A 230686-nucleotide genomic window follows, 5' to 3' on the forward strand; every position below is an offset into this window, starting at 1 on the left:
TCCGGGGCGCGCTGCGTTTCATCGGGCCACCGACACCGTTCGTGTTGGATCGGGCTCCGCGTCGCTCGTTTGGATGTCGTTTACGCATCGCATTGCTGAAACTCCCTTGTCCCATGCGCTTATCGGTACGGACCACCCATTCGTGTCCGCCCCTTGCCAGACTGCAAGTGGTTAGGAGGTGCGGCCCGTGACGCGCTGTCGATCAGTACACACCGAGACCCAACGCCGATCGTTGTCCGCACAGCCAACGCAGGAGAACGAACGGTTGGCGATGACGACAATGCGCGCTGCGCTGGAGGACATCTCGCGTCGCCGAAGTTACCAATAGTGCGACGACGGTAGCCCGGACCGCAGCGATGCGGCGCTACGCTTCTGGCGGATTCGGCGTCTACATCTGAGCTCTCCTTGTCCGCAGGTCATAACTGAAACGTTCACGTATGAAACGATCGTATCAATTTATCGCGTAATCTTGGGCGGGGCCTGAGGATCGGAACGCTTGCTCCCGGAATCCGGGAGGAGGCTTCGACTGGTAATTCGCAATCCGGACAATCACCTGTGATCGAAGGCTCTTCTTCGTAAGACATCTGCTCTGCTTCGGTTGGCTTCCAGACGGATCTCACGCTTGTTTGCTACATGCTATAGCTATTATGGTAATTGCATAGCGATTCGCTGCCGGTTCGCCCAACGCGACCCTCAACGAGACGATCACGAAAGAGCCGAGGAGCGATGGTCGATTCATCCGCCAAAGATGAGCCGCTACACGTAGCGCTCGTCGCGCTGCCCATTCGACCTGCACAGCTCGGACGCCAGCTGCTCCGACCACCGCGATCTTCAATCCGCTCGCAGGCGGGCGCGCTGTCGCTGAGGTGACGGTTGGCCATCCGCGAGTTCATGATTGATCGGAGACTATCTGTGGAGGAGAACCGATGACCTCACTCGGCACCCGGCTCAGCGTCGCCCACACTGACGGCACGATCGGAGTGGCACGGCGCGACGTGACGCCTCTCCTCGGCATCCGCGCCAAGAACTGGGGTCCAGCCGACTGGGAAACGTCCGAGGGCTCGCACCATCCGATGACGCTAACAGCGCTGGCCTTCGCCGCCGAGGAGCCACTATTGCTGATCGCAGTGGACGGCTCCTGGTGGCGACGCGTCGACGACGAGTGGTCAGTTCGGTCACGCATTCTCGGCGGGCTCGGCCTGGCGCCTCACCAGCTGATGTTCTCGCTTTCCCACACCCACGCGGGGCCTGTGCTCTGTACCGGCGACACCCATCTCGCCGGCGGCGAGCTGATCGGGCCCTATCTCCGTAGGCTGGCGGACGCGGGGATCGAAGCTGGCCGAGAAGCGCTCGCGAACGCCGAGAACGCCCGGGTCGAATGGACGACGGGACGCTGCGCACTGGCCGGCAATCGGGAGCTCGACCTCGACGGTCGGGCGCTTGTTGGCTTCAACCCGGACGCGACCCCGGCCGACGACTGCGTGCTGATCGGCCGGGTGACCGCGACGGGTGGGCGCACGCTTGCAACCGTAGTCAACTACGCGTGCCACCCCACGACACTCGCCTGGCAGAACCGGCTCGTCTCGCCCGACTACGTCGGTACCCTTCGCGAGACTGTCGAGGAGGCGACGGATGCCCCATGTGTGTTCCTCCAGGGAGCCTCCGGCGAGCTCGCGCCGCGGGAGCAGTACACTGGCGACCTCAGCGTGGCGGATCGGCACGGCCGGGCCCTAGGTTTGGCCGTGCTCTCGGCCCTCGCCTTGCTGCCGGCGCCGGGCAAGGAACTGGAGCTCACCGAGGTGGTGGAGTCGGGGGCGCCACTTGGTATCTGGGCGGAATGCCCGCAGGATGCGCGGATGGCAAGGCGCAGTATCCAGGGCTCGGTGACGCTTGACCTCGTCGACTTGCCGAGTATGGACGAGCTCGAGGAACGCTGGTCCGACATCGATCCGCGCAGCCGGGCAGAGCGGCTCGGGCGGGCGCGCAATCTGCGCGACGGCTATATCGACGGGCCGGCCGTCGAGCATCCGTTCTGGGTGTGGCGGGTCGGCGATGCGGTGCTGGCAGCCCATCCCGGCGAGGCGTATTCGCGACTGCAGAGCCGCCTGCGCGCTGCGTTCCCCGAGACACCGATTGTCGTCATGAACCTGACCAACGGGCCGGGTTTCGTGTACCTGCCCACTGACGAAGCGTACGAACGGGGCGCGTACCAGGCCTGGCAGAGTCCGCTCGCGCCCGGCTCGCTCGACCGTCTCGAGGGCGCCATGGTCGAATCGATCAGTGCGATCCTCGAGGAGTGATGGATGACAATGAGGTCCTCACCGGGCACCGCTCGCGCCTCCAACGAAATCGACGCTGGACCGACAGTTCGCTCCGGCACCCGGCGCGGCCTTCTCATCGGCCTTGGAGGGGCCACTCTCGTCTCGCTGACCGGGGGAACGGATCACTATCGTGCGTTCGGATGCCGCTTCTGTGGTGAGCGCCTCGAACTCGCCAGCCGGCGACTTCGTCTCCGGGACCACGCTGCTGCAGTCGGCGAACGTGAAGACAGGCACGAAGCGGGTTAGTTTCCCCGCGAGTCGCCCCGTGTCGTCGCCGGTGGAAAACAAAACGGTCTGAGCACCGAAAGAAGAGTAAGGACACAACAATGAGCACATCCGCACCCGTCGCCCTCGTCACTGGTGGAGCCGCCGGCATTGGCTGGGAGATCGGACAGAGGCTGGCCGCCGACGGCTATCTCGTCGTCGCCGCCGATCTCGTGCCCGGGTTCACGATGACGGCACCGGTGGAAGGGATCGTGCATCGACGGCTGAACGTTACGGACCCTGATGACGTCGCACACGTGTTTGGGGCGGTGGGCGCCGAGTTCGGCCGGCTCGACGTGCTCGTCAACAACGCGGGCATCCAGCGGCATCGGGCGATCGAAGACCTCGGCTGGGACGAGTGGCGGGCCGTCGTCGACGTGAATCTCAACGGCGTCTTCCTCTGTCTTCAGGCCGCCGGCCGGCAGATGCTGGCGGCAGGCGCTGGGCGTATCGTCAACATCTCGTCCATCTCCTCGCGTGGCTCGGCAGGGCGGGCTCCGTACGCGTCGACGAAAGCGGCCGTCATCGGTCTCACCGCAACAGCCGGGGCCGAATGGGCCGCTCGGGGAGTGCGGGTCAACGCGGTAGCGCCCGGCTACGTCAACACGGGTGTCTTCCGACAGGGCGTCGAGGGCGGAACGCTGGACGAGGCGACAATCCTGAAGCGCATCCCTGCCGGTCGGGTCGCGGAGCCGAGCGAGATCGCGAATGCCGTTTCGTTTCTGGTCTCCGACCAGGCGTCATATATGACCGGGCAGACGATGTACGTCGACGGCGGTTTCATGGTCGACTACGGAATCCCGCTGGCCTCGGTGCCGAAACCGTGACCGGTCCGACGGCCGTGCCCGGCGCCCGCATCACTGAACTCGGCACCGCGACCCTCTCGCTGCCGCTCTCGCGTCCCCTGCCGTTGGGTGCGATGACGGTGACCAGGCGGGAGTATGTAGCCGCGCGGGTGCGCGACGACAACGGAAACGATGGCATTTCTTACGCCCTGACCCGTGAGGCCCCGATGGCCGCGATTGTGGAACGGCTGCTCGCCCAGCACGTGGTCGGGCACGAGCTGGACGTTCTATCGTTGTGGGAGTCGATGTTCCGGGGCAGCGCGATCGTCGGGCGGGTCGGGCTCGTGCGCCGTGCGATCGGGCTTGTCGACATCGCCCTCTGGGACCTGCTCGGGCGTCGGACCGGGGAACCGGTGTGGCGTCTTCTGGGCGCCGACAACGCCCCACGTGCGACGATGCTCGTTGCCGCATACCCCACACTGGGGAGGACCGTCGACGACCTCGTCGACGAGGTCGTCTCGCAGGCCGCAGCCGGGTGGCCGCTGGTGAAGATCTCGCGCTCGCCCGACACATCTCTCATGCGCGAGCTGCTGGCCGAGCTGAACCGTGAACTTCCCGACCGCACCGGCCTTGTCGTCGACGTCGGGTTCGGTTGGCGGGACGCGGACCAGGCGCTGGCGGAGGTCGCTGAATGGGGCGATCCGCAGCTCGCCTGGCTGGAGGATCCGCTGCTGCCGGAAGACGTTGACGGATGTGCCCGCATCCGCTCAGGCACGGGACTAACGCTCGCGGTCGGCGACGAGGTCACCGACCCGGCCGTTCTGAAGGCCCTCGTCGAGGGCGGTGGTATCGACCTGGCGCGGCTCGATGTCGTCGCCCTCGGCGGGATCACGCCTGCGATCGATTTCGTGCACTGGGCGGCCGAGCGCGGCGTTCCTATCTCCTGTCACGTCAGCCCGGAGACGAGCGTGCATCTCGGTGCCGTCGGTGTCGAGACGTTCGGCCGTGCCGCGGGCGGCAACCCCTACGACCCGTCGCCCACACTTGTAACAGGCGGGCCACTCTTCGACGCGGGCCACGCCCGTCCCACCAGTGAGCCGGGCCTCGGCTTCGGCTTCGCAGCGGATACGTTCGACTTTGGGAGGAACACATGACTCGCAGCGTTGTCGTGACCGGTACGGCGAAAGGCATCGGCCGAGGCATCGCCGAACGGCTCACCGCAGACGGATGGCTCGTGGTCGGCGTGGAACGGTCCGAATCCGACAGCGTCAACGTGGGAGCGTGCGCGGCGGTGACGATCGGCGACACCGCGGAACGCGCCACTCACATGCGGGCCGCCAACCAGGCGCTGCAGCTCGCGCCGTTGGGCGGCTGGGTAAACAATGCCGGCATCACCAGGCAGACGCCACTGCATCGCCTCGACGAGCGTACCGTTCGCGAGATCGTCGAGATCAACGGGCTGGGGTATCTGTGGGGATGTTCGGCCGCGGTCACCGCTTTCGTCGACCAGGCGCATCCCGGCGCGATCGTCAACATCGGGTCGATCCACGGCCGAGCAAGCTTCGCCGACTACGCAGCCTACGAGTTCACCAAGGGCGGGATCGACGCGCTCACGCGGAGCGTAGCTGTTACCTACGGACCGTACGGCATCCGCGCCAACACGGTCGCGCCCGGCGGGGTGCGCACGCCCCACCTCGAGGCGCAGATCGCTTCGGCGACCGATCCAGAGGCCGAAGAGCGCGCCCTTGCCAAAGGTCCTCCGATGCGGCGGATCGCCGACGTGGACGACGTTGCCGCACTTACGGCCTTCCTGCTGAGCGATCAGGCCGGCTACCTGAGCGGTCAGTCCATCGCAGTCGACGGAGCGTGGACTGCTGCTTTCGGCTCCCCACCCGTCGATCCGACGCTCGTGAAGCGTTTCCGGACCCAGGAGTAGGGCGGCGTCCTTAGGCCTTGAGCATCGAGGCGCGTTGGATGAGACCGTCGCGCACATCGAACGTGGCGATCGTCTCGGTGGCGATACCGGCGTTGGCAACGTGTTCTCGGGCGACGACCCAGCGGTTGCCGAACACTGTCGTCGCGTCGATGGTGCAACTAAGGAGGGGGTTGACCAGGCGGTCTGCGTAGAACGCCCGGATCGCCTCGCGGCCGACGAGCGGTGTTTCGGCCACACCAGAGACGACGGCGTCCTCGGAGTAGGTGGCGACGAAGGCGTCGAGGTCGTGCGCGTTGAACGCGTCCACCTGGTCGGTCACGGTCTGAAGTGCTGCGAGTGCGGTCATTGGCGTCATCCTTGTCTGGCTCGGTCGTTCTCAGTCGATTCGCACGCCGCCGTTGACGTCGTAGGTCGCGCCGGTGACGAATGCGGCCCGGGGCGACGCGAGTCCCGCGATGATCCAGGCGACATCCTCCGGCGTGCCAAAGCGACCGACGGGGATCGAGGAGGACAGTGCATCCCGGCCGCCTTCACTCAGTTGGTCGGTGATCGCGCTGGTGACGGGGCCGGGCGTGACGGCGTTCACGCGGATACCCTCGGCGGCGAGGTGACGCGCGAAGCTGCGTGTGATAGCCAGGATCGCTCCCTTGCTGGCGGCGTAGTGCATCCCGGTCTGGAGGGCCCCCACTTGCCCAGCGATGGAGGAGAGGTTCACGATCGATCGGTCGACCGGCTCGGCGGCGGATGCGGCCCGCAGGAGGGGGAGGGCGGCGCGGCTGAGGAGAAAGGTACCGCGCCCGTTGGTCTCCATCACTGCATCCCACTCCTCGATGTCGATGTCGTCGAAGTGGCGATAGGGGCAGACGCCACCATTGTTGACGAGCACGTGCAGAGCACCCCAGGTCGCGGCGATCTCGCGGACGAGATCATCGATCGAATCGGGGGAGCGCAGGTCGAGGCGGCTGACCTGCACCTCGGGTGCGCCGGCGGAGCGACACCGCTTGGCCACCCGGCGGGCTGCCTCGTCGCCGCTGCTGTAGGTGAGCCAGACGGCCGTTCCCTCGGAGGCGAGGGCGACGGCAGTGGCGGCGCCGATTCCGGAGCTGGCGCCGGTAATGAGTGCGCGACGATCGGTCATGGGGAAACGCTATAGCATTTGGGGCCGGGTGCGCTATTCGGCGCCCGAGGCGCGGCTGAAAGGCACGCGACGTTATAGCGTTTGGATATAGCTCCCAATCCCGTTGTCATCCCCAGTGCGATTCTCCATTCCCAGCGACGCGTCCGCGACCGCCCTAATCCAGAATCGCCCAAATCGACGCACGCGACCATCGTGCTAGAAGCGAATCGCCATGGAGGATGTGGTGATCTCGCCCAGAACATCTGGCAGGATATCGACACCGATTCCGGGCCCCCTCGGAATGCGCACGTGACCCTCCTCCAGCACGAATGGTGCCGTGAGGTCCTGCGCGTAGTAGCGGCTCGACGCCGAAGTGTCACCGGGAAGCACGAAGTTCGGTAGGCCGGCGAGCGCCACGTTCGCCGCTCGTCCGATGCCAGTTTCCAGCATTCCGCCGCACCACACAGGGACTCCGTTTGCGGCGGCAACGTCGTGAATGCGACGTGCTTCCAGGTAGCCGCCCACACGGGCGGGCTTGATATTGATGACGCTGCAGGCGCCGAGCGCTATCGCGGCCGCCGCATCCCTAGCGGACTCGATCGATTCGTCGAGGCAGATCGGTGTCTGGATGAGCTTCGCAAGGTGCGCGTGTCCGAGGATGTCGTCCTCGGCAAGCGGTTGTTCAAGCAAGAGCAGTCCGAAGGGGTCGAGCTGTCCCAGATGCCGGGCATCGGCCAGTGTATACGCCGTGTTGGCGTCGACTTGCAGGAGTACGTTGTCCCCGAATCGTTCCCGAACTGCTCGAACCGGTTCTAGATCCCAGCCCGGTTCGATCTTGAGCTTGATGCGCAGGTACCCTTCGGCGAGGTAGCTCTCTACAGCAGCGAGGAGCTCGTCGAGCGAGTCCATGATTCCGACCGATACTCCAGCGGGCACGCAATCGCGCACCGCGCCAAGATGGTGTGCGAAGGAGGTCCCCGCTTCCTTAAGCTGCGCGTCGAGAATCGCGGTTTCGAGCACGGATTTCGACATTGGATGACCTTTGACGGGGGCCAGCGTTGTGGCCACGAGTTCGGCAGTTAGGCGCCCTCCAAGCGCTTGCAGGCGGGGAACCAGGTGATCACGGATGACGACGTCACCCCCGTCTAGGAACTCGGAGCTGTACAGCGGATCGGGCTCGGCGGCGTGTTCCGCCCACCCTTCCGCGTTCGCCGTTGTCACCCTTACGAGGGTTGTTTCACGCTCGGACGCGGTTCCGAACGACGTGCGAAAGGGTGACACCAGCGGCATCGTGACCCGGCGCAACTCAATGTTCTCGATCTTCATCACAGCTCCTCTTTATCGAGTCGATACCAACCAGTTCGGGTGACGCCGCGGGCGGCGTATCCTTCACTGAGTGTTTCCCTGAGAACCTCTCGAGTGGCACGTCGCCAGGCTTTGGCCGCCTCAGGATCCTGGTTTCGCAGGGCGACGATGTCCATCGGAACGCGGCACCAGAGCGCGCCCTCAGCTTCGACGAACATCGGTGCTAGATCGGGGCCGAACCTCAGCACGCCAGCCGATCGGTAGTCGGGAGCGATCAGGTCGAGCGGGGCGCTCTCGCTGCAAGCGATCGCGCGCTCGCTGCTGAGTGGCCAGACGGCCACGAGACGATCGCTTTCGTCGTCAGTGTTGATGGCGTCGTCCATGACGCCGTAGAAGTCCTCGCTGTATTCAGTGGCGGAGGCTCCGAGCTTCGTCAGGTTGAATCGCGCGTTGCGGCTGACAAGGGGATCGAATGTCCACACAATTCGCTCAAGACCACGAGCGAGCGCCCACGCACGCTGATGCTGTTTGAGGGCGAAGCCCACGCCGGCGTCTTTCTGACCCGGACGCACTCCTGCGATCAGCGAGTAAGCAGACGAGCTGCCCGGCGCGACAATTGCAACGGCTGCACCGCAGATCTCATCGTCTGCATCGTAAGCTGCGGCTACCGCACAACCGGCGTGGCTGATGCCTCGCAGCACATCGACTGGGATAGGCGGGCCCTGTGATGAGGTGCCCCAGACCGAGGTGAGTAGGTGGGTCACGCCCCAGAGGCGGCTCATATCGTGCTCGTCGGCGATTCGAACGTGCGCTAGGTCGCACGCACGTGCGGACGCATCCTCGGACTGAGCGACAAGAAGGTCGGCTTCGACATTGCGGTGCATTCGCCCAGCATGGGTGATGCCTCTTCCCTGGTCATTGGCCGCGAGTACAAGCCTCCTATTGACTGGAATGTCGTATAGCACTGCTGTGGTTTCTGCCGGTCGAAGCTTCTGGGGAGGATTCGCGGGGAGCGCGATTTTCGTCGCACTACTTCAGGCGATAGCAGAGCAGGGGTTCTCGTGGGGCTCGGGTCGAGCGTCGCTGGAGTGCACGTTGGTCTCGGCGGCCAAGTTGAGCCGCGAGGGTCGACGATATTTGATGCCGAAGAGCGCAAGCGCAACCGTTGGCCAACTGAAGCACGATGTCTTCTCCGGGGTATGCCTGAGGTACAGGAGGAATCTTCAAAGGGGGCTTTCCGATGAATCAGGTGGAATCGAGTCGACCACCCGTGATGGTTCGGCCAGTTGCGCCCGCGGGGCTGTGACCGTGTCTGCTCTCGGGTTCGACTGAGAAATAGGACACGTCTTCCGAGTGGGTTTCTGAATACGGTGTCAGCGACTCGCCCTGTCGGTACGAAGCTGTTGGGGCTCAACTAACGCGAGTTCAGCACCGTCGAGAATCGCGATCCCGCTAAGATTGAATATCTTGAAACGATTACGGTCGTATTGGCTACGATAGATTTTAAGTATCCTGACTGGATGAATGACTCGGATATCGAAATTGTGCGTGGCATCCCTGCGGGTGCTCGGCTCGATGTCGCCCGCATCTACTGGGAGGCGTTTGGTCGCAAGCTCGCTCCAAGTTTGGGCGGCCGGGCTCGTGGTGTGGCGTACTTGGAGACGCAGTTGCACTCGGATCGTTTCCTTTGCGCGACACGCTCCGGTCGCGTGATCGGTGTGCTGGGATTCTGCGATGGGGGTCGAAAGGCAGTGGGCTTGTCCGTCCGCGGTCTCGCGCGGGAGTACTCGGCTATCAGCGCTCCTTGGCGGGCTGCGCTCATGCTGATCTTGAGCCGCACGCCACGGGAGGGAGAGTTGCTTCTCGACGGGCTCTCTATCGCTCCGGAGGAGAGGGGACACGGGATCGGCTCTCGGCTACTAGGTGAGGCAATCGCTCTGTCCGCGTACAGAGGACTCAAGGGAGTGCGGTTGAGTGTCGTAGACTCGAACCCCCGCGCGAGGTCGCTGTACGAACGGTTAGGTTTCACCGCCACAGAGACTGTGTCGATCGGCATCTTGGAGCGAGTGTATGGCTTCCGGCGGGCGACAGATATGGTGTACCGAATCCCGCTGAGAGCAGCCGAATGACGAGTTCCCGAGACATCGCTCCGAAGACCGTCGTCGAAGCCTGCTTTGCTCTGGATGGGACCGCAGCGCTGGAGATGGTGTACGATCTGGCGGCCGCCGTCGGCCTGGATGCTCAGCCGGTGCGTCTCGCGATCAGGCGGATGGAGGTGTCTGGCGTTCTGCAGCAAGAGGGCCGAGGCCGCAAGGGGCGACTGGTTCTGACAGAAGCGGGCCAAGACAGGGAAAAGGCAGACGCGCGCTACCTCGCGGTCGTCTCCGCACAGGATGCCGGCGTGCAGACATGGGATGGCGCCTGGAAGCTTTTCACTTTCTCGGTTCCGGAGCGATTTCGTGCGGAGCGAGATGGGATACGATCGGCTCTTGTTCGCCTTGGGGCGGCGTCGCTGGCTCATGGCGTTTATGTAAGCCCGTTCGCGCTCCGCGACGAGATGGTGAAGGTTGTGGGCGCTGAACCTGTCGCCCGGTATCTCATTTCGGCGGAGGCTACACGTCTGGACGGCCCAGGGCTCGGGGATCCGCTCGAGATCGTGGAAACGTTGTGGCCCGGGGCCGAGATTGAAAATGCGTACCGGGGACTGGCGAACGAGCTTGCGGCGGCGGATAGACTCCCTGACTCCGCGAGTGTTCCGGATCGACTTGCGTGCGCCTTGAAGCTCGCAGGGGCGTTCACCGTAGCGGTTGAGCGTGATCCGTTTATCCCGCCAGAACTTCGCCGCTCTGATTGGTCACCGCCAGCATTGAGGCGTGCCTTCCGAAGCACGTGGGTCCGGTTGCAAAGAGACCTACCTACGGTCAGTCTCTTTCAGTCGTACGAGACAAATGGCGAAGCCCGACGCGCGTAGGTCGCTCGATTCTGAACGATGGGGTATTTCCGTGCTTCCCTCGCCGTTTACGTCGCGTAGCCTTTGCGCAAGATATACCCCCGGGCTCTATCGAACCCTGCAATTCGATCGCCGGCGTTTCGATGCTCCGCGAGTTGTTCACGAAGTGCGAGCCGCCATCGATGAGCGCCTTCCGGGTCAATCGAGCGCAGCGACACTATGTCCTCGGGCACCGGAACGAAGCTCCAGGTTTCGTTGGAATTGTCGGTGAGGCTGTCATCGCCATCTCGAGCAGCCGTCGCCGCGGGCTCGAGCACATCCCAACGCACGAGAAGCCGGTCCGTCTCGTCGCGTCCCATTGAGGTGTCTCCCGACACGTCGTCGTGGAGGTGCTCGAGGTACGCCATAGGCGCCGCGCCTAGCTTGCCCAAGTAGAGATGAGCATCGCGACCGACCAGTGGATCGAATGTCCACTCAACCGCGGCAATATCTCTTTCGGCGGCCCACGCCCGCTCGTGAAGCTTCATTGCGAACCCGATCGAGCAGGAGGTGAATTCCGGGTCTCGACCCGTTATGTAGCTGCAAAGTAGCCTCCGGTCGGGTGCGGCATGAAAGCCGAGTGTTGCGCCGATGAGCACTCGGCCGGCGTACGCTCCGCCAAGGTAGCCCCCACCGTCGCTAACTGCCCGCAGCAACTCTCTACTGACTGACGGGTTGCCCTCGCGTGCCCGGATCCGCGCGAAGAATCGCTCGGCCTCGCCGATCTCATCGATCCCGGCGAGTTCGCGTATCCGGATCCGCGCGTTGAGGGCGGCGATGGTTGCCTCAGTCCGCAGTCCGGAGCGCGATGACGTGGCGGGCCCCGTCATCGGGACCGCCGCAAGACGTCGATATTCAGTGGGTGCACCTCAATCTGCGTTACGAGATCGTCGACAACGACAGGCTCATCATCGTGAGTCAGGAGGCGATCTGCTTTAGCTTCCGCGAGCCGCAGGCTCGAAGTCCGTCGATCTGACGAACAATCGTTGCCAAACGCGGAGGTAGAGCACGTTGCCTCGCGTGAAGTAGGAGACGCCTCGTTAAGGAGCCGCTCGAGTATATCGCCGGTCCGGATATGGCGCTTCATGGGCTCCTTCACGTGGAGGGCGACTTCGGCCCAATCGGTTGTCGAGATATCGAAACCGTATGTGCTGTGGACTCGTGTGCCTTTGTCCAATCCGATCGTGCTTCATCACCGCCCTTTGTTCTTCCGCACATGGTGACTCGCGATCGCTGGCCGATTTCGTGGCGCGATGGCCTGTTAACGAGTGTCGGCGACCGGTTGGATAAGCGGCAGACTACGAAGCGGCTGCCGCCGGATCCGCTTCGGTGTCCGCCGCAGGATGCGCGGCAGCTTCTGGCTCCGGCATACCGATGCTTGCTAGTCGGCGAACCGGGGTCGTGCTCGCGAGAGCGATGGCCACGATCCCGACGGCGAGGAGTGCCGCTGTCGTGCCCCAGCTGTCGATGACCATTCCGGCCACTCCGGCGCCGAAGGAGGCGCCGAAGTTGACGGTTGTGTTGATCCACGCTGAAGCTTCCGTCTGCCCGGATTTCGGTACGGCCGAGTCCGCGATCAGGTAGCCGGTGATAAGAGACGGGGCAAGGAAAACTCCGGCCAAGGCGAGGCCCGCCGCCAGTAGTACGAATGTGGGTGCCCAGGCGACCGCGGCGACCGTGACCCCGAGGCCGATACCGAGTACGAGCAATCGTGTGACAAGGGACGCCGCGAGCCGCAGATGTCCATATACGAGGCCACCGACAGCGCTTCCCGCCGCGAAAGTGGCCAGTAGCCAGCCGGAGAGCTCAATTTCGCCGCGGTCGGTCGCGAACGCGGGGGCAACGATCTCAAGTGTGCCGAGGACGAGGCCGACTCCAATCAGCACCACGAGCACCCGAGCGAAGCCTGGCTGGCTGAGTGGGCGGTCCACCCGCGGACTTGCTTCTGCCGAGCGCGGCACTCTGTGCGAGGCGTTGCTGAGCACCATTCCCGCGGTGCCAATTACCGTTGTGGAGGCGGCGAGGATAAGCCCCACGCTCGGTGATGTCGCCGTTATCACAGCCGTGATCAGAATAGGTCCGCTCACGAACAACAGCTCCTCGCACGTGGCGTCGAGGCTGAACGCCTTCTGCCGTTGTCTGCCTGGTGAGGTGAGGGACGACCAGATTACTCGCATAGAGGGACCCAAGGGGGGAACGCTTAGGCCGATGATCGCGCTGAGCGCCAGGAACCAACCTGCCGCTGGCCTCTGGCTCGTCGCGACGAATGCGAGTGCTAAAAGGCTCGCGGCTTGGACCGCCGCCATCACCGGGAGGGCGCGACGTTGGCCCCAGCGGTCCACGGCGCGGGCTCGCCACGGCGAAGCGATCACGTTGGCGAAGCCGGAGAGTGCAGAGGCGAACCCTGCGAGTGCGAAGGAGCCGGCGCTCTGCTGCACGGTCAGCAACAGGGCGAGACCGACCATTGCGAATGAGAGCCGGCCGATGAGGGCGGGAAGAAAGGCGCGCAGTACGCCGGGAAGACGAAGGATGGAAAGCACGGAGAACTCCAGTGGTGCTGGCCACGACACAAGAGAAATGCTCGTGGGGTCTGACGGGATATTTTGCCGGAGGGGTCACTAAAGACACCCTCGGTGGGGGAACCCTGCGCGAGTGAGACGCAGGCCCGTCAGTTAAACATCACGACGTGCATCCGTCGAGCGTACCGCAGGCACAACGGGCGGAGCGAAACGTGCGGGAGCGAATGGGAGCGACCAGGTTCTGATATCGATCACGCGCATCCATAGCGAAGCGCGCATCGACAAATCACTGCCCAAGAGATCGGTGCCACTTCTGGCGGTTCGGGATTCGATGGCGGTGCCGAAGGTTTACTGAGCTTTGGCCACCCGATACATCGAGTACACCAGGGGTCCGTCTGGGATAGTGGTCGCCGCGGCGATAGTAAAACCAAGTCGCAGGTAGAGGCGCGCATTTCGCTCATCCGAAGTTTCGAGAGCGACGGGCTCGCCTCTCTGGTCGATCATCGCGAGACCGACGGCGATCACTGCTGTTCCAAGGCCCGCGCCTTGATGAGCTGGATCGACGCCAACCGTTTCAAGTGTCCAGCTTCCCGAGGGAGCGTCAGGGAGGGACAGTTTTGACAGGGCAGTAAGGCGTGATCCATGCAGCTCGGCTACCCGTCGTTGAATCTGCTCCGCAGGGGCGGGTGCGTCCGGCGGCAGGAACGCTGCGACGGAGCGCACCCCTTCGTCGACGAGTACGATGCCGTGCATGAGGGAGTGGCTGAGATAGAGACGCTGAGCCTCCTCAAGGCGAGATTCGTATCCATCGCCGGGTAGAGCCCACCGCGTCCACGCGTAGTCACCGAACGCCACGGCGAGAACCCGAGCTGCCGAGTCCAGATCTGAAGGAGTGGCGTGGCGTATGCGGTGGCTCATGAAGCGAATCTCCTGTGGGCTAGCGGGCGTCGTGCAGGCGCCGCCGATGCCAAGCATAGGTCAGCTGGATTCGTGGTCGCCGAATTGAGAATCTGTTGTCATGGCCTTCGCATGGGTTCCTCGTAGGCAACGCTGAGCACGCGCTGGATCAGCCCTTGCAGAAGGACGATGCGCCGTCCTATCGCACGGACGTCAACGCGTTCGTCGTCGGCGTGGGCCCCGTCACCGACGGCGCCCAGCCCGTCCAGCGTCGGGATTCCGAGGGCAGCCGTGAAATTCCCGTCGGAAGCGCCCCCGACAGAAGCGGCGTCAAGCGGCTCCCAGCCAGCGTCAGCGGCGATGCTTTGCGCCAGCGCGAAAAGGCCCGCAGAGGCGGATTCTTCCATCGGAGGGCGGTTCGGGCCGCCCTCAATCCGAACCTCCGCTCCAGATAGTTTCGTGCGTAACCCGCGGATCGCGCGATCGACACGTGCTTGCTCGTGAAGAGTCCAAACGCGCACATCCACGGCAAACTCGCCGGACGCGGGCACAGTATTCGTCGTTGTCCCCGCTTGCATCATGGTTGGTGTCACACTCGTCCCAGTGACCGCGTCGCCCAGATCAGCGACTTTCAGCACCAGTCTCGCGGCCTCGACGGCGGCATTGATGCCCCGCTCCGGATCGAGCCCCGCGTGTGCAGCTCTTCCCGTGACCAGGATTCGATAGTCCGACACCCCCTTGCGTGCTACCTTCAGGGCGCCCCCATCGGCAGCTGCCTCTAGTACGAACACGGCCTCGCAACCGGCCGCAGACTCCTCAATGAGCCCGCGCGAGGTCATCGAACCGAGTTCTTCGTCCCCGGTGATGAGAATGCAGAGGCCATCTCGGTCCTCGAGCGCGGCGGCGGCGTGCAAAGCGATCACGATACCCGTCTTCATGTCGAGGCAGCCCGGCCCGCGGAGCACTGAGTCCTCGACTGTGAACGGCAGGCGCTCAATGGTGCCCAGCGGCCAGACAGTGTCGTGGTGCCCGAGCAATAGAACCTGCGGGTCTCCGAACCGCCACCGAAGATGGGTAACGCCCTCGCGTACGATCCGCTCCGGGGCGACGCCGAGAAGAGCCGCACCAAGGGCAGCGACTGTGTCGGCGCTGGCCGCCACCGCCTCGAGGTCGGAGGAGGGCGACTCTCGCTCGACGAGGAGCCCAATGTCCTCGATGATTTTGTTCATCCCGTCAGTTCCCCGTAGCCGCGATGGGTGCAATATCGGCGTACAGCGGATGGGCTTTGACCAGTTCCGAGACTCTCTGCTTGAAGACAGCCAGATCAGCGTCCTCACCTGCGGTAAGAACTGCAGCAATCACGTCGGCGACCTCCCGGAAGGCACTGTCGCCGAATCCACGGGCGGCCAGCGCCGGCGTGCCGATACGCAGACCACTCGTGACCATCGGTGGACGGGGGTCATTGGGCACCGCATTGCGGTTGACAGTGATCCCCACTCGGTGCAGGCGATTCTCGGCCTGCAACCCCTCCAATGCCGAGTCACGAAGGTCCACGAGCACGAGGTGGACATCCGTTCCGCCGCCGACGACACGTATGCCTGCCGCGGCGCAATCGTCCTGCCCGAGACGGGAAGCCAGAATCCGGGCGCCGGCGACCGTGCGCCGCTGGCGGTTACGGAACGCCTCGGATGCGGCGAGCTTCAGAGCGACAGCCTTTCCCGCGATCACGTGTTCCAGTGGACCACCCTGTTGCCCGGGAAAAACCGCAGAGTCGATCTTCTTCGCGATGGCAGGATCTTGGGACAAGATAAGTCCTCCGCGAGGTCCCCCTAACGTCTTGTGTGTAGTCGTCGTTGTGGCATGCGCATACGGAACGGGTGACGGATGTTCGCCCGCTGCGACCAACCCTGCGAAATGCGACATGTCGACGAGTAGGTAGGCGTCCACCTCGTCTGCGATTGTTCGCCACTCGGCAAAGTCCAGCGCGCGAGTATATGCAGACCATCCGGCAACGATGAGAGACGGACGATGCTCCCGGGCTAGAGAACGAACCTCGGCAAGGTCGATCTCCTCCGTCCTCTCGTTCCGGTGGTAGGCGACAACGTTGTAGAGGCGGCCAGAGAAATTCAGCCGCATCCCGTGGGTGAGGTGGCCACCGTGCGCAAGGTCGAGACCGAGGATAGTGTCCTTCGGCCGGAGGAGCGCATGCATAACCGCAGCGTTTGCCTGTGCGCCAGAGTGCGGTTGGACGTTGGCGAAAGAGGCGCCGAACAACGACTTCGCCCGCTCGATGGCGAGCGATTCGACAACGTCGATGTACTCACAGCCCCCGTAGTATCGTCGGCCCGGGTACCCTTCGGCATACTTATTGGTGAGCACCGAACCCTGCGCCTGCATTACGGCGACGGGGGCGTGGTTCTCTGAAGCGATCATCTCCAGGTCAGCGCGCTGGCGGCCCAATTCGGCGTCGATCGCGAGCGCGACCTCCGGATCGACTTCTGAAAGCGGAAGGTCGAGATAATCGACCGTCATATCGTGTTGCATTTAGACGCTTCTTCCTGCAGCTTCACAGCTGCTTCAAACTCCTCGACACTGTCCTGAATCCTTGAGAGTGGGCACGTCCAGCCAGATTTGGGTATGAGGGACTCCCAGTCGAGCTGCTCTTACGCAGCCTCGGCTCTTCCGAATCATCGGCGCGGCCGTGTTGAACGCTGGTTGGTCCTACGCGGCGACGGCACCATTGGATTCGATCGCGAGTTCGCGATTTCGGTACGAAGATCGCGACAAGCGCTCGACCAGTTGATTGATACAAATCTCCCGACCGATTCACACCCGATGCTGGCACACGCAGCGTTGGGGGTTAGGGGAGGGGGACAAGGGCTCCGTTGATCAGATGTGCGGGTGTGTCAAAGAGGTCGACAGTAGCGGAGGCGAGCGTATTCACGTCCGTGAAGCCTGGGAAAGTGCGATCGGGTTGGGCTTTGCGCATCCCGTCGTCGACGAGAGCCTTAACCACGAAGACGACGGCGGCGGCGCCCAGCCGAGAATCCTTGCTCTGGGCGGCCGACGCGCGGAAGCCGTCGGCGATGGCCCGCGTCCATGCTTCCGCAGCGGCCTTGACCGCAACATAGTTAGCGATTCCAGCGGTCGGCGCCGTGACCGAGCGTGCAGAGACGATCGCCAGACGGCCGCCCGCCGCAGCCTCGAGGTCGTCATAGAACGAGCGGCTGGTGTTTCGCAACGTGGTCACGATCCCGGTGTTCAGTGAATCCCAGTCGGCGTCCGTCTGCTGCACGATCCCGTCGGCGCCGCGCCAGCCACCGACCAGGTGGATGAGACCGCGAACCGGACCAAGCTCCTCCCGCACAGACACGGCAAGCGCGTCCACCGCGACCGGATCGGCGAGATTGCAGACGAAGCCAGAAACCAAAGGGAGGGAGTCGGCGAGCGCCGACACCTTCTCGCCGTCGAGATCGACGGCGGCGACGCAGAAGCCGGCATCGACGAGTGCGGTCACCACCGCCATCCCTGCGGGGCTGGTGGACCCGGCCACTACGACAACCGGGCGGGTCACGAGCTGACCCCGTCCGCGACCGCGTTGGCCCGGTCACGGGTGATGCCTTCAGTGGATTCGATCACGCCCAGCATCTTCTTGCTGAGCGCCTCGTAGAACATCGACAGCGGGAACTCGTCGTCCAGCACCTGGTCGGTGTAGCCCTTCGGCGGACCGGCGAGCACCTCGTCGGAGAGCCCGCGCGCCCAGTTCGACGCCGGGTTCGGGGTGACCGTCTCGGTGAGCACCCCGTAGGCCGCCAGCCAGTGCGCCACCTTCGGGCGGTCGATCGAACGCCAGTAGAGGTCGTTGATGCGGTCGCTGAGTGCGACCACGACCTCCGGCACCGCATCCCAGTCGATGGTGAGCTGGGTGTCCGTCCAGTGCAGCACGTGGTGCTGGTGCATCCACGCGAACAGCAGCTGGCCGCCGAGCCCGTCGTAGTTGCGCACCCGGCTGCCGGTGATGGCGAAACGGAAGATCCGGTCGAAGATCACCGCGTACTGCACCAGCTTCGCGTGCTGTCGTGCCTCGTCGGACGACTCCTCGTCGTGCTCGATACATACAGATTCGCGGAACGCGGTCAGATCGCAACGCAGCTCCTCCAATGCGTATAGGAAGAACGGCATCCGCTGCTTGATCATGAACGGATCGAACGGCAGATCACCGCGCATGTGGCTGCGGTCATGGATGAGATCCCACATCACGAAGGTCTCCTCCGCGATCGACTGATCCTTCAGCATCGCGGATGCCCTTTCTGGCAGGTCCAGCTTCGTGATCTCTGCCGCTGCGGAAACCACCCTGCGGAAGCGCGCTGCCTCGCGGTCCTGGAAGATCGCACCCCAGGTGAACACCGGCACCTCCTTCACGGAGACGCTCTCGGGAAAGAGCACCGCCGCATTGGTGTCGTAGCCGGGCGTGAAGTCGATGAAGGAGAGGGGCACGAACATCGCGTTCGAGTACGACCCGGCCTCGAGCTCGGCGACGAACTCCGGCCAGATCACCTCGACCAGTACGGCCTCTACGTACCGGTTGGCGCTGCCGTTCTGCGTGTACATCGGGAAGACGACGAGATGCCTGAGCCCATTGACGCGGTGTTGCTGCGGCTGGAACGCCATGAGCGAGCCGCGGAAGTCCGGAACACCGAAGTCCTCCTCTGCCCAGCGCCGGAAGTCGCGGTCGAGCGCACACAAGTATTCGGCATCGTGCGGGAACAGCGGCGCGAGCCCTGCGATGGAGTCGAGGATGCAGCACACCCGATCCGTCGCCCACTCGCGGTTCGAGGTCTCGGGGAGCGAGCCATCCTTGACCTGCAGTAGTTGCAAGTCGATCGCGGCTTGCTTGAGGGCGAGCCAGTCGGGGTTCGCGAGCAGTCGGTCACGGCTCGACAACTCGGTTGGGGTTTCGGTGTACATCAGGGGCTCCTTTCACTGCGGTCGGTCACATGGTCGGTTGGGGGCGGCGGGCGACGGGGGTGAGGTTGCGTCGCCTGCCGCCGGTCTGTCAGCGGATGAGACGCGGCGCTCCGGTTTCGACCGCGGAACGCGGTGGCCCGAGCCTTTCGACGATCTTCGCGAGTCGCACATCCGCTCTCATGGTCGACACGATGACGTCGTGCGCGTTCGTCGGCGCTGAGGTGTCGAACGAGACTGCGGAAACGTTGTCTGGCCGCGGCTCGAGCGAGGCGCCGGTCCGGATAAGGCGCGTCATGGGCTCCTTCACGTCGAGGGCGACTTCGGCCCGATCGGTCGTCGAGATATCGAAAGGGTATGCGCTGCAAACCCGTGTGACTTTGTCCAATCCGCTCGTGCTTCATCACCATCCTTCGTCCTCTCGCACAAGGCGATTCGCCCGATCGCTACCGCTTTCTTGGCGCGATGGTTTGCTCGGGGAGCATGGCGGCACGAGGTGGACAAGCAGGCTTGGACCGACGATCAGCTCGGCTGACCAGCAACGTCGAAGGAGTCCCAGTCGGGCCGACACCTGCGACACCGTCGAGGATGGAGCCGGACGCCCGAGTTCACATGGCCCTCCTCCTCCTCCCTGAACTGAAGCCGGTGAGGCCCCGCGGTGGAGGGCGCGGGCGCCGGGTACGGGTCCAGAGCCGAATCGTTCCGGCATACCAGCGAAGATAGCGACGACTTTATGTCCCGTCAATGACGTGCCGCGCGACGCCGGCCTCCGCCCGTCGTTCTGGAGATGCGACGATGAAAGACCGCTCGCGGCCGGGCATTGACGCGGATGACCCCCGGGTGGTAGCTTGCGTCCAATGCCGGAACGATCCGGCACTAAACTTCGCTGCAACACTTTGTCTCCCAACCTCTCCCACTCCCGCGGCATCGCCGCACCCCAGCGCAAGGAGGCGCCAGTATGCAAGATTCCGTGATAGCCGAGACGGCCGTCGCAAAGACGCGATCGGTTCCGAAGCCTCAGCCCGTGCGGAGGGCGATCGCGGGGATCCATCGGTGGGTCACCCTGGTGGTCGGCGTCGCGCTCCTCGTCATCATGACTGCTGGAGTGCCGCTGCTGTGGGGCGGGGAGAGTTTTCGCGCGAACAATTCCGCGCTGTACCAGCCGACGACATCTGCGGAACCTCTGACTGCGGGGGAAGCAGTTGCAAAGGTCCAGGAGGCGCATCCGGACTTCGCCGCGGGCAATGTGATCAACGACAAAGGAATGTTCCTGGTCAGTGATGCCAATCTCAACCTGGTGTACGGGGTCGACCCCGGGTCCGGCAAGATCACCGGTTCAGGCCACTACTACGGAGGCTTCCAAGGGCTGATGGAGAACCTTCATGGCTACGGGCTGTCAAGCCCGAACTATCCCGGCTATGTGCCGTTCATGGCGACCCCCATTCCCAGCTTTGGCATCGCACAACTCGACGGGATGCCTCTGGGGGTTGCACTGGTGGGGATCCTGGGGCTCGTCCTCGTGTTCCTCGCGCTATCCGGGATCATCTTGTGGTGGCCGAGCATCAAGCATTTCGGTTCCGGGTTCCGGATCAGGTGGAAGGGGCAGGCCGCATATGCGCGTGATCGAGATCTCCACAAGATCGCGGGGCTGGTCGCGGTTCCCTTCCTCCTGATGTGGGGTATCACGGGCGCGGCCGCTCAATTCCCCTTCATCGAGCAGGGCCTGATGGCCCTCACAGGCGGCCACACCGACTCATCCAATGTGAAGGCACTGAACTGGGATTTCGCCAGCAACAAGCCGGCGACGCCTGACGCGAAGGGCATCAGCCTCGACGCCGCGGCAGTCGCAGCACTTGCGGTGGTGCCCGGAAAGATCTCCAACAGCACGCTCGCGGATCCGCAGGACCCGACGTCCGCCTACTTGTTCAGGATCTCGCAGACGTCCGGGAATCCCTTCTCGCAGGCGGTCTTCGCTGGAAACGCGTGGGTATACGTGGACAAGTACGACGCGAGTCACACCAAGATCGTTTGGGACGGCAACGGCGCGACTCCCCAGAACAACTTCTATGAGAACGTCTTCTACCCGAGCCACTTCGGATGGTACGTCAACGGCTGGTGGCGCATCATCTGGGCGCTGTTCGGACTCACCCCGCTGCTGCTTGCGATCACCGGCTTCTCCACCTGGCTGACCCGCACCCGCAGAGGTCGGGCTCGCGAGGCGCGCCGCCGGGCGGCTGCCGCGGCTGCCGCGGCATGAAGCAATCCCTCGCGGTCACCAACATCGTGTACGCCGTGGGCCTGACCATCTGGCAAGTGGTTCAGGCCTACCGGCCGACTCCGAAGATTCGGCTCAGCGTGATGGGGCTGGTGGTGCTCCAGATAGGCACGGTCCTGATGGCGGCACTGGACGGGTTGTCGTTGCTCCAGGGGTGGCGACCGCAGGAGATGGCTGTGCATTTGGCCTACCTAGCGGCGTCGCTTCTGGTGCTGCCCATCATGACCTTTATCGGCCTCGCCGGGCGCAAGGAACCGAACTACTTCGTCCTGGCCATCGGCAGTGCGGCGGTGGTCGTCATTGTTGTCAGGCTTCTGGTTACTGGAGGTGCGTGAATGAAGCGCCGTAGGTCCGGCGATGTTGGCATCGTCTTGCAAGCCGTGTATGCCCTCTTCGCTCTCGCGGCGACCGGTCGTAGCGTCGTACAACTTGCGACTCACGCTCGGACAGCACCGATTCCATACGCGCTGTCGGCCGTAGCGGGTCTCGTCTACATCGCGGGACTCATTGCGCTCCGTCTCGCCAGTCGCGATGACAGAGTTCGGCGGGCTGCCGTCGTTCTGTGCCTGATCGAACTGACAGGCGTCCTCGTGGTCGGGACCCTCAGCTTCCTGACGCCGGAGGCGTTTCCCGCAGAAACAGTGTGGTCCCGATTTGGAAGCGGATATGCGTTCATACCCGCGGTGTTGCCCGTGGTCGCACTGTGGGCATGTCTGACGAAGCGGTTGGGGTCGCGCTCGTGAGTGTCTCAGAGCGGGCCGTTTTCGTGCCGCGCTGATGTATGTGTTGAAGCCTTCCCTCGACGGCGAGGGTTGAATAGCGATCCGGGAGGATTCAGATGCAATTCCAGGTCGACCTTAGGACGTGCCAGGACCATGGACAGTGCGCCTTTGTATCGAAGGCGTTCAGGCTGGCCGAAGACGGAAGCCTTGCATTCCGCCAGCACGTTTCCGGCCTCTACCTGTCCGACGACATGGATGACGCGATGCGGGACGAACTGGAGGAGGCTGCCGACGCATGCCCCGTTCAAGCGATCACAATTCGCGACTGAGGCCCATGGTCAGCCGCGTCAGAAGGTGCGTCATCGTAGGAGGATCCTTGGCCGGCCTGCGCGCCGCCGAGGCAGTCCGCCGATCCGGGTTCGAAGGCGAGATCCTGGTAATCGGAGCCGAGCCGCACATGCCCTACAACCGTCCTCCGCTCTCGAAGGACGCGTTGCAAGATCATTCTGCCTTGGATCAATTGACGTTCAGGCTCTCGTCAGCCGCCGCCGAGGTGACCTGGAATATCGGCAAAACCGTGTCCTCGGTGGATCTCGATAATGAGTCCGCCGAACTCGTCGACGGCGCTCGGGTGGAGTGGGACGGACTTGTCATCGCAGCGGGCGTCAGCGCGCGGCGAGTCGAAATTCCCGGCCCGCAACTCGGCAGATACGTGGTGAGGACAGCGCTCGACGCCATGCTGCTGCGACAGCAGATCTTTCAGGGGGCCAAGGTCGTTGTACTCGGTGCAGGATTCATCGGCTGCGAGGTGGCAGCAACCTGTCAGATCCTCGGCGCTGACGTCGATGTCATAGGGACCGGACCGGTCCCTCTGAATACACCGCTAGGAATGGAGTTCGGCGGGGAGCTCCAGCGCAGACACGAGCGGCGGGGCGTGCGCTTCCACATGAACACCGCCGCTGCTGCGTTCGAAGGATCGGACCGAGTCCGCGAAGTCGTGCTTTCCAATGGGACAACGTTACGAGCCGATCTCGTCGTGGAGGCCGTGGGCACCCGGCCGAACACCGAGTTTCTCGAGGGAAACGGTCTGGACCTCAGTGACGGGGTAATGTGCGACAACGCGATGCGGGTGGAAGGTCGCCCAAATGTTGTCGCCTGCGGCGACATCGCTCGATTCCCTAATCCGATGTTCGACTCCATCCCGCGCCGGGTTGAGCACTGGAACATGGCTGTCGAGACCGCGAAGATGGCGGGCAAGACGGTCGGTCTCCATCTGCGAGGCCTTGAGGATGCTCGCGAGGATTTCCGCCCGGTACCGTCGTTCTGGAGCGACCAATACTCGCTCCGCATCCAATCCTTCGGGATGCCAGTCCTCGGAAGCGCGGATGTCCGGATTCTCGAAGGCGAGCTCTCAACCGAGTTCGCGGCCGGATACCATCGGGACGGCGAGCTCGTCGGCGTCGTGATGCTTGGCCTTATATCGCGTCACGCCCACTTTCGGAATCTGATTACATCAATCTGAACCGACCAGGGCTCCTCGAGAATGGCTACTGCCAACCGCAGACCCAGCTCTACGAATTCGAGACCGGCATCCTGTAGCTGCGGTTCACTGCCCCGGGGCAATGAACCTGAGCAGCGCCACGTAGTCGCGGCGGGTTGTTGCAAGCGGCATGTCGCCGAGGCGCATTCCCTTGATGCTGCCGTTGGTTTAGCTTGGTTGCATCGCTAATTGAGCCGGTAGCCGGCCCCGGGTCCGCGCGATCGCGCCACTCGATACCCGAACGAAGCGGCGCGAACTCAACTTCTATCAGGCCGCGAAGAGGGACGAGGGCGCTACGGCTAATCGCTGATGGTAAGCGTGCGCCGTACCGGTGGGACCGTCCGTCGGGGAGAAATGAATGATTCTAAGAGGCGTGAGCGCGGAAATCGGCCCCCACATGCGTTGAGGACATCTTCAGCAATTTCGATCGCCCTGTCTACTGAAATTCCCGCTGGGTGGATCTCGCTGCATACCTTTTCGAGATTCCGTGCCACAACTTTTGTTGGCGATCTTCGCTTTGGAGTATTACTCAGCTTCTTTAAATTGGCGGATGTCATGACCCAAGATTCACGTGCGCGAGTAGGCTCTCTCGGACTGTTTCGAACTTAAGAATCGCGATACTTTCGATCTGATGAAGAAGGAGCGACTCCGCGAAGGAATAGCCTTCGAATCCGACGTCGTCCTGCAGAATCTGGATGCGCCCTCCCTACCAGGGTCGGATGCCTCCACGGCGGATGCACGCTTCTGTAAAGAGAGCGAGAAGGAGCGAGCAACGCCGCACCACTACTGGGGGCGCGATCGAAAGCATTTCTCTGCGAGGGTGAAGATTAAACATTAGAGCGTCGCCTTGTTCGATGCTGCCTGGGGGACATGGTGGATCAACGGCTTCGCAATGCGTCCGATAGCGGTTCGATCGTGCTGGTTGTCGGAACTGGGGTGAGTGCGGCCCTAAGTGGCGGTGCGCCTACGGCGACGTGGCAAGGCTTATTGAATGCTGGCTTAAGCGCTCTGGACCTCCATACTCCGGCGGCGACTCTGAGCTATATCCGCAACGCCATTGAGTATGGATTCGGCAGTGACGATCTCACTGCAGTGCTTCAGGCGGCTGATCGATTGCGCCAAGCATTCGACGAAGTCGGCAGCTACGCCTTCACCAAGTGGCTGCAAGACAACGTGGGCGAGTTACGCGTGTCGAATCCGGCGCTGCTGGAGGCCATCACGTCGCTGCCGTTCCCAATCCTCACGACGAACTACGACACGCTATTGGAAGGACGCGCTCGAACTTCCGTGGACTGGACGGATCCGTCGCAGATGCAGGCCGTGCTTGCAGGAAATTCCAACGGGATTGGCCATCTTCATGGCATTTGGAGGCGTCCGGATTCCGTAATCCTGACAAGCTCGGACTATTCGCGCCTCCTCGATAGTTCCAGCGCGCAGGATATACAGCGCGCTGCGTCAACTCTGAAAACGCTGGTGTACATCGGATTCGGCACGGGCCTTGCCGACCCGAACTTCGGACGCCTAATCCAGTGGCACAGGGACACGTTCATCCCGTCCTCGGTACAACACTTCCGCCTTTGCTTGAACGATGAACTGGCCGACCTTCAGCGCGAACATGCCAACGACCAGATTGTCCCGGTTGGGTACGGTGACGACTATGAAGCGCTCAGCGACTTCCTTGCGTCGCTGAAGCCGGCGTCAGGGACGATTTCAATCTCTCCGTCCGGCATTGCGCGGGACGTGGTATCTGAACTTCAGTTGGACTTTGAGAACGAGCTCACCACTGATGCCATTCTCGCGGAGGCGTTGGATGTGGTCGGATCATGTGCCCTTGCGGACGTAGTGCGACCGCCGGTTCTGCTGCCGGTCCCTCATGCGGACTTTGTACGGGCCCAACGCCGGCAGACGGATGGAGGTGAAGTTTCCCGCCTCGATTCCTTCGAGGTCGCACGGTCCGCTGAGGTGCTCCTAGTGGCGGCTGATGAAAGCACTGGGCTCACAACGGCAGTGAAGTGGCTCGCATTAGAGGCGGCAACCTACCTCGGCGGGGCAGCGCCGCTGTACATATCGTTTCGCCGGTTGGGGCGTGGTCACAACCCGCTCAAGCGCCTCGTGGACGCTGAGGCCCGTTCGCACGGGCTCCTGCCTGATCGCGATAGTCAGATCCCACCTCATGTGCTCGCGATTGACGACTTCTCTCCCTACGTTGAGCACATTTCTGATCGAGCAATCCAGGACCTTGCTGCGAGTGACGCGATCGTCAAGATCATTGGGTGCAAAGTCGGAGCCGAAGATCTTATCCTGGAGAAGCTTCAGCGGCTTGGGGTCGATGGTCGCGTGCAATACCTCGGCCGACTGACTGCGGCGGATATTCGCGCCTATGCCCGGATGGCGGCACCGGTTGAGCATGTACAACTTGCCGAGCGCGTTCTCAATGTGCTTCAGACAGACAACCTTCCCCGCACTCCGAATACCGTTGCATTGCTGATCGCAGTGCTGTTGCGCGGCGGAGCGTTGGGGGCCAGTAAATCGCAGACATCCATTTTGGATGATTATGTTGCGATGATGCTTGGCCGCGGCGATCCGCATGAAGACGCTCGCCTCGGGCTGGACAAGAATTCGCGGGAGGCGCTGCTCGCGGGCCTGGCGAAAGCACTAGTGACTAGGAAGACGGGCGGCTTGACGGAGGACGAAACGGTCGCGGCTTTCCGAGAAATATTGGAGCGCTTGGACTGGAACGAGTCTGCGCTCGAACTGGTTCGCAGCTTGATGGACCGCAAGATTCTGAGAAAGGACGGTCATCATGTGGTTTTCGCGCGCAGCAGCTACTTGCATCTGTTCGCGGCGAAACGGGCCGCGCAGGACGGAGATTTCCTCGGTCACCTGCTGACTGATCCTGTTTATTTCTCACCGATCCTGATGGACTACGCCGCGATAAAGCGACACGATGCTCAGCTTGTAAGTCGTCTAAACGAACTACTGGCGCGCGACGCGTGGGCAACGACGGCCAACCCGGTATTCGAGTTGGTGCCTTCGGAGGACGTCCAGGAGGTCGCCCTGAGCGAGTCCAACCTGACGCGACGCGAGAACGCCCAATCATCATCGAAGGAGCTCGAGGTATTTGACGCATTCAGCGACACCGACGAGCCACCTTTCCCGCTGACGAAAGAGGAGGAGCTCCCGCGAGGGGTTCTACTTATGCGAACCTTGGAGCTGGTTTCGAGCGCACTACGTGATTCAGACCAGATCGAGGACATTGGCCTCAAGCAGGATGTCTTGGAAAACGTGCTTCTTCATTGGGGCCGTCTGATGGGGACCGTCAGCGCGGACTATGGGTTCCGTGACTTCATCGGCAATCTGGTTGATGAGATGGATGCTCCCGATCGGGGTGCAAACTACGATGATCGAGAAGAACGAATCGACGTTCTCGTGCGTGTTTTCCCAGCCGCGATATCACTCGGCGGCGTCTTGCACACGCTCGCCTCTCGGAAGCTCAGCCGTGCCCTGGAGCGTCTCGTTCCCGCTGTCGTCGAACTCAACGATGACGAATTGACGGTGGCCACGGCCTTCATGATCTTCGCCTTGCGAGATGACGGTTGGGTGCAGGCACTCAACACCTTGCTGGCACGCACGGGCAACATTTGGGTGATCCGCAACTTCTTCCTGCAACAATTGCGTTCCGTGTACGTCGGCGACGAAGGCGCAGAGCGGCTCGGGGATGAAGATCTGCTGAAGCTGTGCGTAACGATCGTTCAGAAGGCACACTCTTACGAGGACGCCCTTCACCGTAACGCCGACTACAGTCGGATCAGGAGTCAGCTGATGAGTCGACGGTTGGAAGGGCTACTCGGACGCCGATCCCAGGACGGAGCCCCCGAGCTGGCTTAGGCTATGAGGTCCGGGACAGATGGGTGTCATGGAGGATCGTCGGAGCGATTCGTGCGCGTCGACCCGCATTTACCCCGCACATTGAGACAGATCCAGTGCAATTCGGAATAGTCCACGGCGATCGAAATCCCCGAAGAATCAACACAATCACACCCGAAGCGACCCTGGATTCTCTATCGGAACCTAATCGTGGTGTCGCGGGTTCAGGTCCCGCCCCGTTACTGGCCCGGGGTCTCGCCTAAGGTTTGCCATCTTTGAACTCGTTTGTCCGCGAAATTGGACTACCTGTCTTTCGCCCATCCAGCTCTTAAGTGGGATGGATTGTGAGACGCTGCGGACATGCAGGCTGCGATCTATTGTCGGATCTCGTCGGACCCAGAGGGGACCGAGCTCGGTGTGCAGCGGCAGGAGCAACTGTGCCGAAGTCTCGCTGATCGACTTGGACTTGTAGTCGAGACCGTATTTGTCGATAACGATGTCTCCGCAAGTTCCAGATCGAACAAGCCCCGTCCCGAGTATGCCGCGATGTTGCGTCGTGCTCGTCTCAATGAGTTCGGGGTGATCCTGGCCTATTCGAACTCTCGTCTGACGCGCCGCCCTCAGGAGTACAACGAACTGATTGATGTAGCGGTCAAGCACAAGGTGCGGATTAGTACTGTTGCGTCGGGTGAGTTCGATCTGAACACCGCTGATGGTCGTGCTGTCGCGCGCACCATCGCCGCGTGGGATGCAGCGGAATCGGAACGACTGGGTGAACGAATCAAGGCGGCGGCCGATCAACGTGCGGCGTCCGGCAAGTTTCATGGCGGCCCGGCTCCTTTGGGGTTCCGTGTTCGGGACAAGACCCTTGTGGCCGCGCCAGCCGAGGCGAAGCTGATCCGTTCGGCCATGGCACGTCTTATCGCGGGCGACTCCACCTATGCCATCGTGAAGGACTGGAACGCCAAACGCGTACCAACTCGGCGCAGAAAACGCTGGTCCGCGATGGTCCTCCGAAAAGCTGTGTGCAACCAGGCCTTGATCGGCTTGAACACGGCCGGAGTGCCAAGTTGGGATCCGCTCGTCGATCTGGCGACCTTCGCAAAAGTGGTCGACCTTCTCAAGGAACGAGGTCGACACGATGTGCCCTACGTGCGCTCATCCTTAGGGGGCGGTCTCACCCACTGTGGCCGATGCGGTGCCCGGTTGGTCCGTTCCACCATGGGTGGGATACCCGTGATGCTCTGCGTCCCGGGGCGGACGGCACATCCTCGGGATGGCAGCGACCCGCGCGCGGGTCCGACCGGACTTTCGTGTGGCAAGACAATCATGAAAACAGACCGACTGGAGGCGTATGTGTTCAACGCCATCCTCAACACTCTCCCGGTGAATGCTATGTCGGCACGCTCCCGCAGATCGGAAATCCTGAACGAGATCGAACGCCTTGACCGTTTGGTGCTCGATCTCGAGGCAGCGCAGCAACGGCACCTGGAAGAGAACGGGATAGGTTCGGCAACCGCCGAAACACGTGATGTTCTGAGGGAGACGCGGGAGGCCAAGCGGGCGCTCAGTGAAGTGCTCGAGCGTGTTCAATTCAACGAGATCTTCGCTGGCGGTGTGGACTGGCGCGCGTGGAGCATTCCCCGGCGAGCCCAATTTCTTCGATTCATCATTGATCGCATCGAAATCGACCCACTCCCGGTCGGTCGCAAAAGTCCACCCCACACCCCGCACATGACTCGCGAAACGTGGGAACAGCGAGAGCGTGACTTTTGGGACGAAATGGCGCCTCAACGAATCCGAATCATGTTTTAGCAATCCTCTGGCCTGCCGCTCGCCAAACGGACCGTTGGTCACGGGTAACCGCCTATTGCACACTTCTTCCCGGAACTGCGATGCTCTAAGACATCACAGGGACAGGCACTCCCGGTGCCTATAAAACTGACGGACGTTGTTGACACTCGGGTCTTCCATTTGGGAGGAAGACTTCATGCCATCAACACTCTCTGCATCGGCCCAGCGAGCGATAGAGCGACGGGCGAATCACAAACTTGCTCTGCTTCGACACGTCGACGAGGTCAGCGGCAACATCGCCGCGAGCTGCCGCTACTACGGGGTGAGCCGGCAGGCCTACTACGCCTGGCTGAAGCGCTATGAAGCGGAGGGGTTCGAGGGGCTGAAGGACCGCTCGAGTGCCCCGCACCACTCGCCGACGGCGACGGACACGGAGGTCGTGGAGAAGATCCTCTGGCTGCGCCAGCAGTATCACTTCGGCCCGCAAAAGATCACCATGTATCTGAAGCGCTACCACGACATCGAGATCAGCCAGTCCGGGGTTTGGCGGATCCTGAAAAAGGTCGGCCTGAACCGGCTCCCCGCATCCCAGCGATACAAACGCAAAGAGACCCGGTGGAAGCGTTACGAGAAGCAGCGCCCCGGGCACGCCCTGCAGGTCGACGTGAAGTTCATCGAACCACTGGGCCAGACCGGCAAGAAGAAGCGCTACTACCAATACACCGCCGTGGACGACTGCACGAGACTGCGCGTGCTGCGCGCCTATCCGACGCATGACCAGAAGACCGCGATCCAGTTCATCGACCACGTCCTCTCCAAGTTGCCGTTCAAGGTCGAGAAGGTCCAAACCGACAACGGCAGCGAGTTCGGCCAATCCTTCCACTGGCACCTGCTCGACAAAGGCATCGACCACATCCGCATCAAACCGGCCACCCCGCGGCTCAACGGCAAGGTGGAGCGCTCCCATCGGATCGACTCGGAGGAGTTCTACCGACTGCTCGAGGGCCAGGTCATCGACGACGTCAACCTCTTCACCGACCGCCTCCAACAATGGGAGGACTACTACAACTACGATCGACCACACGGAGCCCTCGCCGGCCAGACTCCTTACGAGCGGCTCAAGCAGAAAACACGAGACCCGCTGTCATAGGCCTCCGTCAGTTGCACAGGCACTCCCGGTGCCATCGGCTTGCCCACATTTTGCCCACACTTGCCCGCGATGCATTGTTATCAGCGTGATCACACTGACGCCAAGAACCGCGGAATTCCGCGGAAGTTGCTGTTGGCGCGCCGCCGATTCGGGGCTCAACTAGAGCACACGGCTCATAATCGTGGTGTCGCGGGTTCAAGTCCCGCCCCCGCTACTGGCCCCGAGATCTCGCCATCTCGGGGCCTTTTTCATGCCCGACCAGCAGGCGTAGTCCAGACGGGTCGCGGGGCTACCAATCGAGTCCCGTGACCCGGTCATCAGCTGAAAGCTGCGCGAACCGAACTTGTGCGGCCACCGCTGCGGAGGACTCGAGTCCTGGGCGCGGCGGCTGAGGATGCCGATGCGATTTGTGGGCGGGGCCGATCACCTATCGCAAGCCCCAGCCGCCGAAGTCGGACATCGGGTCTACCATCACGATGCCGGCTTTGGCGAGGTCGTCGGGCGTGACTCCGGCGGTGGAGCACGGCAGTCAGCCCGCACGCCGGCCTTCCAGGTCTGGTTGCCGCCGTCGAAGTTGCGCACTCGCCGTCCGAATTGGGTGAATATCCGCGTGGCCGTGAGACCGCGCTGTCCGACCTGGCAGTGCACGATCAGCTCACCGTCGATCTTCTCTCGCGCTCGGCGAAGCCCGAACCCAAAAGATCTCGTCAAGGTGAGTCAGTCATCTAACTTGACGGATGTTCAGAGAAGTACTAACGTTGCGATAGTTGTTAGTCAGTCAACTAACAGAGCGAGGTCAGAGTGGCTACCGGTCAGCCCCGAATTGCCCGCGAAATGACAGCGGACCAAAAGATGTCTAGCAAGCGAGATCGACTAGTGTCCGGTGCCCGTCGGGTCATCTACGAACGCGGGGTGGAACGCACCTCGCTGGCCGACGTGGCGGAGGCGGCAGGCGTGCCTGTCGGCAACATTTACTACTACTTCAAGACCAAAAACGATTTGGTGGCTGCCGCGGTCGCCGCCCAAAGCTCGGAGAGCACCCAACTGTTTCAACGGCTCGAGCGGCTGGGTACGCCAACCGAGCGCCTGCATGGTCTCCTGGACGTGCTCACCGAGGTCGGTGGTTCCGTCGCCGAGTACGGCTGCCCCCTTGGCACGCTGTCCGCCGAACTGGACAAACGCAACGGCACCACGGCCAGCCCGGAGAGCCAGCAATTGCTGGTGCCGATGATCGACTGGGCAGAACAGCAGTTCGCGAACCTCGCATGTGCGGATGCCCGCCAACAGGCGATCACGCTCATCGCCGCGTATGAGGGCGCAGCTCTCCTGACTCACTCTCTGCGCGACCCCGACGTGCTCAGGAGCCAAATGCATCAGCTCCACCTTCGGGTCGACGAGCTCAGCGCGTCGCTGGCGCACTGATGCGCAACCGCGCCGGGTCCATTCCGCCAGATCAACAGTTCGATAGATAGGTAACACGTTGTCCACCTACGAAAAGACAATCCTCATTACCGGCGCAAACGCTGGCATCGGCAAGGACGTGGCCCGCCAACTGGCCGGACGTCCCGACTACGGACGCATCTACCTGGCGTCCCGCGACATGACCAAAGGACACGCGGCGCTCGAGGAACTTCGGGGTCTCACCGGTCGCGACATCTTCACGGTCGTGCCGCTCGACCTGCGGGACCTCGAGTCCGTCCAGCGCCTCGCAGACCAGTTCACGGAACCCTTGAATGCGGTCGTGCTGAACGCCGGCGGCTTCGGCGGACCCACGCCGGCCACGATCGCCCCCACCGGCGTGACGGAGATGTTCGCTCAGAACGTGCTCGGCCACGTTGTCTTGTTGGAAACCTTGCTTTCCCGAGGTGCGGTGACCGACGTCGGCGTACTCACCGGCAGTGAGGCCGCCCTTGGTGCCCCGAAGATCGGCATTGCCAAACCCACCTTCGGCGACCACAGCGTGGATGAGTTCACGTCGGTCATCGACGGCTCCTGGTTCAGCGATCGGAAGTACAAAGTGAGCCTCGCATACGGCCAAACAAAGTATCTCGGCGCCCTATGGATCGCGTCGCTCGCCCGCCTTCACCCGGAGCTGCGACTTCTCACCATGTCCCCCGGTGGTACTGCGAACACCGAAGGCGCACGCGACATGGGATTCCTAGCCAAGACTTTCATGAACAAAGTCTTCTACCCGGTGCTGGCTCCCACGTTCAGATTCGCCCATCCGCTCCCCGTCGGCGCAGCTCGGCTAGTGAAAGCCGTCAGCGACCCGACACTGACCAGCGGAGCCTTCTATGCAAGCGCCGAGGGCAAGCTCGTCGGCAAGCTCGTGGATCAAGGAGAGTTTGAGCTCAGCTTGCGTGACCCGATCATCCAGGACCACGCTTCCGAAGCCATCCACACGTTCGTGCCCCAGAAGTATCGGGTAGGCACTCGCGAGGGCTCTGCCTGACAAGCAGCTCCCCCTTTTCACAGGCGTTCTCGCAACAATGCCGGCGCCCACCGCAAGACGAACAACAGATTGGAAGCATCGTCATGGCTGATTTCCCGGCCCCCAGCGAAGGCATCGCACTCACCCACTTCATCGTCTCCAGCGACATCGACCGTTCCGTACGGTTCTACTCCGACGTTCTCGGAGGGGAGGTTGTGATGAGTGGCGGTGGCGGACCGAACATCGTCCAGCTCGCGAACTCGTGGATCATCATCAACGTCGGCGGGGGGCCTACTGAGGACAAGCCGACGGTCACCCTCGAGGTACCGGCCGACCCGGATGTCGTCAGCGCATTCCTGAACATCCGCGTCGCTGACATCCAGAACATCTACGAGACCTGGTCGGCTCGAGGCGCACACTTCCTCACCCCGCCCATGGACCGCGGCGCCGAGATCCGCTGCTACGTCCGCGACCCCGACGGACACCTCATCGAGGTGGGGCAAGCTGTCGGCCGCTAGAACGTCGTCGAGCGCTGCTTCAATAAGCTCGCCCTGGTCAAGTTGGGACACCTAGCGAAACCACCCGGATTATGGCTAGTGTGGCGCAACACACTTGCCTCATGGGGCGATCAAAGGAGACTCCGGGATGCTGGTATGGCCGCCGGAGTGAGGAGAGCCACATGGTTGCATCCGACGTCCCCGCTGAGATGAGCAGAACACGACGCACTTTCCCCAGGATCGTCGTGTCGCTAGGGCTTGGTCTCGTAGTGGGAGTATCGACCTACTACGTCACTGCCGTGGCGGCGACCGCGCAGATCCCAGGCACCTTTACGATCAACCCTCTGACGTTGGCCATGCTCGCTGTCGTCGGTGCACTGGCGGTCGCCATCGGGTGGTACTGGCCGGTCGTCGGTCTGACTGCGGGCATCGTCATCATCGCGGTCGTTGCGTTTGCTGTGACCGGACGAATGGGATGGTCTTCGTCCAGCTCGGATTGGCTGAGTCCATTCAACGCCGTGGCATTCGGCGCGGCGAGCGGCTACCCGACGATTGTCGGGGCCGCGATGGTCACCGCTTCCGCTCTGAGATTGCGCTCTCGCCGAACCGCTGGCTAAGGGATTCCTGCGCAGCGCGCCGAGCTTTAGCAACACGACCTAGATGTGCAACACGACCTAGAGCTGGGCGTAGTTTCGCGCACATTTTGCGCACAATTGAGCGAGGTCGTACGGGTTCCGAGGAGGTTCACACGACCGCCGAGCAGCCTCACGGTGCTCGTTGAGCATCCACGCTCGAGGGAATGAGCGTCCGTATCCCCGCGTTTCCAGACGATGCGCGGGCGCGGCGGAGTCGTGCAAGCGGAAAGCCCACGAGAGGATGCCAGGAACACGTGACAGAGAACATTCGAATTGGAATCGCAGGGCTCAGCGCGCGCGGCGGCTGGGCCGCCACGGCACACGTACCCGCCATTGCTGCGGTCGAGGGCCTCGAGTTGAGGGGAGTCACCGCAAGTTCGTTGGAATCGGCCGAGCGCTCGGCGCAGAAGCACGGCGTCGCTCACGCGTTCGGCTCGGTTGGTGAAATGGCTGCTTCTGGCGAAGTTGACCTCATCGTGGTCGCGGTCAAAGTACCCGATCACCGCGACCTAATCATGACGACACTGGATACCGGCACAAGCGTGCTCAGCGAATGGCCGCTCGCACGGAGCTCGAGAGAGGCCGCCGAACTGGTGGATCACGCGGACACATCGGATGTCCGAACGCATGTGATGCTCCAGGCACGATCTTCTCCCGCTCTCGTGTACCTGCGGGATCTGATCCGCGAAGGATACGTTGGCGACGTGATCTCGACCGGAATCGTCGCGGCCGGCGGCAACTGGGGTGGAACAGTCGACAACACGCGCCTCTACCAGCTGGATCCGGAGAGCGGCTTCAGCATGCTCTCGGGGCCGATCGGGCACACACTCGATGCACTCGTCTTCGTACTAGGCGAACTGTCCGAGGTCGCGGCGACGATGGGCCTTCTCCGACCGCGTGAACTGAACGTCGATACCGGCGAGTGGGTTCAGAATCGAGTACACGATCAGATCGCGTTGACCGGTCGTCTGTCAGATGGCGCCGTAGTTTCGATGCAGTTCCGCGGCGGTGTCCCAGCAGGTCCGGGTCTGCGGTGGGAGATCGTCGGCACCGACGGTGTCATCGTCGCGACAATCGATAAGGGGGTACCCCTCATCCAGATCGGCCGCATAGAACTGAGCGCCGCGCGCGGGGACGAGCGCTTGCTATCCCCACTCGAGGTCCCCGCCCGATATACGCGCGTATCGGGTGTCCCGGATGCCGCGGTGAATCTCGCACACGCATATCTGAACCTGCGCGACAGCGCCCGCAACGAGAAGTCTCCAGCGCCGGACTTCACTCATGCCGCAGGGCTGCATACCGTGCTCGCTGCGATCGAGACCGCGGCAGCAACCGGCGCCACTCAGCGTCTCGGCACCCCCGCTGCAGAAGCGTCGCCCAACTCGACGGCGGCATGTACGACAGGCGAATGCGCCGCGCGATGACCATGTCGTCGGCGGCCAGGTACGACGTCGGCGTGCTCCCTAACCTGCTCGTACTAGGCGCCTGGTTGTTCCTTGCAGGCTTAGGCGTGGGCGCGGCCACGGCATCGTCTGCCGCTCGAGGTGTCACAACGTGCTCCATTGCGGACATGTGATTCACGCAGGCGATGGAATGGGGTCGGGTCTTCGTGGGCCGGACTCTAGTCGCTCGTTTTCAAAGGAGGTCGGCCCGTCGGTGTCTGTTCGGCTGGGCTGGTCTGTTCGCGAAGAGCTTCAGCGTACGCGCGCAGGTCCGCCTTGCGGATCTTCCCCGTAGCAGTCCGGGGGAGTTCGTCGATCACGACAACGCGCGTGGGGATCTTATACCGTGCGAGCTTTCCATCAAGGAACTCGCGCACCGACGCGGTATCGACCGATACGTCCTTCCTCACTGTCAGTAAAGCCCACGGCACTTCACCCCACCGGTCGTCGGGTACCCCGATGACCGCCACCCCGCTGACGCCGTCGATATCGTTGATGAGGTTCTCGACCTCGGCCGGGTAGATGTTCTCACCGCCGGAAATGATCATGTCCTTGAGGCGGTCTGAGATGTAGAGGTATCCCTCGGGATCGAGAAAGCCAAGGTCTCCCGATCTAAACCATCCGTCATCAGTGAAGGCCGCCGCCGTCGCGTCGGGTAACCCACGGTAGCCAGGAAAGACGTTGGGTCCCGAGATCTCGATCTCTCCGATCGTTCCGCGCGGCACGACGTCTCCGTGCTCGTCGGTGATGCGGACGTCGGTGAAGAAGTGTGGGAGTCCCACGCTGCCCTGCTTGCGGCGGGTCATGTCAGGTGACAGCGAGGTCGCGCCGGGAGAGGTCTCGGTCATCCCGTAACCCTGGGAGAAGTGGAGGCCACGCTGCTCGTAGGCGTTGAGGATGCGGGCGGGGGCGGCCGAGCCGCCGCAGGTCAGCTTCTGGAGTGTGGAGAGGTCAGTCGTCGCCCAGTCGGGGTGGTCGGCCATCAGCTGGAACGTGGTCGGGACGCCGCTGAGCATCGAGACGCCGTATCGCTGGATAAGCGCAAGAGCGCGTCCTGGTTCGAATCCGCGCTCGAGGACGATGGTGCCGCCTTTGAGGATCACGGGGAGCGCGCCCATGCCGAGGGAAGCGACATGGAAGAGCGGTGAGATCATCAGGGCGATCTCGGTCGAGACGACGTCGTAGTCCACGAGTGTGTTCAACGCCACCCAGGTGAGGTTCTGGTGGGTGAGAACCGCGCCTTTCGACAGACCGGTCGTCCCTGAGGTGTAGATGATCGCCGCGGGATCATCGAGGGCGACCTCGGCATTGGTGTGGCCGGCGGCGCTCGAACCCAACATCGCGTCGAGGCCCGGCCTGTCGGGTGTGCCTCTGCCGACGACGAAGCGGTCCGGGATGTCGTAGCCGGCGTCGTTCACTCGCTGGTCGAGCTCGGGGTCGTGGATGAGCACCCGGGCATCCGAGTCGCGCAGGACGTGGGCGATTTCCGGCGGAGCCAACCGTGTATTGACTGGAACGAAGACGGCTCCCAGCTGGACCGTGCCGAAGAGTACCTCGATGAAGGCAGGGCTGTTCTCGCCGAGGAACGCGACGCGGTCGCCTTTCCGCACTCCGCGGTGCCACAACAGAGCCGAGATGCGGTCGGCAGCGTCCGCGAGCTCGGCATAGGTGATCTGGTCGTTCTCGAAGTACAGTGCCACCTTGTCGGGTGATTTCAGGCGGCGCTTGTACATCCACGAGCCGAGGCCGTGATCGTGCATGTTCGTCCTCTCCTTCGAGGTGAACGCGAAAGTTGCGTCAGGCGTAGAAGCGGTAGAGACCTCGCGCGACGACGGCGGGCTTGTCTCCGCCCTCGATCTCGATGGTCTGGTCGACAGCGAACTGGTAGCCGCCGGCGACTTCCGTGACCTCCGCAATGATCGCATTCATACGCACACGTGCTCCGACCTTGACGGGGGAGACGAAGCGAACCTTGTCGAGGCCGTAGTTGACCTTCGTCGACACTCCGTCAACGTCCAATAGTTCGGACCAGAATTTGACCGTTAACGAAAGGGAGAGGAATCCATGAGCGATCGCTCCGCCGAACGGGCCGTCTTTCGCCCGTTCGGAGTCGATGTGGATCCACTGGTGGTCGTCTGTGGCATCCGCAAACAGGTTGACGCGTTCTTGCGTGACGTCAAGCCAGTCGGTCCAGCCGAGGTCGGTGCCGGACATTCCGGGCACATCGGCGTAGGAGACGGTGGTGGTCATGGTGCTTCCTTTCACAGAGCGCGTGTGTCAGAGACCCAGAAGGCGAACTGCGTTGGCCTTCATGATTCCGGGTAGGACTTCGGGTTTGAAGGCCACCTGTGCAGCGTCGCGAATCCAGCGGTCGGGAGTGAGGAGGGGAAGTCGGAGCCGAACAGCACACGGTCCTTCAGGAGCGTGTTGGCGTAGCGCACGAGCTCCTGTGGGAAGTACTTCGGGCTCCAGCCGGACAGGTCGATCCACGTGTTGTGTTTGTGGGTCGCAACCGACAGCGCCTCGTCCTGCCAGGGAACCGCAGGGTGGGCCATGATGATCTGAAGTCGCGGGAAATCGGCGGCCACGCCATCGAGGAGCATCGGATTCGACAGTGCGAGACGCAGGCCCCTGCCGCCGGGAAGGCCCGCTCCAATGCCGGTCTGGCCGGTGTGGAACAACGCTGGGATGTTCGCATCCTGGATTGCCGCATAGAGCGGATAGAAGTGCTCGTCGCTCGGATCGAACCCCTGCACGGTTGGGTGGAACTTGAATCCGCGAACGCCGGAATCTTCGACGAGCCGACGGATCCGGTCGAGAGCGTCAGGTCGGTGGGGGTCGACGGAACCGAACGGGATGAGCACATCGTTGTGTCGCGCCGCACCTTGTGCGATCTCGGCGCTTGAAATCGGTGGTTGGCCGAGTTGTGTCTCTGCGTCGACGGTGAATACGACGGCCGCCATCTTCCGGTTCCGGTAGTAGTCGGCGATCGTCTCCAGATCGGGCCTCGGGCTGTCGGTCTTGAAGTAGGCGCTGGCCTCCTCCTGAAGGTCTTCCGGCAGCGACGAGTGATCGTGCCCGTCGATTTCGATGTGCACGTGCATGTCGATTGCATCGAGCGCGTCGACATCGATTGCGGATTCGTAGCGAGTCATGTTCGATTGGGCCGCTTCGCGGGTCAGGCCTGTACGGGGCGCTGCAGTTCGTCCGGCAGGGGAGGGAAGCCCTCGCCGACGGTCTGCTGGTGACTGCCGATGAGGTCCGGGAAGTCGGCCTCGAGTGCGGCGGCGGACCATCCGCCCTCGTGATATTCCGTGACCACGGGCTCGGGATGGGACCAGAGCTGTAGGCGGTCGCCACCGATGCCGATCGCTTGACCGGTGACAGAAGAGGCAGCGTCAGAGGCGAGGTAGGAGACGAGACCGGCGACGTCGGTCGACGTGCCGAACCCGAGATCGTGACGGAAGAAGGCGGGCATCGGTTCGCCGGCCGCATCCGCTTCGACGGCGGCGGCGAAGTAGGGCACGGTCGCGGTCATCGCGGTAGCCGCGACAGGAATGACGGCGTTCGCGGTGATTCCTGCGCGCTTCAGCTCGAGGGCCCAGGTGCGAACCATGCCGACGATGCCGGCTTTGGCAGCGGAGTAGTTGGTTTGCCCGAAGTTGCCGCGCTGGCCCGTCGGCGAGCCGATGCAGATGATGCGGCCGCCTTGGCCCGCATCCCGCATGTGCGTGGCGGCTGCGCGGACACAGGTGAACGTGCCGCGCAGGTGAACATTGATCACGAGGTCGAAGTCGTCGTCGGTCATCTTCCAGAGGACGGTGTCGCGGAGCACACCCGCGTTGGTGACGAGGATGTCGAGGCGCCCGAACTGTTCGACAGCCGTGCGGACGAGTTCGTCGGCGGTCTCGCTCGATCCGACCGGCGCGACAACGGCTACTGCGCTGCCGCCCTCACTCTCGATGCTGGCGACCGCGGCGGCGGCGGTCTGCTCGTCCACGTCGTTGACGACGACGGATGCTCCCTGCCGTGCCAACTCCTGGGCGTAGGCGAGCCCGAGCCCGCGACCCGAACCGGTGACGATGGCGACCTTGCCTGTGAGCGTCATGGCGGTAACTCCTCTGTCCGTCCGCACGATCAGCGGATCAGGTCATCCCACCACACAGTCGTTGACGTTGTCAATTATTGAAGGAGCCATTAGCCCGCGCGGGGCAAACCCTGCGCCTTCCTGTGTCGGGGCGCTTAGTCGGCGGCGAAAACGAGTCTGCGCAACAGGCTTCGCAGAGTTTCGCGGTCTTCTGTACTCAGCCCGCTGAGTGCTTCATTCTCGGCCGAGCGGGTGCGGAGTTGTGCCTCCGCGAAACGCGCGCGCCCTACCTCGGTAGCGTGGACAACTTTCGAGCGCCGGTCGGAGGGGTCGACGAGCCGTCGCACGAGCCCATCCCGTTCGAGTTCGTCGACCAAGGAGACAATCTGGCTCGGATCAAGCGATAGGAACTCTGCGAGGTCGCGCTGAGTCGGATCCAGGTCCGCACACGCCATCGCGAGAACGGAATAGGACCGCGCGCGCAATCCGAGGTCCTGCAGGTAGCGGTTCGCGATCCGGGTGCCCTGCGTGAACGCCTTGACAGCGAGGAACTCGATCTCGTGCGACAGCGGTGCGTCGGAGGCGCGCTCCAGGTAGCTGGTGCTGTCGGCCTTATCCGTCTCGAGCATTAGAGCTCCTACCATTGATGATCTCAACTATTGCTGACTAGTATCACATGAGAACGTCACGTCCCACTCTTGCAGTTGCGCCGTCGGGCGGTGCTGCTCGTCGGCGCGACCAGCACCCTCGGCGGTCCCATCGCCGACCTGGTGTACTACGTCCTCGGAGGGCGGGTGGATGAGCGCTCGCGGTAAACCAGATCGAACCACTGGATGGTGTGCCCGGAGCCCTCGGCGCCTTCGATGAGGGAGATCAGCAGTTCGCCGGCGTGCATCCCTGCATCCTTAGCCCTCAAGTCCAGAGCCGAGATCGGCGGTTGCACGATACGCAGTGTCGGACTGTCGGTGTATGAGACGAGTTGGATGTCTTCCGGGACGGAGCGTCCGAGCTCGCGCAGCGTGGAGAGGATGCCGACACCGAGGCCTTCGGGAAGGCATACGATCCCGTCGACGTCCGGATGCGTCGCCTGGAGCGCCCGAATGATCCGGTGCAGTTCCTCTGCAGATGGCACGCCTTCGAGGTCGACGAACGCGACAGGGACGCCGTGGCGCCCCGCCCAATCCGCCGCGGCCTCGGCCGCTATGTGCACCCACATCTGGTTCACCGGGGGCCTGATCACCGCGATCGAGGTTGCACCGCCGGCCGTCAGTCGATCGAGCAGCTGGCTCATCGCCGTCCGGTGATCGGCGGCCACAATCGCGGTCGGCTCGGGCATCCCGGGCGGCACCAGCTCCGAGACCACGACGGGCCGACCGGTCCCGAGAATCGCGCGGGCGAGCTCGTCACCAGCGATCACATCGGACATCACGAATCCGTCGACGTGAAGGCTTCGCGCTTTGGCGGCCGGAAAGTCGGCGGGAATGAGCGACACTGTCAGCTCTCTGTCCTTCGTGCTCTCCACGACGCCGACCGCGAAGTTCATGTAGTAGTCCATGGAGTTCATGCCGCCGGGCAGCCACAGGCCGATCGAACCTGCCCGGGCATGTCGAAGGTTGCGTGCACCACTGTTGGTCGAGTAGTCGAGGCTTCTCGCAGCGTCGAGTACGCGGGATTTCGTCTGCGCAGAGACTCGCCCCTCTCCAGTGAGTGCTCGGGACGCCGTGCCGCGGGATACGCCGCTCAGATCGGCGACGTCTTGGAGCGTCGCCGCTCGCGTTGATGCCATCGTCACCTCCTAGGTCCGATCCTATGGCGGTCCACGGAGACCGAATTTGCACAATCGATTGCGCAGTGACCACTCCATGCTGCAGACTGGCCTCCAACGACCCGCAGCAGTGTCTCCCTTGGGTCGACCACCCGACTGAAGGATTTGTCATGACTCTGGACTCGTCGCTCCTCGATGGGGAGCCAACCGGGAAGTTGAAGAAGGCGGCGCTGGGGACGTGGGGAGTCGTTTTCCTCGTGGTCTCGGCGGCGGCGCCGCTGAGCGTGCTCGCGGGAATCGGACCGCTCGCGGTGCTCATCGGTGGAGTCTCCGCGCCGATCGTCTATGCCGTGGCCGGCGTTGTGCTGGCCGTCTTCGCAATCGGCTTCCTTTTCATGGCGCGAAACCTCAAGCCCATGGGAGGCTTCTACACCTACATCTCCGTCGGGCTCGGCAAGGTCGTCGGGCTGGCAGCCGGCTTCCTGGCCTGGGTTTCCTACAACGTGCTGCAGATCGGGCTCTGGGGCTTGTTCGGAGTCATGGCGCAGGGCATGTTCGCCAACATCTTCGGCATCGACGTGCAGTGGTGGATCCTTGCCGTGATCGGCGCGGTCCTGGTATTCGGCCTCGCAGCTGTCGGAGTGGACGTGGGCGCCAGGGTGCTGGGCGTGCTCCTGGTCCTCGAGACCGCGCTCCTGGTGGTGCTCGCCGCAGCGATTCTCAGCCAGCGTGCCGGGCAGCTCGAGTTCGGAACCTTCGCGGCGGGGAACATCTTCACCCCGAGCATGTTCGCGATCATGGGTTTCGGCTTCGCCGCGTTCATGGGCTTCGAATCAACGGTGCTCTACCGCAGTGAGACCCGGAACCCCGACCGGTCGATACCGCGCGCCACATACATCGCGGTTGCGTTCTTGGCGATCTTCTACACAGGCACGCTGTGGCTCGTGATCCAGGCGTTCGGCGACAGTGCCGTGCAGGGGGTCATCGCGAAGAACCCGTCAGCCTTCTTCTTCACCGCGATGGGGGAGTACGTCGGTCAGTGGGGAGTGTCGGTGATGTTCGTGCTGATCGTGACGAGCATCTTCGCCGGACAGCTCGCCTTCCATAACGCAATCAACAGGTATAGCTTCGCGTTGTCGCGCGACGGGATCCTCCCCGCATTCTTCAACAGGACCAACCGGTCGGGTTCGCCATGGCTCGCCGGGTTGATCCAGACCGCTGTGGCCATCGCGGTCGTCATCGCCTTCGGTGTCGCCGGTCTCGACCCGCTCACGCAGCTGGTCATCCTTGTCAACTCGCCCGGGGTCTACGGCATCATCACCCTGCAGCTTCTCGCCTCGATCTCGGTGGTGATCTTCATCATGCGCAACCGCAAGCTCGCGCCCCGCTGGTATGTGTTGCCCGCCGCGATCGTCTCAGTCGTGGCGATGGCAGTGCTACTCGCCGTCCTGGTGATCACCATCGAATACCTGACAGGCGCCGGCCCCGCAATCAACGCCGTCATCCTCGCCGTGGTCCCCGTGGTGCTCATCGCCGGAGCCGTGTACGCGCTCTTCCTCCGTGCGCGCAAGCCCGAGGTGTTCGCGCGGATCGGCGGCGCAGAGCCGGAGCCGGCCCTCGACGAGCTGGCGGAGGTCCGGTGATCACTGAAAGCGCCGCAGACCTGGTGCTGCTCGGTGGCGTGGTGGTGACGATGGCGTCCGATGCCGCGACGCCGGCCGAGACCGAGGGCCTGGCCATCCTCGCCGGTGAAGTGGTGGCGCTAGGGAGTAGGAGCGACCTGCAGCCATACATCGGCGAGGCAACAAGAGTGATCGAGCTTGCGGGCGCGGCCATTCTGCCGGGGTTCGTCGACAGTCATATCCATCCCGTGTTCGGTATCGATATGACGCGTGGGGCCGATCTCAGCCGATGCCGCACGCTTGCAGACGTCGAGTCGTCGCTGCGAGCAGAGGCGGACGGATTGGCGGCGGAGGACTGGCTCCTCGGGTGGGGCCTCGATCCGAACGTGTTCGGCGAGGAACCCGTCACGAACGCGGTCCTGAACGACGTGGCGGGCGACCGCCCGGCGTTCATCCGCTTCTTCGACGCCCATGCCGCTCTGGCATCCTCCGGCGCACTCGCGCTCGCCAAGGTCACGGGTGCCGAAGAGTTCACCGACGCGTCTCGTGTCGTCACCGACGCGACCGGCCGCCCGTCCGGCTACCTCCTCGAGCTTCAGGCGGTTCACCTGGTGGAAGCGGTCCTACCTCCGCTGAGCTTCGATCGCCGCGCCGAGGCACTCTACGAGGTGCTCCTCCGCATGGCTCACGGCGGCTTCACGTCAGGACAGGTTCAGGACCTCGCCCCTGACGCGATCGAGCTGCTGCAGGCGATCGAGGCAACCCGCGACCTTCCGATCCGGCTTCGGATGTCTCCCTGGTACGTGCCGGGGGCGCCGCTCGAAGAGGTTTCCCGGCTGGCCGGGCTGCAGGGCGTGCACGGACGCCGCTGGATCGTGGAGGGCGTCAAGCTCATGATCGACGGCACTGTCGATAACGGAACGGCGTGGCTGCACGAGCCGGACTGCCTCGGCGAGTCCACGACATCGCTGTGGCTTGATCCCGAACAGTACCGCGACGCGCTCACCGCACTGGACCGGCGCGGCATCCCGACTACGACACACGCGATCGGGGACGCCGGGATCGATTTCGTCGTGCTCGCAATCGACGGATTGGTCGAGCGCACGGCGACGCACCGGGTCGAGCACATCGAGACGATGACGGATGCCGCGCTCGAAGTGTTTGTGTCGTCGCAGGCCACTGCGAGCATGCAGCCCACACATTGCACGCTGTTCACCCGTGCGGACGGAAGCGACAACTGGTCGAGAAGACTGGGCGAGGCGCGCGCTGAGCGGGGCTTCCGAACCCGGGATCTCGTCCGTGCGGGGATACCCCTCGCCCTGGGCTCGGACTGGCCCGTCGCTCCGAGCGATGCGGTCGGCATCCTCGCTGACGCACAGCTGCGCCGCCCTCACGATCACCCGGACGCCGTGCCGATCAACCCGGACCAGGCACTCGACGCGATGGACGCGTTGCGCGGTCTGACCGTCGAGCCCTATCGGACGATAGGCCGAACGGGCGGTGTGCTCCACGTCGGCGCGGCGGCGGACATCACTGTGCTCGACCGCGATCCTCGCGCGGTCACGCCCGACAGCCTCGGCGAGGCTGTCGTTCTGATCACCGTCGTCGACGGTCGCATTGTCGTGGACGCCGGCGACCGTGCACCGGTCACGACGGGAACCTGAGCAGGTCGTCCCATTCCAGGAATAGAATGTCCGATTGGACGTAAACTCACATCTCGTCGTATTGGCGCTCAAGGCGGTGTCACCGACGATGAGTTCGTCCCCTTCGCCGACCGGGCTGTAGATCGGCGACTGGGGCAGACCTAGGTCGCTCATGAGCTGAGCGACCGCGCGATCGATCACCCTGCGCGCCGATCCTCATCGATTCACCCTCCGCCGGGAGGGCGTTTTTTGCTTTGGACGCCGACACGCTTCATCGAGCGGCGCACCTCGCGCACGGCCAGCACGATGAGCCATCCGACGAGAGCACCGAGGGTTTTCTCGATCAGGGTCGTTCACGTCAGCCGTGCGCCCGAAGTCGAGGAGATATTGGACAATCTCGATGCTCAGGGAGAGGCCAAGTCCTAAATCTCGGAATTACACGGTACTTTGCCGACCCCCGCTCGATGGCTGAGGGAATAGAGTTCGAATCCCACGCCTTCCGCATGCGACGCGCGGCATACGCTCAACGCCACCATGGACACATGAACATTCTCATCGTCGGAGCCGGCGCAACCGGGGTCGCTGTCGGGGTTCGATTGACTCAGGCTGGCCGAGACGTCACTTACCTCGTACGGACTGAGCGCCAACGAATCCTCGAACGGGATGGCATCTCCCTGACCGAACCCGACGGAAGACACTCCGTTTCCGCAAAAACCGTCACCGCGGACACCCTCACCGGCGCGTTCGATCTGGTCATCGTGGCCGTGAAAGCCAGCGCGATCGCCGCCGTGATGGAGGACATCGTCCCTGCGGTCGGACCGGCAACGGTCATCGTCCCGTTTCTGAACGGCATCCGCCACATCGACCTGCTCGATGGCCGCTACCCGGGCCGGGTCGCCGGTGGGCTCATCAAGATTGTCGCGACCCTCGACGAACGCGGCGGAGCCGTGCAGATGACCGCGCTGGCTGAAATCACTATCGGCTCACTCGGCACGGAGCCGATGCCGAGGTCCGTCCGGCAGCTTCTCGATGTGCCCGGACTGGCGGTCGTCGAAACAGACGAGGTCTGGCTGCGACTCTGGGAGAAGTGGGCGTTCATCGCATCAGCCGGGATCGTCACCTGCCTGTTCGACAACACGGTGGGCCGGATCCAGGAAGCCGGAGGACTCCGCTACATTGAAGCGGCAATCGCCGAAACGGAGGCCATCGCAAGCGCGGCAGGCTACCCTCCGCGCGCCGCCGCGCATAGACAGTCCATCAACATTCTGGCCGAACCAGGCTCGCCATTCACCTCATCGCTCTTTCGCGACCTCGCCGCAGGGAGAGCAACTGAAGCCGAACACATCCTGGGTGACCTGGCGAATCGTGCCCGTGAACTTTCGGTGACAACACCATTGCTCGACCTGACCCTCGTGCGCGTCCGCGCCGCAGAGCTGAGTCGACAGCGCCCATGATGCTGACACTGACGATTCTCAGCTATCGAGTCTGCACCTGACGGGTCGGGTCGTGACGCGAGCAGTCGGGGAGCGGTTGGGGCGGCTACTCTGGAACTCGTTACCGGATCCGATGGTATGCGCGGTCGTGATAAATCAGCGGGCTCGACTTCGGCACGTGCTTGGAGCCAATCTCGTCGATCGAGGATTCGAGCAACTTCACCGTGATCACGTAGCTGCCGCCGGCTGGGGTGCGTTGAAGGATAGCGCCGCGCACCCACGTTGCCGCACCTTCGATCACTGGTTCGCCTGTCGCCAACAGCCGCCAACCACCGGCAGCGAAACGATCGATTCCGCGCTGTGAGAAGCGGGCGGACACGTCCTCCTGGTCTGCCGTGAGGAAGTTCACGGCGAGGGCACCTTCGTCCCGGATCGCCGGCCATAAGGATGACGATTCGGGGAGGGAGAACGCAAGGAGTGGCGGTGACGCGGAGACGGAGATCACGGAGGTAGCCGTGTCGGTTGTGAAGGGAACGCCTTCACATCGCTGCTGACCGGCAGCCCCATGTTGTGTGTAGACGTCGTGTCTATTTCGCCCTTCCCACATGGACGGGTTGTCTATTTCGCCAGGTGTGCCGTGACCGTACCGTGGGACGCATTGGACCCCTGAGGAGGACCCGCGATGCTCTCGATGGAGACGGCAAGACTGACCGCTGCCAACCCGCTCAGCGACGCAACCGCCCAGTTAGATGCTGCGATCGCCACTCTGGGCTACGACTCCGGTATCAGAGACATGCTGGCGACGCCTCGTCGCGAGATGACCGTGTCGGTGCCCCTGCGCGCCGACGACGGCAGCATCAGAGTCTTCACCGGCCACCGAGTTCAGCACAACCTTTCGCGGGGGCCAGCTAAAGGCGGGCTCCGCTATAGCCCAGATGTTACCCTCGACGAGGTCCGCGCACTCGCGATGTGGATGACCTGGAAATGCGCGCTAGTCGACATCCCGTATGGCGGAGCAAAAGGCGGCATCACCATCGACCCCCGCGTCCACTCGGAGGCAGAGCTCGAACGCGTCACCCGGCGATACACCAGCGAAATCCTTCCGATCATCGGCCCTGAACGTGACATCCCCGCTCCCGATATCGGGACCTCGGAGAAGACCATGGCCTGGATCATGGACACCTACTCGGTTGCGACCGGATACACCGTTCCTGGCGTCGTGACCGGTAAGCCGCTAGCCCTCGGTGGCTCTCTCGGCCGCGCGAGCGCAACCTCTCGCGGCGTCGCACACGTCGCCCTCGCCGCCCTGCAACACCGCGGAATCTCTCCCGTCGGAGCTACCACCGTCGTTCAGGGCTTCGGTAAGGTCGGCCGCGACACCACCCGGTTCCTGTGCGAAGCGGGCGCACGCGTGGTTGCTGTCGCCGACCAGTACGGCGCCATCTACAACTCAGCAGGAATCGACCTAGACCGTCTCGGCGCGCATGTGGACGCGACCGGATCCGTCGTAGGGTTCGCCCGTTCCGAATCGATCGATGGTGCCGCCGCGCTTGAGCTTCCTGTGGACCTCTTGATCCCTGCGGCGGTGGAAGGCGTTCTCACCGCCGAGAACGCACCACGGGTCACCGCCCGCGTTATTGTCGAAGGCGCAAATGGGCCGACTACCACGGCTGCGGACCGGATTTTCGTCGCGAACGACCAGTTGGTCGTCCCTGACATTCTCGCCAACTCGGGTGGAGTGATCGTCTCCTATTTCGAGTGGGTCCAGGCCAACCAGGCCTACTGGTGGGGAGTTGAAGAAGTTGAATCTCGACTCCGTTCCCGAATGCTCTCCACGTGGCGCAGTGTCCTCGCCTACGCCGATGCGCGTGGCCTCACGCTGCGCGAGGCCGCGACCGCCCTCGCTGTCGAACGGGTCACCGAAGCGCACCGTCTCCGAGGCATGTATCCGTAACTGCGTTGGAGCGGAAGGGTCGGTTGAGTGGTGATCTTCAACCACCACGTGGGGCAATGATGCGGAGTGCGCGGCTTGTGGCACCTGGCGAGTGTTCTGTCCGGCGGCCGTGCCCATGGATGTGCTCGGCGCGCAATCCTCTCCCACGCGCTTTCTCGCAGACAAGATCAAGCCGCGTCAGCCTTTTTCGGATAAGTCCTGGTCAAGTTCGACGGCTCTGACGGGCCGGGTGCGGATGTCATCGATCTCGCCGCCTGTTTCGTCAACCGACATCGCGGGCGTGGGTCTCCGGAACCCGCGGGTGAGCCACAGCAGCCAGAGAAACCCGGCGGCCAACCAGCAGGAGCCGATGATCAGCGCGGTCGTGCTGAGCCGGGTGAGCATATAGAGGGTGACGCACGCGCCCACGGCGGGGAGGATCACGTACCCGAGTACAGTGAGCGGGGCGGTGGTTCGTTTCCGGACGTAAAACGCGATGACGCAGATATTGACGACGGTGAAACCGGTGAACGCGCCGAAATTGATGAAGGAAAAGGCGATGTCAGTTGTCAGGAACATACCGACAAAGCACATCACCCAGTGAATGCGATCGCCCAGATCGGTGTCTTGGTGAGGGGGCTGACCCACCCGAACAGTCGCTTGGAGAGCACTCCGTCGCGTCCCATGAAGTAAAGCAACCTGCTGGAGCTCAGCTGCACCGCGAGCCCCGACGCGAACCCGGCGATGACCGCGGCCAGGTTCGTCCAGTCGGCGAATGTCTGCCCACCGACCTGGATGGAGAGGATGTAGCCGCCTACTTGCTCATTGCCCGAGCCGCCGAAGTCGAACCCGGGGTGGACCAGCTGCATGACGTAGGCGACGCTGACGAACAATAGACCCCCGATCACGATCACCAGGATGACCGCTCGCGGGATCGTCTTGGAGGCGCTCTTGGTCTCTTCCGACAAAGTTGTAACCGCGTCGAAGCCAAGGTAGGAGTATGCGGCGATCGCGGCAGCCGCGGTGACTCCGCCGACGCTGGTCTGATTGTTCCATACCGGGGTGACGTAGTCGTGTGCGGGATGGTGCACCAGAAAGACCAGGCAGTACGCCACGAATAGGAGCACCAGGAAGACGGAGAATGCAGTCAGGACCATGTTGACGCGGTTGCTGAGTACGAGGCCGATGATGTTGATCGCCGTGGTGAGCCCGGCATTGATCAGCATCCAGGCCCATACCGGGATTTCCGGGAACTGGGCATTGAGGTAAACGGACTGCACCAGCCAAGCGACCATCGGCAGGAAAAGGTAGTCCAGCAGGATGCTCCAGCCGACCAGGAACCCGATCGGAGAGTTCAGGAGCCGCCGGGCGTAGAAATACGCCGAACCGGACACCGGGTAGTGCTTGGACAGCTTGGCATAGCTCAGCGCAGTCAAGAGCATGGCCAAAGTGGCGATGAGAAAAGCGGTCGGGGCGGTTCCGGCGCTGGCGACGGAGATGACACCGAAGATCACCATCACCAGGCTGGGCGCCATATAGGCCAGGCCGAACGCGACAACGGAAGGCAGCCCCAGTCGCTTCTCGAGGTGGCCCTGTGGCTGACTCACTTCGCGGCCTCCTTCGGGTGAGTGCCCCTTTGCCGGTCACGTCGCGGCTCTGCCAGTGTGCCCGGGAGCACGCCGGATTGCCATGTTTCCGGGCGGATATGGCCGTTGTGGACTGGCGGGAGCAGGAGTGGCGCCTCGCTACCGCCGTCCAAGAAGCTACAGCGCCACGCAGACCAGGCGACACAATGACGCGCACGCATGTGATCCTCCTCGATCGATGTGTGCTCCCTAGTATCGGCGGTCGACCCTATGCCCGTCCAAGACCCACCTTCGCTTGCGCCGATGCCTGTGGAGCATCGAGATCAGTGCTGACCCTGGGAACGGAGCTCGGCGACGATCGCGCCCTGATCGTAAAGGCAGTGGTGGGGCGAGTGCCGGCGCGCGCATCCGTCAGTCTCAGGATGCCGTGATAGGGACATTGTCGATCACGAACGATGTCCTGCGTGAGTGGTGGAGGTCGGGGCGCTGCCACCCGTCATGGGGGCGAGCTTCGCGGACTGCGCGACCGCGGAGGCCCAGGCGAACTCGTCGTTGTCGCTGAAGACGTAGTACGTCGAGCCGTTCGGCATCATGGCGACCGTGATTCCGCCGAAGCCCGACATGAACGGGACGGTGAATGGGGTCGTGAACGAAGGGGCGTCCGCGGACGTGTAGTCCTTCGCCCAGACGCCTGCGTTGTAGCGCAGGCTCGTGCTACCGGTTACGGGGAGGCCGCGATCGGAGGGGTTGCGCTGCAGGGCCGCGTCGAGCAGCCGGGGTTGGAGCAGCTGGACCCCGTGGACTGCCCCGTGCTGCGGTCCCATGAGGCGGGCGACCTTCGCGATCGAGTCCTGGGTCCAGAACATTCCGTAGCCACCGAACGGTGCGCCTGTCGTCGAGTTGTCTGTGCGCAGGGTGGTGAGGGAGTCCGGGCCGACGCCGGCGGGGATGAGCACTTCGTTGCACAGCATGCTGAAGATGTCGGCATGGGGGCCCTCGTGTTGGCGGAGCACGGCATTCATGGCTTGCACGGCGAGGTAGGAGTCGGAGGTGTGGTAGACCCACGTTGTTCCCGGCGTGGCTGAGCGGGGGAAGGATAGCGCCGTGGCGGTCTTCTGCGTCTCGCTCTCTGCGTCGAAGAACGCGCTCATCGTGCTTCCGCCCTCGTCGACTTCATAACCGGCCGAGGTGTAGTTTCCGGTCGCCATGTCGATCGCGTCACGAATTGTGACACCCTTCCACGCGGGCATTCCCGCGGCCTGCGGAATCAGCGCTGTGATCAGCTCGTCGGCGACCGACGGTCCGTACTTCTGTGCCAGCCGGAGCAGCGCCAGAGTGCCGAACGCGGTCTTAGCCGTCGAGTACGAGGGCATCAGGACCTCGCTGCAGTACGGGTGCGGCCCCTGCCTGGTCGGGCAGTCGCCTACGTAGTTCACGCCGCCGTACACGAAGCCGAGAGTCGTGCGTGCCGCGGGGGTGGTGCCCGCACCGAATGCCGAGCTGTCGATCCCTGCGGCAGGGTAGTCGGCCGCGAGTTGGGCGATGGGCCGTGTGGGGATGCGTGCGGCGAGTTCGGCGGCGAATGCGGTGCGGATCTTCTGCGCGTTTGCGACCTTCTCCTGGGTGACCGTGGTAGGCAGCTGCCCCCACATGTCGAATTGGAAGTATTCGCAGGTCTCGCTCGTGATCTGGTACCTCAGTTGTGAGGTCTGAGTCCGCGAGAAGAGGAACGTGATTAGACCGTTGTGCACGCAATTGGCGTTGCGTTCGATGAGGGAGAACGGGAGGGCGGCACGTGTGAGTCTGCCGTCGCCCTTCTCTTGCCAGGCTCGGCCGACGCCGAGGGCGATGTTCCACGCGGCGTTCCCGGTGATCTGCACCCCGCGCTCGGCGGGAATCAGGTAGCTTCCGTTCTGCACGATGGCGGCGGAGAAGTCGGGAAGATGCTTTACGGCAGGGATCGAAGAGTAGTCGTAGGGATCCTTGATCGCGGTGAAGCCTCCGACGTCTCCCGCGTGAGAGACGGTCAGGGTGCCCTCGAAGGAGTTGCGAGGGTTCGCGGCGCCAGGGGGCACCCCGAACGCGCTGCTCGCGACGGTTCCTGTGGCGGCGCCGCTCTGCAGTTGCGCCGCCGTGAGTACCGTGCGGGAGACGGCGCCGTTCCCGCGCAGATCGCCGAGGCCCCGTGCTTCCGCGGCTGTGGCGCCTGTCGCAATCACGAGACCTGATCCGATGATGATCGCCGCCAGGCCGGCGACAAGTTGACGCACGCGCATGTGATCCTCCTTGATCGATGTGTGGGCCTCAGCATGGGCGGTGGAGTGGATGCGCGTCCAAGACCTGTACTCTCTCTCTCCGATGCTTTCGCGGCATCGCGGTCAGCGCCGGCTCTGTGGATAGAGTTCGGCGACGAACCCGCCGAGGTCGGAGAGGCAGCGCTGGATGCGGGTGCCGGCGTAGTGCTTGTCGTCCCAGACACCGTAGAGCGTGATGGCGAGGTCGCCGTCGGCAGTTCGGATCGGGGCAGTGTGCAACCCGTAACGGGAATCGTCCGAGAGGATGCAGACGCCGCGGCCCGCCGCGGCGAGTGCGAGCGCGAGGGAGAGTGACGTCGTCTCGATCGCGGGCGTGTACGACAGGCCGGCGGTCGTGACGGCGTTGTCGAACATCTGGCGCACGCCGTGCGCGCTGCTCATCACGATGAGCGGCTCCTGGACGAGCAGCTCGAGCGGCACGCTGGGCAGCCGTGCGAATGGATGTTCCGGGTGCACTTGGGCCCAGAGGTAGGCGTACCCGACGACCTCCGAGCGGAACTCCGCGGGCGGCACCCGGGTGCCGACCGCGAAATCCGCGTCGCCCCGGGCGAGCACGTCATACACATCTTGCGGAAGCGACTCCACGACATTCTGGATAGGGCCCTGCGCACCCACGGAAACGATGAACGGCGCGATGATGTCAGTCACCGTAGTCGTGGCGGAGGCCACGATGAGGCCGGCGCCGCTTCCGGCCGCGATGGCCTTCGCCGTGGAGGAAGCGCGTGCGGCATGCGTCAGCAGATCTCGCGCGATGGGAAGGAACGCCTGGCCGGCCGCCGTCAGGATTACCCCTCGCGGCACCCGCTCGAACAGAGTGAAGCCGAGGTCGCGCTCCAGGCCACGGATCTGCCGGCTCAGCGAGGGCTGCGCAACACGCAGGGCATCGGCAGCGCCATGGACGGTGCCGTGCTCGCACACCGAGACGAAATAGCGCAGCAGGCGCAGGTCCATGCAATACCTCCGAAGCATCGATTGGGTGATAACCAAGTATTGGTGAGTCTCGCCCGCTTGTCCATACACTGTCCCTACCCCGCACCCGGCGGAACCTTTTCACAGTGAGGTGGACATGGACGTCACCCGAATCAAACCCAGCCGAATCGTCGCCCTAGGCATCGCGGCCGCGCTCGGCCTTGTAGCGCTGTCCGGCTGCTCCCCCGCATCGACCGGTACCAGCATGGACGGCGGCGTGCTCACCGTCGCCGCTTCCGCTGCCGTGACCACGTGGGACCCTGTCGCATCATTCTCGACGGAGGCCCTCTACATGGGCAACATCTACGAGCCGCTGCTCTGGAAGAACCCGGAGGGCTCCGCTCAAGAGTTCACTCCCGCGATCGCCGAGAAATGGGAGACCAGCGCAGACGGTCTCACCTGGACCTTCCACATTAGGAAGGGGATCACGTTCCATGACGGCGAGAAAGTCGACGCCGCCGCGGTCGTCGGCAGCATCGAGGCCGCCCGCAAGCGAGCCGGCGCGGCATTCATCTGGGCCCCGCTGAACACGGTGGAGGCCACCGACGCCTCGACGGTGGTGATGAAGCTGAAGTACTCGGCACCCATGGACCTCGTGGCCGCCTCCACGTACGGCGCCTGGATCGTTGCGCCCAAAGCCCTCGCGGCGTCCGCCTCCGACCCAAAGTATTTCGAGAAGGGAATAGAGGCCGGCACAGGTCCGTTCACGCTCAAGGACTATGAACCTGGCAAGAAGGTTGTCCTCCAGGCGTACGACAAGTACTGGAACACGAAGAACGCCCCGCATTACAAGATCGTCGACATCTCGATCACACCCGACGCGGTGACCGCGCAGCAGATGCTCACCGCTAAGGAGGTCGACTTCGCCACCACCATCCCACTGGACAACGTCAACTCCGTGGCGAAGCAGATGGGCGGAGTCGTACGCGCGGCGAACTCGCCGTTCAACTACTTGGCCTACTTCAACACGACCAGGGCTCCGCTGAACGACCCGAAGGTGCGGCAGGCGCTCAGCTACGCGGTGCCGTATAAGGACCTCATCGACGTCGGCGTAGAGGGCTACGGCACACAGTCGCACGGACCGGTGCCAAAGGGCATCTTCCCGTACAGCGAAAAAGTCCCGCAGTACAAGCAGGACCTGGAGAAGGCGAAGGCTCTGCTTGCCGAGTCCGGGCACGCCAACGGGTTGACCCTGAACCTTACCTACGCGTCGGAGAACCCCGCCGAGACCCGGTTCGTTCCGCTCATCAAGGACGCGTTCGCCAAAATCGGCGTCACCCTGAACGTCACCGCCGAGTTGTTCAATCAGCAGTGGGAGAAGGCCAAGGCGGACCCGGCGAACGCGCAGGACATCTTCGTGGTCTACTACTGGCCGACGTACAGCGACGCCGGGTCCGACAACCTGAACTCACTGTTCCACTCGTCGGAGAAGCCGTTCTTCAACCTCAGCTACTGGAAGAACGCCGAGTACGACGCGCTGATCGACAAGGCCGGCACCCTCACCGGAAGCGACAGGGCTGCGGCCCAGGCAACCTACGAGAAGGCAATGGACCTGCTTGTCGACCAGGCGCCCGGTTTGTTCCTGTTCGACGCCCAGGCGGTCTCGGTTGTGCCGAAGGATCTGAAGGTCCAGAAGTTCAACGAGAACTACCCTTTCACGACCTTCTTCGCGCCGATCGCGCCAGCCGCCTGACCCGAAATGACCGGTGTGGGCGGGCGCGTCCCGTCCCCACCGGTCGCACACACCTTTAAGGAGGTGCTCCCATGACAAGGCTTATCGCCCGCCGGGTCGGATCTGCGCTGCTCGTGCTCCTCGTGATCACTCTGGTGGTCTTCATCTTGTCCCGCGTCATCCCGTCCGATCCCGCCGTCGTCTACGCCGGCCCGAAGGCTCCGCCCGAGGAGCTCGCTCGCATTCGCACCCGCCTCGGCTTCGACCGCCCGCTGCCGATCCAGTACCTGGACTACCTGTGGGGTCTCGTCACCGGGAATTGGGGCGACTCGCTCTCGACGAAGCGCCCGGTGCTCCTGGAGCTCGGGACGCGGCTGCCGGCCACCCTCGAGCTGCTCTTCGCGGCCATGCTCTTCGCGACCGTCGTCGGGATCGTGCTCGGCGTGATCGCCTCGAAGCGCCCCGGGGGCATCGCCGACGGCGCCATCCGCATCCTCTCGATCGGAGGTGTCTCGATGCCGGCCTTCTGGCTCGGACTGCTGCTCCAGGTCGTCTTCGTGGGCAACCTGCACATCCTGCCGGCGACCGGCGCGTTCTCCGAGGTGACAGAGTACGTGCACCCCATCGCGAACATCACCGGGTTCCCACTCTTCGACAGCCTCATCACAGGAAACCTCGCGGCCTGGGGCGATGGGATGACGCACCTCATTTTGCCGGCGCTCACCCTTGCCGCCTACCCGCTCGGGCTCATCGCGAGGATGACCCGCGCGTCGATGCTCGAGGTGCTCAGCCAGGACTACGTGTTCACCGCCAACGCCTACGGCGTGCGCTCGTTCCTGGTGCGCTGGCGGCTCGCCCTGAAGAACGCACTGCCGCCGTCGATGACGATCATCGGACTTGCTGCGGCCTACGCGCTGACCGGTACGTTCTTCGTCGAGGTGGTCTTCAACTGGCCCGGCATCGGGCAGTTCGCCAGCACCGCGATGCTGTCGGTCGACTACCCATCGATCATGGCGATCACGCTGCTCGGCGCGTTCGGCTACCTGGTCGCCAACCTCGCCGTGGATCTCGTGCAGGCCCGGCTCGACCCGAGGGTGAGGGCGTCATGACCGCGACCACTACCGCGCTCCGCGCGCCCGTCTTCTCCAAACGCGACACCGGGCTGAGCCGCTTGATCCGGGTGCTCCGCACCGACTGGCTAGCTGCGGCCGGCCTCGCCATCGTGGTGCTCGTGATCGTGCTGGCCGTGTTCGGCCAGTGGATCGCACCCTTTCCGGCGCAGGGCTTGGGCGAGACGAGCGTCGCCACCCGCAACCTCGCGCCGAGCGTCGCCCACATCCTCGGCACAGATCAGCTCGGCCGTGATGTGCTGAGCCGGATCATCATGGGCGCGCGCCCCGCGCTCGTCATCTCACTCGTCGTCGTGTTCCTCGCGGCGGTGATCGGCATCCCTCTCGGCGCGATCGCCGGCTACCGCGGAGGTTGGCTCGACGACGTGTTGATGCGCGTCACCGAGGTATTCCAGGCGTTTCCGCCGCTGCTGCTGGCGATGGTGGCCGTCGCGATCCTCGGCCCGAGCCTGTTCAACGCCGGCATCGCGCTCGCCATCGCGTGGTGGCCGTGGTACGCCCGGCTGGTGCGGGCGGAAGCGCGCTCTCTCCGCGATCGGCCGTTCGTGGAGGCGGCGCGGGCGATCGGTGTCCCGACCTGGCGCATCGTCAGCGTCCACATCCTGCGTAACTGTATGACACCGGTGCTGGTCCAGGCTACGGTCGACATCGGCGCCGTGGTGCTCGCCGCTGGGTCGCTGGCCTTTCTCGGCCTCGGCGCGCAACCGCCTTCTCCCGACTGGGGGCTCATGGTGGCCGAGGGGCGCGGGCAGATCTTCACGGCCTGGTGGATCTCAACCTTCCCCGGGCTCGCGATCTTTGCTACGGTCCTGGGTTTCAATCTCATCGGCGATGCGCTGCGCGACTTGTTCGACCCTCGGCAGGTGAAGCGATGACCGAACTGCTTCTCGTTGAGGACCTGGAGATCGCGTTCGCCGAACGCGGCCGGCTCACGAACCGCCCCGTCCGCGGCGTCACATTCTCGATCGCAGCGGGGGAAATCCTCGGCGTCGTGGGGGAGACTGGCTGCGGCAAAAGTCTGACCGGACTCGCCGTGCTCGGCATGCTGCCCGAAGGCGCGCGCCCGTCCGGGCGGATCGTGCTCGACGGCACCGAGCAGGACTTCTCCGCCCCGTCGGCGGCGCGCGGCGATGTCGTGTCGATCGTGTTCCAGAACCCGGGCACGGCCTTCAACCCCGTCTTCACCCTCGGCGACCAGCTGCGCGGGGTTCTCCGCCGGCACCGTGCGATCAGCCGGGTGCAAGCCAAGGAGCGGATCCTCGACTACCTCGGTCTGGTCGGGCTGCCCGACCCCGCCCGCGTGTACGACAGCCACCCGCACGAGCTCTCCGGCGGAATGCTGCAGCGCGTGATGATCGCGATGGCGCTGCTGTGTGAACCGCGGCTGCTCATCCTCGACGAGCCGACGACAGCACTGGATGTGACGATCGCGCGGCAGATCCTGCAGCTCGTGCTGTCACTGCGTGAACGCTTCGGGTTCGGCGTGCTGCTGATCACCCACAACCTCGGCGTGGTGCAGGAGATCTGCGATTCCGTCGCAGTCTTGTACGCCGGCCGCGTAATCGAGCAGGGTCCGGCGGCAGAGGTGCTTCGCAACCCCGCGCATCCATACACCCGCGGTCTGATCGGGGCGCTGCCTTCGCGGCGCCAGCCCGGCCAGATGCTCGACGCGATCGCCGGATCGGTGCCGGCGAACCTGTTGGGCATCGCGGGCTGCGCCTTCGCCGATCGGTGCCCGGCGGTGCAGGAACGCTGCCGCCGGACCGATCCGATCCTGGAGCCCGTCGCCCCGATGCATGAGGCGGCATGCCTGAGAGCAGGAGAACTATGAATCCCACCACGGACGTCGACGCGCTCGTCGTCGAGAATATCGTCAAGGTCTACCGCACGCGCGGGTCGGAAACCCGCGCTGTGGACGGCGTGAGCTTCCGAATCCGCACCGGGACCACGTTCGGTCTCGTCGGCGAGTCTGGCTCGGGCAAGAGCACGATTGCCCGCTGTGCCCTGAACCTCATCGAGCCGACCTCGGGGCGCTCCGTGATCTCCGGGCAAGACCCCGCGACGGTGCGGGGACGCGCGTTGCGGCGGCTCCGCTCGCAGACCGGGATGGTTTTCCAGAACCCCATCATGGCGCTCGATCCGCGCATGCGAATTCGCGACATCGTGGCCGAGCCCCTGCGCACGCACAGCCGGCTGAGCCGTGGCGAGATCCGACGGAAGGTCGACGAGCTGCTCGACGAGGTGGGGCTCGCAGCCGTGCACGGTGATCGGTTGCCGCATCAGCTCTCCGGCGGCCAGTGCCAACGCGTCGGCGTGGCGCGGGCGATTGCAACCGGCCCCCGCCTGGTGGTGCTCGACGAGCCGACCAGCGCGCTCGACGTGTCGGTGCAGGCGCAGGTGTTGAACCTGCTGCAGCGGCTCAAGCGCGAACGGGACCTGAGCTACTTGCTCATCTCCCACGACCTGGACGTCGTGCAGTATATGAGCGACGACGTCGGCGTGATGTGCAGTGGCGCTCTCGTCGAGACGGGCCGTGCAGAAGACGTACTGACGTCGCCGTCCCACGATTACACCCGCCGCCTGCTGGCGGCCATGCCTGCGGCTCCCGGGGTTGGAGCGCCGGACAGAGGTGCCCCGCCTCGGGGTCCGGGCACCGTGGAGCCAGGCGCCGTGCCGGACAGGGGCGCCCCGTCTCTCGGTCCGGGCACCGCGGAACCGGCCGCCGTCCGAAGCGAGATGAGTGTGCTGCTATGACCCGCCTTACCACTGCACAGAGCACGACTCGGCCTCGCCGCTACCCGGGCGCCGCGGAGGACACTGACCTCGACACCTGGCAGGAAGCGCCGCACAGTCGCTGGGCGTTCGCGCATGTGAGCGACTTCGTGCCCACCGCCCCCATCGCGCACCGCCCCAGGGCGGTCTCCGGCGTGGACAGGCTGGCCGCCCTGGACGGCGTTCCCGATCTCCGTGCGCTGCTCGAGGATTCCTATACAGACGCCTTCTTGGTACAGCGCGACGGCAGGACGGTCGCCGAGTATTACCGTCCCGGCTTCGCGCCCGACGACCGGCACCTGCTCATGAGCGTTTCGAAGTCTTTATGTGGAATCCTCGTCGGAACGCTCGTGGACGACGGCCTTATCGACGTCGCGCAACCTATGGCGGTGTATGTGCCGGAGCTCAACGGCTCCGCATACGGCGACGCGAGCGTGCAGCAGGTGCTCGACATGACCGTCGCCGTCGACTATGACGAGGACTACCGTAACCCCCAGTCGCATGTGCAGGCGCAGGACCGGATCGCCGGATGGCGTCGACGGCGCGACACTGATCCCGCCGACACGTACGAGTTTCTCCGCGGGCTGCAAGCGAGCGGCCCGCACGGCCAGCGCTTCCAATACTGTTCGGCCGACACCGATGCCCTGGCCTGGCTGGTCGAGGCGGTCACCGGCGAACGCTACGCCGACGTGCTCGCTGCCCGCGTCTGGGAGCGGTTGGGCTGCGCGCAGGAAGCCACGATCACAGTAGATGCGGCGGGCTTCGCCTTCGCCAACGGCGGCATCTCGTGCGCGGCGCCCGACCTTGCCCGGGTGGGCCAGTTGATGCTTGGCGGCGGCGAGATCGACGGCAGGCGCATCGTGTCTGAGCGGTGGGTGCGGCAGACCATGGCCGGCGGAGACACCAACGCCGCGCGGGGCCTGCTGATCCAGCGCGAGTACCCGCGAGTGTCCTATCGCAATCAATGGTGGTCGACAGGCAATGACCGCGGGAACGTCTATGCGGTCGGGATCCACGGCCAGTACATCTGGCTGGATCCGCTGAGCGGAACCGTGATCGTGAAGTTCTCCTCGGCGCCGGATCCGGTCTCGGCGGCCGGCAACCAGATCCATGCCCGCTTGTTTCGTGAGGTGTGCGGCGTGCTGGAGCGCTGAAAATGCTGAGCCCTTGGCGCTTCCGCGAGGTCTTGTCACCGCACGTGGTTCGACCCGTGGTGGCTGGAAAACGCTTCGTTCTGGTCGGCTAGCTGGCCGTTGTAGTTGCCGCGCGCGTGTCCTCGTCGTCCTCGAACTCGATCAGCGCGGCGGCTTGGTGGAGGGTCGCCTGGTGCTCGTGGATCGCGGCGCGGCAATCGAGTTCTCGACCATAGCGAGACCATTCTTGACGGCCGCGTGTTTCGCGCACGATGCTCGCGGTCATAACCTGGTCCGGGCTCGCATCCCTCAGCGACAGGACCGGGCCACGACGTGACGGCTCATCGAATTTTCCACTACCGCAGTGAACAGTGTTCAGGTTGACGCCGAGTAAGTGACACCGCCGGTTGATGGCCGCCCCTGGCGAACACAGAGTGACGATTTTGTCGGTATTTGACAACATTCACGAAGTTGTCACCGACGTCTTCAGGAAACGCACTCAGATCCCGTGTGTTATGTCTCACGACATCAATGCCCTCTCGACGTTCCAGCGGCTGTGTGGACTTAGGTCCGGCGCTGGAACGGGAAGGTTCTAACGTTTGTCTGACACGGATTCGCGACTGATGAAACGGGTTGGCAGTGACGGAGCATGCTCCTCGTCGCGGTCATCTATCTCCACGAGAAGCCGGTGCACGGCCGCTTCGCCGAGTTCTCGCAGAGGACTCTTGATCGTGCTCAGGGCGGGGGTTGGGAGGTCTGCTCCGAAAATGTCGTCGAAGCCGATGATGCTGAGCTGATCCGGCACATTGACGCCCTGGTCGCGTGCCGCCCGCAGCAGGCCCAGCGCGACGAGATCGTTGTACGCGATTACGGCACTCACATCAGCGGCGAGTACGCGCGGCAGGGCCTCCGCGCCTCCCTCACGTGTGGGGGTGGTCGAGGCGATCTCCACGATCGACATGCCGCGCTCGACGGCATACGCGAAGAGGGTGCGCCACCGTATGCCATTCATCCAGGACGTGTCGGGTCCCGAAAGGTACGCAATGCGATGGTGCCCGAAGTCGTGGAGCTGGTCGAGAGCAGCGGCGATGCCTGGACGCGGATCCGGGACCACCGCGGTTACGCCCGGCACCAGTCGATTGGCCACGATGAGTGGCTTGATGGAGGCCAGTTCGGTGATCTGGTCGTCCGTGAGGCGCGAGGCGACGAGGAACAGCCCGTCGACGGAGGTCTGCAGTCGCTGGGCCGTCGCGAGTTCGAGCTCTGGCGACTCTTGGGACTCGGCGAACACCAGTGTGAGGCCGTTCGCGGTGGCTACCCGTTCGGCACCGCGGACGACGTCGAAGTACACGGGGTTGGTGATATCCGACACCAGCACCGCGAGGGTGCCGGTCTTGCCGGTCGGCAGGGCTCGCGCCATCGGGTTGATGCGATAGCCGAGCTGATCGGCGACGTCGCGGATCCTGCGCTCGGTGGCCTCCTTAAGGCGACCCGGCTTGGTCAGGGCTCGCGAAACGGTCGACGGGCTCACGCCGGTGGCCTTGGCGATGTCGTAGATGGTTGCCGGCGGCTTGCGAACGCCTGCGCGGACCGGCGTCACTGCCTCTGATTCGCTCACGGGGCTCCTCTGCGATGCGTCACCACTGTTCGGCAAGCGGTTGGCAAAGTCTATCGGATTGGTGCCAACTACCGCGAACACCGCCTTCGACGGTGAGGCAGGTGGGCAGCGCTAGGACAAGCATTCATCCGATTCGGCAATCGGTTGACAAAATTGACTGAACACGATGAAATGGGCGAATGCAACTGCCGCGACGCCGCGACCCGGACCGCCTTCTTCCCGCGGATCCGCACACCCGGGCAATCGCGCGCGACCTGTATCTGCGCGTATCGGACGCTCCGATCGTCTCGCCACATGGTCACGTCCCGGTTGAATGGCTGGCAGAGGATCGGCGGTTCCGCGACCCTGCAGACCTTCTCATCACCCACGACCACTACGTGACCCGGCTGCTGCACGCCGAAGGTGTCGACCTGAAGCAGCTTGGGGTGGACGGCACGTCGGACCCGCGTGCGGTGTGGCGTTTGCTTGCCGACAATTGGCACCTCTTCGCAGGCACGGCCTCCGGCTACTGGCTGGAGGAGGCGCTGAGTTCGGTGCTCGGGGTCGACATGGAACTCAGTTCGGCAAACTCCGACCCGATCTACGACCAGATCGCAGCCCGGCTCGCTGAACCGGAGTTCACGCCGCGTGCCCTGTTCGAACGATTCGGCATCGAGGTGCTTGCCACGACGGACGACCCGCTCGCCGATCTCGCGCATCACGACGTGCTGCGGAATTCCGGTCTCCGCGTCGTGCCCACGTTCCGGCCGGACAAATATCTCGATCCCGACGCGCGCGGGTTTGCCGACAACGTTGACCGCCTTTTGACGCTCGCGGGAGAGCCGACGACGTTTGCCGGCTACCTCGCGGCGCTGGAGGGACGTCGTCGACACTTCATCGAGCACGGTGCGGTGTCCGCTGACCACGGGGTCGAGGAACCCCTCGCGCTGGAACTGGCCCCTGCCGACGCACAGCAGCTCTTCGCGGAGGTCATCGCAGAGACGGCGGATGCGGACGGTAAGCGAGCATTCCGGGCTCACATGTTGTTCCAGATGGCCCGCATGAGTGTCGAAGACGGCCTCGTGATGACCGTTCACGCCGGTGTGCTCCGCAACCACCACACGGAGACGTTCGAACGCTTCGGTCCGGACACCGGCCATGACATCCCGGTACGCACCGATTTTGTCCGGGGCCTCCGGCCGCTCCTGGAGCGGTTCGGGAACGAGGACGGATTCCACCTGGTGCTCTTCGCGGTCGATGAAACGGTGTACTCGCGGGAGCTCGCCCCCTTGGCCGGCTTCTATCGCAGCGTGTACATCGGGGCGCCGTGGTGGTTCCTGGACGCGCCGGATGCGATCGGACGGTTCAGGTCGGCGGTGACGGAAACCGCGGGGTTCTTCCGCGGGTCCGGCTTCATCGACGATACGCGCGCCTTCCTCTCCATCCCGGCGCGGCACGACACGGCCCGACGCGCGGATGCAGCCTTCCTTGCCCGCTATGTCGCTGAGGGCAGGATCGCTCTTGGCGTCGCCGAGCAGATCGCAGACGAACTGGTTGGGCCGTTGCCGAAGAGAGTCTTCAAGCTGTGACCGCCACACCCACCGCCCCACTTCTCACCCACGATGCGCTCCCGCACCCTGAGGGCGTCCCACCCGTTCGGATCGTGCACCTCGGGCTTGGAGCCTTCCATCGCTCCCACCAGGCCTGGTACACGGCGCACGCCGCGGATGCCGACCGCTGGGGCATCGCCGCGTTCACCGGGCGACGGCCGGATGCGGCTGAGGTCCTCACCGCGCAGGGCTGCGTCTACACGCTGGTCGAGCGTGGACCCGAGAAGGACCGTTTCGAGCTGATCGGCAGCATTGTCGAAGCGGTAGCTAGGGATGACATCGCCAGCTTCGTCACGAAATTCGCGTCTCCGGAGATCGCTGTTGTCACCCTGACGGTCACCGAAGCTGGATACCGGACGGATGCGACGGGTGCGCTGGACCTGGACGATCCGGACGTCCGCTCAGACATTGAGCTTCTCCGGGACATTCTCTCGCAGCAGCATCCCGTGCCGCCGTCGGCCGGTTCTGGACCCCGAACCGTTCTCGGTCGTCTGCTGCTCGGACTGCACTTCCGCCGGCTCGCGGACGCGCCGCCGATCGCTATCGTGCCTTGTGACAACCTGCCCGAGAACGGACTTGTGGTCCGCCGCGCCCTCGGTCGACTCGCCCAGGAGGCCGACCCCAGCCTGGCGGACTGGCTCCCAGGCGGCGCGTCCTTCGTGTCCACCTCGGTCGACCGCATCACGCCTCGACTCGACCCGGACGACCGCACGCTCGTCGCCACTGCCACGGGGTGGTTCGACGAGACACCCGTCGTGACCGAACCTTTCGCGGACTGGGTGCTCGCGGGGGACTTCCCATCGGGCCGGCCGCAATGGGAGACCGCCGGTGCACGGTTCGTCGACGACATCACGCCCTGGGAGGCTCGAAAACTCTGGATGCTGAACGGTGCCCACACACTGCTCGCGTCGTCCGGGCGGCTGCGTGGGCATAAGACCGTTGCGGAGGCGTTCGCCGACCCGGTATGCCGCGCCCAGGTCGACGAGCTATGGGAGGAAGCGGTGCGGAATCTCCCGACCGTCGAAACGGTCCAGTATCGGCGTGACCTCGCGGAGCGGTTCGCGAACCCCAGGATTGTTCACCGGCTCGACCAGATCGCCGAAGGGTCGCGTACCAAGATTCGGCTCCGCATCGTCCCGGTCGCGATGGCGGAGCGGGCCGCGGGCCGTAGTGCCGTCGGCAGCGCAACCGCCATCGCTGCGTGGATTCTCCAGGAAGCAGATGGCGCCGATGCAGGCGCCACGGTTCGGGATCTCGCGCCCGAACTAGCCGACGACGATGAATTCGCGAAGACCATCAAGCACCTCCTGTCGGCCATGCAGGCTGACCGCACACCCGAGAAAGTAGGAATGAACCGATGACGACCTTCCCCGACGGCTTCCTCTGGGGCGCCTCGACCGCGCCACACCAGATCGAGGGCAACAACCTCAACAGCGACTTCTGGGCAAACGAGGGCCGAGTACCGGGCATGGAACGCAGCGGCGACGCCTGCGACAGCTATCACCGTTATCGGGAGGACATGCAACTTCTCGCCGAGGCAGGATTCAACTCCTACCGATTCGGGATCGAGTGGGCGCGAATCGAGCCAGAGCCGGGCCTGATCTCCCGTGCCGAACTGGCGCACTACCGCCGGATGATCGACACGGCGACCGAACTGGGGCTCACGCCATTCGTGACCTTGCATCACTTCACGAACCCGCGTTGGTTCGCGGAGCAGGGCGGCTGGACCGCCCCTGGAGCTATCGACCGTTTCCGCGGGTACGTCGAGACGGCGACCAGCATCCTTGACGGCGTGGAGTGGGTGGCGACCATGAACGAGCCCAACATGCTCGCGATGATGACCGGTATGGCCGTCTTCATGCAGCAGGCGCAGAAGGACGGTGAGGAGTGGCAGAGCCCGACCGTCGACACGGATGGACCGCGCCCGACACTGCCAGCACCAAAACCTGAGATCGGCCGGATCTTCGTGGAGGCTCACCACGCCGTCCGTGACATCGTACGCGACCGCACAGGAGCTCGGGTGGGCTGGACGGTGGCCAACCGTGCCTTCGAGACCCGGCCCGGCGGCGAGGAGAAGCGCCGCGAACTCGAGTACATCTGGGAGGATCTCTACCTCGAGGGCTCGCGCGGCGACGACTTCGTCGGCGTCCAGTCGTATTCCGCGCAGTGGGTGAACGGGGAGGGCATCGAGCCGTACCCCCCGCACCCTGACAACACCCTTGTCGGCAGCGCCTACCGCCCCGACGCCCTCGGGATCGCGGTGCGACACACAGCTGAGGTCACCGGCGGCGTCCCGATCGTCGTCACCGAGAACGGCATTGCCACCCACGACGACACACGCCGCGTCGCGTACATGGACGAAGCTCTCCGTCACCTCGGACTCGCGATCGCTGACGGCGTCGACGTGCGCGGCTACCTGCACTGGACGCTCCTCGACAACTACGAGTGGGGTCACTGGGAGCCGACTTTCGGCCTCATCGAGGTCGACCGCGAAACGTTCGTTCGCACGCCCAAGCCCAGCCTGGGCTGGCTGGGTGGCGTTGCGCGGCGAAACAGCCGGCCCGAGCCCGCGTGAGCGCGGTCCCGATCCTTCCCGGGTTTCATCCGGACCCGACGATCTGCCGCGTAGGTGATGAGTACTTTCTGGCCACTTCCAGCTTCGAGTACTTCCCCGGCGTCCCGATCCGCCGGAGCACCGACCTGACCGCCTGGGAGCAGATCGGCAACGTGCTCGACCGCCCGTCGCAACTCGTCGTGAGCCGCGGCGCCGAAGGGGCGAGCCGCGGGATCTACGCCCCGACGCTGCGGCATCACGACGGCCTCTTCTGGCTGGTCACCACGAACGTGGACGAGATCCAGCGCGGCCACCTGATCGTGCACGCGACGGATCCGGCGGGCCCGTGGAGCGACCCTGTCTACACGCAGGGGACCATCGGCATCGATCCCGACCTCGCATGGGACGACGACGGCGAGTGCTTCCTGACCTGGAAGGACCCGATGGCCGGTGGGATCGCGCAGGTGCGCGTCGACCCACTGACCGGTGAGCTTCTCGGCCAACCCCGAATCCTGACGACGGGGACGGGGCTCGCCCACGCGGAGGGGCCCCACCTGATCCGCCGCGGCGACTGGTGGTACCTCGTGACAGCCGAGGGCGGCACACACACCGGCCATGTCGTGTCGGTCGCGCGGAGCCGGTCGATCGAGGGCCCGTTCGAGCCGCATCCCGAACCGATCCTCACGCACCGCAGCACGTCGGACCCGGTGCAGGCGACCGGCCACGCGGATATGTTCGAGTTGGCCGACGGATCGTGGGCGATGGTGCATCTCGGGATCCGGCAGCGCGGCTCCTTCCCCCGGTGGCACGTCAACGGTCGGGAGACGTTTCTCGTCGGGATCGATTGGATCGACGACTGGCCGGTCGTCCGCGAGGACCGCTTCGAGGTCGCCGGGGGCGAGACGTCGTTCGAGGACACTTTCGACGATGCGAAGCTGGGCCCGCGCTGGATCGCACCGGGCATCGATCCGCATGCATTCGCGCTCGTCTCTGCCGCCGGCCTCACGCTGCGGCCCGGCCGTCAGCCGGGAGCGTCCGAAGCCGTTCACCTGCTCGGCGTCCGCGCGACCGACCCAGAATGGCAGGCGTCCGTCGCCGCGCGCGGGGACCTGGCACTTCTCGTACGGATTGACGACGCACACTGGGCGGGGGTGCAGCGTGTCGGTGGAGTCCTGACCGCGCGGGCGGTCGTCGGTCCGCTGCAGCAGGAGCTGGGGTCGGCCGAGGTCCCGGTCGAGGCACGTCTCGCACTGCGCGCGGTCTTGCCGCAGACCCAATACGGCGAGCGGAGCGGGCCGGACCGGATCGATCTCGGGTACGTGACGGATGACTTTCATCCCGTGGCGTCGATCGATGGACGCTACGTCTCGACCGAGGTGGCGGGCGGCTTCACCGGCCGGATCATCGGGATCGAAGCCCTCGGGGACGATGACGCCGTCGTCACGTCGTTCCGCTACGACGCTTAGCGTGCACAATAAAGCGCCCGGCAGCGATGCTGCCGGGCGCTTCTTCTCGCCGTCAGACGGCGGATGAGAACGAGAACGCCCCCTGGCCGACATTCGACCTCGTCCCATCCGGCAGGATCACCGCCCCCTCCGTGCCGGGCGGCACAGTGCCGGACACGGTGAGGATCCCGTCTTCGATCCGCCAGGCGGCCTCGATCGTGCCCTGCGGCGTGAGGTAGGAGCCCTCGGCCCACGTCACGCCCCCGCCGGGCACCGGCCGCAGGACGAATGATTCCCATGCGGCCGAGTCCGGAGCCTGGTCGAGGCCCAGCAGGTGCGTGTGAAGGAATCGCACCACGGCGCCCTTCGAGTAGTGGTTCAGTGAGGCGAAGGCGCGGCCGTCCTCGTCCACGCCGTCCCAGTCCTCCCAGATCGTCGTCGCGCCGCGGTCCAGCATCCCGAGCCAGGAGGGGGAGGTGCGCTGGAAGAGTAGCTCGTAGGCGACGTCGGCGTGCCCGGTCTCGGCGAGGATCGGGAGGAGGTCGGCGGTCGATAGAAATCCGGTGCCGAGGTGGGTGCCTGCCCGCCGGATGAGCTCGACGAGGCGGTTGGCAGCGGCCGATCGCAGGTCGTCGGGGATGAGGCCGAACGTCAGCGCCCGTACGTACGCCGCCTGGGTGTCCTTGACCGTGGGGCCGTCGGGGGTGAGGAACTCGGTGCGCCAGGCGTCGCGCACGCGCTCAGCCAGCCCCGCGTATCGTGTGGCGTCGGTCTCGCGGCCGAGAACCTTCGCGATGCGCGCGAGCGTCGCGGTGGAGCGGTACAGGTAGGCGGTTCCGACTTCGCCCTTGTCCTCCATGAACCAGGCCATCGGGTTGTCCTGCAGCGGGTCGATGAGCGTGCCGTCCGTGGCGCGCTCCTTCGGTTCGCACCACTCGCCCCAGTGGAAGGAGCCATCCCAGATGTACTGTTCGTGCGCGAGCGGCGCGGCGGAACGCTGCACGCGGGAGGGGTGACGGCGGGTGCGTGCGGTCTCCAGGGCCCACTCCACCCAGCGGGTCATCGCATCCCAGTTGGCCGCGAGCTCCTCGCGATCCCCGTACGCCTCGTAGAGCACCCAGGGCACGTGGACGATGGCGTCGCCCCAGCCGGCCGACCCGGTCATCTGCGCGACCTGCAGCTCGGGGTGGTGTTTCACCTGGCGGCCGTCGGGCGAAAAGTTCGCGATGCGGCCGTCGTCGAGTTGGTCGTCTCGGACCGACTGCAGCCACTTGCGCGTGAACCCGTGCACGTCGAAGAGGCGCACGGCGGTCGAGGCGAAGACCTGGTAGTCGCCGGTCCATCCGACCCGTTCGCGCTGCGGGCAGTCGGTGGGGATGTCCACCGCGTTCCCCCGGAAGCTCCAGTCCGCGATCTCGTACAGCCTGTTGAGGTCGTCGTCGCTGCACCGGAAGGACCCGGCGGGTGTCAGGTCGGTATTGACGACCTGCATGGTGATCGCGTCGGCTGACAGCGGCAGGTCGCCGCGCTCGATGCGTGCGTACTGGAAGCCGTGGACGGCGTGCCGCGGCTCGAACGCCGACCCAGCGGCGCCATCCGAGACCACCTCGTCCCGTTGGTCGAGTGCCACCAGTCCGTCGCCTTCGCGCTCGGAGTCGAGATGCGACATGTCGAGATCGCCTGACGGATCCAGGTGCTCGCCGTGCTCGATCACGGTACGGGAGCCACGCGGACCGAGGTCGGTCAGGCGCGTCCATCCCGAGGCGTTCTGCCCGAAGTCCGCGATCCAGGAGCCCGAGTCCAGCAGGGTGAGTGAGACGGGCGCGCGTTCTTCGAGGCGTCGCACCGGCGGGGCGGGCGACCAGCGCACCGGAGGCGCGGCAATGGCGCCGACCCGCACGGGCCCCAGGAGGGAGGGCTCCAGGGTGAGATCGGTTGCCTGCCCGTCCATGAGTCCCGCGCGGACGATGGGGGACGACCAGCTGCTCCAGGATGCGTCGGTACGCACGATCTCGGTCGTCCCGTCCTCGAAGAGCAGGTGCAGCTCGGCGCGTGCGGCCAGGTCGTCTCCGTCGGTCCAGGCGGCGCGGGCGTGGAACGCGCCCACCTGGCCCTGATACCAGCCGTCGGTGAGGACGAGTTCGAGCGTGTTCTCACCCGGGTTCAGTGAGGGCGCCACGTCCGCCGCCTGGGCGTACACGGTCCTGTCGTAGGAAGTGGAGCCGGGAGAGAGCTCGGCCGTACCGACCCGGTTCCCGTTGACGAACGCCTCGTAGACGCCGAGCGCGGTCGAGTAGAGGCGCGCGCGCCGGATCGGGCGATCGGCGGTGAAGGTGCGGCGGAGGCAGTGGCCGGGCCGCTTTCCGAAGGCGGCGCCCACCGGTGTCGGCGGGGAGATCCAGTCGGCGGTCCAGTCGGCATCGAACAGGCCGGCCTCGAAGGTGTGCTCCTGGCTCCACTCGCCATCCGGGACGCGGACGCGCCAGTGGACGCTCTCGCCGCTGTTCAACCGGCGCCAAGGCCACGCGTTGAGGCGGTGGCCGTCCGCGCTGGCTGGGTCGAGGGGCATGTCGTCGACCGTCGCGGCCAGTTCGTATCGTCCCGGGGCGTCACGCGGGGGCAGCCAGGAGAGCCGGGGACGAGGGCCGGAAACCGGGAACTGGTCACCGCCAGCATCGACTCGTAATCCAGTGGGGACCGCTTCGGTCATCGGCGTCATCGCCTCCAATATGCACAATTTGCGAGGTTCGCCCTCCCATTATGGCAATCGCTTGCCGAAATTCAAAAAACCTGCTGTACTAGGTCCCTGACCCGCAGTGCCGCCGTAGGAGAACCATGCTCAGCACCCGAACCACCCCGACTCGCGATGTCGTCGGCCTCGACGGCCTCTGGCGATTCGCGCTCGACACCGCCGTCGGCGACGAGCCGTGGACGGGCCGCCTCGACACCCTCCTCGAGGCGCCGGTTCCAGCGAGCTACAACGATCTCTTCGTCGACCCGGCCATCCGCGACCACGTCGGTGTGGTCTGGTACCAGCGCGACGTGCGCGTGCCCCGCGGCTGGGCGGGCGAGCGCATCGTCCTGCGCTTCGGCTCAGTGACCCACGCCGCCACGGTCTACGTGAACGACCTTCTGGCGGCCCAACACGTCGGCGGCTACACACCCTTCGAGGCCGACCTCACCGACATGGTGGCCGTGGGCGAGGAGTTCCGCCTCACCGTCGCCGTGGACAACCGCCTCACCAACGTGACGATCCCGCCGGGCTCCGTGACCTCGGGACCGGATGGCCGCGAGAAGCAGGCCTATTTCCACGACTTCTACAACTACGCGGGCATCGCCCGTTCGGTGAAGCTCTACAGCACCCCCGCCTCCTACGTCGACGACATCACCGTCGTCACGGGCACGGATGACGCCGCGGGAATCGTGGATTACAGCGTTCGTACCGGCGGCGGCGACATCGCGGTCCGCGTCCGGGTGCTCGACGAGACCGGCGCCGAGGTCGCGGCGAGCGACAGCGCATCAGGCTCGATCCGCATCGACAACGTGCGCCTCTGGAAGCCGGGCTCCGCCTACCTCTACGACCTGGTGACCGAACTGACCAGCGGCGGCGAACTCGTGGACAGCTACACGCTTCCGTTCGGGGTGCGCACGATCGAGGTGCGCGGCACCCAGTTCCTCATCAACGGAGAGCCGTTCTATTTCACGGGCTTCGGAAAGCACGAGGATACTCCGGTCCGCGGCAAGGGTCACGACGACGCCTACCTCGTGCACGATTTCCAGCTGCTGGAGTGGACGGGCGCGAACAGTTTCCGCACCAGTCACTACCCGTATGCGGAGGAGGTCCTCGACTTCGCCGACCGTCATGGCATCGTCGTGGTCGATGAGACGGCCGCCGTCGGCCTCAATCTGGGCGTCCAGGGTGGCCTCACGGGCATCCCGCCGACCCCGACCTTCGCCGAGGAGAACTTCGGCGGCGAGACGAAGAACGTGCACGCCCAGCACCTGCGTGAACTGATCGAACGGGACAAGAACCACCCCAGTGTCGTCATGTGGAGCATCGCCAACGAGCCGGCCTCCAACGAGGACGGCGCACGCGAGTACTTCGAGCCACTCGTGGACCTCGCCCGCGACCTCGACCCCACGCGCCCGCTCACCTACGCCGCCGTCATGTTCGCGACACCGGCGAACGACAAGATTGCCGACTTCTTCGACGTGCTGTCGATCAACCGCTACTACGGCTGGTACGTCTTCACCGGCGATCTGGCGACCGCCGAGACTGTGCTCGAGCAGGAGCTACGCGGCTGGGTACAGCGTTTCGGCAAGCCGATCATGATGTCGGAGTACGGCGCCGACACTCAGCCCGGACTGCACTCGGTGTGGGACATGCCGTGGACCGAGGAGTACCAGACCGACCTGCTCGCCACCTACCACCGCGTCTTCGACCGCATACCCGAGTTCGTCGGTGAGCACATCTGGAACTTCGCCGACTTCATGACCGGTCCCGGCATCCATCGCGTGGACGGCAACAAGAAGGGCGTATTCACCCGCGACCGCAAGCCCAAGGGCGCCGCGTTCTCTCTTCAGAGCAGGTGGCGCGGCCTCGACGGCCGCAAACCCGGCAGCCCCTCCTGAACCAAACCCGCCACCGTTTCAAGGAACACTCAATGCGCATCGACAAAGCCGAGGTCATCGTCACCAGCCCCGACCGGAACTTCGTGACCCTGAAGCTCACGACGGATGACGGTCTGACCGGGCTCGGCGACGCCACGCTCAACGGCCGGGAACAGGCCGTCGTCGCCTATCTCGCCGAGCACGTCGTCCCGTTGCTCATCGGGCGGGACGCCTCCAGGATCGAGGACACCTGGCAGTTCCTCTACCGCAGCGCCTACTGGCGACGCGGGCCGGTGACGATGGCGTCCATCGCCGCGGTCGACATGGCGCTGTGGGACATCAAAGGCAAGGCCGCCGGGATGCCGGTGTACCAGCTGCTCGGCGGCGCGTCCCGCAACGGCCTCCTCGCCTACGGCCACGCGTCGGGACGCGACCTGCCTGAACTGTTCGACAGCGTGCGCGAGCACCAGGAGAAGGGGTACCGGGCGATCCGGATCCAGTCAGCGGTGCCCGGCCTGAAATCAATTTACGGGATCGCCTCCAACGCGACCTACGAGGCCAACGAGGGCGTCCGCTACGACCACGAGCCCGCACAGCGTGGTGGCCTGCCGAACGAGGAGGACTGGGACACCCGCTCCTACCTGCGGCACATCCCGACCGTGTTCGAGGCGGTCCGCAGCGAGTTCGGACCGGAGTTGCCGCTCTTGCACGACGGGCATCACCGGATGACGCCCATCCAGGCCGCCCAGCTCGGCAAGTCGCTCGAGCCGTACGATCTGTTCTGGCTCGAAGACTGCACTCCGGCTGAGAACCAGGAAGCGCTCCGACTCGTCCGCCAGCACACGACGACGCCGCTTGCCATCGGCGAGATCTTCAACACCATCTGGGACTACCAGCAGATCATCCGTGAACAGCTCATCGACTATGTCCGAAGCGCTGTCACCCACACCGGCGGAATCACACACCTCAAAAAGGTGCTCGACTACGCCTCGCAGTACCAGATCAAGTCGGGCATGCACGGCCCGACCGACATCTCGCCGGTCGGGATGGCCGCCGCCATGCACCTCGGACTCGCCATCCACAACTTCGGCATCCAGGAGTACATGCAGCACGGCGAGAAGACCGACGCCGTCTTCCAGCAGTCATACAGCTGGCAGGACGGCTTCCTGCACCCCGGGGAGAAGCCGGGACTCGGCGTCGAACTCGACGTCGACGAGGCAGGCAAGTACCCCTACGTCCGCGCCTACCTGCCGTACAACCGGCTCGCCGACGGCACCGTCCACGACTGGTAACGGTCAGCCAAACCCTGTTCACTTGACGAAGGAGTCAACGCAATGCGCAAGTACAGCAACCTCGACACGAAATCCTCCCGCGCCGTGCGAGTGGAAGCCACGACGGTCCTGCCGACGACGGCCGGCCCGGCCGCGGGCCCGCAGAACCAGGAAGTGAACGGGCCGGACCTCGTCGCCCCGCCTCTGAAACGTGTCAGCGCCAGCTTCCTGGCCTGGATCACGGTGGCGAACTTCGGCGCCAGCCTGGCGTTGATGGTGCCGTTGACGTACTCCCTGGCGGTGCGCGTCACTCAGTTGGCGCCCGGACACGAGGAGGTGCTCGGTTACGTCACGGGCACTGCCCAGCTGATCTACCTCGTACTCAGTCCGTTGCTCGGCGTGTGGAGCGACCGATTGCGCTCTCCGTTCGGCCGACGAACCCCGTTCATCGTGGTTGGTTCGCTGGTCGGCCTGGTGGCGGTCGCATTCATCGCCGTCGCCCCGAACATCCTTCTCGTCGGCGTCGGTTGGGTGGTCGGTCTGCTGGGCTGGGCGACGGCCGGTCAGGGAATTCAGACGATGCTCGCCGACAAGGTTCCCGAGGAGCAGCGAGGACGCGCTTCCGCGCTGACCGGGGTCACCACGCAGATCGCGCCGGTGTTCGGTATCGGTATCGCATACGCGGTGGTGTCCTCCACCCTGATGATCTTCGTGCTCCCGGCTGTCATCGGCTTGGTGCTGATCCTGGCGTTCGTGTTCATCAAGCGGGAAGGGAGCTCGCGCGAGATCGTCCGGAACGACAGCGTCGGAGTGAGAACGTTGTTGCGCTCGTACGTCTTCAACCCGCGCAAGTACCCGGACTTCGGCTGGAACTGGCTCGGCCGTTTCATCTTCTTCATGGGACTGTACTTCAACACCACGTTCGGGACCTTCTTCTACGCGCAGCGACTCCACATCCCCGTCATCCAGGTCGCCGGTGTGGTTGCGGCGATCGGGATCATCGGGGTGGTCGCGGCGGCCGGTGGCGCACTGCTCGGCGGCTTCCTCTCCGACAAGCTGGGTCGACGAAAGCTCTTCACCCTGATCGGCTCCCTCCTTTTTGTCGCCGGTGCTTGCGTCGAGGCGTTCGCGCATTCGCTGCTTCCCTTGATCATCGGCTCGGTGATCATGCAGCTTGCGATCGCAGCCTTCAGCGTCGTCGACCAGGCAATCGTCTTCGCGGTTCTGCCCAGCCGTGCCGAGGCCGGCCGCTACCTCGCGGTCGTCGCCTTTGCCCAGAAGATCCCAAGCGCGATCGCGCCGCTGATCGCACCACTGATCATCACGATCGGAGCAGTGGGCGCCGACAAGAACTACACCGCCCTTTACCTCATCGGGGCCGTGTTCGCTCTCGTCGGCGGACTGATCATCTTCACCAAGGTCAAGAGCGTACGCTGAGATGACCTCCGACATGAAGTCACCACCCGCCGTCGTCGTGATGGGGGTGTCCGGATCCGGCAAGACGACCGTCGGCCGGGAGCTCGCCCGGGCCCTCGACGTTGCGTTCATCGACGCCGACGATCTGCACCCGCAATCCAATCGGGACAAGATGGCCGGAGGCAGGCCGCTCACGGACGAGGACCGCGGTCCATGGCTGCGCGCTGTCGGACACACTATCGGGGTGCACCTGGCCGGAGGCCGTGGGGTCGTCGTCGCCTGCTCGGCCCTGCGGCGCTTGTACCGTGACGCGATCACAGAGGAAGCGGGAGCACTCGTCTTGTTCGCCCATCTGGCCGGTCAGAGAGAGCTGATCCGAGAGCGGATGGATGACCGGGCCGACCATTTCATGCCTCCAGACCTGCTCGACTCCCAGTTGGAGACGTTGGAGCCGCTCGGCAGCGACGAGAACGGCAGCGCGTTTTCAGTCGATGTGCATCCCGCCGACGTGGCCGCCCGCATCCGCGACTGGGCTACCGTCGATCACGGCAAGGAAGCCGCCGCATGAGCGGGACCACCGACCTGCAGGAGGTCGTCGACGCCTCGATCGGGCGCATCCGGATCTCCACGGTGCCCCTCCCCGGGCACGTCTGCGCACCCAGTGCGACGTACACGCCGGGCGGACGGGTGTTCCTCCTTTTCCGGACCGAGGAGGACCCCGCCGACTGGATGCGTGCGGCCGTCGTCGATGACGACGGCGCCCGTTTCAGAGAGATCTTCGCCGGATCTATCCCGCAGAGGCCCACCGCGAACGGCATCCGGCACATGCCGTTCGCCGACAACCGCCGGATGCTGCTCGGAGACTATGTCCTCGAGGCGACTCCGAGCTTCGATGAGGCGGAGACCGTCGAGCTCGCCCCCGTCGACTACCCGTGGAACCTGACCGAGGACCCGCTGACGTCGCACCACTGGTCGGAGATCATCGTCTCGCCGGATGGCGAACGGATAGCGTGGACCATCCTGCGCACCGACATGACCGCCGTGGTGGCGCTCGGACGCCTACGGCGCGACGACGACCGATACACGATTGTCGATCCTGTCATCATCAGCAGCACGGATGCGCTCATGCCCGACCCCGACCGCGAGGGGTACTTCTTGGCGCGGCCCATGCTCGGTGGGGAGGTGAAGCAGTTCGTCCGAGGCGGCACCGCCATCTCGGCTGTCGGCGACGGCGGCGCCCCGCTCACCGACTCGGTCCTCCAGGACCTCCTCACGGATGCGCTCGAGCCGATCACCCGCACGCCCGGCTACGACGAAACCACGATCCTCTCTCCCGATGAGCGGCTCGGCATAGTGATGACCTCGCGGGCGTCTGGGGGCACCAACCCGGCATTCCTCGGGCTTGTGCCACGCCCGCATGCGACACTGGTCACCATGTCGATGGCGTGGGTGCTGTACGAGTACGCCGTCCACGGCGTCCGCAGCTTCCGTCCGGGCAACATCGGACCGGTGCTGATCGACATCGAACGTTCGAGAACCGATCGGGACTACCTGGGGGTGCCGCTGAACAGCGCGGACGACTCATGGGTGTACGTGTCGCCCATGTCCTGGCATCCGGGTGGCCGCCAGGTCATGTGGATGGAGATGCAGCGCGGAAGCGACGGCGACCTCGGGCCGACACTGCGCATCCGGATCGCCGAACTGGCAGAGCACTCCCCGGGCGAGCCCATCCCGGTCGCTCCGACTCCTGCGGCGACGCCATCCGCGGTCTCGGGACGCGAGGCGGAGGAGATGCTCGGCCGGACGGCCGAATTCATTCCCTCGGGCCGGATCGCCGGCGAGCATTCCGGGTATCTCGAGTTCGACCGCTCGTCGGACGGCCGGGGCACTTGGTCGGCGACGTCCCGGTACGTCGACTACAGCGACGACGGCCGCAACGTCTACAACGGCGTCGAGCGCTCCACCGGTTCCATGATGGGTGGTGCCGTCTACGAGGCGGACCTCGAGCTCGTCGGCGACGTCTACGGGGAGATGCGGCTGCGCGCATCCTGGTCCGGCCTCGGTGACGGTACGCGGCTGCGCTTCGGGCAGGCGGAGGACGGGTCGCCGCAGAGCCACGGCTTCGCCCGTTACGGCGATCGAGTCATGCGGATCGAGGATCTGGCCGAGTAGCATCTCCCAGGCCGCGGAGGGCGCGGGCGACCGCCTCTACCGGGGAGAGCTCAGGATCGTCCTGGACAGCCCACCAGGAGAGGCCGGCCATGATCGCGGTCTGTACGGCCGCCCCTGCTGCCTGGGGCACGACATCGTCTGGGGGGAGTGCGAGCCGGCGGGCGATGTACCCGATGGACTCTTCCCGCCATTGCCGGTATGTCTCCGGGCGTGTGCTCTCGAGGTCCGGTTCGGTGGCGATGAGGCGGATCCGTGCGCGTCCGACCGCGACCTCATCGGCGTCCTGGTCGAAGACGGAGGCGACGACGGCGGCGATCGCATCCATGGGCGGCAGCGTCTCGTCGGCGCGCGCGAGACCCTGGCGGAGGGCATCCAGCGATCCCTCGATCCCGCCCCACACGATGTCGGCCTTGGTCGGGAAGTACCGGTGAAGCGTCCGAACGCTTACACCGGTCTCCGCGGCGATCTGCGACATTGTGACGCCTCGATAGCCGTCCCGTTGGAGGACGGCGATGGCGCGTGTGCGCAGGTCATCCTCGTCCGCGATGGGAGGCCGCCCTCCCTTGTCACCGCTTGCCGCCATGCTCCGACGCTAACCCATTTGTCCGGTCGACGGTTTTGGCATAGCCTGCCAATACTTGATCCCAGCCTCAGGAGGTTCCGATGCCGTATCCCTTCGCCGATGTTTCCGGCTCTTCAATCGCCGAACTCGTCTCGCTCACAGGGCGGCGGGCGGTCGTGACAGGAGGTGCGCAGGGGCTGGGTAAGGCGATCGCCGCACGTCTGGCGGAGGCGGGCGCCGACGTACTGATCGTGGACCTCGAGGAGGAGCGGGCCCGGGCTGCGGCGGCGGACCTGGCCGCCCGCTACGGGATCACCGCCATCGGGACCCGAGCCGACGTCTCCGACACCGCCTCCGTGATCGCTGCGGCAGAGCTCGCCGTCGCCGAGCTCGGTGGACTGGACATCTGGGTCAACAACGCCGGCCTCTTCCCCAACGCACCAGTGCTCGAGATGCCGGACGAGATGTGGGACAGCGTCTTCGCCGTCAACGCCCGGGGAGTCTTCCTCGGCTCTCGGGAGGCGGCTCGCCGCATGGCCGCAGACGGCTCGGGTGGTGTCATCGTCAACGTCATCTCGACGGCAGGCTTCCAGGTCGCTTTCCCCGGGATGGCGGCCTACGTCAGCTCGAAGCACGCCGCTCGGGGGCTCACGAAGGCGCTGGCCGTGGACCTCGCGCCGCTGGGTGTGCGCGTGCTGGGCGTCGCCCCAAGCTTTGTCCCGACGGAGGGCAACGTCGCCGCGGGAAAGGCGGCGGCCGAACAGGCGGCCGCGGCCGGCATCGAACTGCCTCCACTCGACGTCATGACCCAGAGCCTGATCGGCCGCCTCGGCACGCCGGACGACATCGCCCGCGTGGTGCTCTTCGCGGCGAGCGACATGTCGCTGATCATGACCGGCAGTACGCTGCTCGCTGACGCGGGGGAGACTCTCTAGCTCGTCAGTCGCCGCTCTGAGCGGCGCGGTCGATCTCCTCCATCGTGACACCGAGGACACGCTCGATCAGCGATTCCAGCTCGGCCGCGATGTCGAAGTCCTGCTCCGCGAGCCACTGGAGCTGGAGCCCTTCCCACGCCGTGTGGATCCATCGGGAAGCCCGGTGCGGCTCGATCGTGCTGTCGATGAGCCCGGCGGCCTGCAGCCGTCGGATGCTTTCGACCATCCGCTCGTCACCCGCGCGCCAGCGCTCCTTGAAGTACTCGTGCGCGGGATGCGACGGGTCGCTGGACTCTCCGAACATCGCCGTGTGAAGCCGCACCACGTTGATCCGCCGCAGGCTCTCGGCAGCGCGGGCGGGAGCGCGCCGCACCGACTCGCCGAGGGGCATCGTCGACCACTCGAACTCGTCGGAGAGCCGGAGCGCGGCGAGCAGCAGGTCGTCTTTGGTCGGATAGTGGTAGAGCACGCCGGGCTCACTCAAGCCGGCACGCTGGGCGACATCGGCGGTGATCAAGGAGCGGTGTCCCTTCTCGAGAACGAGTTCGAGAGCCGCCTCCGCAATGGCCCGCCGACGCTCCCTCGTCTTCGCGTAGCTGCCGCGCGGCCCACGAACGCCCAACGTATTCGTCATGACGAAACCCTAACCCAGAAATTCCTAAAACTATGAGTGACTAGGAATTGACATTGGCACTCCGGGCTGGTTAGCATCCTCATGCGAACTCTATAAGAGACTCAGAGTTGGCTCATCAGATCACATTCCCGGCCGAGGCAGACCGCCCCGGCGTCTTTCAAAGGTGAGGACACATGTTTCTACGCAATCTGAAACGATTCAAATTCGCTCGGAGCGCCACGCTTGCGGCCAGTGCGACTGTCGCAGCGGCTCTGCTGCTGACCGGCTGCAGCGCCAGCAGCCCCACCAGCACCCCCTCCGCAACGGCCGAGAAGGACGTCCACCTGACGTTCCTCAACCAGTCCCGCGGCCAAGAGGTCGTGCTGAACGAGCTCGCCAAGAAGTACGGCGAGGAGACCGGTGTCACGGTCACTGTCGACACGCCGGGCCCGGTGGATTACCTGCCGAAGCTTCAGGCGGATGCGCAGTCGAAGCAGATGCCGGACATCTACTCGTCGTTCAACCCGGTCTCGATGGCTCCCTTCTACAAGGCCGGCTGGGCACTTGACCTGACCAAGGAGCTGAAGGACGGATGGAGCAAGAACTTCACCCCCGAGGTGCTCAAACTCGCCACCTTCGCCAAGGGCAACAACCTCGGCGTGAAGCCCGGCACATACACCGTCCACTGGGAGAACCAGGCTTACGGGCTCATCTCCGACTCAGCGAACTCGGGCATCGACGCGACCAAGGCCCCCAAGACCGTCGTTGACCTGATCAAGCAGCTGGCGGCCAGCAACAAGAACCCGAACGGCGGGTTTTCTGTCGCCGCATCCCTCACGCCCCAGTTCGTGCAGTATCTCGCCTCGAACTGGCTGACGGACAAGCAGATCAACGACACCTTCGCCGGCGACTACAAGTGGACGTCCGCCGGCTGGGCGAAGGCCTTCCAGGTGATCGCCGACCTCAAGAAGGCGGGCGCCATCCAGGGCAACGCCATCCCCGGCGGAGCGAACGACAACCCCACCGTCGAGACGAACTTCTTCACGAAGCACAGCGTCGGCACAATCTTTGACGCCTCACCAGGCGTCTCCGTCGCCCATAAGACTGCTCCGGACTACACCTCGTTCTTCTCGCTGTCGCTGCCGAAGGGATCGGACGCCAAATACACGCCCCGCTCTCCGGGCGTGCCCGGAAAGGGCGCCGTCATCAACCCGCGCGGCCAGCACGTCCAGGCTTCGCTTGCCTTCGTGAAGTGGCTCACCGATCCGGCGCAGCAGGAGGTGTTCGCCAAGGAGGCGTACATCATCCCGACCAGCCCGTCGCTGCTGAAGGGCGCGAAGCTGCCCGACACGCTCACCGGCTTCGCCGAGGGCACCAAGCAGGTTATCCCCAACACATTCAGCGCTCAGGTCACCGACGCGATCAACCGGGACGTGCAGAGCCTGGTGCTCGGCCAGATGACCGTCAAGGATCTGCTCGCCGACGTCCAGAGTGCGCAGGATGCCAGCCAGTGACCAACACCGTCAGCACCATGCCTGCGCGGCGCTCCCTCGGAGCGCCGCGCAGGCGGCGCCGAGTCGGAGGCCGGAAGTCGGTCACCGGCTACCTGTTCCTGGTGCCCGCGATCGCCCTGATCGCCGTCTTCACCCTCGTGCCGTTCGTCGAGTCGATCGTGCTCAGTTTCCAGTCGTGGGACGGCGTCAGTCCGGACACCCCCTGGGTCGGGCTGCTCAACTACCAGGCCGCTTTCAAGAGCGCGCCGTTCTGGGCCTCGATGAAGAACGTCCTCATCTTCGGCGTGGTCGGCTTCGTCGTCGGCAACGGCGTCGCCATCATCATGGCGCTCGCCGTCAACGCCGTCCGCAAGGGCCGCACCTTCTTCCGCACCGTCTACTACCTGCCGAGCGTCCTGTCGGTGGTCGTCGTGGGCATGGTCTTCTCGGCCATGCTCGACCCGCGCTCGGGCATCGTGAACAAGATCCTCGGCTGGGTCGGACTCGGATTCCTCCGGCATGACTGGCTGAACGACCCCAACGTCGCGATGCTCGCCGTCATCGGTGTGTTCCTCTGGCTGCACTGGGGATTCGGATTCATCTTGTTCCTCGCCGGCCTTCAGGACATCCCTCAGTACCTCTACGAGGCGGCCGAGCTGGACGGCGCCCGCGGCTGGGCGAAGTTCCGCTACATCACCTGGCCGCAGCTCGCGCCGGTGACAACGGTGGTCAGCCTCCTCACCCTGCTGGCGGCGCTGCAGATCTTCGGAACCGTGCAGGTGCTCACCAACGGGGGCCCTGGGTACACCACGATGGTGCCCACCCTCCAGATCTTCACGCAGGCCTTCACCTACAACAATTACGGCGCAGCCGCTGCCATGTCAGTAATCTTCGGCGGCGCCCTCATCCTTCTGTCGCTGTTCCAGCTTGGCTTCTCACGCCGCCGCGCGAACGCCTGAGGGAACAAGGAAGACGACCATGACGACGACAACGAACTCACGCGAATACGTCGGGCTCCGCGAGAAGACGGCGAAAGCCCAGGCGCGCACGCGCCGTCGACCGTTGCGCCCCGGACGGGTGGCGCTCTACGCCCTGCTGGTCGCCGCGGCGCTCAGCGCGCTGTTCCCCATCCTCTGGATGGTCTCCGGCTCGATGCAGAGCCTGCCGGAAATCCTGAAGGGCGACGCGATACTCCCTGCCGTGCCGCAATGGCAGAACTTCTCAACGGCGTGGGTCAAGGGCAACCTGGGCGTGTACATGACGAACAGCATCATCTACACGCTGTGTGCGGTGGCGGGCATCCTGCTGGTGTCGAGCCTCGCCGGGTACGCATTGGCGCGCCTCGACTTCAAGGGAAAGGGCGTGTTCACTGCCCTGATCCTCGCCGTGATGATCATTCCGGCACCCGCGATGTTCCTCGCCCAGTACAAGGTGCTGCTGGCTCTCGACCTTGCCAACACCCGCCAGGGCTACATCCTCATCCTGATCACCACAGGGATCCCGATCTCGACGCTGATCATGCGCAGCTTCTTCGCCTCCCAGCCGAAAGACCTGGAGGAAGCGGCGGCACTCGACGGCGCCTCTGCCTTGGGGATCTTCTTTAGGATCATGTTGCCGCTCGCCAAGCCGGGGCTTGCTGCCGTTGCTGTGATTCAGGCGTTCGCTGTCTGGAACGAGTACCTCATGGCCCTCGTGATCTTCAACGACAACTCCCTGATGCCTGTGCAGCGAGGGCTGACGAGCTTCGTCTCCGCGGAGACCCCGCAACCGCAGATCCTCCTGGCCGCGACGTTGATCTCCATCGTCCCGGTCATCGTCTTCTACCTCTTCGCCCAGCGCCAGATCGTCGACGGCATCAGTGCCGGCGCGATCAAGTAGCCACCCCCACAAGAAGGAACTCGTACAGATGCGTCCCGTTTTCATCGACAGCCCCTGGTTCGGTGGCGACTACAACCCCGAGCAGTGGCCTGAGGCGGTGTGGGACGAGGACGTCGACCTGATGCGCCGTGCAGGGGTCAACCTCGTCACCGTAGGTGTGTTCGCGTGGTCCCTGCTTGAACCCGAGGAGGGCCGCTACGAGTTCGGTTGGCTCGACAATGTGCTGAACCTGCTGCACGAGAGCGGCGTGAAGGTGGACCTGGCCACGGCGACGGCGGCACCTCCCCCCTGGCTTTCGCACCAGTACCCCGAATCGCTGCCTGTGACGGCGGACGGCGTCCGGCTCTCTCCGGGCTCGCGCCAGGGGTACTGCCCGAGTTCGCCGGCCTACCGCCGCGCCGCCGGGCGGCTCGCCCGGAAACTGGCTGAACGGTACGGATCGCATCCCGCTGTAGTCATGTGGCACATCAACAATGAGTATGGCTGCCATGTGTCTCGGTGCTACTGCGAGGAGTCGGCGTCGGCCTTCCGCCGCTGGCTCGAAGCCAAGTACGAGACGATCGACGCGCTCAACGTGGCATGGGGAACAACCTTCTGGTCACAGTCCTACGGGTCGTTCGAGCAGATCCTGCCGCCGCGCGCGACGCCCGCCTTCCCGAACCCGACGCAGTCCCTCGACTTCGACCGCTTCAGTTCGGACGAGTTGCTGGCGTGCTTCCTCGAGGAGAAGGCGATCCTCCGCGAGTTGACTCCGAATATCCCCGTCACCACGAATTTCATGGGGACCTTCCGGAACGTCGACTACTGGACCTGGGCCCCGCACGTGGACGTCGTGTCAGACGACCTGTATCCGGACCCCGCTGATCCCGATGCGGCGCGCGGCTCGGCTATGGCGCGCGACCTCATGCGCTCGCTCGGCAGGGGCAAGCCATGGCTTCTGATGGAACAGTCCACCAGTGCGGTCAACATGCGGCCTGTCAACGTGCCCAAGGCGCCGGGGCAGATGCGTGCCCTCTCGTACCAGGCGCTCGCGCGCGGCGCTGACGGCATCCTGTTCTTCCAGTGGCGGCAGTCGGCGGCCGGTGCGGAGAAGTTCCACTCCGCTATGTTGCCGCATGCGGGAACGGACACGCGCATCTGGCGGGAGGTCGTGCAGCTCGGCGCCGAGCTTGCGACGCTCGGGTCGGTGCTGGGCGCGAGGACGCAGGCGCAGGCCGTTGTCGTCTTCGACTGGGACAGCCGCTGGGCGATCGAGCAGGCCGGTCTTCCTGCGGCCTCGAGCTACCTCGCTCTTGCCGCGCACTGGCATGCCGCCCTCACCGAGGCTGGACTGACGGTGGATCTCTCCCGCGGCGACGAAGACCTGAGCGGGTATCCGATCGTCATCGTGCCCAGCTTGTTCGTGATGACCGATGCCCAGGCCGCAGCCATCGATGCCGCCGCACGTGCCGGGTCGACCGTGCTCGTCACCAGTCAGACCGGCATCGTCGACGAGAACCTTCGGGTTCGGCTCGGCGGCTACCTCGGTGACCTGCAGTCGACGCTCGGCGTGTGGATCGAAGAGTTCTGGCCGCTCGGCGGCGCATGGGCGCGGCCGGGCGCGATTCCGGTGACACCGGAGTCGACCGTCGTGCCCACCGTGCAGGTACGCGGCGACGTCTTCGGACCAGAGACGGCGACCGGCATCGAGTGGAGTGAGACCGTCCACGTCCGCGATGCCGCTGTACGCGCCGTCTTTGAAGGCGGGCACCTGACCGGCTGGCCCGCCCTCACACGCAGGTCGCATGGAGCGGGTACAGCGTGGTACCTGGCGACCCGGCTGGGCCGCGAGGACACGGCGAGGCTGGTCGCGCACCTCATAGCCGAGAGTGGACTCCAGGTCCGCACCCCTGTGGTCGGTGACGAGCTCGGGTTCGTGGAGACGGTGCAGCGCGGGGAGGCGCTTTTCGTGATCAACCATGGTCCCACCGCCGTGATGCTGGCGCAGGACGGCACCGACCTTCTGACCGGTGGGGACGCCCGGGGGATGACGCTCGAGTCGCAAGGCGTCGCGATCATCGCGCCGCGGGTGACGCTCGACTCTGAGGATGACGCGGTTGGTGCCGCGGATGAGCGCGTGCGGATTCCGCGGTAAGCGCACCGCGTTCAAAACCCACGACCTTCTATCTTCAGGGCGGCCGGTTCGCCGGCTCGTCAACATGCACCACGAAGGCATGACACGAAAGGCCCAGGACTTTGACTGACTTCACCTCCATCCGCGACCGGCTTGCGCTGCAGGCGATCGAGCTGCCGAGCTGGGCGTTCGGCAACTCGGGTACCTGACGAATACGGAGTCGTAGCAATGGCTGCCAGCGGAAGGGTCCCCGGAATCGTGGATGTTGCGCGACTCGCCGAAGTGTCGGTCGGCACCGTGTCCAACGTCTTGAATAACCCGGCAAAGGTCTCACCGCAAACCTTTCAGCGGGTGACCGTGGCAATCGACAAACTGGGCTTCGTCCGTAATGCCAACGCGCGCAACCTGGCCCAAGGCTCGTCCAGCGCCATCGGGCTGTCGCTCATCGACATCAGTAACACCCTGTTCGTCGACATCGCGCGTGGCGCCCAGAAGGCAGCTTCAGAGGCGAACATGAACTTGCTCCTCGCTAACGCCGACAACCATTTCGAACTTCAGAACAAGAACCTCGAGTTCTTCGAAGGTGCCCGAGTCGACGGCATCCTGCTCACGCCGATGCAAGACTCGCGAGCGAGCATCGAACGCGTCCGCCGACATGGGCGTCCGGTGGTCGTCATGAACTACACCTCCGATGAGAAGGACATCTGCACAGTCCTCGTCGACAATGAGCAGGTCGGGTATCTCGCCGCGCGACACCAGATCGAGACGGGACGCACGCGGATCGCCTTCGTGGGAGGGCACGACGACTTGCAGCCCGTGCATTTGCGGCGGCACGGTGTACGACGAGCCGTGGCAGAAGAACGTGGTGTCACCCTTGAAGAGATCTCCACTACCGATCTCAACCGTGAGAGCGGGAACCGAATCGCGAAACACCTCGCAGCTCGTGCAGTTAGCAACCGACCAGACGCCGTGATCGCCGTTACCGACCTGTTGGCAGCGGGCATGATCGATGAATTGTCGGGACAGCGGATCTCGGTTCCTTGGGACGTCGCAGTCATGGGTTGCGATGACAACGCGGCCGCGCTCGGAGGATCGATTCCGCTTAGCACGGTCGGACTACGCGGCTATGACATGGGATTGGAATCCACCAAGCTACTCATCGAGGAGATTCGCACCGGCAACTCCCACAGACACAGAACCGTCACGCTCCCGCCTGTTCTTATCGCTCGGGAAAGCACGCTCGGTCGAAAGCGCTGATTATTTGCAGATCGTCACGGTTGAGTCGAAATCTGCCATGCGCCCGGCCAGAGGCAGTCGACCGAAGCGAGTCCGTCAGCGCGCCGAATGCAAGTGGTGCGGACTCGGACCACATGTCTCGTCATATGCGCGCACATTTGCGCACAACCGAGCGAGATCCAAGGAGATCGAGAAGGCTCCTGCTGACCCGGAGATCGGCGCAACTACGCGGATCTCCCTAGACTTCCGCATGATGCCCGGGGCACGGATAAAGTTCGAATCCCACGCCCTCCGCAAATGTATGACACCTGATCAACAGCGATTTTGAGTCGCGCACAATCGAGTTGCGCTCCCAGCGGCGGGACTTGTAAGCGGAGCCGTTGTCAGAGAGCACTCGTTCAGCCCGGACACCACGATCGGCGAACCACGACACTGCCCGGCGCAAGACGCGGATGGCGGTGACGGCGGTCTCGGCATAGGCGACGGGGAGTGGTCCACGATCAGGGTGCGAACGAACGCATGCCCGATCAAGGGCTAGTTGTACTGCCCAGGCAGGTTGGTTAACCGGGTGATCGGTGGGACCTTGCCGATGGCGGTGTGGGGCCTGTGGTGATTGTAGTTGTGCAGCCAGGCTGGGAGGGCTGCCCTGCGGGCTGATTCCGAGTGGTAGTGGCGGCTGAACGCCCAGCCGTCGGCGAGGGTGCGGTGGAAGCGCTCGATTTTCCCGTTCGTCTGCGGGCGGTAGGGTCGGGTTTTCTTGACCTTGATGCCGAGGTCGGCGCAGGCGTCTCGCCAGGCGTGCGACTTGTAGGCGGACCCGTTGTCGGAGAGCACCCGTTCGACGGTGACGCCGCGGGCCGCGAACCAGGACACGGCCCGACGGAGGACGCCGATCGCCGTGGCTGCGGTCTCGTCGTCGTGGATCTCGGCATAGGCGACCCGGGAGTTGTCGTCGATGACGGTGTGCACGAACGCGGTCCCGACCAAGGGTTGGAACCGTTTGTTGCGCGGCTTCCCTGGGGTGGCGGCCCGGTTGCGGTCACCTTGCTGCCGGCCGACGAACCGCCAGCCGCCGCCGTCCGGGATGTTTCCGAGCTTCTTCACGTCGACGTGGATCAGCGCACCCGGCTTCTCGTGCTCGTAACGACGGACCGGCTCGCCGGTTCTGACATCGACATGGTGCAACCGGTTGAGCCGACACCGGGTGAGCACCGCGTGAACCGTTGAGGCGGGCATCCCGAGCTGCGCGCCGATGCCAACCGGGCCGAGCCGTTGCTTCCACCGCAAATGCACGATCTTCCGCACCATCGGTTGCGGTGTCCGGTTCGGGGACCGGTGCGGGCGCGAGGACCGATCGGCCATCCCGTCGCGGCCCATCGCCGCATACCGGTTAGCCCACCGTTTCGCGGTCGGCCACGACACATGGAAAAACGTGGCTGCGTGCGCGACCGGCCACCCTTCCTCAACGATCAGACGCGCGATCCGGGCGCGTTGGACTGGGGTGAGGGCTGCATTAGCGTGGGACACGAGGGCCTCCCGGTTCGAAGTGGTTGTCTAAGCAGCTCCACTCTCACCCGGAGGCCCTCGTCACATCCGGAAACGACTACAGCGAGTCGTCACACATCAACCAACGTCCCCGGGCAGTACAGCTAGTGGCGCTTTCCCTGAGCACTACAGCTAGCAGCGGACGCCCTCCGAGGAGGGCGCAGCCGCAATTTTGAAATCCTTTTCGGTGGGCGAGTTCGGCCTGTTCATTGGATTTGGAGGATGTAACGAAACGGTAACGAAACTTCCCTTCGCGATTGACCCCCAAGCGGGGCGGCAATAGCTTGAAGTCGGGGATGATGTGACCGTTCACAATTGGCGTGAACGTAGAACCATCGCTCGGGGATGCGCCTCCAGTGAGGCGCGCTGTCAGCATCAGAAACCGTGCAATGTGGCTCTGGAAGAAGTAATTCGACAATGAAACTGACGAAATCTGGCCTGCGTGTGCCGGCCATCGCTGCGGCCTTTGTGGTCGCTCTCTCGCTGGTCGGGGTTCAAGCACCGGCCAGCGCGGCCCCGCCGGACAAGCACTCACCGACGCCGGTGACCTACCAGCCGCTCCCGACCCTGCCGGTCAACCGGTGCAACGATCCGTCGCTGCCCAAGGACGGCGGAACCAACGCACCCTTGCCATCCGATCCCTTCGGCTACGGCTACGCCAACGAGACCGTGGTCGGATGGGAGGGCAACTACTACGCGCCCCTCGCCTACCTCTCCGGTTCCTACTACGCGCGCGGCGTGCCCGAACACTACACGGCGGGCTCCACCACCTTTTGCGGCGCGATGTACTCGTTCGGGGTCTACAACTTCGGGCTCGCAGCGGGCCAGAAACCCGCGCCGGGAAGCGTCACTTGGACAGAGGGCGAAGGATACCTTCCCGCCATGACCACCGCCTTCAGCCGTGGCGGCGCCGACATCTCGATCACCAACTTCGCGGACCAGCAATCGATCGGGAAGTCGCCCGTCGAGCTCGTCTACACGCGGGTCACGGTACATAACCCTGGCAAGACGCCGATCGTCGTGCCGCCCGGGGCGACAGGTGCGAACCTGGTGACCCTCGCGTCCGCGCCCGACTCGGTGGCGCCGGGACGCACAGTCACCCACGACTACGTCGCAGCCGTGGACACCTTCAGCGCGACGACCGCGCTGCCCGCGGCCGCGCAGCTCGCGCACGTGCAGTCGTACCGATCCGCATATCGCCACATGGTCGACTTCTGGAATGGCCGGTTGAAGTCCGCCCCGGTGCTGTCGCTTCCGGATGTGACCCTGCCGAACACCGGGCTCAGCAAGCCGGGCACCGCGATCGAGAACGCCTACAAGGCGGCGTACATCTACACTCGTGAGGTCGAGGTCGGGAAGGCGCAGTTCTCGGGCGCGAACAACTACGACTCGCTACTGAACCACGATGTGCCGAGCATCCTGGATAACCGGTTCGCGGTGGGGGACTTCGCCGATGCGCAGAATTTGCTGCTCACCGCCCGGGTCTCGGAGGATCCGAAATTCGATGAGCAGGGCGCCAACTGGTACTGGGATGGACCATGGAAGACGCCGGTGACCTGGGCAGACTATCTGCAGGGCACGAATGATGTGTCCTTCGTGAAGGAGTACTTCCACGACGACGCAACGGCGCCGAGCCAGTGGGGGCCGAGCCTCTACACGATGATGCACACGGACTATCTGCAACAGCTCAACGCCACCACGGGCTACCTGAAGCGCTCGAACGACAACGACTCGGGCGGCACCTGGCTGTTCGACGACGAGTCGGCGCTCGCAGGCCTCTCCGCCTACCGCTTCATCGCCGACCGGATCGGCGAGGCGGCTGAGGCGAACTGGGCGGCCAGCGCGTACACGAGTCTGCTCGCGGCGACAAACGCCGGCTTGCGTGCCAACGAGGAGGCGAACGGCTTCAATTACCTGCCCTGCGAGGTCAACGTGCCGAGCACGGCGGATCGCTGCAACACGAAGAACGATGCCAACTGGGCCGGCTCCAATCTATGGAGCCAGAACGTCTGGAACGTCTTCCTGCAGGGAGGCGAGCTGAACGGGGCCCTTGGCGATCCGACGCAGACCGACAACCTTTATACGATGGGGTTCAGTCGGCTGAGCGGAACGACCGTGCCGTACCCGTCGTTCGGCGCATACTCCGGCTATTCGGTCGCTCTGAACACGGGCTACGCGGCCGGCGGACTCTACGGCAACCAGTACCGCGACCTCGCCTTCACGAGCTACGCCTGGCAGATCGCCAATACCACGGGCGGTCCGAACGCGTGGTGGGAGGCGAATGGATCGGCGCCTGACCCCAAGAACCCGTGGGCGGGCAGCCACGCCGCACCGCAGTTCGGTGCTGTGCCGTACGCCTGGCCGATGGCGAGCCAGACACAGACAATCCAGCAGGCCATTGCCGCAGAGGGTCGAGTGACCAGCACGACCGGCGGCAACGCCAGCTACCACACGGCGCTTTACGTGGGCCGCGGGGTGCCAGACACCTGGCTCGCATCGGGACAGCACGTCGCGATCGGCAACCTCACGTCCTCGTACAACGTCAGCAACGGAATCCGCCGCACTTACGGCGTCGACATCTCCACCCGCTCGTCGGGCGGCGGACGACAGGTCGCGGTGAGTATTTCCGGTGCCGCCCCGAGCAATGATGTCCGCGTACAACTGCCGAGCTTCACGAGCGCCGGCGTACGCGAGGTGTCGGGTGGTTCGTGGAACGCCTCGACCGGTACCGTGACGATCACTCCAGGGCACCGGAGCGTCGTCGTTCAGCTGGGCGCGTCGTCCAAGCCGACCGTCTCCGTGACGGCTGACAGCACGGTGAGCGGGACGCACGCCCAGCCGACGCTGCAGGCCGGGGTTCCGACGACCGTCTCGGCGACCGTCAAGAACCCGGGCTCGACCACGGTCAACGAGTCGGCGACGCTCGAACTGCCGACGGGATGGACCTCGACGAGTTCGGCGGCCAAGCCCACCGTGCGGTTGGCCCCGGAGGCGTCGACGACCCTCACGTGGACCGTGACGCCGCCTGAAACCCTGATCGGCGCGGCTCAATTGCAGGTCGATGTCGCCTACTCAGGTCCGTGGAGTTCGGCGGGGACTGTGAGCGCGGCGGTCGCGGTCACGGTGCAGCGTCCGTTGCCGGTTCTTGACGGAACGACTGACGTTGCCCTCGGAGCGACGCCGAGCGCGTCGTACACCTCGCCATGGGAGAACGTCACCGCGATCAACGACGGGATCTACCCGCCGAGCTCCAACGACTCGCAGAACCTGCGCTGGGGTGACTGGCCCCAGGGGGGTGCGCAGTGGGTCGAGCTCGACTGGAATGCGCCGATGACGACGAACGGGTCGGCGCTGTACTTCCTCGATGACGGCGGCGGCGTGAGGCTGCCCGCCTCCTGGACGGTGCAGTACTGGGACGGCACGGCCTTCGTCGATGTGCCGAACGCCGCTGTCTCGCCGATCGCAGACAACACCTTCAACCAGGTGACCTACGATCCGGTGACCACGACCAAACTGCGCATCGCCCTGCAGAGTGGGACCGGGTCGGTCGGAGTTCTCGAGTGGGTGGCCGATGGCCCAACGAAGTAATGTGGCCGCGCGCGTAGGCGCGTGACCGTCATCGATCCATGGGGCGGGTGCTCGGGGTGTAATCCTGGCAGCCCGCCCCTTGTCGGAGCCGTGGACGCCCGGGCCCTCGTGACCCTTGATCGCGTCGAAGCAGGCAACACCCTACGAACGCCTCAAACAGAAAACCCAGGACCCGCTGTCATAGGCCTCCGTCAGTTGCACAGTGTGCCCGCGAGGACTCCCTCCATACTTGCGCACATTTTGCGCACAAACGAGCGAGAAACGAGGAGATCGAGCAGGCTCCCAATTAGTCGGAGATCGTTGCAGTTCCGCGGATCTTGGTCCACCTCTCGCATGATGAATGGCCACCGGACCTCGGCGGTCGCCGAGGATTGACCCGAGACCTCAGCGGGAGGGTCGATCCGCCGAAACGGCGCGTCGAGTGGGATGTTTCTATGCTCGGTCGCCGCTTTGCCGACGAGACGGTCAGACTGTACCGTGCCGCTGCCCGGTGATCGCCTGTGCTGCGCGCCGTCGCTGGCTCACGCGCTGCACAATCAGGGTCACCACCCCGCCGAGTGTGATCGCGGCGAGGTTGATGGCCAACTGGATGAGCGCACCCACGGACTGCTCGGTGGCCCCGTAAGCGAGAGCAACGGCGGCGTTCGCGGCGGCCGGAATCGTCGTCACCGAGATCAGCACCCCGATGAGTGCGCCCGACTTCGCGGTTGACAGAGACAGTAAGCCGGCGATGCCAGCGAGGAAACCGACCACCCAGCTGAGCACGTTCGGTCTCCAGATGAAATCAGTCAGAGGCCGGGAGTGCAGCAGGTCGGCGGGTGACATCAGGTGGAGAGCGGTGAGCAGCAAGGTGAACAGGATGGTGATCGCGATCGCGACGGCGAACCCGACGGCGAGTGCGAGGACGGATTGAGCGATCATCCGACGTCGCCACCGCACGAGGCCCACTGAGAGCGCAGCAAGCGGGCCGAAGTCTGGGCCGACGACCATCGCGCCGACGATGAGGATGGGTTCGTCGAAGACCACACCGATCGCCGCGATCATGGTGGCGACGGACATGAACGTCAGGAAGGTGGGGGAGAGGCTGGTCTCTTCATGAGTGCGCTGCTCGATCTCTTGCCACACGACCGCGTCAGCGGCGTGCCCGGGGGCGGCGCGGCTTGCGCGCTTCGCCGCATCCGAGATCTCGATGCCGATGTCGTCGACTGAGATGGAGCCCTCGTGCTGCACCCCGAGTTGCTGAAGCTGGTCGAGCAGGATGCTCAACCCTTCGCGGGCGACATCGCAGAGCACCAGGTCGCCGACAGGTCGGGTGGCGGCCTTCGGGATGCGAACGATGTTGGTCGTCGCCACGTTGTCCTGGAGGGTCGTGAGCACCTGGTCGACGAGGTTGGCGGGGGCGATGATTCGCAGATGCTGCACCTGGCCAGTGTCACCGCAATCGAGCCGCCCGTCTGGCGATCGGGGGCGTGTCGGTGAACGCGACCGGTCAGGGCAGCAGGGCTCAGCGGGCGCCGAAAGGTCTTGGGTCGAACGGGTGTGAGCTCGCGTCATGCATCGAACGCGCTCCAAGGGGCGCCATCTCGGGGTCCCTTTTTATGCGATCAGGTCGACGAGTTCACCCCGCGCAAACCCAGCAGAGCGCCTGCGTGCATTGGCATTGTCCAGGATGCGGTCCAGAGCGTGGCACTAGGCTCGGCGTCACTGAAGTCTGTTCTGGCGGAAGCCAACGACCAGGTCAACGCCCTCGTCAAGTAGACCGATCCTGGTGGCGTCGGCCCCCGTCGCCCCCACGCCCATCAGAAAGTCCCTCATGCTGCATACCTTTGAATTCGGAGAGCTCCGGATCCCCGCGAACGTCTCCGGGCCGCCGGCCATCATATCTGGCGGCTATATCGTGCCCGCCGGCCCTCTCGCGCTGCTTCACCCGTTCGGCGACACCGAGTTCTACCGTCACGGCTGGAACTCCTGGAGTCCCAGTGGTTGGGCCAGAACCGACGGGCCCACCATCGGAATCAAAGACAGCCCGCGCCGGCTCCTGACCGCTGACGACGCAGCGAATGAGACACCGCACTCGCACAGCGGGAGCGCGGTGGGCGCCGTCGTCGGAACGAACGGCGATGTGCTTCTGATCGGCGGTCTCGGTCTCGGCACACCACGGGTCGGCGCCGACGCGAACGTGCTGTGGGGTCGCAGCGAAGACGATGTGGCGGAGTGGTTCGTCGCCTACGGCTCCGAACGCGAGGTGTTCGCGACCTACGCCGACCTCGTATCGGAGCGCCTAGGGCGGCGATCGCAACGCGCCGGCAGCGTCTGGAGCAGCTGGTACTCGTTCTTCGAAGACATCGACGAGGCCACCATCGCACAGACAGTGTCCGATCTCGCAGGCTATCCGTTCGACGTCTTCCAGCTTGACGACGGCTGGGAGCGGATCGTCGGCGACTGGACCGCCGGCCAGAAGTTCGCGGCGGGCATGGGCGCGACCGCGCGAAAAATCGCCGAAGCAGGCTTCCGCCCAGGACTCTGGCTCGCGCCGTTCATCGCGCTGCCCGATTCGCCGATCGCCCGCACCCGACCCGACCTTCTCGTGCAGGATGCCGGAGGCAAACCGCTGGTCACCGGATACAACTGGGACTCGCACTACTACTCGCTCGACACCACCCAGCAAGAGGTGAGAGACCACCTCACGCGGATCTTCCAGCAGGTCACCGGATGGGGTTTCAGTTACCTCAAGCTCGACTTCATGTACGCCGGCGCCATTGAAGGGCACCGCAGCACCGACCAGCACCGCGAGGCGGTCTACCGCGACGCGATCCAACACATCCGTCAGGTGGTCGGCGACTCAACCTACCTGCTCGGCTGCGGCGTGCCGATGATCGCCTCCGTCGGCGTCCTCGACGGCGCACGCGTCGGCCCGGATGTCGGTGCGTACTGGGATAACGTCGAGAGCCCGAACGACCCATCCGCTGACGGAGCCCGTAACTCGCTCGTCTCGTCCATCAACCGGGTCTGGATGAAGAGTCTCTATGAAGTCGACCCAGACGCCATCTATTTCCGCAGCGCCCGGAGCCTGCTCGACGACGCCGAACGCCAGGCGCTGCGCGACCTGGCGGCGATCATGGAATTCCGTTCCACCTCGGACCCCATCGCGTGGCTGAACAGCGCGGAGCGCGACCAGCTCATCGAGTACCTGGGCGAGACGGCGGTGATCGAACAGACCGGACGCTACGCGTTCCGAATCAACGGACGCGCCGTCGACCTCGCACCGATCGTGACAGGCGCAGCGGCCGTGCCGCCCGCATCGCTCGTCGGTTAGAGACAACGTGATGCCTGGGTAAGGACGGCTGCTGCCAGTCACTGTTGTGATGGAAGCGGATGCACTTGCTCCGCGAGTTTTAGGGTGTGACAACCACCTTGCCGAGCGCGTGTCCCTCACCGACATAGGCGAGCGCCTGTGGCACCTCGTCGAGTGTGAAGGTGCGGTCGATGTGGATACGAAGGTCGCCGGCGATGCAACGCTCGGCGACGGGCACAAAGTACGTCGGCCCCTGCCGCGCAACGAGGAGTCCCAGTCGGCGGCCGGTGAGCAGGCCGAGCGCGGCCCCGACAGTGATGACCCGCAACAGCGATCGCACCGTTCCTCCGACTAAAAGGTAACGCCCGCCACGAACCAGCGCACGCCGATAGGCGAACATGGATCGGTGCGCGACGAGATCGAGCACGAGGTCGTACGGTTCGCGTCTGGTGAAGTCTTCGTTGCGATAGTCGACCACTTCGTCGGCGCCGAGCTCTCGCATGTAGTCGAGCTTGCCCGCGTTGTCGACGCCTGTCACATGCGCCCCGGAGAGCTTGGCGAGCTGAATCGCGAGCGATCCCGACCCGCCGCCCGCCCCGTTGATAAGTACGCGCTGCCCCCGGCGTGCGCTGGCGGTTCCCTGAATCGCGATCGCACCAGCCTGGGGCAGGGTCGAGACCTCAGCGAACGTCAACCCTGCCGGCTTGTGCGCGAGCGCCGATTCGGGCGCCACCGCGTATTCGGCGAATCCGCCCCTGAGGGTCAGATTGTCGCCGTACACCTCTTCGCCCAGGCGGAACCGGGTGACCCCGGAGCCGAGAGCGGAAACGCGCCCGGCGATGTCCGAGCCGAGTACCCGGCGAGACGGGGCACGCAGCCCCCCGATTCGCGCGTATGCCGGAGACCCCGTCAGTGCCTCCCAGTCCGACAGATTCACGGATGTCGCGACAACCTCGATCAGCACCGACTTCTCGCCCGGCGACGGCACGGGGACTTCCTCGACCCTCAGTTCGCCGGGCGGCCCGTACCGGTCGTAGACGACACTCCTCATGCCGCGGCCATAAGCGTGGGACCCGCGGAACAGGACATGCGGCCGAGTGTACTCGGACGGCGCATGCAGGAGCCGAACGCGTGCTTGCGCGTTTGGGGACGGCCGTCGAATGCGTCCCCGGGCTCGGACGAGCCCTGGACCTCACTGAGCGTCATCCTCGAAGACGGGACGTGGCAGCGGGAAGAGCGCGATGAGATCCGCCGCATCGCCAAGAGGCTCGGCGCCAGCACGGAGCTGCACTATTTCGATGTCCCGTTCGAGGAGATCTGGCGTCGCCTCGAAGCCGTAACACGCGTCCGCCCTACGGCGCTGTTCCGATCACGCGACAAACGCTCGAGGATTCTCGGCTGCGGCTGCAACGGCCCGATCAGGCCGAGTTCTCGCTCTTCGAGCGGTTTGTCGTGCATCGCTGACCTAGGGCAATTCCGTGGCTTTTTCCGTTGGCTGCCTACGATCCAACGGCTCATTATCGTGGTGTCGCGGGTTCAAGTCTCCCCCCGACACCGGGCCGCGGTCGAGTCGCTTTACGTCGGGACGTCAAGGGGATAGCCTGACCGCCTTGTCGAAGGAGGCCGGCGTGGCGAACCACAATTGGAGCGGACCCGTTCCCGCTGGACTGAAAACCGAGGAGTTCGTGCTGCGTCCGATCGCGGCCGACGACGCGGAGAGGGATCATGCCGCCGTGATGGAGACGCGGGAGGACCTGCGGCTCTGGGAGCAATCGGAATGGCCCGCGGACGACTTCACGGTGGAGGCGAACCGGGTAGACCTCGTCGGCCTGGAAGAACGTCACGCCGAAGGTCGCGCGTTCACGTACACGGTGCTCGCTCCCGACGGAAGCGAGTCCCTCGGCTGCGTCTACGTCTTCCCCATCGGCGCCTCTTTCCTCGAGAAGTCCACTGTCACGCCCGTCGGGCACGACGAGTGGGCCGACGTGGAGGCCGTCGTGTACTTCTGGGCTCGGCGCAGTCAGACGGAGAACGGGATGGATGAGCGGCTTCTGACCGCCCTTCGCGCCTGGTTCGCGGACGAGTGGAAGGTGGACAGAGCCGTCTTCGTCACGAACGAGCAGTTCACCCAGCAGGTGGAGCTCATGCGTCGCGCGGAACTGAACCTTAAGTTCGAGCTCGTCGAGCCCGGCAAGCCGGGGACGTACCTCGTCTTCGGATGAGCGGCCGCCGGCCCGCAGCGTCGCTGTATGATCTCACCCGTCGGCGATCAGCGCTTTCGCCAGCCCGTCGAGAATCAGGGTGATGCCGAAGGCGAATTCGTTGCCGAAATCGTAGCCGGGCTGAAATACGTGCTCGGTCGCCAATTCGACGAGGTGCGGGTATTCGCCGGGTTCGAACGGCTGCATGATCGACTCGGCCACTTCCGCCGCCGTGCTCGAGTCGAAGGGGAGCGCGGCCTCCTGGAGCGCAAATCCGTACACGTAGCTGTCGAGGAGGGCGTAGGCGTGAGCGGTCGTGGCAACGGAGAACCCTGCGCCGCGCAGCACGCCGATGATCCGGTCATGGTGGCGGAGCGTCGCGGGCCCGGGTGTGGACCTCGACTCCAGTAACGCGATCGCCCAGGAATTGCGGGCAAGCACGCGACGTGCGGACTGTGCCCACGTGTGCAACTCCTGCGACCAGTCGCGGTCGAGCGACGGCAGGTCGATCTCTGCGAACACGAGGTCGACGATGCTGTCGAGGATCTCGCTCTTGTTCGCGACGTAGTAGTAGACGGACATCGGCTTCACGCCGAGACGTTCGGCGAGGGAGCGGATCGTCAGCGAGGCGATGCCGGCCTCTCCTGCGATGGCGATGGCCGCGTGCAGCACACGTTCCCGGCTCAGTCGCCCTGGTGTTGAGGGCTTAGCGGCGGCGTCTTCGAATGTCACAGCTTCAGCCTATCGCTATTTGGTACTTAGTACGATACAGTTTCGTACTAAGTACGGAACGGCAGTTCGCCGGCCCGAAAGGAGCGGCATGTCATCCCTCAGCAAGCCCGTCAGCGCCGAAGAGCGGGCGAAAGGAACGTATCCGGCCGGCTCGATGCGTGCGATCGCACAGGAACGATATGGTCTCGCCGACGTCCTGCAACTCCGGTCGATGCCACGACCGACGCCTTCCGCCAGGGAGGTACTTATGCATGTCCGCGCAGCCGGCCTCGGCCGCAGCACCTGGCACCTCATGACAGGTAAGCCCTACGCGATGCGCCTGGGGTTCGGGATGCGCGGGCCGAAGCAGCCGGTCGCGGGTCAGGATGTAGCCGGCACAGTCGTCGCGATCGGTGAGGGGGTCACCCGCTTCGCGGTCGGCGACGAGGTGTTCGGAGTGGGCCGGGGATCGTTCGCCGAGTACACCGTCGCGTTGGAATCAAAACTGACGCATAAGCCGAAGAGCGTCAGTTTCGCAGACGCCGCCTCCTCTCCTGTCTCGGCCATCACCGCCATGCAAGCCATACGGTGCGCCGACCTGGCCGCCGGTCAATCCGTGCTGGTCATCGGCGCCTCCGGAGGCGTCGGCAGCTTTGCCGTGCAGCTTGCGAAAGCCGCAGGCGCGGAGGTCAGCGGCACCTGCAGCACGAAGAAAGTGTCGTTCGTGCGGCAGCTCGGCGCCGACCACGTCATCGACTACACCCGCGCCGGATCCATGGAGAGCGACCACCGCTACGACGTGATCCTCGACATCGGGGGAAACACTCCTCTCGCGCGGCTCCGCCGGGCCCTCACCCCGTCGGGCGTGGTCGTCTTGGTCGGCGGAGAGAATGCCGGCAACTGGGTCGGGATGAGCAGACAGGTGCGAGCGCTCATCCTCACGCCGTTCATCCGTCAGCGTCTAGTCATGCTGATGGGTACACAGTCCACGGCCGATCTCGACGAGCTCAGCGCACTGCTGGGCGCTGGCACCATCACCGCGAGGGTGGACACGACCTTTCCGCTCGAGAGCGCGCCGGATGCGATGCGCTACCTCGAAGCAGGAAAGGCGCAGGGCAAGATCGTCATCACCGTCTGATCGAGCCCCGATTTCCGCCGGCCGAGCCGGACGAATGTAAGCGATCCGGAAGGATCTGAAATGACAACCACAACACCCCCGGCCGACACAGCCAGGGAATCACGCAATCGGGCAGGCAGCTGGGTCGGTTCACGAATGGTGAGCTCGAGACTCATCGGTTCGCTCTTCCTACTCGGGTTCGTCTGTTACGGAACCGGCTTCGCGCTCGTCTCGTCGGTGATCGGCGCGGCCGATTTCCCTGCCTCTGTTGCCGAGAAGCAGACAATGCTGGTGATCGGGGTCTTCCTGATGCTCATGAACACCGTTGTCGACGTGGGCAAGGCCGTCCTGTTCTTCCCGATCCTCGACCGGTACGGGCGCAGGACTGCGCTCACCTACCTGGCAGCCATGATCATCGAAGTGGTGCTGCTGACGATCGGGGCGTTGAGCCTTCTTCTTCTGATCCCCATCGCGGGCGGCCCGGCGGGCGGACACTCCCTCGCACCGCTCGCGGTCGCGGCGAACGCTGTCGCCTACCAGGTCGCCGAGATGACGCTCGCGATCGGCTGCCTCTTCCTGTTCGCCCTCCTCTATCGCAGTCGTCTCATTCCGCGCTTCCTCTCGGTGTGGGGAATCGCAGGCTACGGAATCCTCCTCGCAGGCAGCGTCGCAGAACTCTGCGGCCTGCAGGTCGGCACCATCCTCTCCATTCCCGGCGGACTGCTCGAACTGGCGCTGGCGTTCTGGCTCCTGATCAAGGGGTTCGCGCCCAAAGCGTATGACCCGGTCTACTGATCGGGGCACGGTGACGGGGTGTCATGTGGAGTACCCGCTGTCAACATAAAGCCAAGGTCTGGGGTCAGGATCAGCTCACGACGTTTTGGGTGATCCTTCGTTGTCGATCATTGGGGACACCACGATGGCCGCGTCACCTACGGTGGTGAGTGCGGCGTCCCGGGAGGAACACGATGACCACTACCACGCGCGACAGTCTGTTCGGCGAAGCCGACCTCGAGCGTCGAGCTGGGCTTCGGCGCATGAAGACGCTCGCGACAGCCCTCCTGATTCTCTCGGCGGTCGTCTTCGCGGTCGCTTTCGCATTCGAGGACCGGTATGCGTGGCTGAGCTTCGTGCGGGCGGCGGCGGAGGGGGCGATGGTGGGGGCCCTTGCGGACTGGTTCGCGGTGACCGCTCTGTTCCGGTATCCGCTCGGTCTGCGCATCCCGCATACGGCGATCATCCCGAACCGCAAAGACGAGATCGGGGCGAGCCTCGGCGAGTTCGTCGAACAGAACTTCCTCTCCGACGAGGTGGTGCGCAGCAAGCTGGCCACCTTCAGCGTGGCCGACCGGCTGGGTGCGTGGCTCGCTGATCCGGTGAATGCGGAGCGAGCGAGCGCCGAGGGTGCCGTGATGGCGCAGGGTGTGCTGCGCTTTCTTAGCGACGGTGACGTAGAGAGCCTCATCGAAAGGCTGGCCCGGGAGTATTTGTTCGACCGGGAGTGGGCGCCCACGCTCGGTCGGGTGGGGTCGGAGCTCGTCGCCGCCGACCAGCAGCGCGCGGTCGTCGACGCCCTTGTCGATGCGGCGGAGACGTGGCTCACCGAGCATCCGGATGCGCTCGGCGAGATCGTCTCCACTCGTCTGCCGCGCTGGGTTCCCGGGTTCGTCGGCGACCTCGCCGACCAGCGCGCGCATCGAGAGGTGATCGGTCTGCTGCACTCGGTGCGCGATGACCCGGAGCATCCCCTGCGGGTGGCGATCGACGTCTACCTTGTCGATCTCACCGATCGGTTGCAGAACGACACCGCGATGTCCGAACGGGTCGAGGAGATCAAGGCCGAGTTCCTGCAGAGCCCCCGGTTGCGCTCCTTCGCCGGCCGGCTGTGGGAGGCGGTGAAGACAACGCTCGCCGAGTCACTGGCCGACCCCGCGAGCGAATTGCGGTCGGCAGCGACATCCGCGCTGGTCGATATCGGCGTGCGGCTCACGAGTGATCAGGCGCTCTCGGCCAAGATCGACGCGTGGATCGCCGACGCGGCGGGCTATGCGGTGCAGAAGTACCGTCACGATCTCGCCTCGGTGATCAGTGACACGGTGAAGCGCTGGGATGCTCGCGAGACCACACAGAAGATCGAGCTGCAGGTCGGTCGCGATCTTCAGTTCATCCGCATCAACGGCACGGTGGTCGGGGCGATAGCGGGCGTCGGGATCTTCGCGATCGCCACGGGCGTGCACGCTCTGTTCGCCTGATCAGGTCGCAGCTTTCGCAACGCGGTCGGCGATCGCCGCGGCGGTCGCTTCCGACAAGTGTTCCAGGGCGTACGACGTCGGCCAGAACCCCTCGGGTTCGTCGAGGCCCGCGCTCACGCTGAAACCGAGGGTCGAGTAGCGGGCTTTGTCCATGAGGCCACTGCGGAAGAAGACGATGACCTTGCCATCCCTCGCCCAACCGGGCTGGCCGTAGTAGAGCCGAGGCCGCAGATCAGGTGCCGCCTCGGAGACGATCGCATGCAGGCGTTCGGCCATGCTGCGGTCGGGCTGCGGCATGTCCGCAATCTTCGCCTCGAACTCGGCCCGATCAGAGGCCTCCTTCTCCTCGGCGCTTGCGCGGCGAGCCTGCGCCTTCAACTCCGCGGCGCGGGCCTTCATGGCCGCACGCTCCTGAGAAGAGAACGTTCCGGCATCACTTGGTGGCGTATTCATTAGACGGATTCCTCACGTCTCGACGTTTGCCAGTCGGTAGCTGACTGGACCTCACGCTAACACGATGGTTGCGGCGCGTGCGTCACATCAACCACGACCACACCAGGACGCGAACGCCATACGCTGCGACAGATCGCCCGGGCGTCGGAGGTCTCCGTCGCAGCCGCCTCATACGCTCTCAATGGTCGCCCCGGGGTCTCCGCCGAGCCGCTGCCGCGATCTATCGGGGGAAGCGCTCTCAGCCGACGAGTAGACGTATTTGTCTATCCCCGTTGACGGGGCTGGGTGTGGGAATTAGTGTGTTGAAACAACATATAGGGGTCGATCTTCATCTGCTTTTCGAAATCGATTTCCATACGATCCGTACAAAGGAGTACCACGTGAATTCACGTCGCCGATCCGCTCTCATCACCACCGCAGCTCTTGGTGCGAGCGTTGTCCTGTTCAGCCAGGCTGCCGCCTTCGCGGGTCAGCCGTCCCATCACAACCCGGCCCCACCATCCGATTCGCTGAGGGCGTTGGCCGCACCCGTGGGTCTGCGAATCGGGACCGCGGTCAACACCGACCAGCTCGCCAGCAACCCCGCCTACACAGCGATTCTGAACAGCCAGTTCTCGTCGGTCACGCCGGAGAACGTCATGAAATGGGACGCCGTCGAACCCACCCAGGGCACCTACAACTGGGCGCCCGCCGACGCGCTGGTCGCCTCCGCCAAGGCCAACGGCCAGCTCGTGCGCGGGCACACACTCGTGTGGCACAGCCAGCTGCCCGCATGGCTCACCCAGGAAGCGTCCTCCCTGAGCGCCGACCAGCTCCGGGCACTGCTCAAGAAGCACATCACTGACGAGGTCACCCACTTCAAGGGCAAGATCTGGCAGTGGGATGTGGTCAATGAAGCCTTCAACGACGACGGCACGCTTCGCGACACGATCTGGTTGCAGAAGCTCGGTTCCGGCTATATCGCCGACGCTTTCCGCTGGGCTCACGCAGCCGACCCGAAGGCGAAGCTGTTCTACAACGACTACAACATCGAGTACACGGGCCCGAAGAGCAACGCGGTCTATGCGCTCGTGTCCCAGCTGAAGTCGCAGGGCGTCCCCATCGACGGAGTCGGATTCCAGACCCACCTCGACACGCAGTACGGGCTGCCCGACCTGGAGAACAACCTGCAGCGCTTCGCCAAGCTCGGCCTGAACGTCGCCGAGACCGAGGTCGACGTGCGCACGACACTTCCGGTGACCTCGCTTGAGCAGAACGCCCAGGTCGCGGGATACACCTCGACTCTTCAGGCATGCCTCGCGGTGAAGCAATGCATTTCGTACACCGTCTGGGGATTCGGGGACGCGTATTCGTGGGTCCCGAGCGTCTTCGCAGGTGAGGGCGCGGCCGACATCTACGACGCCGACCTCCAGCCGAAGGCCGAGTACACCGCACTCCAGCAGACGCTCGCGCTGGCCACCGGCGCGCCACATCGCCCCGACAGCGGGCACGACGACGGCGATCGCCACTGAATGAGCTGACCACCTGATGGACGACGCTGCGCCGGGCCACACTGCCCGGCGCAGCGTCACGTCAACGAGTGCGAAGGGCGCCGACAGTTTCACGAACGACGGCCCAGGCATCCGATACGGGGCCGACGTGCGCGAGTTTGTCCGGATTGGTGACCGCTCTGATCGCCCGCACCTGCCCGTCGTCGATCTCAAGCGTCCAGGTGTTGATGACCCGCCCGTCCCGATCGTAGAAGATTGCACCCGGCTCGCCGTTGAGCTCGCGCGGTCGGATGCTGCCGCCGCGTTCCATGAACGGGGTGACGAGTGTGGACAGGAGACGCGCCACGTTGTCGGCACCGGAGATTCCTCTGCCCCAGAGTGGCGCCTTTCCACCGTTGTCGCCGAGGAGTTGAACATCCGCCGCGAGAAGTTCGCGTAGTGCCACAACATCGCCGTCGCGAAACGCAGTGATGAACTGATCAGCGAGCTGCTGTCGCTTGCGACGATCGACCTGAAATCGGGGTCTGCCGTCTTGCATATGCCTTCGTGCGCGACCGGCGAGCTGCCTGCAGGCCTCCTCGTTCCGCTCCAGGGCAGCGGCCACGTCCGCAAAGGTGAATCCGAACACCTCATGGAGAACGAACACCGCCCGCTCCAGAGGCGAAAGCCTCTCGAGCAGAAGGAGTGCCGCCACAGACACAGAGTCGGCCAATTCGGCGGCGCGCGCGGGATCCTCGTATGGATCACTCAGGAGCGGTTCGGGAAACCACTCGCCCACGTACCTCTCGCGGCGCACTCTGGCGGAGCGCAGCTCGTCGATTGCGATGCGGGTGACCACCGAAGCAAGGAAGGACTTCGGTGACCGCACCGAGTCGGCGAGCGGTTCGTACCGCAACCAAGCCTCCTGGATGACGTCCTCGCTCTCGGAGACGCTCCCGGTGATGCGGTAAGCGATCGAGAAGAGAAGGGCCCGCAAGGCCTCGAACTGTTGCTCCGGGGACGACGGTTCGTCAGTCGTGGTCAACCGAGTTCCTTCCTTATTCCATCGCGCTCGCTCAAAGAGACGAAGCGCAAACGCGATCTGTGACATTTCTCGGCCGACTCGTGGCAATGTCACGCTCGCCACCTGCTGTCTCGTCCCGAAGGGAGCGACGCGCATCGGACCGGTGCGCGCGCTGGTCCGAAGGCAGATAGAGGAGAAGCATCGTGAGCACGGAATTGAATGGCAAGACGGCTCTGGTAACCGGAGCGAGCCGAGGAATCGGGTTGGCGATCGTGCGGGCGTTGATCGCCGCGGGAGCCACGGTGGTCGGTTCGTCGCGCAGAGTGTCCGCGGAACTCGTCGAAAGCGGAGCATTCACCTACTCTGCAGATCTGACCACCGCCGAGGGACCCGCGGAGCTGGTACGCGCAGCTCTGGCGCACGTCGGCGACCTTGACATCGTCGTCAATTGCGCCGGTGGCGGGAGCGCCGATGACCTGCGAGGGTTCTTCGACTACGACGATGAGATCTGGCGCAAGACATTCGACCTGAATCTGTTCGCCGCCGTTCGGACGTGCCGCTCGGCGATTCCGAGTCTGGTCCGCCGGCAGGGGCTCGTCGTCAACATCTCTTCTGTCGGGGCACATCTGCCGCACACGGGCCCGGTACCGTACGGCACGGCCAAGGCCGCGCTGACCGCGTACGGAAAGGCGTTGGCCGAGGAAGTCGCCGCGCAGGGTGTCCGCGTCGTCACTGTTACTCCGGGCCTGACTCGCACCCCGACGTGGACCGCGGCGGATGGCCTCGGCGCCACGCTCGCCGCCCAACAGGGCATCTCACAGGCCGAGCTTCTCGCGGCGCTTCCCGCGCTTTCGGGAAGCAGCTCAGGACGATTCGTCGAGCCCGAAGAAGTAGCGGCTCTCGTCTGCTTTCTGGCCTCATCAGCCGTACCGAGCATGACCGGGCAGGAATATCTCATCGACGGAGGTGCGATCAAGACAGTGTGAGTTCGACCTCGGCGCAGAGGGCCCGCTCCCGCCCCTCCTGTCAACGCCCTGTCTTATCCATGTTTTGGAACTAGGGTGTGGAGATGGCCCATGTCCCCGGGAATGCAACGACCCGGTACAACAATGTTTCGTTGCTCTCCGTTGCGGCCACTCTGGCGAATCGCATCACGACGTCCGAGGAGATCGAACGTCGTCTGCTGCCCGTGCTGGAGCGGCTGAAGTTGCCGACCGGACTGCTCGAGCGGGTCGCCGGAGTTCGCGAGCGTCGCAACTGGGAAGAGGGCGTGACCTTCGACTCCGCCGCAGTCGACGCCGGGCGCCGCGCGCTCGCCGAGGCGGGCGTGCGACCCGGCCAGGTGGGCCTTCTCATCAATACGTCGATCACTCGTCCGCACCTCGAGCCGTCGGTCGCGGTGCGCATCCACCACGGGCTTGGGCTGCCGTCGTCGGCGGTCAATTTCGACGTCACGAACGCCTGCCTCGGCTTCGTGAACGGCATCAACCTCGCCGCAGGAATGGTCGACTCTGGGCAGGTCGACTACGCGGTGGTGGTGGACGGCGAGGATGCCGACCAGGTTCAGCTCAACACGATCGAGCGACTGAAGCGTGCGGGCATCGGACGCGCAGAGTTCATGAGTGAGTTCGCGAGTCTCACGCTCGGGTCCGGCGCGGCGGCGGCCGTGATCGGCCGAAGCGACCGGCATCCCGAAGGCCACCGCATTCTCGGCGGGGTCACGCGCGCTGCCACACAGTTCAACGCCCTCTGCGTCGGCAGTGTCGACGGCATGTTCACCGATGCGAAAGCTCTCCTGAAGGGTGGTATGGACCTCGTGACCGCCGCCTGGCGAGAAGCGCGCAACCACTGGAACTGGTCGCAGATGGACCGGTACATCATGCACCAGGTCTCCGACGTGCACACCGACGCCATTGTGAAGGCGGTGAAACTCGACAGGTCGCGCGTTCCGCTCACCTACCCGACGCTCGGCAACATCGGGCCGGCCTCGATTCCTATCACGCTCGCGCAGGAGGAGGCGTCACTGCGACTCGGCGACCGGGTGCTTCTCATGGGGGTGGGCTCCGGCCTCAACACGTCGATGCTCGAGATGGCCTGGTAAGGCGTGCGCATTGCGGCATCCTTCCCGCCGCCCGGCTTGCCGGGGCTGACCAGGGACTTCTCGCGTATCGTCACGGCAGCCGGAGCCGAGTGGCATCTGCTCGACTCGGGCCCCACGCTCGACGCGGCGGGCATCACGCCGGTCGGCACGCTCCTGTGTGTCCACGGCAACCCCACCTGGTCGTACCTGTGGCGCCGCCTCGTCGAGGAGGCAGCGGATGCGGCTGAGACGAACGGTGTCCGCCCAGCATGGAGGGTGATCGCCGTCGACCAGCTCGAGATGGGCTACTCCGAACGGACCGGTCGCTTTCGCCGTCTCGTGGATCGGGTCGCCGATCTGGGCGCTCTCACCGACGCGCTCGGCCTTGCAGGACCGGTCGTCACCGTCGGGCATGACTGGGGTGGGCCGGTGAGCCTGGGGTGGGCGATCGACCACCCCGACGTCCTCTCCGGGGTCGTCCTGCTCAACACGGCGGTGCATCAACCCGACGGTCGATCGATTCCAGCGCCGCTCCGCGCGGCGCTTGCGCCGGGCGTGCTCGGACTCGCGACAGCGGGCACGCCATCATTCCTCGAGACGACCCTGTCGCTCGCCAGGCCCCGGCTCGACCCGGGGGTCCGCGAGGCATTCCGTTCGCCGTACAGGTCAGCTGAACTGCGGCATGGCATCCGCGACTTCGTCGCTGACATCCCTGTTGACGCGTCTCACCCGAGCAATACCGAGCTCGACCGCATAGCAGCGGGGGTCGCCCCCCTCAGCGTCCCGGCGCTCATCCTCTGGGGCCCGCGCGATCCCGTGTTCGGTGAAGTGCACCTGCGCGATCTGCTCCAGCGAATGCCGCACGCCGACGTTCATCGCGTCGAAGGCGCCGGGCACCTCATCGCCGAGGAGGTCGACTACGCGCCCATAGTGCTCGATTGGCTGACCGAGGCGGTCCTGCAGCACACCGGAAACGTGGGAACCGACACGGAGGAGTGGTCGAGCGAACCCTTATGGGCGGCGCTGGAGCGCAACGCGGGGAGCGGGGCGCCGGCCCTGATCGACATGGGCGCGGGCTCGGCCGGGGCGACGCGAATCATCTCCTGGTCGCGGTTCGCTCGACGGGTCGATGAACTGGCGCAGGGTCTCGTCGCCGCCGGGGTGCGGCCCGGCGATCGGGTGAGCCTTCTCGTGCCGCCGTCGGCCGATCTCACGGCCGTGCTCTACGCCGTGATGCGCATCGGCGCGGTCGTCGTCGTCGCAGACGCCGGTCTCGGGTTGCGCGGGCTTGGTCGGGCCATCCGCGGTGCCCACCCCACCGTCATTGTCGGCGCCGTCCCCGGCCTCGCCGCCGCTCGCGCGCTCGGTTGGCCCGGCCGCCGAATTTCGGTCCCGACCCTGTCACCCGCACTGGCGCGCTCCCTCGGGGTCGAACACTCGCTCGGAGACCTGCTCCGACTTGCGCGGGCGACCGCGAGCGCGTCCGATCGCGCTCCGCTCGTGACGCCGGCGCCGTCCGATCTCGCGGCCGTTCTCTTCACCTCGGGCTCGACCGGTCCGGCGAAGGGGGTGCGGTACACGCACGCGCAGCTCAGCGCCCTGCGCGATGCACTTGCCGGCCAGTACGAGCTCGGCGAGGGTACGGGAATCGTCGCCGGGTTCGCGCCATTCGCGCTGCTCGGTCCGGCGCTGGGCGCTCGGTCCGTGATCCCGGTCGGCGACGTTACCGCGCCGCGTACCCTCACCGCGACTGCGGTCGCCGACGCGGCGGGAGCCGCCGACGCGACAGTGCTGTTCCTCTCGCCGGCCGCGCTCGCGAATGTGGTGGCGACCGCTGACGAACTCGACGCGACACAGCACGACGCTCTCTCGCGCATCCGCACCGTTCTTTCAGCGGGGGCCCCGGTGCCGGTACGACTGCTCGAACGCATCGTCGCCCTCATGCCCAACGCCACTGCCCACACGCCATACGGGATGACCGAGGGCCTGCTCATGACTGACATCACGCTTGAGGGCATCCGCGTCGCGTCTGAAGACGCCGCGACGGAGGCCCACATGGATGCTGGTGGTGTGTGCGTAGGCGCGCCTGTCGCGGGCGTCACCGTGCGCATCAGCCCGCTCGACGAGAACGGGCACCCGACCGACGAGCTCACCACCGAGCCCGGTGTCACCGGCGAGATCGTCGTCGAGGCCCCGCACCTGCGCGACGGCTACGACCGGCTCTGGGCGGTCGACCGCATCGCGAAAGCGCACAACGTCCGCGGTGCGCGGCGGCACAGCACGGGGGATGTCGGCCACCTGGACGCCCAGGGCCGTCTCTGGATCGAGGGGCGGCTGCAGCACGTCGTAGTCACTGCCGACGGCGTCGTCACCCCGGTCGGCATCGAGCAGCACATCGAGAGTGTCAGCGGAGTGCGTCGTGCGGCCCTCGTCGGCGTTGGCCCGCGCGGCACACAGGCGCTCGTGGCGGTCGTCGAACTGGAGGGTGCGGCTCAGTCGGGGCTCGCCGAAGCGCAGCTGGCGACTGTGGTGCGGGCAGCGACTCCGCGGCCACTCGCAGCGGTGCTCACGGTGAGGGCGCTGCCGACCGACATCCGTCACAACTCCAAGATCGACCGCACGGCAGTGGCGACGTGGGCCGACGCTGTGCTTCGCGGCGAACGGAAGCGCCGGCCGTGAGGGTGCTCGTCACCGGGGCGAGCAGTTACCTCGGCGGTGCGGTCGCGTCGGCGCTCGTCGCCCAAGGCTACGACGTGCGCACACTGCAGCGGCGCCCGTCGAACGTCGCGGGCGCGGTCGACGTGCTGGGCGATGTGACGGATGCCGTTCGCGTGCGAACTGCGGTCGAAGGCGTCGAAGCTGTCGTTCACCTTGCCGCGAAAGTGTCGTTGGCCGGCGCGGTCGCCGAATTCGATCGCGTCAACGTCGGGGGCACCAGCACACTGCTCGCGGAGGCGCGCATGGCCGGCGTGCGGCGCATCGTGCATGTCTCGTCGCCGTCGGTCGCGCACGTGGGGGCATCGCTCATCGGCGAACCCACCCGTCCTGCTGACCCCTCTCGCGCTCGAGGAGACTATGCGCGGACCAAGGCTGCAGGGGAACTCCTCGCACTCGCCGCCGACGCGCCGGGCTTCGCGGTCGTCGTCGTGAGGCCGCACCTCGTGTGGGGACCAGGTGATCCGCAACTGGTCGGCCGTATCGTCGGCCGCGCCAGACGCGGCCGGCTGCCGGTCATCGGGAGTGGCGCCGCCCTCATCGACACCACCTACATCGATAACGCAGTCTCGGGCCTTGTCGCCGCGCTCCACGACGCCGAGAAGGTGCACGGTCGGTCGTACGTGCTGACGAACGGCGAGCCACGCCCCGTCGCCGAGCTCCTCACGGGCATCTGCACCGCGTGCGGTGCCCCGGCTCCGTCGTGGCGGGTGCCCCCTGTCCTCGCCCGCACTGCCGGCGGAATCGTTGAAGCCCTCTGGCGCAGCGGGCCGGGCCGCGACGAGCCGCCGATGACGCGGTTCCTCGCCGAGCAGCTCTCGACTGCCCATTGGTTCGATCAGCGCCGTATCCGCGACGACCTCCAGTGGTCGCCGACCGTGACGATCGACGATGGCCTCGCGCGGCTTGCCGTGTGGTGGGCCAAGTCGCAGGAGCTCGGGGATTGACGTCCGCCGGAAACGCGGCCTAACGTCTGGGGCATGACAACGCTCGAAGGGCGGAACAGGACTGCGCTCCTGGTCATCGACGTGCAGAAGGGGGTCATCGACGGCGCCTACCGACGGGATGAGGTGGTCGGCAGGATTCGCTCGCTCGTTGACCGGGCACGAGCCGAGGGGGTGCCGGTCGTATGGATACAGCACTCGGACGACGTCATCGCGTACGGCAGCGAGGAGTGGCAGTACGTCCCCGAACTGCTACGCGACGACGCGGAGCCTCTCGTGCCGAAGCATTACGCCGACGCGTTCGAGGAGACAACACTAGAGTCGGTGCTGGCCGGCGCAGGTGTGGGAAGAATCGTCGTCACCGGATCGCAGACGGACGAGTGCATCCGGTCGACCATCCACGGTGGCCTCACCCGTGGATACGACGTCACCCTTGTCGGCGACGCGCACACGACGGAGGACCTGAGTGAGTGGGGAGCGCCGACGCCTGACCTCGTCGTTGCACACACCAACCTGTACTGGGGAAACCACCGCGCCCCCGGCCGCACGGCCGAAGTGGTCGCCGCCGCCGACGTCGCGTTCGCTTGAAGTGTGATCAGGTCTCGTGTGCGGCGGAGTCCTGCGCCGCGACGTCTTCTGCGGCGTGCTGGATCTTCTCGCTCGCGGCGACCTCCTGCTGCCGATCCTCCGTCAGGAGCCTGACCACTTCGTCAGCGTCGTCCCAGGTCTCGGCGATCGTGATGAGGCTCTGATAGACGCCGATCTCGTACAGCTCCGTCTCAAGCGCGTTTGCCAGCAGCATCGAGTCCACGACCTCGTCATCAGTCTTCGCGAACATCGAATCGCCCTCCTTCGCAAGCCCTTTGGTCGCGGGTGACGGCAAAGCCTTGAGCCGCTCCTCGAGGAGCTGAAAGCGTCGCTCGATGTTGTCTATCTGCTGCCGCGTCTCCGAAGCGTGAGCGTGAAAGAGGTCGCGGGGCTCCCAGCGCTGAGTGCGGTCCTGGAACTCGATGAGCATGGCCAGGGAATCGTGCTCCATTGTCAGGGCGGCGCTCAGCTCTGCGTATCCAAACGTTCGAAGATGATGTTCTTCTTTCGTCTGCTGTCAGTCGTACCCCATGCGGAGGCGGCCCTCAATCCCCTCCAGGACTGCATTCGGGCGCGTGGGCACATCGGGGACGATTCAGCCTTGCAGCCTGAGGGCCTCGGCTCGCACACTCGATGGGGAGGGCTCGAGAGTGAATCAGGAATTGTCGTCGTGCAAGGAGTGGATCATGCTGTGCAGGATCTTAAACGCATAGGACTGCTCGTCCTCGGACATGCCGCCCAGCATCCTGAGCTCGACGGATCGGACTGCAACGCTCGCCTTCTCGAGGCTCCGTCGACCGCGTGACGTCAGCCGCGTGGGAAGAACCTTTCCGACTGGAGCCTCCACCGGCCTGGTCACGTAGCCGTCTCGTTCCAGCGCCTGCAGGAGCACGTTCATCGACTTCGAGACGACGCCGATCGCGTTCGCACTCCGAGAGATAATTCCGGGCACCGATCTCGGGTCCGTTGCCCAGCCCGGCATCGGTGCCGCGATCTGGCTCCATGCCACCGATGTCCAGGCCATTCACGACGCTCTCGTCGCCGACGGCCAAACGATCGTCTCGGCTCCGATCGATGGCCCATTCGGTCGCACGTTCACCTTCGCCGACCCCGACGGCTACCAGGTCACCCTCCACGACCGCTCCTGAGACGCCAGCTGCCGGGAGGATTCCCTGGGGCGCGTCAATCGCTTGGATTGCGTCTCGGTTCGCGGGAAGATGTCTGTCATCCGGCAAGAACGGGAAAACAATGGACCTGTTGCTCACCATCGTCAGCGGCCTGGCGTGGACCATCGTCTACATCGAAGCGATCCGCCTCGGCTTCAGGTACAAGACCTATGCGATACCGGTCGCAGCGCTCGGCCTCAACTTCGCCTGGGAGACCATCTACGGCATCCACGGCCTCACCGAGACCATCTCCGCTCAGTCGGTCATCAACCTCGTGTGGGCCGCGGCCGATGTCGTCATCGTCTTCACGTTCATCCGCTTCGGGCGTGCCGAGCTGCCCAGGTTCGTGACCCGACCGCTGTTCATCGGCTGGACTCTGGTCGTCTTCGGTGTCGCCTTCGCGGTGCAGGCGTTGTTCATCGGCGAGTTCGGCTGGATGGGCGGCGCCCGCTATTCCGCATTCCTTCAGAACCTGCTGATGTCAGGCTTGTTCATCGCCATGCTGGTCGCTCGCCGCGGAGTGCGCGGCCAGTCCATGGTGATCGCCGTCGCCAAGTGGCTCGGAACTCTCGCACCGACCATCCTGTTCGGCGCGCTGGGCGGCCACGTCTTCATCCTCTGGATCGGGCTGCTCTGCAGTGTCCTCGACCTGATCTACATCGGACTGGTGTGGTCCGCGAAGAAGAATCCGATCGCCTTCGCGATGCCGTCGGATGCGGCCGCGCAGCCGGTGACGGCGGGATGACAGTAGACGATCGCGCAGATCCGCGCTATTCGACGGCCGGGCCGCGTCGCGACGGAAGGTCGTCGAGGACGGATTCGAAGAAGTCCTCGATGTCGCGCCTCCGCGAAGGGTCATCAACGTCACGCGTCGACAGTTCGAGGTCGAGGTCGGGATAGGCGATCCGGAAGGTCAGCGGCTCGGATGCTGCGCCAGGCTGCGGCACGGTAGTCACCGGAGTGGATGTGATCGTGAGCTTGACGAGACTGCGTCGATCGACGAAGTCGACGGAGGGCACCGATTGCTCGGTATCGTTCGCGACAAGGATCAGCTCGGATTCTGTGAACACCCAGAGGCTGAACGCTGCTGAATCGGGTTTGGCGCGAACGTGGATGAATCGGGGATCGCTGTCGCCCAGCGCGAGCACCAGTGCAGAAAGTGCGCGATGAGCAATCGGCGGCGATTGAGCCCAGATCGGCAACGCGCCCCACAGTTCGCCACTCGCGCGCTGGAGCAGTGATTCGATCTCGTGAACCTGCATGGGCATCCTTCAGTTGGCTGACTTCGATGGTAGCGGCCGGGAGTCCGCGGACTCTGTCAAGATGAGTCAGCGACCACCGGCCGACGAGAGAGAACCGATCGTGATCACCGTGCACCTCCGTTATGAGATCGATGACGCCAAGCTCGACGACTTCACCGAGTACGGGAAGCGCTGGATCCGGCTGGTCGAGAGGCTCGGTGGCACGCACCACGGTTACTTCATGCCGAGCGAGGGCGACAGCGACGAAGCGTTCGCGCTCTTCACGTTCCCATCGCTTGCCGAATACGAGCGCTACCGTACGGCGGCGGCCACGGATCCCGAGTGCCAGGCGGCCTTCCAGTTCGCCCGCGACACCGGCTGTATCCGGCGCTACGAGCGGCGCTTCCTCACGCCGGTCTTCGAGTAGGAGATCCCTCGGGACCGTCGGCTCCTATTGGGCGGTGTAGCCCCCATCGACGAGGTGGTAGCTCCCGGTGATGAAGGAAGCAGCGTCCGACGCCAGGAACGCGACCAGCGCAGCCACCTCATCCGGATCGCCCAGCCGCCCGAGCGGGTGTTTGCCGACGAGGAACTGCTGAGTCGCAGCGTCCAGACTGGCGTCGATCAGGGGTGTGTGAATGAATCCCGGCCCGACAGCGGTCACTCGCACACGCCTGTCAGCGTATTCGAGAGCAGCGTTCTGCGTCAGGCCGAGAAGCGCGTGCTTCGCGCTGACGTAGGCCGAGGACGAGGCGAAACCGACTGAACCGAGGATCGACGCCATGTTCACAACGGCCCCGCCCCCGTTCTCCGCGATCGAGGGCAGCTGATACTTCAGGCCGTAGAAGACCGAATTCAGGTTGACCTCGATGACCTTGCGCCAACTCTCCAGGGAGTAATCCCCGATGATGGCGGCCTCGCCTCCGATACCGGCGTTGTTGACAGCGATGCGGAGGGGAGCGAGAGCGTTCGCTGCGTCGACGCACGCGCGAGCGAATGCCGGATCGGTGACATCACCGATCATCGAGTCGGCGACTCCGCCCGCCGCGGTGATTTCGTCGACGACGGATGCGGCGCCTTTCTCGTTGAGGTCTGTGACCAGCAACTCCGTGCCGTTCGCCGCCAGAAGCAGGGCGACGGCTCGACCGATGCCGGATCCGGCGCCGGTCACGATAGCCGAACGTCCTGCCACGTCGTAGGTAGCCATGGTGTACCTCCCTTTCTGAATGAATTGGACTCACTCCAGTTCACACTGAACGGCGCCGGCGCGAAAGTGGCTAAGGTCCTGACGTCGTAGCATGGAACGCACACACAGGGTGTTACTTCTCAACGAAGCGGGGTACTGGTGACGATCGATCTGACCACCTATGGATTGAACGAGGAGCACGTCGAACTCGCGAACATGGTGCGCGAATTCGCCGACGAGGTGGTCGCGCCGGTCGCCTATGAGGCCGATCGGACGAAGACGCTCCCGCTCGACATCGTCGCGCAGATGGGCGACCTCGGCTTGTTCGGTCTGCCTTTCGCCGAGCAGTACGGCGGTCAGGGCGGCGACTACCTTGCTCTCTGCCTGGCCATCGAGGCGCTCGGTCGCGTCGATCAGTCGATCGCCATCACGCTCGAGGCCGGTGTGAGCCTCGGCGCGATGCCGATCTACCGGTTCGGCACCGAGGAGCAGAAGCAGGAATATCTGCCGTCGTTGCTCTCGGGCAAGGCGCTGGGCGGCTTCGGTCTGACGGAGCCGGAAGCCGGTTCCGATGCAGGGGCGACCCGCACGACCGCCGTCCTCGACGGCGATGAATGGGTCGTCAACGGATCGAAGCAGTTCATCACCAACTCCGGGACGGCGATCACGCGCTTCGTCACTGTCACGGCGGTGACGGGTCAGCGGGAGGGCGGCGGCAAGGAGATCTCGACGATCATCGTGCCCAGCGGCACCCCGGGTTTCACGGTCGAGCCGGCGTACGACAAGGTCGGTTGGCATGCGTCGGACACGCATCCACTGACGTTCGTCGACGCGCGCGTGCCTGCCTCCAACCTGCTCGGCGAGCGAGGCCGGGGCTTCGCGGCCTTTTTGCACATCCTCGACGAGGGCCGCATCGCCATCGCGGCGTTGTCGACCGGAGCTGCGGAAGGATGTCTTGAAGCGGCCGTGGACTATGCCAAGAAGCGGACGGTTTTCGGCGAGCCTCTGTCGAGCCGGCAGGGGATCCAGTTCCTTCTCGCCCGCATGCAGGCCAGGGTGCACACGGCCCGGCTCGCGTGGCTGCAGGCAGCACGCCTCAGGGATGCCGGCCTGCCGTTCAAGACGGAGGCGGCGATCGCCAAGCTCGCCGCCAGCGACGCAGCAATGGACAATGCGCGGGATGCCACGCAGGTGTTCGGGGGAAACGGCTTCATGAACGAGTACCCCGTCGCGCGCCACTTCCGGGATTCCAAGATCCTCGAGATTGGCGAGGGCACCACCGAGGTCCAGCTTCTCGTGATCGCACGGGCTCTGGGCGTCGCATGACCTCCGGCCGGACGAGAGTCGATCATTCTTCCGGCGGGCGGCACCAGTGAGAATCGTGGTGCTGGTCAAGGAGGTCCCCGACACCTACGGAGATCGTCAGCTGAACCTGGAGACGGGTCTGGCCGATCGCGAGGCGTCGGACCGGGTTCTGGATGAGATCGGCGAGCGTGCGCTCGAAGTCGCGTTGTCTCACGTCGACGCGCATCCGGAGACGGAGGTCGTCGTCGTATCGATGGCGTCCGAAGCGGCATCGGCCACGCTCCGCAAGGGCCTGACGATGGGCGCCACGAGCGTCCTGCAGGTGGTCGACGAGCAGCTCGCCGGTGCGGACGTCGGCGTGACTGCTCGCGTGCTGGCCGCGGCCGTGCGCCGTGTCGGCTTCGATCTCGTGATCACCGGCAACATGTCGACCGACGGGGCCGGGGGAGTGCTTCCCGCGATGCTCGCCGAGCACCTGGGAGTCGCAGCGGTGACGGCTCTGTCGACAGTCGTCCTCTCCGACGACGCGGTCTCCGGGACGCGGACGACCGATCATGGTTCCGCCACGGTCTCGGCGCCGCTGCCCGCCGTCGTGTCGATCACCGAGGCGCTGCCGAATGCCCGCTTCCCTAATTTCAAGGGGATCATGGCGGCCAAGAAGAAGCCGTTCGAGACCGTGACGCTCGCCGATCTCGGCGTCGGGGTCGATCCGACTGCGGTTCCGCAGTCGATCATGACGGCGGTGGAGGCGAAGCCGCCGCGAGGGGCCGGCATCACGATCGAGGACGACGGGAACGCCGGCGAGCGACTGGCCGCGTTCCTCATCGAGAACCGGCTGGTGGAAGGGTGACGATGGCGGAGTTCACTCCGGATGCGGTCCTGGTTTTGTTGGAGACTACGCCGGCGGGAGAGCTGGCGTCATCGTGCGCCGGCCTGTTGGGCGCAGCCGCAGCGATCGGCACGCCTGTCGCCCTGCTGGTGGCGGATGAGCCGCGGCACGACGCGCTCGCCGCAGCTGCCGGGAGGCTGGGTGCGGCATCGGTGCTCGTGCATCACGGCGATGAGGCGACCGAGCTGATCGCGCCGGCGGTCGATGCCTTGGATGCGGCTTTCGAACTGGTGCGGCCCACCGCTGTCCTGCTCCCGAATTCCGTCGACGGGCGTGACGTCGCGGGAGGGTTCGCGGCAAGGCGCTCGCTCGCGGTGGCTGCGGACGCCGTCGGCCTGGGTCGCGACGAAGAGGGCGTGATCGTGCGCCACTCCGTCTATGGCGGCGCGTACAACGTGACCTCTGCATCCACCTTCGGGCCGCTCGTCATCACGATGCGACAGGGCGCCACCGAGGAGCGTGCCCGAGAAGTCGCTGCCCCGGCCGTGTCGCGCCTGTCGGTCACGCCCTCCGGAACGCGTGCGGCGACGATCGAGTCGTTCGAAGAGGCGACGGGCGCCTCGAGTCGACCGGAGCTGCGCGGTGCGGCGAAGGTCGTAGCGGGTGGGCGCGGCCTGGGTTCGGCGGAGAATTTTGCCCTGGTGGAACAGTTGGCCGATGTGCTTGGCGCGGCGGTGGGAGCGTCGCGTGCCGCGGTGGATGCCGGCTATGTCCCGTATTCGTATCAGGTGGGGCAGACGGGGGTCTCGGTGTCGCCCCGGCTGTATGTGGCTCTGGGTATTTCGGGAGCGATTCAGCACAGAGCGGGGATGCAGACGGCGAAGACGATCATTGCGGTGAACAAGGATGCGAATGCGCCGATCTTCGCGATCGCGGATTTCGGCGTGGTGGGCGATGTCTTCACGGTGGTTCCTCAGCTGATCGCTGCGCTCAAGGCGAAGAAGGGGTAGCGGGTGACGACCGACTCGCGTGCCGTGCGCCGCGGGCTTCCCCGGGTGCCAGGCGATCCACCCTGGCCGCTGATCGCTACTCCGGTGGCGGCCGATCCCCCTTACCTCCCGTCGAGACGGCCAGTGCCGCGTCACCTCCCGTCGAGACGGCCAGCGCCGCGTCACCTCCCGTCGAGACGGCCGCCGCCGCGCCTGGGCTGCGCCGGGGGCTGCCGCGGGCGACGGTCAGCGAACCACCGCCACCCCTCGTCCCGGTCGTGGTCGCTCAAGCCGAACCGGCCGCGGGGCCTGCGGCAGAGCCCGCGGCAGAGCCCGCGGCAGCGCCGGCGCGTCCGGTCGTGCGTCCCGCCGAGCCGCGGCGCTTCGGGCCTTACACCGGAATCCAGCTGGTGGGAGTGGTGGCGGTGAGCGTCGCCGGTCTCGTCCTGATCGCGGCGATCCTAGTCGCGGTGGCCCAGCTCCTGGTGTCGCTGCCGTCCGTACAGGACTTTCTTGCGACCTACCCGGGCGCGAATCCGCTCCCTGCCGAGGCTCCCGTCGGTCTTCCGGCCTGGCTGGGCTGGCAGCACTTCCTCAACACGTTCTTCCTCGTCCTCATCGTCCGCTCCGGCCTGCAGGTGAGACGGGAGAAGAGACCCGGCGTGTTCTGGTCGCGTCGCAGCTCACGGCGCCGGATCAGCCTGACGCTGTGGTTCCACCAATCGCTGGACATCCTCTGGATCGTGAACGGAATCGTGTTCCTGGTCCTGCTGTTCGTTACGGGGCAGTGGATGCGCATCATTCCGACCTCGTGGGCCGTGTTCCCCAACGCGGTGTCCGCAACGCTGCAGTACGTCTCCCTGGACTGGCCGACCGAGAACGGCTGGGTCAACTACAACGCCCTCCAGCAGCTCGCGTACTTCACCGTGGTGTTCGTGGCAGCGCCGCTTGCGATCATCACCGGAGTGCGGATGAGCGGCGTGTGGCCGAAACGAGCAGCGACCCTGAACCGGCTCTACCCCGTGGAGTGGGCGCGCAAGGTGCACTTCCCCGTGATGGTCTTCTTCGTGGCGTTCGTCGTCGTGCACGTGGCGCTGGTGTTCGCCACCGGCGCGCTACGCAACCTGAACCACATGTATGCCGCCCTCGGCTCGACCGATCCCGCGGCGTACTCGCACAACTGGATCGGATTCTGGATCTTCGTCGCCTCGCTCGTGGTCATCGGCGCTGGCTGGGCCGCCGCCCGTCCTCTGGTCCTTGCTCCCATCGCGAGGCTGTTCGGAAAGGTCAGTCGATAACCATGAACCGCACCGAGTCGAAGATCCTGGATCCGAACGATCTCGAGTTCGTCCTGTACGACTGGCTGAAGGTGGACGAGCTCACCTCGCTCCCGCGCTATGCCGAGCACAGCCGCGAGACCTTCGATGAGGTCATCGACCTCACACGCAGGATCGCGGAAGAGTACTTCCAGCCGCACAGCCGGACCTCGGACCTCGACGAGCCGCACTTGGTCGACGGAGCGGTGCGGATCGTCGAAGACGTCAAGACCGCGCTCGACGCCTTCGCCGGGGCCGGCCTGATCAGCGCGACGATGGACGAGCAGGTCGGCGGGTTCCAGCTGCCCCACGTGGTCTATCGGGCTGCGTCGATGTGGCTGCAGGCCGCGAACATCGGCACCTCCGCGTATCCCTTGCTGACGACGGCGGCCGCCAACCTCATCCGCGCCTACGCGGATCCCGAACTGGTCGAGCGGTATCTCCCGCCGATGGCGGACGGGCGTTGGTTCGGCACCATGAACCTCTCGGAGCCCGGTGTCGGTTCATCGCTGGGCGACCTCGACACCGTGGCTCAGCGTCAGGAGGACGGAACCTACCGGCTCCGCGGGGAGAAGATGTGGATCTCGGGCGGAGACCACGAGCTCAGCGAGAACATCGTCCATCTCGTGCTCGCACGCACCGGCGGGGCGGGGACGAGAGGTCTTTCCCTTCTCATCGTGCCGAAATGGCTGGGTGAGCCGGGGGCGCTCACGCAGCGCAACGACGTCTCGCTCGTCGGCCTGAATCACAAGATGGGCTTTCGCGGGACGGTCAACACCGCCCTGTCCTACGGATCGGGCGCCTACCCGGTCGGGGATGGCAGCGGCGCCGTCGGCTACCTCATCGGGGAGGAAGGCCACGGTCTGGCCTACATGTTCCACATGATGAACGAGGCGCGGCTCGCGGTCGGTGCATCGGCTGCCGCGCTCGCCGTGACCGGATACCTGCACGCTCGTGAATACGCGAGGGGCCGGGTTCAAGGCCGTGATCTTGCCGCGAAGGATCCGTCGCTTCCGCCGGTTCCGATCATCCGGCATCCGGATGTGCGTCGGATGCTGCTGGAGTCGAAGGCCTACGCCGAAGGCTCGGTCGCGCTCGTGCTGTATACGACGCGGCTTCTCGATCTGGCGCAGACCAGCGCGGACAGCTCGGCGCGCGCGAACGCCGATCTCCTCGTGGATGTGCTCACTCCCATCGCCAAGAGCTGGCCGTCACAATGGGGGGTGGAGGCCGATGACCTCGCCATCCAGATCCACGGCGGTAGCGGGTATGTGCGCGACTTCCCGGTCGAACAGTTCTATCGCGACAACCGGCTCAACGACATTCACGAGGGGACTCACGGCATCCACGCGCTCGATCTGCTGGGCCGCAAAGTGCGGCTCGCTGACGGCGCCGGGCTCGCCCTGCTGGTGGACGCGATGACGGATACGGCGCGTCGGGCGGATGCGCTGGGAAGCGATCTCGCGCCCCTGCTCGCGGTTCGCGTCGCGCGGCTCGTGGACGTCACTCGTGCGTTGTGGGCCGACGGCGACCCTGTGAGCGCGCTGGCCAATGCGAGCGAGTATCTCGACGCCGCGGGCGATCTGGTCGTCGCGTGGCTCCTGCTCGACCAGGTGCTGGCTGTTCAGGGCAGGACGGATCAGTTCGCCGAAGGCAAGCGGCTCACGACCCGATTCTTCTTCCTGCACGTGCTGCCGCGGGTCGACGCGCAACTCGATCTGCTCGCTTCGGGCGACCGGATGCTCGCCGACCTCGACGAATCCCTTATTTAGAGCTGTGCTCAGGGCGTTCGGCGCCGGCGGCTCCGAGCGACGGCTATCCCGATCAGCACCAGGCCGACCACGAGGATGATCGGACCCACGACGGCCCAGAAGGAGGATCCGCTCATCGCCGACCCGGGCAGAACGTTGAACCCCTGCAGAGTCCACACCAACCCGGCTCCGCTCAGGATCACCCCGGGCACGAGAAAGGGCCAGATGCGCTTCACACGTCACAGCCTACGTCTGTGGTCACTCTGATCAGAAGACGAGCACGGTGGAAACCTGAACTGATTGGCCTGTGATGCACCTCATCCGCTACACCGATCCCGTCGGCGGCACCGCGACGCTGGCCGTGACTGATGACGACCCGATCGGGATCCGGGAGGATTCATCCTTCCCGAGGGCGACGTCCTCTGGCGTGCCGAGGGCAGCACGTCACGGATGCGCCGGACGTTCGACGAATTGGTCGGCTGGGTGTTCCGAGGTCAGGAGCGCGCGGATGGCGTTGTGCTCTCCACCGGGACGATGCTGGTGCCCGACCTCGAGACGACCCTCGAGGACGGAGATGTCGTCGTCATCGAGATCGATGGAGTGGGAGCGATGAGCAACGTCGTCCAGCGTGCAGTGGCGTCTCTCACGGCATAGACCCGTCCGCGTGTCGCGAGTCGTTCGCGCGCGAGGTGGAGCGCGACGCCGCGCGCTACGTTGCGCCCAATGCTGCTGAAAGCGTCGCCGCGTATCGTTCTGGGTCGGCCTGCAGCGCCACCAGAGCGTTCGGGGACTCGGGTGACCACGGCCGGTCGTCGACGACCAGTTCGCCGACGGAGCGGGTGCCGTGCGTCTCGACGTGAGCGGAGCGTCGTGCTGATGAGGTGATCACGGCCGGGTCGATGAGGTATGCGATGCAGAGCGCGTCGTGCACGGGAGTCCCCTCGGTCTCGGAAGGAAGCTGGGTTCGGATGCGATGGCGCACGAACGAGCTCGTTGCGAGTGCAGAGGGCGTGCCGATTCCGTCGAAAGCGTCGCAGTGCCTGAGCGTGATCGGGGCGGAATGCGTGGCCTCGAGCGGCACGATGGTCACGTCGGGAATACCGGCGCTCAGCACTGCTTCGGCGGCTTCGGGGTCGGCCCAGAAGTTGAATTCGGCAGCCGCCGTCACGTTGCCACCCCGGACAGCGCCGCCCATCACAATGAGTCTCGGGATGCGGGAAATGATCCGCGGATCGGCCGCAATCACTGCGGCGAGGTTCGTGAGCGGGCCGGTGGCGACGAGAACGAGGTCCGACCCACGTTCACTCAGATACGTGTCGATGAGAAAGTCCACCGCGGACTCGCTGCGCTGCACCGTCCTGGCAACCGGCAGGTCGAGTTCGAACACCTGGAACTCAGGGTTGCCGGCGTTGAGCACGTCACGTGGAATCGGAAAGTCCGGCCTCGTCAGGGGTCGGTCCATTCCGGCGAACACAGGCACGTCGGCGCCGACGTGATCCAGTACGCGGAGTGTGTTGTCCGTGGTGTTCTCCAGGGGCACGTTGCCGTTGACCGTCGTGACGGCCACGAGTTCGAGCAGGGGGTGCCCCACGGCCGTCATGATCGCGATCGCGTCATCGGTGCCCGTGTCGCAGTCGAGGATGAGTCGGGTTGTCACAAAACCTCCGGACCTGATCAGTCATGCCCCAGTACCGGGTGCGGTCGGTACTGGGCTTCGAGCTGCTCGCATTCGGCGACGTCGAGCTCGAGGTCCACAGCGGCGATGGCATCAGCGATATGCGCCGGCTTCGTGGCGCCGACGAGCGGCGCCGTGATTCCGTCCTGATTCATGACCCACGCGAGAGCCACCTGAGCCGGTGGGACTCCACGCGATTCGGCCACGGCGTTCACGGCGTCGACAACGTCGAAGTCGTCGTCGGTGTAGGTCGCGTCGGCAAGTGGATCGGATGCTCCACGGCTGGTCCCTCCGCGCTCGGCCCGTGAGCGGGACCCTGTGAGCATCCCCCGTGCGAGAGGGCTGTACGGCAGAACGCCGACGCCCTCGGCTTTGCAGAGCGGGATCATCTCGCGTTCCTCTTCCCGGTAGAGGAGGTTGTAATGGTTCTGCATCGAAGTGAATTGGGCGAGTCCGGTGTGGCGGGCCGTGTACTGCATTCGGGCGAACTGCCAGGCGAACATGCTGGACGCACCGAGGTATCTCGCTTTGCCCGAGCGAACGATGTCGTTCAGCGCATCCAATGTTTCCTCGATCGGCACCGCCGGATCGAAGCGGTGGATCTGAAACAGGTCGACATGGTCGACGCCCAGTCGTTTCAGGGAGCCGTCGATGGCGGAGAGAAGGTGTTTGCGCGACAACCCACCCGCGTTCGGGCCGTCTCCCATGGGGAAGTACGCCTTGGTCGCGAGCACATAATCATCGCGATCGGCGAAGAATTCGGCGAGGAGTCTCCCGGTGACCCGTTCGCTCTCGCCCAGGTCGTACATGTCGGCTGTGTCGAACAGGGTGACGCCCGCCTCGACTGCCGTGCGCACCAGGGGACGTGCCTGGTCGGCATCCAGGTGCCAGGGCCGACGGCTGGTGTCGCCGTAGCTCATCATCCCCAGGCCGAGTCGCGAGACGACCAGGCCGCTCGAGCCGAGTCGGGAGTATCGCATCGTCAGCGCCCCCGTTCGGTCACGAAGATCGGGGTCGCGGTCAGTTCGAGCCGGAGCCGTCTGGTTTCGCCGTCCCAGTCCGCAGCGGCGGCGCTCCCGAACACGTCGACTGCGTCGGGTTCGTCGAACGGCCACTCGATTCGCATCGGTATCGTCGGCTGTGATTCGTCGAGCGGGTCGTCCTGCTCGGCCCACGCGACGAGCCCCCAACTGTCGTCACCTCTGGTGACCCGATAGACGTGCGCTGCCGCATCCTGTTCCAACGCGATCCGTTCCACGGATGTCGCACCCCCGAGTCTGGTGGCCATCAGTCGGTGGGTGAGCCCTTCCGGACGCGTCTCGGCGATGCGCCCGTCGCGGTAGTCCATCAGTGCGAGCGTGCCGAACATCAGGTCCATGATGTTCAGTGGATCCGAGTATCCGCCGATCTCCGGCGCCAGGCTCCAGCAGACGAGGGTGTCGATGTCCGTCGACAGGATCAGCACGGCACGCTGTACGAGTTGCCGGCACGCGATGCGATCGCGCAACGCGTCCAGGTCAGCCGGCGGATCGTGCATGAACATCCGAAGCGCTGCCGGAAGCGAGTCGGGGTCTGCGTACAGCCCCCGCAGGGCGATGCGGTCGGGACTGTCAGCAGTCACCTGTTCGGCGAGCCGGTCGAGGCTCATCGAAGTGCCTTCCGCGTGGTTCGCCGGTTCCAGGGCACCCGCGAAGGCGGCCGCCATCGTGGCTTCCAGAACAGCGATCGCCTGCGGGAACTCGAACACTGTCGGACCGTTGTATTCGCCGACGATGATGCGACGCTCGCAGCGATGTCGTCTCATCAGGCCGCGCACCCAGGCCACATTCTCCGGGATCGCATAAGGGTCGCCGTAGAGGTTGAGCGCGAAAGTGTCGAAGTGCTCGCCGTGATCGCGAAGCAACGTCTCGTACACAGCGCGCGCCGGGCTGTCGGGCGGGCCCGACAGGGCGTCGTAACCGCAGCCGGCGAGCACAACGTGCGCTCGCGGGTCGGATCGGCGGACCGCCCGAGCAAAATGCTTCAGCTGGTGGCCGTATTCCTCGGCCGTTCCTGCCCAGAGGATTCCCGTGTTGCTCACCTCGTTGTTGCACTGCCAGTAGGCGATTCGACCGGCCGCCCGCTGTACGAGCGCTGCGACGAAGCTCTCATAGGCGGTGTCGTCCACGGCGGGGGACTGCGGCTGGAAGTCGGTCGGCTGTCGCGTTCCCCACGGTGAACTGGAACACACCGTGACCCAGATGCCCATCTGCGCCGGGACCTGATCCAGGAGCGCATCGACGATTCGCCAGTCGTATTCACCCGGTCTCGGTTCGATCTGCGACCAGTAGAGGTATACCCGAACGAGCTCCGCGCCCAGGCCGGCGGCCTGCGGCGCGAACTCGTCGGGTGGGCCGAACAGCCCGAAGGAGATGCCTCGGACCAGGCCGAACATCGCCGGTTGTCTCGTCATCGTTGTTTCCCTCCACGTGGCGTGTTTACGTTATAAACTGACAGTTTCTAACATAAACTGGATGCATGTCAACCGATGCGCTCGAAACGATCTGGCTTGCCCGTGAGGAGAACCCGTCGCGCGCGCCGCTGAGTCGTGACGAGATCGTGTCGGCTGCGATACGGGTCGCCGATCACGCGGGCGCGTCCGGCCTGACGATGTCGGCGGTCGCGAAAGACCTCGGCGACTTCAGTGCGATGGCGCTCTACCGTCATGTGCTGAGCAAAGACGGGCTCATCGATCTCATGCTCGACCGGGCGATCGGCGAGGTCGCCCTGCCCCCGCACGAGTCGCCTGCGGGCTGGCAGTCGGCCCTGCGCACGCTCGCGCTCGAGACCTGGTCGATGGCTCGCCGGCACCCCTGGTATGCACAGCTGGTTCAGACCAGGCCCCCGTTGGGGCCGAACACGATGAGGCGCACGGAATACGCTCTGCGCATCCTTGTCGGAGCGGGTCTCGATGTGGATGAATCGCTCAGCTCACTCGAGCTGGTGGACCTTCACGTGTTCGCACGCGCGAATGCGGCCGCCCAGCAGGAGCGGATGGCCGCCCTCAACGGCGTCGAGCGGACGGATGACTTCGTCGACACGGTCAAGCGACTCTCCCAGACCCTGGCGCCGGCGGAGGAGTATCCGCTGCTCGCCCAGTGGATGCAGTCGCCGACCATCCGCTCCGAGCAGGAGCAGTTGGAGCGCGCCGTCGACTACCTCCTGGCCGGCATCGCGGGTCGCATCCCTGCCCGCTGAAACCGCGGCACGTCAGAAGACGAGCCTTCCGACCAGGAAGCTGACGACCAGGGTGCCGACGCCAACGGTGAGTGTGCGTACGATCATCCGCCACGCGGCTGTTCCACCTGATCGCGCAACGATGATCGAGGTGAGCGTCAACGAGACGACGACTGCCAGCAGGATCGCCCAGGCTTCGACGGAGCCGGGCACCAGCACCGTGATGATGAGGGGGATCGCGGCGCCCGCGATGAAAGCGATCCCTGCCCCGGTTCCGCCCAATGCCGGCGCTGAGCGCGACATGATCTCCACGATTCCGTGCTCGGACTCGAGCTGGGCCGCCAATGCGTCACCTGCCATCAGCTGTTCGGCGACCTCGCGCCCGCGCCGGCGAAACCCTCGAGAACGCCGGCCGCCGCAACGATCCCGTCGTTCGCATCGACCATCCACGATCGCAACGCTGTCGGGTCTGAGACTGCGAGGCGAAGCCGCTGAAGAAACGTGGGCACGCGCCATATTCCCATCTGGCGGGGCAGACATTCGCAGAGCCATGCCGCGCGCGTGCAAAGGCCCCGGGATCTCGCGCGATCCCGGGGCCGTGACGCCGTTCGCTATTGCTCAGCCGCGAGCGGCGACGAACTCCGCGAGCTCATCGAGATTGGCGACCTCGCACACACGCTTGCCGTCTTCGATGTCGTGGATGATGTCCCCGACCTTGCGGAAGATCGGCCCGCTGACGTCGCGGAGCATCTCGTCGATCTCGGTCTTGCGTTTGCGCACTGTGAGGTCACGGTAGATACCGCTGTGGCTCTTCGCGCTGCGCCGGTTGAAGGCGGCCAGCCGGTCGAGCGACCCCTCGAGGTCGTCGGGCACGAACCCGTCGAAGCTCTCGACCCGCACGGGCGCCTGGGCGAGCACTTCCGAGGCGATCGCGATCATGACCGGCCGGTACGTCGGGTGCTCGAGAGACTCGGCGATGGACAGGTCGGAGACGGCGCCGGCCCAGAGCATCGAGCCGTAGGCCTCTTTTCCCCAGAGGTAGCCGAGCACGTTGTCCGTGGCCTCGGCATACGGCAGCGCATCCGCCAGTTCCTGCACGCGCGGCGTGATCGTGCCGCCCGCGAGCTCGCCGACGCGGAACGTGGCGATGTTGCCCTGCATGATGCGACCAGGGCCCATGACGTCTGCACCGAAGTTGACGAAGCTGGACACCACGCGGTGAGCCCCGAGGGCTTCGGTGAGGATGTCGGCGGTGAGGCCGTTCTGCACGGTGAGCACGTAGCCGTCCGGCGCGAGCCTCGGGGCGAGCAGGTCGGCCACCGAGCGCGTGTGGTGGCTTTTGACGGCGACGATGGCGCGATCGATCACGTCGGGCAACTCGTGGGGGAGTATCGCGGGGACGCGCACGGTCACGGCATTCACCGGGCCCTCGATCGAGAGCCCGATCGCGTTGATGGCGGCGACGTGGGCTTCGTCCGCGTCGCACAGGGTGACGTCGTGGCCGTCGAGTGTCATGAGAGCGCCGAGCGTTCCACCGATCGCGCCGGCGCCGATGATGTAGAGCTTCATCGAACGGCCTCCGCCTGGGTGTCGGCGTGGGCGGGAACCGCACGGTCGACGAAGTCGCGGATCACGCGCTGGAACTCCTCGGCCTCTTCGACCTGCGGCGAGTGGCCGGACTTCTCGAACACGACGAGCTCCGCGCCCGGGATCAGCCGGGCGATCGTCTCGGCTGAGCTCACCGGCGTGACCCAGTCCTTGCGGCCGACCGTGACCAGCGTCGGCACGGTCACCGACGGCAGCGCGGGCGTGACGTCGTACGTCGGCCAGTTCTGCTGGAAGCACCAGTTGTGCGATTCGTGACGGTAGATTCCCGCCTCGACCCGCGCGGCCGACGTGGCTTCGTCGTACTCGAAATCGTAGAGCGGGATGAGCTCCGCCCAGCACGCCTTCAGGTCGGCGTCGTCGCGGATCTCGCCGCCCCAGTACCGGTTGAAGTTGTCCCAATTGATCTCGACGCGATCCTGGTTGCGTGCGTTCTCGAAGGCGAGCGCCAGGTTGCTTCCGTCGGGGGAGGTGTCGCGCAGGATGATCGCCGACACGTGCTCCGGATACGTGACCGCGTACTCGAGGGCGATGAAACCGCCGTACGACCCTCCTGCGATGACGACCTTATCGACGTCGGCCCAGACGCGGATCGCGTCGACGTCGGCGGCCCACTGCTCGTGGGAGTAGGGCGGGATGCCCTCGCTCAGCCCGCAGCCGCGCGCGTCGAAGACGATCACGCGGAAACGGTCGGCCAGCGGACCGAAGGTCGCCCGCGGTTCCGCGAGCGATCCGATCCCTCCGCCGCCGTGGTGGGCGATCAGCACCGGACCGTCTTCGGGTCCGAATACTTCGACGTTGAGCCTGCAACCGTTGATCGTGACGTTCATCTGTGACTTCCTTCGAGGGTTTCGCTCTGCCAGCGTTGGACGTTCTGGGCGAGCACGGACAAGGGGACTGCGCCGTTTTCGAGCACGACGCCATGGAAACCGGATGGGGTGAAGCGGTCGCCGAGAGCTGCTTGCGCGGTCGACCGCAGGCGGCCGATCTCCTGCCGCCCGATCATGTAGGCGAGAGCCTGGCCCGGCCAGGCGATGTAACGGTCGACTTCGTTGCGCACGTTCGCCCGGGTGGTGACGGTGTTCTCCCACATGAAGTCCATCGCGCGTTCGCGCGACCATCCGTAGTAGTGGATGCCCGTGTCGATGACGAGACGGCAGGCGCGCAGCGCGGAGAACGACAGCATCCCCAGCCGCTGCAGGTCGTCGGAGTAGAGGCCCATCTCGTCCGCGAGCTGCTCGGCGTAGAGGCCCCACCCCTCGATGAACCCGCACAGCTCGGTGTCGAGGTAGCGGCGGTAGCGCGGGATGTCGAGCGTCTGCGCCGTCGCCAGCTGCAGGTGATGGCCCGGCGTCGATTCGTGGAAGGCGAGCGCCTCGTATTCGTAGGAGTAGCGGCTCGACGGGTCGGTCGTCAGCAGGCAGTGCGCGCCCGGGCGGCTGCCGTCCGCCGCGGGCGGCCGGTAATAGGCGAGGGCTGCGTGTTCGGCGTCGATCGGGTTGATCTCCTCGATGACGCAGTCGGCGATCCTGAAATCGGGGAAATAGTCGCCGCGGGCCGCCTCTGCACGTGCGAGCGCGCTCTCGGCGACGGTGATGATCTGTTCCCGCGACTCGAACCGGAGCGCAGGGTCGTCGCGCAGGCGATCGCTGATCTCGGTGAAGTCGCTGGTTCCGAGAGCGCTGGAACCGAGGGCGCTCCATCGTCCGCGAAGCTCCTCGAGCACGTCGAGTCCGAGCTGGTGGATCGCGGGCGCACTCAGGTCGGTCGTCGTGTGACGGCGCACGGCGTCGGTGTAGATCTCCTCACCGCCCGGGACGTTACTGATGCCGACGTGAGCGTTGTCGCGTGCTCCCTCTCTCAGCTGGTTGCGCATCCGGCCGGCCAACTCGATCATCGCGGGGCGGATCTCGTCGCGCACGATCCGTTCGGCACGCTCGTACGACTCCCGGGCCGCCTCACTGCGCGCGGGCTTCAGGAGCACGTCGTCGTCGATCGGCAGCGCCGCGTAGCCCTCGAGTTGCTGAACGGCGTGGTCGATACCGTTCGCCGTGCTGATCCGGCCGCGAGCCGCCTCGCTGAGGTAACGGTCGCCGAGTCCGGTCAGCGAGCCGGCCACCCCGGAGAGCCTGCTGAGGTAGCGGTCGGCTCCGTCGGCGTCGGTGATGGTCATCGCGGGCACGGCCTGGAAGATCAGTGCCTGCCTGCTCACATAGCTCTTCGCGGATGCGTTCGCCGCCCACTGGGAGTGGTGCGCATCCCGCTCGGCGCCCCAGGTGAGGGCGGACAGCACGTCGCGGTCGACGCGCTCGGTGTCGCTGAGGTCGCTTGCGTCGACCTTCTCCAGGTCGGCTGCGATCTCCCGGAAATCGGCGGCCGCCCTGTCGCCTGCCTCGGCCGACGGGTCGTTTGTCAGGTGGTCGAAGACCTGGATGCCGAGCAGGGTCGCGCTGTACGGATCGAACGTGTGCTGTGTGGTGAAATAGCGCTCGCCGAGTGCGGCGAGAGCCTCAGACGCGGCTGTCGGGCGCGCGTTATCCATGATGATTCCTAACGAGTGAGCAGGGGAGGGGATCAGAAGAGGGAGTGGCCGCCGTCGATGGACAGGACCTGCCCACTGACCCAGCCGGCCTGGGGCGACGCGAAGAAGCGGACGCCGCGGGCGATGTCGGACGGTTCGCCGACGCGACGCACCGAGATCTTCTCCACCAGGGCCTGCTGGCCCTCCGGGCCGTAGCTGTCCCATTGCGCGCGCGAGCTCGGGTTGGAGAGGACGAAACCGGGAGCGATCGCGTTGACGGTGATCCCGAACGGGCCGAGCTCGTGAGCGAGCTGCCGGGTGAGGCCGATCTGAGCGGCCTTCGAGGTCGTGTACGCCTGGATGCCGGTCAGGCTGACGCTGCGCCCGGCGCCGGACGAGATGGTCACGATGCGTCCGAAGCCCGACTCCTTCATGCGGCCCGCGGCGGCGCGTGAGCAGTTGAACATGGTCTGGAGATTGGCGTCGAGCACCGCGTGCCAGGCGTCGTCCGTTAGTTCGTCGAGCGGGGTGTGGGTCTGGCCGACGACGCCTCCCGCACTGTTGACGAGGATGTCCACGCGGGGGAGCGAACGGAAGAAGTCGGCCGCCTCGGCCGAGTTCGAGAGGTCGACGGTGTCGCGGTCCACACCGATCACGGTGGCGCCGGCAGAACCGAGCTCGGCGGCGATGGCCTGCCCGATGCCCTGGGCGGTGCCGGTGACGACCGCCGTGAGTCCGTCGAACTCCAGAGTTTCGGGGCTGTTGGTCTTCTCGCTACTCATCTTCTCCATCCGAGTGTTCGCTCGCGCGGAATGCGCGATGAATGTGCACGTTCTCCTCCCACTGGCGCATGCGCGCGATCGCGGGTTCGCCCACCTCATGGAAGACGCCCTCGACGAGCGCCTCGACGAGCACGATCAGGCCTGCGAAGGAGTCGAACGGGATGCCGTCGACCGCGATCGGCAGAACGATGTCTGCGTGCTCGGCGCTGGGAGACAGGAATTCGTCGGTGATGAGGATCACCGTTGCGCCCTGGTCGCGGGCGAGCTGCACCACTTGCTTGCTCGCCAGTTCGTAGCGGCGGAGGTCGAAGACGATCGCCACCGAGTCCTTGCGCAGGGCGAGGTACTTGCCGATGTCCCGGCTGAGCGGATCAGCCGAGAACAGGACGCCGGGAATCAGCTGGTCGAGTTGACCTGCCACCATCTCGGCGACCAGTCGGGAGAAGTAGCCGCCCGAGATCATCACGGAACGGGGCCGATCGGCCAGCGCCTTCACGGCGCGGTCGAACTCGGCAGGCGGAACTGTCGCCTGGAGCCGGGCAACCAGGTCTGCCCGTTGTGCGACCGAACGCTGGAAGACGCTCTCCTGCCTTCCCGGCCCGGGGATCTGCTGCGCCCGCTGAACCGGGGAGTTGATCTGGTTGGAGACGTCAGCGCGCAGTCGTGCCTGGAATTCGGCGTAGCTGCTGATGCCCATCCGCGACACGAGACGCAGTACGGTCGGCGTGCTCGTGCCCGCCGTGCGCGCCAGCGAGGCGGCGCTCGCGAGCCCCGCACTCGGGTAGTCGGCGAGCAACGCACGTGCGGCCTTGCGCTCAGCAGGGCTGAGCTGGTCCATCTTGGCGAAGATCTCGTCTTTGATCGGCATCATCCGTCTCTCCTCTGAGCTACTTGCGAACGTCGTCACAGTATTACGTGAGGGTGACAAGTCCCGTCTCGGATCGGTAGGCGGCGAACATGGCAGGCGAATTGTGCGCGACAACGAGACGGCCGTCAGCGCCGACGGCGATGATGCCGCCGATCGCGCCGCGGCTGTCGAGCTCGCCTTCGATCGTGGACGCCACCGCGGTCGCGAGCGGTGCGCCGCCGTAACGCATGCGGGCGAAGATGTCGTGGGCGACGACGCCCTCGATGAACGACTCGCCCTGCCCGGTGCACGAGACGGCGACGACACCGTCGCGCGCGTAGGTGCCTGCGCCGACGACGGGGGTGTCCCCGACCCGCCCGTCGCTCTGGTTGACCATCCCGCCGGTCGAGGTCGCGGCGGCGACCGCGCCGGAGCGGTCGACGGCGACAGCGCCGACGGTTCCATGACGAGAGCCTTCGAGGAGGCGCGCCTGCACGTTCGCGAGCTGGCGCTGGCGTGCATCCGTCACGAAGTACTCCGGCCGCACCCGCTCCAGCCCCCACGAGTCGACGAGTTCGTCGCTCGGCGTCACCAGGAGCACATGCTCGGACTCTTCGAGTACCGCGCGGGCCACATCCACCGGGTTCTTGGCCGAACGGGAGACCGCGACTGCGCCGGCCTTGCCCTCGCCTGTCATCACGCACGCGTCGAGTTCTGCAGACCCGGTAGCGGTCAGGGCGGCGCCGCGGCCCGCGTTGAACAGGGGGTTGTCCTCGAGCCGACGCACTGTCTCGCACACCGCATCGAGCGCGCTACCGCCGGCGGAGAGGATGGCCGCCCCGGCTTCGTAGGCCAGTCGGAGGCCGTGCTCGTAGAGTCCACTCGCCTCGAGGGAGAGCTCTTCGACGCGCCCGCCCGCTCCACCGTGCAGGACGAGGGTGAAGCCCTCGTCATTCGGCGCGACATCGATGATGTTGGTAGCCATCAGCGTCCACCTGCCTGACGGGTGATGTAGTTCACCGCGACAAACGATTCGAACAGCTGCAGGAGGTTGTCTCCTTCGATGCGCACGGCGCGTTCAGCAGTGCGCTCGGCACCCCGTGCCCAGGTGGCGACCTCGGCCATGTCCCCGGTCTGGAATTCGAGATCGAGAGTCGTGGGCGCCTGGATGCCCGTGCCGCGAACGCTTCCGGCCGCGACAGCGCGCATGGCGCGCTCGGCACCGGCGCGGATCAGCGTGCACGACTCTGCGGGGTGCAGGTTCTTCGCGCTGAACCGGGAGATGGACTCCTTGGTCGTGACCATGACGGCATCCGGTGCGAACGGCCTCGTCTCGTCCTGGACGACCGCGTCGCCCGAGAGGAACGCGATGGGCACGCCGAAGTGCTCGGCGACGAGTGCGTTGATGCCGCTCTCGCCGACCTCGATGCCGTTGACGGCTGCCCGGGTGAAGACCTCGGGGTTGTAGGTGTGGGAGAGCGTCGACGGGCGGCCCGAGATCGAGCCGTGGTAGCCGACGAAGAAGATCGCGTCGAACGTGTCGTCGAGACCCTGCATCATGTAGCGCGGCTTGTGCCTGCCCGAGATGTACTGCGCATTGCCGGCGATTCGGCGCGGGTCGAGGTTGGCCATCCGGCTGTGCGAATCGTTGAGGACGACCTCGGTCGCACCGCCGGCGATGGCGCCCTCGATCGCGGCGTTGACCTCGTCCTGCAGCAGCGCGCAGCCCAGCGCGTACGACGGTCCGCTGTCCGGACGGCACTGGTCCCAGTCGACGATGCCGGCGACGCCTTCCATGTCGAACGAAATCCAGACCTTCATTGCACTCTCCTTGTTTCTGAAAGGTTCCGAGCTCACCGCGCTGTTGCGCCGATGGGCTCGAGTTCTGCGGACTTGATGCAGGCCGCCAGGTGGTCGGGTCCTACCGTGGTCAGGGCGGGATCGACCATCCTGCACCGCTCTGACGCGTAGACGCAGCGGGGCGCGAACCGGCACCCGGCAGGTACATCGAACGGGCTCGGCGGGTCGCCGTCAAGTGGACGCCGCTCGTTCGAGCTCCCGGCGCTCATCCGCGGGATCGAATCGATCAGTGCGCGGGTGTACGGGTGACGCGGATTCGAGAACAGCTCGTCCGTGTCGGCCACCTCGACGATGCGACCCAGATACATCACCGCGACCCTCTGACTCAGGTGCTGGACCACCGCGAGGTTGTGTGCGACGAACAGGATGCTCAGGCCGAGGTCGCGCTGCAGCGTGGCGAAGAGCTCCAGGATCGTCGCCTGCACCGAGACGTCGAGCGCCGAGACGGGCTCGTCGGCGATGAGAACGTCGGGCCGGACGGCGAGGGCGCGCGCAATGGCGAGGCGCTGTCGCTGGCCGCCCGAGAACTGGCTGGGGTACGCGTCGAGCGCATCCGCGTCGAGGCCGACCTGTGCCAGGAGGCGAAGGCACTCGTCGGTCACCTGCGAGCGCGGCACGATCTTGTGGAGGAGCAGGAGCTCGCTCAACATGGATCGCACGCTCATCCGGGGGTTGAGCGACGAGTACGGGTCCTGGAAGACCATCTGGACGCGTTTGGCGGCATGGCGCCCGGTCGCTGGAGCCGCAGGCGCTGCGTCCCATTCGAGCGCGCCCGACGTCGGTGCGAGACTGCCGACGAGGATCTTCGCCAGAGTCGATTTGCCCGAGCCGGACTCGCCGACCAGAGCCAGGATCTCACCGCGACGCAACTCCAGGTCGACCCCGTCGAGCGCCGTGAGCCGATTCGCGTGGTTCTTCGACCAGGGGAGTCTGCTGCCGAGCTCGTAGGTCTTCGTGATGTCGGCGACGCGAAGGATGCTCGCGGTCTGAGCGGACGGGTCGTGGATCGTGAGCGTCATGCGGTTCTCTCCAGCATCCGGTCGACTTCGAAGCAGGCGACGGATCGGCCGTCATCGCGCGGCTCCAGGGCTGGAGACGACTCGTGGCACTCCGCCGTTGCGAAGGTGCACCGCGGCGCGAACGCGCAGCCTGCGCTCCGATTGGCCAGGTTCGGCGGGAATCCGGGAATCGCGACGAGCGAACGGTCTGGGCGATCGAAGTCGGGGGCCGACGCCAGAAGACCCATCGTGTACGGGTGCTCGGGGCGGTCGAACACCGCCTCGACGCGACCGCGTTCGACTATCCTGCCCGCGTACATCACCGCGAGCTGGTCGCAGGTCTGGTTGACGACGGCGAGGTCGTGCGTCACGAAGACGAGAGAGGCGCCGACCTCGTCGCACAGGTCTTCGAGCAGACGGAGGACCTGGTGCTGCACGGTCACATCGAGTGCTGTGGTGGGTTCGTCGCAGAGGATCAGCTGAGGCTTGCACGACAGCGCCATCGCGATCATCACACGCTGGCGGAGGCCGCCGGAGAGCTCATGAGGGTACGCGCGTGCGCGCCGTGCCGGGTCGGGGATGCCCGTCCTGGCCATCATCTCGATCGCGAGTGCGCGCGAGGCGGCCTTCGACAGGCCGAGGTGCCGTCGCGGTCCTTCGGCGATCTGGTCTCCGACCCGGACCACCGGGTTCAGCGCGGTCATCGGCTCCTGGAAGATCATCGCGATCTCCGAACCCATGATCGAGCGGCGTGCCGATGCTGATAACTGCGTCAGGTCGGTGCCCCGGAAACGGACGGTTCCGCCGAGGACTTCGACACCGCGCGGGAGAAGGCCGGCTATCGCACGGAGCGTCATCGACTTTCCGGAGCCGGACTCGCCCACGATGCCGAAGCGGTCGTTGCGGTCGACCGTGAACGAGATATCGTCGACGATCACCGTCTGCCGTGCACCGTTTCGCACCCCGAGGGTCAGGTGCGAGACGTCGAGAAGCGGTTCTGCTGACACGCTACTTCCGCCTTTCCGGGTTCAGGAGGTCGGAGAGGCCATCGCCGAGCCACGACATGCCGAGGCTGACGACGACCACCACCAGGCCGGGTATCGTCGCCTGCTCCCAGTGCGTCGTGATGAATTCCTGGCCGTCGAGGATCATCGAACCCCACTCTGCTGTGGGCGGCGCGATTCCGAGACCGAGGTAGCCGAGGGTGACGATCGCCATGATGTCCATCACGACGTCGCTCGTGCCGTAGATGATGGCCTGGGAGAGCACGTTCGGGCCGATGTGCTTGACGAGGATGCGCGGGTGCGACATCCCGCCGAGCTTCGCGGCCGTGACCCAGTCCTGCTCTTTGGCCACGAGTACTTCGCCGCGGACGATCTTCGCGTACGACACCCACGAGACCGCAGCGATCGCCAGGTAGATGCTCGCCTCACCGGAGCCGAGCACGAAGACGAGCACGATGACCATCACGTAGAAGGGGAAGGCGAAGAAGATGTCCACGACGCGCATCACGACCGCGTCGAACCATCCGCCGAAGTAGCCGGCGAGGGCGCCGATGGTCGATCCGACGACGAAGGGGATGATCACGGCGAGGAAACCGATGCGAAGGTCGACGCGGGCGCCCCAGATGAGCCGCGACAGCACATCCCGGCCGTACTTGTCGGTGCCGAGCCAGTGCGCCGCGCCGGGGTTCGCCAGCGCGTTCTGCAGATCTTGTTTGATCGGGTCGTACGGTGCGAGCACCGGGGCGAAGATCGCGACCAGGACCAGGAAACCGATCACGCCGATGCCGGCCACGAGCGACCCGTTCTTGTACCAGGGCTTGAGTACGCGCGACCGTGCCGCGCGGCGTTTCACCTGGAACCTGTCGAGTACGGCTGTCGGTGTGCTCATCGCGCCACCTTCGCGTTGAGGTCGACCCGGGGGTCGAGGGCGGTATAGACGATGTCGGTGAGGATGCCGACGATCACGACGAACAGCGCCACGAAGAGGGCGACCGCCTGGATCGTGGGGAAGTCGCGGCTGAAGATCGCGTTGATCATCAGCGAGCCGAGGCCGGGGAGCGCGAAGACCTTCTCGATGACGAGCGAACCGCCGACGAGATAGCCGAGATTGACTCCGAGGATCGAGATCGTCGGGATGGCCGCGTTGCGCAGCACGTGGCCGCGGAACAGGTGCAGGCCGCCGGAGCCTTTGGAGCGTGCCGTCGCGACGTATTCGGAACCGAGCACGTTGATCGTCGACGAGCGCAGGCTGCGGATGATCGTGGGGGACATCGCGATCGCCAGCGTGAGAGCCGGCAGGGCCAGGTAGTAGATGTGATCGAGCGGCGTGTCGCCGAAACCGCCGACGGGGAAGATGTGGAGGTTCACCGCGAACAGGAGGATGAGCATGATTCCCACCCAGAACTGCGGCATCCCCTGGCCGATCAGCGTGTAGACCCGCACCCCGAAGTCGCGTCCCCGGCCGGGTGCGCTCGCGGCGATTCCGGCGAGCGGAACGCTGAGGAGCAGGCACAGCACCACCGCGAAGAGCAGCAGCGACAGCGTGACCGGGATGGCTGCGAGCACCAGGCCGGACACCGGCTGCTGGTAGGTGAGGCTCGTGCCGAGGTTGCCCTGCACGAGCCGGCCGACGAAGAGGAAGTACTGCACCCAGATGGGCTGGTCGAGACCGAGCTGCGCTCGCAGCGCGGTGACCCGGTCCTGCGTCGCGTGCTCACCGAGGATCGCGACGGCCGGATCGCCCGGAAGGAGGTGCGCCATGAAGAACACGAGCAGTGTCACGCCGAAGATCACCGGCACGGCCTGCAGGAGTCTCGCGGGCACGAATCGAAGACGTTGGATCATGGTTCACCTCCCAGGGTGTTCAGGGGGCGGAGCGAGCACAGGTACGCTCCGCCCCCAGCTTTTACTTGGACTTGGTGATGTCTTCGACGTGGTAGTTGCCGAGCGGCGTCACGTGGAAGCCCTTGACCTTGTCCGTGGTCGCGTAGGCGTACGGCGAGTAGTACGTGTACGCCAGGAACGCGTCGTCACCGGTGAGGGTCTGCAACTGCGAGTAGAGCGCCTGGCGCTTGGCCGGGTCGATCTCCTGCTGCGCCTGCTTGTTGATCGCGATGACCTTCGGGTTGTTGTAGTACGTGAACGCCGACTTCGCGCCACCGCTCGGGTCGACGGCGAACGTCGTCCACTCGTCAGGGTCGGGGATGTCCATCGTCCAGGCCGACAGCGTCATGTCGAAGTCCGACTTGAGGCGGGCCTGCTTGTTGGCCGTCGGGTCGAGCTGCTTGATCGTCACCGTGATGCCGAGCTTCTTCAGTTCGGACTGCAGGATCTGGGCGACCGACGCCTGGTTGGCGTCACCCGAGCGGATCAGGATGCTGGTGCTGAAGCCGTTGGGGACGCTGGACTTCGCGAGTTCCGCCTTCGCGGTCGCCGTGTCGTACTTCGGTCCCTTGGCGTCCTTGTCGTAGAAGGGGGTTCCGGGCGAGAGGAGCGAGTTCGCCGCGGATCCGTTGCCGAACAGAACGGCTTTGACGAGGGCCTGGCGGTCGATCGAGTAGGCGATCGCGCGGCGCACGTGCACGTCGTTGAACGGGGCGCGCTGCTGGTTGAAGGCCACGTAGTCGATCTGTGTCGACGGGAAGGCGTCTGCCACAATGCCGGGCGAGCTCTTCAGCGACGAGAAGCTGGACCAGTCCGGAGTGTCGTCGATGTCGATCTGGCCGCCCTGCAACTGGAGCTTGCGGGTGTTCGCGTCGGGCACGACCGTCCAGGTCACGCTGTCGAGGGACGGCTTGCCCTTCTGCCAGTAGTTCGTGTTCTTGACGAGCTTGAGGGACTGACCCTTCTTCCATTCGCCCCACTTGAAGGGGCCGGTTCCGACGGGCGCCTGATAGAACTCGTCGGCGGTCTTGCCGCCGTAGTTCGCGGGGACGATGGCGTTGCTGAACAGGGAGAGGTCGGCGATGAGCGGCGCCCACGCGTACTTGGTCTTGATGGCGACGGTCTCGTCGTCGACGACGGAGACGTTCGCGATCGCCGCGTTGATGTAGCCCCAGCCGGTGTCGGCGGTGGCCGTGTCGGCATCGATCGAGAACTTGACGTCTTTCGCCGTCATCGGGGTGCCGTCGGAGAACGTCACACCGGAGCGGAGCTTGATCGTGTACGTCAGCTTGTCGGCCGAGACCGTGTAGCCCGTCGCCAGCCACGGCTTGACGTCGCGGCCGTCGTCGCTCACCGTGAACAGCGGTTCCATGATCTGTTCGAAGGTGAAGATCGACGGGTTGTCGAACGTCGTGGTGTTGTTCATCGAGACGGCGTCGGCCGGGCGGGCGATCACCAGGTCGCCACCCTTGGCGGACGTCCCACTGGACGTACCACCTCCGGCGCTACAGCCGGCGAGAATCACTGCCGCGACTCCTGCCAACGCCACCACTGCGATGCGTTTGGTCCTCTTCATCGACTACCTCACTTGTCGGGCACATTCAGTGCTCTAACGGATTGGATCATCTTCGTACCAAACAATCCAGAATCGCAACTCGGAAACAAGATTGTTACATTCATTACAGGTCGGTACGCTGACAGGATGCTCGTACTGCGCGATTTCCGGGAAGGTGACTTCGACGCCATCCGCGCGTGGGCGCCGACGCCCGACGACGTGTACCTGTTCGCCGGTTCGGCGCGGTTGTGGCCGCTCGATGACGCCCTGCTGCGCGAGTGGTTGCACGCCGAGAGGGTCACGGCGTGGACGGCAGTGGACCCGGATGCGAGAGATACGCCCGTCGGCCACATCGAGCTCGTGAGAACGGGGGAGGTGACGGGCCGGCTGGCCCGCGTCCTTCTCGACCCGACCGTGCGCGGCAAGGGCTACGGCCGCGCGCTGGTGGCGGCAGCGGTCGACGCCGCGGTCGCGAGTGGTACCACCACGATCGACCTCAACGTGATCTCAGGCAACGTCCCGGCGATCGCGACCTACCGGAGCCTGGGATTCGTCGCGCTCGGCCCCAACCCCGAGCATCCGGACATGACGCGGATGCGCCTGCTGGCCGGTGTGCGCAGCTGACGGTCGAAGGTGATTCGCAGGCCGCGTAGATTGTTGCCCGTGGATCTACAACTGCGCGATCAGGTCGTTCTCGTCGTCGGTGGGGCCGGATACATCGGCTCGGTTGTGACCGAGCGCTTCAGGCAGGAAGGCGCGACGACCGTCGTGGCATCGCGCCGCGCTTCGGATGACCTCGACAGTGTTGTCATGGACGCCACTGATCCGGTATCCGTCCGGTCGGCCATCGCGGGGGTCGTCTCGACGCACGGCCGCATCGGCGCACTCGTCGTGACCGCCGCGCCGTCGGCGCAGACCCTGGATCCGGCTCGGAGTTCGGAACCGGAGCAGATCCTCGAGGCCGTCGATTCGAAGGCCCTCGCCTTCTTGCGCGTCGCGACGGAGGTCATCCCGAACATGCGCGAGGCGGGTTACGGCCGGATCGTCGTCATCAGTGGCCAGAATGCGCTCGTCACGGGGAACATCACAGGCTCGGTGCGCAACGCGGCGACCATCATGGTCGCTAAGAACCTTGCCGACGAACTGGCCGGCACCGGCATCGCGGTCAACGCGGTGAACCCCGGCCTCGTCGCCGACGACCCGCCTCGCGAGGTCGGGATCGGTCGAGCCGGCTCCACCAGCACTCAGCAGGTGGCTGACCTCGTCGCCTTCCTCGCCTCGCCGATCTCCGGGGTGTCGGGCGAATCGATCGCGGTGGGACACCGTGTGCGCGGGGTCATGTCGTTCTAGGTCAGCCGGCGTACGAGGTGGACGGTGACCGTATCCCCGACGTCTTTGCCGAGCCGCGCGCGCATCTTTGCGCTGAGCGAGAGCATGTGGCCGCCCTTGCCTGTGACCATGAGTCCGATGTTCGGCATCGGGAAACCGTCTACCGTCGCGTCGACGCGCACAGCCTTCTTGGTGCCGAAGAGCGATGCGGAGTCTGGCACCTCGACGCATGACCAGATGCTGCCTTTGACATCGACTCCGATCGGCGCCGTGAACGTGTGATCCAGGGGTCCGGGTTCGGTACTCAAGGGCTGCTCTTCCGCGTCGTTGGAATCCTCATTCTTTCAGAGGCAGACGACATCGCCCGCGGTTCTCGCGGGCGGGCGCTCTCGTGATGGGTGGGGGAGCGTCCGGGGCGAGGTCATAATTCGCTCGGCAAGAATTATGAGCTAGAGCCGAAGCTCATAAAGAGACATCGCCCGCTTCCCTCTGCAGGAGATGCGGGCGATGTCATTTGTGGAGCTCTGGTGCGTTGGCCTCGACCTCAGCTGATCTTGCGGCGGTAGATGGTGATCGCGAAGCCGTAGGCGATGACGAGGATGCCCACGAGCCAGGCGAGCGCGATCCAGATGTCGCTGCCGACCGGTTGCTCGGCGAACAGTGCCCGGATGGTGTTCACGATGGAGGTCACCGGCTGGTGCTCGGCGAACCAGGCGACCGGGCCCGGCATCGAGTCGGTGGGCACGAACGCGGAGCTGATGAACGGCAGGAAGATCAGCGGGTAGCTGAACGCGCTCGCGCCGTCCACGGTCTTCGCCGACAGCCCTGCGATCACCGCGAGCCAGGTCAGCGCGAGGGTGAACAGGATCAGGATGCCGGCCACGGCGAGCCAGGCGGCGACGGATGCCCCGGTGCGGAACCCCATGATCAGCGCGACACCGATGACGACCGTCACCGAGATCAGGTTCGCGACCAGGGAGGTGAGCACGTGGCCCCAGAGAACGCTAGACCGCGCGATCGGCATGGACTGGAAGCGTTCGAAGATGCCGCCCTGCAGGTCGAGGAAGAGCCGGTACGAGGTGTAAGCGACGCCCGACGCGATCGTGATCAGCAGGATGCCGGGGAGCAGGTAGTTCACATACGACTCGCTGGATCCGGTGTTGATCGCGCCGCCCAGGACATATACGAACAGCAGCATCAACGCGATCGGAGTGACCGCGGTCGTGATGATGGTGTCGGGACTGCGGAGGATGTGGCGCAGCGAGCGGCCGGTGAGGACACTGGTGTCGCTGAGGACGTGGGTGGTCATCGTGATTCCTTTCCTGCGGGGACCGCGCCTTCCGTGCGGTCGTCAGTGGTGTCTGTAGTGCCGGTGTCACCGACGAGTGCGAGGAAGACGTCCTCGAGGGAGGGCTGCTTCTCGACGTATTCGACTTTGGCGGCCGGGAGGAGCTGTTTGAGCTCGGCGAGCGTGCCGTTCTGGATGATCGTGCCCTGGTGCAGGATCGCGATCCGGTCGGCGAGATGCTCGGCTTCATCCAGGGTCTGGGTGGTGAGCAGCACGGTCGTGCCCTGCCCTGCGAGCCGCTTGACGGTCTGCCACACCTCGATGCGCGCCTGCGGATCGAGTCCGGTGGTCGGTTCGTCGAGGAAGATGACCGGTGGGTTGCCGATCAGGCTCATCGCGATGTCCAGCCGGCGTCGCATACCGCCCGAATACGTGCCCGCCTTGCGGCCGCCTGCCTCGGTGAGTGCGAAGCGGGCGAGCAGCTCGTCGGCGATCCCACCCGGGTCCTTCAGGTGACGAAGCCGCGCGACAAGCACGAGGTTCTCCTTGCCGGTGAGCACCTCATCGACCGCCGCGAACTGTCCGGTCAGGCTGATCGACTCGCGCACATCGCCTGGTTGGGCGGCGACGTCGAAGCCGTGGACGGTGGCGGTGCCCTCGTCGGCCTTGAGCAGCGTCGAGAGGATCTTCACCAGGGTGGTCTTGCCGGCGCCGTTCGAACCGAGCAGTGCGAAGATGCTCCCCGCTGCCACGTCGAAGTCGACGCCCTGCAGTACGTGCAGGTCTTTGAATGATTTCTTGATCCCCTGCACCCGGATCGCCGGTTCGTTGGCCATCACTTCTCCCCTTGTTCTGCGTCCTCGACCGCCTTGACCAGACGGGCGCGCTCCTTGTCGATCCACTGCTTTCCGCTGTAGGCCTGCGTGAAGGCCTCGGCGAACTCCACGGGGTCGTCGCCGACGATCTCGCTCACCGGCGTCCCGTCCACCGCTGCCCGCTCCCAGAGGTCTGCGAAGTCGCTGACCATCGTGACGAGCGTGTCGCCGTCGGTGATGCCTCCGGCGTACATGAAGTACCGCTCGAATGCCTTTGCGGATGCCCGGTACGGCTCCGGCAGTGCCTCGATGCGGGCCTTGTACTGCTTGTACTGCTTCTTCTGTTCGAGCGACCCGGTGAGGACCTCGATCCATTTTGCGGCCATGATTACTCTCCTTGTTCCTTCGGGTCTTCGATGTGGTGATGGAGCTGTTCGATTCGTTCTGCGAGGAAGCTCCAGCTCCTCCAGAACTCTTCGAGGTACTCGCTGCCTGTTCCGTTGAGCGAGTACACCTTGCGTGGCGGTCCCTTCTCGGACGGGACTTTCGCCACGTCTACGAAGCCGCGCTGCTCGATTCTGACCAGCAGCGCGTAGACAGTGCCTTCGACGATGTCGGAGAAGCCCTGATCGCGCAGTCGGGCCGTGATCTCGTACCCGTAGGCCGGTTGTACGGCCAGGATGGCGAGGACGATTCCCTCGAGCGTGCCCTTGAGCATCTCGGTCATCTGCTTGGCCATGAGCCCCTCCTTTAGCTACTCGGTGTTGCTGACTACCACTAGATAGTAACACCGAATAGCAGTGGCGCAAGAGGGGAATCTAGAAAATTCCGGGAGCCTTTTCGCGAACGTGATCAGCGTGCGGTTCGACCATTCGGACGCGCGGGATCCAGCAGCGGACGGTGTCGCGATACCGCTTGAACTCATCGCCGTACCGCTTCTCCAGGTCGGCTTCCTCGTGAGGCCGCACGGCATAGTTCCAGACGAGTGACCCCACGACCGCGTACGCGATCACCAGCCACGACTGCAGGATGAGGCCGACCGCGACGCCCTGAGCGATGCCCGCGATCGCCATCGGATTGCGCACCGAGCGATAAGGCCCAGCGATGACAAGGTGGTTCGGCATTGCAGCGGGGAGGGGCGTGCCCTGGCCGCGGGTCGACATCACGACGGCGGACCAGATGCCGAGAGCGCTGGCGAGCACGAAGAGTGCGACACCGGGCGCGCTCGCGAACGGCGGCAAGGGGAGGGCAACCGCCCACCGGCGCTCGAGGGCGACAATCCCGAGCGGGATCACGATCAGGAAGAGTCCCCAGAACACGACGATCTGCCCGAAGGTCGAAACCAGATGGGATGCGGCGGTCGGGCGAGCGCCGGCGGGACGGAATGCGAACGGGCCGCGGATCAGCCAACCGGTAGGGATGTTCCCGAAGACGACGAGGCAGAGCGCGATCGCCGAACAGGCTGCGGCCGCACCCATGAGGAGCACGCCCCAGCCGGCTTCGGTCGTGATCGTCGCGTAGAGCGCCAGCCCGGCGGTGACGAGCCCCGTCCATCCTGTGCTCACGACAGCGGCCGCGCGGAGGCCGAATGCCGCCGCCGCCGAGGCGACGACGAACAGGGGGATGTCGAAGGCGGCCACGACGATCGGGTCGAGGTGACCGAGGGTCGTCTCGCGAACGAGGGGGGATGCGAACACCGCGACCCACCACGCGATCCCGGCGACCGCCTGCACGGCGAAATATCGTCGACCCCATTGCATGGTCACAGGGTATCTGTCGAGCGTACTGTTCGATGCGTGGACGATGATGCCGGAGACTGGTTCCTCAGCCGCGCCGAATTGGGGAGGCTGGCACCCGATGCGCGGACCGGAGCCGTCCGGCTGGCGCCCTGGTCAGAGGGCAACCTCGTACGGCCGCTGGTGCATGGCGCGACCTACTTCGCCCGGCTCCACAGCGAGTTGACCGCATTGCAGCCGGGCGACCGGGTGTGGTTCACGGACTGGCGTGGCGACCCGGATGAGCGGCTGCTCCCGGATGGCCCGTCGATCGGCGAGGTGCTCGCCGATCTGGCCCGCACAGGAGTACAGGTGCGCGGGCTGGTCTGGCGTTCGCACGGAGAACGGGTGTCGGCGCCGATCAGCGGCCGGTCGAATGCCCACCTCGGCCGAGAGGTCAACGATGCCGGCGGCGAAGTCCTGCTCGATCAGCGGGTGCGCGTATTCGGGTCGCATCACCAGAAGTTCTTCGTCATCCGGCATGCGGACGACCCATCGCAGGATGTCGCATTCGTTGGCGGCATAGACCTCTCCCACAGCCGCCGGGACGACGCCGAGCACGCAGGAGACCCGCAGGCGGTGAGCATGGATCCCCGCTATGGCAAGCGACCACCGTGGCACGATGCCGCACTCGAATTGCGCGGCCCTGTGGTGGCAGACCTGCTGGCCGTGTTCTCCGAACGCTGGAACGACCCGCATCCCCTTGACCACCGCAACCCGTATCGGATGCTGCTGCAGCGGCTCGCCGACATGCCCCGGCATCCGAAGCCGCTGCCCGAGGCGGCACCGGCACCGGCTGTGGCGGGTCCGCACGCCGTCCAGCTCCTGCGAACCTACGCGCCCAAACGGCCGCCGTTCCCGTTCGCGCCGCGCGGGGAGCGGACCATCGCGCGCGCCTACGCGAAAGCCTTCGCCCGCGCTCGCTCCTTCATCTACATCGAGGACCAGTATTTCTGGTCGAAGGAGGTCGCCGCGGGTATCGCCAGGGCTCTCGTCAGGAACCCGCGATTGCAGGTCATCGTGGTGGTGCCCCGCTATCCCGATTGGGACGGTCCGCTCGCCGGACCTCCGAAACGGCTCGGTCAGCTGCGTGCCATCTCGATGCTGCGCCGGGCTGCATCCGACCGGATAGGCGTGTTCGATCTCGAGAACACAGCGGGGACTCCCATCTACCTCCACGCGAAGATCTGCATCGTCGACGACCTCTGGATGACCTGCGGGTCCGACAACTTCAACCGTCGCTCCTGGACTTCGGACAGCGAACTCACCTGCGCCGTCTTCGATCAGGGCGCGGAGGGGCATCCCCGCGACCGCTTGGCCCAAGAGTTGCGCCTGCAGCTCTGGGCCGAACACCTCGGCTTCGCCCCGGATGACCCGCGTCTCCTCGACGCCGACGGGGGACTTGCGCTGTGGAAGGCGAGTGCGGACGCGCTCGATCGGTGGCACGAGACCGTGCGCGACTCTCCGCGACCGACCGGACAGGTGCGCCGCCACCGCATCGAACCGGTCTCCCGACTCCAACGGCTCTGGGCGGACCCGCTCAACAGCCTCATCGTCGATCCGGATGCTCGCCCCCGCCGCCTGCGCGGCACCTCGAAGTTCTGAACCCGACGGCTCCGATCGCTACGGTGGAGCCATGACTTTCGCAGATGTGAGCGCCGAGCTGGAGCGGGCCATCGCCCTCGGGTATGAGCGCCGGGATCGCAACGACATGGCTCCGACGATCGCGTACTTCGAGAACCTTCTCGCCGAGAATCCGGGCCTTCCTGTGCTGATCTACGAGGTGGCGGGCGCCTACGATACAGCGGGCGAGGAGCTCACCGCGAAGTCCCTGTACGAGGAGGCGCTCGCCGCAGGCCTGTCGGGAGAACGGCTCCGGATGTGCCTGTGCCAGTACGGCAGCACCTTGCGCTGGCTCGGCGAACTCGACCGCTCGCTGGAGGTACTCGAGGATGCTCGGATCAGGTTCCCGGAGTCGGATGCCGTGCGCATCTTCCTCGCGCTCACCCTGAATGAGCTGGGCCGTGCGGATGAGGCGGTCGGTGTGCTTCTCGGCACGATCACCGCCCATGCAGACAGCACCGATCTCGGACGTTACGCGACCGGGCTCTCGAGTCTCGCGGACTGGTACGCGCAGGGGCGCCCCGGGTCGTGAGCTATTCGCCGGAGCCGACGAGCAGCACCAGTTTTCCGCTCACGCGACCGGCCTCGCCGACGCGGTGCGCCTCCGCGATGTCTGCGAGGGGGAAGGTCTGCACGGTCGGGATCGAGAACTGACCTGACTCGATCAGAACGCCGACCCCTGCGATGGCGTGGAACGCGCGGCCGTCTTCCCCGCGGCTGAACCGCACCCCGTGTTCTCGTGCCCCGACGAAGTCGGCGATCGTCACGACGTTCTCCGCGCCGCCGGCCAGCCCGATGAGCTCGGGCAGGATGCCGCTCCCGGCGACGTCGAGCGCGCGGTCGACGCCATCCGGTGCCAGGGCGCGAACACGTTCCCTGAGACCGTCGCCGTAGGCGACAGGCTCGGCGCCGAGCGACCTCAGGTAGTCGTGGTTGGCGACACCCGCGGTGCCGATCACCCGCGCCCCCCGAACCGCAGCGAGCTGGACGGCGGCGCTGCCGATGCCGCCGGAGGCGCCACTGACCAGCAACGTCGTTCCAGCTCCGACGCCGAGCTGGTCGAGCGCGCGGGTGGCCGTCTCGACAGCCGCCGGAAGTGCGGCAGCGCCGGCGAAATCAAGGGAAGGTGGGATCGGCGCATAGTAGGACAGCACGGCGAGTTCTGCCTGGGCCGCTCCGTCCTCGGATGCGCCGAACACGCGGTCGCCGATCCTCACGTCGTCGACGCCCGCCCCCAGCTCGTCGACGACGCCCGCCGCCTCGTAGCCGAGGGTCTGCGGGAGCTCGGGATCCATCTGGCCCTGGCGTTTCTTCCAGTCGCTCGCGTTGACGCCGGCAGCGCGCACTGCGATGCGGACCTGGCCGGGACCCGGATGCGGATCGGGCAGTTCCACGATCTCGAGGACCTCCGGGCGGCCGAACCGGCTGAACCTGGCTGCTTTCATCGTGTGCTCCGTTCTCTCGCAGTCCTGAGTTCCGCGGCCTGAGCTGAGGCGGACAGGCGCCGATCAGCTCGGCTCGTGGACGAGCTGCCGCACCTCGACGGGCGAGAACCTGGCTTCGACGAAGCGCCCGGCGATCTCGACCGCCCGGTCGATGCTCGCGCAGTCGACGAGGTAGAACCCGCCGACCCACTCTTTGGCCTCGATGAACGGTCCGTCCGTCGTGTGCACGCGCTTGTGGGAGTCCGTGCGCACGACGACGGCTGCCTCGGTGCTGAGCTCGTTCGTCTCGATCAGCTCGCCCGACGCCTGGAGCTCGCGGATGACGGCGCCGTGGGTGGCATCCAGCTCGTCCCTCAGCCCGTTTTCGAGGGCGTCGTCGAAAGCGGGGTTGTTGTAGATCAGAATCTGGTATCGCATGAGAAATCTCCTGTCTTCGGTCCGTACATCACAACGTCGAACGACGACAGGCCCGATCGACATTCTGCGATGAAACTTCTTCGGCCCGGTGATGACATCGGCTAGATCGCGTGGATGGTCCACCCTGCTGTCGCGGTCGCACCGGGCGCGAGCACGATCAGGTCGGTCCCCGAGTTGAACGCGTCGGGCGGGCAGGTCATCGGTTCGACGGCGAGACCCAGGCGGCTCGTGGCAGGGTTCGCCTGGTCGGCGGTGTGCACCTGCACCCACGGGCAGTCGTCGGCCCAGGTCATCCCGACGCCGGTGCCGTCTGCGGCGGTCAGCGTGACGGCCGTGGTGAGCTCGTCGCCGCGTACCAGGTCGGTGAACGCGTGGTCGATGAAGGTGGTGCCGATGAGGCGCGGCGTGCGGAAGTCGAAGGAGCCGTCCTCCTCGGTCTCGACATCGGCCAGCCCGATCGGGATGAGGCGGTCGTCGGTGACGGTCAGTACGGACGCCGCAGGAAGCGAGAGGGTCCACTCGTCGACGCGGCCGGAGCCGGGTGTCAGGTACGGGTGCGGTCCGGTGCCCCACGGTGCATCGTCGTGCCCGGTGTTCAGGCCGGACACGGTCGAGTGCAGGCCGCTCTCGTCGAGTGCGAAGGTGACGGTGACCTCGACGCGGTGCGGGTAGCCGGTCTGCGCTTCGATCGTCGCGACGAGCACCACATGGCTCGCCGACCGGTCGACCGCGGTGAAGTCCAGCCACGTTGCGAGGCCGTGCAGCGCGTTGCCGCGGTTCGGCTCGGTGAGGGGGAGCTGCTCTTCGACGCCGTCGAACGTGTAGCGCCCGTCGACGACCCGGTTCGGCCACGGCGCCAGCGTCGCACCGCGGTAGGCCGGGCGGATCTCGTCGGCCTCGAACGGTACGACGAGATCGCGTCCGTGATGCTGCAGGGTGCGCAGGCTGGCCCCGACGGAGGCGATGGTCGCGGTGTAGTCGCCGGCCGCCAGGCCGTAGTGGGTCCCGGAGAGAGGTGTGGTCATTGCCTCATTCTGCCCGGTCGAGCGGATCCTCGATACATTCGAGGCATGGCCGACACGCTGACCGGCGACGATTCGATCGCCCTCCCCGAATTCAATTCGCCGCCCCACGACCCGCTCGCGCTCGCGCGTGAGTGGATGCGGAGGGCCGACGAGCGGGGTGTTCGGGAGTCCGGGGTCGCGGCCCTGGCGACGGTCGGTTCCGATGGTGCGCATCCGGTGCCTTCCGTGCGGATGGTGCTGGTCAAGGAGGTGGACCGGTCCGGCCTGATCTTCACCACCTACGCATCGAGCCGCAAGGGTCAGGAGCTCACCGCCAACCCGCACGCCTCCGTCGTCTTCTACTGGCGCGAGACCATGCAGCAGCTGAAGGTCGAGGGTGTCGTCGAGCGGCTGTCCGACGCGGAGTCGGACCGTCTCTTCGCCGAGCGGCCCCGTGCGGCGCGCGCCACGACGGCCGTCTCGCACCAGGGCAGCCGGCTCGACAGCGAGGAACGCCTCGTCGCCGAGGCGAAACGACTCATGGATGCGGACACCGAGATCACCCGGCCGGCGGACTGGGCGGGCTACCGGCTCGTGCCGACAGGAATCGAGTTCTGGCACGGTCGCAGGGACCGCCTCCATCGCCGCCTCGCCTATCTGCTCCAGGCCGATGGCGCCTGGCAGGCGGAGCGGCTGCAACCCTGACTCCGCCGGGCGAGTCGATCACGTAGCACCCCGGAAACGTGCGGAAACACTCCAGCAACACCCAGTGGCTACAGTCCATCCATGGGCGACCTTTTCAATGGATACGGCGTCCAGGCGGCGAAGCGTCGGAAGAACCGCACCGCGGCCTGGGACGAGATGTTCGCCGACCACGGTCGGTCGGCCGGCGCCCAGCACGCGCGTCCCGCCTACCGCGAGCTGTATGCCGCCCTTGCGACACTCACCCAGGACGAGCTTCGCGGACGCACGGATGCGCTGGCGAGCTCCTATCTCGCCCAGGGCGTCACCTTCGATTTCGCAGGTGAGGAGCGACCCTTTCCGCTCGATGCGGTGCCCCGCGTCATCGAACAGGCGGAGTGGACGCGCATCGAATCAGGGGTGAAGCAGCGGGTCCGCGCCCTCGAAGCCTTCCTCAGCGACGTCTACGGCGCGCAGAACGCGGTGCGCGACGGAGTCATCCCGGCCGGGCTGATCACCTCGTCTGCGCACTTCCACCGGGCGGCCGCGGGAGTGGAGAGCGCGAACGGGGTGCGCATCCAGGTGTCCGGCGTCGACCTCATCCGCGACGAGTTCGGCGAATGGCGTGTGCTCGAAGACAATGTGCGTGTTCCGAGCGGTGTGAGTTACGTCATCTCCAACCGCCGGGTGATGGCGCAGACCCTTCCCGAGCTCTTCACGTCGATGCGCGTGCGGCCGGTCGGCGACTATCCGTATCGGCTGCTGCAGGCGCTGCGGGCGAGTGCGCCGGGCGGCATGGACGCGCCCAACGTGGTCGTCCTGACGCCCGGCGTCTACAACTCGGCGTACTTCGAGCACACCCTCCTCGCCCGGCTCATGGGCGTCGAACTCGTCGAGGGCAGGGACCTCTTCTGCTCGGCAGGCAAAGTGTGGATGCGCACCACCTCCGGTCCGAGACGCGTCGACGTGATCTACCGTCGCATCGACGACGAATACCTCGACCCGCTGCAGTTCCGCGTCGACTCCGTGCTCGGCACTCCCGGTCTGATGCTCGCTGCGCGCCTGGGCAACGTGACCATCGCGAACGCGGTCGGCAACGGGGTCGCCGACGACAAGCTGGTCTATACCTACCTGCCGGACCTCATCCGTTACTACCTGGCGGAAGAGCCGGTCATTCCAAACGTCGACACGTGGCGGCTCGAAGATCCGGGCGCGCTCGAGGAGGTGCTCGACCGGCTCGGCGAACTGGTCGTCAAACCGGTGGACGGCTCCGGCGGCAAAGGACTGGTGATCGGGCCGGATGCGAGCAAGAAGGAGCTGACCGAACTGCGCGCCCGTCTGATCGAGGACCCGCGCGGCTGGATCGCGCAGCCGGTCGTGCAGCTGTCGACCATCCCCACACTCGTCGCAGACGGGATGCGCCCCCGGCACGTCGACCTGCGCCCGTTCGCCGTCAACGACGGGCGCGACATCTGGGTCCTCCCTGGGGGCCTCACCCGGGTGGCGCTGCCTGAAGGGCAGCTGGTGGTCAACAGCAGCCAGGGCGGCGGATCGAAGGACACGTGGGTGGTCGGCGTCGGCACCGTGGACACCGAGCCGGTGGAGATCCGCAGTGTGCAGGGACTCGTCGCCGACCAGGCCGCGGCGCCTGCGGCCGCCGGCGCCCAGCATCCGCCGGACCATTCCGAACAGGACGGCCCGCGAAGCGACCAGCAACAGCAGCAGCAACAATCGAGAACGGATGCTCCGTGCTGAGCCGCATCGCGTCGAGCCTGTTCTGGATCGGACGGTACATCGAACGCAGCGACGGGACTGCGCGCATCCTCGACGTGCACCTGCAGCTGCTGCTCGAGGACCCCTGGATCGACGAAGACACCGCCTGCCGTTCCCTCCTGTCGGTGATGGGCAGTGAGGCGCCGGGGGACTCGAGCCTGGCGCGAGAGGATGTGCTGCGCATCCTCGCCGTGGACCGCACACAGCCCGCATCCATCGTCTATTCGCTGAGCGCAGCGCGCGAGAACGCCCGCCGAGCACGCGAGATCGTGTCGACGGAGCTCTGGGAATGCCTCAACACCACCAGTGCGCGGATGCCCCGGCGGGTGACCAGCGACAAAGTGCACGAATTCTTCTCCTGGGTGCGGGATCGCACGGCGCTCGCCGTCGGCATCATGGAGTCCTCCGCGAGCAGGGACGAGGCCTGGCAGTTCTTCACCCTCGGCCGGTCCCTCGAACGGGCGGACATGACGGCGCGGCTGCTCGCCACGCGTTCACTCACCGAAGCCAGCGGGCCGAGCTGGACGACCATCCTGCGCTCGTGCGGTGCGTACGAGGCCTACCTGCGCACGTACCGCGGTGTGCCGTCCGCACGCAACGCCGCCGAGTTCCTGCTCCACGACCGCCTGTTCCCCCGCTCCATCCTCTACTCGGTCGCCCGGGCGGAACGGTGCCTTCACGACATCGAGCCGCGAACGGAGCGCGTCGGTGTGACCGAACGCGCGCAGCGGCTGCTCGGGCAGATCCGCAGCGACCTCGAGTTCCGGCCGATCGCGGAGATCCTCGATGATCTGCCCGCACACATGTCGGCGGTGCAGGATGCGACGAGTGCCGCGAGCGAAGCCATCCGCCAGCGCTACTTTCCCGAGAACCTGGCCCCGAACTGGATCGGAGAACGATCGTGAAGCGCCTCCGGATAACCCATTCCACCGGGTACCGGTACGAGGGCGAAGTGACCGCGTCGTACAACGAGGCCCGGATGCTGCCGATCAGCGCCGAACGACAGCTGGTCCTGCACTCGAATCTCGAAGTCGAGCCTGTGTCGTCGCACCACCAGTACACCGACTACTGGGGAACGCGGGTGCTGGCCTTCGATGTGCTGGCGCCGCATCGCGAGCTGACCCTGTCGGCGAGCAGTCTGGTCGAGGTGCTCGACCCGTTGCCCCACGATTCGGCACTGACGTGGGACGAGCTTCGGCACGTGCGATTCACTGCCGGCGAGTACGTGCAGCAGCTGCCGCAGACCCAGCTCACGGAGCCGGCGGACGAGGTCGCCGGGATCGCGGCGACGGTCGTCGGGCTGCACGAGGACCCGTGCGAGGCTGCGCTCGCGCTCTGCCGCCGCGTCGGCGAGTCGGTGGAGTACGTCACCGGTGTGACAGGTGTGACGTCGACCGCAGCGGATGCGTGGGCCGAAGGAAAGGGTGTCTGCCAGGACATCACGCACATCGCGATCGGGGCGCTCCGATCGGTCGGGATTCCGGCGCGCTATGTGTCCGGGTATCTGCATCCGTCTCCGGAACCGGTCGTCGGCGAGACCGTCGTGGGGGAGTCGCACGCGTGGGTCGAATGGTTCTGCGGCAGCTGGCACGGGTACGACCCGACCAACCGGGTGGAGATCGGCGACCGGCACGTGCGGGTCGGGCACGGCCGCGACTACACGGATGTGGCGCCGCTGCGGGGCGTGTACGCGGGACCCACCGCATCCGAACTGTTCGTCACCGTGGAGATCACCCGCGAGGCCTGAGCCGCGGAGGCGGCCGCGCGCAGCGTGCCCCGGCCGGCGAGAATCGCCCCTGCGGTCGAGGGTCGCCTGTAGAACGGCGACAGTCGGCGCCGCCGGCGACTCTCGGCGACTCTCGGCAGCGCGGCGGCCCGCGGTCAGGCTCGCGTGGCGAGGAGGGCCGCCCACAGGTCGGCCCGGGCGTGGAAACTGGACAGGTCACGGCCGAGGAGGCGCTCCGCCTCGGCGACCCGCGCGCGCAGCGTGTGGCGGTGGATGCCCAGCTCGCGCGCCGCCGAATCGAACGTTCCGTTGTGTTCCAGCCAGGTCCGCAGCGAGAGGACGAGCGTGCTTCCGTTCGCCTCGTCGGCGGCAATCAGAGGCTCCAGGGTCGTCCTCGCCACCTCGCGCGCGTCGGTGCGCGAGAGGAACGCGAGCACCCCCTGGCGCGCGATCGTGTCGAACGTCACGATGCGCTCGTCGCCTTCGCGGGCGCGGTCGAGGGCCTGCGCCGCCTGGTCGTGGGCCCGCGCGAGGTCGGCGTAGCCCACCGCATCCGACACCCCGGCCTTCAGACCGAAACCCTCCGTCAGGTCCGCGACCGGCGACCCGGAGCCGTCGCCAAAGCAGAGCACGACGCGTCCGTCGTCCGCCGCGAAGAACAGGGCGCCGGGATGCTCGGCCACCCGAAGCTCCAGCCACTCCGACAGCGCGTCGGCCCCGTCGATGGGAGAGTCGACCAAGGCCACGCGCACGGGCTCCGCCGGCATCGCTCCCCACATCTGCGAGGCGATGTCCGAGGCGAGTTGTGTGTCACCCGAGACGAGCACGTGCCAGAGCCCGGACCGCAGATGGCCGACAGCCCGGTCGAGCGCCGAGTTCTGCTCGAGGGCGAGACCGGCGAGCGCGATGACGCTGGTGACGACCTGCTGGCCGGCCTGGTCGAGCTCGCCTGCGCCGCCGAGGGCGAGCACGCCGCGCAGCTGCCCGCTGGCGCCGAGCGTCTGCAGGGTGAGGGTCTCGCCTCCGCTGACGATGGTGCTGCTGGAGCGCCTCCGCGCCCGCAGCAGTCTGGTCGCCTCCGCGCCGACGGCCGCGATCGTGGATGCGCTGAGCGCGTCGGGCGGGAACGCTCGATCCACCGACCCGGTCGCGTCGAAGAGCACCACCCAGTGGTCGAGCTGCCGGGAGAGCTCGCCGAGCGTCGCGGTGAGCCCGTCGGGGCGCAGAGCCGCCAGGGAGATGGCCCGCTGCGCCTTCAACGCCCACGTGTTGCGGGCGAAGAGCTCTTCGGCGGCGAGGTCAGCGGCGTAGCGGGAGACGGCGATGAAAGGAACGCGGTACGGAACCTCGAACAGCGGGAGCCCGGCGTCGAGGCATGCGGCGATGAGTCCGTCCGGGGTGCCGTCGCGAATCACTTCCGTCCCGAACCCCAGTCCGGCGAGGCCGCGGTCGCGCAGCCTGCCGACATAGGGCGCGAAATCGGCGGGAGCGGCCGCGGGGTCGAACTGCGTGCCGGTGACGAGCAGCACCTGCCCGTCGGACAGGAACGGCGTCGGATCGGCGAGGTCGGAGCTGTGGACCCACTGCACGACCTGGTCCAGGGCCTGGGCAGGCAGCGCATCCTCGGGCGTGAGCAGGCGCAGATCCAGTTCGGGATTCGCGAGGAGGCGGCGCAGGGTGGGCGGCATGCTGTCGGTTCCTTTCCGCATCTCGACGCCCCGTTGTACGCCGTGGTCATCAAACGTATTCCGATTGTACAGACGGGCGATGTATCGGGGTCGCCAGGCTGCCTAACATGAGCGACAGAGCGCCGTCGCAATCCGGTCCCGGCGCACCCGTTGCACTGGAGTGACCATGACCATCGTCGACACCGTATCCGCCACGCTGACCGGCGGACCCGGCCTCCCGCAGGAGCGCCGCCTCGTCACCGCGATCCCGGGACCTGAGTCGCGCCGCCGGATGGAGCGCAAGACCCAGGCCGTCGCGGCCGGCGTCGGCACGACCATCCCCGTGTTCGTCGCAGCCGCCGGCGGTGGCGTACTCGTCGACGTGGACGGCAACTCGCTCATCGACTTCGGCTCCGGCATCGCCGTGACCGGGGTGGGCAACGCATCCCCGCGCGTCGTCGAGGCCGTCCAGGCCCAGGTCGCCCAGTTCACCCACACCTGCTTCACGGTCGCGCCGTACGACTCGTACGTCGACGTGGCCGAAGCGCTCAACCGCCTTACCCCCGGCGACCACGCCAAGCGCAGCGCCCTGTTCAACTCCGGCGCCGAGGCCGTGGAGAACGCGGTCAAGATCGCCCGCCACTACACCGGCAAGCAGGCCGTCGTCGCGTTCGACCACGCCTACCACGGTCGCACCAACCTGACGATGGGACTGACGGCGAAGAACCAGCCGTACAAGAGCGGCTTCGGCCCGTTCGCCTCCGAGATCTACCGCGCTCCCTTGTCGTACCCTCTTCGCGACGGCGGGCTGAGTGGCGCCGAGGCCGCGCGGCGCGCCATCCTGCACATCGAGAAGCAGGTCGGCGCCGAGAACCTGGCCGCGATCATCATCGAGCCCATCCAGGGCGAGGGCGGCTTCATCGTCCCGGCCGAGGGCTTCCTGCCGGCGCTGGCCGACTGGGCCGCAGCCAACGGCGTGGTCTTCATCGCGGATGAGGTCCAGACCGGTTTCGCCCGCACCGGCGCAATGTTCGCGAGCGAGCACTTCGGCATCGTCCCCGACCTCGTCGTGACGGCCAAGGGCATCGCGGGCGGCCTCCCGCTCTCCGCTGTCACCGGCCGCGCCGAGATCATGGATGCGCCCCAGGTCGGCGGCCTCGGCGGCACCTACGGCGGCAACCCCCTCGCCTGTGTCGCGGCGCTCGCCACCATCGACACCTACGAGCGGGACGGACTGGTCGAGCGCGCCCGGGAGATCGGGCGCATCCTCTTCGAGAAGCTCGGTGCCCTGCGCGACGCCGACCCGCGCGTCGCCGAGGTCCGCGGCTACGGTGCGATGGTCGCGATCGAGCTCGTCCACCCGATCACGGGAGAGCCGGATGCTGCCCTCACCGCTCGAGTCGCCTCCGCGGCCCACGCGGCAGGCGTCGTACTGCTCACCTGCGGAACCTACGGCAACGTCATCCGTTTCCTGCCGCCCCTGAGCATCCCGGACCACCTGCTGGTCGAGGGACTCGACATCGTCGCGGACGCACTCGCGTCGATCGGATCGGTGAACGCATGAGCCTCCTGACCGAGACCGCAAGCACCGACCGCATCGGTACCGACGCTATCGGCACCACTGTCTCCGACGCAGCAGCCACCCGCGAGGAGGCGCTGCTCGAGCGAGTTCCCGACGGCCTCTACATCGGAGGAGTCTGGCAGGCCGGGAGCGGCGACCCCATCGAGGTCGGCGACCCGGCGACCGGCCGCACCATCAAGCGGATCGCGAACGCGAGCCCGGCGGACGGCATCCGTGCGCTCGATGCGGCCGTCGAAGCCGCGGATGCATGGGCGGCGACCCCGCCTCGCACCCGTGGCGAGATCCTCCGTCGCGCTTTCGACCTGCTGCAGGAGCGTCGCGACGACTTCGCGCTGCTGATGACGCTCGAGATGGGCAAGCCGCTCGCCGAAGCGAACGGCGAGGTCACCTACGGCGGCGAGTTCCTGCGCTGGTTCAGCGAGGAGGCGGTCCGGATCGCCGGCCGCTACGGCACCAACCCCGAAGGCACCGGGACGACCGTCGTCTCGCAGCGTCCCGTTGGGCCGTGCTTCCTGATCACGCCATGGAACTTCCCGCTGGCGATGGCGACCCGCAAGATCGCGCCGGCGCTCGCCGCGGGCTGCACGGTGGTCATCAAGCCGGCCGAGCTGACACCGCTGACGACACTGCTGTTCGTGCAGCTGCTCGAGGATGCCGGGCTTCCGGCCGGCGTCGTCAACGTGATCACGACGTCGAGCTCGCGTGCCGTCTCGGCGCCGATCATCGCGGACCCGCGCCTGCGCAAGCTCAGCTTCACCGGCTCCACCCCCGTCGGGCGGACCTTGATCGAGCAGGCCGCCGCGAACGTCCTCCGCACCTCGATGGAGCTCGGCGGCAACGCCCCATTCGTCGTCTTCGACGACGCCGACCTCGACAAGGCGGTCACCGGGGCGATGCTCGCGAAGTTCCGCAACACGGGCCAGGCCTGCACGGCGGCCAACCGGTTCATCGTGCACGAGTCCGTCGCCGACGAATTCGCACGCCGGGTGACCGAGCGCGTGGACGCGTTCGTCGTCGGGCGCGGCACGGACGATGGCGTGACGATCGGGCCCCTCATCAATAGGGCAGCCGTCGAGAACATGGAATCCCTCGTCGCCGACGCGGTCGGTCGCGGAGCACGACTGCTCACCGGCGGCGCGCGTCCAGCGGGACCCGGTTCGTTCTTCGAGCCGACCGTCCTCGTCGACGTCGCACCCGGCAGTGACGTCGTGCGCGAAGAGATCTTCGGGCCGATCCTTGCGATTTTGACCTTCCGCGAGGAGGCTGAGGCCGTGGCGCTCGCGAACGGCACCGAATACGGACTCGTCGGCTATGTCTTCACCGAGGATCTCGGCCGGGCGCAGCGGATGATCGACCGCATCGACACGGGCATGATGGGCGTCAACACGGGCCTGGTGTCGAACGCGGCAGCCCCGTTCGGCGGAGTCAAGCAGTCCGGGCTCGGACGCGAGGGCGGCCTCGAAGGCATCCACGAATACCTGTCGACCAAATACACACTGATCCCGGCGTCCTGAGCGACCGGCACGGAAAGAAGCGAAAATGGGCGCGATCGAACGCGACGTCGTCATCATCGGGGCCGGAGCATCCGGCCTCACCGCCGCGACCGAACTGAAGAAGGCCGGGCTGACCGTCGCCGTGCTCGAGGCGCGCGACCGGGTCGGCGGTCGTCTCTGGACCGACGACGTCGACGGTGCGATGCTCGAGATCGGCGGCCAGTGGGTGTCGCCCGACCAGGATGCGCTGAAAAGCACCCTCGCCGAGCTGGGACTGGAGACCTACCCTCGCTACCGCGAGGGCGAGAACGTCTACCTCAACGAGGCCGGCGAGCTCACCCGGTTCGAGGGTGAGATCTTCCCGGTGCCGCCGAAGACCGAAGCCGAGATCGTCACGCTCATCGAAAAGCTGGATGCCCTGGTCGCCGAGATCGACCCGGACCGGCCGTGGGCGCATCCGCTCGCCAAGGATCTCGACGAGATCTCGTTCAGCCGCTGGCTGGAGACGCAGACCGACGACCAGGAGGCGCGCGACAACATCGGCATGTTCATCGCCGGCGCGATGCTGACGAAGCCCGCGCACGCGTTCTCCGCCCTGCAGGCGCTGCTCATGGCGGCCAGTGCCGGCAGCTTCAGCAACCTGGTGGATGCGGACTTCATCCTCGACGAACGCGTCGTCGGCGGGCTCCAGCAGGTTCCGCTGCTGCTCGCGGAACGACTCGGCGGGGATGTCCGGCTCGGCCAGCCGGTGCGCACGCTTCGCTGGCACGAGGGCGGAGTGACCGCGGTCACCGACTCGACCGAGGTGAAGGCGCGGTTCGCCGTGCTCGCCGTGCCGCCCATCCTGATCAGCCGCGTCGGCTACGAGCCGCCCCTGCCGCGTCGCCAGCAGCAGCTTCACCAGCACCTGTCGATGGGTTTCGTCATCAAGGTCCATGCCGTCTACGAGACGCCGTTCTGGCGGGAGGCGGGCCTCTCGGGGACCGCGTTCAGCCCGTACGAGCTGGTGCACGAGGCGTACGACAACACCAACTTCGAGGATCCGCGGGGAACGCTCGTCGGCTTCGTGGCGGATGAGGCGGCCGACGGCGTCTTCGCACTGAGCGCCGACGAGCGCAAGCAGCGCATCCTCACCTCCCTGTCGCATTACTACGGTGAGAAGGCGCTCGAGCCGGTCGTCTACTACGAGAGCGACTGGGGCTCGGAGGAGTGGACGCGCGGGGCGTACGCGGCCAGCTTCGACATGGGCGGACTGGCCCGCTACGGCGCCGACCTGCGCACGCCCGTGGGGCCGATCTGGTTCTCGTGCAGCGACATGGCAGGCAAGGGGTACCAGCACGTCGACGGTGCGATCCGGGTGGGCCGCGAGACGGCCGCCGGGATCATCGCGGTCGCCTAGCGCCCAGCGCTGAGTGCTACGCGCTCAGTGCCGCCGAGTGTCGCCGCTATGGTCGAGAATCGCCCGCACGCCGGGTCATCTCGGAGTCCGAGGCGATTCTCGACTGAGCGCCGGCGGCGCGGGCGGCGCGGGCGGAGGTCAGGCGAGCTCGGCGAGCATGCCGCGCTCGAGCGCGACCCAGACGTGACCGTCGGGTGCGACGGCGATGCCGTGCGGCTCGCTGGCGGGGGTGGGCAGGTCGTGCAGAGTGAGGTCGCCCTGGTCGGTCACGAATCCCACCTGGTTGGAGCCCCACAGGGTGAACCAGCAGCCGCCGGTCGGAGAAGCCGTGATCGCGTGCGGTTTGGAGTCCGGATCGGGTAGCGCGATCTCGCTGAGCACGCCGTTCCGCGAGATGCGCCCCAGCGCGCCGCCGAGAACCTCCGCGAACCAGACGGCGCCGTCCTCGGCGACCGCGATCCCGACCGGTCCGGACACCGGCCGCGGCAGTTCGAAGTACTGGATGGCCGCATCCCCGCCCCGCACATGCCCCACCGCGTTGCCCTGGTTGAGGGTGAACCAGACGCTGTCGCCCGAACCTGCGATCATCGACGCCATCGCATCCGCGCGGCCGACCGGGAACTCGGTGACGCGGCCCATGATGTCGATGCGGCCCAGCGCATCCGCCGCCAGTTCCGTGAACCAGACCGTGCCGTCGTAGAGGGTCGTGATCCCGAACGGGCTCGCCTCCATGGTGGGCACGGCGACCTCATTGAGGATGTGGATGGCGTCGCCGGCGTCGTCCGCCTCGACTGGCGCGCGCCCGACATGCACGACGCGGTTTCCGGTCGTGTCGGTCACCCACACCGATTCCTCGGTCGCCCGGGAGACGAGCGACGGCTGCGCGGTGTCGCCGAGGTCGACGAATGCGAGCGTGCCGTTCGCGTCACGGCGGCCGACCCGCCCGGCGTGGACGAGGGTGAACCAGACAGCGCCGTCGTCGGTGACGGTGATTCCGTACGGGCCGGCGGAGGCATCCGTCACCGGATGCTCGACGATGCGGGTCACAGCAGTTCGAGCCTGGCGCGCCGGTCGTACTCGGTGCGACCGCCGACACGCACGAGTTCGGGGCTGACGAGGTTGGTGAGCAGCACCGACCCTTCGCCCTGGAGGATGGTCAGGTCGCGGTGCAGGTACGCGGTGATGCTGGCTGCGGCCGCACCGGTCGCCTGGTCTTCGGCGATTCCCATCTCGGGCGCGAACATGCGAGCACGGAGGTGACCGGCGCCCTCGTCGATCCACGCATAGGCGAAGTGCTGGCCTTCGGTGAAGTCGGCGGGGTCGAGCGCGTCGACTTCGCCGGGGGAGTCGAGGGGGATCCAGTGGAAGACCGGAGCCCAGTCTGCGCGTGCGGTGATCCAGGTGATGTCGCCTTCGAAGTCGACCATCACCTCGCCCGCCTTCTCGCGGAGCGCCCAGAGCTGGATGCCGTGACGGGCGATGAGCCAGGCGGTGCCGACGCTCGGGTGACCCGCGAACGGCAGTTCTTTCGCGGGCGTGAAGATGCGGATGCGCGCCGTGAAGAGCTCGTCGTCGATACCGTCCACGAACACCGTCTCGCTGAATCCGAGGGTCTTCGCGATCTCCTGTTCGCGGCCGAGGGTGGAGCCCGTGCTGTCGATGACGCCGAGCTCGTTGCCGTAGTCGCCGGTCTCGTCGGTGAACACGCGGACGACGTCGACGTCGATGGGTTCGCTCATAGGACCAGCCTGTCACGGATGGCGCATCCCGGCGGACTTGCGTTCGTTAATCGAACAGACTAGTCTGTTCGATTAAGGAGGAACCATGGCAACGCAGATCCGCAGGACCCGCTCGGAGAGCCGCATAATGGACGCCGCATCCGACCTCTTCTACGAGCACGGGCTGCGCGGGGTCGGCATCGACCAGGTCATCGCCACCTCCGGCATCTCGAAGTCGACGCTGTACGCGCACTTCCGCTCGAAGGACGACCTCGTCGCCGCCTACCTGCGGGCGACGGACGACTCCTGGATGCGGCAGCTGCAGGATGCGGCCGAACGCGCGGGCGACGCTCCGGCCGCGCAGCTCATCGGACTCTTCGACGCGCTGTACGAGGCGTTCGACCGCCACGGCTTCTTCGGCTGCCCGTTCATCAGCTCCGCCGTGGAGTCCGACCTCGACTCTCAAGCGCGCGCGATCACCCGCGAACACGTCCGGCGCCGCCAGGCCTGGATCTCCGACCTGTGCGCCGCCGCCGGCGACCCGGACCCTGCCCGACTCGCAAGCCACCTCGGGCTCCTCATCGACGGAGCTCTCGCGAGCGGCCGGCTCGAACAGGACCGCTCCGTCGTCGACGCAGCGAAACGCGCCGCCGGCGACGCGGTCGACAGCATCTCCCGCAACCTGAAAGGCAACTCGTGAACCAGCCCGACGCATCCGCGCCGTCCACTCTCATCGTCCTCGCCCATCCGGATCTCGCGCACTCGCGCATCAACGCCCCGCTCGCCGCAGGCGTCGCGGACGTGCCCGGCGCCACCGTGCGCCACCTCGACGCCCTGTATCCGGATGGCGCCATCGACGTCGAAGCCGAACAGCGGGCGCTCGAGGCCGCCGACACGATCGTGCTGCAGTACCCGACGTACTGGTATTCGACGCCGGGCCTGCTGAAGACCTGGCTCGACACTGTGCTCCTCCGCGGCTGGGCCTACGGTTCGAGCGCGCCGGGCGTGCTCAAGGGCAAGGGCCTGCGCGTGGTCACCTCGACCGGCGGCATCGAAGCGGCCTACTCGCCTGAGGGTTTCCACGGGTGGGAGATCGACGACGTGCTGATCCCGCTGAAGGCGATCGCCCGGCGGCTCGGGATGCGCTGGCTCGAACCTCTCGTCGTCCACGGTGTGCGCGACGTCACCCCCGACGAACTCGACGGCTACGTCGACGACTACCGCCGCATGCTCCACGCCGAACCCGCGGCCCTCGCACTCTCCCCACTCTCCGCGCTCTCCGCAGCCTGACCCAGCGGATGCGCGGGGGTGCGGATGCGCGGGGGTGCGGGTGCCGGGTGCTCAGGGGGAGGGGGTGTGGAGGTCGACGGTGTAGGAGGGGACGAGGTCGACTTCGATGCCTGACGGGTCGACGCCTGCCGACTGCAGCTGGGTCTCGAGGGTGTCTGTGGCCGGGACGGGCGGAACCCCGGTCACCCGCACGAGATACGTGCCGTTCGCAGTGGTCACGCTGACGAGTTCCCACCCTTCGCTCTGCGCCCACGATTGCGCCACCGTGCGGATGGAGCTCTGCCGGGCCGTCTGCTGCGCGAGCCGCACCGACTGTATGGCGAGCGGCACCGCGACGATCACCACCATCGCCGCGATGGCGATCACCGCGTTGCGACGACGGATCGGCCGGTCGGAGACGACTTCGCCGGGCGCCGGACGCGCCCCGTAGACAGCGAGGATGACGATCCCGGTGGCGAGGATCGCGGCGACGTTCGTGACGAACAGCAGTAGCGCGCCCGCAGCCTGCGCGGGGGCACCGGATTCGAGGGTCAACCCCACCACCGTGAGCGGAGGGACGAGCGAAATCGCGATGGCGACCCCGGGGAGAGTGTCCGAGATGTCCGACCTGACCAGCGCGACAGCGCCCACAGCGCCCGTCGCGAGGGCAGCGACGAGGTCGATGAGGTCGGGGGATACCCGGCTTGCGACCTCGGGGTCGGTGGCGGCGACGACCGGTTCAGACACGAGCAGCCCGATGACGAAGCCGATCCCGATGGCCGCCAGGGCGCCGAGCACGACGAGGACGATCGAGCGGACGAGGTTGACCCCGTCGGCGAGAACGGTCGAGAGGCTGATGCCCTGGATCGGCAGCATCATCGGGGCGACGATCATCGCGCCGATCACGGTCGCCGAGGAGTTGGCGACGACCCCGGATGCTGCGATCACCGATGACAGCCCGAGCAGGAGCCAGAAGCGGGTCAGCCGCCGCCGGCGCTCGGCCCCTTCGAAGAGCACGGCGTTGCGCATCGCAGCGACGTCGTTGCGAACGTCGTCCGGCATCTCCGGGGACATTCCGCACCTCCCGGCTCGGCCCCTCCCGTTACCGACGAGCGTATGCCCGCGGCCCGCTCGCCGCACTAATTGCGTCCCACCGCACTAGGTCTACCGAGTGCGCCGAGACGCAATTAGTGCGGCGAGCGACCTCGAGCGCTGCGGCGACGGCGGGCTTGTTCAGTCGGACGAACGGCGCCCCGATTAACTCTCGGATCGGACGAAAGAGGCGCCGAGAGGTTTTCTTATGGTGATGGAATGAAGTCACTAGACGAGATCCAGGCGTTCATCGACACGGAGTTCGCGGGCCTCGTCCGCGACCACAAGGTTCCCGGCGCGGTCGTCGCCGTCCTCAAGGACGGTGAGATCATCGACGCAGCAGGCGGCGTGCTCAGCACGTCGACACTCGTCGACGCCACCCCCGATTCGGTCTTCCAGATCGGCTCCATCACCAAGGTCTGGACGGCGACGCTCGTCCTGCAGCTCGTCGACGACGGACTGCTCGACCTGGATGCGCCCATCCAGACCTACGTCACCGACTTCCACCTCGCAGACGAGGCGTCCGCCGCCAGCATCACCACGCGGCAGCTGCTCAGCCACCAGGGCGGATTCGAAGGCGACGTCTTCACCGACACCGGCCGTGGCGACGACGCCATCGCCAAGTACATCGCAGAGATCGCCGAACTGCCGCAGCTCTTCTCGCCGGGCGAACTGTTCTCATACAACAACGTCGGCTTCAGCATCCTCGGCCGTCTCGTCGAGGTCCTCCGCGAGAAGACCTGGGAGCAGGCGCTCCTCGACCACATCGTCACCCCGCTCGGCCTCACCCACGTCGCCCCGAGCGCCTACGAGGCCATCCTTCACCGCGCGGCCGTCGGCCACGTCGGACCCGGAGAGGACGGCGTCGAGATCGCAGCCCCGACCTGGGCGCTCGCCCGCTCCAACGAGCCGGCCGGCTCCATGCTCGCCATGCGGCCGCGCGACCTCGTGAGCTTCGTGAAGATGCACCTCGACGGCGGAACCGCACCCGACGGCACGCGCATCCTCTCCGAGCAGTCGGTCGCGGCCATGCAGACCAAGCATGTCGACCTGCCCCGCCTGACCGGAATGGGCGACGCCTGGGGCCTCGGCTGGGAGATCATCGACAGCTCGGCGCCGACGGTGCTCGGCCACGACGGCGGCACGATCGGCCAGGCTGCCTTCCTGCGCATCGTCCCCGAGGCCGGGCTGGCCGTCGCGCTGCTGACCAACGGCGGTGACGTCTTCGGTCTCTTCGAGGATGTGGTCGCCCGCATCCTCGACGAGGTCGCCGGGGTCACGCTGCCGGGGCACCCGCTGCCGCCGGCCGAACACGCGGCCGTCGACGCGACAGCGTATCTCGGGCTCTACGCCGACACCATCTACGACCTGGTCGTCAGCCAGGACGAGGACGGCCGGGTCTGGCTGGACCGCACGCCGAAGGACATCATCGCCGAGATCGGCGGACAGCCGGATCGCAGCGAACTCGTCGCGTTCGGACCGGACTCGCTCATCGGGGTCGAGGGTCAGCGCGGGATCCACCCGATCTACGTCTTCCTCGGCGACGCCGGCGACGGGCGGGCGAAGTACATCCACTACGGCCGCGTCGTCACGCGCGCCGCCTAGCTCACCATCCACCGCGTTCACCGCAGCACGCACACAGCAGAAAGAGCATCCATGAAATCGATCAGGAAACCGGCGCTCGCGCTCATCGTCTCCGCCGTCGCCGTCACCTCACTGGCGGCGTGCGCGGGAGGCGGGGGCACGGCGTCGACGTCGGCCAACTATGTCGACGGCAAGCCGTTCACGCTCGCCCTCGCCGCCGACCCGGGCAACCTCGACCCGCAGGCCTCGGCCGTCAGCGCCCTCTTCGCGCTGACACATTTCGCCTACGACCCTCTCGTCAACGTCGACGCAAAGGGCAAGGTCAGCAGCGGTCTCGCGAAGGAGTGGAAGCTCGACGGCACCACCGCGACCTTCACCCTGAAGTCAGGTGTGACCTGCTCAGACGGGTCGACCTTCACGGCGAAGACCGCTGCTGACAACGTCACCTGGGTCGAGGACCCGGCGAACAAGAGCCCGTTCCTCGGCGCGTTCATCCCGGCCGGCATCACGGCGGCCGACGACTCGTCGGCCGGCACCGTCACGCTCACCCTCTCGACGCCCGCGCCGTTCCTGCTGCAGAGCCTCGCGAACCTGCCGATGGTCTGCGACGCAGGCCTGGCCGATCGCTCGAAGCTGGCCACCGCCACGCTCGGCACCGGGCCGTACGTCCTGAGCGAAGCCGTGCCGAACGACCACTACACCTACAAGGTCAACAAGAAGTACACCTGGGGTCCCGGCGGCGCGAGCACGTCGGCGAAGGGCACGCCCGCGACCGTCACGGCCAAGATCATCACCAATGAGACCACCGCGGCCAACCTGCTGCTGTCCGGCCAGGTGAACTCGGCCCAGATCCTGGGACCGGACGCCGACCGCCTCGCCAAGGCGAAGCTGTTCTCGCAGGACACCCCGGCGCTGATCGGCGAGCAGTGGTACAACAACTCGGCCGGCCACCCGACGAGCGACCCGGCCGTGCGCATGGCGCTCACCCAGGCCGTCGACCTCGGCGAGCTCCAGAAGGTCCTCACGTCGGGCAAGGGTGTGGCTGCGACCAGCTTCGCCGTCATCCCGCCCGTCGGCTGCGCGGTCGACTCCGTCTCGGCTGCACTGCCGAAGAAGGACGTCTCGGCAGCCAAGGCGGGGCTCGACGCAGCCGGCTGGAAGGTCGGCTCGGACGGTATCCGCGTGAAGGACGGCGTGAAGCTCAACCTCACCTTCATCTACGACTCCTCGCTCGGCGCCGGCGGAACTGCGGCCTCCGAGCTCGCGACCAAGGCGTGGGAGGCGATCGGCGCCAAGGTCACTGCCGCCCAGAACGATGAGACGGCTGTGTCCGCCGCCCTCTTCGGGACCGGCGCCTGGGACATCTCGTGGGAGCCGCTGAACGTCAACAGCCCCGACCAGCTCGTCGGCTTCCTCTCCGGGCCCGCGGCCCCCAAGGGAACCAACTTCGCGAACATCCAGAACGCGGACTACTCGTCGGCCGTCGCCAAGGCGATGACGATGAACGGCACCGATGGCTGCCAGACCTGGGCGGACGCCGAGTCGGCGCTCGTGAAGGCTGCTGACGTCGTGCCCTTCGCCAACAACATCGTGAAGACGTTCGGCAAGGGTGCCACCTTCCAGGCTGTGGGCGGGATCGTCCCGACCAGCATCCGGATGCTCGGCTAAGCGCCCGGCGCTTCGCACGCACCACAGCACCACGCTCCAACGCTCCAACGCTCCAACGCTCCAACCAGTAAGGAAACCTCGGCATGACATCAGCAGTCGCCCTGCCGGCAGAAGAGATGCGCACCACCGGCGATCGTCGCTGGCAGCGCTTCGCGATCCGCCGGACAGGGCGACTGCTCGTGTCGCTCTGGGTGCTCGTGACGGCTTCGTTCCTCATGATCCACCTCGTGCCGGGCGATCCGATCCGGGCGGCGATGGGTCCGACGACCCCGCTCGCCGTGGTCAACGCCCGACGCGAGGCCCTCGGCCTGAACGACCCGATCTGGCAGCAGTACCTGCACTACCTCCAGGGCGTGTTCACCGGTGACCTGGGAGTCTCCATCGGCTCCCAGCTCCCGGTCGCCCAGGTGATCGGCCAGCGCCTGGCCGCAACCGCCGCGCTCGCCGGCCTCGCCTTCCTCCTCGCCGTCGTGATCGCCGTGCCGATCGGGGTCGCCGTCGCGGTCGCCACCCGTCGCTCGCGCGGTCGCCGGCTCGAACTGGGGTTCACCGCCGGCAGCGTCTTCCTCTCGACGATCCCCGACTTCCTGCTCGGTGTCGCACTCGTCTTCGTCTTCGGTGTCACGCTCGGTTGGCTGCCTGTCGCCGGCCGGGACAGCGCGGCCTCCTACATCCTCCCCGTGATCGCGCTGGCCCTCGGCCCCGCGGCCGTGCTGGCCCGAATCGTCCGCGTCGAGATGCTCGGTGTCCTCGACGCCGATTATGTGCGCACGGCCAGGGCGAAGAGGCTGAAGTCGTGGCGGATCCATCTCAGCCACGCCCTGCCGAACGCGCTCACGGCCACCCTCACCCTCGCGGGTCTCCTCCTGAGCTCTCTGGTGGTCGGCACCGTGCTCGTCGAGAACGTGTTCGCCTGGCCCGGGCTCGGCAGCACCATCGTGCAGTCGATCCAGACCAAGGACTACCCCCTCGTGCAGGCGACGGTGCTCGTCTACGGCGTCGGCGTCCTGCTCGTGAACACCATCGTCGACGTCGTGCTCGCCCTGCTCGACCCGCGCTCGACCGTTGCGGAGCACTGATGAAAGCCATCCGGCGCACCATGCGCACCCCCCTCGGCGTCGCAGCGATGATCCTCCTGCTGGTCGTGCTGGCGACAGCCGTCTTCGCCCCGATCCTCTGGGGTGAGAAAGCGGATGCGGTCAACACGAACGACCTGCTGGCCGGGCCGTCGCCCGAGCACTGGATCGGAACCGACAACCTGGGCCGCGACCTCTTCTACCGCGTGCTGGTCGCGACGCGGCTCTCCATCGTGCTGGCCCTTCTCGCCACGCTCGTGTCGGTCGGCATCGGCCTGGTGCTCGGAGTCCTGCCGCTGCTCCTCGGACCGCGGTTCGGCAGGGTGATCACCTGGATCGTCGGCATCGCCGTCGCGTTCCCCGGCCTCCTGCTCGCCCTGTTCTTCGCGGTGATCTTCGGATCGGGTTGGCTCGGCGCCGTCCTGGCGATCGGTATCGCCGGTGCGCCGTCGTTCGCCCGCCTCTGCCAGACGCTCATCGCAGGCGTGTCGTCGCGCGACTACGTGGCGGCCGCGCGTGTCGGCGGGGTCGGACGGCTGCGGGTGCTGGGCCGCCACGTGCTTCCGAACGTCGGCGAGCCGCTGATCGTGAACGCGACCATCGGTGCCGGCGGCACCCTGCTCGCGTTCGCAGGTCTCTCCTTCCTCGGCCTCGGTGTCCAGCCGCCCTCGTACGACTGGGGCCGGCTGATGGGTGAGGGCCTGTCCGGCATCTATGTGAACCCGCTCGCCGCACTTGCTCCCGGCATGGCGGTCGTCATCGCCGGTCTGGCTTTCAACCTCGTCGGCGAGTCCGCCGCGCGTGCGCTGGGGATCGCCTCCGCGAACCCGCTCACCGCCGCGAAGAAGAAGGTGCAGCCTCGCCCCGTTCCTCAGCCCATCCCGGTGGTGCAGGATGGAGACGCCGTCCTGGAGGTGCGCAACCTGCGCGTCACGTTCCCGGGAGTGGATGGCCCCGTCAGCCCGGTTCGCGGTATCAGCTTCACGATCGGCAAGGGCGAGGCCGTCGGCATCGTCGGCGAGTCCGGCTCCGGCAAGTCGCTGACCGCCCTCTCGATCGCCCAGCTCGTCGAGCAGCCCGGTGAGGTGAAGGCCCAGCGCCTGGACTTCCTCGGCGAAGCGCTGCTGGAGGGCGACCCCGCCCGCCACCGTCGCCTTCTCGGCACCGCGCTCGCGATGGTGTTCCAGGACCCGATGACCTCGTTCAACCCCACGAAGCGGATGGGCGGCCAGCTCGCCGAAGTGGCCGTCGAGCACCAGGGGATGAGCTCGAAGGATGCGCTCGCCCGGGCCGTCGACCGGTTCGACGCCGTCAGGCTCCCGGAGCCGGCGCGCCGGGTCAGGCAGTACCCGCACGAATTCTCTGGTGGGATGCGGCAGCGCGCGATGATCGCGATGGGCCTGATGGCCACACCGAAGCTCATCATCGCCGACGAGCCGACGACAGCGCTCGACGTGACCGTGCAGCAGCAGGTGCTCGCGCTCCTGCAGTCGATCCGCGAACAGGATGACGTGGCCCTCCTGCTGATCAGTCACGATGTCTCCGTGGTCGCCGAGATCTGCGACCGGGTGCTGGTGATGTACGCCGGCCGAATCGTGGAAGACCTCCCGGCCCATGAGCTCGCGACTGCTGCGAAGCATCCGTACACGCGTGCCCTGCTCGCGGCCGTTCCCGACATGACCACCGACATCGACCAGCCTCTCGCGACGGTGCCAGGGCGCCCGGTCGACCCCGCGCAGGTCCCGGCGGGTTGCGCCTACGCCGCGCGCTGCCCGCTTGCTGACGCCCGTTGCCGCGGCATCGATCCGGAGCTCATCGAGGACGAGTCGGGCAACCGTGTCGCCTGCTGGCACGCCGGCGAGCCGATCCAGCTGGGGATGCCGGTCCAGCATCGCGCTGAACGGTTCGCCGAACTCGATGATGCGGAGGTCCTGGCATGAGTGAACTGCACTTCGACGACGTGACCGTGCGCTTCGGCGCCGGACGCACCGCGATGACCGCGGTCGACGGCGTCAGCCTGAAGGTTCCGTCCGGCGAGGTCGTCGGTCTCGTCGGCGAGTCGGGCTCGGGCAAGTCGACCCTCGCCCGTACCGCCGTCGGTCTCTCCCCGATCCACTCGGGCCGCATCCTTCTCGACGGAACCCCGATCGCCGCGCGCCGCGGCCGTCGCCCGCTGCAGATGGTCTTCCAGGACCCGTACTCCTCCCTCGACCCGCGCATGACCATCGGTTCGAGCATCGCCGAGATCCTGCCGCGCGGCTTGAGCCGCACCGAGCGCCGTGAGGAAGTCGCCCGGCTCCTCGACCTCGTGCACCTCGACAACACCCGCGCCCAGGCCTATCCGTCGGCGCTCTCGGGCGGCCAGCGCCAGCGTGTCGCCATCGCCCGGGCACTCGCCGGCCGCCCCGAGGTCCTCGTCGCCGACGAGATCACCTCCGCGCTCGACGTCTCGATCCAGGGCTCGATGCTCAACCTGGTTCGGGAGTTGCAGGCCGAGCTCGGCCTGTCGATGCTCTTCATCTCGCACAACCTGGCTGTCGTCCGCTACGTCGCCAGCAGCATCGCCGTCATGTACCGCGGGCGCATCGTCGAGCAGGGGCCGACCGCCCAGGTGCTCGACCAGCCCGAGCATCCCTATACCCGCCAGCTGCTCTCCGCGATCCCGCGGCGAGTCCAGACCACGACAACCCACCACTAGAAGGAGTCCGAAGTGACCCGCAGAATGCGCATCGAAGACCTGCTCGCACTCTCTGTGCCGAGCCAGCCGACCGTCTCGCCCGACGGTTCGAGCATCGCCTACGTGCTGAGCGGCAATGACGCCGCCGCAGACACGTCGGTGAGCTCGCTCTGGATCGCAGATGGTTCGGGATCGCCCCGTGCACTGACGCACGGGACGACGGATGCGAGCCCCGCGTTCTCGCCCGACGGAACCACGATCGCCTTCCAGCGCGACGGCCAGCTCTGGACGCTGCCGGTCGCCGGCGGCGAGCCGAAGCAGCTCACCACGCTTCCTCTCGGGGCGGGTGCGCCGGTCTGGAGCCCGGGCGGTACGCGCATCGCCTTCTCGGCTCCCGTCGACACGGCAGCCGCAGAAGACGAGGGCGACGCGGAGCGCGCCCGCCGGTCGGGTGCGCCGATCGTCACCGACGGCGTCGGCTACCAGGTGGATGGCGCTGGCTACCTGCGAGGACTGCGCACGCAGATTCACGTGGTCGACGTCGAGACCGGGGAACTGCGCCGGCTCACCGACGCCGACGAGCACGCCGGCAGCCCCGCCTGGAGCCCCGACAGCGCCACGCTCGCCTTCACGGCCCACCCCGAGGGCGTCGACGAGCTCGCCATGCGTTCGTCGGTCCACCTCATCGACGCGGTCGACCCCAAGGCACTGCCGCGCGCGATCGCCTTCGAGGGCGGCTTCGCCGGGACGGTCACCTTCACCCCTGACGGGAACGGCCTCGTCGTCGTCGGCTGGAAGGGCGACCCGCGGGCTCACGCCGGTCTCTTCGCCGTCGACCTCGAAACGGGCGCGGTCACCGAGCTCGCCGCATCCCTCGACCGCAACGTGATGCCGGGTGCTCCGGCCTACCCGGGGGCTCTCCCGCAGTTCACGACGGAAGGCGACGTGCTGTTCGCCATCCGGGACCGCGGCTGCACCCACCTCTACGCCGTCCCGTTCACCGGCGGCGAGCCGCGCCTCCTCCACGGCGGCGAGGGACACGTCGTCAGCGGTCTCTCGGTCTCCGGCGCCCACGCCGCGATCGCACTCGCCACCCCAACTTCGTTCGGCGAGATCGTGGCCGTCGACCTGGGCACAGGCGCCGAGACCGTGGTCACCAGCCACGGCGACACGCTGGCCGAGGTCGACCTGTTCCTCCGCGAGAGCCGCGAGTTCACCATCAGCGACGGCGTCACCGTGCAGGGCTGGGTCATCCGCGACCCCGAGGTCACCGGTGCGACCCCTCTTCTCATCGACGTGCACGGCGGACCGCACAACGCGTGGAACGCCGCCGCAGACGAGATGCACCTCTACCACCAGGAGCTCGCGGCCCGCGGCTGGACCGTGCTCATCGTCAACCCGCGCGGCAGCGACGGCTACGGCACGGAGTTCTACGACGCTGTCTTCAACGCGTGGGGCGAGGCGGACCGGAACGACTTCCTCGAGCCGATCGACCAGCTCGTCGCCGACGGCCTCGCCGACCCGAAGCGGCTCGCCATCACCGGCTACAGCTACGGCGGATTCACCACCTGCTACCTGACGAGCCGCGACGACCGCTTCGCCGCAGCCGTCAGCGGAGGCGTCGTCGCCGACCTCACCAGCATGGGCGGCACGAGCGACGACGCGCACTTCCTGAACGTCGCCGAGCTGGGCGCCCTGCCCTGGAAGGACGGCGACCGCGAGCGTCTCGCCGAACTGTCCCCGTACACCCACGTCGACAAGGTGGCCACGCCGACGCTCGTCCTGCACGGCGGCGACGACGTCCGCTGCCCGGTGGGCCAGGCCGAGCAGTGGCATTACGCACTGCGCGAGCAGGGCGTGCCGACACGGCTCGTGATCTACCCGGGCGCGAGCCACGTGTTCCCGCTCCTCGGCAAGCCGAGCCATCGCATCGACTTCTGCACCCGTATCGTCCAGTGGGTGGAGCAGTATGCGGGTGACGCAGAAGGCCCGCGTCCCGAGCCCATCGACGCCGCGCACTGGGAGCGCCGCCTGACCGCTCTCGCCAAGCGCCACAAGGTGCCGGGCGCCCAGCTCGGGATCCTGCGCCTCGGCACGGGCGGCGCCGCGGACGAGGTCGTCACCGCCGCCACCGGAACCCTCAACCGCAACATCGCCACCGGCGCCCCCGTGACGACCGACGCTGTGTTCCAGATCGGTTCCGTCTCGAAGGTGTGGACCGCATCCGTCGTCATGCGACTCGTGGATGAGGGCAAGCTCGCCCTCGACACCCGCATCGTCGACATCCTGCCGGGCTTCCACCTCGTCAACGACGCCCTCACCGACGGCGTGACCGTGTGGCACCTGCTGACGCACACCAGCGGCATCGACGGGGACGTCTTCACCGACACCGGCCGCGGCGACGACTGCATCGAGAAGTACGCGTACCTGCTGTACGAGGCCGGCCAGAACCACCCGATCGGCGCGACCTGGTCGTACTGCAACTCGGGCTACAGCCTCCTCGGCCGCGTGATCGAGCAGGTCACCGGCCAGACCTGGGACGCTGCGATGCGCGACCTCCTGTTCAGCCCGCTCGGCCTCACCCACACGGTCACGCTGCCCGAGGATGCGATCCTCTACGCCGCAGCCGTCGGTCACGTCGAGGTCGGAGACGAGCAGGTCGTGACGCCCACCTGGGGCCTCCCGCGGTCGCTCGGCCCGGCCGGGCTGATCACCGCCCGCGCGGCCGACGTGCTCGCCTTCGCACGGCTGCACATGACCGGTGGCCTCGCCGCCGACGGCACGCGCCTGCTCAGCGAGGAGAGCGTGCTCGCCATGCAGGACCTGCACGCCGACGTGCCCGACAAGTACTCGCTCGGCGACTCGTGGGGTCTCGGCTGGATCCGTTTCGGCTGGAACGGCGACCGCCTGTACGGCCACGACGGCAACACCATCGGCCAGGCAGCGTTCCTGCGCATCCACGCGGAGAGCGGTGTCGCCGTGACGCTGCTCACCAACGGCGGCCACACCCGCGACCTGTACGAAGACCTCTACCGCGAGATCTTCGCCGAGCTGTCGGGCCTGACCATGCAGTCGCCGCTGCAGCCGCCGGCCGAGCCGGCCGACGTCGACGTGACCCCGTTCCTCGGCACCTACGAGCGCGCGGGGATCAAGATGGAGATCCTCACGAACGACGACGGTCCTCTCCTGCGCACGACCATGACCGGTCCGCTCGTCGAGATGACGCCGGAGTCCGCCGTGGACGAGTACCCGCTCGTGCCCGTCGACGACAAGCTGTTCGCCGTCCGCGCGCCCGGCACGGAGACCTGGATCGCCGTGACCTTCTACTCGCTCCCCACCGGCGAGGAGTACCTGCACTTCGGTGCACGTGCGACACCGAAGACGGCGGTTCCAGCGTGACGATCGTCCACACCGACGTCGCCGCACCTGCGGTGATGATCGACCACATCCGTCGCCTCGTCGAGTGCGAGTCGCCGTCCGCGGATTCCGCGGCGGTGGCCCGCTCGGCGGAGGAGGTCGCGGCGCTCGGCGTCGAACTGCTCGGCGTCGAGCCGGAGCGGCTCGTCATCGACGGCACGACTCACCTGCGCTGGCGCTTCGGCGACGCGACGCGTGTCCTGCTGCTGACGCATCACGACACGGTGTGGCCGATCGGCTCGCTCACGACGCATCCGTTCGCGGTGCGCGAGGGGGTGCTGACCGGGCCGGGGAGCTTCGACATGAAGGTCGGGCTCGTGATGGTGCTGCACGCAGTCGCAGCTCTGCCCGACCGCGACGGTGTGACCATCCTCGTGACCGGCGACGAGGAGCTCGGCTCTCCGTCGTCGCGCGCCCTCATCGAGTCCGAGGCTGCCGGCGCCCGCGCCGTGTTCGTGACCGAGGCGTCCGGTGACGGCGGCGCGCTGAAGATCGAGCGCAAAGGCACGTCGATCTACGAAGTCCGCGTCACGGGCCGGGCGGCCCACGCGGGACTGGAGCCGGAGAAGGGTGTCAACGCGACGCTCGAACTGGCGCACCAGGCGCTCGCGGTCGCGGCCCTCGCGGACGCGGTGCTCGGCACGACCGTGACCCCGACCGTCATCGGGGCGGGCACCACCACGAACACGGTTCCGGCTTCCGGATCGTTCGTCGTCGACGTGCGGGTCTGCACGATCGCCGAGCAGGAACGCGTCGACGCCGCGATGCGCGTGCTCACCGCGGTGCTCCCCGGTGCCGTGGTCTCGGTCGAGGGCGGTCCCAATCGGCCTCCGCTGGAGCCCGCCGCATCCTCGGCGCTCTTCGACCGCGCGCAGTCCATCGCATCCCGGCTCGGCCTGGAACCGCTTGTCGGCGTCGCCGTCGGCGGCGCGAGCGACGGCAACTTCACGGCCGGGCTCGGCGTCCAGACCCTCGACGGCCTCGGCGCCGTCGGCGGGGGAGCGCACGCAGACGACGAGCATGTCCTCGTCGACGCGATCGCACCGCGCACCGCGCTACTGGGCGCACTCATCTTCGAACTGCTCGAGCAGGGGGACTCATGACCGGAATAGACCTGAAGCCGGCCGACGAGGCGGTTTCAGCTGCGGAGGCGGCGGCCGACGCGGCAGGCGTCACCGTGCGTGAGCTCGCCGGCATCGAGGAACTGAACGCGACCGTCCACCTGCTCTCCGACATCTGGGGCCGCACCGGAAACCCGCCCGTGACCCCGGAACTGCTCCGTGCCTTCAGCAAGGCGGGGAACTACATCGGCGGTGCCTTCGACGGCGAGGAACTCGTCGGGGCGACGATCGCCTTCCATTCGACGCCCGAACAGCATTCGCTGCACAGCCACATCGCCGGCGTCTCGCACGGCCTCATCGGTCGCTCGGTCGGCTTCGCGATGAAGCTCCACCAGCGCGCCTGGGCCCTCGACCGCGGTATCGGCATCATCGAGTGGACCTTCGACCCGCTCGTCGCCCGCAACGCCTACTTCAACATCGTGAAGCTGGGCGCGGACCCCGTCGAGTACCTGCCCAACTTCTACGGCGTGATGAGCGATGTCATCAACGGCGATGACGAGACCGACCGCCTGCTCGTGCGCTGGAACCTCAAGGATCCCCTCGTCGTCGCGGCGGCCGCGACCGGCAGGGTGCCTGCTCCCGCGCTGCTCGACCACGTCACTGTCGCGGTTCCCGCCGACATCGAAGCGATGCGCCTCGAAGAGCCGGAACTCGCGCACGAATGGCGGGTGCGGGTGCGCGAGCGGCTCACGGAACTGCTCGGCGACGGGGGCCGCATCGTCGGCTTCGACCGGGTGCAGGGCTACGTTCTCGAGACAGGCAGTGCGGAGGTCGCGCGATGAAACTCGAAGGATTCGAACTGCTTCGGGTCGCGATGCCGCTGGTATCGCCGTTCCGCACGTCCTTCAGCACCCAGACCGAGCGTGACATCCTCCTCGTCCGCGCCTTCACCGACGAGGGGGAGGGCTGGGGCGAATGCGTCACGCTCCCCGACCCGCTCTATTCGCCGGAGTACGCGGACGGCGCCGTCGACGTCATGAAGCGGTTCTTCATCCCGGCGCTCGGCGCCGCGGGCGTGTCCGACGCGCCCGGCGTCGGCCATGCGCTCTACCCGTTCAAGGGCCACCGCATGGCGAAGGCGGCACTCGAGATGGCCGTCCTCGATGCCGAGCTGCGCGCAGAGGGCCGCTCGTTCGCTCGCGAACTCGGCTCGGTGCACGCCACCGTGCCGTGCGGCGTCTCGGTCGGCATCATGGACTCGATTCCCGAACTGCTGGATGCCGTCGGCGGCTACCTCGCTGCCGGCTACGTGCGCATCAAGCTCAAGATCGAACCAGGCTGGGACATCGAGGCGGTGCGGGCCGTGCGTGAGATGTACGGCGACGAGGTGCTGCTTCAGGTGGATGCGAACACCGCGTACACGCTGCGCGACGCCCGCCATCTCGCCCGCCTCGACGATTTCGACCTGCTGCTCATCGAGCAGCCGCTCGAAGAGGAGGACATCCTCGGCCATGCGGAACTCGCGAAGATCGTGAAGACGCCCATCTGCCTCGACGAGTCGATCACGTCGGCCCAGACGGCCGCGGCCGCCATCCGGCTCGGCGCGACACAGGTGATCAACATCAAGCCGGGGCGCGTCGGCGGCTATCTGGAGGCCAGGCGCATCCACGATCTCGCCGCGGCGAACGGGATCGCGGTCTGGTGCGGCGGGATGCTCGAATCGGGCATCGGACGCGCGGCCAACGTCGCGCTCGCCTCCCTTCCCGGGTTCACGCTTCCCGGTGACGTCTCGGCCAGCGACCGGTTCTACCGCACCGACATCACGCCGCCGTTCGTCATGAAGGACGGCCACCTCGACGTCCCCGACGGGCCCGGTCTGGGTGTCGCGCCCATCCAGGAGGTACTCGACGACCTCACGGCTTCCGTGGAGTACGTCCACATCTGAGGAAGTTATGCTCCCGCACATGAACCTGCGCCCCCGATCGAGCCTGGGGCGCATCCTCGACGACCTCGGCGTGACGCTGCTCGAACTCGTGCACGGTGACGTCGAGGTGACCCACGATATCGGCGGTGTCGTCATCCACGACCCCGTCGAGGAGCCTGTCTATCCTGAGCGGGCACTCGTGCTCGGCGTCGGGATCGCGGATCCGGCCGAACTCGCCGCCCTGGTGACCGAGCTCGGCACGCGCGGCGTCGTGGCACTCATCGTCCGCGCACCGGTCGAACTGACCGACGGCGTGCGCGCAGCGATCGACAGCTCGGGCGTCGCCGTCATGGGGCTCGCCCGCGGGGCGACCTGGACGCAGCTGGCGGCCCTCCTGCGCTCGCTCCTGGCCGAAGGCGACATCGGCGACGCCGAACACGAATCGCTCGGCGGACTGCCCTCCGGCGACCTCTTCGCCGTCTCCAACGCGATCGCCGCACTGCTCGACGCGCCCGTGACGATCGAGGACCGCTCGTCGCGCGTGCTCGCCTTCTCCGGGCGACAGGAAGAAGCGGATGCGTCGCGGGCAGAGACGATCATCGGCCGCCAGGTTCCGGAGCGGTACTCGCGGGTGCTCACCGAGCGCGGCGTGTTCCGCGACCTGTACCGCCACGACAAACCGGTGATCGTCGACCCCATCCAGATCGGCTACGAGGGTCTGACCACCCAGCGCATCGCCCTCGCGGTGCGCGCCGGCGACGAGGTGCTCGGATCGGTCTGGGCGGCGATGGACGGCCCCCTGACCGACGAACGCACAGCAGCTCTTCGGGATGCCGCCAAACTGGTCGCCCTGCACATGCTGCGGGTACGAGCCGGCGCCGACGTACAGCGCAGGCTGAGCACCGAACTCGTGGGGACGGCACTCGAGGGCGGCGCGGGTTCGCGGGATGCCCTCGAGCGGCTCGGACTCGGCGGCCAGCGTGTCGGCGTGATCGGCGCATCCCTTCTCCTCGACGCGCAGCGCGAGCGATCCGTGCGCGCCGACCAGCTTCTCCTCGGTGAGCGCCAGCATTTCGCGGATGCGCTCGCGGTGCACCTGTCCGCCGTGCGTCCGGGGTCTGCCGTGGCCCTTGTCGGCGACGTGGCGTACGGGATCTTCGCGGCGCCCGGCGAAGGCGACGCCGCAGAAGATCGTGCCGCCCGCATCGCACAGGACTTCCTCGACCGTGTCGGCTCGCGGATGCCCTCCGTGCTCGCGATCGGACCGGCCGCCTCCGGAGTCACCGGCATCGCCCACTCGCGTGCGACCGTCGACCGTGTGCTCCGGGTGCTGCGCGACAGTCAGGTGACCGGCCGCGTCGCGCGTCTGGTCGACGTGCAGACGGAATCGCTGCTGCTCGAGCTGCGCGACCTCGTCGCGGCCCGCGGGGATGAGCCGGGAGGCCCGATCGCGCGCCTGATCGAATACGACGAGCGCACCGACTCCAGCCTGGTGCTCACGCTGCAGGCATGGCTCGACTGCTTCGGGGAGGTCGGGGCGGCGTCGGCGTTGCTCTACGTGCATCCGAACACGTTCCGGTACCGGCTGCGACGGATCACCGAGGTGAGCGGGCTCGACCTCGCCGACCCTGAAGCGCGGTTCGCGGCTATGCTGCAGCTGCGGATGCTCGCGACACGCTGACGCGGCTTGTCGGCCACGGTACGGGAACCCGTCGATTGCCCGCCCTCGTGATCTGCGCTATGGTGCGCCCAGGCCAGAGTTGGGGGCGCGAATGGGGAACCTACGACCGACTGTGGGAGTCGCGCTCTCCGGCGGAGGCGTCAGAGCAGCATCCTTCGGTCTCGGCGCTGTCGAGGAGTTGCACGCTCAGCGGGGAATTTTGCGGGGTGAGAAATCCGCCGATTGGATCTCGGCTGTCTCTGGCGGGTCTTACATCGCGGGCACGATCACCCTTCTGAACGCAGGAAACCGCGCCACTTACGCCGACGGGACGAACGCCGGGGGAACCGATCTTCCTGAAGGGGCCAGCCCTGTCTCCGAATCGGCGATCCGATATCTCCTCGCGCACAGCCGATACCTGATCGATCAGGGCGGCTGGTTGGTCGTCCTCAGAATAGTCGTGCTCTTCGCAGCCGGCCTCGTGACGCTGGCGGTTCTCACTTCCTGGGTCGCGACCATGACGATCGGCGACCTGGGGTTTCTCGGGGCCTGGGCACGACGACTGTCGGGGTTTGCGCCCGAGTGGCTCGAATCATCGCCCCTGGCTCAATGGGCAGTCGGCATTCTGGGGGTTGTCGGGCTGATCGCCAGCCTGCGGATAGCCCGGATGCGGCCACCGAAGGAGTCAAGCAGGACCGTCCGTACGCTGCTGGGCATCGGAATACTCGCCCTCAGCCTCCTCGCCATTTCGGTGACGTTTCTAGCCATTCCGTCCCTCACGGACAGGCTCGACGCCACCCCGTTCCTCAGCTCTCCGCAGTGGTTGATCGAGAACGGGATTCCGATCATCGTCGCTGTCGGCGCGATTCTCCTGTTCGCCATCCTTCTAAACCTTCTTGCCGTACCTCTTGTCTTCGTGCGGGTCCCGGCTCGGATCGTGTCGTTCATAGTGGCTCGGAGCATTCCGTGGGTGATCGGGGTCGCTCTGATCAGCTGGGTGGGTCTGTGGGTGTTTCACCTCTTGATCCAGGGCACCGATGAGACGGCCGACATCGCAACGTCCATCACCGCATTCATCGTGTTCTTCGGAGTGCTGCTGGCTGCCGTCATTGTGAGTCCGGTACCCGGACTGATCTCCCCGCATCGTCCGTATCGCGCTTTGATCGCACGCTGCTTCGCCGTGCGGCGCAACGCTGCAGGTGAGGTCGAAGCGATGCCCCGAGCGGACGAGGTGGCCCTCAGCTCGCTTCTGCCCGAGGGAAGTCCCGTTCGCTTTCCGGAACTGATCATCTGTGCTGCCGCGAACGTCACCGACGTCGGCTCGTCGGCAGCCGGTTCGAATGTCCTGCCACTCATGCTGGGCGGCTCGACCGTTTCAATTCCAACGAAGCCCGGCGCGATTATCTCTACTCGAAATCTCGAACAGATGCGTTCGCCCCGACCCGGCTACGGCATCGTGGCACCCCGTCCCATGCTCGGGCTGAGCAGCGCGATCGCGATCGCGGGGGCGGCGGTCTCACCTGCAATGGGGCGAACGACGATGCCCAGCCTGCGGCCGTTGCTCACCGCTTTCAACATCCGTCTCGGGGTCTGGTTGCCCAATCCGCTCTCGGAGGACGCGCGGGCTAAGGTCGAAGCACATCAAGAGAAGCACTTCGGCGTTGGCATCGATCAACTCGTGTGGGAGCTCTTCGGCAGGCACTCCGTGAAGTACCCTCTCATCTACGCCAGCGACGGTGGACACTTCGAGAATCTCGGTATCTTCGAGCTGCTTCGCCGCCAGTGTGCTGTCGTCTGGGCGGTCGATGCCTCGGCGGATCCTCGCGGACTGTGCGCCGCCCTCGCCAAGGCGATTCGCCTCGCCCACTCGGAACTCGACTGCCACGTCGACTTCAATCTCGACGAGTTCGCTGAGCGGGACTCGAAAGGCAGGCCGACCTCGGTCTTCGCGTCGGGCTCGGTCCGCTACGCGGATGGCTCGACGGGCATCATCCATGTCGTGAGGCTGGGCGTCACCGCCAAGCACTCCAGCGCTCTCAAGCAGTATCAGCTCGAAGATCGTGCCTTCCCATACCACTCGACGATCTACCAGGTCTTCAAGTGGGAGCGGTTCGATTCGTACCGGCTGCTGGGGCAGGAGACGATGGGGATGCTGTTGGCCTCGCTCCCGAGCGATAGCGAGGAAGCGATGGAGATCATCTGATTCTCGGAGCGGTGGTGCGAATCCTCGGTCCCATCCGTTGTTTTTCGCGCTCGAAATGTCGGTGGTTCCTCCTATTCTGGAAATAGTTCAAAAAAAGTTCAAAACACTACATGTAGTGGAATGACAAAGGTGTCATTCACGTTATATAGTGGGCAGACACCGCAACAAGCGGTCCAAACAGACTTCAAGGGGAGGCCATCATGGAATACGAAAGCGACACAGTTGGCGGCTACGCAGTTCCCGTCGACCCCATGGATCTTCTGCAGTGCGACAGCTGCCAGTAGGCACGCTTCGCAACTGACTGCAGTTGAAGAACTGCACGAACCCCGGCAGGCCAGGAGGCCTCGCCGGGGTTCGTCGCATCCGCCCTGTGCACAGGTTCTGAACTCGTGCCCCCATTGCAACGCATGCACGAGTTCAGAACGTGTGCACGCGGCGGCCCAAACTGGCCGCATCCGTAGAATGGACCGGTGCCAGTGAACCCAGAACTGCAGGGGCGCGTCTTCCCCGCGACCAGCCCGTATCTCGTCGGGCGGGAGAAGATCCGCGAGTTCGCCCGCGCCGTGCTCGCCACCAGTCCGCTCAACTTCGACGTCGAGGCTGCTCGAGCCGCAGGCCACGCCGACCTGGTCGCGCCACCGACCTTCCCGGTCGTCGTCCAGGAGTCGACGCTCGCCCAGCTCCTCGCCGAACCGGATGCGGGAATCGACTTCAGCCGCGTCGTCCACGGCGACCAGCGTTTCACGTACACCCGTCCGGTCGTCGCAGGCGACGAACTCACCGCGACGCTCACGGTCTCGAGCGTGAAGTCGCTGGGCGCCCACTCCATGGTCACCGCAGAATCGGTCATCACGGATGCGCAGGGCGAGCACGTCGTCACGGCGATCTCGACCCTCGTCGTCAGGGGGGACGAGTAATGGCCAGGCAGTTCGACGCCCTCACCGTCGGCGATGTCGTCGCCGAGCGCGACATCCATTTCACGAGGGATTCGCTGGTGCGCTACGCCGGCGCGTCCGGTGATTTCAACCCCATCCATTACCGCGACGACGTCGCCACCGCTGTCGGCCTCCCGGGCGTGATCGCCCACGGGATGCTCACCATGGGCGCCGCTGTGCAGTCGGTCGTCGACTGGGCCGGCGATCCCGCGCGGATCGTCGACTACCAGGTGCGATTCACCCGGCCGGTCGTCGTCGACCGCGCAGAGGGAGCGGCTGTGACGATCGTCGCCAAGGTCGGCCAGCTCGACGCCGACGCTCACGTCGCACGCATCGACCTCACCGTCACGTTCAACGGCGAGACCGTGCTCGGCAAGGCGCAGGTCCGGGTCTCGCTCGCCTGACATGTCCGACGCTTCCGCGGCATCCGCCATCCCCGCACTCTCCTCCCTCACGACCATGAGGGTCGGCGGCGTGCCCGAGCGGCTCGTGGAGCCTGCGACTCGCGACGAGCTCGTCGCCACGGCGCTCGGCGTCTGGGCCGAGGGCGACGACTGGCTGCTTCTCGGCGGCGGCTCGAACACGGTCGCGAGCGACGACGGCTTTCGGGGCACCGTCATCCGGGTCACGATCCGGGGGATCGAGCGTCTGGATGCTCCGGCCGGCCGGGTGCGCATCCGGGTCGAGGCGGGCGAGCCGTGGGATGACGTGGTCGCCCACGCGGTACGCAACGGCTGGTCGGGCATCGAGGCTCTCTCTGGCATCCCGGGTTCCACGGGGGCAGCGCCGTTCCAGAACATCGGCGCGTACGGGCAGGAGCTCTCGTCGAGCCTCATCGCGATCGACTTCCTCGACTACGCGACAGGCGAGGTGCGCCGGATGTCGAGGTCGGAACTCGGATTGGGCTATCGCACGTCCGAGTTGAAACGGGGCCTCGCCGGGGTCGTGCTCGCGGTCGAGCTCGAGCTCACGGATGCGAACGAACCGATGGGTGCTCCGCTCAGCGAGCCGATCGCCTACGCACAACTTGCCGATGCACTCGGGGTCGCGCTCGGATCCCGGGTCTCCGTCGCAGAGCTGCGTCGCGCCGTGATCGCATTGCGCGCATCCAAGGGGATGGTGCTCGACCCCGACGATCCCGACTCCGTGAGCGCCGGATCGTTCTTCACCAACCCGATCGTGTCGGAGAACTTCGCCCGGTCCCTCCCGGCGGCCGCCCCGCGATGGCCGGTCGAACCGGCCGAGCCCGATGTGGTGCGTGCTCTCGGTGCCGGGGGTGTGCATCCGGAGGACGTGCCTGCGCTGGCCGAAGGGCCGTACGAGGTCAAGCTGAGCGCGGCGTGGCTGATCGAGCAGGCGGGCATCCGCCGCGGCTTCGCGCTCCCCGGTTCGCGGGCGGCGATCTCGGACAAGCACACGCTGGCACTGACGAACCGCGGGGATGCGAGTGCAGACGAGATCGTGCAGCTCGCGTCGTATGTGCAGGGGCGTGTGCAGGCGGAGTTCGGCGTGATCCTCCACGCCGAGCCGATCCTGGTCGGCTTCTCGCTCTAGTTGTACTGCCCGGGGACGTTGGTTGATGTGTGACGACTCGCTGTAGTCGTTTCCGGATGTGACGAGGGCCTCCGGGTGAGAGTGGAGCTGCTTAGACAACCACTTCGAACCGGGAGGCCCTCGTGTCCCACGCTAATGCAGCCCTCACCCCAGTCCAACGCGCCCGGATCGCGCGTCTGATCGTTGAGGAAGGGTGGCCGGTCGCGCACGCAGCCACGTTTTTCCATGTGTCGTGGCCGACCGCGAAACGGTGGGCTAACCGGTATGCGGCGATGGGCCGCGACGGGATGGCCGATCGGTCCTCGCGCCCGCACCGGTCCCCGAACCGGACACCGCAACCGATGGTGCGGAAGATCGTGCATTTGCGGTGGAAGCAACGGCTCGGCCCGGTTGGCATCGGCGCGCAGCTCGGGATGCCCGCCTCAACGGTTCACGCGGTGCTCACCCGGTGTCGGCTCAACCGGTTGCACCATGTCGATGTCAGAACCGGCGAGCCGGTCCGTCGTTACGAGCACGAGAAGCCGGGTGCGCTGATCCACGTCGACGTGAAGAAGCTCGGAAACATCCCGGACGGCGGCGGCTGGCGGTTCGTCGGCCGGCAGCAAGGTGACCGCAACCGGGCCGCCACCCCAGGGAAGCCGCGCAACAAACGGTTCCAACCCTTGGTCGGGACCGCGTTCGTGCACACCGTCATCGACGACAACTCCCGGGTCGCCTATGCCGAGATCCACGACGACGAGACCGCAGCCACGGCGATCGGCGTCCTCCGTCGGGCCGTGTCCTGGTTCGCGGCCCGCGGCGTCACCGTCGAACGGGTGCTCTCCGACAACGGGTCCGCCTACAAGTCGCACGCCTGGCGAGACGCCTGCGCCGACCTCGGCATCAAGGTCAAGAAAACCCGACCCTACCGCCCGCAGACGAACGGGAAAATCGAGCGCTTCCACCGCACCCTCGCCGACGGCTGGGCGTTCAGCCGCCACTACCACTCGGAATCAGCCCGCAGGGCAGCCCTCCCAGCCTGGCTGCACAACTACAATCACCACAGGCCCCACACCGCCATCGGCAAGGTCCCACCGATCACCCGGTTAACCAACCTGCCTGGGCAGTACATCTAGTCGAGTTTCCGCTTGTTCTCCACAGTGTCCGAGGCATGTGGTTTTCTAGGGTTGCGCGCGAATCCACTTGCGATATATCGTGAGTTGTCGTCAACGCGATATATCGCGAAGTTGACCCGCGGAAGAACCCCACGAAACACCCCACACGGCAACAACCCCACCTTTTCGACCTGACCAAGGAGCCACGGTGATCCACGCCAGAGGACTCGCACGAACATTCGACACCAAGCGGGGACGCGAACGCGTCGCCGTCCAGGCCGTCGCAGGCGTCGACATCGACGTCGAAGAGGGAGAGATCGTCGGCTTCCTCGGCCCCAACGGCGCGGGCAAGACCACGACGCTCCGCATGCTGACCACGCTGCTCAAACCCACTACGGGCACGGCGACGGTAGCCGGATACGACCTCGCCAAAGACCCGATCAAGGTACGAAAGAGCATCGGCTACGTCTCGCAGAGCGGCTCGACTGCCGGGGAGGCGCGCGCCGGTGAGGAGATCGTCGACCACGGCCTCCTCTACGGCATCAGCGCCACCCAGGCGGAGACGCGGGGCAAGGAACTCTTCGACCAGCTCGACCTCGAAGGGATGTGGAAGCGGCAGCCGAAGACGATGTCCGGCGGGCAGCGCCGCCGCCTCGACATCGCGATGGGGCTCGTGCACGACCCGAAGCTCGTCTTCCTCGACGAGCCGACGACCGGGCTCGACCCGCAGGCGCGCGCCAACCTGTGGGTGCACATCTCCAACCTGCGCACCCAGCGGGGGAGCACGGTCTTCCTGACGACCCACTATCTCGACGAGGCCGACGCGCTCTGCGACCGCATCCTCGTCATCGACCACGGGTCGATCGTCGCCGCCGACACTCCGGATGCGCTCAAGCGCCAGGTCGCGGGCGATCTGATCGAGCTGGTGTTGCACGACGAGACGCATGTGTCGACCGCTGCGGCCCAGCTCGCGCGCATCACCAGCGACGCGGCGACGGACGTCAACGGTCTCGTCGTCAGCGTGCGGGTGCCGAGCGCGGGCGGCGAGCTTCCGGCGCTGCTGCGCTCGCTCGACGCAGCGGGCGTGGCCCTCGCCTCGATCGAGGTGCGACGACCGACGCTCGACGATGTCTTCCTCACCATGACCGGCCGCTCGCTTCGGGAAGAGGCCTGATCATGTCCAGCCTGAGCACGACGCGCACGAGCATCCCTTCGACAAGGAATTCCCCCATGACCTTCGCACGACAGACCTGGATCATCTTCCGCCGCCAGATGCGGCTGGCCCTGCGCAATCCGGCCTGGGTGATCATCGGGCTCGCCCAGCCGGTGCTTTACCTGGCACTCTTCGGGCCACTGCTGGTTCCGCTCGCAGCACAGATCGGCAACGTCAACGCCTACACGTTCTTCGTGCCCGGCCTTCTCGTACAGCTCGGCCTGTTCGGCGCGCTGTTCGCCGGTTTCGGCCTGATCTCCGAATGGCGCGAGGGAGTCGTCGAGGCCGAACGGGTCACCCCCGCGAGCCGCACGGCCCTCCTGCTCGGCCGGGTGGCTCGCGACATCGTGCTGCTCACGGTGCAGGGCATCCTGCTGATCGCGCTCGCGTTCCTGTTCGGCCTCACCGGCTCGATCCCCGGAATGATCTTCGGTCTCATCCTCACGATGCTGCTCGGCGGCGCATGCTCGGCGTCGTCGAACGCGCTCGCGCTCTCGACGAAGAGCGAGGATGTGCTCGCGCCCGTGCTCAACAGCATCGCGCTTCCGGTGCTGCTGCTCTCGGGCATCCTGCTGCCGATCAGCCTGGAGACGGGTGCACCGCAGTGGCTGGTCACCGTCAGCAATTTGATGCCGATCAAGTACATCGTCAATGCGATCCGCGAGGCGTTCAAGGGCGACATCGCGACGCTCACGACCTTGTGGGGTGTGCTCTGGACGCTGGTGCTCTTCGCCGCCGGGCTCTGGATCGGCACGCGAACGTTCCGCAAGGACAACGCCTGAGCGAGCTGATCGGCCCGGCTCGATAACATCCAACGTATGGCCATCAAACTTGAGAACGTCGGCATCGCTGTTCGCGACCTCGAAGCAACGATCTCCTTTTTCACCGACCTCGGCCTCACGGTCATGGGCCGTGACACGGTCAGCGGCGAGTGGACCGACACTGCTGTGGGCCTCGATGGAAATCACGCCAAGATCGCGATGCTCCAGACGCCGGACGGTCAGGGGCGCATCGAACTCTTCGAGTACATCCATCCCGATGCGATCGAGACGGAGCCCACCCGTCCCAACGAGATCGGGATGCATCGCGTCGCCTTCTCGGTCGACGACATCGACGAAGCCCTCGAGATCGCCGCTCGGCACGGATGCCATCCGCTTCGCGGAGTGGCGACATACGAGGACATCTACAAGCTCAGCTATGTCCGAGGCCCGAGCGGCATCATCGTGATGCTCGCCGAGGAGCTGAAGAAGAGCTGAAGAAGAGCTGACGGCCGCCTAGGTGTCTTTGCGGATCCAGCGGAACGTCATCCGGCACGCGATGATGCCGACGACCAGCCAGATCAGCAGCACGATGGCGGTCCAGCCGTGCTGCCAGCTGCCGCTCGGCTCGATCGCTTCGAAGTTGTCGGGAAGGAAAACGCTCCGCATCCCCTGCGCGATCCATTTCAGGGGAAAGATGCTCGCGATGTTCTGCAACCAGGTCGGCAGCAGGTTGAACGCCAGGTAGACGCCCGAGATGAACTGCAGCACGAGCACGATCGGGATGATCACGGCCGTCGCACTGCCACCCGACCGCGGAAGGGACGACAGCGCGATCCCGAGTACCGCACACGTGATGATCCCCAGCAGGTACACCCATACGAACGTGAGCCATTTCGCCGGATCGGTCGGCAGTGCCACGTTGAATGCGAATCTCGCCATCACCAGCAGCAGCGCGATCTGCAGCACGCTCGTGGCCAGCACCTGGCCCATCTTGCCGATGAAATAGGAGATCACCGGGAGGGGAGACCCGCCGAGCCGCTTGAGGGTTCCGTCACCCTTCTCGCCGGCGATGTCCACGGCGAGGTTCTGCACCCCGCTCAGCAGGATGCCCGCGGCGATCATGGCGGGAAGGTAGTAGGCGGCCTGGGTGATCCCGCCCGATCCATCCGGGTTCTCGCCGACATTGCCGAGCCCCTGGAACGCGACCGAGAAGATCCCGAGCATCACGACAGGGAAGAGGAACGTGAAGAAGATCGTGTCGCCCTGCCGGAAGTACACGCGCGTCTCGTAGCCGACGCGCCTGGCGCCCAGAACGAGGGTTCTCATGCGGCGACCTCAGCATCCTTGACGAGTTCGAGGTAGATGTCCTCCAGGCTCGGACGGATGACTTCGAGATCGCGCGGCTCGCCGGTGCGGGCGACGAGCGCCGCCACGACCGATGCCGGCTGCTCCGTCCGCTCCTCGTGCTGCTCGCCGTTCGCATCCCGCCAGCGCACGATCGGGACGCGTGCAGCCGACCCTCCGATCTCGTCGACCGCGCCGATGTCGACGAGCTGACCATTCGCGATCACGGCGACCCGGTCGCTGAGCTGCGCAGCCTCATCGAGGTAGTGGGTGGTGAGCAGGATGGTCGTCCCCTCCCGCTTCAGGCTCCGGATGAGCTCCCAGAACTCGCGCCGCGCCTCCGGGTCGAAGCCCGTCGTCGGTTCGTCGAGGAACAGCATCTCGGGCCGACCGACGAAACCGAGCGCGACATCGACTCGCCTGCGCTGGCCGCCGGAGAGGTTCTTGATGCGCGTCTTCGCCTTCTCCGTGAGTCCGACCGCGGCGATCACCTCGTCGACATCGCGCGGATGCGGGTAGAGGCCGGCGAAATGCGTCAACTGCTCGCGCACGGTCACATCTCCCGACTCGCCGCTCGACTGGAGCACGATGCCGAGGCGGGCCTTCCACGCGACGCCGCCGCGGTGAGGGTCGAGGCCGAGCACCTGGGCGCTCCCGCCGGTGCGGTCGCGGTAGCCCTCGAGTATCTCGATCGTCGTGCTCTTGCCTGCTCCGTTCGGCCCGAGGAGCGCGAAAGTCTCACCGCGCGCAATGTCGAAGCTGACCCCCTGGAGGGCGGTGAGCGACCCGTAGGCCTTGCGCAGGTCGCGCACGGAGACCGCTGCGTCCGGGTCGAGGGCGGCACTGGCGTCAGCGGTCATGGGTCCATGATGCCCTGCCACGCCTCGGCCGCCTAGAGTCCCGCGGGTCTGCGGCAGTTCGTCACGTCTGCACCCCGCTCGCCCCGCCGCAGTCGTTACGGAACGCAGCAGACAGCGGGGGCCGCCCGGCGGAAGCGCCGGGCGGGGGCGCGAGCGGCAGCTGCGAGGGTCGACGGCGGCCGGCAGCGCCCGCCCGGTCAGGCGTCGAGACGGCGGCGCTGGGCGCGACGGATCAGTGCGAGCACGGCGAGGAGCAGGATGAACACCCCGACGACGAGCACGGACAGGATCCAGAACGCGCCGGGTGTCAGCGTCGAGGCCCAGTCGGAGAGTGCCAGCCGACGTGCGGGCGAGCCGACGATGGCGAGGGTCGTCGCAGCGATCCCCGCGATGATCAGCCCCCAGACGATCGCGGCCCAGCGGGTGCGCGGGCGACCGTAGTGGGCCGCGACGGCGCCGGTACCGACCGACGGGGCGTCCGTGGTGATCGTGATACTCCAGGGCGGCGTGGGCGGCGTGGGCGCGGTCGCGGCGGCCTCGCGGGTGTCCGACACACGAGGCTCGGTTCGGGGAGCGTCTGTCGCTGCAGTGTCAGCCTCAACGGTGTCGGCCGCGGCATCCAGCACCTCGGTGTCGTCCGCATCCTCGGTCGTCGCGTCCGCCGCCACCGCATCCGCCGCCGCCACCGCGTCCGCCGCCACCGCATCCAGCGGTACCGTCTTGTCGTCGTTGTCGCTCATCCCTGTACTCCTGTCGGCTCCTGGTTGCGTTGCAGCTGCACTTCGCCGCCGGTCTGTTCGATGCGCACGATGACGTCGGGCGTGCTCTTCGGGCCGTCGACGAAGTCGTAGGTGCACGCTCCGCCCGGCGTCCGCACACACGCCGGCACCGTGACCGATCCCTGGCCTTCGACGAACGAGTAGACGCTCGCGCCGCGCAGCACCAGCTCCATCCGGATCGTCGTCTTCGCATCCGTGACCACGTAGGTGGTCCCCGGTCCCTTCTCGAGGTCGATGACCGGCGTACCCGGCGCGCCGCCCGCGGTCGTCGAATCGACGAGAAGCGTCGTGTCGCCGACCGGCTGCGCATACGAAGCGGATGCGGTGGGCGCCAGCCACGCGCCGACCGGCTGGAGCACCAGCTGGCGGTCCCGCGGGATGAAGGCGGTCGTGAGTGTCGCGACGAGGAGCAGGATCGAAAGGAATCCGAGGAAGCCGCTCCGCCTGCGGAGGGCTCCCGCGAGCACGCCGGCCAGCCCGAACACGATCGTCGCGGCGGCGAGGGATGCGGTCAGTTCGTACCCGTCGAACTCCGGTCGTGTGCTCACGACGATCGCGGTGACGGCGGACACGATCAGGGCCAGTCCGATCGTGGCGAACACGTAGGCCGCGCTGGTGCGGGGGTTCGCGAGCCGGTACTCCCGGCGCCGCGCATCCGCTTCCACCGCGTAGGCCTGTGAGCGGGCCCGGTTCTCAGCGGCGCGCTGGGCCCGGATCGCCCGCATGTCGGCGTCGTGCCGGGCCTTCCACGCGTTGTGCTCCACCTGCCAGGCGGCGTGACGGGCCTTCCAGGCGGCGTAGTCGTCGGTGGGGGCGCCCGTCGGAGGAGCGGGAGGCTCGGTCGGTTCCGCGGTCGTGTCCACGACAGGCGGCAGAGGGATCGTCGCGGCAGTTGCGGCGACGGTCGCCGCCCTCGCAGCCTCGGTCGCCGCGCCCGCTCCATCCGCGGAGGTCGTCGACCCGGCCGAAGCCGGCGATCCGTACCCTGGGCCGGCGGAACCCGCGGAAGCCGTTCGCGGGTTCTGTGTCGAACCGCCGGCCCAGGGTGGCAGTTGGGCCCCGCGCGCCGCCCAGACGACGAACGCGACGATGAGGCCGATGATGAGGAGGGTCCAGAGGGAGCGGCCGATCGCCTCAGGCCAGGAGGGCGCGCCCCAGAACTGCGCTCCGGCCCACCAGATTCCCTGCGTGAAAGGCAGGAAGGAGACGAGCGCGAGCACCCCGATGCCGATCATCGCGTTGTCGAATTCGCCGCGTACCAGCTTCTCGGCGTGGATGGTGTCGTTGCGGTCCGGCAGGAGTGCCCACGCCGCCGCGTAGAACAGGGCGACCGGGGCGCCGAGGACGGCGGCCACCACGGCGATACCGCGCACGATCAGCGGGTCGATCCCGATCCGGGCCGCGATGCCGGCGCAGACGCCGCCGATCCAGCCGTCGGTGCGGGGGATGCCGAGGCTGCGCATCCATCCGAAGAAGCGATTCGAGCCGGGTCCGGCCCCGGTGGCCGGTCCGGCTGGAGGTTCCGGCTGAGTCTGCTGCTGTGACATGTCTCGATGCTCCCGCCGGCGCGCACCCCCGCGCTATGGGGTATCACCCTGAGCGAACCCTGAATCCTTCCCGTGCGGGTGCCGACGGCGCGGAAACCTGCTTGGATTCTGACGTGACCCAGACATCGGCCCGAAGCGCATCCGCGCGTGGGATGCGCCCCCTGGCGCGCCCGCGCGACTGCCTCCTCGGCGGCGTCTCGGTCGCGCTCGCCGACCACCTCGGCTGGTCGGTGGCCGTGGTGCGCTGGAGTTTCGTGGCGCTTTCCTTCGCGGGTGGTGCGGGCATCCTGCTCTACCTGTGGCTGTGGGCGCTGACCCCGCTGCGCGAACCGGACCCGGAGGCGCCGGATGCGACGACCATCCGCCGTCGGGTGCCGGTGGCATGGCTGCTGGTCGCGCTTGCTGCGGTGAGCGGGATCGCGGGAGTCGCCGCCGCCGCGCTGAACGGGTCAGGTCAGAGTCTCGTCGTGGCAGTGGCCGTGATGGTCGCGCTCGCCGTCGCCGCTGTGGCCTGGGATCAGTTCGCGGACGGCAGCGATGTCGCGCCCCGTCAGGCATCGTCGACCGCACTGCGGGTGACGGCCGGCGCCTTCCTCCTCGCCATGGGCGCGGTGCTGACGGCGGGAGCGGGGCGGGCGGACTCCGGCTGGGTGTGGTTGTTGGTGATCGTGACGGTGTTCGCGGGGGCGGCTGTGCTGCTCGGGCCGTGGGCGATCCGGCTCTGGCGGGAGCTCATCGCTGAACGGACCGCCCGGGTGCGCGAGGAGCAGCGCGCGGAGATCGCCGCCCACCTGCACGACTCGGTGCTGCAGACGCTCGCGCTCATCCAGAACCGCGCAGGCGCATCCAGTGAGGTCGCGCGGATCGCGCGTGCCCAGGAGCGGGAGCTCCGCGACTGGCTGTACGCGGGTGCGGAGGCGCCGAATCGCGACCTGGCCACCGAGATCCGTGAGTTCGCCGCGGCGGTCGAGCTCGACCATCCTGTGCGCATCGAGGTGGTCGCCGTCGGCGAGCCGGTCGACTCCGTCACCCCGGAGCTTGCGGCCGCCGCCCGTGAGGCGATGCTGAACGCCGCGCGCCACGCCGGCGGCGACGTCGCGGTCTACCTGGAGAACTCGGCAGCGGCGGTGGACGTCTTCATCCGCGACCGGGGGCCCGGATTCGACCTGTCGGCCGTGCCGGAGGACAGACTGGGGGTGCGCGAATCCATCATCGGGCGCATGCGGCGCGCCGGGGGGCAGGCGACGGTTTCGAAAGGCGCAGGCGGCACAGGCACGGAAGTGCACCTGCACCTCGACCACGGGAGTGAGACATGAGCGAGCCGGAGACGCCCGCAGCGGGCGAGGCGGATGCGTCGGAGCCGTCGGAGCGGTCCGAGCGGTCCGAGCGCGAACCGATCACGGTCGTGATCGTGGACGACCATTCGATCTTCCGGTCCGGACTGCGCGCCGACCTCGACCATCGCCTCGTCGTGGTGGCTGAGGCGGCGGATGTGGATGCTGCGGTCGCCGCCATCGTCGCGTCGCGTCCGGCCGTGGTCCTGCTCGACGTGCACCTGCCCGGTGGGGGTGGAGGCGGGGGCGCCGAAGTGGTGCGGCGCACGATCGGAGACTTTCCCGAGACGCGTTTTCTGGCGCTGAGCGTGTCGGATGCGGCCGAGGATGTCGTGGGCGTCATCCGGGCGGGCGCCCGCGGGTACCTCACCAAGGGAAGCTCCGGAGATGACGTCAGTCGCGCGGTCGTGGCGGTCGCGAGCGGAGACGCCGTCTTCTCGCCCCGGCTGGCCGGCTTCGTCCTCGACGCGTTCGGCGCCGCAGCGGGGGAGCAGGCGGAGGCGGTGGATGAGCTGGACCGGCTGTCGGCGCGGGAACGCGAGGTGATGAGACTGATCGCACGCGGCTACGCGTACAAGGAGGTCGCAGCGGAGCTGTTCATCTCGGTCAAGACGGTCGAGACCCACGTGTCCGCAGTGCTGCGCAAGCTGCAGCTGTCGTCCCGCCACGAGCTGACCGCCTGGGCACTGGAGCGCAAGCTCCTCTGACCGGTCGCTTCGGCCAGTCGTCACCAACGCCCCAACTTCGCGTCCATTTCGGGGACTTCGTGACGACTGGGTGCGGTCGCAAGGATGGAGCGGATACGGGCTAGGAGCTGATCGGGGTCGCGCATGTCGTCGGCGCCGATCTGTACGATCGTCCATCCGTCTGCCTGGAGTCGGATCGCACGTGTCAGGTCGTGACGATATTGAGCGCGGAATCTGTGGCCGGATGACGTCGTGATCGGCTGATTCACGGATAAGCCGGAAAGGCCTGCCCTGACGAGCACGAGCCGCAGCATCGATTCCTGCGGCGACTCGGATCGGTCATGGAGAAGCTCGTAAGCCTCTCGGAGGCGTACCCGACCTCTCGAGCCGCGCCACGACAGTATCGCGGAACCAAGTTCGTCGAAGGTGATCAGCCCCCGCGTCGAGTGGATGATTCGGTCGCCCGCCGCGACGAGTGAGCCGACGTCGAGCAGCGCACCCAGCTCGCACCAGGTGCGCGCAGGGCAGCTGACGGGAATGCCCTGAACAGTGGTCAACTCTTCCTCGTGGAACTGCACGGAGTGTGCAACGACGCCTTTCACCCGAGGCGCCCTCGACGGTTGTGGAACCGAGATGTGAAGACGAGGATCCGTCGCGAACCGGAGCGGTGGCGCGGATGCGCACGCCGCGAAACGGTCGGCGCAGATCTCTGCCCTGCAGTCGTCGCTCGCTCAGGCCATCATCCCGTCCCGCGCGCAGGGCAAAGGGCCCATGTTTCAGGTGATCGGGGAGCGGCGTCCGGCGAGGCATACCGTCCAGCTTGCCGCCCTCGGCGACGTCTCAGCCCTTATCCACATCCTCACCCCCGACCGGTTAATCGAGTCGTCAGCAACCGACCGATGCCTCACGCGGGTCGGGGAGTTGGTGACGACTCGACCTGCGGCAGCTGGGGCTATGCGAAGAGGCGCTGCAGCCGGCGCACGCCCTCGAGCAGCTCGTCGTCGCCGAGTGCGTATGACAGCCGCAGGTAGCCGGAGGGGCCGAACGCCTCGCCGGGAACCGTCGCGACCTCCGCCTGCTCGAGGATGAGGTCGGCGAGCTCGAGCGAGGTGGTCGACGTCACGCCGCCCCACGTGCGTCCGAGCAGGCCCGAGACGTCGGGGTAGACGTAGAACGCGCCGAGCGGGGTCGGCGTGACGACACCCTCGATCGCGTTCAGCTCGGCGACGATCGTCTTGCGCCGCCGGTCGAACGCGAGACGCATCTGCTCCTCGGCCTCCTGCGGGCCGGTGAGGGCTTCGAGTGCCGCCCGCTGCGAGATGTTCGACACATTGGACGACAGGTGCGACTGCAGGTTGCCGGCCGCTGCGATCACGTCGGCCGGGCCGACCATCCACCCCACGCGCCAGCCCGTCATCGCATACGTCTTGGCGACGCCGTTGACGAGTATGGTGCGGTCGGCGAGTGCGGGCACGGCCTCGACGATCGACACCGCCTTCACGCCGTCGTAGGTCAGGTTCTGATAGATCTCGTCGCTGATCACCCAGAGTCCGTGCTCGTCGGCCCACTCGCCGATCGCCTTCGTCTGCTCCGGGGTGTAGACGGACCCGGTCGGGTTCGACGGGGAGACGAAAAGCAGCACCTTCGTGCGGTCGGTGCGAGCGGCCTCCAGCTGGTCGACGGTGACCAGATAGTCCTGGTCGGCCCCGGCGAAGACGTCGACCTGGGTGCCGCCGGCGAGCTTGATCGCCTCGGGGTACGTGGTCCAGTAGGGGGTCGGCACGAGTACTTCGTCGCCCGGGTCGAGCAGCGTCGCGAAGGCCTGGTAGACCGCCTGTTTGCCGCCGTTGGTGACGACGACCCGGGAGGCCGCGACCTCGAGCCCGGAGTCCCGCAGGGTCTTGGCCGCGATCGCCTCACGCAACTCGGGCAGTCCTGCAGCCGGCGTGTAGCGGTAGTTGCGGGGATCGCGAACGGCGGCCAGCGCCGCCTCGACGATGTTGTCCGGTGTGACGAAGTCGGGTTCGCCCGCCGCGTAGCTGATCACGGGGCGGCCCTGCGCCTTCAGCGCTTTGGCCTTCGCGTCGACCTTGAGGGTGGCGGACTCCGCGATGGAGCCGATTCTCTTCGAAATTCGTGGTGATCCGGTCACCGTTCCAGCATAGGGTGGACGATGGATGCGCGGCCGGGGCCCTCGACTTTACAGTGCTGCAAGCGTCACCTACACTTGGTCGAGGTAGTTGAAATCTGCCATGCTTTTTTGCGCCCTTTTTTGGCAGAGCAACGCGTTGCTCCGTAAGAAACCTCGGAGCTTCTTCGAGTAGCCTGAGCCTGAGACGAGCGTAAGAGTGTGTCGCGTTTCTTCCCTAGGGCGGTGGCTCAATTGGTAGAGCAGCGGTCTCCAAAACCGCAGGTTGCAGGTTCGAGTCCTGTCCGCCCTGCAAGTCGGCATTTACATGTCGGCCCACGAAAGGTGTAACTAGGTGGCCCGAAAAGTTATCGACGAGCCGAGCGAGGAAATCGTCGCAAACGCGAAAAAGGATCGCGCTGAGAAGCGTGGACCTTTCGCGCGGTTCGCCCTGTTCATCCGCCAGGTGATGCTGGAGCTGAGAAAGGTCGTCACGCCCACCCGGCGCGAGCTGCTCAGCTACACGGGTGTCGTGCTGGTGTTCGTGGTCATCATGATGGCGCTGGTATCACTGCTCGACTGGGTCTTCGGGCTCCTTGTCGTGTGGGTGTTCGGTAACCCGACGTAGCCGTCACGCGTCACCGGAGCTTCCGGTGGCGGTGCCTGATGCAACAGCGCCGGATGCACGAGGGGCTGCATCGGCAAACAAGAGAAATGGAATGAATTCAGTGTCTGAGACAAATCGCGACGACGTGGACTGGGCGACGGCAGCCGAGCAGTCCTCCGAAGACGATGAGGCGCAGACCGGCAACGTTCTGGCCTCGCAGGAGGACTCGGTCGACGCGGCCGAGCACGAGGCACTCCACGTCGTGGCCGAGGACGGCACCGAGATCGATCTCGACGCCGTACTCGACGCCATGGCAGAAGCTGTCGACCCCGAGGCCGACCGCGTCGTGGACGAGGCACTCGAAGTCGACTCCGCCGAAGAAGCCGAGGCGGCCGTCGAGGCTGTCGAAGACGAAGAGGCCAGCCCCGCAGACCCGTATGACGACTTCCGTGCCGAGCTGCGCAGCAAGCCCGGCAAGTGGTACGTCATCCACTCCTACGCAGGCTTCGAGCGCCGCGTGAAGTCGAACATCGAGAACCGCATGGTGTCGATGTCGATGGAGGACTTCATCTTCCAGGTCGAGGTTCCGATGGAAGATGTCGTCGAGATCAAGAACGGCCAGCGCAAGATGGTCAACCGCGTGCGCATCCCCGGCTACGTGCTGGTGCGCATGGACCTCAACGAGGACAGCTGGTCCGTCATCCGCCACACTCCGGGCGTCACCGGCTTCGTCGGCAACTCGCACAACCCGACCCCGCTGCGTTTCGAAGAAGCGTTCTCGATGCTGAAGAGCCTGGTGCAGATCCAGGAGGCTCCGGCCGCGAAGGGTGCAGGCGCCAAGGGCGGCAAGACTGCGGCACGTGTCATCCCCGCCGAGATCGACTTCGAGATCGGCGAGACGATCACCATCAAGGAAGGCTCCTTCGCCGGTCTTCCCGGTTCGATCAGCGAGATCAAGCCCGAGAGCGGCAAGCTCACCGTGCTCGTGTCGCTCTTCGAGCGCGAGACCCCGGTCGAGCTCAGCTTCGACCAGGTCACCAAGCTCTAACACGATTTTCAGTTCACCGGGTCTCGGAAAGGCCGAGAAACCGGGAGAGCGGACCGGGTTCGCCCGTGAAGCTCGAATACCCACAAAGAAGGAAGAAACATGGCACCGAAGAAGAAGGTCACTGGTCTGATTAAGCTTCAGATCAATGCCGGCGCCGCCAACCCTGCACCGCCTATCGGCCCGGCGCTCGGTCAGCACGGCGTGAACATCATGGAGTTCTGCAAGGCGTACAACGCGGCCACCGAGTCGCAGCGCGGCAACGTCATCCCGGTTGAGATCACCGTTTACGAGGACCGCTCGTTCACGTTCATCCTGAAGACCCCGCCCGCCGCCGAGCTCATCAAGAAGGCTGCAGGAGTCGCCAAGGGTTCCGGCACGCCGCACACCGTCAAGGTCGCGAAGCTCAGCCAGGAGCAGGTCCGCTCCATCGCCGAGCAGAAGATGGTCGACCTCAACGCGAACGACCTCGACGCAGCGTCGAAGATCATCGCAGGCACCGCCCGCTCCATGGGCATCACGGTCGAGGGCTAAGCGCACACCGCTTTCCCTCCCACCAGGAAACACGTGGCAGAGCCAGCCAGGCTCATCCAGACCACAATCTCGAATCAGGAGAAACAAATGGCACAGAAGTCCAAGGCTTACCGGGCCGCGGCCGAGAAGATCGAGCCCGGAAAGTACTACACCCCCAGCGAAGCTGTCGAACTCGCACGCGAGACCGGCTCCGCCAAGTTCAACTCGACCGTCGAGGTCGCACTCAAGCTCGGCGTCGACCCGCGCAAGGCGGACCAGATGGTCCGCGGTACCGTCATTCTTCCTCACGGTACCGGCAAGACCGCGCGCGTCATCGTGTTCGCCACCGGCCCCGCGGCCGAAGCGGCCATCGCTGCAGGCGCTGACGAGGTCGGCGGCGCCGAGCTCATCGAGAAGGTCGCCGGCGGCTACACCTCGTTCGACTCGGCTGTCTCCACCCCGGAGCTCATGGGCCAGGTCGGTCGCCTCGGTAAGGTCCTCGGTCCCCGTGGCCTCATGCCGAACCCGAAGACCGGTACGGTCACGCCCGACGTCGCGAAGGCCGTCTCCGACATCAAGGGCGGAAAGATCGAGTTCCGCGTCGACAAGCACTCCAACGTGCACTTCGTCGTCGGCAAGGCGGGCTTCACCGCCGAGCAGCTGAACGAGAACATTCGCACCGCACTCGAAGAGGTCGTTCGCCTGAAGCCGTCGTCGTCGAAGGGCCGCTACATCCAGAAGGGCGCCGTGTCGACCACGTTCGGCCCCGGCATTCCGCTGGATGTCAACGCGATCTAGTCGCACCACGCCGTGAAGGCCCGCTCCCCTCGGGGGCGGGCCTTTTCGCATCCCGAATGCATGCATTTTTTCAGGCAGGTAACTATTTCGACAGACCTGTCTACCCCATCTTGCGGCTAGAACGAATGCTGGTCTACTGTCGCGATTGTGTGCGCGTCGCGCACCGTCTCACTGCCGAGTAAAGGACGACATCAATGACATCTCGCGTCATGCGTCGAGCCCTCCATAAGAGGACCGTTGCAATCCTGGCAACCGCGACCGCTGTGGTCGCACTATCGATGACCGGAATAGGGGGAGCAGTCGCCGCCGATCGGGTCAGCTATTCGGGTTCCGTCCCCAAATGGGCGACCCCGGCCAATGACGCGGGCGCGGCGCCCGCGGCGCAGACCTTCGAGGGGGAGATCTTCCTGCCCCTCCGCGACCAGGCCGGCGCCGTCGCCCTGGCGAAGGCTGTCTCCTCTCCGCTCAACTCCGGCTTCCGCAAGGGGCTGCGCCCGTCAGCCTGGATCGCGCGGTTCTCGCCGACCAAGGCCGACTTCAACGCGAATATCACCTACCTGAAGAGTCAGGGACTGACGATCTTCGCAACCCCGGCCAACCGCGAGTTCATCGTCTTCCGCGGCACTGCAGCCCAGCTGGGCGCCGCCTTCTCGACGAGCCTGCACACCTACGCCGTCGACAAGCACCGGATCGTCGGCCCGTCACGGGCGCCGTCGGTGCCGTCAGCGCTCGCAACGAAGGTGTCGGGCATCAGCCTCGACCAGTCGCGGATGCTCACCAGGCCGGATCTGGCAACGCCCGAGGGCGGAACGGGGTCGAGCGAACCGAGCATCACGCGCAAGGCTGCGGATGCACCTGTGGTTCAGACCCCGTGCTCGAACTATGCCGGTGAGCACTCTGCCACGGTCCCTGCCGCCTACAACGGTCAGACCGTCTACCCGACCTACATCTGCGGGTACACACCGTCGCAGCTGCGTTCGGCGTACGGCCTAGACAAGCTGAACAAGGCCGGCGTGAACGGCAAGGGACAGACCATCGCGATCATCGACGCGTACGCTTCGCCGACGATCCTCGACGACGCGAACACCTACGCGACGGCGGTGGGCGAACCCACACTGAAGGCGGGCCAGTACAAGCAGATCGTTCCCGACAAGAGCCAGTTCGTCGACCAGGCCCTGTGCCAGGAGCCGAGCGGATGGCAGACGGAGCAGACGCTCGACGTCGAATCGTCGCACGGCATCGCTCCGGGGGCGAACATCCTCTACGTCGGTGGCTTCAACTGCGGCGGCGGCCTCGACATCGCGATGTCGACGATCCTGGACAACAAGCTCTCGAACATCGTGAGCAACAGCTACGGGAACGTCGGAGAAGCCGTCCCGACCAACACGCTGCAGGGCCAGAACAACCTGTACGTGCAGGCGGCGGGCGAGGGAATCGGGCTGTACTTCTCGAGCGGTGACAACGGTGACGAGGTCGCGAAACTCGGCTATGCGTCTCCGGACTTCGCGGCGTCCTCCCCGTGGGTGACCGCGGTCGGCGGCACGAGCATCGGCATCGACAAGAACGGCAAGATCGCCTACGAGACCGGCTGGGGTGACACCCGCGACGAAATCACCGTGAACTCTGCTGGCGTCCCGGTCTACGCGAACGCCCTTCCGGGCAGTGCACCTTCGGGCGGCTTCCGGTTCGGCGCAGGCGGTGGGACCAGCGCGGTCTTCGCCGAGCCCGACTATCAGCGGGGCATCGTTCCGACGTCGCTCTCGCGTGGTTTCCGGGTTTCGCCTGACGTCTCGGCGATCGCCGATCCGTACACCGGGTTCCTGATCGGCTACAGCCCGATCGTCGACGACACGACGCTCGCCACGGGTCCGTTCGGTAACGCGACCTTCGGCGGCACGTCGCTCGCGACGCCGGTCGTCGCGGCCCAGATCGCGATCGTGCAGCAGGCCACGCACAAGGTGATCGGGTTCGCGAACCCGACGCTCTACGGCCTGGACCGCATCCTGCCGAGCGCCTTCCGCGATGTCGTCCCGCAGACGCCGCCGCGTGCGCTGGCGTTCACGAGTCCGGCGACCGGGCTCAGCTTCCTCATCACGCTCGACACGGACACCTCGCTGAAGACGGCGAAGGGCTATGACGACGTGACCGGGATGGGCGGGGTGACGTTCAACCTGCTCACCTTGCTCGCTTCCGGGCGGCACTAGCCGGGCGTACCGCCGGCATCGGCCGGCATCAGACGGAGGGGCGGCTGCGTTTCGGGGCGCAGCCGCCCTTTCTTCGACAGTCACTGGTAGTGCCGCTACCGGTAGTGTTACTATCACTGCATGGTCATCACGGAACTCGCAGAACTGTCCGGCACACCCGCAGCGACGATCAAGTACTACGTCCGTGAGGGTCTGCTGCCGGCGGGGGAGCGGGTAGGCGGCAACCGGACGGAGTACGACGAATCACACGCTCACCGCCTGCGCCTCATCCGGGCGATGCTCGAGGTCGGCAAGCTCTCGATCGGGGCCATCTCGAGTGTGCTCACCGCGCTCGACGATCCGGATGCCCCGATCGCCCACACCTTCGACATCGCGCAGCGCGCACTGTCACGCGACACGGTCTCCGGCATCTCGGAGGGGTCGGATGCGGCACTCGCGCGCATCGACGGCGTCATCGACCGCGCCGGCTGGGGAGACTGCGGTGACAATCCCGGGCGCGAGATCGCCGCCAGGGTGGTCGACGCGTTCGACAGGGCCGGCTATCCGCTCCCCGACTCCTACCTCGACGCCTACGCCTCGGCCGCCCAGCAGGTGGCGGAGGCCGACCTCGGAGCGGTCGGAGAACTCGCCGACCCGACCGACATGGCCGAGCTCATGGTCGTCGGCACCGTGCTCGGCGACACTCTCGCCGCAGGCCTTCGACGCATCGCGCAGGCCTATGTCACAACAGAAAGGCGCATCTCATGAAAGCCGTCTTCGCCTGGCACCGCCCCCTGATGACGGTCGCCGCCCTCATGGTGGTCTGTGCCGCCGTGTGTCTTCTCGGACTCGTCGTCGATCACCGGGTCGTTACCGGCATCGACACCTGGCTGAAGCCTCTCAAGTTCTCGATCTCGATCTTCCTGTACAGCGTCACGTGGGCGTGGCTGATCGCGCACCTGCCCCGCTGGCGCCGTTTCGCCCACACCGTGGGAACCGTGATCGCCGTCGCCCTGATCGTCGAGCAGGTCGCGATCGTGGGAGCCGCCGCGGCGGGAACGACCAGTCACTTCAACGTCAGCACCCCGTTCGCGACGACGGTCTGGGCGATCATGGCCGTCTCGATCACCACGCTCTACGTGTGCACCTTCCTGACGACGATCGCGGTGTTCTTCCTCCGGCTTCCGACCGCGTCGACCACGTTCGCGGTGCGCGCCGGCGCCGTGATCGCCCTCGTCGGAATGGGACTCGCCTACCTGATGACGAGCCCGACGTCGCAGCAGCTCTCGGATTTCCAGGGGATCGCCGGTGCGCACACAGTCGGGCTGGCGGATGGCGGAACCGGCCTCCCGCTGCTCGGCTGGAGCACCGTGGGAGGCGATCTGCGCATCCCGCATTTCGTCGGGATGCACGCGCTGCAACTGATTCCCCTCTTCGCCATCCTCCTGGGCTGGCTCGGACGGCGGTGGGACCTGCTCGCAGACGACCGCATACGGCTGCGCCTCGTCGTCGTCGCGGCGTTCGTCTACGTCGCTGCGCTCGCGCTGGTGACGTTCCAGGCGCTCGCCGGGCAGTCGATCGTGCATCCGGCCGGCATGTTCCTCGTGGGCGGCTGGGTGATCGCGGCGACGGCCGTCGTGCTGGGCGGCGCGGCGCTGTTCGTCCGTCCCCGCGCATCCGTCCCGCAGACCGCGTGACGCACCCGCCGAAACGACGAGTGTCGCCGTTCCCGCCGAGAGTCGCCGGTGTGGGGGGTCGACTCGACGGTAACGGCGACACTCGGTCGCGCGGGCGGTGCGGGCGCTGCTAGTGGCGCGCTCGCAGGAGCTCGGCGACGTGGATGGCGTCACCCTCCGGCGCGGTCGACTTGCGGTCGGGGCGCGCAGCGAACAGGTAGATCAGTCCGGTGCCGGCGACGATGGCGAGACCGATCAGCACGATCCAGTCGTTGACGAAGACGCCGCTGTGACCCGGCCACGCGAGCAGGATCATCGCGAAGATCCCGTAGGCGAGCGCGATCACGTTGACCACGAAGCCGCCCTTGCCCAGGTTGAACGGGCCGGCAGGCTTCCATCCCTTGATCCGCTGCCGCAGGGCGGCGAGCACGACCGATTGGAACGCGACGTAGATGCCGAGCACGGCGAACGACGTGATCTGGGTGAGCAGCTGGTCGGGGCCGACATAGATGATCACGCAGATCAGCAGCGGGATGACGCAGGCGACGATCAGCGCGTTGGTCGGAACCTTGCTGCGCGGCGAGACCTTCGAGAGCCACGTGTGCCCGGGGATCATTCCGTCGCGTGCGAACGAGAAGAGCAGCCGGCTCGCGGCCGCCTGCAGGCTCAGGACGCAGGAGAGGAACGCGGTGAGCGCCACGATGAGGAAGATCTTCGCGCCGACGTCGCCGAGGGAGGCCTGCAGGATGCCCGGGATGGGGTCGGCATCCTTGCCGTCCACGATCGCCTGCAGGTCGGGTGCGGCCATGACGTAGCCGCCGAACGCGAACAGGGAGGAGACGCCGCCGACCAGGATGGTCAGGATCATCGCGCGGGGGATGCGCCGGGCCGGGTTCTCGACCTCTTCCGCGACGTCACCGCACGCTTCGAAGCCGTAGAACAGGAACAGGCCGGCGAGCGCAGCACCGAGGAATGCGGTGATGTACGGGCCGTTGCCCTGGACGCCCATCGAGTCGAAGAACACGCTGAACGACTGGTGGCGCTGGAAGATCAGCAGGTAGAGCCCCACGGCGATGACCCCGATCAGCTCCGCAGCGAGCCCGATCCGTGCGACCCGGCCGAGCGTCCTGGTGCCCGAGAAGTTGAAGCCGAGGGCGACGACCAGGAACAGCACCGACAGGAGCACGGTCACCTCTTTGGTGACCGGGATGTTGAAGAGGCTCGCGAGGAAGCCGCTGCCGAACTCGGCGACCGCGGTGATCGTGACGATCATCGCCCAGATGTAGATCCAGGCCGCCATCCACGCATACCGGCGACCCCAGAGTCGCCGGGTCCACGGGTAGATTCCGCCGTGGATCGGGTACTGCGAGACCACTTCGCCGAACACGAGCGAGACCAGGAGCTGGCCGGCGCCCACGATGACGAGCCAGAAGATCGAGGGCGGCCCACCGGTGCTGACGGCGAGCGCGAAAAGCGAATAGACGCCGACGAGCGGTGAGAGATAGGTGAAACCGAGAGCGAAGTTCGCCCACAGCGACATCGATCGGTTGAAGGAATCCTCGTACCCCAGGACCGCCAGATGCTCGCCGTCGGCGAGGTGGTCGGAGGTGGACGGATCTGCTGACATCGTTGCCTTCCGGGTTGGACCAGAGGGCCGTGTGCGGTCACCGTTGACCGCGGGCACCTCGTCGTGTGTGCCCAATATAGTGGGAGGCGAGGCCTAAATCCTATAAAACAGGATGTTTCTGCGCGGAGTGTCGATTTCGTCCGTCAGGTGGCGCCGAAACGACCCGTTCCGGCCGAGAATCGCCGTTAGAACGGGTCATCTCGGCCGGAACGGCGACTCTCGGCGCAGGCCGACTCATCCGCCGATGCGGATCATCTTCTTGTTGACGAACTCGTCTGCTCCGAACCGGCCGAGTTCGCGACCCGAGCCGGACCGCTTGATGCCGCCGAAGGGCAGCTCGGCCCCATCCGCACCGACCAGGTTCACGAACACCATGCCCGCCTCGATGCCGTCGGCGACGCGAAGCGCCTGCTCCTGGTCGGTGGTGAAGACATACGAGCCGAGCCCGAACGGGGTGTCGTTGGCGAGGGCGAGTGCCTCGGCCTCCGACCCGACCTTGTAGACAGCGGCGACCGGCCCGAAGAACTCCTCGCGGTAGGCGTCGTTGTCGGGCTTCACGTCCGTCAGCACGGTGCTCTCGTAGAACGTACCTTCGCGTTTGCCGCCGGCGACGAGGGTGGCGCCCTGTTCGACGGCGCGATCCACCTGCTCGGCGAGGCGGTCTGCCGCAGCGGCCGACGACAACGGGCCCAGCACGGTGTCGGCCGACGTCGGGTCGCTCGGGGTGGCGCCGGTGATCGAGGCGGTGAACTTCTCCAGGAACGGCTGGTACAGGTCGTCGATGACGATGAAACGCTTGGCGGCGTTGCAGGCCTGGCCGTTGTTGTCGAGGCGGGCCGCGACAGCTGCCTCGACGGTCGCATCCAGGTCGTTCGTCGACAGCAGGATGAACGGGTCGGAGCCGCCCAGTTCGAGCACGACCTTCTTGAGGTGGCGGCCGGCGATCTCGGCGACGGCGGCGCCGGCGCGCTCGGAGCCGGTGAGCGACACGCCCTGCACGCGCGGGTCGGCGATGATCGTCCCGATCTGCTCGTGCGACGCGTAGATGTTCGTGTACGCGCCGGCCGGGAATCCCGCATCGTGGAAGATCTGCTCGATGGCCGCGGCCGACTCAGGGCACTGCTCCGCGTGCTTGAGCAGGATGGTGTTGCCGATGATCAGGTTGGGTCCGGCGAAGCGGGCGACCTGGTAGTACGGGAAGTTCCACGGCATGATGCCCAGCAGCACACCGAGCGAGCTGCGTCGGATGAGCGCCGAGCCCTCGCCGGCCAGCAGGGTGATCGGCTCGTCCTTCAGCAGGTCTTGCGCGTTGTCGGCGTAGTACCCGTAGATGTCGCCGCAGAAGTCGACCTCGCCGAGTGCCTGCTCGATCGGCTTGCCCATCTCACGCACGATGATCTCGGCCAGCTCCTGGCGGCGCTCCACGTGCAGTTCGCCCACCCGGCGGATGAGGGCGGCGCGCTCGGCGACGGAGGTGCTTCGCGACCAGGTGCGGTGGGCTTCGTCGGCGCCTGCGATGGCCGCCTGGAGCTCCTCCTCGGTGATCGTGGGGTAGGACTTGACCGTCTCCCCGGTGGCAGGGTTGACGACTGCGTAGTTGCTCATGGGAGTCTCCTTTTCAGGTGCACGCGCGCCCTCAGGTCTGCCGCGATGCACACTCTCGTTCGTCAAAGATATAACAATGGATGATTGTTCACGAGGCGTCTTCTTCGAATGCCAGCGCGAACGGGGTACCTGCGCAGGCGAGTAGTTCGTAACGGCTCGCGCCGGTCGCAGGCGGACGGTCGGGGAGCAGCGTTCCGGCGGCGAGCGTCGGGTCTGTGGAGACCATCACCCGCCCCTGCTCGTTGACCAGCGTGACCGGCCGCTCGATGGCGAGCAGCGTCGGCAGCAGCTCCTTCTCGAGCCGTTTGACGTAGATGTCGGCGCCGACGACGCCGATCATGGTGCCGTCGATCTCGGTCGGCATCGTCAGCGTGACGATGTAATCGCAGGTGCACAGGTGGTCGACGTAGGGCCCGGTGATGTGGGTCTGGTGGGTCGTCTCGGGGATGCTGTACCACTCGAGCGAACGGAAGTCACGCAGGTAGTCTGCGTAGCCGCGTGTGGACAGATCGAGCTTGGTGGGCCCGTCGGTCGTGCCGAGCAGAGGGTTGTCGTCGAGAGGACCGAGCCACCAGGCGAAGTGCACGTCGCGGCCCCGCACGTAGTCGGGGGCGGCGATGAACCCTGCCCCGATCAGTACGGCGTCGTCCGCGATGAGCGACGGCAGCACCAGCGTCGCGGCGAGTTCGTCGAGCTTCGACGGCGTGGTCTCGGTCGGACCCGCCCCGATCGCCTCGCGCCACCGAGCCAGCTGGTCGAAGACTCCGTCGAACAGGGCGCTTACGAGTCGCGCTCCGTCGTCCACGCTCGGACGCCCTGTGGTCCTCTGCTCAGTCATCGAGCGCTCCCGTCTTCTCGAGTCGTGCGCGGGCGGCGAGGAGCCATTCCGCGATCGACCGGATGAGCGCGGTCACCTGGGCGCGAGCCGCTTCTCCGTCGCCGGCGGCGATGGCGTCGGCGATCGAGCGAGTGGCGGTCGACGTGCGGTCGCGCATCCCTGTGTCGGACATCCCGAGCCAGAGGACAGGACCGAACTCGGCCTGGAGCCGGATCTGCTCGCGAACGAGCCGCGTCGACTGGCTGAGGACGGCGAGTTCGAGGAAGAAGCCGCCCGCGTTCCGCCGGGCCTCGGCGGCGGTGCTGAAGTCGGCGTCGTCGAGCCAGCTGCGCAGGCGCTCGTCGTCGGCGGGCGCCGACCGTTCCGCGGCGCGGTCGGCGCACGCGGCCGCGATCGCGGTGATGTAGACGGCGAGGTCGGAGAGTTCGACCTGCGACAGGCCGCGCAGCCGCGTGCGCACCAGTGCGGCGTGCGGTGCGGCCGATTCGATGACGAAGCTGCCGCCCTCCCGTCCGCGGCGCGTCTCGACGAGGCCGGCCTCCCGGAGGATTCCGAGCCCCTCGCGCGCGGTGACCAGGGCGACCCCGAACCGCCGGGCGAGTTCGGATTCGCTGGGGAGGCGTTCCCCTGCCACGAGGACACCGAGGACGATCGCATCCGTCAGGCGCTGGGCGACCTGTTCGGCGCGTCCGGCGCCCGCGAGTTGCGCGAAGACCGCGTCGCGCGCCCCTGGCGCGGTGCGGGTCGGCCCAGCGAGACTGGTCATGCGTGCCCCATGGATTCACACTATCCGCAGGAGACGTCGTCGGCGGACCGGACGCCTAAAACATTCATAATAGGATGAATTCGCTCGAGCATCGCTGAGGAGGCCGGATGAGTGACACAGCATCCGCGGGTGCGCTCACCGGAATCCGCGTGGCCGACTTCTCGCGCGTGCTGGCCGGCCCATACGCGACGATGATGCTCGCCGATTTCGGCGCAGACGTCATCAAGGTCGAAAGCCCGGACGGGGACGACACCCGATCCTGGACCCCGCCGGTGGATGCGGGTGGACAGTCCACCTACTTCGACGCGGTCAACCGCAACAAACGTTCCGTCGTCTGCGACCTGCGCACCGCCGAAGGCCTCGAGACGGCTCGTGCCCTCGCGGCGTCGGCGGATGTCGTGGTGGAGAATTTCCGGCCCGGCGTCATGGAGCGGTACGGACTCGACGCGGCGACCCTGCAGGCGGCCAACCCCGGACTCGTGTACTGCTCCATCTCCGGATTCGGCCGCGAGCACGGCGCCGCGCTTGCCGGGTACGACCTGCTCGTGCAGGCCGTCGGCGGTCTCATGAGCATCACCGGCCACCCCGACGCGGCGCCCACCAAAGTCGGTGTCGCGGTCGTCGACGTGCTCACCGGGCTGAACGCGCTGTCGGGCATCCTGCTCGCACTGCGCGAACGCGACCGCACCGGCCTCGGTCAGCGTGTCGACGTCGACCTGCTCAGCTCCCTCCTCGCCGGGCTCACCAACCAGGCGTCGAGCACCCTCGCGACCGGCATTCCTCCGCAACGGCTCGGGAACGCGCATCCGAGTATCGCGCCGTACGAAGGGTTCGAGGCGTCCGACCGCGAGATTGTCGTCGCTGTCGGCAACGACAAGCAGTTCCGCGCGTTCGCCGCGATCCTCGGAGTGCCGGCGCTCGCCGACGACGCGCGGTTCGCGACCAACGAGTCGCGAGTCGCGCACCGAGCCGAATTGCGCGCGATCATCGACCACGCGCTCGGCGCCGGTCCCGCAGCCCACTGGGTGTCTGAGTGTGCGGCAGCCGGGGTTCCGGCCGGGCTGGTCAACAGTGTCGCAGAGGCGTTCGATTTCGCAGCCGCCCTCGGGCTCGACGCGGTCGCGCAGGTGACCGATGAAGCGACCGGACGGGTCCAGGCGCAGCCGGCCAACCCCATCCACCTCTCTGCGATGCCTGCGCGTTACGAGCGCGTGGCGCCCGCACTGGGGGAGCATGAAGGCGCGGTCTGGCTGGATGAGGCGGGTCGCGCGGGGGCGCGGGGGGCCGCATCCGCACCCGCGGCCGCATCCGCGAGCGCATCCGCGAGCGAACACGAAGCCGCATCGGCGAGCGGACCCGCCGCCGTACGGGGTAAAGAATCAGCGCAGTAGAACGGAAGGAACACCGTGAGCACCCTGCTCGAGGACGCATTCAGCATCCAACCCCTGCTCAGCGACGAGGAGCGCGGATGGGCCGCCACGGCGCGCACATTCGCGACCGAGCGCATCCTGCCGGTCATCGAGCAGGACTTCGAAGACAAACACTTCCGGCGCGAATTCGTCGGCGAACTCGGCGCGCTCGGCCTGCTCGGAATGCACCTCACAGACGAGGGATGCGCGGGCGCGGGCGCGGTCAGCTACGGGCTGGTCTGTCTGGAGCTCGAAGCGGCGGACAGCGGATGGCGCACTTTCGTATCGGTGCAGGGATCGCTGGCGATGAGCGCGATCTCGAAATTCGGCTCCGATGAACAGAAGCACGAATGGCTGCCGCCGCTGGCGCGCGGCGAGCGGATCGGTTGCTTCGCGCTCACGGAGCCGGGCGGAGGCAGTGACCCCTCGGGGATGCTCACCTTCGCCCACCGCGACGGCGACGACTGGGTGATCCGCGGGAGCAAACGGTGGATCGGACTCGCGAGCATCGCAGACGTCGCGGTCGTCTGGGCGGCGACGGACGACGGCGTGCGCGGGTTCCTGGTGCCGACCTCGACGCCCGGCTTCACGGCGACGCCGATCGACGGGAAGCTGTCGATGCGGGCATCCATCCAGTGCGATGTGGTGCTCGACGATGTGCGGGTGCCCGGTGAGGCGCTGCTTCCCGGCGCGCGTGGACTGTCGGGGCCGTTCAGCTGCCTGAACGAAGCCAGATACGGGATCGTGTGGGGAGCGATGGGCGCCGCACGGTCGTGCCTCGAGGCGGCACTCGGACGCGCGACGAGCCGCGAAGTCTTCGGCAAGCCGATCGGGGCGACGCAGCTGGTGCAGCAGAAACTCGCCAACATGTTCGTCGAATACGAGAAAGGCGTGCTGCTCGCCCTCCACCTCGGGCGCCTCAAAGAGCGCGGCGAGCTGACCCCGACCCAGATCAGCGTCGGAAAACTCAACAGCGTGCGCGAGGCGCTCTCGATCGCGGGTGAGGCGCGCAGCATCCTCGGCGGCGACGGGATCACCAGCGAATTCCCGGTGATGCGCCATCTCGCAAACCTCGAGTCGGTGCGCACGTACGAGGGGACTGATGAGATCCACACGCTCGTGCTCGGGCGCGCGCTCACCGGGCTGGCGGCGTTCTCGTGAGTGGCGACGGGGTTCCGGTCGTGGGTGGCGCTGCGGGCGCTGCGGTCGCGGGTGGCGCTGCGGGCGTCGACGCGGCAGCGAGGGCGGCTGCATCGAGCGGAATCGAGTCGGCGTCGCGTGAGGAGCGGGCCGCGTGGCTGGAGGCGCTCGCCGCCGCCCTCGAGGCGGACCGGGGCGAACTCGTCGCGATCGCGCACCGCGAGACGCACCTGAGCGAGACGCGACTCGACGGCGAAGTGACGCGGACGGCAGCGCAGCTGCGGTTCTTCGCAGGCGTCGCCCGCGAAGGAAGCTACCTCGAGGCGACGCTGGACTCGCCTGATCCGACGACGATCCCGCCGCGCCCCGACCTCCGCCGGATGCTGCGGCCGCTCGGTCCTGTCGCCGTCTTCACCGCATCCAATTTCCCGTTCGCGTTCTCGGTGCTCGGCAACGACACGGCCTCGGCGCTCGCCGCGGGCTGTGCGGTCGTCGTGAAGGCGCATCCGGGGCACCCGGAACTGTCGCGGCGGACGGCCGGGCTCGCGGTCGCCGCGCTCGCCTCGGCGGGGGCGCCCGACGGGATCCTCTCGCTCGTCGAAGGAGTGGAGGCGGGCGTGGCGCTGGTGCAGCATCCGTCGATCGCTGCTGTGGGATTCACCGGATCCGTGCGGGGCGGCCGGGCGCTGTTCGACCTGGCGTGTGCACGGCGGGCGCCGATCCCGTTCTATGGGGAGCTGGGGAGCATCAACCCGGTGGTCGTGACGCCGGCGGCGGCGCAGGAGCGGGCGGCCGACCTCGCAGCCGGCCTGGTCGGGTCCTTCACCCGCGACGGCGGCCAGTACTGTACGAAGCCCGGACTCGTGTTCGCGCCGTCGGACAGCGGGTTCGTGGATGCGCTGGCTTCGGTGCTGGCGGATGCACCGGCGCAGCGGCTGCTGACGGATGGGATGAGCGGTGCGTTCGCCGATGGCGCGTCCGCGTTCGCTGGACGCGACGATGTCGAGGTCATCGGCACAGTGCGCGCGTCTGACACCGATGTCGAGGTCGCCGAGGCGAGTTCGCCGGTGGTCATCGTCGTGGAGGCGGCGACGTTCCTGGCGTCGAGGGAGGACTTTCTGGCCGAATGTTTCGGCCCGTTGACGGTCGTGGTGGGTTACGCAGACTCAGCGGAGCTGTCGGCAGCGGTCGGTGTGCTGGAGGGGTCGCTGACAGCGACGATCCAGCATGCGGGGGATGAGGATGTCGCTCCTCTGACGGACGCTCTGTCTCGCATCGCCGGGCGGGTCGTCTTCAACGGGTGGCCGACGGGCGTCGCGATCGCGTGGGCGCAGCACCACGGGGGTTCGTGGCCGTCGACGACGGCATCCGTGCACACGTCGGTCGGTGCTTCGGCGATCCGGCGTTTCCTGACGCCGATCGCGTACCAGGATGCTCCCCAGTCCGTGTTGCCGGCTGAGCTGCAGGACGGTAACCCGCTGCGCATCCCGCGTCGCGAGAACGGCGCGCTGGGGGCGTAGCACGGTTCGCGCACCGGCGCGCGGGCCCGCGCGTGCGTAGCGTTGGTCGCGAGACCGTCTGTTCCGGTCGAGCGCGCCTGTTATGCGTGGCGCTCTCGACCGGGACTGTCGCTCTCGGTGAGGGCGGGCCGGACTATTCCGTGAAACGGTCGGCGACGGTGAGGGCTGCGTCGATGGCGGCGAGGCCGTGACGCAGTTCGCCTTCGCTGATGATCAGCGGCGGTGCGATGTGGATGCGGTTGAAGTGGGTGAACGGCCAGACTCCCGCAGCCTTGCAGGCGGCGGCGACCTCGCCCATCGGTGCTGCGTCGGCGCCGGCGGCGTTGAACGGGACCAGGGGTTCGCGCGTGTCGCGCGACCGCACCAGTTCGAGCGCCCAGCACATCCCGCGACCGCGGACCTCGCCGAGTGACGGGTGGCGTGCGAGCCAGGACGTGATCTCGGGTTCGATGACGCGTTCGCCGAGGTCCCGGACGCGTCCGAGGATGTCGTCGCGCTCGAACACGTCGAACGTCGCGACGCCGGCAGCGCAGGCGAGCGGATGCCCGGAGTAGGTGAGACCACCCTCGAACGAGACGTCGTCGAAGAACGATGCGATGCGGTCGGAGATGACGACGCCACCGAGGGGCACGTAGCCGGAGTTGACCCCTTTGGCGAAGGTGATCAGGTCGGGGGTGACCCCGAACGCGTCGACCGCGAACCACTCGCCGATACGGCCGAATCCGACCATCACTTCGTCGGCGATGTAGACGATCCCGTACTTGTCGCAGAGTTCGCGCACTCCGGCCAGATAGCCGGGCGGGGGAACGAGCACACCGTTGGTGCCGACGACCGTCTCCATGATGATGGCGGCCACCGTTGCAGCGCCTTCGAGCACGATGACGTTCTCCAGGTGTTCGAGCGCGCGCTGGGTCTCTTCCTGGGGCGTGGACGCGTGGAACGCCGACCGGTACAGGTACGGGCCGAAGAAATGCGCGACCGAGGAGTCGCTCGGCTCGTTCGCCCAGCGACGCGGGTCGCCCGTCAGCGAGATCGCCGTCGAGGTGCCGCCGTGGTAGGAGCGGTACATCGAGAGCACCTTGCGGCGACCGGTGACGCGGCGTGCCATGCGGACGGCATACTCATTGGCGTCGGCCCCGCCGTTGGTGAAGAAGACCTTGTTGAGGTCGCCGGGCGCCACGCTCGCGACACGGCGAGCGAGTTCGCCGCGGACGTCGCTGGCCATCGACGGCTGGATCGTGGCCAGTCTCCCCGCCTGATCCTGGATCGCGCGCACGAGGTCCGGATGCTGGTGCCCGAGGTTGAGGTTGACGAGCTGCGAGCTGAAGTCGAGGTAGGCGTTGCCCTCGTAGTCCCAGAACGTCGAGCCTTCACCTGCGGCGACCGGAAGCGGGTTGATCTGCGCCTGCGCACTCCAGGAGTGGAAGACGTGCTTGCGGTCGTCGGACCGCACCTGCTGCTCCGCGGCCGCGTCGCCGAACGGATGCTCGGTGCCGACCCTGTCGAGGTAGCCGGTCACGGTTCCGGTCACGGCGCCGGTCACAGCGCCCGTCACCGCATCCGTTGCCTGAATGGTGTCTGTCATCGTTGTGCCTTTCAGGAGTTGCCGGGGAAGGCGAGTTCGATCTTGGAGTGCACCGGGTCGGGCCAGCGCGAGGTGACGACCTTGCTGCGCGTGTAGAAGTGGAACGACTCCGGGCCGTAGATGTGCGCGTCGCCGAAGAGGGAGTTCTTCCACCCGCCGAACGAGAACGCCCCGATCGGAACGGGAATGGGGACGTTGATGCCGACCATGCCGACCTCGATCTCGAATTCGAACTGGCGGGCAGCGCCGCCGTCGCGGGTGAAGAGGGCGACGCCGTTGCCGTACTGGTTGGCGTTGACGAGGGCGATCGCCTCCTCGAACGTGTCGACACGGACGACGGACAGGACCGGGCCGAAGATCTCGTCGGTGTAGACGCGCATGTCGGTTGCGACGTGGTCGAGGAGGCTGACGCCGATGAAGAACCCGTCGTTGTCGAATGCCTTCTGCGAGCCGTCGACGACGACGGTTGCGCCTTCGCCGGCTGCGCCGGTGACGTACGAGGCGACCTTTTCGCGGTGCTCCCGGGTGATCAGCGGACCCATCTCGGAGGCGGCGTGCGTGCCGTCGCCGATGACGAGGGAGCCGAGGCGTCGCTCGATGGCGGCGACGAGCGGGTCGCCGACCTCGCCGACGGCGACCAGCACACTGACGGCCATGCAGCGTTCGCCGGCCGAGCCGTACGCGGCGGAGACGGCGGCATCCGCCGCGGCTTCGATGTCGGCGTCTTCGAGGACGACCATGTGGTTCTTCGCGCCGCCAAGTGCCTGGACGCGCTTGCCGTTGGCGCTCGCGCGCTGGTAGATCGACCGCGCGATCGGGGTGGAGCCGACGAAGCTCACCGCGTCGACATCCGAGCTGTCGAGGATGGTGTCGACCGCGATCTTGTCGCCGTGCACGACGTTGAGCACGCCGGCCGGGAGCCCGGCTTCCAGGAACAGGTTGGCCAGGTAGACGGAGGCGGACGGGTCCTTCTCGCTGGGTTTCAGCACGACCGTGTTGCCGCACGCGATGGCGCTGGCGACCATCCACAGAGGGACCATCACGGGAAAGTTGAACGGCGTGATGCAACCGACGACGCCGACCGGCTGCTTGACGCTGTGCACGTCGATGCCGGTGGAGACCTGCTGGCTGTACTCGCCCTTGAGCAGGTTGATGAGGCCCGATGCGAATTCGACGTTCTCGAGTCCGCGGCCGATTTCGCCTGCCGCGTCGGAGAGCACCTTTCCGTGCTCGCTCGTGACGATGGCAGCGAGTTCGGGGGTGCGCTCCTTGAGGAGGTGACGCAGCCGGAACATGACGTCGGCCCTCCTGGTCAGGCTGGTCGCGCGCCACGCGGGAAGTGCCGCCTTGGCTGCCGCGATGGCGGTCTCGACGTCGGAGACGGAGCCGAGGACGACCTCGTGCTGCCTCTCGCCGGTGGCTGGGTTGAAGACGGGTCCGGTGCGTTCGGGGGTGCCGAACTCTTCACCGTTGACGACGTGTCGAATGAGGGCCACGAACGGCCTACCTCTCTGAACGGGCCGGCGGCCGCACGCCTTCGCGCGACGCTGCCGGACAAAATGCCCGGGCTGGGCACTAGGCTTACACCCCAATGATTGCAGAGCAGTTCGGGAGGACTCCTTGCCAGATCGTCGCAGCTTTGGTGTCGACAGTACACATCGTCCGATGAACAGCGCGCCCGCGGGTGATGCCGCAGTCGTGCTGCCGACGATCCGCGAGGTGCTCCATTTCGAGGATGTCGCAGGCGCGTTGCCGGAGGTGTTGGCCGGTGCTGACCACCTCGACAGGCCCGTGCGCTGGGTTCACGTCACCGAGACGGCCTCCGTCGCCCACCTTGTGAGCGGAGGCGAGCTGCTGCTCTCGACCGGCGTCGGCTGGCCGAGCGACGACGCGGGGCTGCGCGGTTTCATCGCCCAGCTCGTCAGCGCCGGTATCGCCGGTCTCGTGCTCGAGCTGGGCGTGCGCTTCGACGCGGTTCCTCCCGCGCTGATCGCGGAGGCAGGCGCACTCGGGCTTCCGCTGATCGTGCTGCACCGTGAAGCCCGCTTCGTGGCCATCACGGAGGCGGTGCACTCCCGGATCATCTCGGACCAGATGGCGGCCCTGCGCGCCCGGGATGACATCCACGCTCTCTTCACCGAGCTGAGCCTCCGGGGGAGCCCCGCCGACTTCATCGTCTCGCAGGTCGGGCGCGTGCTCGGCGCCCCGGTGGTTCTCGAGAACCTCAACCACCAGGTCGTCGCGCTCGAAGCGCTCGACGCGGGAGACGACGTGCTCGACGAGTGGGAACAGCGCTCCCGGCTCGCACACCGCTCGCAGGACACCGACTGGTTGATCACGCCGGTCGAAGCCAGAGGGATCCGCTGGGGCCATCTCATCGCCCTCCCCGGCGACCCCCACCCTGCAGGACGGTCGAACGTGCTCGAGCAGGCCGCTGTCGCGCTTGCGCTCAGTCGTCTGGCCGATCGCGACGCCGACGAGTGGACGCGGCAGAGCCACGAGCACCTGCTCCGTGCCCTCGTCGGCGGGCGCTTCACCAGTGAGAGCGGACTCGTGGCCCGATTCGAGTCGGCGGGCATCGCGGTGCGCGGAAGGCGCCTGGTCGGCCTCGCGCTCGCGTCGCGTTCCGGCGCGGCAGATGCCCCCGCAGCGCTCAGCGCCGCGCGGGAGATCGGTGTCGACGCCCTTGCCGGGGCGCACCCCACAGCGCCCGGCGCGCAGCTCATCGTCGCCCTCTCCCTCGGCCAGAACCAGCAGCTGACCGATCACGCGCTCGACACCTTCGCTCGTCGTTATGCTCATGCAGCAAGTCTTCCCGTCGAGGAACTCGTCATTGCTGTCGGGGCGGAAGCTGTGGACATCCCGGGTCTCCTCGCGTCTGTGGAGGAAGCGACGGAGCTGCTCACCCGCAACGGCGGAACCAAGCGACGGAACCTCACCGTCTACCGGGTCGACAGCAGACCGTTGCTGCGATTCATCAACTCCTTCGGCAGTGACCCGCGGCTGCAGGCGCACAGCGAGCAGATGCTGCGACCGCTGATCGAGTACGACCTCGACAACGGGGGAGACCTCCTGGCGGTGCTGCACGCGTACGCCGCGAACCCCGGCAACCGCACCAAGGCCGCCGCGTCGAGCCATCTCTCGCGCTCCGTCTTCTACCAGCGGATCGCACTCATCGAGGACCTCCTCGGCGCCGACCTCGACGACGGCGAGACGGTCAGCGCCCTGCACGCCGCCCTCCTGGCCCGCCGCACCCCTGCCTGACCTGCGAAAGGTGCGAGAAGTAGTCAATCGAACGGTCGAACTCCACTTCTCGCACCTTTCGCGGGCAAAAGTCCCAGGCGCCTCAGCCGATCCTCGAATTCTCGCCGCGACCCGAACAGATGCTTCGAGGTGACCCGGACCACCTGGTAGCCGGCACGTTTGAACAGTTCCTCGCGATCGATATCGCGCTGCCATTGCTCGGGATCGACGCGGTGCCCGTCTCCTTCGTATTCGAACGTCACACGATCGTCGGGAAGGAGCAGATCGGGATGCAGCACCATGCGCCCTGCGACGATGACCGGCGGCTGGACGACAGGCTCCGGGAGCCCTGCCTCCACCAGCCGAAGGCGGAGGAGCGTCTCGGGAGGTGAGTCGGCTCCGAATCGGATGCGTTCCAGCGCCGTGGCGCGATGGACGGCGCCACGCTTCGAACCGTACCGTGCGCAGGCGTCCGCGAGCGCGACGATGTCGAGAATCGGTGCCCGGTTGCGCGACCCGACGAGAAAGTCTCCGGCTGCGACCAGGTCGGATGGCCCGATCACTGTCGACAATTGGCACCAGATGTCGACCGGGGAGCAGGAAGGGTACTTGCTCCCCGTCGTACCGACCCGGACATCGGCCGAGATCCGATGCCCCATGACACCCGCTGCGCGTGGGGGCGTCCGCGGCGCACGAACGCTGACGTGTACCGAATCGGCCCGCATCTGGGGAGGCAGGGGAATGCCGACCAGTGCAGCTCCGGTCGTGTGACTGAACCACTGTCCTGGCAGCATTCGAACGAGGTACGCGTCGCATGCCCTGCGCACCTGATCGAGATCTCGCGAAGAGGAATCGTGCTGACCGGCAAGCACATTCACGCCGTAGAAGGGATGCTCGACTGTCCGTGCACGCAGCCGCCACGGGCCGACTCCGCGGTCGGCAGCATCCGCCGTGGAGAAATGGATCGAACGAAGCTCGGGCGGGAGATCAAGAGGGTGCCTCATAGTACAAGGCTGGCGGCAGGCCTGGACCGTCCGAAAGGCACCCGGGAGATCTGTGGAGAGCGGTCGACGCGCTCGACGCGGTCGACGCGCTCGAAAGGTGCGAGAAGTGGTCAAACGGCTGCGAATAGTCCACTTCTCGCACCTTTCGGCGCCGAGCTCAGCCCAGGTACACCTTCCGCAGCGTCTCGGTCACCGTCCACACCGTGCGCGCCCCCGCGCGCAACTGCACCACGTCGCCCGGCCCGAGCAGCATCCACGTGCCCGTATCGACGAACTCCACCGTCGCCCGGCCCGAGACGACCACGAAGAGCTCATCCGCTTCGACGTCGCTCATCGCGCCGGGCGTCATCTCCCACACGCCGACCTCGTGACCGGCGAACGAACCCAGGGCAGCAGACCCCGTCGCAGGCGAACCGGTCACGACCTGCTCGTGCGGGATGGGCTCGTGGTCGAGCACGAGGTCGACGGCGCCGATGCGGCCGACCCTTTCGAGTACATCCATGCTGTGCTCCTATGCGCTGGCGAGGGTTTTGGCCATCTCTTCGGCGTTCGCCCCGCCGCGCCGGAGCACGAGGGCGACGACCGCGAGGGCGACCAGGGTGAGTATGAACATGACGGTGGAGACGGCGGCGATCTCGGGGCGGAGCCCGACCTTCAGCGAGCTGAAGATGTAGACCGGCCAGGGTGTGGATCCGGGCACCTGCACGAAGCTCGAGACGATCGTGTTGTCGAGGCTCAGTGTGAAGGACATGAGCGCACCGGCCCAGATCGCAGGGCTCGCGACGGGAAGCGTGATCTGCCAGAACCGTTTGAGCGGCGGCGCGTAGAGGTCGGCTGCCGCCTCTTCGAGCGATTCGTCCATCCCCTGCATCCTGGCGCGCACGATGAAGGTGACGACGGCGACGGACAGCACTGCGTGCGAGGTCACGAGTCGCACGAGGCCGTTGCTGAAGATCCCGATCCCGAAGTCGGTGCCGAGGCTGACGAACCAGGGCAGCATCGACACGGCATCGACGATCTCGGGCGTGAACAGGGTGATCGACAGCAGTACGGTAGCCCAGATCACCCAGTTGGCCTTCACCCGGGAGCGCGCGAGGGCGAGGCCGCCGAGGGTTCCGAGGATGGTCGACACGGCTGCGGCGCCGACGGCCGCCTCGAGCGAGGTGAACACGGAGCCGCGGATGACCGGGCTGGCCCACGCGCTCGTGTACGCCGTGAAGCCGAATCCCTGCCAGGTGGCGAGCAGGCGTCCGGTGTTGAACGAGTACGCGAGCATCACGATGATCGGAAGGAACAGGAACAGGAAGACGAGCACGCCCCAGACCGTCAGTCCGATGCGGACGCCGTCGCGTCGCTTGCGGTTGAGCGGGACCTCGGCCGGTTCGACCGGGGCCGTCGCAGTCGAGGCACGGGTTTCGAGTACGGTCATGCTGCACCTCCGGCTGCGGTGAAGTCGACGCGTCTCGCGCGCCGTACGAAGAAGCGGATGAGCAGGGCCGCGCCGCCGACGACGACCACCGCCGCCGCGATGAACAGCATCAGAAGCACGGCCATCGCCGATCCGAGCGCCCAGTTCTGGGCCGTGTTGAACTGGCTGGCGACCAGCTGGCCGACCATGTTGCCTTGCGCGCCGCCGAGTACCGAGGCTGTGACGTAGTCGCCCATCAGCGGGATGAACACCAGCAGGCACCCGGATGCGATCCCCGGCGCGGCGACCGGCAACGTCACCTGCAGGAAGGTCCGCACCCGGTTCGCGCCGAGGTCGGCGCTCGCTTCACGCAGGGGAGCCCCGGCCCGGTCCATCGCCACGTACAGCGGCAGGATCATCAGAGGCAGGTAGTTGTACACGACGCCCAGCTGCACCGCCGCCTGCGAGTAGAGGATGTCGAGGCGTCCGTGGATGAGCCCCAGGTTCTGCAGAGTGTCCGAGAGGAAACCCTGCGGTGAGAGCACGATCTGCCAGCCGAGCGTGCGCACGAGGAAGTTCGTCCAGAACGGCACGAGCACGAGCGCGAGGGCGAGCGCCCGGTAGCGCGGGTTCAGCTTGACGGCGAGCCAGTATGCGAACGGGATGGCGATCGCCAGGCAGATCGCGGTGCCGAGAAGCCCGATCTTGAGCGTGTTGAGGAACGTTCCGAGGAAGGTCGCGTCGAGCGCTTCACCGTAGCGGTCGAACGACAGCCGGTCGTTGGCGTGCGCCGAGAACAGGTCCGGTTTGTAGCCGAAGCTGTACCAGAGCACCAGTGCGAGCGGAACGACGAAGAAGAACAGCACGAACGCCCAGGTGGGGAAGCCGGCGACGGTGGTTCCGGAGATCCGCTGGCGGGGACGCCGCGGCGCGCGGGTGGATGCGGATGCGAGGTCGAGCGATTCTGTCGTGGTCATCAGGAGCCTGCTTTCGCCATCATCCGGTTCACGATCGACACCAGTCGTTCGGCCGAGCTGTTCAGTTCGGCGGGGGTGAGCCGTGCGATCACCTCGGCCGGGGGGAACACGAGTTCGGGCAGCGCGAAATCTTCCGCAGCCGCCTTCTCCTTCAGCCCCTTCACACCCGTGCTGTAGCCGATGTAGTCGACTTCGCGGAACGACACGTCGGTCTGCAGCATGTAGTCGATGAACGCGTAGGCCGCATCCGGATGCTGTGCGCCTTTCGCGATCGCCCAGGTGTCCATCCACAGGTTCGCGGTCGGCGTCGGGTACACGAATTTCCAGTTCTTGGGGATCGTGTCGGTCGCGAGCAGGCCTTGCCGCGCATCCCCGTTGAAGGCCTGGATGAGCGCGAAGGTGCCTTCGGGGATACCGCTGGTGACCGCTGTCGAGTTGAACGCCTTGATGTGTGGGGCAAGCGTTTCGACCAGGTATTTCTCTGCGGCGTCGAGATCCGATTTCTTCTCGGTGTTCGGGTCGATGCCGTGCGAGGCGAAGTACATGCTCGTCACCTCCCACGGGTCTTCGAGGACCGCGACGTTCTTGCTGGCCTCCTTCTGGGCCGCGTCGAGGAAGTCGGCCCACGATGTCAGGGGCCGCTTGATCACGTCGGTGTCGTAGGCGAACCCGGTGGTGCCCCAGTCCTTGCACACCGAGTAGGTGTTGCCACGGTCCCACGACTGGTCGAGGTAGGCCTTCTCGATGTTCGCGAGGTTGGGAAGCTGCGAGTGGTCGAGCCGCTGCAGCAGTCCGTTCGCCGCCATCATCGGGATGTACTGCCCGGTCGGCACGATGACGTCGTAACCGCTGGTCCCGCGGGTGGCACCGAGCTTTGCGATCATCTCCTCGTTCGAGCCGTAGCTGTCGAGCTGCACCGTCACGCCGGTCTTGCCGAAGGCGTTGAGGTTTCCGGGGTCGTCGTAGTCGCCCCAGCTGTAGACGTTGAGCTGGTTCTCGATCTTCCCGTCGGGGCGGGCGGATGCGGCGAACGCGGTTTCGCGGCTGCAGCCCGCGAGCGCGAGGCCCGCGCCTGCGACGACGAAGCCGGAGAGCAGGGCGCGGCGGGTGATGCGTGCTCCGCTGGCCTCGGGGATGAGGGCGCGGATGTCCGGACGGCGCGCCATCACGCAGCCAGCTCGTCGCCGTCGGCCGACGCGTCGTCCGGGAAGACGAGCAGGTCGCTCTCGTCCCAGCTGCACCAGACCGGGTCGCCGGTGGAGAGGTGTTCAGCCTGGTTGGGTGCGGTGCGGGCGAGCAGTTCGAGCCCGCTCGCCGTGAGGATCACGTACTGGATGACGTCGCCCAGGAACGAGATCCCGGCGAGTTTTCCGGGCAGCGCGACCCGCGCATCCGGTCGCGCAGCGGAGACGCGCACCGACTCCGCGCGGACGGCGGCACGCACCGCGGCACCTGCCGAACCCGCCGCCGAACCGGACCCGCTCGCCGAGGCACCGCGCAGAACACCGTCCGCACCGGCGAGGGCGCCGTCGGCCTGCACCGTCGCATCGATGAAGTTCTGCTTGCCGATGAAGCCGGCGACGAAAGCGTTCGCGGGATGCGCGTAGATCGCCTCCGTCGAACCGACCTGCTGGATGGCTCCGCCCTGCATGACGACGATCCGGTCGCTCATCGAGAGCGCCTCCTGCTGGTCGTGGGTGACGAAGATGAAGGTGATCCCGAGCTGGCGTTGCAGGAGCTTCAGCTCGATCTGCATCTCTTCGCGCAGCTTGCGGTCGAGCGCCGACATCGGCTCGTCGAGCAGCAGCACCTTCGGTCGATTCACGAGAGCCCGGGCGAGAGCGACACGCTGCTGCTGACCGCCCGAGAGCTTCTGGGGGCTGCGGTCTGCGAATCCGCCCATCCGGGCCATGTCGAGGGCGTCGCGCACGCGCTCGCCGAGCTCGGCGCGGCTCACGCGCTTCTGCCGCAGCCCGTAGGCGACGTTCTCGGCGACGGTCATGTGCGGGAACAGGGCATACGACTGGAACACCGTGTTGACCGGCCGCTTGTAGGGAGGCGTGTTCAGCACGCTGATGCCGCCGACCTCGATGTCACCGCGGTCGGGATGCTCGAATCCGGCGATCATCCGCAGCAGCGTCGTCTTGCCGCAGCCCGACGGCCCGAGCAGGGAGAGGAACTCTCCGCTGTTCACGTCGAGGCTGAGATCGGCGACGGCCGTCGCATCGCCGAAGGTCTTGGTGATGTGGCGCAGCCGGACCGCGCCGGTGGTGTCGGGGGAGTCGGTCACGGTGCTCTCCTTGGCTCTTCAGTGAGGGGTATCGGATGGGGCGGGTAGCGGGTCAGGAGTCGAAGCCGAGGCCGACGGCGTCGAGCGTCTTCAGGAAGAGGTTGCGCCTGCCGCCGTTGTGGTCGGCGCGGTCGAGCGACCAGCGCGTCAGGTTGATGCCGATGGATGCGGCGGGCTCCGGCGGGAACGGCAGGGGGCGGCTCCTGACCATGGCGAGTTCGGTGCGCTCGGTCGCGCGGCCTTCGAGCAGGTCGAGCATCACCTGGGCGCCGAAATGGGTTGATGCCACCCCGAGGCCGGTGAACCCGGTCGCGTAGGCGACGCGACCGTCGCGCGCACTGCCGAAGAAGGCACAGAAGCGGCTGCAGGTGTCGATGGCGCCCGCCCACTTGTTGCTGAACCGGATGCCCTCGAGCTGCGGGAACGTCGTGAAGAAGTGCGCCGCGAGGCGCCGGAACGTCTCCGGGCGGTCCTCATACTCTTCGCGCACCCGCCCGCCGTAGTGGTAGATCGCGTCGTAGCCGCCCCAGAGAATGCGGTTGTCACGGCTCAGCCGGTAGTAGTGGAACTGGTTCGCCGAGTCGCCGAGACCCTGCCGGCCCTCCCAGCCGATGGAGGCGAGTTGCGCATCCGTCAGCGGTTCGGTCATGAGCACGTAGTCGTAGACGGGAACGGTTTGAAGCCGGTTGCGCTTCAGCAGCGAGGGGAAGACATTGGTGGCGAGGGCGACCTTGCGGGCGCGCACGGTGCCGTGCGCGGTGTGGAGCTCTGCGCCCTGCGCGACACTGAGGGTGTTCGTGTCGAGGCCTTCGACGGGCGTGTGCTCGTGGATCTCGACGCCGAGTTCGGCGCACGCGCGGGCGAGCGCGACGGTCAGCTTCGCGGGGTGGATGAGGGCCGAGTCGCGGGTGCGGAACAGACCGGCTTCGAACGTGGGGGAGTTGACCTGCGCGCGCACGGCATCCGTGTCGAGGAAGACCGCGTCGTCGCCGTTCGCGCCCTCGAGCATCCATTCGGCCTGGTGCGGTTCGGTCGCGATGTCGATCGCGCCGTTGCGCTCGAAGTCGCAGTCGAGGCCCAGCTCGTTCACGGTCCGTTCGATCTCGTCGAGGTTCGCGCGGCCGAACTCCTGGAGCCGGTCGAACTCCTGCGGGAAGCGGGTGAGCCCGTTCTCTTCGCCGTGGGTGAGGCTTGATTCGCAGAAGCCGCCGTTGCGTCCGGACGCGGCCCAGCCGATCCGCCTGGCTTCCAGGAGCACGACCCGCCGCGACGGGTTCTCGCGTTTCGCGAGCAGGGCGGTCCAGAGGCCCGAGTATCCGCCGCCGACGACGGCGAGGTCGCAGTGCGTATCCGCGGTCAGGGCCGGGTAGTCGTCAGCCGGAGCATCCTCGATCCAGAACGGGGACTGCCGCGTGGCCGACAGCGCGTGGCTGACGATGGACGCATCCGGTCGCATTCTCTCGAAAACTGTGGTGCCCACGTCGATCCCCGCTTCTTCGCTCTGGTCCCTGTCATTCTCTCGGGGGTCCGGCTGTCCCCGACGTCGGATTCCGTCGCGAAATTGTGATTTTCCGGCCATTCCGTCCGGCGCAGCGGTGAGGCAGTATGTGGATGACCAATCCTCTGGGGGGATCACATGAAACGTCGCGGGCCTTTGCGCGCTCTCACGGTGGCCGGTGCGGGGGCACTCGCCATCGCTGCGGGGATTTCCGGATGCTCGTTCGGAGCCGCCGGCGACCCACCCGCATCCGTGCCGACGCCGACGGTGACCGTAACGACGACGGCCACGCCGGCCCCGGCGGCACCGTCACCGGACGACCCGATCGACGCGATGACGGCGTGGACCGCGTGCGCTGTGCTCGGCCAGGCGCAGTACGTCAACCAGACGCCGGGCTCTGAACTGCGCCCCTACGACCAGACGCATCCACCGACGAACAACGCGGACGGCAGCTGGAATGTGATTGTCTCGATGGCGCCTCCGCCCGGCGTACACGAGGGTTACGCCAGCATCGTCGCCCTGTGCGATATCAGCGGCGCGCTCGGTGCGCCGAAGCTCCTGCGCTGGACCCTGAAGGACATCTGATGACGAAGAGTCAGCGCTCTGCATTCACCGTGGTGGGTGCCGGCCTTGTGGGCCTGACCGTCGCGGTCGCTCTCTCGGGTTGCGCGTCTGCGGGCGACGCGGGGCACGTTCCGACACCGACGGTGACGGTGACGTCGACGGTCACGGCCACGCCCGTGCCGATCCCGCCGGCGGGCGACGATCCGATCACTCCGCTTTCGGCGTGGACGAGCTGTGCGATCGCGGCGCAGCACGACCGGGTCGGGACCGACGTGAAAATCGGCACCTTCGCCGAGTCGGCGCCACCGCAGAGCAACAGCGACGGGTCGTTCACGGTCTTCGTGCCTGTTTCACCGACGGGCCTGGGAACGTATATCTACGTGTGTCAGGTCAGCGGAACGCTGGCGAAGCCGAAGCTGATCTCGGCAGAGCCCAAGGACTGAGCGAGCCCAGTCGTGCGGTCAACGCGGCTGGTGGCGCTCGAGGAACGTGTAGACCTCGGTGGCGTCGACGCCGGGGAACGTGCCCGTCGGCAGCGCGGCGAGCAGGCTCGTCGGCGTGCGGGCACTCGGCCACGACTGGCTCTCCCATTTGTCCGCCAGGTCGGCGGGTGCGCGCCGGCAGCACGAATCGTCCGGGCAACGGGACACCGCCCGATGCGGCGTCTCACGCCCCCGGAACCACTTGACGTGCTCGAACGGCACCCCGACGCTGACGGAGTAGTCGCCCTCCTTGGCCTTCTCGATGCGTGACGTGCACCAGAAGGTGCCGCGCGGCGTGTCCGTGTACTGGTAGTACGGGCTGAACCGGTCGTCGACGTCGAACACGGTGCGCGCGGTCCAGCTGCGGCAGACGGTGGTTCCCTCGATCGCTCCCAGAGCATCCGACGGGAACGCGACGGAGTCGTTCTCGTACGCCTTGATGATCGTGCCCGACTCGTGCACCTTCATGAAATGCACCGGGATGCCGAGCCGCGCGGTGGCCAGGTTGGTGAAGCGGTGCGCGGCCGTCTCGTAGGAGACCGCGAACGCGTCGCGGAGGTCTTCCATCGAGATGCGCCGGAAGTTCTTCGCCTCGCTCAGGAACGAGACCGCGTCTTTCTGCGGCAGAAGGATCGCTGCCGTCAGGTAGTTGGTCTCCACGCGTTGCCGCAGAAAGTCGGCATAATTTCTGGGCTCGTCGTGTCCGCACAGGTGCGACGCGAAGGCCTGCAGGATCGGGGAACGCGAGTCGCGGGAAGCGGACTGCTCGGTCGGGAGGTAGATGCGTCCATTGCGTTTGTCGGTGACCGAGCGGGTCGAATGGGGCAGATCGCCGACGTAGTGCAGCGAGAATCCGAGATGGCTCGCCATGTCGGAGACGACCTGGTGCGAGACCGGGCCGCCGGTGTGGCCGACCGCTGCGAGCAACTCGGAAGCCATCTCCTCGAGCTCGCCGAAGTAGTTGTCGCGGGCACGCATCGTGCGCCTCAGTTCGGCGTTGGCGCGCCGCGCCTCCTCCGGGGTGGCCGCTCGTTCGCGGTGCAGCCGCTCGACCTCCTGATGGAGCGCGAGGATGGTGCGCAGGTTCTCGTCGCTCTGTCCCTTGGAAACGCGCACGGGTTCGAGCCCCAGCGCTGCGAACACCGGTCCGCGCTGTGCGCGTTCGACCGCGATCTCGAGTGCGGCGCGCTCGTTCGGCGGCTCGGGCGACAGCAGGTCGTCGACCGAGACGGAGAGTGCGGATGCGATGGAGCGCAGCAGGGACAGCCGCGGTTCGCGGTTGCCGTTCTCGATCGTCGACACCTGCGACGGTGCCCGATCGATGGCGGCGGCGAGGGCATCGAGGGTGAGCCCGCGCTGGATGCGGAACGCCCGGATGCGGCGGCCCAGCGTGAGCGCATCCACATCCGCGCCGGTCTCGGTCTCGGTCTCGGCGTCTCCGGTGAAGACGATCGCTGCGGTGACTTCGGTGCCCGTCATGCAGGACATGGTGACACGGCGCGGAAGTTCTGACAAACAGAAGAACGTCGAAAGTTCTGCCGACCAAACCGACCCGCGGGGGTTGCGTGCCCCGAAGGATCGATGCAAGAGCAGCCAGTCGACACCGATGGAGGACCGAAGTGAGCACCGCAGAGAAGACCCCCCGCAGACCCGGCGACGTGACGCAGACCGCAGCCGAGCTGCAGCTCGAATGGGACGCCGACCCGCGCTGGGAGGGCATCCGTCGTGACTACACCGCGGCCGACGTCGTCGCGCTCCGCGGCACCGTCCAGGAGGACCGCACCCTCGCCCGGCGTGGCGCCGAAAAGCTGTGGGAGCTCATCCACGAGTCCGGCACCGCCGACGACCCGCAGTGGGTCGCGGCCCTCGGTGCGCTCACCGGCAACCAGGCCGTGCAGCAGGTGCGTGCCGGTCTCAAAGCCATCTATCTTTCCGGCTGGCAGGTCGCCGCCGACGCGAACCTCGCCGGTCAGACCTACCCCGACCAGAGCCTGTACCCGGCGAACTCGGTGCCAGCTGTCGTCCGCCGCATCAACAACGCGCTCCTGCGCGCTGGTCAGATCTCGAACAGCGAGAACGGCGCCGACGACCGCGACTGGCTCGCGCCGATCGTGGCGGATGCTGAGGCCGGCTTCGGCGGCCCGCTCAACGCCTACGAGCTCATGCGGTCGATGATCGAAGCCGGCGCGGCCGGCGTGCACTGGGAGGACCAGCTGGCGAGCGAGAAGAAGTGCGGGCACATGGGCGGCAAGGTGCTCGTGCCGACCGGGCAGCACATCCGAACCCTGAACGCTGCGCGGCTCGCCGCCGACGTCGCGGGGGTCCCCACGATCGTGATCGCCCGCACCGACTCGCTCGCCGCGACCCTGCTCACGAGCGACCACGACGAACGGGACCGCGAGTTCCTCACCGGCGGGCGCACGGCCGAAGGCTTCTACGAGGTGCGCAACGGTATCGACCCAGTCATCGCGCGCGGCCTCGCCTACGCCCCGTACGCCGACCTGCTCTGGGTCGAATCGGCCGAGCCCGACCTGGAGCTGGCGCGGACGTTCGCAGAGCGCATCCACCGCGACTTCCCCGGCAAGAAGCTCGCGTACAACTGCTCGCCGTCGTTCAACTGGAGATCCCAGCTCGACGACGACCAGATCGCCCGGTTCCAGCGGGAGCTTGCGACGTACGGGTACGCATTCCAGTTCATCACCCTGGCCGGTTTCCACGCCCTCAACCACTCCATGTTCACGCTCGCGACGGACTACGCCGAGCGGCACATGAGCGCCTACGTCGACCTGCAGGAAGCCGAATTCGCCTCCGAGCGCCACGGCTACACCGCGACCCGCCACCAGCGGGAGGTCGGCACGGGCTATTTCGACCGGATCGCGACCGCGCTCAACCCTGACAGCGCCACGCTCGCCCTGGTCGGCAGCACCGAGTCCGAACAGTTCTGACACAACCATTCGACCGACGTGAGACAAATCGGTGCCCGGCGAGGCCGAGCAGCCCGGTTTGCCTCAAGTCGGCAACTCAAAGACAGGAGAAGACCATGATCGAGATCACGGGAGCGATCGAGGATCGCTTCGACGAGATACTGACCCCCGAGGCGATCGAGTTCCTGAGGGAGCTGCACGAGCGCTTCGCCGCCCGCCGGCACGAGCTGCTCGCCGAGCGCCTGCGCAAACGTGTCGACGCCGCGAACGGGCGCGACCCGCAGTTCCTGCCCGAGACCCGCCGCATCCGTGAGGACCCGTCGTGGCGGGTCGCGGGCGCCGGCCCGGGCCTCGAGGACCGGCGCGTCGAGATCACCGGCCCGACCGATCCGAAGATGACCATCAACGCCCTCAACTCGGGGGCGAAAGTCTGGCTCGCCGACCTGGAGGATGCGACCAGTCCGACCTGGGCGAACATCATCGGCGGCCAGGTCTCACTGTTCGATGCGGCTCGCGGCACGATCGCGCACACGAGTCCCGACGGCAGGCACTACCGCGTCACAGCCGGGGAGACGCCGACGATCGTGATGCGGCCACGCGGCTGGCACCTCGTCGAGAAGCACATCGAGTTCACCGACCGGGCCGGGCGTTCCATGGCGGCCTCGGCCAGCCTTGTCGATTTCGGGCTGTACTTCTGGCACAACGCCGCACCACTCGTCGCGGCGGGACGCGGCCCGTACTTCTACCTGCCGAAACTCGAGAGCCACGACGAGGCCCGCCTCTGGAACGACATCTTCGTGTTCGCCCAGGCGTATGTCGGGATGCCCGCCGGGACCATCCGCGCGACCGTGCTCATCGAGACCATCCAGGCCGCCTTCGAGATGGACGAGATCCTCTACGAACTCCGCGAGCACTGTGCCGGCCTCAACGCAGGCCGGTGGGACTACATCTTCAGCATCATCAAGACGTTCCGCTCGCGCGGTCGCCGGTTCGTGTTCCCCGACCGCAAGCAGATCACGATGACCGTCCCGTTCATGCGCGCCTACGCCGAACTGCTCGTCGCCACCTGTCACCGACGTGGCGCGTATGCCATCGGCGGCATGAGTGCGTTCATCCCGAACCGGCGCGATCCGCTGGTCACCGAGCAGGCGCTCGAGAAGGTCGGCGCCGACAAGCGGCGCGAGGCCGGCGACGGGTTCGACGGGACGTGGGTCGCGCATCCCGACCTGGTCGCGACAGCGCAGGCGGAGTTCGACGCGGTGCTCGGCGGCCGGCCGAACCAGCTCGACCGGTTGCGCGCGGATGTCCACGTCGATGGTGCCCAGCTGCTCGACATCGGCTCGATCGGCGGAGAAGTCACGCTCGACGGGGTCCGGGACAACGTCACGGTGGCGCTGCGCTACATCGAGGCCTGGCTGCGCGGCATCGGCGCGGTCGCGATCGACAACCTGATGGAGGATGCGGCGACCGCCGAGATCTCGCGCTCGCAGCTCTGGCAGTGGATCGAGAACCGCACGGTCACGGCGGAAGGAACGCTGGTCGACGCCCAGCTCGTCACGCGCATCCTCGGCCACGAGATCGTCCGCCTCGGCGGAACGCCGGGGGACCGCTTCGCGGAGGCGGCGGATGTGCTCAGCGACGTCGCGCTGCAGCCCGAGTTCCCGACATTCCTCACCATCGGCGCCTACGCGCGGTATCTCGTCGATGAGGCGCCCTCCGAGGAGGAGCCGCTGGCTCTCGCCGGCTGAGCGGTCGGCGTCGCCATCCGGCGCGTTCATACAACAGGAGATCGTGTGACGGGAGTGGTTCCTGAGGCGAATCGGCGCCTCGGGACCCCACTCCCGTGCACTCCTGTCACACGAACTCCTGTATTACGAACGAGGCTCCGTGAGGATGCGCGGCTCGCTACAGTGAACGGATGACCGTGAACGTCCGACCGGCGACCGCCGAGGATGCGTCTGCGCTCGCTGCCGTCGCAGCCGTGACGTTCCCGCTCGCCTGCCCGCCGCATACGACCGACGAGGCGAAGGCACAGTTCATCGCGACCGTGCTCTCGGAAGAACGCTTCGCGGGCTATCTCACAGACCAGGCCCGGGATCTGCTCATCGCCGAGAGCGAGGACGGCACGGCGATCGGCTACGCAATGCTGGTCAACGGCGAGCCCGCGGATCCGGATGTTGCCGGCGCGATCCGTGTCCGGCCGACGATCGAGTTGAGCAAGTGCTACGTGCTCCCCGGCCACCACGGCGAGGGGGTCGCGGGCCTTCTGATGCGGGCGAGCATCGACGCCGCGACCGCCCGCGAGGCCGAGGGGATCTGGCTCGGCGTCAACGAGGAGAACGCGCGCGCGCAACATTTCTACGGCAAGCACGGGTTCGAGCGCGTCGGTTCGAAGCGCTTCCTCGTCGGCGACCGGCTCGAACACGACTGGGTGATGGAACGCGCGCTCTGATCGCGCGACGCGCCCACCGCGCCCGACGTCAGCCCTCGGCGACCTTGAGCACGAGTTTGCCCCGGGTGTGTCCCAGCTCCAGCATGCTGTGCGCGTCGGCGACTTCGTCGAGGTCGAAGATGCGGTCGACATGAACGCGTACGGCGCCCGACTCGAGCAGCCGCGCGACGACGGCCAGGCTGTGCCCGTCGGGAGCGACCTTGAACGCTGTCCCGCGCACGCCGGCCGCCGCCGCCTCTTCGGCGAAGGTGGGCCAGCTGCCGGTCGGAACATTCACGATCAGGCCGCCCGGGCGGAGCACGTTCAACGAGCGCGACCCGGTGTCGTCGTGCACATTGCCGACCAGGTCGATGACGACATCCACCTCAGACACGACGTCCTCGAAGCGCGTGTTCGCGTAGTCGACGACTTCGGATGCGCCGAGCTCGCGCAGCCAGCCCAGGTTGCGTGCCGAGGACGTCGCGATCACGTACGCGCCGAAGTATGAGGCGAACTGCACCGCGAAATGACCGACGCCTCCGCTGCCGGCGTGGATGAGCATCCGCTGCCCTTCGTGCGCCTTCGCCACCTCCACGACCATGCCCCAGGCGGTCAGCGCGGCGACCGGTGCCCCCGCCGCCTCGATGTGCGAGAGCGTGCTCGGTTTGCGCACGACGCTGATGCTCGGGACCGTGACGTATTCGGCATATGCGCCGCCGAACCGCGGGACCATGACCATGCCGAACACCTCGTCGCCCGGTTTGATCGGGTGCGCTTCGTACGGAGACTGCACGACGACGCCGCTGAAGTCCTGGCCGAGGATGCTCGGGAAGTTCCGGATGGCCCCAAAGACGCCGCGACCGGCGCGCGTCTTCGCATCGATCGGGTTCACGCCCGCCGCGACAACCTTGACCAGGAACTCGGCGCTCACCCGATCGGGGACGGCGAAGTCGGCCACACGGAACACGCCCGGCTCTCCGGGCCCATCGATGACGGCAGCCCGCATGGTTTCGTGCATGAATCGTCCCCTCGTCGTCACCACTGACAGTCCGGGCCGTCATTCGGGCCGCGCCACGTGTCGTATCCCAGTCAAACCCGCCAATGCGTCACCCGTGTTACGGGGGCGTCACCGGTTGTGAACAATCCGTTTCGGATACCCCCTCTCGGTGTCTGCACGAACCGCTCAGGTCTGCGCGTTACGATTCTTCGAAACGCCGGACGGATCCGCCGCCGGCACGTCGCCGGCGAGGAGTTCCAGGGTGAGAGGTCTGTCGGTTCCGCTGGCCCGTGCGTGGCGGCGGCTGACCCCGGCGCTCGTGGTGTTCGGCACAGGGACCGTCCTCGCGGGTCTCGCGATCATCTGGGCCGCGCGGTTCACCGTGCCGTACCCGGTCTACGTCAGCGAACTGGGCGCGGTGGGCGCTCCGACGGCCGGTGCCTTCCAGGTGGCGCTCGTCTGCGTCGCAGCGGGCGGGATCGCGATCGCGCTCGCCGTCGGCCATGCCCGGTCGGATGCACGCATCCTGAATCGCTGGATGCCGGCGGTCACGATCGGTTTCGCCGGCCTCTGTTTCGCGGTCGCCTCCCAGGTCACCTGCACGTCGACCTGCCCGGTGCCTCTCGTCGATCCGCGTTCGACCCCGCAGGACCTCACCCACACCGTGTTCGCCGTGCTCGGCTTCGCTGCCGCCTGTTACGCGATGCTCCAGGTCGCCTTCTCGCGCCGCAGACCGCGCGTCGCCCGGTTCTCGTTGGTGAGCGCGATCGCGGTGGGAGTGATCTCCGGTGCCGGCGGCCTCCTGGCACTGGTCCATGTCGCCGTCGATTTCGGTTCATGGCTGGAGTTCGGGGGCATGACCGTGGCGATCGCGTGGCTTGCGACGTACGGCCTCGCGCTCATCGTCGAGGGCCGCGACCCCGAACTCGCCGTGCGGACCGAGCGGGATGCGCACGAGCGGATGCGCGCCGAAGCCTCGTGGCCGGGGCCGTCGGGGCTCAGCGAGTCCGCATAAGCGTTGCGAGCAGCTGGTCGGCGAGGTGGACCAGGATCGCGATCTCGTTCTCGTCGCGGTCGACCCAGCGGCATTCGGGCTCGCTGCCGATCGGTACGAAGTCTTCGTGCTGCTCCCAGACGAGCAGCGTGCGCTCGGCGCCGAGGACGTACTGCTGCCACCAGACCTGCCGCAGGTAGTTGCGGGGGATGCTGCGCCAGCCTTTGTTCGTCGTCTTGATCTCGGCGAGTTCTATGGCGCCGGTGTCGCGGACCACGAGCCCGTCCGGCGTCGCCAGGTGCCGTCGGCTCGCTTCGGCGTGGAAGAGCGCGTCGCTGGGCTGGATCCCGTAGTTGGCTTTCACCCAGGATGCGATCTGCGGTTCGCGCGCCCGCCCGTGCTCGGTGTAGACGTTGCCCGTGAAGCCTGTTCCGTGCAGCTTGTCGAGCGCGGCGTTGTGCACGGATCGCGGGGTCGACAGCTTGGCGACGTCGGTCGCAGTGATGCCCCGGCTTCGCGCCCGCAGCCAGGCGATACGGTCGCTCGCACGAGCCACGATGCGGGTCTCGTACGAGAGATGGGCGGGTTTCGCCGTCACGTCGACCTCCCAGGGGAAGGTCAACATCAGGTCGGTCACCTGTCTATTGTGCCCCGCCGGCAGCGCTCCGGTAGCCTACCTGGCGGCGTGCCTCGTCGATCGTCTGGAGTGTCGTGATCGCTTCGTCCAACGGATGGAGCGGCGAGTCGGTGAGTCCGTCGGTGACGTAGCGCGCAAGTGCCGCCGCCTCGTACGACATGCCCTGCCTGTACGGTCTCCCGAACGGGTCGGCCCAGTGCAGGACGGTGCCGCCGGAACCGTGGAATCGGATGCCGCTCGGTCCCCAGAACGGCGAGTCCGTCTCGATCCTCCCTGCGGTCCCACTGATGCTGCCGAGGGATGGCGTACCCGACAGAAGGCTGGTGCTGAGGAGCGCCTGGCCTCCGCCGGGCGAGGTGAGTACAAGGGCGACCTGGGCATCGACGCCGGTCGGCGCGAGCTCTCCCGTCGCGATGACGCTCTCGGGAGCGCCGAGCGCGAACGACGCCCAGGACACGACGTAGACGCCGATGTCGAGCAGTGCGCCCCCGGCGAGAGCGGGGGCCCACAGCCGGCCAGCGGGATCGTAGGCGGCGGCCCCGCCGAAGTCGGCGGTGACGACTTTCACTTCTCCGAGCATCCCGTCGGCCAGCAACTGCCGGGCGATGTCCGTCTGCGGCAGGTACCGCGTCCACATCGCCTCCATGGCGAAGACGCCTGCCGCCCGCGCCGCTTCGGCGATGCCTCGCGCCTCCGCGGCCGTCACGGCCATCGGCTTCTCGATGAGCACGTGCTTGCCTGCCGCGATGACCAGGTGCGCATGGGCGGCGTGCTCGCTGTGCGGCGATGCGACGTAGACGACGTCGACGTCGGGGTCGGCCACGAGTTCTTCGTAGGAACCGTAGGCGCGTTCGAAGCCGTGGCGGGCCGCGAACGCCGCTGCGCGCTCGAGCGTGCGCGATCCGACAGCGACGACCTGCTGGCGGGTGTGGGCACGGAGTGCATCGACGAAGTCGTTCGCGATGACTCCCGGCGCGAGGATTCCCCAGCGGAGGGGAGGCGCGTCGGCCGGATCGGTGTGGCGGGGTGTCGGAAGGGTTTCGATGGAGTTCGTCACCCTGCCAGTCTGGCCGATCGGGCGCGCCTCGCGCTCCTCTGCGGTCGTTCGGTAGGTCTGCACCCCGCTCGCGCAGCGGCAATCGTGACAAACGCGCGCAGTCGCAGGTGGATGCCCGCAGACTGTTCACGCCTCGGGCATATATGCGCTACGGTGGGAGGCGAGTCACCGCGATGGTGATTCGCCTCCAGGCCGGGGAGCGCGGCACAGTTCCCCCCTCCGCCATCAGTGGTGCGCCCCGGCCTGGCTTTGCGACCCGTCGGCGGCCCGGTTTCCTCACCCGTTCAGGAACCAGTCCGCCGACGGGTTCGAGACCTCGGGAAATAGAAGGAATGCGTAACCGTGAAAACAAAGAATCGTCGGATCGTGGATTAGTCCCGTTCTCCCTGTGTGTCCTCGTGTCCCTTGCAGCACTGTGTGGTTGTTCGAGCACGTCATCGCCTTCAACGGGGACTCACACGCCAGACGAGAACGTCACCGTTCCCGCGTTCTCTGGCCCATGGGCCAGCGAATTCATTGCTGCTTACCGGATGGCTGC

The 230686-nt window shown here is 66.4% G+C and carries 206 protein-coding genes, 2 tRNA genes and 3 pseudogenes; 118 read left to right on the forward strand and 93 right to left on the reverse strand.

The features are described 5' to 3' along the window. The first annotated feature begins 926 nt into the window (after window positions 1-926). The 4 genes from AAYO93_RS02435 to AAYO93_RS02450 all read left to right on the forward strand — a co-directional run bounded on the left by AAYO93_RS02435 (window position 927) and on the right by AAYO93_RS02450 (window position 5306). On the forward strand, window positions 927-2300 hold the full coding sequence (locus AAYO93_RS02435; RefSeq protein ID WP_345763430.1) for a hypothetical protein: 1374 nt from the start codon (window positions 927-929) through the stop codon (window positions 2298-2300). Between the two features lie 347 nt (window positions 2301-2647). Next, window positions 2648-3412 carry an SDR family NAD(P)-dependent oxidoreductase gene (locus AAYO93_RS02440; protein WP_345763431.1) on the forward strand — a complete coding sequence of 255 codons (765 nt, stop codon included), beginning with the start codon at window positions 2648-2650 and terminating at the stop codon, window positions 3410-3412. After that, window positions 3409-4524, forward strand: coding sequence for a mandelate racemase/muconate lactonizing enzyme family protein (locus tag AAYO93_RS02445; RefSeq protein WP_345763432.1), 1116 nt, complete (start codon window positions 3409-3411; stop codon window positions 4522-4524). The genes AAYO93_RS02440 and AAYO93_RS02445 overlap by 4 nt, the downstream gene beginning before the upstream one ends. Beyond that, window positions 4521-5306, forward strand: a complete 786-nt coding sequence (locus tag AAYO93_RS02450) for an SDR family NAD(P)-dependent oxidoreductase (protein WP_345763433.1) — start codon at window positions 4521-4523, stop codon at window positions 5304-5306. The genes AAYO93_RS02445 and AAYO93_RS02450 overlap by 4 nt, the downstream gene beginning before the upstream one ends. Window positions 5307-5316: 10 nt before the next feature. Here the strand turns inward: AAYO93_RS02450 and AAYO93_RS02455 are convergent, their stop codons facing one another. From AAYO93_RS02455 to AAYO93_RS02470, 4 genes are all read right to left on the reverse strand, one after another. After that, window positions 5317-5652 (reverse strand): nuclear transport factor 2 family protein, encoded by a 336-nt coding sequence (locus tag AAYO93_RS02455; protein ID WP_345763434.1) that lies wholly within the window; start codon window positions 5650-5652, stop codon window positions 5317-5319. 30 nt (window positions 5653-5682) lie between these two features. Further along, complete coding sequence (locus tag AAYO93_RS02460) at window positions 5683-6444, reverse strand: SDR family NAD(P)-dependent oxidoreductase (protein ID WP_345763435.1); 762 nt, start codon at window positions 6442-6444, stop codon at window positions 5683-5685. A 195-nt stretch (window positions 6445-6639) separates the two neighbouring features. Next, on the reverse strand, window positions 6640-7749 hold the full coding sequence (gene menC, locus AAYO93_RS02465; protein ID WP_345763436.1) for an o-succinylbenzoate synthase: 1110 nt from the start codon (window positions 7747-7749) through the stop codon (window positions 6640-6642). Next, window positions 7749-8612: a hypothetical protein gene (locus AAYO93_RS02470; protein WP_345763437.1), complete on the reverse strand. Its 864-nt coding sequence runs from the start codon at window positions 8610-8612 to the stop codon at window positions 7749-7751. Before AAYO93_RS02470 ends, menC (AAYO93_RS02465) begins: the two co-directional genes overlap by 1 nt. A gap of 636 nt (window positions 8613-9248) precedes the next feature. On the opposite strand from AAYO93_RS02470, the gene AAYO93_RS20160 reads away from it, so the two are divergent. Both AAYO93_RS20160 and AAYO93_RS02475 read left to right on the forward strand, forming a co-directional pair. Continuing rightward, complete coding sequence (locus tag AAYO93_RS20160; protein ID WP_434056665.1) at window positions 9249-9857, forward strand: GNAT family N-acetyltransferase; 609 nt, start codon at window positions 9249-9251, stop codon at window positions 9855-9857. After that, complete coding sequence (locus AAYO93_RS02475; protein ID WP_345763438.1) at window positions 9854-10699, forward strand: PaaX family transcriptional regulator; 846 nt, start codon at window positions 9854-9856, stop codon at window positions 10697-10699. The genes AAYO93_RS20160 and AAYO93_RS02475 overlap by 4 nt, the downstream gene beginning before the upstream one ends. Before the next feature lie 47 nt (window positions 10700-10746). On the opposite strand, the gene AAYO93_RS02480 is transcribed toward AAYO93_RS02475, so the two are convergent. The 3 genes from AAYO93_RS02480 to AAYO93_RS02490 form a co-directional block, all read right to left on the reverse strand. After that, window positions 10747-11547, reverse strand: a complete 801-nt coding sequence (locus tag AAYO93_RS02480; protein WP_345763439.1) for a hypothetical protein — start codon at window positions 11545-11547, stop codon at window positions 10747-10749. A 468-nt stretch (window positions 11548-12015) separates the two neighbouring features. Then, a complete protein-coding gene (locus AAYO93_RS02485) occupies window positions 12016-13257 on the reverse strand; it encodes an MFS transporter (RefSeq protein WP_345763440.1) in 1242 nt (413 codons plus the stop codon). Window positions 13258-13584: 327 nt separating this feature from the next. Then, window positions 13585-13959, reverse strand: coding sequence for a GNAT family N-acetyltransferase (locus AAYO93_RS02490; RefSeq protein WP_345764950.1), 375 nt, complete (start codon window positions 13957-13959; stop codon window positions 13585-13587). Between AAYO93_RS02490 and AAYO93_RS02495 the strand changes: the two genes are divergently transcribed. Continuing rightward, a complete protein-coding gene (locus tag AAYO93_RS02495; protein ID WP_345764960.1) occupies window positions 13879-14055 on the forward strand; it encodes a hypothetical protein in 177 nt (58 codons plus the stop codon). The genes AAYO93_RS02490 and AAYO93_RS02495 overlap by 81 nt on opposite strands. Window positions 14056-14252: 197 nt before the next feature. Here AAYO93_RS02495 and AAYO93_RS02500 read toward each other — a convergent pair whose 3' ends face one another. The 5 genes from AAYO93_RS02500 to AAYO93_RS02520 all read right to left on the reverse strand — a co-directional run bounded on the left by AAYO93_RS02500 (window position 14253) and on the right by AAYO93_RS02520 (window position 19396). Beyond that, the gene (locus tag AAYO93_RS02500) at window positions 14253-15362 is read right to left on the reverse strand and encodes a M20 family metallopeptidase (RefSeq protein ID WP_345763441.1); all 1110 of its coding nucleotides are present in this window, start codon (window positions 15360-15362) and stop codon (window positions 14253-14255) included. Between the two features lie 4 nt (window positions 15363-15366). Then, window positions 15367-16677, reverse strand: a complete 1311-nt coding sequence (glyA, locus tag AAYO93_RS02505; protein WP_345763442.1) for a serine hydroxymethyltransferase — start codon at window positions 16675-16677, stop codon at window positions 15367-15369. Between the two features lie 316 nt (window positions 16678-16993). Beyond that, on the reverse strand, window positions 16994-17707 hold the full coding sequence (locus AAYO93_RS02510; RefSeq protein ID WP_345763443.1) for an SDR family NAD(P)-dependent oxidoreductase: 714 nt from the start codon (window positions 17705-17707) through the stop codon (window positions 16994-16996). Then, window positions 17704-19101 carry a DUF6421 family protein gene (locus AAYO93_RS02515; protein ID WP_345763444.1) on the reverse strand — a complete coding sequence of 466 codons (1398 nt, stop codon included), beginning with the start codon at window positions 19099-19101 and terminating at the stop codon, window positions 17704-17706. The genes AAYO93_RS02510 and AAYO93_RS02515 overlap by 4 nt, the downstream gene beginning before the upstream one ends. A gap of 88 nt (window positions 19102-19189) precedes the next feature. After that, complete coding sequence (locus AAYO93_RS02520; protein WP_345763445.1) at window positions 19190-19396, reverse strand: hypothetical protein; 207 nt, start codon at window positions 19394-19396, stop codon at window positions 19190-19192. Between the two features lie 660 nt (window positions 19397-20056). Between AAYO93_RS02520 and AAYO93_RS02525 the strand changes: the two genes are divergently transcribed. From AAYO93_RS02525 to AAYO93_RS02560, 8 genes are all read left to right on the forward strand, one after another. Next, window positions 20057-21355: a PepSY-associated TM helix domain-containing protein gene (locus AAYO93_RS02525; protein ID WP_345763446.1), complete on the forward strand. Its 1299-nt coding sequence runs from the start codon at window positions 20057-20059 to the stop codon at window positions 21353-21355. Then, a complete protein-coding gene (locus AAYO93_RS02530) occupies window positions 21352-21708 on the forward strand; it encodes a hypothetical protein (RefSeq protein ID WP_345763447.1) in 357 nt (118 codons plus the stop codon). Before AAYO93_RS02525 ends, AAYO93_RS02530 begins: the two co-directional genes overlap by 4 nt. Before the next feature lie 503 nt (window positions 21709-22211). Then, the gene (locus AAYO93_RS02535; RefSeq protein WP_345763448.1) at window positions 22212-22424 is read left to right on the forward strand and encodes a ferredoxin; all 213 of its coding nucleotides are present in this window, start codon (window positions 22212-22214) and stop codon (window positions 22422-22424) included. Window positions 22425-22471: 47 nt separating this feature from the next. Further along, on the forward strand, window positions 22472-23617 hold the full coding sequence (locus AAYO93_RS02540; RefSeq protein ID WP_345763449.1) for an NAD(P)/FAD-dependent oxidoreductase: 1146 nt from the start codon (window positions 22472-22474) through the stop codon (window positions 23615-23617). An 888-nt stretch (window positions 23618-24505) separates the two neighbouring features. Then, window positions 24506-27523 (forward strand): SIR2 family protein, encoded by a 3018-nt coding sequence (locus tag AAYO93_RS02545; RefSeq protein WP_345763450.1) that lies wholly within the window; start codon window positions 24506-24508, stop codon window positions 27521-27523. Between the two features lie 339 nt (window positions 27524-27862). Next, window positions 27863-29317, forward strand: a complete 1455-nt coding sequence (locus AAYO93_RS02550; RefSeq protein WP_345763451.1) for a recombinase family protein — start codon at window positions 27863-27865, stop codon at window positions 29315-29317. Between the two features lie 175 nt (window positions 29318-29492). Next, window positions 29493-30446: an IS481 family transposase gene (locus AAYO93_RS02555; RefSeq protein ID WP_345763452.1), complete on the forward strand. Its 954-nt coding sequence runs from the start codon at window positions 29493-29495 to the stop codon at window positions 30444-30446. 150 nt (window positions 30447-30596) lie between these two features. Continuing rightward, window positions 30597-30657: transfer RNA gene (locus tag AAYO93_RS02560), tRNA-Met, on the forward strand. 260 nt (window positions 30658-30917) lie between these two features. Here the strand turns inward: AAYO93_RS02560 and AAYO93_RS02565 are convergent. Continuing rightward, a complete protein-coding gene (locus AAYO93_RS02565) occupies window positions 30918-31157 on the reverse strand; it encodes a rhodanese-like domain-containing protein (RefSeq protein ID WP_345763453.1) in 240 nt (79 codons plus the stop codon). A 201-nt stretch (window positions 31158-31358) separates the two neighbouring features. On the opposite strand from AAYO93_RS02565, the gene AAYO93_RS02570 reads away from it, so the two are divergent. The 5 genes from AAYO93_RS02570 (at window position 31359) to AAYO93_RS02590 (ending at window position 35433) form a co-directional block, all read left to right on the forward strand. Beyond that, on the forward strand, window positions 31359-31868 hold the full coding sequence (locus AAYO93_RS02570) for a TetR/AcrR family transcriptional regulator (RefSeq protein WP_345763454.1): 510 nt from the start codon (window positions 31359-31361) through the stop codon (window positions 31866-31868). A gap of 58 nt (window positions 31869-31926) precedes the next feature. Then, the gene (locus tag AAYO93_RS02575) at window positions 31927-32898 is read left to right on the forward strand and encodes an SDR family NAD(P)-dependent oxidoreductase (protein ID WP_345763455.1); all 972 of its coding nucleotides are present in this window, start codon (window positions 31927-31929) and stop codon (window positions 32896-32898) included. An 83-nt stretch (window positions 32899-32981) separates the two neighbouring features. Continuing rightward, on the forward strand, window positions 32982-33395 hold the full coding sequence (locus AAYO93_RS02580; protein ID WP_345763456.1) for a VOC family protein: 414 nt from the start codon (window positions 32982-32984) through the stop codon (window positions 33393-33395). Window positions 33396-33556: 161 nt separating this feature from the next. Next, window positions 33557-33991, forward strand: coding sequence for a hypothetical protein (locus AAYO93_RS02585; protein ID WP_345763457.1), 435 nt, complete (start codon window positions 33557-33559; stop codon window positions 33989-33991). 272 nt (window positions 33992-34263) lie between these two features. After that, window positions 34264-35433 (forward strand): Gfo/Idh/MocA family protein, encoded by a 1170-nt coding sequence (locus AAYO93_RS02590; RefSeq protein ID WP_345763458.1) that lies wholly within the window; start codon window positions 34264-34266, stop codon window positions 35431-35433. Window positions 35434-35630: 197 nt separating this feature from the next. Here AAYO93_RS02590 and AAYO93_RS02595 read toward each other — a convergent pair whose 3' ends face one another. From AAYO93_RS02595 to AAYO93_RS02620, 6 genes and pseudogenes are all read right to left on the reverse strand, one after another. Beyond that, a complete protein-coding gene (locus tag AAYO93_RS02595) occupies window positions 35631-37211 on the reverse strand; it encodes an acyl-CoA synthetase (RefSeq protein WP_345763459.1) in 1581 nt (526 codons plus the stop codon). 37 nt (window positions 37212-37248) lie between these two features. After that, complete coding sequence (locus AAYO93_RS02600; protein ID WP_345763460.1) at window positions 37249-37701, reverse strand: MaoC family dehydratase; 453 nt, start codon at window positions 37699-37701, stop codon at window positions 37249-37251. 27 nt (window positions 37702-37728) lie between these two features. Next, window positions 37729-38606 (reverse strand): annotated as a pseudogene (locus tag AAYO93_RS02605) (amidohydrolase family protein). Window positions 38607-38629: 23 nt separating this feature from the next. After that, window positions 38630-39559 carry an SDR family NAD(P)-dependent oxidoreductase gene (locus tag AAYO93_RS02610; RefSeq protein ID WP_345763461.1) on the reverse strand — a complete coding sequence of 310 codons (930 nt, stop codon included), beginning with the start codon at window positions 39557-39559 and terminating at the stop codon, window positions 38630-38632. 134 nt (window positions 39560-39693) lie between these two features. Next, window positions 39694-40167: a MarR family winged helix-turn-helix transcriptional regulator gene (locus tag AAYO93_RS02615; RefSeq protein WP_345763462.1), complete on the reverse strand. Its 474-nt coding sequence runs from the start codon at window positions 40165-40167 to the stop codon at window positions 39694-39696. A 146-nt stretch (window positions 40168-40313) separates the two neighbouring features. After that, the gene (locus tag AAYO93_RS02620; RefSeq protein ID WP_345763463.1) at window positions 40314-41324 is read right to left on the reverse strand and encodes a LacI family DNA-binding transcriptional regulator; all 1011 of its coding nucleotides are present in this window, start codon (window positions 41322-41324) and stop codon (window positions 40314-40316) included. Between the two features lie 149 nt (window positions 41325-41473). Between AAYO93_RS02620 and AAYO93_RS02625 the strand changes: the two genes are divergently transcribed. From AAYO93_RS02625 to AAYO93_RS02635, 3 genes are all read left to right on the forward strand, one after another. Continuing rightward, complete coding sequence (locus AAYO93_RS02625) at window positions 41474-42946, forward strand: APC family permease (protein ID WP_345763464.1); 1473 nt, start codon at window positions 41474-41476, stop codon at window positions 42944-42946. Further along, window positions 42943-44589 (forward strand): amidohydrolase, encoded by a 1647-nt coding sequence (locus AAYO93_RS02630; protein ID WP_345763465.1) that lies wholly within the window; start codon window positions 42943-42945, stop codon window positions 44587-44589. Before AAYO93_RS02625 ends, AAYO93_RS02630 begins: the two co-directional genes overlap by 4 nt. A 521-nt stretch (window positions 44590-45110) precedes the next feature. Continuing rightward, entirely contained in the window at window positions 45111-46022 is a 912-nt protein-coding gene (locus tag AAYO93_RS02635; RefSeq protein WP_345763466.1) for a ketopantoate reductase family protein, read from the forward strand. Window positions 46023-46122: 100 nt separating this feature from the next. Here AAYO93_RS02635 and AAYO93_RS02640 read toward each other — a convergent pair whose 3' ends face one another. Beyond that, window positions 46123-46608: a flavin reductase family protein gene (locus tag AAYO93_RS02640; protein ID WP_345763467.1), complete on the reverse strand. Its 486-nt coding sequence runs from the start codon at window positions 46606-46608 to the stop codon at window positions 46123-46125. Window positions 46609-46683: 75 nt separating this feature from the next. Between AAYO93_RS02640 and AAYO93_RS02645 the strand changes: the two genes are divergently transcribed. Beyond that, on the forward strand, window positions 46684-47955 hold the full coding sequence (locus AAYO93_RS02645) for a Glu/Leu/Phe/Val family dehydrogenase (protein WP_345763468.1): 1272 nt from the start codon (window positions 46684-46686) through the stop codon (window positions 47953-47955). Between the two features lie 177 nt (window positions 47956-48132). Here the strand turns inward: AAYO93_RS02645 and AAYO93_RS02650 are convergent, their stop codons facing one another. From AAYO93_RS02650 to AAYO93_RS02665, 4 genes are all read right to left on the reverse strand, one after another. Further along, window positions 48133-48513 (reverse strand): hypothetical protein, encoded by a 381-nt coding sequence (locus tag AAYO93_RS02650; protein ID WP_345763469.1) that lies wholly within the window; start codon window positions 48511-48513, stop codon window positions 48133-48135. 14 nt (window positions 48514-48527) lie between these two features. Beyond that, window positions 48528-49541, reverse strand: a complete 1014-nt coding sequence (locus AAYO93_RS02655) for an APC family permease (RefSeq protein ID WP_345763470.1) — start codon at window positions 49539-49541, stop codon at window positions 48528-48530. A gap of 425 nt (window positions 49542-49966) precedes the next feature. After that, entirely contained in the window at window positions 49967-51796 is a 1830-nt protein-coding gene (locus tag AAYO93_RS02660) for a hypothetical protein (protein WP_345763471.1), read from the reverse strand. Window positions 51797-51898: 102 nt separating this feature from the next. Further along, window positions 51899-52786: a LysR family transcriptional regulator gene (locus AAYO93_RS02665; protein WP_345763472.1), complete on the reverse strand. Its 888-nt coding sequence runs from the start codon at window positions 52784-52786 to the stop codon at window positions 51899-51901. 115 nt (window positions 52787-52901) lie between these two features. Here AAYO93_RS02665 and AAYO93_RS02670 point away from each other — a divergent pair, with 115 nt between their 5' ends. The 6 genes from AAYO93_RS02670 (at window position 52902) to AAYO93_RS02695 (ending at window position 59532) form a co-directional block, all read left to right on the forward strand. Then, entirely contained in the window at window positions 52902-54497 is a 1596-nt protein-coding gene (locus tag AAYO93_RS02670) for an ABC transporter substrate-binding protein (protein WP_345763473.1), read from the forward strand. Between the two features lie 71 nt (window positions 54498-54568). Further along, the gene (locus AAYO93_RS02675; protein WP_345763474.1) at window positions 54569-55585 is read left to right on the forward strand and encodes an ABC transporter permease; all 1017 of its coding nucleotides are present in this window, start codon (window positions 54569-54571) and stop codon (window positions 55583-55585) included. Further along, window positions 55582-56481: an ABC transporter permease gene (locus tag AAYO93_RS02680; protein ID WP_345763475.1), complete on the forward strand. Its 900-nt coding sequence runs from the start codon at window positions 55582-55584 to the stop codon at window positions 56479-56481. The genes AAYO93_RS02675 and AAYO93_RS02680 overlap by 4 nt, the downstream gene beginning before the upstream one ends. Then, window positions 56478-57437: an ABC transporter ATP-binding protein gene (locus AAYO93_RS02685; protein WP_345763476.1), complete on the forward strand. Its 960-nt coding sequence runs from the start codon at window positions 56478-56480 to the stop codon at window positions 57435-57437. Before AAYO93_RS02680 ends, AAYO93_RS02685 begins: the two co-directional genes overlap by 4 nt. Next, entirely contained in the window at window positions 57434-58360 is a 927-nt protein-coding gene (locus AAYO93_RS02690) for an ABC transporter ATP-binding protein (RefSeq protein ID WP_345763477.1), read from the forward strand. Before AAYO93_RS02685 ends, AAYO93_RS02690 begins: the two co-directional genes overlap by 4 nt. Before the next feature lie 116 nt (window positions 58361-58476). Further along, window positions 58477-59532 carry a serine hydrolase domain-containing protein gene (locus tag AAYO93_RS02695; RefSeq protein WP_345763478.1) on the forward strand — a complete coding sequence of 352 codons (1056 nt, stop codon included), beginning with the start codon at window positions 58477-58479 and terminating at the stop codon, window positions 59530-59532. A gap of 88 nt (window positions 59533-59620) precedes the next feature. Here the strand turns inward: AAYO93_RS02695 and AAYO93_RS02700 are convergent, their stop codons facing one another. Continuing rightward, the gene (locus tag AAYO93_RS02700; protein ID WP_345763479.1) at window positions 59621-59797 is read right to left on the reverse strand and encodes a hypothetical protein; all 177 of its coding nucleotides are present in this window, start codon (window positions 59795-59797) and stop codon (window positions 59621-59623) included. A gap of 306 nt (window positions 59798-60103) precedes the next feature. After that, window positions 60104-61129, reverse strand: a complete 1026-nt coding sequence (locus AAYO93_RS02705; protein WP_345763480.1) for a LacI family DNA-binding transcriptional regulator — start codon at window positions 61127-61129, stop codon at window positions 60104-60106. 179 nt (window positions 61130-61308) lie between these two features. Here AAYO93_RS02705 and uxaC point away from each other — a divergent pair, with 179 nt between their 5' ends. The 4 genes from uxaC to AAYO93_RS02725 are packed head-to-tail and all read left to right on the forward strand — an operon-like array spanning window position 61309 to window position 66738. Continuing rightward, on the forward strand, window positions 61309-62697 hold the full coding sequence (gene uxaC / locus AAYO93_RS02710) for a glucuronate isomerase (RefSeq protein WP_345763481.1): 1389 nt from the start codon (window positions 61309-61311) through the stop codon (window positions 62695-62697). Beyond that, a complete protein-coding gene (locus tag AAYO93_RS02715; RefSeq protein ID WP_345763482.1) occupies window positions 62694-64079 on the forward strand; it encodes a mannitol dehydrogenase family protein in 1386 nt (461 codons plus the stop codon). The genes uxaC and AAYO93_RS02715 overlap by 4 nt, the downstream gene beginning before the upstream one ends. After that, entirely contained in the window at window positions 64076-65293 is a 1218-nt protein-coding gene (locus tag AAYO93_RS02720) for a glycoside hydrolase family 1 protein (RefSeq protein WP_345763483.1), read from the forward strand. The genes AAYO93_RS02715 and AAYO93_RS02720 overlap by 4 nt, the downstream gene beginning before the upstream one ends. Continuing rightward, window positions 65290-66738 (forward strand): glycoside hydrolase family 43 protein, encoded by a 1449-nt coding sequence (locus AAYO93_RS02725; protein ID WP_345763484.1) that lies wholly within the window; start codon window positions 65290-65292, stop codon window positions 66736-66738. The genes AAYO93_RS02720 and AAYO93_RS02725 overlap by 4 nt, the downstream gene beginning before the upstream one ends. Before the next feature lie 52 nt (window positions 66739-66790). Here AAYO93_RS02725 and AAYO93_RS02730 read toward each other — a convergent pair whose 3' ends face one another. Then, window positions 66791-69286: a family 78 glycoside hydrolase catalytic domain gene (locus AAYO93_RS02730; RefSeq protein ID WP_345763485.1), complete on the reverse strand. Its 2496-nt coding sequence runs from the start codon at window positions 69284-69286 to the stop codon at window positions 66791-66793. Window positions 69287-69552: 266 nt separating this feature from the next. On the opposite strand from AAYO93_RS02730, the gene uidA reads away from it, so the two are divergent. From uidA to AAYO93_RS02755, 5 genes are read left to right on the forward strand one after another with little or no spacing between them, the layout of a single operon-like run. Then, on the forward strand, window positions 69553-71349 hold the full coding sequence (gene uidA / locus AAYO93_RS02735) for a beta-glucuronidase (RefSeq protein WP_345763486.1): 1797 nt from the start codon (window positions 69553-69555) through the stop codon (window positions 71347-71349). Between the two features lie 32 nt (window positions 71350-71381). Next, complete coding sequence (gene manD, locus AAYO93_RS02740; RefSeq protein ID WP_345763487.1) at window positions 71382-72620, forward strand: D-mannonate dehydratase ManD; 1239 nt, start codon at window positions 71382-71384, stop codon at window positions 72618-72620. A gap of 42 nt (window positions 72621-72662) precedes the next feature. Further along, the gene (locus AAYO93_RS02745) at window positions 72663-74036 is read left to right on the forward strand and encodes an MFS transporter (RefSeq protein ID WP_345763488.1); all 1374 of its coding nucleotides are present in this window, start codon (window positions 72663-72665) and stop codon (window positions 74034-74036) included. Window positions 74037-74049: 13 nt separating this feature from the next. Then, window positions 74050-74583 (forward strand): gluconokinase, encoded by a 534-nt coding sequence (locus tag AAYO93_RS02750; protein WP_345763489.1) that lies wholly within the window; start codon window positions 74050-74052, stop codon window positions 74581-74583. After that, window positions 74580-76187, forward strand: coding sequence for a hypothetical protein (locus AAYO93_RS02755; RefSeq protein ID WP_345763490.1), 1608 nt, complete (start codon window positions 74580-74582; stop codon window positions 76185-76187). The genes AAYO93_RS02750 and AAYO93_RS02755 overlap by 4 nt, the downstream gene beginning before the upstream one ends. Here AAYO93_RS02755 and AAYO93_RS02760 read toward each other — a convergent pair. Continuing rightward, window positions 76159-76770, reverse strand: coding sequence for a TetR family transcriptional regulator (locus tag AAYO93_RS02760; protein WP_345763491.1), 612 nt, complete (start codon window positions 76768-76770; stop codon window positions 76159-76161). The two genes, AAYO93_RS02755 and AAYO93_RS02760, sit on opposite strands and share 29 nt — an antisense overlap. Before the next feature lie 80 nt (window positions 76771-76850). Between AAYO93_RS02760 and AAYO93_RS02765 the strand changes: the two genes are divergently transcribed. Further along, window positions 76851-77684: an SDR family NAD(P)-dependent oxidoreductase gene (locus AAYO93_RS02765; protein WP_345763492.1), complete on the forward strand. Its 834-nt coding sequence runs from the start codon at window positions 76851-76853 to the stop codon at window positions 77682-77684. 4 nt (window positions 77685-77688) lie between these two features. On the opposite strand, the gene AAYO93_RS02770 is transcribed toward AAYO93_RS02765, so the two are convergent. Further along, on the reverse strand, window positions 77689-78318 hold the full coding sequence (locus AAYO93_RS02770) for a TetR/AcrR family transcriptional regulator (RefSeq protein ID WP_345763493.1): 630 nt from the start codon (window positions 78316-78318) through the stop codon (window positions 77689-77691). Between the two features lie 173 nt (window positions 78319-78491). Between AAYO93_RS02770 and AAYO93_RS02775 the strand changes: the two genes are divergently transcribed. The 5 genes from AAYO93_RS02775 to AAYO93_RS02795 all read left to right on the forward strand — a co-directional run bounded on the left by AAYO93_RS02775 (window position 78492) and on the right by AAYO93_RS02795 (window position 85038). Continuing rightward, window positions 78492-79811, forward strand: a complete 1320-nt coding sequence (locus AAYO93_RS02775; protein ID WP_345763494.1) for an extracellular solute-binding protein — start codon at window positions 78492-78494, stop codon at window positions 79809-79811. Beyond that, on the forward strand, window positions 79808-80749 hold the full coding sequence (locus tag AAYO93_RS02780; protein ID WP_345763495.1) for a carbohydrate ABC transporter permease: 942 nt from the start codon (window positions 79808-79810) through the stop codon (window positions 80747-80749). Before AAYO93_RS02775 ends, AAYO93_RS02780 begins: the two co-directional genes overlap by 4 nt. Window positions 80750-80768: 19 nt before the next feature. Further along, window positions 80769-81668 (forward strand): carbohydrate ABC transporter permease, encoded by a 900-nt coding sequence (locus AAYO93_RS02785; RefSeq protein ID WP_345763496.1) that lies wholly within the window; start codon window positions 80769-80771, stop codon window positions 81666-81668. 28 nt (window positions 81669-81696) lie between these two features. After that, window positions 81697-83802 (forward strand): beta-galactosidase, encoded by a 2106-nt coding sequence (locus tag AAYO93_RS02790; protein WP_345763497.1) that lies wholly within the window; start codon window positions 81697-81699, stop codon window positions 83800-83802. Window positions 83803-84009: 207 nt separating this feature from the next. Next, on the forward strand, window positions 84010-85038 hold the full coding sequence (locus AAYO93_RS02795) for a LacI family DNA-binding transcriptional regulator (RefSeq protein ID WP_345763498.1): 1029 nt from the start codon (window positions 84010-84012) through the stop codon (window positions 85036-85038). Window positions 85039-85369: 331 nt separating this feature from the next. Here AAYO93_RS02795 and AAYO93_RS20165 read toward each other — a convergent pair. Both AAYO93_RS20165 and AAYO93_RS02805 read right to left on the reverse strand, forming a co-directional pair. Further along, window positions 85370-85551 (reverse strand): annotated as a pseudogene (locus tag AAYO93_RS20165) (IS481 family transposase); the annotation flags it as partial. Next, window positions 85552-86544: an IS481 family transposase gene (locus tag AAYO93_RS02805; protein WP_345762193.1), complete on the reverse strand. Its 993-nt coding sequence runs from the start codon at window positions 86542-86544 to the stop codon at window positions 85552-85554. Window positions 86545-86979: 435 nt separating this feature from the next. Between AAYO93_RS02805 and AAYO93_RS02810 the strand changes: the two genes are divergently transcribed. Next, on the forward strand, window positions 86980-90150 hold the full coding sequence (locus AAYO93_RS02810) for a COG1470 family protein (protein WP_345763499.1): 3171 nt from the start codon (window positions 86980-86982) through the stop codon (window positions 90148-90150). A gap of 465 nt (window positions 90151-90615) precedes the next feature. Here the strand turns inward: AAYO93_RS02810 and AAYO93_RS02815 are convergent, their stop codons facing one another. Then, on the reverse strand, window positions 90616-91572 hold the full coding sequence (locus tag AAYO93_RS02815; RefSeq protein ID WP_345763500.1) for a DUF389 domain-containing protein: 957 nt from the start codon (window positions 91570-91572) through the stop codon (window positions 90616-90618). A gap of 391 nt (window positions 91573-91963) precedes the next feature. Between AAYO93_RS02815 and AAYO93_RS02820 the strand changes: the two genes are divergently transcribed. Then, complete coding sequence (locus tag AAYO93_RS02820) at window positions 91964-93466, forward strand: glycoside hydrolase family 36 protein (protein ID WP_345763501.1); 1503 nt, start codon at window positions 91964-91966, stop codon at window positions 93464-93466. Window positions 93467-93545: 79 nt separating this feature from the next. Here AAYO93_RS02820 and AAYO93_RS02825 read toward each other — a convergent pair whose 3' ends face one another. Then, on the reverse strand, window positions 93546-94496 hold the full coding sequence (locus tag AAYO93_RS02825) for an NAD(P)-dependent alcohol dehydrogenase (RefSeq protein WP_345763502.1): 951 nt from the start codon (window positions 94494-94496) through the stop codon (window positions 93546-93548). 577 nt (window positions 94497-95073) lie between these two features. Between AAYO93_RS02825 and AAYO93_RS02830 the strand changes: the two genes are divergently transcribed. Continuing rightward, window positions 95074-95667, forward strand: coding sequence for an N-acetyltransferase (locus AAYO93_RS02830; protein ID WP_345763503.1), 594 nt, complete (start codon window positions 95074-95076; stop codon window positions 95665-95667). Window positions 95668-95700: 33 nt separating this feature from the next. Here AAYO93_RS02830 and AAYO93_RS02835 read toward each other — a convergent pair whose 3' ends face one another. Further along, a complete protein-coding gene (locus tag AAYO93_RS02835) occupies window positions 95701-96378 on the reverse strand; it encodes a TetR/AcrR family transcriptional regulator C-terminal domain-containing protein (protein WP_345763504.1) in 678 nt (225 codons plus the stop codon). Window positions 96379-96466: 88 nt separating this feature from the next. Here AAYO93_RS02835 and AAYO93_RS02840 point away from each other — a divergent pair, with 88 nt between their 5' ends. From AAYO93_RS02840 to AAYO93_RS02850, 3 genes are all read left to right on the forward strand, one after another. Continuing rightward, on the forward strand, window positions 96467-97495 hold the full coding sequence (locus AAYO93_RS02840) for an NAD(P)-dependent alcohol dehydrogenase (protein WP_345763505.1): 1029 nt from the start codon (window positions 96467-96469) through the stop codon (window positions 97493-97495). A gap of 60 nt (window positions 97496-97555) precedes the next feature. Next, on the forward strand, window positions 97556-98269 hold the full coding sequence (locus AAYO93_RS02845; RefSeq protein WP_345763506.1) for a DUF4386 domain-containing protein: 714 nt from the start codon (window positions 97556-97558) through the stop codon (window positions 98267-98269). Window positions 98270-98442: 173 nt separating this feature from the next. Further along, window positions 98443-99726, forward strand: a complete 1284-nt coding sequence (locus AAYO93_RS02850) for a DUF445 domain-containing protein (RefSeq protein WP_345763507.1) — start codon at window positions 98443-98445, stop codon at window positions 99724-99726. Here AAYO93_RS02850 and AAYO93_RS02855 read toward each other — a convergent pair whose 3' ends face one another. Further along, window positions 99727-100125 carry a DUF1801 domain-containing protein gene (locus AAYO93_RS02855; protein ID WP_345763508.1) on the reverse strand — a complete coding sequence of 133 codons (399 nt, stop codon included), beginning with the start codon at window positions 100123-100125 and terminating at the stop codon, window positions 99727-99729. Between the two features lie 434 nt (window positions 100126-100559). Between AAYO93_RS02855 and AAYO93_RS02860 the strand changes: the two genes are divergently transcribed. Further along, complete coding sequence (locus AAYO93_RS02860; protein ID WP_345763509.1) at window positions 100560-101690, forward strand: endo-1,4-beta-xylanase; 1131 nt, start codon at window positions 100560-100562, stop codon at window positions 101688-101690. A 61-nt stretch (window positions 101691-101751) separates the two neighbouring features. Here AAYO93_RS02860 and AAYO93_RS02865 read toward each other — a convergent pair whose 3' ends face one another. Next, the gene (locus AAYO93_RS02865) at window positions 101752-102693 is read right to left on the reverse strand and encodes an RNA polymerase sigma-70 factor (protein WP_345763510.1); all 942 of its coding nucleotides are present in this window, start codon (window positions 102691-102693) and stop codon (window positions 101752-101754) included. Between the two features lie 182 nt (window positions 102694-102875). Between AAYO93_RS02865 and AAYO93_RS02870 the strand changes: the two genes are divergently transcribed. The 5 genes from AAYO93_RS02870 to AAYO93_RS02890 all read left to right on the forward strand — a co-directional run bounded on the left by AAYO93_RS02870 (window position 102876) and on the right by AAYO93_RS02890 (window position 108999). Continuing rightward, window positions 102876-103658 (forward strand): oxidoreductase, encoded by a 783-nt coding sequence (locus AAYO93_RS02870; protein WP_345763511.1) that lies wholly within the window; start codon window positions 102876-102878, stop codon window positions 103656-103658. An 83-nt stretch (window positions 103659-103741) separates the two neighbouring features. Beyond that, window positions 103742-104773, forward strand: coding sequence for a 3-oxoacyl-ACP synthase III (locus tag AAYO93_RS02875; protein ID WP_345763512.1), 1032 nt, complete (start codon window positions 103742-103744; stop codon window positions 104771-104773). Window positions 104774-104776: 3 nt separating this feature from the next. Next, window positions 104777-107431, forward strand: a complete 2655-nt coding sequence (locus AAYO93_RS02880; RefSeq protein WP_345763513.1) for an alpha/beta fold hydrolase — start codon at window positions 104777-104779, stop codon at window positions 107429-107431. Further along, the gene (locus AAYO93_RS02885; RefSeq protein ID WP_345763514.1) at window positions 107428-108414 is read left to right on the forward strand and encodes an NAD-dependent epimerase/dehydratase family protein; all 987 of its coding nucleotides are present in this window, start codon (window positions 107428-107430) and stop codon (window positions 108412-108414) included. Before AAYO93_RS02880 ends, AAYO93_RS02885 begins: the two co-directional genes overlap by 4 nt. A 33-nt stretch (window positions 108415-108447) precedes the next feature. Beyond that, window positions 108448-108999, forward strand: a complete 552-nt coding sequence (locus tag AAYO93_RS02890; protein WP_345763515.1) for an isochorismatase family protein — start codon at window positions 108448-108450, stop codon at window positions 108997-108999. Window positions 109000-109006: 7 nt separating this feature from the next. Here AAYO93_RS02890 and AAYO93_RS02895 read toward each other — a convergent pair whose 3' ends face one another. Together AAYO93_RS02895 and AAYO93_RS02900 are read right to left on the reverse strand one after the other, a co-directional pair. Next, complete coding sequence (locus AAYO93_RS02895) at window positions 109007-109450, reverse strand: DUF892 family protein (RefSeq protein WP_345763516.1); 444 nt, start codon at window positions 109448-109450, stop codon at window positions 109007-109009. Between the two features lie 204 nt (window positions 109451-109654). Continuing rightward, window positions 109655-109981, reverse strand: a complete 327-nt coding sequence (locus AAYO93_RS02900; RefSeq protein WP_345764951.1) for a hypothetical protein — start codon at window positions 109979-109981, stop codon at window positions 109655-109657. On the opposite strand from AAYO93_RS02900, the pseudogene AAYO93_RS02905 reads away from it, so the two are divergent. Further along, window positions 109902-110147, forward strand: a pseudogene (locus AAYO93_RS02905) (VOC family protein); the annotation flags it as partial. The gene AAYO93_RS02900 and the pseudogene AAYO93_RS02905 sit on opposite strands and share 80 nt — an antisense overlap. A 100-nt stretch (window positions 110148-110247) precedes the next feature. Beyond that, the gene (locus AAYO93_RS02910) at window positions 110248-110910 is read left to right on the forward strand and encodes a hypothetical protein (protein WP_345763517.1); all 663 of its coding nucleotides are present in this window, start codon (window positions 110248-110250) and stop codon (window positions 110908-110910) included. A gap of 25 nt (window positions 110911-110935) precedes the next feature. Here the strand turns inward: AAYO93_RS02910 and AAYO93_RS02915 are convergent, their stop codons facing one another. After that, window positions 110936-111427 (reverse strand): hypothetical protein, encoded by a 492-nt coding sequence (locus AAYO93_RS02915; protein ID WP_345763518.1) that lies wholly within the window; start codon window positions 111425-111427, stop codon window positions 110936-110938. 100 nt (window positions 111428-111527) lie between these two features. Here AAYO93_RS02915 and AAYO93_RS02920 point away from each other — a divergent pair, with 100 nt between their 5' ends. Further along, complete coding sequence (locus AAYO93_RS02920; RefSeq protein ID WP_345764952.1) at window positions 111528-111833, forward strand: NIPSNAP family protein; 306 nt, start codon at window positions 111528-111530, stop codon at window positions 111831-111833. 24 nt (window positions 111834-111857) lie between these two features. Here AAYO93_RS02920 and AAYO93_RS02925 read toward each other — a convergent pair whose 3' ends face one another. Continuing rightward, a complete protein-coding gene (locus tag AAYO93_RS02925; RefSeq protein WP_345763519.1) occupies window positions 111858-112613 on the reverse strand; it encodes an SDR family NAD(P)-dependent oxidoreductase in 756 nt (251 codons plus the stop codon). Window positions 112614-112763: 150 nt separating this feature from the next. Between AAYO93_RS02925 and AAYO93_RS02930 the strand changes: the two genes are divergently transcribed. From AAYO93_RS02930 to AAYO93_RS02950, 5 genes are all read left to right on the forward strand, one after another. After that, the gene (locus tag AAYO93_RS02930) at window positions 112764-113918 is read left to right on the forward strand and encodes an acyl-CoA dehydrogenase family protein (RefSeq protein ID WP_345764953.1); all 1155 of its coding nucleotides are present in this window, start codon (window positions 112764-112766) and stop codon (window positions 113916-113918) included. Window positions 113919-113964: 46 nt separating this feature from the next. Next, window positions 113965-114747 carry an electron transfer flavoprotein subunit beta/FixA family protein gene (locus AAYO93_RS02935; protein ID WP_345763520.1) on the forward strand — a complete coding sequence of 261 codons (783 nt, stop codon included), beginning with the start codon at window positions 113965-113967 and terminating at the stop codon, window positions 114745-114747. A 2-nt stretch (window positions 114748-114749) separates the two neighbouring features. Then, on the forward strand, window positions 114750-115736 hold the full coding sequence (locus AAYO93_RS02940) for an electron transfer flavoprotein subunit alpha/FixB family protein (protein ID WP_345763521.1): 987 nt from the start codon (window positions 114750-114752) through the stop codon (window positions 115734-115736). A gap of 257 nt (window positions 115737-115993) precedes the next feature. Further along, complete coding sequence (locus AAYO93_RS02945; RefSeq protein WP_345763522.1) at window positions 115994-117013, forward strand: cytochrome b/b6 domain-containing protein; 1020 nt, start codon at window positions 115994-115996, stop codon at window positions 117011-117013. A gap of 2 nt (window positions 117014-117015) precedes the next feature. Beyond that, a complete protein-coding gene (locus AAYO93_RS02950; protein ID WP_345763523.1) occupies window positions 117016-118803 on the forward strand; it encodes an acyl-CoA dehydrogenase in 1788 nt (595 codons plus the stop codon). An 8-nt stretch (window positions 118804-118811) separates the two neighbouring features. On the opposite strand, the gene AAYO93_RS02955 is transcribed toward AAYO93_RS02950, so the two are convergent. Then, window positions 118812-119018, reverse strand: coding sequence for a hypothetical protein (locus AAYO93_RS02955; protein ID WP_345763524.1), 207 nt, complete (start codon window positions 119016-119018; stop codon window positions 118812-118814). 214 nt (window positions 119019-119232) lie between these two features. Between AAYO93_RS02955 and AAYO93_RS02960 the strand changes: the two genes are divergently transcribed. Then, a complete protein-coding gene (locus AAYO93_RS02960; protein WP_345763525.1) occupies window positions 119233-119436 on the forward strand; it encodes a fumarylacetoacetate hydrolase family protein in 204 nt (67 codons plus the stop codon). 55 nt (window positions 119437-119491) lie between these two features. On the opposite strand, the gene AAYO93_RS02965 is transcribed toward AAYO93_RS02960, so the two are convergent. From AAYO93_RS02965 to AAYO93_RS02975, 3 genes are read right to left on the reverse strand one after another with little or no spacing between them, the layout of a single operon-like run. Next, complete coding sequence (locus AAYO93_RS02965; RefSeq protein ID WP_345763526.1) at window positions 119492-120439, reverse strand: nucleoside hydrolase; 948 nt, start codon at window positions 120437-120439, stop codon at window positions 119492-119494. A 17-nt stretch (window positions 120440-120456) separates the two neighbouring features. Continuing rightward, window positions 120457-121437: an aldo/keto reductase gene (locus AAYO93_RS02970; RefSeq protein WP_345763527.1), complete on the reverse strand. Its 981-nt coding sequence runs from the start codon at window positions 121435-121437 to the stop codon at window positions 120457-120459. 2 nt (window positions 121438-121439) lie between these two features. Next, complete coding sequence (locus AAYO93_RS02975; protein WP_345763528.1) at window positions 121440-122909, reverse strand: hypothetical protein; 1470 nt, start codon at window positions 122907-122909, stop codon at window positions 121440-121442. A gap of 65 nt (window positions 122910-122974) precedes the next feature. Here AAYO93_RS02975 and AAYO93_RS02980 point away from each other — a divergent pair, with 65 nt between their 5' ends. Beyond that, window positions 122975-123694, forward strand: a complete 720-nt coding sequence (locus tag AAYO93_RS02980; protein ID WP_345763529.1) for a TetR/AcrR family transcriptional regulator C-terminal domain-containing protein — start codon at window positions 122975-122977, stop codon at window positions 123692-123694. Window positions 123695-123706: 12 nt separating this feature from the next. Here AAYO93_RS02980 and AAYO93_RS02985 read toward each other — a convergent pair whose 3' ends face one another. From AAYO93_RS02985 to AAYO93_RS03045, 13 genes are all read right to left on the reverse strand, one after another. Continuing rightward, window positions 123707-124033, reverse strand: coding sequence for a VIT1/CCC1 transporter family protein (locus AAYO93_RS02985; RefSeq protein WP_345763530.1), 327 nt, complete (start codon window positions 124031-124033; stop codon window positions 123707-123709). A gap of 258 nt (window positions 124034-124291) precedes the next feature. Next, window positions 124292-125242: a ketopantoate reductase family protein gene (locus AAYO93_RS02990; RefSeq protein ID WP_345763531.1), complete on the reverse strand. Its 951-nt coding sequence runs from the start codon at window positions 125240-125242 to the stop codon at window positions 124292-124294. Further along, window positions 125239-126108 carry an alpha/beta fold hydrolase gene (locus AAYO93_RS02995; protein ID WP_345763532.1) on the reverse strand — a complete coding sequence of 290 codons (870 nt, stop codon included), beginning with the start codon at window positions 126106-126108 and terminating at the stop codon, window positions 125239-125241. The genes AAYO93_RS02990 and AAYO93_RS02995 overlap by 4 nt, the downstream gene beginning before the upstream one ends. Then, complete coding sequence (locus AAYO93_RS03000; protein ID WP_345763533.1) at window positions 126105-127820, reverse strand: DUF885 domain-containing protein; 1716 nt, start codon at window positions 127818-127820, stop codon at window positions 126105-126107. The genes AAYO93_RS02995 and AAYO93_RS03000 overlap by 4 nt, the downstream gene beginning before the upstream one ends. A 32-nt stretch (window positions 127821-127852) precedes the next feature. Next, window positions 127853-128581, reverse strand: coding sequence for an SDR family NAD(P)-dependent oxidoreductase (locus tag AAYO93_RS03005; RefSeq protein WP_345763534.1), 729 nt, complete (start codon window positions 128579-128581; stop codon window positions 127853-127855). Beyond that, window positions 128574-129452 (reverse strand): MurR/RpiR family transcriptional regulator, encoded by an 879-nt coding sequence (locus AAYO93_RS03010; RefSeq protein WP_345763535.1) that lies wholly within the window; start codon window positions 129450-129452, stop codon window positions 128574-128576. Before AAYO93_RS03010 ends, AAYO93_RS03005 begins: the two co-directional genes overlap by 8 nt. A gap of 40 nt (window positions 129453-129492) precedes the next feature. Further along, the gene (locus AAYO93_RS03015) at window positions 129493-130413 is read right to left on the reverse strand and encodes an isoaspartyl peptidase/L-asparaginase family protein (RefSeq protein ID WP_345763536.1); all 921 of its coding nucleotides are present in this window, start codon (window positions 130411-130413) and stop codon (window positions 129493-129495) included. Continuing rightward, the gene (locus tag AAYO93_RS03020) at window positions 130413-131249 is read right to left on the reverse strand and encodes a M55 family metallopeptidase (RefSeq protein ID WP_345763537.1); all 837 of its coding nucleotides are present in this window, start codon (window positions 131247-131249) and stop codon (window positions 130413-130415) included. The genes AAYO93_RS03015 and AAYO93_RS03020 overlap by 1 nt, the downstream gene beginning before the upstream one ends. 32 nt (window positions 131250-131281) lie before the next feature. Continuing rightward, window positions 131282-132307: an ABC transporter ATP-binding protein gene (locus AAYO93_RS03025; protein ID WP_345763538.1), complete on the reverse strand. Its 1026-nt coding sequence runs from the start codon at window positions 132305-132307 to the stop codon at window positions 131282-131284. Further along, entirely contained in the window at window positions 132304-133293 is a 990-nt protein-coding gene (locus AAYO93_RS03030; RefSeq protein WP_345763539.1) for an ABC transporter ATP-binding protein, read from the reverse strand. Before AAYO93_RS03030 ends, AAYO93_RS03025 begins: the two co-directional genes overlap by 4 nt. Window position 133294: 1 nt before the next feature. Then, complete coding sequence (locus tag AAYO93_RS03035; protein WP_345763540.1) at window positions 133295-134179, reverse strand: ABC transporter permease; 885 nt, start codon at window positions 134177-134179, stop codon at window positions 133295-133297. Next, the gene (locus AAYO93_RS03040; RefSeq protein WP_345763541.1) at window positions 134176-135135 is read right to left on the reverse strand and encodes an ABC transporter permease; all 960 of its coding nucleotides are present in this window, start codon (window positions 135133-135135) and stop codon (window positions 134176-134178) included. The genes AAYO93_RS03035 and AAYO93_RS03040 overlap by 4 nt, the downstream gene beginning before the upstream one ends. A gap of 61 nt (window positions 135136-135196) precedes the next feature. Beyond that, window positions 135197-136750, reverse strand: coding sequence for an ABC transporter substrate-binding protein (locus AAYO93_RS03045; protein ID WP_345763542.1), 1554 nt, complete (start codon window positions 136748-136750; stop codon window positions 135197-135199). 126 nt (window positions 136751-136876) lie between these two features. Here AAYO93_RS03045 and AAYO93_RS03050 point away from each other — a divergent pair, with 126 nt between their 5' ends. Together AAYO93_RS03050 and AAYO93_RS03055 are read left to right on the forward strand one after the other, a co-directional pair. Next, a complete protein-coding gene (locus AAYO93_RS03050; RefSeq protein ID WP_345763543.1) occupies window positions 136877-137353 on the forward strand; it encodes a GNAT family N-acetyltransferase in 477 nt (158 codons plus the stop codon). 39 nt (window positions 137354-137392) lie between these two features. Beyond that, a complete protein-coding gene (locus tag AAYO93_RS03055) occupies window positions 137393-138079 on the forward strand; it encodes an SDR family NAD(P)-dependent oxidoreductase (RefSeq protein ID WP_345763544.1) in 687 nt (228 codons plus the stop codon). Here the strand turns inward: AAYO93_RS03055 and AAYO93_RS03060 are convergent. The 6 genes from AAYO93_RS03060 to AAYO93_RS03085 all read right to left on the reverse strand — a co-directional run bounded on the left by AAYO93_RS03060 (window position 138076) and on the right by AAYO93_RS03085 (window position 141921). Continuing rightward, a complete protein-coding gene (locus AAYO93_RS03060; protein WP_345763545.1) occupies window positions 138076-138366 on the reverse strand; it encodes a DUF1905 domain-containing protein in 291 nt (96 codons plus the stop codon). The genes AAYO93_RS03055 and AAYO93_RS03060 overlap by 4 nt on opposite strands. A 236-nt stretch (window positions 138367-138602) precedes the next feature. After that, the gene (locus tag AAYO93_RS03065) at window positions 138603-139367 is read right to left on the reverse strand and encodes an ABC transporter permease (RefSeq protein ID WP_345763546.1); all 765 of its coding nucleotides are present in this window, start codon (window positions 139365-139367) and stop codon (window positions 138603-138605) included. Next, on the reverse strand, window positions 139364-140182 hold the full coding sequence (locus tag AAYO93_RS03070) for an ABC transporter ATP-binding protein (RefSeq protein WP_345763547.1): 819 nt from the start codon (window positions 140180-140182) through the stop codon (window positions 139364-139366). Before AAYO93_RS03070 ends, AAYO93_RS03065 begins: the two co-directional genes overlap by 4 nt. Next, window positions 140182-140547, reverse strand: coding sequence for a DUF1048 domain-containing protein (locus AAYO93_RS03075; protein WP_345763548.1), 366 nt, complete (start codon window positions 140545-140547; stop codon window positions 140182-140184). Before AAYO93_RS03075 ends, AAYO93_RS03070 begins: the two co-directional genes overlap by 1 nt. A gap of 2 nt (window positions 140548-140549) precedes the next feature. After that, entirely contained in the window at window positions 140550-140900 is a 351-nt protein-coding gene (locus AAYO93_RS03080; protein WP_345763549.1) for a PadR family transcriptional regulator, read from the reverse strand. A gap of 79 nt (window positions 140901-140979) precedes the next feature. Continuing rightward, entirely contained in the window at window positions 140980-141921 is a 942-nt protein-coding gene (locus AAYO93_RS03085; protein WP_345763550.1) for a methyltransferase family protein, read from the reverse strand. Between the two features lie 36 nt (window positions 141922-141957). Between AAYO93_RS03085 and AAYO93_RS03090 the strand changes: the two genes are divergently transcribed. Together AAYO93_RS03090 and AAYO93_RS03095 are read left to right on the forward strand one after the other, a co-directional pair. Beyond that, the gene (locus AAYO93_RS03090; RefSeq protein WP_345763551.1) at window positions 141958-143541 is read left to right on the forward strand and encodes a phospholipase D family protein; all 1584 of its coding nucleotides are present in this window, start codon (window positions 141958-141960) and stop codon (window positions 143539-143541) included. Window positions 143542-143572: 31 nt separating this feature from the next. Beyond that, window positions 143573-144091, forward strand: coding sequence for a tetratricopeptide repeat protein (locus AAYO93_RS03095; RefSeq protein WP_345763552.1), 519 nt, complete (start codon window positions 143573-143575; stop codon window positions 144089-144091). A gap of 1 nt (window position 144092) precedes the next feature. Here AAYO93_RS03095 and AAYO93_RS03100 read toward each other — a convergent pair whose 3' ends face one another. The 3 genes from AAYO93_RS03100 to AAYO93_RS03110 all read right to left on the reverse strand — a co-directional run bounded on the left by AAYO93_RS03100 (window position 144093) and on the right by AAYO93_RS03110 (window position 146446). Beyond that, complete coding sequence (locus tag AAYO93_RS03100; RefSeq protein WP_345763553.1) at window positions 144093-145004, reverse strand: NADP-dependent oxidoreductase; 912 nt, start codon at window positions 145002-145004, stop codon at window positions 144093-144095. A gap of 63 nt (window positions 145005-145067) precedes the next feature. Next, window positions 145068-145421, reverse strand: a complete 354-nt coding sequence (locus tag AAYO93_RS03105; RefSeq protein WP_345763554.1) for a YciI family protein — start codon at window positions 145419-145421, stop codon at window positions 145068-145070. A 101-nt stretch (window positions 145422-145522) separates the two neighbouring features. Then, window positions 145523-146446: an aldose 1-epimerase family protein gene (locus AAYO93_RS03110; protein ID WP_345763555.1), complete on the reverse strand. Its 924-nt coding sequence runs from the start codon at window positions 146444-146446 to the stop codon at window positions 145523-145525. Window positions 146447-146491: 45 nt separating this feature from the next. On the opposite strand from AAYO93_RS03110, the gene pdxH reads away from it, so the two are divergent. The 4 genes from pdxH to AAYO93_RS03130 all read left to right on the forward strand — a co-directional run bounded on the left by pdxH (window position 146492) and on the right by AAYO93_RS03130 (window position 150626). Further along, window positions 146492-147130 carry a pyridoxamine 5'-phosphate oxidase gene (gene pdxH, locus AAYO93_RS03115; protein WP_345763556.1) on the forward strand — a complete coding sequence of 213 codons (639 nt, stop codon included), beginning with the start codon at window positions 146492-146494 and terminating at the stop codon, window positions 147128-147130. Between the two features lie 81 nt (window positions 147131-147211). Continuing rightward, window positions 147212-148861: a circularly permuted type 2 ATP-grasp protein gene (locus AAYO93_RS03120; protein ID WP_345763557.1), complete on the forward strand. Its 1650-nt coding sequence runs from the start codon at window positions 147212-147214 to the stop codon at window positions 148859-148861. Continuing rightward, window positions 148855-149784 (forward strand): alpha-E domain-containing protein, encoded by a 930-nt coding sequence (locus tag AAYO93_RS03125; protein WP_345763558.1) that lies wholly within the window; start codon window positions 148855-148857, stop codon window positions 149782-149784. The genes AAYO93_RS03120 and AAYO93_RS03125 overlap by 7 nt, the downstream gene beginning before the upstream one ends. Then, window positions 149781-150626 (forward strand): transglutaminase family protein, encoded by an 846-nt coding sequence (locus AAYO93_RS03130; protein ID WP_345763559.1) that lies wholly within the window; start codon window positions 149781-149783, stop codon window positions 150624-150626. Before AAYO93_RS03125 ends, AAYO93_RS03130 begins: the two co-directional genes overlap by 4 nt. 134 nt (window positions 150627-150760) lie before the next feature. Here AAYO93_RS03130 and AAYO93_RS03135 read toward each other — a convergent pair whose 3' ends face one another. Further along, entirely contained in the window at window positions 150761-152293 is a 1533-nt protein-coding gene (locus AAYO93_RS03135) for a PucR family transcriptional regulator (protein ID WP_345763560.1), read from the reverse strand. 166 nt (window positions 152294-152459) lie between these two features. Between AAYO93_RS03135 and gabT the strand changes: the two genes are divergently transcribed. Genes gabT through AAYO93_RS03150 form a run of 3 tightly spaced genes read left to right on the forward strand, consistent with a single transcriptional unit; the run spans window position 152460 to window position 156746 of the window. Continuing rightward, entirely contained in the window at window positions 152460-153836 is a 1377-nt protein-coding gene (gene gabT, locus AAYO93_RS03140; RefSeq protein WP_345763561.1) for a 4-aminobutyrate--2-oxoglutarate transaminase, read from the forward strand. Continuing rightward, on the forward strand, window positions 153833-155368 hold the full coding sequence (locus AAYO93_RS03145; RefSeq protein ID WP_345763562.1) for an NAD-dependent succinate-semialdehyde dehydrogenase: 1536 nt from the start codon (window positions 153833-153835) through the stop codon (window positions 155366-155368). The genes gabT and AAYO93_RS03145 overlap by 4 nt, the downstream gene beginning before the upstream one ends. A 25-nt stretch (window positions 155369-155393) precedes the next feature. Further along, window positions 155394-156746 (forward strand): flavin monoamine oxidase family protein, encoded by a 1353-nt coding sequence (locus tag AAYO93_RS03150; RefSeq protein ID WP_345763563.1) that lies wholly within the window; start codon window positions 155394-155396, stop codon window positions 156744-156746. A gap of 138 nt (window positions 156747-156884) precedes the next feature. Here the strand turns inward: AAYO93_RS03150 and AAYO93_RS03155 are convergent, their stop codons facing one another. Beyond that, the gene (locus tag AAYO93_RS03155) at window positions 156885-157793 is read right to left on the reverse strand and encodes a Vgb family protein (protein ID WP_345763564.1); all 909 of its coding nucleotides are present in this window, start codon (window positions 157791-157793) and stop codon (window positions 156885-156887) included. Continuing rightward, window positions 157790-158485 (reverse strand): PhzF family phenazine biosynthesis protein, encoded by a 696-nt coding sequence (locus AAYO93_RS03160; RefSeq protein ID WP_345763565.1) that lies wholly within the window; start codon window positions 158483-158485, stop codon window positions 157790-157792. The genes AAYO93_RS03155 and AAYO93_RS03160 overlap by 4 nt, the downstream gene beginning before the upstream one ends. 85 nt (window positions 158486-158570) lie before the next feature. On the opposite strand from AAYO93_RS03160, the gene AAYO93_RS03165 reads away from it, so the two are divergent. Together AAYO93_RS03165 and AAYO93_RS03170 are read left to right on the forward strand one after the other, a co-directional pair. Further along, entirely contained in the window at window positions 158571-159164 is a 594-nt protein-coding gene (locus AAYO93_RS03165) for a TetR/AcrR family transcriptional regulator (protein ID WP_345763566.1), read from the forward strand. Next, on the forward strand, window positions 159161-159754 hold the full coding sequence (locus AAYO93_RS03170; protein WP_345763567.1) for an NAD(P)H-dependent oxidoreductase: 594 nt from the start codon (window positions 159161-159163) through the stop codon (window positions 159752-159754). The genes AAYO93_RS03165 and AAYO93_RS03170 overlap by 4 nt, the downstream gene beginning before the upstream one ends. 51 nt (window positions 159755-159805) lie before the next feature. Here AAYO93_RS03170 and AAYO93_RS03175 read toward each other — a convergent pair whose 3' ends face one another. Beyond that, the gene (locus tag AAYO93_RS03175; RefSeq protein WP_345763568.1) at window positions 159806-160807 is read right to left on the reverse strand and encodes a DUF389 domain-containing protein; all 1002 of its coding nucleotides are present in this window, start codon (window positions 160805-160807) and stop codon (window positions 159806-159808) included. Between the two features lie 237 nt (window positions 160808-161044). Here AAYO93_RS03175 and AAYO93_RS03180 point away from each other — a divergent pair, with 237 nt between their 5' ends. From AAYO93_RS03180 to AAYO93_RS03265, 18 genes are all read left to right on the forward strand, one after another. Then, entirely contained in the window at window positions 161045-162430 is a 1386-nt protein-coding gene (locus AAYO93_RS03180; RefSeq protein ID WP_345763569.1) for a serine hydrolase domain-containing protein, read from the forward strand. Between the two features lie 51 nt (window positions 162431-162481). Continuing rightward, the gene (locus AAYO93_RS03185) at window positions 162482-164077 is read left to right on the forward strand and encodes an ABC transporter substrate-binding protein (protein WP_345763570.1); all 1596 of its coding nucleotides are present in this window, start codon (window positions 162482-162484) and stop codon (window positions 164075-164077) included. Window positions 164078-164160: 83 nt separating this feature from the next. Continuing rightward, window positions 164161-165156 carry an ABC transporter permease gene (locus AAYO93_RS03190; RefSeq protein WP_345763571.1) on the forward strand — a complete coding sequence of 332 codons (996 nt, stop codon included), beginning with the start codon at window positions 164161-164163 and terminating at the stop codon, window positions 165154-165156. Continuing rightward, complete coding sequence (locus tag AAYO93_RS03195; protein ID WP_345763572.1) at window positions 165156-167093, forward strand: dipeptide/oligopeptide/nickel ABC transporter permease/ATP-binding protein; 1938 nt, start codon at window positions 165156-165158, stop codon at window positions 167091-167093. Before AAYO93_RS03190 ends, AAYO93_RS03195 begins: the two co-directional genes overlap by 1 nt. After that, on the forward strand, window positions 167090-167851 hold the full coding sequence (locus AAYO93_RS03200; protein WP_345763573.1) for an ABC transporter ATP-binding protein: 762 nt from the start codon (window positions 167090-167092) through the stop codon (window positions 167849-167851). Before AAYO93_RS03195 ends, AAYO93_RS03200 begins: the two co-directional genes overlap by 4 nt. Before the next feature lie 12 nt (window positions 167852-167863). Beyond that, window positions 167864-171229 carry a serine hydrolase gene (locus AAYO93_RS03205; protein ID WP_345763574.1) on the forward strand — a complete coding sequence of 1122 codons (3366 nt, stop codon included), beginning with the start codon at window positions 167864-167866 and terminating at the stop codon, window positions 171227-171229. Continuing rightward, a complete protein-coding gene (locus tag AAYO93_RS03210; RefSeq protein ID WP_345763575.1) occupies window positions 171226-172350 on the forward strand; it encodes a M20 family metallopeptidase in 1125 nt (374 codons plus the stop codon). Before AAYO93_RS03205 ends, AAYO93_RS03210 begins: the two co-directional genes overlap by 4 nt. Continuing rightward, the gene (locus AAYO93_RS03215; protein ID WP_345763576.1) at window positions 172347-173150 is read left to right on the forward strand and encodes a GNAT family N-acetyltransferase; all 804 of its coding nucleotides are present in this window, start codon (window positions 172347-172349) and stop codon (window positions 173148-173150) included. The genes AAYO93_RS03210 and AAYO93_RS03215 overlap by 4 nt, the downstream gene beginning before the upstream one ends. Further along, window positions 173147-174253 (forward strand): o-succinylbenzoate synthase, encoded by a 1107-nt coding sequence (menC, locus tag AAYO93_RS03220; protein ID WP_345763577.1) that lies wholly within the window; start codon window positions 173147-173149, stop codon window positions 174251-174253. Before AAYO93_RS03215 ends, menC (AAYO93_RS03220) begins: the two co-directional genes overlap by 4 nt. Window positions 174254-174272: 19 nt before the next feature. After that, window positions 174273-175913: a PucR family transcriptional regulator gene (locus AAYO93_RS03225; RefSeq protein WP_345763578.1), complete on the forward strand. Its 1641-nt coding sequence runs from the start codon at window positions 174273-174275 to the stop codon at window positions 175911-175913. Between the two features lie 91 nt (window positions 175914-176004). After that, window positions 176005-178095, forward strand: a complete 2091-nt coding sequence (locus AAYO93_RS03230; protein WP_345763579.1) for a hypothetical protein — start codon at window positions 176005-176007, stop codon at window positions 178093-178095. A 470-nt stretch (window positions 178096-178565) separates the two neighbouring features. After that, on the forward strand, window positions 178566-179012 hold the full coding sequence (locus tag AAYO93_RS03235) for a MaoC family dehydratase N-terminal domain-containing protein (RefSeq protein WP_345763580.1): 447 nt from the start codon (window positions 178566-178568) through the stop codon (window positions 179010-179012). Next, entirely contained in the window at window positions 179012-179434 is a 423-nt protein-coding gene (locus AAYO93_RS03240; protein WP_345763581.1) for a MaoC family dehydratase, read from the forward strand. The genes AAYO93_RS03235 and AAYO93_RS03240 overlap by 1 nt, the downstream gene beginning before the upstream one ends. Before the next feature lies 1 nt (window position 179435). Next, a complete protein-coding gene (locus AAYO93_RS03245) occupies window positions 179436-180584 on the forward strand; it encodes a UDP-N-acetylmuramate dehydrogenase (protein ID WP_345763582.1) in 1149 nt (382 codons plus the stop codon). Between the two features lie 122 nt (window positions 180585-180706). Then, window positions 180707-181699: an IS481 family transposase gene (locus AAYO93_RS03250; protein ID WP_345763583.1), complete on the forward strand. Its 993-nt coding sequence runs from the start codon at window positions 180707-180709 to the stop codon at window positions 181697-181699. Between the two features lie 187 nt (window positions 181700-181886). Continuing rightward, window positions 181887-182852 (forward strand): ATP-binding cassette domain-containing protein, encoded by a 966-nt coding sequence (locus AAYO93_RS03255; RefSeq protein ID WP_345763584.1) that lies wholly within the window; start codon window positions 181887-181889, stop codon window positions 182850-182852. A 56-nt stretch (window positions 182853-182908) separates the two neighbouring features. Next, complete coding sequence (locus tag AAYO93_RS03260; RefSeq protein WP_345763585.1) at window positions 182909-183673, forward strand: ABC transporter permease; 765 nt, start codon at window positions 182909-182911, stop codon at window positions 183671-183673. Between the two features lie 36 nt (window positions 183674-183709). Further along, complete coding sequence (locus AAYO93_RS03265; protein ID WP_345763586.1) at window positions 183710-184147, forward strand: VOC family protein; 438 nt, start codon at window positions 183710-183712, stop codon at window positions 184145-184147. Between the two features lie 18 nt (window positions 184148-184165). Here AAYO93_RS03265 and AAYO93_RS03270 read toward each other — a convergent pair whose 3' ends face one another. The 4 genes from AAYO93_RS03270 to AAYO93_RS03285 all read right to left on the reverse strand — a co-directional run bounded on the left by AAYO93_RS03270 (window position 184166) and on the right by AAYO93_RS03285 (window position 188182). Beyond that, window positions 184166-184978 (reverse strand): ABC transporter permease, encoded by an 813-nt coding sequence (locus AAYO93_RS03270; RefSeq protein ID WP_345763587.1) that lies wholly within the window; start codon window positions 184976-184978, stop codon window positions 184166-184168. Continuing rightward, window positions 184975-185856 (reverse strand): ABC transporter ATP-binding protein, encoded by an 882-nt coding sequence (locus AAYO93_RS03275; RefSeq protein WP_345763588.1) that lies wholly within the window; start codon window positions 185854-185856, stop codon window positions 184975-184977. Before AAYO93_RS03275 ends, AAYO93_RS03270 begins: the two co-directional genes overlap by 4 nt. Window positions 185857-186053: 197 nt before the next feature. Further along, entirely contained in the window at window positions 186054-186596 is a 543-nt protein-coding gene (locus tag AAYO93_RS03280) for a hypothetical protein (protein ID WP_345763589.1), read from the reverse strand. Further along, window positions 186593-188182 (reverse strand): PspC domain-containing protein, encoded by a 1590-nt coding sequence (locus AAYO93_RS03285; protein ID WP_345763590.1) that lies wholly within the window; start codon window positions 188180-188182, stop codon window positions 186593-186595. Before AAYO93_RS03285 ends, AAYO93_RS03280 begins: the two co-directional genes overlap by 4 nt. Window positions 188183-188295: 113 nt before the next feature. On the opposite strand from AAYO93_RS03285, the gene AAYO93_RS03290 reads away from it, so the two are divergent. Both AAYO93_RS03290 and AAYO93_RS03295 read left to right on the forward strand, forming a co-directional pair. Then, entirely contained in the window at window positions 188296-189498 is a 1203-nt protein-coding gene (locus AAYO93_RS03290) for an ATP-binding protein (RefSeq protein WP_345763591.1), read from the forward strand. Then, on the forward strand, window positions 189495-190223 hold the full coding sequence (locus AAYO93_RS03295) for a response regulator transcription factor (protein WP_345763592.1): 729 nt from the start codon (window positions 189495-189497) through the stop codon (window positions 190221-190223). The genes AAYO93_RS03290 and AAYO93_RS03295 overlap by 4 nt, the downstream gene beginning before the upstream one ends. Before the next feature lie 20 nt (window positions 190224-190243). On the opposite strand, the gene AAYO93_RS03300 is transcribed toward AAYO93_RS03295, so the two are convergent. Together AAYO93_RS03300 and AAYO93_RS03305 are read right to left on the reverse strand one after the other, a co-directional pair. Beyond that, on the reverse strand, window positions 190244-190804 hold the full coding sequence (locus AAYO93_RS03300) for a hypothetical protein (protein ID WP_345763593.1): 561 nt from the start codon (window positions 190802-190804) through the stop codon (window positions 190244-190246). Window positions 190805-191154: 350 nt separating this feature from the next. Further along, window positions 191155-192354, reverse strand: a complete 1200-nt coding sequence (locus tag AAYO93_RS03305) for a pyridoxal phosphate-dependent aminotransferase (RefSeq protein WP_345763594.1) — start codon at window positions 192352-192354, stop codon at window positions 191155-191157. A gap of 216 nt (window positions 192355-192570) precedes the next feature. On the opposite strand from AAYO93_RS03305, the gene AAYO93_RS03310 reads away from it, so the two are divergent. The 8 genes from AAYO93_RS03310 to AAYO93_RS03345 all read left to right on the forward strand — a co-directional run bounded on the left by AAYO93_RS03310 (window position 192571) and on the right by AAYO93_RS03345 (window position 199173). After that, window positions 192571-192643 (forward strand) — tRNA-Trp (locus tag AAYO93_RS03310). A gap of 42 nt (window positions 192644-192685) precedes the next feature. Continuing rightward, window positions 192686-192958, forward strand: a complete 273-nt coding sequence (gene secE, locus AAYO93_RS03315; protein ID WP_345763595.1) for a preprotein translocase subunit SecE — start codon at window positions 192686-192688, stop codon at window positions 192956-192958. 100 nt (window positions 192959-193058) lie between these two features. Continuing rightward, on the forward strand, window positions 193059-193985 hold the full coding sequence (nusG, locus tag AAYO93_RS03320; protein ID WP_345763596.1) for a transcription termination/antitermination protein NusG: 927 nt from the start codon (window positions 193059-193061) through the stop codon (window positions 193983-193985). A 99-nt stretch (window positions 193986-194084) separates the two neighbouring features. Continuing rightward, window positions 194085-194516, forward strand: a complete 432-nt coding sequence (gene rplK, locus AAYO93_RS03325; protein ID WP_345763597.1) for a 50S ribosomal protein L11 — start codon at window positions 194085-194087, stop codon at window positions 194514-194516. An 87-nt stretch (window positions 194517-194603) separates the two neighbouring features. Continuing rightward, window positions 194604-195293 (forward strand): 50S ribosomal protein L1, encoded by a 690-nt coding sequence (rplA, locus tag AAYO93_RS03330; RefSeq protein ID WP_345763598.1) that lies wholly within the window; start codon window positions 194604-194606, stop codon window positions 195291-195293. 194 nt (window positions 195294-195487) lie between these two features. Further along, window positions 195488-197497 (forward strand): S53 family peptidase, encoded by a 2010-nt coding sequence (locus AAYO93_RS03335; RefSeq protein WP_345763599.1) that lies wholly within the window; start codon window positions 195488-195490, stop codon window positions 197495-197497. 120 nt (window positions 197498-197617) lie between these two features. After that, complete coding sequence (locus tag AAYO93_RS03340; RefSeq protein WP_345763600.1) at window positions 197618-198244, forward strand: MerR family transcriptional regulator; 627 nt, start codon at window positions 197618-197620, stop codon at window positions 198242-198244. Further along, on the forward strand, window positions 198241-199173 hold the full coding sequence (locus AAYO93_RS03345; protein ID WP_345763601.1) for a hypothetical protein: 933 nt from the start codon (window positions 198241-198243) through the stop codon (window positions 199171-199173). The genes AAYO93_RS03340 and AAYO93_RS03345 overlap by 4 nt, the downstream gene beginning before the upstream one ends. 109 nt (window positions 199174-199282) lie before the next feature. Here the strand turns inward: AAYO93_RS03345 and AAYO93_RS03350 are convergent, their stop codons facing one another. The 4 genes from AAYO93_RS03350 to AAYO93_RS03365 form a co-directional block, all read right to left on the reverse strand. Next, on the reverse strand, window positions 199283-200779 hold the full coding sequence (locus tag AAYO93_RS03350) for an APC family permease (RefSeq protein ID WP_345763602.1): 1497 nt from the start codon (window positions 200777-200779) through the stop codon (window positions 199283-199285). A gap of 234 nt (window positions 200780-201013) precedes the next feature. Further along, entirely contained in the window at window positions 201014-202384 is a 1371-nt protein-coding gene (locus AAYO93_RS03355; protein ID WP_345763603.1) for an NAD-dependent succinate-semialdehyde dehydrogenase, read from the reverse strand. An 88-nt stretch (window positions 202385-202472) separates the two neighbouring features. Beyond that, window positions 202473-203222, reverse strand: a complete 750-nt coding sequence (locus tag AAYO93_RS03360) for a cache domain-containing protein (RefSeq protein ID WP_345763604.1) — start codon at window positions 203220-203222, stop codon at window positions 202473-202475. Next, window positions 203215-203988 carry a FadR/GntR family transcriptional regulator gene (locus AAYO93_RS03365; protein WP_345763605.1) on the reverse strand — a complete coding sequence of 258 codons (774 nt, stop codon included), beginning with the start codon at window positions 203986-203988 and terminating at the stop codon, window positions 203215-203217. Before AAYO93_RS03365 ends, AAYO93_RS03360 begins: the two co-directional genes overlap by 8 nt. 107 nt (window positions 203989-204095) lie before the next feature. Between AAYO93_RS03365 and AAYO93_RS03370 the strand changes: the two genes are divergently transcribed. Genes AAYO93_RS03370 through AAYO93_RS03380 form a run of 3 tightly spaced genes read left to right on the forward strand, consistent with a single transcriptional unit; the run spans window position 204096 to window position 208057 of the window. After that, entirely contained in the window at window positions 204096-205379 is a 1284-nt protein-coding gene (locus AAYO93_RS03370) for a CaiB/BaiF CoA transferase family protein (protein ID WP_345763606.1), read from the forward strand. 15 nt (window positions 205380-205394) lie between these two features. Then, the gene (locus AAYO93_RS03375; RefSeq protein WP_345763607.1) at window positions 205395-206558 is read left to right on the forward strand and encodes an acyl-CoA dehydrogenase family protein; all 1164 of its coding nucleotides are present in this window, start codon (window positions 205395-205397) and stop codon (window positions 206556-206558) included. Between the two features lie 20 nt (window positions 206559-206578). Continuing rightward, window positions 206579-208057, forward strand: a complete 1479-nt coding sequence (locus tag AAYO93_RS03380; RefSeq protein ID WP_434056700.1) for an aldehyde dehydrogenase (NADP(+)) — start codon at window positions 206579-206581, stop codon at window positions 208055-208057. Window positions 208058-208190: 133 nt separating this feature from the next. On the opposite strand, the gene AAYO93_RS03385 is transcribed toward AAYO93_RS03380, so the two are convergent. Together AAYO93_RS03385 and AAYO93_RS03390 are read right to left on the reverse strand one after the other, a co-directional pair. Next, window positions 208191-209642: an aspartate aminotransferase family protein gene (locus AAYO93_RS03385; protein ID WP_345763608.1), complete on the reverse strand. Its 1452-nt coding sequence runs from the start codon at window positions 209640-209642 to the stop codon at window positions 208191-208193. A gap of 11 nt (window positions 209643-209653) precedes the next feature. Continuing rightward, the gene (locus AAYO93_RS03390; RefSeq protein WP_345763609.1) at window positions 209654-211138 is read right to left on the reverse strand and encodes a CoA-acylating methylmalonate-semialdehyde dehydrogenase; all 1485 of its coding nucleotides are present in this window, start codon (window positions 211136-211138) and stop codon (window positions 209654-209656) included. A 169-nt stretch (window positions 211139-211307) separates the two neighbouring features. Between AAYO93_RS03390 and AAYO93_RS03395 the strand changes: the two genes are divergently transcribed. Beyond that, the gene (locus AAYO93_RS03395) at window positions 211308-212906 is read left to right on the forward strand and encodes a PucR family transcriptional regulator (protein WP_345763610.1); all 1599 of its coding nucleotides are present in this window, start codon (window positions 211308-211310) and stop codon (window positions 212904-212906) included. A 23-nt stretch (window positions 212907-212929) separates the two neighbouring features. On the opposite strand, the gene AAYO93_RS03400 is transcribed toward AAYO93_RS03395, so the two are convergent. The 7 genes from AAYO93_RS03400 to AAYO93_RS03430 form a co-directional block, all read right to left on the reverse strand. After that, complete coding sequence (locus AAYO93_RS03400; RefSeq protein ID WP_345763611.1) at window positions 212930-213889, reverse strand: endonuclease domain-containing protein; 960 nt, start codon at window positions 213887-213889, stop codon at window positions 212930-212932. A 157-nt stretch (window positions 213890-214046) separates the two neighbouring features. Beyond that, window positions 214047-214391, reverse strand: coding sequence for a cupin domain-containing protein (locus tag AAYO93_RS03405; protein ID WP_345763612.1), 345 nt, complete (start codon window positions 214389-214391; stop codon window positions 214047-214049). Window positions 214392-214400: 9 nt separating this feature from the next. Then, on the reverse strand, window positions 214401-215318 hold the full coding sequence (locus tag AAYO93_RS03410; RefSeq protein ID WP_345763613.1) for an ABC transporter permease: 918 nt from the start codon (window positions 215316-215318) through the stop codon (window positions 214401-214403). Next, the gene (locus AAYO93_RS03415) at window positions 215315-216274 is read right to left on the reverse strand and encodes an ABC transporter permease (RefSeq protein WP_345763614.1); all 960 of its coding nucleotides are present in this window, start codon (window positions 216272-216274) and stop codon (window positions 215315-215317) included. Before AAYO93_RS03415 ends, AAYO93_RS03410 begins: the two co-directional genes overlap by 4 nt. Continuing rightward, window positions 216274-217440, reverse strand: a complete 1167-nt coding sequence (locus tag AAYO93_RS03420; protein ID WP_345763615.1) for a polyamine ABC transporter substrate-binding protein — start codon at window positions 217438-217440, stop codon at window positions 216274-216276. The genes AAYO93_RS03415 and AAYO93_RS03420 overlap by 1 nt, the downstream gene beginning before the upstream one ends. Next, complete coding sequence (locus tag AAYO93_RS03425) at window positions 217440-218564, reverse strand: ABC transporter ATP-binding protein (RefSeq protein WP_345763616.1); 1125 nt, start codon at window positions 218562-218564, stop codon at window positions 217440-217442. The genes AAYO93_RS03420 and AAYO93_RS03425 overlap by 1 nt, the downstream gene beginning before the upstream one ends. Before the next feature lie 52 nt (window positions 218565-218616). After that, entirely contained in the window at window positions 218617-220044 is a 1428-nt protein-coding gene (locus tag AAYO93_RS03430) for an NAD(P)/FAD-dependent oxidoreductase (RefSeq protein ID WP_345763617.1), read from the reverse strand. Window positions 220045-220200: 156 nt separating this feature from the next. Here AAYO93_RS03430 and AAYO93_RS03435 point away from each other — a divergent pair, with 156 nt between their 5' ends. Both AAYO93_RS03435 and AAYO93_RS03440 read left to right on the forward strand, forming a co-directional pair. Then, entirely contained in the window at window positions 220201-220647 is a 447-nt protein-coding gene (locus tag AAYO93_RS03435; RefSeq protein ID WP_345763618.1) for a hypothetical protein, read from the forward strand. Then, entirely contained in the window at window positions 220647-221069 is a 423-nt protein-coding gene (locus tag AAYO93_RS03440; protein ID WP_345763619.1) for a hypothetical protein, read from the forward strand. Before AAYO93_RS03435 ends, AAYO93_RS03440 begins: the two co-directional genes overlap by 1 nt. A gap of 18 nt (window positions 221070-221087) precedes the next feature. On the opposite strand, the gene AAYO93_RS03445 is transcribed toward AAYO93_RS03440, so the two are convergent. Beyond that, window positions 221088-222587 carry a helix-turn-helix domain-containing protein gene (locus AAYO93_RS03445; protein ID WP_345763620.1) on the reverse strand — a complete coding sequence of 500 codons (1500 nt, stop codon included), beginning with the start codon at window positions 222585-222587 and terminating at the stop codon, window positions 221088-221090. A gap of 140 nt (window positions 222588-222727) precedes the next feature. Between AAYO93_RS03445 and aceA the strand changes: the two genes are divergently transcribed. The 3 genes from aceA to AAYO93_RS03460 all read left to right on the forward strand — a co-directional run bounded on the left by aceA (window position 222728) and on the right by AAYO93_RS03460 (window position 226484). Continuing rightward, window positions 222728-224053 carry an isocitrate lyase gene (gene aceA / locus AAYO93_RS03450; protein WP_345763621.1) on the forward strand — a complete coding sequence of 442 codons (1326 nt, stop codon included), beginning with the start codon at window positions 222728-222730 and terminating at the stop codon, window positions 224051-224053. 95 nt (window positions 224054-224148) lie between these two features. Next, window positions 224149-225780, forward strand: coding sequence for a malate synthase A (gene aceB, locus AAYO93_RS03455; protein ID WP_345763622.1), 1632 nt, complete (start codon window positions 224149-224151; stop codon window positions 225778-225780). A gap of 170 nt (window positions 225781-225950) precedes the next feature. After that, on the forward strand, window positions 225951-226484 hold the full coding sequence (locus tag AAYO93_RS03460) for a GNAT family N-acetyltransferase (RefSeq protein WP_345763623.1): 534 nt from the start codon (window positions 225951-225953) through the stop codon (window positions 226482-226484). Window positions 226485-226512: 28 nt separating this feature from the next. Here the strand turns inward: AAYO93_RS03460 and AAYO93_RS03465 are convergent, their stop codons facing one another. After that, window positions 226513-227481, reverse strand: a complete 969-nt coding sequence (locus tag AAYO93_RS03465; protein WP_345763624.1) for an NADP-dependent oxidoreductase — start codon at window positions 227479-227481, stop codon at window positions 226513-226515. A 241-nt stretch (window positions 227482-227722) separates the two neighbouring features. Here AAYO93_RS03465 and AAYO93_RS03470 point away from each other — a divergent pair, with 241 nt between their 5' ends. Beyond that, window positions 227723-228475: a DUF998 domain-containing protein gene (locus AAYO93_RS03470; RefSeq protein WP_345763625.1), complete on the forward strand. Its 753-nt coding sequence runs from the start codon at window positions 227723-227725 to the stop codon at window positions 228473-228475. Here the strand turns inward: AAYO93_RS03470 and AAYO93_RS03475 are convergent. Together AAYO93_RS03475 and AAYO93_RS03480 are read right to left on the reverse strand one after the other, a co-directional pair. Beyond that, entirely contained in the window at window positions 228459-229091 is a 633-nt protein-coding gene (locus AAYO93_RS03475; protein WP_345763626.1) for a YqaJ viral recombinase family protein, read from the reverse strand. The two genes, AAYO93_RS03470 and AAYO93_RS03475, sit on opposite strands and share 17 nt — an antisense overlap. Before the next feature lie 4 nt (window positions 229092-229095). Next, on the reverse strand, window positions 229096-230148 hold the full coding sequence (locus AAYO93_RS03480; RefSeq protein WP_345763627.1) for a Gfo/Idh/MocA family protein: 1053 nt from the start codon (window positions 230146-230148) through the stop codon (window positions 229096-229098). Between the last annotated feature and the right edge of the window lie 538 nt (window positions 230149-230686).

The sequence above is a fragment of the Diaminobutyricibacter sp. McL0608 genome (assembly GCF_039613825.1).
Taxonomy (GTDB): domain Bacteria; phylum Actinomycetota; class Actinomycetes; order Actinomycetales; family Microbacteriaceae; genus Diaminobutyricibacter.

Coding starts and splice junctions, on each gene's coding strand:
- AAYO93_RS03005 (WP_345763534.1), bottom strand. CDS start 128,581: ATGAGTAGCGAGAAGACCAACAGCCCCGAAACTCTGGAGTTCGACGGA.
- AAYO93_RS02535 (WP_345763448.1), top strand. CDS start 22,212: ATGCAATTCCAGGTCGACCTTAGGACGTGCCAGGACCATGGACAGTGC.
- AAYO93_RS03040 (WP_345763541.1), bottom strand. CDS start 135,135: ATGATCCAACGTCTTCGATTCGTGCCCGCGAGACTCCTGCAGGCCGTG.
- AAYO93_RS03280 (WP_345763589.1), bottom strand. CDS start 186,596: ATGAGCGACAACGACGACAAGACGGTACCGCTGGATGCGGTGGCGGCG.
- AAYO93_RS02650 (WP_345763469.1), bottom strand. CDS start 48,513: ATGTTCCTGACAACTGACATCGCCTTTTCCTTCATCAATTTCGGCGCG.
- AAYO93_RS02895 (WP_345763516.1), bottom strand. CDS start 109,450: ATGGAGCACGATTCCCTGGCCATGCTCATCGAGTTCCAGGACCGCACT.
- AAYO93_RS03385 (WP_345763608.1), bottom strand. CDS start 209,642: ATGACAGACACCATTCAGGCAACGGATGCGGTGACGGGCGCTGTGACC.
- AAYO93_RS03095 (WP_345763552.1), top strand. CDS start 143,573: ATGACTTTCGCAGATGTGAGCGCCGAGCTGGAGCGGGCCATCGCCCTC.
- AAYO93_RS03180 (WP_345763569.1), top strand. CDS start 161,045: ATGAAGTCACTAGACGAGATCCAGGCGTTCATCGACACGGAGTTCGCG.
- AAYO93_RS03150 (WP_345763563.1), top strand. CDS start 155,394: ATGGGCGCGATCGAACGCGACGTCGTCATCATCGGGGCCGGAGCATCC.
- AAYO93_RS03345 (WP_345763601.1), top strand. CDS start 198,241: ATGAAAGCCGTCTTCGCCTGGCACCGCCCCCTGATGACGGTCGCCGCC.
- AAYO93_RS03355 (WP_345763603.1), bottom strand. CDS start 202,384: ATGAGCAACTACGCAGTCGTCAACCCTGCCACCGGGGAGACGGTCAAG.
- AAYO93_RS02995 (WP_345763532.1), bottom strand. CDS start 126,108: ATGAACGTCACGATCAACGGTTGCAGGCTCAACGTCGAAGTATTCGGA.
- AAYO93_RS02460 (WP_345763435.1), bottom strand. CDS start 6,444: ATGACCGATCGTCGCGCACTCATTACCGGCGCCAGCTCCGGAATCGGC.
- AAYO93_RS03195 (WP_345763572.1), top strand. CDS start 165,156: ATGAAAGCCATCCGGCGCACCATGCGCACCCCCCTCGGCGTCGCAGCG.
- AAYO93_RS03070 (WP_345763547.1), bottom strand. CDS start 140,182: ATGGCCAACGAACCGGCGATCCGGGTGCAGGGGATCAAGAAATCATTC.
- AAYO93_RS02470 (WP_345763437.1), bottom strand. CDS start 8,612: ATGCACCGCAATGTCGAAGCCGACCTTCTTGTCGCTCAGTCCGAGGAT.
- AAYO93_RS03160 (WP_345763565.1), bottom strand. CDS start 158,485: ATGAGCGAACCCATCGACGTCGACGTCGTCCGCGTGTTCACCGACGAG.
- AAYO93_RS03440 (WP_345763619.1), top strand. CDS start 220,647: ATGACGAAGAGTCAGCGCTCTGCATTCACCGTGGTGGGTGCCGGCCTT.
- rplK (WP_345763597.1), top strand. CDS start 194,085: ATGGCACCGAAGAAGAAGGTCACTGGTCTGATTAAGCTTCAGATCAAT.
- AAYO93_RS02435 (WP_345763430.1), top strand. CDS start 927: ATGACCTCACTCGGCACCCGGCTCAGCGTCGCCCACACTGACGGCACG.
- AAYO93_RS02940 (WP_345763521.1), top strand. CDS start 114,750: ATGGCGGAGTTCACTCCGGATGCGGTCCTGGTTTTGTTGGAGACTACG.
- AAYO93_RS02810 (WP_345763499.1), top strand. CDS start 86,980: ATGAAACTGACGAAATCTGGCCTGCGTGTGCCGGCCATCGCTGCGGCC.
- AAYO93_RS03135 (WP_345763560.1), bottom strand. CDS start 152,293: ATGCCGCCCACCCTGCGCCGCCTCCTCGCGAATCCCGAACTGGATCTG.
- AAYO93_RS02755 (WP_345763490.1), top strand. CDS start 74,580: ATGAGCGGGACCACCGACCTGCAGGAGGTCGTCGACGCCTCGATCGGG.
- AAYO93_RS02790 (WP_345763497.1), top strand. CDS start 81,697: ATGCGTCCCGTTTTCATCGACAGCCCCTGGTTCGGTGGCGACTACAAC.
- AAYO93_RS02625 (WP_345763464.1), top strand. CDS start 41,474: ATGACTCTGGACTCGTCGCTCCTCGATGGGGAGCCAACCGGGAAGTTG.
- AAYO93_RS02635 (WP_345763466.1), top strand. CDS start 45,111: ATGAACATTCTCATCGTCGGAGCCGGCGCAACCGGGGTCGCTGTCGGG.
- AAYO93_RS03420 (WP_345763615.1), bottom strand. CDS start 217,440: ATGGCGCGCCGTCCGGACATCCGCGCCCTCATCCCCGAGGCCAGCGGA.
- AAYO93_RS02440 (WP_345763431.1), top strand. CDS start 2,648: ATGAGCACATCCGCACCCGTCGCCCTCGTCACTGGTGGAGCCGCCGGC.
- AAYO93_RS03415 (WP_345763614.1), bottom strand. CDS start 216,274: ATGACCACGACAGAATCGCTCGACCTCGCATCCGCATCCACCCGCGCG.
- AAYO93_RS03050 (WP_345763543.1), top strand. CDS start 136,877: ATGCTCGTACTGCGCGATTTCCGGGAAGGTGACTTCGACGCCATCCGC.
- AAYO93_RS02850 (WP_345763507.1), top strand. CDS start 98,443: ATGACCACTACCACGCGCGACAGTCTGTTCGGCGAAGCCGACCTCGAG.
- AAYO93_RS02645 (WP_345763468.1), top strand. CDS start 46,684: ATGCTCTCGATGGAGACGGCAAGACTGACCGCTGCCAACCCGCTCAGC.
- AAYO93_RS03370 (WP_345763606.1), top strand. CDS start 204,096: ATGAGTGACACAGCATCCGCGGGTGCGCTCACCGGAATCCGCGTGGCC.
- pdxH (WP_345763556.1), top strand. CDS start 146,492: ATGGCCGACACGCTGACCGGCGACGATTCGATCGCCCTCCCCGAATTC.
- AAYO93_RS03045 (WP_345763542.1), bottom strand. CDS start 136,750: ATGAAGAGGACCAAACGCATCGCAGTGGTGGCGTTGGCAGGAGTCGCG.
- AAYO93_RS03395 (WP_345763610.1), top strand. CDS start 211,308: ATGAACAGCGCGCCCGCGGGTGATGCCGCAGTCGTGCTGCCGACGATC.
- AAYO93_RS03085 (WP_345763550.1), bottom strand. CDS start 141,921: ATGCAATGGGGTCGACGATATTTCGCCGTGCAGGCGGTCGCCGGGATC.
- AAYO93_RS03080 (WP_345763549.1), bottom strand. CDS start 140,900: ATGGCCAAGCAGATGACCGAGATGCTCAAGGGCACGCTCGAGGGAATC.
- AAYO93_RS02950 (WP_345763523.1), top strand. CDS start 117,016: ATGAACCGCACCGAGTCGAAGATCCTGGATCCGAACGATCTCGAGTTC.
- AAYO93_RS02795 (WP_345763498.1), top strand. CDS start 84,010: ATGGCTGCCAGCGGAAGGGTCCCCGGAATCGTGGATGTTGCGCGACTC.
- AAYO93_RS02970 (WP_345763527.1), bottom strand. CDS start 121,437: ATGCGATACTCCCGACTCGGCTCGAGCGGCCTGGTCGTCTCGCGACTC.
- AAYO93_RS02595 (WP_345763459.1), bottom strand. CDS start 37,211: ATGCACGATCACGGCCTCGGCTCGTGGATGTACAAGCGCCGCCTGAAA.
- AAYO93_RS03335 (WP_345763599.1), top strand. CDS start 195,488: ATGACATCTCGCGTCATGCGTCGAGCCCTCCATAAGAGGACCGTTGCA.
- menC (WP_345763436.1), bottom strand. CDS start 7,749: ATGAAGATCGAGAACATTGAGTTGCGCCGGGTCACGATGCCGCTGGTG.
- gabT (WP_345763561.1), top strand. CDS start 152,460: ATGACCATCGTCGACACCGTATCCGCCACGCTGACCGGCGGACCCGGC.
- AAYO93_RS03295 (WP_345763592.1), top strand. CDS start 189,495: ATGAGCGAGCCGGAGACGCCCGCAGCGGGCGAGGCGGATGCGTCGGAG.
- AAYO93_RS02620 (WP_345763463.1), bottom strand. CDS start 41,324: ATGGCATCAACGCGAGCGGCGACGCTCCAAGACGTCGCCGATCTGAGC.
- AAYO93_RS03360 (WP_345763604.1), bottom strand. CDS start 203,222: ATGACTGAGCAGAGGACCACAGGGCGTCCGAGCGTGGACGACGGAGCG.
- AAYO93_RS02610 (WP_345763461.1), bottom strand. CDS start 39,559: ATGACGCTCACAGGCAAGGTCGCCATCGTCACCGGTTCGGGTCGCGGG.
- AAYO93_RS03175 (WP_345763568.1), bottom strand. CDS start 160,807: ATGTCCCCGGAGATGCCGGACGACGTTCGCAACGACGTCGCTGCGATG.
- AAYO93_RS02985 (WP_345763530.1), bottom strand. CDS start 124,033: ATGGCAGGTGACGCATTGGCGGCCCAGCTCGAGTCCGAGCACGGAATC.
- AAYO93_RS02785 (WP_345763496.1), top strand. CDS start 80,769: ATGACGACGACAACGAACTCACGCGAATACGTCGGGCTCCGCGAGAAG.
- manD (WP_345763487.1), top strand. CDS start 71,382: ATGCGCATCGACAAAGCCGAGGTCATCGTCACCAGCCCCGACCGGAAC.
- AAYO93_RS03200 (WP_345763573.1), top strand. CDS start 167,090: ATGAGTGAACTGCACTTCGACGACGTGACCGTGCGCTTCGGCGCCGGA.
- AAYO93_RS02615 (WP_345763462.1), bottom strand. CDS start 40,167: ATGCTCGAGACGGATAAGGCCGACAGCACCAGCTACCTGGAGCGCGCC.
- AAYO93_RS03165 (WP_345763566.1), top strand. CDS start 158,571: ATGGCAACGCAGATCCGCAGGACCCGCTCGGAGAGCCGCATAATGGAC.
- AAYO93_RS02450 (WP_345763433.1), top strand. CDS start 4,521: ATGACTCGCAGCGTTGTCGTGACCGGTACGGCGAAAGGCATCGGCCGA.
- AAYO93_RS03245 (WP_345763582.1), top strand. CDS start 179,436: ATGTCCGACGCTTCCGCGGCATCCGCCATCCCCGCACTCTCCTCCCTC.
- AAYO93_RS03465 (WP_345763624.1), bottom strand. CDS start 227,481: ATGCACGAAACCATGCGGGCTGCCGTCATCGATGGGCCCGGAGAGCCG.
- AAYO93_RS03260 (WP_345763585.1), top strand. CDS start 182,909: ATGACCTTCGCACGACAGACCTGGATCATCTTCCGCCGCCAGATGCGG.
- AAYO93_RS03435 (WP_345763618.1), top strand. CDS start 220,201: ATGAAACGTCGCGGGCCTTTGCGCGCTCTCACGGTGGCCGGTGCGGGG.
- menC (WP_345763577.1), top strand. CDS start 173,147: ATGAAACTCGAAGGATTCGAACTGCTTCGGGTCGCGATGCCGCTGGTA.
- AAYO93_RS03445 (WP_345763620.1), bottom strand. CDS start 222,587: ATGACGGGCACCGAAGTCACCGCAGCGATCGTCTTCACCGGAGACGCC.
- AAYO93_RS03215 (WP_345763576.1), top strand. CDS start 172,347: ATGACCGGAATAGACCTGAAGCCGGCCGACGAGGCGGTTTCAGCTGCG.
- AAYO93_RS03285 (WP_345763590.1), bottom strand. CDS start 188,182: ATGTCACAGCAGCAGACTCAGCCGGAACCTCCAGCCGGACCGGCCACC.
- AAYO93_RS02670 (WP_345763473.1), top strand. CDS start 52,902: ATGGACGTCACCCGAATCAAACCCAGCCGAATCGTCGCCCTAGGCATC.
- AAYO93_RS02820 (WP_345763501.1), top strand. CDS start 91,964: ATGCTGCATACCTTTGAATTCGGAGAGCTCCGGATCCCCGCGAACGTC.
- AAYO93_RS02520 (WP_345763445.1), bottom strand. CDS start 19,396: ATGACGCGCCTTATCCGGACCGGCGCCTCGCTCGAGCCGCGGCCAGAC.
- uidA (WP_345763486.1), top strand. CDS start 69,553: ATGCTCAGCACCCGAACCACCCCGACTCGCGATGTCGTCGGCCTCGAC.
- AAYO93_RS03100 (WP_345763553.1), bottom strand. CDS start 145,004: ATGAAAGCAGCCAGGTTCAGCCGGTTCGGCCGCCCGGAGGTCCTCGAG.
- AAYO93_RS02665 (WP_345763472.1), bottom strand. CDS start 52,786: ATGGACCTGCGCCTGCTGCGCTATTTCGTCTCGGTGTGCGAGCACGGC.
- aceB (WP_345763622.1), top strand. CDS start 224,149: ATGATCGAGATCACGGGAGCGATCGAGGATCGCTTCGACGAGATACTG.
- AAYO93_RS02580 (WP_345763456.1), top strand. CDS start 32,982: ATGGCTGATTTCCCGGCCCCCAGCGAAGGCATCGCACTCACCCACTTC.
- AAYO93_RS03105 (WP_345763554.1), bottom strand. CDS start 145,421: ATGCGATACCAGATTCTGATCTACAACAACCCCGCTTTCGACGACGCC.
- AAYO93_RS03275 (WP_345763588.1), bottom strand. CDS start 185,856: ATGACCGCTGACGCCAGTGCCGCCCTCGACCCGGACGCAGCGGTCTCC.
- AAYO93_RS03065 (WP_345763546.1), bottom strand. CDS start 139,367: ATGACCACCCACGTCCTCAGCGACACCAGTGTCCTCACCGGCCGCTCG.
- AAYO93_RS02640 (WP_345763467.1), bottom strand. CDS start 46,608: ATGTGGGAAGGGCGAAATAGACACGACGTCTACACACAACATGGGGCT.
- AAYO93_RS02765 (WP_345763492.1), top strand. CDS start 76,851: ATGCCGTATCCCTTCGCCGATGTTTCCGGCTCTTCAATCGCCGAACTC.
- AAYO93_RS02480 (WP_345763439.1), bottom strand. CDS start 11,547: ATGACGGGGCCCGCCACGTCATCGCGCTCCGGACTGCGGACTGAGGCA.
- AAYO93_RS02840 (WP_345763505.1), top strand. CDS start 96,467: ATGTCATCCCTCAGCAAGCCCGTCAGCGCCGAAGAGCGGGCGAAAGGA.
- uxaC (WP_345763481.1), top strand. CDS start 61,309: ATGCAACTGCCGCGACGCCGCGACCCGGACCGCCTTCTTCCCGCGGAT.
- AAYO93_RS02975 (WP_345763528.1), bottom strand. CDS start 122,909: ATGACGAGACAACCGGCGATGTTCGGCCTGGTCCGAGGCATCTCCTTC.
- AAYO93_RS02730 (WP_345763485.1), bottom strand. CDS start 69,286: ATGCCCCTCGACCCAGCCAGCGCGGACGGCCACCGCCTCAACGCGTGG.
- AAYO93_RS02475 (WP_345763438.1), top strand. CDS start 9,854: ATGACGAGTTCCCGAGACATCGCTCCGAAGACCGTCGTCGAAGCCTGC.
- AAYO93_RS03230 (WP_345763579.1), top strand. CDS start 176,005: ATGGGGAACCTACGACCGACTGTGGGAGTCGCGCTCTCCGGCGGAGGC.
- AAYO93_RS02750 (WP_345763489.1), top strand. CDS start 74,050: ATGAAGTCACCACCCGCCGTCGTCGTGATGGGGGTGTCCGGATCCGGC.
- AAYO93_RS02530 (WP_345763447.1), top strand. CDS start 21,352: ATGAAGCAATCCCTCGCGGTCACCAACATCGTGTACGCCGTGGGCCTG.
- AAYO93_RS03020 (WP_345763537.1), bottom strand. CDS start 131,249: ATGAAGGTCTGGATTTCGTTCGACATGGAAGGCGTCGCCGGCATCGTC.
- AAYO93_RS02585 (WP_345763457.1), top strand. CDS start 33,557: ATGGTTGCATCCGACGTCCCCGCTGAGATGAGCAGAACACGACGCACT.
- AAYO93_RS02555 (WP_345763452.1), top strand. CDS start 29,493: ATGCCATCAACACTCTCTGCATCGGCCCAGCGAGCGATAGAGCGACGG.
- AAYO93_RS02980 (WP_345763529.1), top strand. CDS start 122,975: ATGTCAACCGATGCGCTCGAAACGATCTGGCTTGCCCGTGAGGAGAAC.
- AAYO93_RS02875 (WP_345763512.1), top strand. CDS start 103,742: ATGGCCCATGTCCCCGGGAATGCAACGACCCGGTACAACAATGTTTCG.
- AAYO93_RS02925 (WP_345763519.1), bottom strand. CDS start 112,613: ATGGCTACCTACGACGTGGCAGGACGTTCGGCTATCGTGACCGGCGCC.
- AAYO93_RS03015 (WP_345763536.1), bottom strand. CDS start 130,413: ATGGCTACCAACATCATCGATGTCGCGCCGAATGACGAGGGCTTCACC.
- AAYO93_RS02545 (WP_345763450.1), top strand. CDS start 24,506: ATGGTGGATCAACGGCTTCGCAATGCGTCCGATAGCGGTTCGATCGTG.
- AAYO93_RS03035 (WP_345763540.1), bottom strand. CDS start 134,179: ATGAGCACACCGACAGCCGTACTCGACAGGTTCCAGGTGAAACGCCGC.
- AAYO93_RS02825 (WP_345763502.1), bottom strand. CDS start 94,496: ATGAGGAGTGTCGTCTACGACCGGTACGGGCCGCCCGGCGAACTGAGG.
- AAYO93_RS03270 (WP_345763587.1), bottom strand. CDS start 184,978: ATGAGAACCCTCGTTCTGGGCGCCAGGCGCGTCGGCTACGAGACGCGC.
- AAYO93_RS02760 (WP_345763491.1), bottom strand. CDS start 76,770: ATGGCGGCAAGCGGTGACAAGGGAGGGCGGCCTCCCATCGCGGACGAG.
- AAYO93_RS02495 (WP_345764960.1), top strand. CDS start 13,879: ATGCAGCTCGGCTACCCGTCGTTGAATCTGCTCCGCAGGGGCGGGTGC.
- AAYO93_RS03350 (WP_345763602.1), bottom strand. CDS start 200,779: ATGTCAGCAGATCCGTCCACCTCCGACCACCTCGCCGACGGCGAGCAT.
- AAYO93_RS03185 (WP_345763570.1), top strand. CDS start 162,482: ATGAAATCGATCAGGAAACCGGCGCTCGCGCTCATCGTCTCCGCCGTC.
- AAYO93_RS03265 (WP_345763586.1), top strand. CDS start 183,710: ATGGCCATCAAACTTGAGAACGTCGGCATCGCTGTTCGCGACCTCGAA.
- glyA (WP_345763442.1), bottom strand. CDS start 16,677: ATGCAACACGATATGACGGTCGATTATCTCGACCTTCCGCTTTCAGAA.
- AAYO93_RS02770 (WP_345763493.1), bottom strand. CDS start 78,318: ATGACGAATACGTTGGGCGTTCGTGGGCCGCGCGGCAGCTACGCGAAG.
- AAYO93_RS03000 (WP_345763533.1), bottom strand. CDS start 127,820: ATGGATAACGCGCGCCCGACAGCCGCGTCTGAGGCTCTCGCCGCACTC.
- AAYO93_RS03365 (WP_345763605.1), bottom strand. CDS start 203,988: ATGACCAGTCTCGCTGGGCCGACCCGCACCGCGCCAGGGGCGCGCGAC.
- AAYO93_RS03075 (WP_345763548.1), bottom strand. CDS start 140,547: ATGGCCGCAAAATGGATCGAGGTCCTCACCGGGTCGCTCGAACAGAAG.
- rplA (WP_345763598.1), top strand. CDS start 194,604: ATGGCACAGAAGTCCAAGGCTTACCGGGCCGCGGCCGAGAAGATCGAG.
- AAYO93_RS03120 (WP_345763557.1), top strand. CDS start 147,212: ATGGGCGACCTTTTCAATGGATACGGCGTCCAGGCGGCGAAGCGTCGG.
- AAYO93_RS02700 (WP_345763479.1), bottom strand. CDS start 59,797: ATGACCGCGAGCATCGTGCGCGAAACACGCGGCCGTCAAGAATGGTCT.
- AAYO93_RS02745 (WP_345763488.1), top strand. CDS start 72,663: ATGCGCAAGTACAGCAACCTCGACACGAAATCCTCCCGCGCCGTGCGA.
- AAYO93_RS02525 (WP_345763446.1), top strand. CDS start 20,057: ATGCAAGATTCCGTGATAGCCGAGACGGCCGTCGCAAAGACGCGATCG.
- AAYO93_RS02910 (WP_345763517.1), top strand. CDS start 110,248: ATGGACCTGTTGCTCACCATCGTCAGCGGCCTGGCGTGGACCATCGTC.
- AAYO93_RS02600 (WP_345763460.1), bottom strand. CDS start 37,701: ATGACCACCACCGTCTCCTACGCCGATGTGCCCGGAATGTCCGGCACC.
- AAYO93_RS03340 (WP_345763600.1), top strand. CDS start 197,618: ATGGTCATCACGGAACTCGCAGAACTGTCCGGCACACCCGCAGCGACG.
- AAYO93_RS02550 (WP_345763451.1), top strand. CDS start 27,863: ATGCAGGCTGCGATCTATTGTCGGATCTCGTCGGACCCAGAGGGGACC.
- AAYO93_RS03400 (WP_345763611.1), bottom strand. CDS start 213,889: ATGAGGCACCCTCTTGATCTCCCGCCCGAGCTTCGTTCGATCCATTTC.
- AAYO93_RS02855 (WP_345763508.1), bottom strand. CDS start 100,125: ATGAAGGCCCGCGCCGCGGAGTTGAAGGCGCAGGCTCGCCGCGCAAGC.
- AAYO93_RS03460 (WP_345763623.1), top strand. CDS start 225,951: ATGACCGTGAACGTCCGACCGGCGACCGCCGAGGATGCGTCTGCGCTC.
- AAYO93_RS03145 (WP_345763562.1), top strand. CDS start 153,833: ATGAGCCTCCTGACCGAGACCGCAAGCACCGACCGCATCGGTACCGAC.
- AAYO93_RS02960 (WP_345763525.1), top strand. CDS start 119,233: ATGCGCCGGACGTTCGACGAATTGGTCGGCTGGGTGTTCCGAGGTCAG.
- AAYO93_RS02775 (WP_345763494.1), top strand. CDS start 78,492: ATGTTTCTACGCAATCTGAAACGATTCAAATTCGCTCGGAGCGCCACG.
- AAYO93_RS03225 (WP_345763578.1), top strand. CDS start 174,273: ATGAACCTGCGCCCCCGATCGAGCCTGGGGCGCATCCTCGACGACCTC.
- AAYO93_RS02690 (WP_345763477.1), top strand. CDS start 57,434: ATGAATCCCACCACGGACGTCGACGCGCTCGTCGTCGAGAATATCGTC.
- AAYO93_RS02890 (WP_345763515.1), top strand. CDS start 108,448: ATGACAACGCTCGAAGGGCGGAACAGGACTGCGCTCCTGGTCATCGAC.
- AAYO93_RS02720 (WP_345763483.1), top strand. CDS start 64,076: ATGACGACCTTCCCCGACGGCTTCCTCTGGGGCGCCTCGACCGCGCCA.
- AAYO93_RS03410 (WP_345763613.1), bottom strand. CDS start 215,318: ATGACCGTACTCGAAACCCGTGCCTCGACTGCGACGGCCCCGGTCGAA.
- AAYO93_RS03405 (WP_345763612.1), bottom strand. CDS start 214,391: ATGGATGTACTCGAAAGGGTCGGCCGCATCGGCGCCGTCGACCTCGTG.
- AAYO93_RS02660 (WP_345763471.1), bottom strand. CDS start 51,796: ATGCGCGTGCGTCAACTTGTCGCCGGCCTGGCGGCGATCATCATCGGA.
- AAYO93_RS02990 (WP_345763531.1), bottom strand. CDS start 125,242: ATGAAGCTCTACATCATCGGCGCCGGCGCGATCGGTGGAACGCTCGGC.
- AAYO93_RS03190 (WP_345763571.1), top strand. CDS start 164,161: ATGACATCAGCAGTCGCCCTGCCGGCAGAAGAGATGCGCACCACCGGC.
- AAYO93_RS02680 (WP_345763475.1), top strand. CDS start 55,582: ATGACCGCGACCACTACCGCGCTCCGCGCGCCCGTCTTCTCCAAACGC.
- AAYO93_RS03010 (WP_345763535.1), bottom strand. CDS start 129,452: ATGATGCCGATCAAAGACGAGATCTTCGCCAAGATGGACCAGCTCAGC.
- AAYO93_RS20160 (WP_434056665.1), top strand. CDS start 9,249: ATGAATGACTCGGATATCGAAATTGTGCGTGGCATCCCTGCGGGTGCT.
- AAYO93_RS02500 (WP_345763441.1), bottom strand. CDS start 15,362: ATGAACAAAATCATCGAGGACATTGGGCTCCTCGTCGAGCGAGAGTCG.
- AAYO93_RS02515 (WP_345763444.1), bottom strand. CDS start 19,101: ATGTACACCGAAACCCCAACCGAGTTGTCGAGCCGTGACCGACTGCTC.
- AAYO93_RS03240 (WP_345763581.1), top strand. CDS start 179,012: ATGGCCAGGCAGTTCGACGCCCTCACCGTCGGCGATGTCGTCGCCGAG.
- AAYO93_RS03025 (WP_345763538.1), bottom strand. CDS start 132,307: ATGACGCTCACGATCCACGACCCGTCCGCTCAGACCGCGAGCATCCTT.
- AAYO93_RS02845 (WP_345763506.1), top strand. CDS start 97,556: ATGACAACCACAACACCCCCGGCCGACACAGCCAGGGAATCACGCAAT.
- AAYO93_RS02455 (WP_345763434.1), bottom strand. CDS start 5,652: ATGACCGCACTCGCAGCACTTCAGACCGTGACCGACCAGGTGGACGCG.
- AAYO93_RS02685 (WP_345763476.1), top strand. CDS start 56,478: ATGACCGAACTGCTTCTCGTTGAGGACCTGGAGATCGCGTTCGCCGAA.
- AAYO93_RS03110 (WP_345763555.1), bottom strand. CDS start 146,446: ATGACCACACCTCTCTCCGGGACCCACTACGGCCTGGCGGCCGGCGAC.
- AAYO93_RS02915 (WP_345763518.1), bottom strand. CDS start 111,427: ATGCAGGTTCACGAGATCGAATCACTGCTCCAGCGCGCGAGTGGCGAA.
- AAYO93_RS02675 (WP_345763474.1), top strand. CDS start 54,569: ATGACAAGGCTTATCGCCCGCCGGGTCGGATCTGCGCTGCTCGTGCTC.
- AAYO93_RS02900 (WP_345764951.1), bottom strand. CDS start 109,981: ATGCCGGGCTGGGCAACGGACCCGAGATCGGTGCCCGGAATTATCTCT.